At 39.1% G+C, this 187725-nt stretch carries 143 protein-coding genes and 1 tRNA gene (1 of these 144 cut by a window edge); 79 read left to right on the top strand and 65 right to left on the bottom strand.

Annotated elements, in window-relative coordinates; translation table 11 throughout:
• Positions 1-766 precede the first annotated feature (766 nt).
• Both OQX63_RS13710 and OQX63_RS13705 read left to right on the top strand, forming a co-directional pair.
• A complete protein-coding gene (locus OQX63_RS13710) occupies positions 767-3238 on the top strand; it encodes a TonB-dependent siderophore receptor (RefSeq protein WP_265851433.1) in 2472 nt (823 codons plus the stop codon).
• Positions 3238-4428 carry a PepSY-associated TM helix domain-containing protein gene (locus tag OQX63_RS13705; RefSeq protein WP_265851432.1) on the top strand — a complete coding sequence of 397 codons (1191 nt, stop codon included), beginning with the start codon at positions 3238-3240 and terminating at the stop codon, positions 4426-4428. The genes OQX63_RS13710 and OQX63_RS13705 overlap by 1 nt, the downstream gene beginning before the upstream one ends.
• A 222-nt stretch (positions 4429-4650) precedes the next feature.
• On the opposite strand, the gene OQX63_RS13700 is transcribed toward OQX63_RS13705, so the two are convergent.
• From OQX63_RS13700 to OQX63_RS13650, 11 genes are all read right to left on the bottom strand, one after another.
• Positions 4651-4956 carry a hypothetical protein gene (locus OQX63_RS13700; protein ID WP_265851431.1) on the bottom strand — a complete coding sequence of 102 codons (306 nt, stop codon included), beginning with the start codon at positions 4954-4956 and terminating at the stop codon, positions 4651-4653.
• Positions 4957-5035: 79 nt separating this feature from the next.
• Positions 5036-5476, bottom strand: coding sequence for an Hsp20/alpha crystallin family protein (locus OQX63_RS13695; protein ID WP_265851430.1), 441 nt, complete (start codon positions 5474-5476; stop codon positions 5036-5038).
• A 384-nt stretch (positions 5477-5860) separates the two neighbouring features.
• The gene (locus OQX63_RS13690; protein ID WP_265851429.1) at positions 5861-6415 is read right to left on the bottom strand and encodes a hypothetical protein; all 555 of its coding nucleotides are present in this window, start codon (positions 6413-6415) and stop codon (positions 5861-5863) included.
• 45 nt (positions 6416-6460) lie between these two features.
• Positions 6461-6730, bottom strand: coding sequence for a hypothetical protein (locus OQX63_RS13685; protein ID WP_265851428.1), 270 nt, complete (start codon positions 6728-6730; stop codon positions 6461-6463).
• Between the two features lie 424 nt (positions 6731-7154).
• Positions 7155-9485 carry a GH92 family glycosyl hydrolase gene (locus OQX63_RS13680; protein ID WP_265851427.1) on the bottom strand — a complete coding sequence of 777 codons (2331 nt, stop codon included), beginning with the start codon at positions 9483-9485 and terminating at the stop codon, positions 7155-7157.
• Positions 9486-9495: 10 nt separating this feature from the next.
• The gene (locus OQX63_RS13675; RefSeq protein ID WP_265851426.1) at positions 9496-11709 is read right to left on the bottom strand and encodes an alpha-N-acetylglucosaminidase; all 2214 of its coding nucleotides are present in this window, start codon (positions 11707-11709) and stop codon (positions 9496-9498) included.
• Position 11710: 1 nt separating this feature from the next.
• Entirely contained in the window at positions 11711-12937 is a 1227-nt protein-coding gene (locus OQX63_RS13670) for an acyltransferase family protein (protein WP_265851425.1), read from the bottom strand.
• 7 nt (positions 12938-12944) lie between these two features.
• The gene (locus OQX63_RS13665; RefSeq protein WP_265851424.1) at positions 12945-13925 is read right to left on the bottom strand and encodes a purple acid phosphatase family protein; all 981 of its coding nucleotides are present in this window, start codon (positions 13923-13925) and stop codon (positions 12945-12947) included.
• Positions 13926-14019: 94 nt separating this feature from the next.
• On the bottom strand, positions 14020-15618 hold the full coding sequence (locus OQX63_RS13660) for a RagB/SusD family nutrient uptake outer membrane protein (RefSeq protein WP_265851423.1): 1599 nt from the start codon (positions 15616-15618) through the stop codon (positions 14020-14022).
• Between the two features lie 11 nt (positions 15619-15629).
• The gene (locus OQX63_RS13655; RefSeq protein WP_265851422.1) at positions 15630-18674 is read right to left on the bottom strand and encodes a SusC/RagA family TonB-linked outer membrane protein; all 3045 of its coding nucleotides are present in this window, start codon (positions 18672-18674) and stop codon (positions 15630-15632) included.
• Between the two features lie 60 nt (positions 18675-18734).
• A complete protein-coding gene (locus OQX63_RS13650; RefSeq protein WP_265851421.1) occupies positions 18735-19622 on the bottom strand; it encodes an inositol oxygenase family protein in 888 nt (295 codons plus the stop codon).
• Positions 19623-20105: 483 nt separating this feature from the next.
• Between OQX63_RS13650 and OQX63_RS13645 the strand changes: the two genes are divergently transcribed.
• From OQX63_RS13645 to OQX63_RS13635, 3 genes are all read left to right on the top strand, one after another.
• Complete coding sequence (locus OQX63_RS13645; protein ID WP_265851420.1) at positions 20106-21122, top strand: LacI family DNA-binding transcriptional regulator; 1017 nt, start codon at positions 20106-20108, stop codon at positions 21120-21122.
• A 124-nt stretch (positions 21123-21246) separates the two neighbouring features.
• Positions 21247-22875, top strand: a complete 1629-nt coding sequence (locus tag OQX63_RS13640; RefSeq protein ID WP_416276532.1) for a sodium/sugar symporter — start codon at positions 21247-21249, stop codon at positions 22873-22875.
• A 48-nt stretch (positions 22876-22923) separates the two neighbouring features.
• A complete protein-coding gene (locus tag OQX63_RS13635; protein WP_265851418.1) occupies positions 22924-24342 on the top strand; it encodes a glycoside hydrolase family 28 protein in 1419 nt (472 codons plus the stop codon).
• Positions 24343-24391: 49 nt separating this feature from the next.
• Here the strand turns inward: OQX63_RS13635 and OQX63_RS13630 are convergent, their stop codons facing one another.
• Positions 24392-24685 (bottom strand): hypothetical protein, encoded by a 294-nt coding sequence (locus OQX63_RS13630; protein WP_265851417.1) that lies wholly within the window; start codon positions 24683-24685, stop codon positions 24392-24394.
• A gap of 180 nt (positions 24686-24865) precedes the next feature.
• On the opposite strand from OQX63_RS13630, the gene OQX63_RS13625 reads away from it, so the two are divergent.
• The gene (locus OQX63_RS13625; protein ID WP_265851416.1) at positions 24866-25189 is read left to right on the top strand and encodes a TfoX/Sxy family protein; all 324 of its coding nucleotides are present in this window, start codon (positions 24866-24868) and stop codon (positions 25187-25189) included.
• 202 nt (positions 25190-25391) lie between these two features.
• Here the strand turns inward: OQX63_RS13625 and OQX63_RS13620 are convergent, their stop codons facing one another.
• From OQX63_RS13620 to OQX63_RS13605, 4 genes are read right to left on the bottom strand one after another with little or no spacing between them, the layout of a single operon-like run.
• Positions 25392-26372 (bottom strand): type IX secretion system membrane protein PorP/SprF, encoded by a 981-nt coding sequence (locus OQX63_RS13620; protein WP_265851415.1) that lies wholly within the window; start codon positions 26370-26372, stop codon positions 25392-25394.
• Between the two features lie 19 nt (positions 26373-26391).
• Positions 26392-27336 carry a gliding motility-associated C-terminal domain-containing protein gene (locus OQX63_RS13615; RefSeq protein ID WP_265851414.1) on the bottom strand — a complete coding sequence of 315 codons (945 nt, stop codon included), beginning with the start codon at positions 27334-27336 and terminating at the stop codon, positions 26392-26394.
• A gap of 35 nt (positions 27337-27371) precedes the next feature.
• Positions 27372-28064: a hypothetical protein gene (locus tag OQX63_RS13610; protein WP_265851413.1), complete on the bottom strand. Its 693-nt coding sequence runs from the start codon at positions 28062-28064 to the stop codon at positions 27372-27374.
• Between the two features lie 21 nt (positions 28065-28085).
• A complete protein-coding gene (locus OQX63_RS13605) occupies positions 28086-31004 on the bottom strand; it encodes a hypothetical protein (protein ID WP_265851412.1) in 2919 nt (972 codons plus the stop codon).
• A 1302-nt stretch (positions 31005-32306) separates the two neighbouring features.
• Between OQX63_RS13605 and OQX63_RS13600 the strand changes: the two genes are divergently transcribed.
• From OQX63_RS13600 to OQX63_RS13510, 19 genes are all read left to right on the top strand, one after another.
• The gene (locus OQX63_RS13600; RefSeq protein WP_265851411.1) at positions 32307-33038 is read left to right on the top strand and encodes a hypothetical protein; all 732 of its coding nucleotides are present in this window, start codon (positions 32307-32309) and stop codon (positions 33036-33038) included.
• 231 nt (positions 33039-33269) lie between these two features.
• Positions 33270-34154 (top strand): helix-turn-helix transcriptional regulator, encoded by an 885-nt coding sequence (locus tag OQX63_RS13595; RefSeq protein WP_265851410.1) that lies wholly within the window; start codon positions 33270-33272, stop codon positions 34152-34154.
• Between the two features lie 368 nt (positions 34155-34522).
• Positions 34523-35092 (top strand): DUF4255 domain-containing protein, encoded by a 570-nt coding sequence (locus tag OQX63_RS13590; RefSeq protein ID WP_265851409.1) that lies wholly within the window; start codon positions 34523-34525, stop codon positions 35090-35092.
• Positions 35089-35913 (top strand): hypothetical protein, encoded by an 825-nt coding sequence (locus OQX63_RS13585; RefSeq protein WP_265851408.1) that lies wholly within the window; start codon positions 35089-35091, stop codon positions 35911-35913. Before OQX63_RS13590 ends, OQX63_RS13585 begins: the two co-directional genes overlap by 4 nt.
• A 24-nt stretch (positions 35914-35937) precedes the next feature.
• Positions 35938-37518 (top strand): phage tail sheath family protein, encoded by a 1581-nt coding sequence (locus OQX63_RS13580; RefSeq protein WP_265851407.1) that lies wholly within the window; start codon positions 35938-35940, stop codon positions 37516-37518.
• A 33-nt stretch (positions 37519-37551) separates the two neighbouring features.
• Positions 37552-38016, top strand: coding sequence for a phage tail protein (locus tag OQX63_RS13575; protein ID WP_265851406.1), 465 nt, complete (start codon positions 37552-37554; stop codon positions 38014-38016).
• Positions 38006-38476, top strand: a complete 471-nt coding sequence (locus tag OQX63_RS13570) for a phage tail protein (RefSeq protein WP_265851405.1) — start codon at positions 38006-38008, stop codon at positions 38474-38476. The genes OQX63_RS13575 and OQX63_RS13570 overlap by 11 nt, the downstream gene beginning before the upstream one ends.
• A gap of 5 nt (positions 38477-38481) precedes the next feature.
• Complete coding sequence (locus OQX63_RS13565) at positions 38482-38652, top strand: DUF5908 family protein (RefSeq protein WP_265851404.1); 171 nt, start codon at positions 38482-38484, stop codon at positions 38650-38652.
• A 2-nt stretch (positions 38653-38654) separates the two neighbouring features.
• Complete coding sequence (locus OQX63_RS13560; protein WP_265851403.1) at positions 38655-39329, top strand: hypothetical protein; 675 nt, start codon at positions 38655-38657, stop codon at positions 39327-39329.
• On the top strand, positions 39329-41128 hold the full coding sequence (gene vgrG / locus OQX63_RS13555) for a type VI secretion system tip protein VgrG (RefSeq protein ID WP_265851402.1): 1800 nt from the start codon (positions 39329-39331) through the stop codon (positions 41126-41128). The genes OQX63_RS13560 and vgrG overlap by 1 nt, the downstream gene beginning before the upstream one ends.
• Positions 41129-41147: 19 nt before the next feature.
• Positions 41148-41447: a PAAR domain-containing protein gene (locus OQX63_RS13550; RefSeq protein WP_265851401.1), complete on the top strand. Its 300-nt coding sequence runs from the start codon at positions 41148-41150 to the stop codon at positions 41445-41447.
• Positions 41448-41451: 4 nt separating this feature from the next.
• On the top strand, positions 41452-41880 hold the full coding sequence (locus OQX63_RS13545) for a GPW/gp25 family protein (protein WP_265851400.1): 429 nt from the start codon (positions 41452-41454) through the stop codon (positions 41878-41880).
• A gap of 3 nt (positions 41881-41883) precedes the next feature.
• A complete protein-coding gene (locus OQX63_RS13540; protein ID WP_265851399.1) occupies positions 41884-45585 on the top strand; it encodes a hypothetical protein in 3702 nt (1233 codons plus the stop codon).
• Complete coding sequence (locus tag OQX63_RS13535; protein ID WP_265851398.1) at positions 45582-47942, top strand: hypothetical protein; 2361 nt, start codon at positions 45582-45584, stop codon at positions 47940-47942. The genes OQX63_RS13540 and OQX63_RS13535 overlap by 4 nt, the downstream gene beginning before the upstream one ends.
• A complete protein-coding gene (locus OQX63_RS13530; RefSeq protein ID WP_265851397.1) occupies positions 47929-50742 on the top strand; it encodes a contractile injection system tape measure protein in 2814 nt (937 codons plus the stop codon). Before OQX63_RS13535 ends, OQX63_RS13530 begins: the two co-directional genes overlap by 14 nt.
• Positions 50743-50853: 111 nt before the next feature.
• Positions 50854-52926, top strand: a complete 2073-nt coding sequence (locus OQX63_RS13525; RefSeq protein WP_265851396.1) for a hypothetical protein — start codon at positions 50854-50856, stop codon at positions 52924-52926.
• 23 nt (positions 52927-52949) lie between these two features.
• A complete protein-coding gene (locus tag OQX63_RS13520) occupies positions 52950-53786 on the top strand; it encodes a hypothetical protein (protein ID WP_265851395.1) in 837 nt (278 codons plus the stop codon).
• Between the two features lie 73 nt (positions 53787-53859).
• Positions 53860-54780 (top strand): hypothetical protein, encoded by a 921-nt coding sequence (locus OQX63_RS13515; protein WP_265851394.1) that lies wholly within the window; start codon positions 53860-53862, stop codon positions 54778-54780.
• Positions 54770-56125: an ATP-binding protein gene (locus OQX63_RS13510; protein WP_265851393.1), complete on the top strand. Its 1356-nt coding sequence runs from the start codon at positions 54770-54772 to the stop codon at positions 56123-56125. Before OQX63_RS13515 ends, OQX63_RS13510 begins: the two co-directional genes overlap by 11 nt.
• 147 nt (positions 56126-56272) lie before the next feature.
• On the opposite strand, the gene OQX63_RS13505 is transcribed toward OQX63_RS13510, so the two are convergent.
• Complete coding sequence (locus OQX63_RS13505) at positions 56273-56827, bottom strand: hypothetical protein (RefSeq protein WP_265851392.1); 555 nt, start codon at positions 56825-56827, stop codon at positions 56273-56275.
• Positions 56828-57504: 677 nt separating this feature from the next.
• Here OQX63_RS13505 and OQX63_RS13500 point away from each other — a divergent pair.
• From OQX63_RS13500 to OQX63_RS13475, 6 genes are all read left to right on the top strand, one after another.
• Positions 57505-58587 carry an efflux RND transporter periplasmic adaptor subunit gene (locus OQX63_RS13500; RefSeq protein ID WP_265851391.1) on the top strand — a complete coding sequence of 361 codons (1083 nt, stop codon included), beginning with the start codon at positions 57505-57507 and terminating at the stop codon, positions 58585-58587.
• A 24-nt stretch (positions 58588-58611) separates the two neighbouring features.
• Complete coding sequence (locus tag OQX63_RS13495) at positions 58612-61782, top strand: efflux RND transporter permease subunit (protein WP_265851390.1); 3171 nt, start codon at positions 58612-58614, stop codon at positions 61780-61782.
• Positions 61775-63208: a TolC family protein gene (locus OQX63_RS13490; RefSeq protein WP_265851389.1), complete on the top strand. Its 1434-nt coding sequence runs from the start codon at positions 61775-61777 to the stop codon at positions 63206-63208. Before OQX63_RS13495 ends, OQX63_RS13490 begins: the two co-directional genes overlap by 8 nt.
• 454 nt (positions 63209-63662) lie before the next feature.
• Positions 63663-64490, top strand: coding sequence for an aldo/keto reductase (locus OQX63_RS13485; RefSeq protein ID WP_265851388.1), 828 nt, complete (start codon positions 63663-63665; stop codon positions 64488-64490).
• A 224-nt stretch (positions 64491-64714) separates the two neighbouring features.
• Positions 64715-65176 (top strand): VOC family protein, encoded by a 462-nt coding sequence (locus OQX63_RS13480; protein ID WP_265851387.1) that lies wholly within the window; start codon positions 64715-64717, stop codon positions 65174-65176.
• Between the two features lie 182 nt (positions 65177-65358).
• On the top strand, positions 65359-66495 hold the full coding sequence (locus OQX63_RS13475) for a serine hydrolase domain-containing protein (protein ID WP_265851386.1): 1137 nt from the start codon (positions 65359-65361) through the stop codon (positions 66493-66495).
• A 1-nt stretch (position 66496) separates the two neighbouring features.
• Here OQX63_RS13475 and OQX63_RS13470 read toward each other — a convergent pair whose 3' ends face one another.
• Both OQX63_RS13470 and OQX63_RS13465 read right to left on the bottom strand, forming a co-directional pair.
• On the bottom strand, positions 66497-66694 hold the full coding sequence (locus OQX63_RS13470; protein WP_265851385.1) for a hypothetical protein: 198 nt from the start codon (positions 66692-66694) through the stop codon (positions 66497-66499).
• Between the two features lie 7 nt (positions 66695-66701).
• Complete coding sequence (locus tag OQX63_RS13465; protein ID WP_265851384.1) at positions 66702-66923, bottom strand: DUF3606 domain-containing protein; 222 nt, start codon at positions 66921-66923, stop codon at positions 66702-66704.
• Positions 66924-67210: 287 nt separating this feature from the next.
• Between OQX63_RS13465 and OQX63_RS13460 the strand changes: the two genes are divergently transcribed.
• The 8 genes from OQX63_RS13460 to OQX63_RS13425 all read left to right on the top strand — a co-directional run bounded on the left by OQX63_RS13460 (position 67211) and on the right by OQX63_RS13425 (position 76476).
• The gene (locus OQX63_RS13460) at positions 67211-68422 is read left to right on the top strand and encodes a glycosyltransferase family 87 protein (protein WP_265851383.1); all 1212 of its coding nucleotides are present in this window, start codon (positions 67211-67213) and stop codon (positions 68420-68422) included.
• A 105-nt stretch (positions 68423-68527) separates the two neighbouring features.
• Positions 68528-68701, top strand: a complete 174-nt coding sequence (locus OQX63_RS13455; protein WP_265851382.1) for a DUF3606 domain-containing protein — start codon at positions 68528-68530, stop codon at positions 68699-68701.
• 11 nt (positions 68702-68712) lie between these two features.
• Positions 68713-71409 (top strand): DNA ligase D, encoded by a 2697-nt coding sequence (gene ligD / locus OQX63_RS13450; RefSeq protein ID WP_265851381.1) that lies wholly within the window; start codon positions 68713-68715, stop codon positions 71407-71409.
• 48 nt (positions 71410-71457) lie between these two features.
• Complete coding sequence (locus tag OQX63_RS13445; protein ID WP_265851380.1) at positions 71458-71754, top strand: Dabb family protein; 297 nt, start codon at positions 71458-71460, stop codon at positions 71752-71754.
• A 429-nt stretch (positions 71755-72183) separates the two neighbouring features.
• Positions 72184-72381: a hypothetical protein gene (locus OQX63_RS13440; protein ID WP_265851379.1), complete on the top strand. Its 198-nt coding sequence runs from the start codon at positions 72184-72186 to the stop codon at positions 72379-72381.
• A 579-nt stretch (positions 72382-72960) separates the two neighbouring features.
• The gene (locus OQX63_RS13435; RefSeq protein ID WP_265851378.1) at positions 72961-74106 is read left to right on the top strand and encodes a PAS domain-containing sensor histidine kinase; all 1146 of its coding nucleotides are present in this window, start codon (positions 72961-72963) and stop codon (positions 74104-74106) included.
• Positions 74107-74161: 55 nt separating this feature from the next.
• Positions 74162-75535: an NAD-dependent succinate-semialdehyde dehydrogenase gene (locus OQX63_RS13430; RefSeq protein ID WP_265851377.1), complete on the top strand. Its 1374-nt coding sequence runs from the start codon at positions 74162-74164 to the stop codon at positions 75533-75535.
• A gap of 11 nt (positions 75536-75546) precedes the next feature.
• Positions 75547-76476: an NADP-dependent oxidoreductase gene (locus OQX63_RS13425; protein ID WP_265851376.1), complete on the top strand. Its 930-nt coding sequence runs from the start codon at positions 75547-75549 to the stop codon at positions 76474-76476.
• Between the two features lie 190 nt (positions 76477-76666).
• Here OQX63_RS13425 and OQX63_RS13420 read toward each other — a convergent pair whose 3' ends face one another.
• Together OQX63_RS13420 and mgrA are read right to left on the bottom strand one after the other, a co-directional pair.
• Positions 76667-77608 carry a cation diffusion facilitator family transporter gene (locus OQX63_RS13420; protein WP_265851375.1) on the bottom strand — a complete coding sequence of 314 codons (942 nt, stop codon included), beginning with the start codon at positions 77606-77608 and terminating at the stop codon, positions 76667-76669.
• A gap of 114 nt (positions 77609-77722) precedes the next feature.
• Positions 77723-78712 carry an L-glyceraldehyde 3-phosphate reductase gene (gene mgrA, locus OQX63_RS13415; RefSeq protein WP_265851374.1) on the bottom strand — a complete coding sequence of 330 codons (990 nt, stop codon included), beginning with the start codon at positions 78710-78712 and terminating at the stop codon, positions 77723-77725.
• 377 nt (positions 78713-79089) lie between these two features.
• Between mgrA and OQX63_RS13410 the strand changes: the two genes are divergently transcribed.
• The gene (locus tag OQX63_RS13410; protein ID WP_265851373.1) at positions 79090-80262 is read left to right on the top strand and encodes an aldose epimerase family protein; all 1173 of its coding nucleotides are present in this window, start codon (positions 79090-79092) and stop codon (positions 80260-80262) included.
• Positions 80263-80328: 66 nt separating this feature from the next.
• Here OQX63_RS13410 and OQX63_RS13405 read toward each other — a convergent pair whose 3' ends face one another.
• Positions 80329-80991 carry an HAD family hydrolase gene (locus OQX63_RS13405; RefSeq protein WP_265851439.1) on the bottom strand — a complete coding sequence of 221 codons (663 nt, stop codon included), beginning with the start codon at positions 80989-80991 and terminating at the stop codon, positions 80329-80331.
• 174 nt (positions 80992-81165) lie between these two features.
• The gene (locus OQX63_RS13400; protein ID WP_265851372.1) at positions 81166-81798 is read right to left on the bottom strand and encodes a phosphatase PAP2 family protein; all 633 of its coding nucleotides are present in this window, start codon (positions 81796-81798) and stop codon (positions 81166-81168) included.
• Positions 81799-82240: 442 nt separating this feature from the next.
• On the opposite strand from OQX63_RS13400, the gene OQX63_RS13395 reads away from it, so the two are divergent.
• Positions 82241-82741, top strand: coding sequence for a very short patch repair endonuclease (locus OQX63_RS13395; RefSeq protein ID WP_265851371.1), 501 nt, complete (start codon positions 82241-82243; stop codon positions 82739-82741).
• Positions 82742-82870: 129 nt separating this feature from the next.
• On the top strand, positions 82871-83563 hold the full coding sequence (locus tag OQX63_RS13390) for a lysoplasmalogenase (protein WP_265851370.1): 693 nt from the start codon (positions 82871-82873) through the stop codon (positions 83561-83563).
• Positions 83564-84645: 1082 nt separating this feature from the next.
• Here OQX63_RS13390 and pbpC read toward each other — a convergent pair.
• The 3 genes from pbpC to OQX63_RS13375 form a co-directional block, all read right to left on the bottom strand.
• Positions 84646-87018 (bottom strand): penicillin-binding protein 1C, encoded by a 2373-nt coding sequence (gene pbpC / locus OQX63_RS13385; RefSeq protein WP_265851369.1) that lies wholly within the window; start codon positions 87016-87018, stop codon positions 84646-84648.
• Positions 87019-87245: 227 nt separating this feature from the next.
• The gene (locus OQX63_RS13380; protein WP_265851368.1) at positions 87246-87389 is read right to left on the bottom strand and encodes a hypothetical protein; all 144 of its coding nucleotides are present in this window, start codon (positions 87387-87389) and stop codon (positions 87246-87248) included.
• Positions 87390-87533: 144 nt separating this feature from the next.
• Positions 87534-93125: an alpha-2-macroglobulin family protein gene (locus OQX63_RS13375; RefSeq protein ID WP_265851367.1), complete on the bottom strand. Its 5592-nt coding sequence runs from the start codon at positions 93123-93125 to the stop codon at positions 87534-87536.
• Between the two features lie 213 nt (positions 93126-93338).
• Between OQX63_RS13375 and OQX63_RS13370 the strand changes: the two genes are divergently transcribed.
• Positions 93339-93776, top strand: coding sequence for a nuclear transport factor 2 family protein (locus OQX63_RS13370; RefSeq protein WP_265851366.1), 438 nt, complete (start codon positions 93339-93341; stop codon positions 93774-93776).
• Positions 93777-93993: 217 nt separating this feature from the next.
• Here OQX63_RS13370 and OQX63_RS13365 read toward each other — a convergent pair whose 3' ends face one another.
• Positions 93994-94398, bottom strand: a complete 405-nt coding sequence (locus OQX63_RS13365; protein WP_265851365.1) for a hypothetical protein — start codon at positions 94396-94398, stop codon at positions 93994-93996.
• Between the two features lie 92 nt (positions 94399-94490).
• Complete coding sequence (gene topA, locus OQX63_RS13360; RefSeq protein WP_265851364.1) at positions 94491-97055, bottom strand: type I DNA topoisomerase; 2565 nt, start codon at positions 97053-97055, stop codon at positions 94491-94493.
• Positions 97056-97484: 429 nt separating this feature from the next.
• Here topA and OQX63_RS13355 point away from each other — a divergent pair, with 429 nt between their 5' ends.
• Positions 97485-97997 (top strand): glutathione peroxidase, encoded by a 513-nt coding sequence (locus tag OQX63_RS13355; protein ID WP_265851363.1) that lies wholly within the window; start codon positions 97485-97487, stop codon positions 97995-97997.
• Positions 97998-98346: 349 nt separating this feature from the next.
• On the opposite strand, the gene OQX63_RS13350 is transcribed toward OQX63_RS13355, so the two are convergent.
• Both OQX63_RS13350 and OQX63_RS13345 read right to left on the bottom strand, forming a co-directional pair.
• Positions 98347-99183, bottom strand: coding sequence for an MBL fold metallo-hydrolase (locus OQX63_RS13350; RefSeq protein WP_265851362.1), 837 nt, complete (start codon positions 99181-99183; stop codon positions 98347-98349).
• 46 nt (positions 99184-99229) lie between these two features.
• Entirely contained in the window at positions 99230-99673 is a 444-nt protein-coding gene (locus OQX63_RS13345) for a MarR family winged helix-turn-helix transcriptional regulator (protein WP_265851361.1), read from the bottom strand.
• A gap of 170 nt (positions 99674-99843) precedes the next feature.
• On the opposite strand from OQX63_RS13345, the gene OQX63_RS13340 reads away from it, so the two are divergent.
• Positions 99844-101073: an MFS transporter gene (locus OQX63_RS13340; protein ID WP_265851360.1), complete on the top strand. Its 1230-nt coding sequence runs from the start codon at positions 99844-99846 to the stop codon at positions 101071-101073.
• 218 nt (positions 101074-101291) lie between these two features.
• On the opposite strand, the gene OQX63_RS13335 is transcribed toward OQX63_RS13340, so the two are convergent.
• Complete coding sequence (locus OQX63_RS13335) at positions 101292-102311, bottom strand: LacI family DNA-binding transcriptional regulator (RefSeq protein WP_265851359.1); 1020 nt, start codon at positions 102309-102311, stop codon at positions 101292-101294.
• A gap of 252 nt (positions 102312-102563) precedes the next feature.
• Here OQX63_RS13335 and OQX63_RS13330 point away from each other — a divergent pair, with 252 nt between their 5' ends.
• From OQX63_RS13330 to OQX63_RS13305, 6 genes are all read left to right on the top strand, one after another.
• On the top strand, positions 102564-104393 hold the full coding sequence (locus tag OQX63_RS13330; protein ID WP_265851358.1) for a glycoside hydrolase family 2 protein: 1830 nt from the start codon (positions 102564-102566) through the stop codon (positions 104391-104393).
• 128 nt (positions 104394-104521) lie between these two features.
• Complete coding sequence (locus OQX63_RS13325) at positions 104522-105694, top strand: glycoside hydrolase family 88 protein (RefSeq protein ID WP_265851357.1); 1173 nt, start codon at positions 104522-104524, stop codon at positions 105692-105694.
• Positions 105695-105808: 114 nt separating this feature from the next.
• Positions 105809-106633, top strand: a complete 825-nt coding sequence (locus OQX63_RS13320; protein ID WP_265851356.1) for an SDR family oxidoreductase — start codon at positions 105809-105811, stop codon at positions 106631-106633.
• 61 nt (positions 106634-106694) lie between these two features.
• On the top strand, positions 106695-107858 hold the full coding sequence (uxuA, locus tag OQX63_RS13315) for a mannonate dehydratase (protein WP_265851355.1): 1164 nt from the start codon (positions 106695-106697) through the stop codon (positions 107856-107858).
• Positions 107859-108325: 467 nt separating this feature from the next.
• The gene (locus OQX63_RS13310) at positions 108326-108559 is read left to right on the top strand and encodes a hypothetical protein (protein WP_265851354.1); all 234 of its coding nucleotides are present in this window, start codon (positions 108326-108328) and stop codon (positions 108557-108559) included.
• A gap of 228 nt (positions 108560-108787) precedes the next feature.
• A tRNA-Arg gene (locus OQX63_RS13305) sits at positions 108788-108861 on the top strand.
• A 123-nt stretch (positions 108862-108984) separates the two neighbouring features.
• Here OQX63_RS13305 and OQX63_RS13300 read toward each other — a convergent pair.
• Entirely contained in the window at positions 108985-109716 is a 732-nt protein-coding gene (locus tag OQX63_RS13300; protein ID WP_265851353.1) for a hypothetical protein, read from the bottom strand.
• Between the two features lie 318 nt (positions 109717-110034).
• Between OQX63_RS13300 and OQX63_RS13295 the strand changes: the two genes are divergently transcribed.
• On the top strand, positions 110035-110772 hold the full coding sequence (locus OQX63_RS13295) for a DNA-formamidopyrimidine glycosylase family protein (RefSeq protein WP_265851438.1): 738 nt from the start codon (positions 110035-110037) through the stop codon (positions 110770-110772).
• 58 nt (positions 110773-110830) lie between these two features.
• On the opposite strand, the gene OQX63_RS13290 is transcribed toward OQX63_RS13295, so the two are convergent.
• Positions 110831-111169 carry a winged helix-turn-helix transcriptional regulator gene (locus OQX63_RS13290; RefSeq protein ID WP_265851352.1) on the bottom strand — a complete coding sequence of 113 codons (339 nt, stop codon included), beginning with the start codon at positions 111167-111169 and terminating at the stop codon, positions 110831-110833.
• A gap of 120 nt (positions 111170-111289) precedes the next feature.
• Between OQX63_RS13290 and OQX63_RS13285 the strand changes: the two genes are divergently transcribed.
• On the top strand, positions 111290-112159 hold the full coding sequence (locus tag OQX63_RS13285) for an SDR family oxidoreductase (protein ID WP_265851351.1): 870 nt from the start codon (positions 111290-111292) through the stop codon (positions 112157-112159).
• 50 nt (positions 112160-112209) lie between these two features.
• Here the strand turns inward: OQX63_RS13285 and OQX63_RS13280 are convergent, their stop codons facing one another.
• The 5 genes from OQX63_RS13280 to OQX63_RS13260 all read right to left on the bottom strand — a co-directional run bounded on the left by OQX63_RS13280 (position 112210) and on the right by OQX63_RS13260 (position 117419).
• Positions 112210-113145 carry an EamA family transporter gene (locus tag OQX63_RS13280; RefSeq protein ID WP_265851350.1) on the bottom strand — a complete coding sequence of 312 codons (936 nt, stop codon included), beginning with the start codon at positions 113143-113145 and terminating at the stop codon, positions 112210-112212.
• Between the two features lie 428 nt (positions 113146-113573).
• Positions 113574-114488 (bottom strand): helix-turn-helix domain-containing protein, encoded by a 915-nt coding sequence (locus OQX63_RS13275; protein WP_265851349.1) that lies wholly within the window; start codon positions 114486-114488, stop codon positions 113574-113576.
• Positions 114489-114505: 17 nt separating this feature from the next.
• The gene (locus OQX63_RS13270; RefSeq protein ID WP_265851348.1) at positions 114506-115243 is read right to left on the bottom strand and encodes an SDR family oxidoreductase; all 738 of its coding nucleotides are present in this window, start codon (positions 115241-115243) and stop codon (positions 114506-114508) included.
• A gap of 11 nt (positions 115244-115254) precedes the next feature.
• Entirely contained in the window at positions 115255-116238 is a 984-nt protein-coding gene (locus OQX63_RS13265) for an aldo/keto reductase (protein ID WP_265851347.1), read from the bottom strand.
• Between the two features lie 434 nt (positions 116239-116672).
• Complete coding sequence (locus tag OQX63_RS13260) at positions 116673-117419, bottom strand: SDR family oxidoreductase (protein WP_265851346.1); 747 nt, start codon at positions 117417-117419, stop codon at positions 116673-116675.
• Positions 117420-117524: 105 nt separating this feature from the next.
• Here OQX63_RS13260 and OQX63_RS13255 point away from each other — a divergent pair, with 105 nt between their 5' ends.
• Positions 117525-117884, top strand: coding sequence for a winged helix-turn-helix transcriptional regulator (locus OQX63_RS13255; protein ID WP_265851345.1), 360 nt, complete (start codon positions 117525-117527; stop codon positions 117882-117884).
• 437 nt (positions 117885-118321) lie between these two features.
• Here the strand turns inward: OQX63_RS13255 and OQX63_RS13250 are convergent, their stop codons facing one another.
• On the bottom strand, positions 118322-121393 hold the full coding sequence (locus OQX63_RS13250; RefSeq protein ID WP_265851343.1) for an MBG domain-containing protein: 3072 nt from the start codon (positions 121391-121393) through the stop codon (positions 118322-118324).
• Between the two features lie 369 nt (positions 121394-121762).
• Between OQX63_RS13250 and OQX63_RS13245 the strand changes: the two genes are divergently transcribed.
• Complete coding sequence (locus OQX63_RS13245; RefSeq protein WP_265851342.1) at positions 121763-123115, top strand: lipase family protein; 1353 nt, start codon at positions 121763-121765, stop codon at positions 123113-123115.
• Positions 123116-123151: 36 nt separating this feature from the next.
• Entirely contained in the window at positions 123152-125026 is a 1875-nt protein-coding gene (locus OQX63_RS13240; protein WP_265851341.1) for an amidohydrolase, read from the top strand.
• A gap of 632 nt (positions 125027-125658) precedes the next feature.
• Here OQX63_RS13240 and OQX63_RS13235 read toward each other — a convergent pair.
• From OQX63_RS13235 to OQX63_RS13210, 6 genes are all read right to left on the bottom strand, one after another.
• A complete protein-coding gene (locus OQX63_RS13235; protein WP_265851340.1) occupies positions 125659-127128 on the bottom strand; it encodes a serine hydrolase in 1470 nt (489 codons plus the stop codon).
• 318 nt (positions 127129-127446) lie between these two features.
• Positions 127447-128517: an SDR family oxidoreductase gene (locus OQX63_RS13230; protein ID WP_265851339.1), complete on the bottom strand. Its 1071-nt coding sequence runs from the start codon at positions 128515-128517 to the stop codon at positions 127447-127449.
• Positions 128518-128618: 101 nt separating this feature from the next.
• A complete protein-coding gene (locus OQX63_RS13225) occupies positions 128619-129197 on the bottom strand; it encodes a Crp/Fnr family transcriptional regulator (RefSeq protein ID WP_265851338.1) in 579 nt (192 codons plus the stop codon).
• 413 nt (positions 129198-129610) lie between these two features.
• Positions 129611-131464, bottom strand: a complete 1854-nt coding sequence (locus OQX63_RS13220) for a RagB/SusD family nutrient uptake outer membrane protein (protein WP_265851337.1) — start codon at positions 131462-131464, stop codon at positions 129611-129613.
• Between the two features lie 4 nt (positions 131465-131468).
• A complete protein-coding gene (locus OQX63_RS13215; RefSeq protein ID WP_265851336.1) occupies positions 131469-134621 on the bottom strand; it encodes a SusC/RagA family TonB-linked outer membrane protein in 3153 nt (1050 codons plus the stop codon).
• Positions 134622-134814: 193 nt separating this feature from the next.
• Positions 134815-135918: a glycoside hydrolase family 43 protein gene (locus OQX63_RS13210; RefSeq protein ID WP_265851335.1), complete on the bottom strand. Its 1104-nt coding sequence runs from the start codon at positions 135916-135918 to the stop codon at positions 134815-134817.
• Between the two features lie 288 nt (positions 135919-136206).
• On the opposite strand from OQX63_RS13210, the gene OQX63_RS13205 reads away from it, so the two are divergent.
• The 6 genes from OQX63_RS13205 to OQX63_RS13180 all read left to right on the top strand — a co-directional run bounded on the left by OQX63_RS13205 (position 136207) and on the right by OQX63_RS13180 (position 142898).
• Positions 136207-137814, top strand: a complete 1608-nt coding sequence (locus OQX63_RS13205) for a DUF6377 domain-containing protein (RefSeq protein ID WP_265851334.1) — start codon at positions 136207-136209, stop codon at positions 137812-137814.
• Positions 137815-138868: 1054 nt separating this feature from the next.
• Positions 138869-139555 carry a DUF421 domain-containing protein gene (locus tag OQX63_RS13200; protein ID WP_265851333.1) on the top strand — a complete coding sequence of 229 codons (687 nt, stop codon included), beginning with the start codon at positions 138869-138871 and terminating at the stop codon, positions 139553-139555.
• 385 nt (positions 139556-139940) lie between these two features.
• Entirely contained in the window at positions 139941-140543 is a 603-nt protein-coding gene (locus tag OQX63_RS13195) for a DNA alkylation repair protein (RefSeq protein WP_265851332.1), read from the top strand.
• A 213-nt stretch (positions 140544-140756) separates the two neighbouring features.
• A complete protein-coding gene (locus OQX63_RS13190; RefSeq protein ID WP_265851331.1) occupies positions 140757-141455 on the top strand; it encodes a DUF1826 domain-containing protein in 699 nt (232 codons plus the stop codon).
• A 119-nt stretch (positions 141456-141574) separates the two neighbouring features.
• Positions 141575-142291, top strand: coding sequence for a DUF92 domain-containing protein (locus OQX63_RS13185; protein WP_265851330.1), 717 nt, complete (start codon positions 141575-141577; stop codon positions 142289-142291).
• A 220-nt stretch (positions 142292-142511) separates the two neighbouring features.
• Positions 142512-142898 carry a hypothetical protein gene (locus OQX63_RS13180; protein ID WP_265851329.1) on the top strand — a complete coding sequence of 129 codons (387 nt, stop codon included), beginning with the start codon at positions 142512-142514 and terminating at the stop codon, positions 142896-142898.
• 356 nt (positions 142899-143254) lie between these two features.
• On the opposite strand, the gene OQX63_RS13175 is transcribed toward OQX63_RS13180, so the two are convergent.
• Together OQX63_RS13175 and OQX63_RS13170 are read right to left on the bottom strand one after the other, a co-directional pair.
• On the bottom strand, positions 143255-143488 hold the full coding sequence (locus OQX63_RS13175; protein ID WP_265851328.1) for a hypothetical protein: 234 nt from the start codon (positions 143486-143488) through the stop codon (positions 143255-143257).
• Positions 143489-143651: 163 nt separating this feature from the next.
• Positions 143652-144110: a MaoC family dehydratase gene (locus tag OQX63_RS13170; protein WP_265851327.1), complete on the bottom strand. Its 459-nt coding sequence runs from the start codon at positions 144108-144110 to the stop codon at positions 143652-143654.
• 366 nt (positions 144111-144476) lie between these two features.
• Here OQX63_RS13170 and OQX63_RS13165 point away from each other — a divergent pair, with 366 nt between their 5' ends.
• From OQX63_RS13165 to OQX63_RS13140, 6 genes are all read left to right on the top strand, one after another.
• Positions 144477-146867: an ABC transporter permease gene (locus OQX63_RS13165; RefSeq protein ID WP_265851326.1), complete on the top strand. Its 2391-nt coding sequence runs from the start codon at positions 144477-144479 to the stop codon at positions 146865-146867.
• Between the two features lie 287 nt (positions 146868-147154).
• A complete protein-coding gene (locus OQX63_RS13160) occupies positions 147155-149617 on the top strand; it encodes a TonB-dependent receptor (protein ID WP_265851325.1) in 2463 nt (820 codons plus the stop codon).
• Positions 149618-150528: 911 nt separating this feature from the next.
• The gene (locus OQX63_RS13155; RefSeq protein ID WP_265851324.1) at positions 150529-150969 is read left to right on the top strand and encodes a PaaI family thioesterase; all 441 of its coding nucleotides are present in this window, start codon (positions 150529-150531) and stop codon (positions 150967-150969) included.
• 163 nt (positions 150970-151132) lie between these two features.
• A complete protein-coding gene (locus OQX63_RS13150) occupies positions 151133-151309 on the top strand; it encodes a hypothetical protein (protein WP_265851323.1) in 177 nt (58 codons plus the stop codon).
• 177 nt (positions 151310-151486) lie between these two features.
• The gene (locus OQX63_RS13145; protein WP_265851322.1) at positions 151487-154663 is read left to right on the top strand and encodes a SusC/RagA family TonB-linked outer membrane protein; all 3177 of its coding nucleotides are present in this window, start codon (positions 151487-151489) and stop codon (positions 154661-154663) included.
• Positions 154664-154674: 11 nt separating this feature from the next.
• Entirely contained in the window at positions 154675-156096 is a 1422-nt protein-coding gene (locus OQX63_RS13140; RefSeq protein ID WP_265851321.1) for a SusD/RagB family nutrient-binding outer membrane lipoprotein, read from the top strand.
• A 151-nt stretch (positions 156097-156247) separates the two neighbouring features.
• On the opposite strand, the gene OQX63_RS13135 is transcribed toward OQX63_RS13140, so the two are convergent.
• The 8 genes from OQX63_RS13135 to OQX63_RS13100 all read right to left on the bottom strand — a co-directional run bounded on the left by OQX63_RS13135 (position 156248) and on the right by OQX63_RS13100 (position 169343).
• Positions 156248-157519: a nucleoside recognition domain-containing protein gene (locus OQX63_RS13135; protein WP_265851320.1), complete on the bottom strand. Its 1272-nt coding sequence runs from the start codon at positions 157517-157519 to the stop codon at positions 156248-156250.
• Positions 157520-157841: 322 nt separating this feature from the next.
• Complete coding sequence (locus OQX63_RS13130) at positions 157842-160694, bottom strand: prolyl oligopeptidase family serine peptidase (RefSeq protein WP_265851319.1); 2853 nt, start codon at positions 160692-160694, stop codon at positions 157842-157844.
• Between the two features lie 339 nt (positions 160695-161033).
• The gene (yidC, locus tag OQX63_RS13125) at positions 161034-162827 is read right to left on the bottom strand and encodes a membrane protein insertase YidC (protein ID WP_265851318.1); all 1794 of its coding nucleotides are present in this window, start codon (positions 162825-162827) and stop codon (positions 161034-161036) included.
• A 21-nt stretch (positions 162828-162848) separates the two neighbouring features.
• Positions 162849-164465, bottom strand: a complete 1617-nt coding sequence (locus OQX63_RS13120; RefSeq protein WP_265851317.1) for a CTP synthase — start codon at positions 164463-164465, stop codon at positions 162849-162851.
• 160 nt (positions 164466-164625) lie between these two features.
• Positions 164626-165399, bottom strand: coding sequence for a GLPGLI family protein (locus tag OQX63_RS13115; RefSeq protein ID WP_265851316.1), 774 nt, complete (start codon positions 165397-165399; stop codon positions 164626-164628).
• Positions 165386-168160: an outer membrane beta-barrel protein gene (locus OQX63_RS13110; RefSeq protein WP_265851315.1), complete on the bottom strand. Its 2775-nt coding sequence runs from the start codon at positions 168158-168160 to the stop codon at positions 165386-165388. The genes OQX63_RS13115 and OQX63_RS13110 overlap by 14 nt, the downstream gene beginning before the upstream one ends.
• A 139-nt stretch (positions 168161-168299) precedes the next feature.
• Positions 168300-168776: a DUF1572 domain-containing protein gene (locus tag OQX63_RS13105; protein WP_265851314.1), complete on the bottom strand. Its 477-nt coding sequence runs from the start codon at positions 168774-168776 to the stop codon at positions 168300-168302.
• 24 nt (positions 168777-168800) lie between these two features.
• A complete protein-coding gene (locus tag OQX63_RS13100; protein WP_265851313.1) occupies positions 168801-169343 on the bottom strand; it encodes a hypothetical protein in 543 nt (180 codons plus the stop codon).
• A 322-nt stretch (positions 169344-169665) separates the two neighbouring features.
• Here OQX63_RS13100 and OQX63_RS13095 point away from each other — a divergent pair, with 322 nt between their 5' ends.
• The gene (locus tag OQX63_RS13095; protein WP_265851312.1) at positions 169666-170619 is read left to right on the top strand and encodes a bifunctional helix-turn-helix transcriptional regulator/GNAT family N-acetyltransferase; all 954 of its coding nucleotides are present in this window, start codon (positions 169666-169668) and stop codon (positions 170617-170619) included.
• A 136-nt stretch (positions 170620-170755) separates the two neighbouring features.
• Here the strand turns inward: OQX63_RS13095 and kdsB are convergent, their stop codons facing one another.
• From kdsB to trpS, 4 genes are all read right to left on the bottom strand, one after another.
• Positions 170756-171535, bottom strand: a complete 780-nt coding sequence (gene kdsB, locus OQX63_RS13090; RefSeq protein ID WP_265851311.1) for a 3-deoxy-manno-octulosonate cytidylyltransferase — start codon at positions 171533-171535, stop codon at positions 170756-170758.
• A complete protein-coding gene (locus OQX63_RS23380) occupies positions 171532-171735 on the bottom strand; it encodes a DUF5808 domain-containing protein (protein WP_265851310.1) in 204 nt (67 codons plus the stop codon). The genes kdsB and OQX63_RS23380 overlap by 4 nt, the downstream gene beginning before the upstream one ends.
• Before the next feature lie 63 nt (positions 171736-171798).
• The gene (locus tag OQX63_RS13080; RefSeq protein ID WP_090500686.1) at positions 171799-172413 is read right to left on the bottom strand and encodes a deoxynucleoside kinase; all 615 of its coding nucleotides are present in this window, start codon (positions 172411-172413) and stop codon (positions 171799-171801) included.
• Positions 172414-172490: 77 nt separating this feature from the next.
• The gene (gene trpS, locus OQX63_RS13075) at positions 172491-173489 is read right to left on the bottom strand and encodes a tryptophan--tRNA ligase (protein ID WP_265851309.1); all 999 of its coding nucleotides are present in this window, start codon (positions 173487-173489) and stop codon (positions 172491-172493) included.
• A gap of 606 nt (positions 173490-174095) precedes the next feature.
• Between trpS and OQX63_RS13070 the strand changes: the two genes are divergently transcribed.
• The 6 genes from OQX63_RS13070 (at position 174096) to OQX63_RS13045 (ending at position 177258) form a co-directional block, all read left to right on the top strand.
• Entirely contained in the window at positions 174096-174821 is a 726-nt protein-coding gene (locus OQX63_RS13070; protein ID WP_265851308.1) for a lysophospholipid acyltransferase family protein, read from the top strand.
• Positions 174822-174823: 2 nt separating this feature from the next.
• A complete protein-coding gene (gene gatC / locus OQX63_RS13065; protein ID WP_265851307.1) occupies positions 174824-175114 on the top strand; it encodes an Asp-tRNA(Asn)/Glu-tRNA(Gln) amidotransferase subunit GatC in 291 nt (96 codons plus the stop codon).
• Positions 175115-175241: 127 nt separating this feature from the next.
• Positions 175242-176000: an ABC transporter ATP-binding protein gene (locus OQX63_RS13060; RefSeq protein WP_265851306.1), complete on the top strand. Its 759-nt coding sequence runs from the start codon at positions 175242-175244 to the stop codon at positions 175998-176000.
• 72 nt (positions 176001-176072) lie between these two features.
• Positions 176073-176621 (top strand): cob(I)yrinic acid a,c-diamide adenosyltransferase, encoded by a 549-nt coding sequence (locus OQX63_RS13055; RefSeq protein ID WP_265851305.1) that lies wholly within the window; start codon positions 176073-176075, stop codon positions 176619-176621.
• A gap of 84 nt (positions 176622-176705) precedes the next feature.
• Positions 176706-176927 carry a DUF2795 domain-containing protein gene (locus OQX63_RS13050; RefSeq protein WP_010603503.1) on the top strand — a complete coding sequence of 74 codons (222 nt, stop codon included), beginning with the start codon at positions 176706-176708 and terminating at the stop codon, positions 176925-176927.
• 172 nt (positions 176928-177099) lie between these two features.
• A complete protein-coding gene (locus OQX63_RS13045; protein WP_138823867.1) occupies positions 177100-177258 on the top strand; it encodes a lmo0937 family membrane protein in 159 nt (52 codons plus the stop codon).
• A 276-nt stretch (positions 177259-177534) separates the two neighbouring features.
• Here the strand turns inward: OQX63_RS13045 and OQX63_RS13040 are convergent, their stop codons facing one another.
• Both OQX63_RS13040 and queA read right to left on the bottom strand, forming a co-directional pair.
• Positions 177535-178200: a 2-C-methyl-D-erythritol 4-phosphate cytidylyltransferase gene (locus OQX63_RS13040; protein ID WP_265851304.1), complete on the bottom strand. Its 666-nt coding sequence runs from the start codon at positions 178198-178200 to the stop codon at positions 177535-177537.
• Positions 178201-178258: 58 nt separating this feature from the next.
• Positions 178259-179308: a tRNA preQ1(34) S-adenosylmethionine ribosyltransferase-isomerase QueA gene (queA, locus tag OQX63_RS13035; RefSeq protein WP_090496630.1), complete on the bottom strand. Its 1050-nt coding sequence runs from the start codon at positions 179306-179308 to the stop codon at positions 178259-178261.
• A 201-nt stretch (positions 179309-179509) separates the two neighbouring features.
• On the opposite strand from queA, the gene OQX63_RS13030 reads away from it, so the two are divergent.
• Positions 179510-180754: an ABC transporter permease gene (locus OQX63_RS13030; protein WP_265851303.1), complete on the top strand. Its 1245-nt coding sequence runs from the start codon at positions 179510-179512 to the stop codon at positions 180752-180754.
• Positions 180755-181259: 505 nt separating this feature from the next.
• Here OQX63_RS13030 and OQX63_RS13025 read toward each other — a convergent pair.
• Positions 181260-182456, bottom strand: a complete 1197-nt coding sequence (locus tag OQX63_RS13025; RefSeq protein WP_265851302.1) for a pyridoxal phosphate-dependent aminotransferase — start codon at positions 182454-182456, stop codon at positions 181260-181262.
• Between the two features lie 114 nt (positions 182457-182570).
• Between OQX63_RS13025 and OQX63_RS13020 the strand changes: the two genes are divergently transcribed.
• The 3 genes from OQX63_RS13020 to bioA are packed head-to-tail and all read left to right on the top strand — an operon-like array spanning position 182571 to position 185304.
• Positions 182571-183557, top strand: a complete 987-nt coding sequence (locus OQX63_RS13020; protein WP_265851437.1) for a cation diffusion facilitator family transporter — start codon at positions 182571-182573, stop codon at positions 183555-183557.
• A complete protein-coding gene (locus OQX63_RS13015) occupies positions 183544-183996 on the top strand; it encodes an NUDIX domain-containing protein (protein WP_265851301.1) in 453 nt (150 codons plus the stop codon). Before OQX63_RS13020 ends, OQX63_RS13015 begins: the two co-directional genes overlap by 14 nt.
• Before the next feature lie 6 nt (positions 183997-184002).
• Positions 184003-185304, top strand: coding sequence for an adenosylmethionine--8-amino-7-oxononanoate transaminase (gene bioA, locus OQX63_RS13010; RefSeq protein WP_265851300.1), 1302 nt, complete (start codon positions 184003-184005; stop codon positions 185302-185304).
• 70 nt (positions 185305-185374) lie between these two features.
• On the opposite strand, the gene OQX63_RS13005 is transcribed toward bioA, so the two are convergent.
• The 3 genes from OQX63_RS13005 to OQX63_RS12995 form a co-directional block, all read right to left on the bottom strand.
• Positions 185375-185791 carry a VOC family protein gene (locus tag OQX63_RS13005; protein WP_265851299.1) on the bottom strand — a complete coding sequence of 139 codons (417 nt, stop codon included), beginning with the start codon at positions 185789-185791 and terminating at the stop codon, positions 185375-185377.
• A gap of 683 nt (positions 185792-186474) precedes the next feature.
• Positions 186475-187005, bottom strand: coding sequence for a hypothetical protein (locus OQX63_RS13000; RefSeq protein ID WP_265851298.1), 531 nt, complete (start codon positions 187003-187005; stop codon positions 186475-186477).
• Positions 187002-187725, bottom strand: partial view of a hypothetical protein gene (locus OQX63_RS12995; RefSeq protein ID WP_265851297.1) — the end only. The gene runs 920 nt beyond the window's last position; only the last 724 of its 1644 coding nucleotides appear in the window; the start codon falls outside the window, past its right edge; its stop codon occupies positions 187002-187004. Before OQX63_RS12995 ends, OQX63_RS13000 begins: the two co-directional genes overlap by 4 nt.

Here is a 187725-nt window from a genome sequence, read left to right as displayed (position 1 = left end):
AATAAATTCCTTTCTTAGCTTCATTTTACTAAGTTAGATTCCATTTTTTATTGCACAGGCACTGCGCTCCAAAAAAAGATGAAAACCAACCGCACATTTCATTATTTGGAATGAAATAGAGGTATTCCTTTGAGATGGCCTACCATTAACAGACTCCAATAGAATGGTCATCATATCTACCGAAGCAACAAGTAATGGAGGGATCTATCCTGAAAAAGACCCTGAAACGAGTTAAGGGTGACGATATTTCGGATAGACTTCTGGCTGATAACTTCTGCCACTGGAAGAATTAATGTAAAAATCATCTCTCTACCGAGGCAACTTGCAGAGGAGAGATCTTTGGACTATGCTACTGAATCAGATTTAAAAGATTTTGCTTAGCAGAATCATCCGACTCTCATCTGCGACGAAATGATACTTCGAGAGCATTGGGCTTCTTTAAATTTGTTATTTATATTGATTTTTATATGATAAATTGTCCCTTAGGATGACAATTTCAACTGTGGATGCAACCTTATTTCGCTACAAATCAGTCTAGCGTAAAACCATTTTAATGGCTCATTAATCAACATAACCTATACACTTTTTAGAAAAGCTGGCCATTAAATCACAACATCTGGCTTAAATCCGGGTTAAACCATTTATTAAAGAAAATTCATCCGCTCCTTAAGTTTAGAATTAATCTAAATAATTTTCGTATTCGAAATAATAAATTATTTTTGCGCTTATATTTATTCAGTCTAAATAATTTTATAGTCGTTTCTAAATGAAAATAAACTTTACCAAATCATTAATTTTGATCAATCTGTTGGGATTAATATGTCTCAACGTTTTCGCACAACAAAAAACTACATTACAGGGTACCGTAAAAGATAGCCGTGGTGTAGCCATTGCTGGAGTAACCGTAAGTGCTCATGGTACAAATACGACCACTACGACCAATAACCGTGGGATCTACAAATTGCAGTTGATTCAGGGTAAAGCTGTTGTGCATTTTAACTTTATCGGCTTTAAAGAAGTGATAAAAAACCTGGATTTAAGTGGGACAGATATTGAGGAAAATATCGTTATGCAGGAATCTACCGACGATCTGCAGCAGGTGGAAATTACTGGTCGTAAAGAGAAAACTTATAAAACCAAGGCTACTTTTATTGGCAAAATAGAAAATGAACTTAAAGATATCCCACAATCGGTTTCTTATGCCAGTAAAGAGCTTATTGCAGATCAGGGCCTGATGCGTGTGGGCGAAGTGGTGAAGAACTTTAGCGGTGTAAACCAGTTTAGCTTTTACGATGATTTAACCATCAGGGGATTTCGCGTAAATGGGCAGAGCAATACCCAACTGTTAAACGGTTTAAGAACCAGTACCGGTTTCTGGAAACAGTCGCTGGCCAATTACCTGGAAAGAGTTGAAGTTTTAAAAGGCCCATCATCCGCCCTCTTCGGAAATGCAAGTCCGGGTGGAGTTGTAAACCGCGTAACCAAAAAACCACTCGATGAAACCCGTAGATCGGTGAGCCTGACTATGGGCAGTTTTAATACTTTCAGAGGTCTTGCAGATTTTACCGGACCTGCAACAAAAGACAGTACTTTGCTTTACCGACTGAACGTTGGCTACGAAAATGCAGAAACTTTCAGAGACCTGATGTTTGACCGTAACTTCGTCATTGCGCCATCGCTTACATTTGTCCCGTCTGAAAAAACAAGGATTAACTTTGACCTGGTTTATACGGATTCTAAAAGCAGATTGGATAGGGGACAACCCATTTTTGGTAGTTTTGACTTAAATTCTACCCCGCAGTCGCTTTCATTGAATACCACAAATGATTACCTAAATGAATTGACCTATAATGCCACGATCTCTATTACACACAAGGTTACCGATAACCTGAGCCTGAATGCTTCTTATTTAAAAACAGGTTATTCAGAAGATTTAAATGAACACCGTACATCAAATGCTTATGGAGTTGATGCTAACGGTGTAGCCATCAACAATCTTGCGGGAATGAACGTGCAGATCAGAAAGCGTAAACGGTTTATCGATAATTTTTCAGGATATATTAATTATACGCCGAAAACAGGAATAGTGGAGCATAAGATCGTAGCTGGCTATGATTTTGGCAGTGAAAAAGTACCAGTTGGAGGTTCGCAATTAACAGCAGGTGGTTACCGTAATGCTGCAAATAATGGAGCAATCGCTAACTACGTACCCGCGAATAAATCAAAATACCTGTTGGATGCTGCAGGGAATCCGGTACCAAATGTTCCACATTTTAATTTGAACGATCCGCTTTCTTCGCAAAGAATGCAGGATGATAGTAAACTTTTCTTTACCCCATCTATAGTGGCGCCTACCTATTATTACTTAAATTCAGGTTATGTACAAGATCAGTTCAAAATCGGTGCTTTACAGGTATTAGCCGGGATACGTTATGAATATTACACAGATTTTGCAGGTTACAAGACCCAGGCTGAAGCTAAAGCTAATTCACATGCATGGCTGCCACGCTTAGGTGCTGTTTATAGTGTCAACTCCAATATTAACCTATACGGAAGTTATGTAGAAGGTTATAACCCGCAAACTTCTGCAAATATCGCAAATCCTAATGCCGGTGGCCCGTTTGATCCGTTGAAAAGCAATATGATAGAATTTGGTACCAAGACGAGCTGGTTCAGGGATCAGTTGAGTGTAAGTGCGGCCGTTTACCAGATTAAACAAACTGGTGCATTATATGCCACACCTGGTGTAGTAGATGTTTTAAGGCAGATTGGTGATGAGCAATCGAGGGGTTTTGAATTGGATGTGATTGGTAAAATTATGCCAAACTGGAATGTGATTGCTTCTTACGCTTATAACAGGGCTAAAATATTAGAGAGTGGAACAGTTGGGGAAATCGGCATCCAGAAACCCAATGCACCAAAGAATACGGCCAACTTATGGAGCAAATATACATTTATTGAGGGCATGCCTAAAGGATTGGGAATTGGTTTGGGTATTAACTATACCGACAGGCGTAACCTGATGTATGATGCCAAGTTCTCACCTGAGAACCAGATTACCATTCCATCTTTCACACTTTTCAATGCCGCTTTGTTCTATAATATCGGTAAACTGCAGCTGCAGCTCAATGCCAATAACATCGGTAATAAAAAATATTGGGTAGGGGGTTATGATTACCTCCGCTTGTTCCCCGGTCAACCAGAAAATTATATGTTCACTGTTGGCTATTCATTTTAATGGCAAAAAATAGACTTAAAAAGATAGCGGGTTGGCTTCATTTATGGATTGGGCTGGTTACAGGCCTAGTAGTGGTTATTGTTTCGTTAACCGGATGCATTTATGTATTCGATGAGGAAATTTTTAATAGCATACATAAAGATATCGTATATGTCCAAAAAACCGGCCCTGCAAGGCCGGTTTCTGAATTGCTGGCCAATGCTCAAAATGCAGTTGGAAAAAATAAGGAGCTGAATAATGTTAAAATTAGCTCGGATAATAAGAGTTATATTTTCTCTGGATTTAAAATTAACGACCGAAAGAAAATAAACCTGTTCTATTTTAGCCAGTTTGAATACCTGGATGAAGTTTACGTAAACCAATATACCGGTAAGGTTTTAGGCGTAATGGATATGCGATATGAATTTTTCAACGTAATAGAGCAGCTTCATAGGCAGCTTCTTTTGGTAAAGCCCGTTGGTAGTCTGCTGGTGGGAGTTTGCATACTGGCTTACCTGGGCATGCTTATTACCGGGTTTATTTTATGGCTACCCAAAAATTACAGGCAATTCAAAAAGAGTATTGCTGTTAAATGGAATGCCAAATGGAAAAGGGTTAATTATGATCTGCATAATAGTCTTGGCTTTTATATACTTCCCATAGCCATGCTAATTGCCATAACTGGATTGGTATGGTCTTTTAAATGGTGGGAAACAGGGATTTACCGCATACTTGGCGATAAAGGGAAAGCTGGGTTTAGCAGAACACTTCCTAAAATTAATACGGCAGATACAAGCCTGAACAAAATCGATATTATCCATTACCGTCTGCTCAAAAAGCTTGGAAATAACTGGACAGAAATAGGAATAGGTATTCCAACTAAAAAAACTAAAGTTTCGATGTCTTTTGTGCAGATAGCCAGTAACGATGTCTGGAGGGGAGTTAGCTATTACTTTTACGATGGCAGGACCGGAGATTTTATTGATGAACTGCCACATGATAAAAAAACACTTGGGATGAAATGGCGGAATTCTAATCTTGAGCTCCATACCGGAAGATTATATGGCCTTTGGTCGCAACTTCTGGCTTTTTTTGCTTCACTGATCAGCGCCTCTCTACCTATATCCGGGTTTTTGATCTGGTGGGGGAAAAGAAAAAAAAGTAAAAAAGGGAGAGGTTCTGTTGCTAAAAGTGTGGTCTTGCCATCGTAATTTCATCTCGCAAAAAAGATCCTGAAACAAGTTCAGGATGACGTAATTCTGGAGAGATTTCTAGCTACTATTTCTATTATCGAGAGACTCCATGTCAGAATCGTCATCTTGACCGAAGCAACTCTCGGTATGGAGATTTATCTTACATGAAAGACCTTGAAACGAGTTCAGGGTGACGGACTTCCTGGATAGATTAAAGTTCCTCTTAGGTAAACCTATTAATTATTCAGCGTTAATGTTTCCATTCTCCAAATGAGCAATACGGAATATTTCTTTTGAAATAATGGCAATATTTTCTTTTAGCTCATCCAGGTTGCAATTTAGAGTGCCCGTAAGAATAGGCAGTTCCATTATTTCTTCTACAAATTCTATCTTTAAAGAACATCCTGGCGCCTCTGCTGGGCTACCTTTTAACTGGAAGAAGATTTCGTTGGCTTCTTTTTTATCTTTACCAAGAGAAAATTTACCATAGTTGATTTTTCCAGCCGGTCCCTGAAGACTGATGTTGATTGTGAAACGCGTTTCCATAGCTAAACTGTTTTTTTCTCTTCAAAATGTATAAAGGTAGCTTAAATAAAAAGTGCCGCATTTAGCGGCACTTGAGGAATTATTGTATTTGAATCTGTCTGGATACCGCTTTGGCTTCTTCCTTTTTTGGAATGTTGAGGTGGAGTATACCATCTGTATAAGCGGCCTGGATATGTTCAACGTCAGCACTATCTGGAAGAGTAAATGCTCTTGTAAATGCCGAGTAACTATATTCCCTTCTGTTATAGGTTTTGCCTTCATTATTGTTCTCCGTATGCTGAGCGGTAGAAATGGTCAGCATATCCTTTTCAATGGATACCTTGAAATCGTCTTTCTTTAATCCAGGCGCAGCCAGTTCGATATGGTACGCTTCGTTAGTTTCAGAAATATTAACTGCTGGTACGCTGCTCAAGCGACGATCAGTAAAAAAGGTATCACCTAATACGGATTCAAAGATGTCATTAAAGCCTGGCAATAATGAACTGTTCTTTTTTTCTGGATTGAATTTAACCAATGTCATAGTTTTTTCTCCTTTTAATGTTTTAATAATAAATGGACTATAAATCAATTAATTTAATACTTCAACCTTTTTCCAAAGGTTACGGTTCAAGTTTATCAAGTGCTGTGCCAAGGCATTTCTGAGTGAATTTCGAGTGGTTTTACTGAAAAATTTTCACTTTCTATGAAAAATTTTCAGTGCCAATGCTGAAATTTTTTCAGTTTCAGCTTTCTGTACCTGGCCACTGTTAAATTAGCTTAATGAAGTAATTGTTGTGCCGATGGCTCTAGTGTAATTTTTATCTGTTCTCAAAGCATTTCAGCAGACAGCACCGCATAATAGTAGCTCAAAACCGGACATATTTTGCGCATAAATATCCTTTTCAAATCCCTACCTGGCTGACCATTACAGCGTACGTTCAAAGTAGATAATGTTATTATCAAAGATGCCCTTATAAGGGTTCCCTTTTGCGTGGAAACCATTGGCTATCAGAAATCGCTGACTGCTAGCGGTAGCAGTAGTAGAAAAGATAATACCATGGTGATCAATGATTTTTTTAAGCAACAGCCGTTTTAATGTGCTACTGATTCCTTTTTTACGAACCGATTCCTGGGTGAATGAATAACCGATCTCTAAAAATGGTTGATCTATTTCTGTAATAATCCCGGCTTTATTATATACTTCTAGCAGGTAAGATAGTGATGGCCTTTTAATGGCCGAAATACCGACCAGTTTTTTGCCATTGTAGCAGAAAGCAAGGAACGCTGCATTGAAAATTTTTAAGGGCAGATTAATTGGTGAAACTTTATTTCCCTTTCTCAATAATAAATAGAATTGATGAAGCTGGATCATTGTACAATCGCATGGCTTTTTGATTTCGAAATAGCAATTACCAAGAAAATTCGGCTGATCGTAATGATCTTGATGAAATGCCAGGCCAGTAGATTTATTGAGGTTCATCAGCAGAGATTTAGTTAAGGATTAAAATGCCGGTTTTGTAGCAATTTATTTTCTTTTAGTACTAAAAGATGTTCTTAAAGGGCCTGATAGGGCAAGCATTTCGCATACTTTATCGTTCCAGTCTATCAATGCATCTTCAGGTGAAGTACCGATGCCCGAAACATCGTGCTCCTCTTCAAATGATAATACGGCATAAAAGCAATCACCATCCTGATGTACGCAGGGTTTAAACTGCATCACAAAAGTGGGTAGCCTGTATCTGTTGTAATCAAAATCTACCAGTTTTCCTGGAATCGTACGGATCTGCTGCTTCATAGCCTGATGTTTTATTAAAACATTGTTATTTACAGATTTGCTTATGTCAAGCAAACGTATTTGTAAATTAGGCAAGCCATGTTTCCTTAAAGTTAGCAGGTTATTGTTTGTTTGTTAAGTGTTGACAGATTTGGTAATTGAAAAGATAAATTTTCTGCTGTATTAATCTTTTTGACATATATAGAGTCGAACTCAATTAATATGGCACTAACAATGAATCTTGGAAAGAAAAAATCAGTTGCATCAGATAAAAACGGCGATGAGCCGGGTAAAATTAACTTTCCTGTAAGCATGATCATTTTTATACTTGTACTCAGCGCGCTGTTGATATTCGTGATCTTATTTAAAGTTTAATATAGATGTTTGCTTTTTTGGAGTATATATAAATTACGCTCTATTAAGCTCAATTTTTGCTTATTAAAGGCTAATTTGGCTCATCTTCAAGATAAAAGATCAATTCTCCTCCACGAACCAAAGATTGATGTGTGATTTGGTTTTTGGTTAAACTTTTCCCATTTAAAGTGATTTTCGAACTAAAAATAGATTTTTTACTTTTTCTAATGGTTGTGATGGTTAACTTTTTGCCATTACTAAAAGATATTATTGCTTGTTTAAATAAGGGGCTGGTAAGTTGGTAATTTTCCGAAACGGGATCTACCGGATAAAAACCCAGGGCAGCAAATACATACCATGCTGACATTTGTCCGGCATCATCATTACCGCTTAAACCGCCGGCACCTTCACTGTATTCTTCTGCTAAAATACGCGATACCTGCAACTGTGTCTTCCATGGAGAATGGGTATAATTATAGAGAAAAGGAATCTGATGGCCAGGTTCGTTGCCATGCCAGTACTCCTTTTTAGCAAATAGAGAATCGAGTTCGTTTTCCAGTTTTTTTTGTCCACCCATCAGTTTAATCAGCCCGGGTATATCGTGTGGAACGTAAAAAGTATATTGCCTTGGGGTTCCTTCCGTGATATAGGGTTCACGGTGATCAGGATAAAAAGGTTTGTACCAGCTACCATCAGCAAACCTACCCTTCACCATTCCTTCCTGTTGATCAAATACATTTTTGTAATTTAAAGCCCTTTCAATCAGTTGTTTATAATCTGATTTTTTACCCAGATCTTTTGCTACAATAGCCAGGGCATAATCATCGTAGGCATACTCAAGGGTTCTGCTCACTTGTTCTCTTTTATGAAAAGCATCGGGAATGCTATCCTCCATCGGGATATAGCCATATTTAAGGTAACTGTTGATGCCTCTGCGACCTTTTCCATTGAGGTATTGAGCCGAATCGGGCATTTGAAATGCATTTTGGCGCATCAATCGATAAGCTTCATTCACATCGTAACCGCGAATCCCCTTATTATATGCTGAAGCCAGAAAAGCAGTGGCATGGTCGCCAATCATGGCTGCAGTATAATTATTCCAGCAGGGGAAAATGGGAAGCCAACCACCTTGTTGCCCTTTTAAAACTAATGAATTTACAAAATCGTTAGCCAGCTTGGGCTTTAAAAGCGTTACAAGTGGCAATTGGGCCCGGTAAGTGTCCCACATTGAAAAATCATCGTAATAATTACCTTTTTTTAAGATTTTCCTGGTGTAATCACCTGCAAATTGCGGATATCCACCATCTACATCATTAAATAAGCGTGGGTGCTGTTGTGAATGGTAAAGTGCAGTGTAGAAAATCCGTTTATTTTTTTCGCTAGGATCATTAATCTTAATCTGGCCAAGTGACCGTTCCCAAACCTGATTTGTTTTGGTCACAATCGTTGTGAAAGCAGCGTTATTGATTTCGGTTTCGAGGTTAAGTTTTGCTGCCGCGATACTGGTAAATGAAGTACCGGCATAAATACTAATGGTTTCTCCTTTTTGTAGTTTAAAGCCCAGGTAGGCACCTAAATCTTTTTGATTTTTAATGGACTGATTTGCTGAAACACTGGCACCATTAAACACACCACTTGTTGTAAAAACTTTGCTTATGCGGATAAAAAAATAGCCGCTAAAGCCAGCTGATTGTCCCCAACCCTGATAAATTCGATGAACAGGATTGTAACCGGAAATCTCACCTTTTTGGCGGTCAATTTTGATAAAGCCTTTGTTCTGGTCGCTATTTGGGATAATTAACAGATAAACACTATCTGCCTTTAACGCTGTAACTTTAATTAGGCCACAACGCAAGGTTGCGGTAGCTTCAGTAAGCAGGTTATAGCCTGGTAAACTGGTTTTATAATAAGCGGGTGTAGCTATTTCGCCGGTATGTGTGTAATCTGCAGCATAATCTGCTGAGCTGGTTTTTAGTTTTCCGGAGATTGGCATAATGGTAAAGCTGCCATAATCTTGCGTACACGAGCCGCTGATCCAGTGACTTGCCCTGATGCCATAAAATTTTTTATTGTTGTAATAATAGGGGGCTAGGCATTTTTTTTCCGAAAGCTGGGTTTGCGGGGTCCACTGCGTCATGCTAAAAGGTGGCGCTACTGCTGGTATGGTATTGGCCAGCCTTTCTGTCTTATCTTCTATATGCTGACTTGCAAGTGTTGTACTGGCCGAGGTGCCCGAAAATGGCTGCACATATTTGATAAAAGACTTGTTTTGTGCATGCCCCTGAATGATTGATCCAGTATAAAAACAAAATACCAATAATAAGCCCCTAATAAATAGGTTGTTATTTACTTTTTTACGCATTTTGTTTTTATATGGTTGTGGATAATTTATTGAATTTAAATATGGATATAATTGCTGCATTAATGGTTGATTAAAGCCGATGGGCTTCTCCAATAATTTTACGATATTTTTGATGTAAATCAATTGCCGTATTAACTGGATTTCCAACTGGATTTAAGGTATAATCTTTTCTTTGATTTACCCATTTCCATTCCCATTTGCTTACCTCATCGTTAAATTTAGTGATGTTGAGCTCAGTTTTATTCGAAATAGACTGTTCCAGTCGGCTAAAAAACATTTCCCATCTTGGTTTATAAAAATCATTCATCAGTCCGCTCCATTGTCTGCAGGCATACTCATTTAAAGGATTTTTTTCATCACCCCACAAAGTGATCAAATCCTTTGCATTCATTTCATACAAGGCTTTTTCCTTTTCGTTGGTTCCCTGTTTACGGGCATCATTTACCCAGGGACCAAGCATGAAATCTTTTCTCGTAGCCAACAATTTATCCATGTCTTCAATCAAAGTGATAAACTTTTTGCTTTCTGTTTGGAAAGCTTTCAGGTTTTTATTTCTGTAGGCTTCCACTACTTTTCTTTGTAACGGAAGCGCATAATTGGCTAGTACCTGTCTGGTTACATCAATAAGATCATACTGGAAACCGTCACTTTGCCTGCAATCTGCTGCTGCGTTAATGAGTTCATCCCAGGCGGGTAATAAATCGCGTTCGTTATAATTTAATGTAGTTCTGGCCCAGCGCGTCATAGAATCCAGTGTTGGCCGGCCTTGTATAATAGACTCGGCACCATCTCTTACATATTTATCGGCAGGAACACTGTAAACAGTTTTTCTAAGTGTTTTCCAGGCTTTTAACGCATTTGCATTGTTTTTGCCGTATCGGTTAAAAACATATTTAGGTAGCCATGTTTCAAGGTCGATCGGTGTAGAGCGCCAAACATTTTCCATCATCAACTCATACATGACCGGATTTTGTTCTATGCCTTCCATGGTCAAACCAATACCATGCATTTTGCCGCTTTTCGGATCTTTTAAAGCTTGTGCAGGTGCTGTAGCTACCACGTCCATTCTTCCAAATAAATTGGTGTTCCCACCAAAGTTGTTTAGCATATTCCAAATCCACGGCTTTCCATAAAAACCTTCAGTACGTTTCCAAACCGGTTCAATTTCGGTAGCTAAATCCAGTAAAATCATCTTATCATTTGGAACAGCCTTTAACAAAGCTTCAGTTTGTGCCTCTTTCCAGAATTTTCTATCGCTGTAAAACAACCAGCCTTGCATCACCCAAACTGCTTTAGGATCAGCTTGCGACATGCCATCATAAATCCTGGCACTTAGCTTACTCAAAAATTCTGGCTCGGAAGATGGTGGTTCGTTCTCGTTAAATGTATCGGCAGAATATAAATGGTCTGTACCAAGCATTTCGGTTTGCTTTTGTAAAAACTTCTTTCCGATCTGGGCAAACATTGGATCTTCCGAATCAAGAATATAGGTATCTGCAAAACCATTAGTCCAGTTTGTGGCTTTCAGTTTAGCATTCGGAAATTTCGTTTTAAATGCTGCAGGTACGTGGCCGGTAAACGCCGGAAGTACGGGTTTCATGCCCAATGCTCTTTCACGGTTCAAAATTTTCTTTTGTAATTCGAAATGGCTTTTCATCCAGCTTACCGGAAGCGGGCCGCCCCAGCCATCAATATTGCCCATCCAAAACCACGAGAAATATGCCGGTCCGGTAAAAAAACCTTTAAGTTCATCGTCCGAAAAGCCCATTTCTTTATACAAAAGGTACCAGGTATATTCTTCGCCGGTAATGGCAAGGGGCATGTTGATACCATGTAATGCCATCCAGTCTATCTCTTTTTCCCAACGCGCCCAATCCCACCAGCTCATGCTGTAATTAAATGTACAATAATTAAGATAGTACCGATATTCATACGGTGTTTCTTTCCTAACTTTTTTTTCGAGCTTAGGTAGCGTTTGTGGAACATTCAGGTTAGTGCCATTCCAGGTGATTTGGCAATGCGCATATTCAGTTAAATAGTGATAAAAAGCAGATGCCAATGCAACACCATTGTTTCCGCGAAGAATGATTTTGTTGTTTTTTGATTCTATCTCGAAAACATCTTTTCCTTTAACATCAGAAAGTTTTTCTGTTGAAAATGACTTTGCGTGTTTTGGTAATACCCGTTCTATGAGTTGGTTTGAAGTATTTAAAAAATCCTGAGCAAGTGCCCTGTTAAAGAACAAGGAAACGAGTGCAACTGAAAAGTATAATTTTAATTTCATATCAAATTTTTAAGAACCACTTTTTATCGTAGAAGAACTTTAATAAAAACAGTTGAATCAATAATACTCCCGTCCACAAAACGGCTTCGTGCCATAGGGGTGGGATGAGGTTTATTAAACCACCAAACAAGAAAGTGGATGATGATTCGAAATTGAAAAGTCCGTGTGCACAAACGTAAATTAAAATACTGTTTGTACCAATCCATACAAATGGGATACTCCATCTCGAATATGAGCAGACATCAATAATGTAATAAAATAAGGTGAACAATATTATGCTCCAGCCACCGGCAAATAAAACGAATGAGCTGGTCCACATGGTTTTATTAATCGGGAAGATAAAGCTCCATAACAAACCAAGTCCAATGCTCAGCAGTCCGCTGCTCATTAAAGCAGTTACTTTCTGTTTTGGTGTAAAGTTAAATCTGGTCGATTTAATAAAGGCTCCCGTAAAAATGCCGAGCATTGCCGAACAAATGGCAGGGATCGTGCTTAATAATCCTTCAGGATCGTAGATGGTTCGATGAAGTTTACCCGGTAGAAACAGTCTGTCAAAATAAGCAGACAGGTTTCCTTCTGGTGTAAAAACCCCAGATCCGAAATGCGGAACAGGCACAAATGCCATCAATAAATAATATCCAATAAGGATCGCTGCGAACCAAAAAATCATTCCTCGAAACGAACAATTTAAATAGATGATGGCCGCAAAAAAAGTGGCTAAAGCTATCCGGCCTAATACACTGGCAAAGCGAGTATTTTCGTATCCGGTCCATTTTAATAGTCCATTAACGATGAAGCCTAAAATGATAAGTATAAGGGTTCGCTTGATTAGCGGAAAATATATTTTAAGAGATGAATGCTTGTTTTTTTCTCTTTCGGCAAAATATTTTTGATAGGAGTAGGGCATGGATACTCCAGAGATAAATATGAACAAAGGAAAGATCAGATCATAAAAAGTAAAACCATTCCATGGGGAATGATGCAGTTGATTGCTAATCCCGATAAAAAGTTTTTCAAAGAAAGATAAGCTATCATTTGTAGAAATGGTCCAGTCAATCGGGTTTCTTTTTAAAGCATGCTTGTTCATGATTCCTGTAGCCAGGCCGTGGAATATTCCTTCGCCACTCACGATCCAAAACATGTCGAAACCCCGCAACGCATCCAGTGAAATTAATCTTTTGGGCTTTTCTACCCTTTCGTCAATATTTTTTGTTTCAATAGCTGTCATGACAGGATTACTTCTTGATTAAAGTGTTATAAATAACATAACCTTCATCGTTAATTACCTGTACGCGTAACTGTTCCTTACTTACCGAAAATAACATAAACCCATATTCTGATGCAACCATCTGTGCTTCTGGTATCAGCTTAACAGGCGTTTTCTCTGATGCACCTCCGGAAATGAAATGATGGGTTTTACCTTGTGGCTTAAGGTATTGTAAACTGTGTTCGTGACCTGTTAAATAAACATCAACACCATATTTATCCAATATGGGTTTTAACGTGCTTCTGATTGCTTTGGTATCATACCCATCTGTACGGCTACCGCCTGTAAACATGGGGTGGTGACCTACTACTATTTTCCACTTAATTGATGGATCTTGATCAGCAAGGGTTTTAACCAACCACTTTTTCTGGCCAGTGGTGTCTTGTCCCTTAACATTTGGTCCGTATTCTGCGTTTTTATAAAACTCGGGGATGAGCGGATTTGTATCAATAAATGCTATTAATACCTGATTATTTACATCGCCGTTAATGGCAAACTTTTTTGAATAATAACGGGCAGGCATTTTCCATCTTCTACTTATTTTCGAATAGGCTACCTGCGCATCAGGATTGGATTTATAATCGTGGTTTCCTAAAACCACATACCAATCCCACTGTAAAGAAAAGTCGGTGTATATATCTTCAAAAGAGTACTTAAACGATGGATCTTGTGGGCTGATTACACCACTGGGATAGAAGTTATCGCCGGTAGAAATGATAAACTGTGCTTTAACATCAGTGGCGGTAATTCCCATTTGTTTGGCAACTGGTTTCTGGTGGTCAGCGCCATTCCGGCCCCAATCGCCTAACGCAAGAAACTGCAATGCTCCGGGATCTTTGACTAACGTTTTATTGGCAGCAACAGCTTCAGTTTGGTTTTTAGTAATGATTTGGGCATAAAGCGTATTAATAGAGAGAAGCGGAATAAGGAAAAGTAGTCGTTTGATCATCGTTTTGAATATAGTTGCAAAGAAAGACAATGAAGTGTTAAAATAAAAATTTCTCCAGACGATCCGTCTGGAGAAATTTTACTTAAAGCTAAATTTAATTGTAGCCTGGGTTCTGTTTCAATTTTGGATTGAGAATCAGCGCCGAGGCCGGAATAGGCATTAACCGATGGAAAAGCTGTGCATCTGTTTTAAAGCCCCATGTTCCTTCATATTTGCCAAAGCGGATCATATCGTTACGGTGCCAGCATTCCCAGGCCATTTCTCTGCATCGTTCTTTGTATAAATCCTCTAGCGTAACGGAGGTCCATGCTGGTGAAGTAGTACGAACCGCTCTTAATTGATTCACTAATGATAACGCGGTTTGACCTTGAGTAGGCGTAGCTCCACGAAGGATCGCTTCCGCTTTCATTAACAGGATATCTGAATATCTGAAAACCGGCACGTCGTTATTTTGATTTCTGCTTGATGAGGTACTATCGCAATAAAATTTATTGTTTCTGTAACCCATGTTCCAGGAAATTTCATCATTTCCGGCATCAAAAGGTCTGGATGCATCTCTAAGGGTAACATTTGGTGTAATATCAACCTGGTAAGTGAGTGCAGCTGAACCATCAGAACCTGCATAAAACTGATCGTATCCTTTTTTTGTTGTGGCTACAGTAACTGGTCTACCATCGTAATAAGTCTGTAATCCTTTAATCCATTGTGCATTTCTTTTGTCATTAGGATCATTAAAATTGGCATAGTACTCTGGCAATGTGCTCATTGGTGCACTTGGTGTAAACTTTAAGCTATATTTTTGCTGTAAAGAGCGAGGTAATGAGTAACGGGAATAAATCATGGTACCATTGCTGAAACCCGGATCGAAAGGAATAGCAAAAATGAATTCTTTGATTTGTGGCCCGTTATCAATGAAGAACATCTTTCTATAATCGCTTTCTAAGCTGTAAGGAGAACCCGAGGCACCAATAATGGCATCGCACATGGCAACAGCATCGTTGTAACGTTGCGTTCCGGTATAAACTTCTGCATTCAGATACATTTTAGCTAAAATAGCGTATGCTGTATATTTATTCGGGCGGCCGTAAGTTGCTGTTCCAGTAGCGCTGCTTAAGTTTGGCAATACTTCTTTAAGTTCTGATTCGATAAAATTGAAAACTTCCAGGCGTGATTTGGTTTCAGGTGGAGTGGTCTGTCCGAAAGTGGTAACCACTGGAATGTTTCCCCATAAATCCATCATCATGAAAAATGCCAAGGCCCTTGTTGCCCTCACTTCCGCTACTGCTACAGTTTTTCCTGAAGATTCTGGTGCATCTTTTAATAAGAACAAACTTTGATTGGCCTTACTAATGGTTGCTGACAGCCATCCCCAGCCACTATTCACATGACCATTATCCTTATTCCAGGTATGTTTATGATGGTTTTCAAATACGCCACCATCGTACCAGTTACCACCCCTGGCAGGCATAATAGCCTCATCAGTACTTAACGACTGCATGAAGAAATAATCAGTACTCCAGTTTTGACGGAGCTGTACATATACCTGACCGGTTAGTTGTATAAAGTGTTGATCTGTTTGCGGAAATGTTTCAGGAGTAAGCTGTGTTTCCACTTTCAAATCCAGTTTATGGCAGGAAGTTAACATGCTTAACGATAAGGCAGTTCCTGCAAGGTATTTGATAAGATTTTTCATCTTTTTAAATTTTAGTTGAATGATACGTTTAACCCGAATAAAAATGTTCTGGTTTTAGGGTAAAAGTTATTGGTATCTACACCCGGCGCAGTACCGCCCTGGTTAATCTCCGGGTCTATTCCTTTATAACCGGTAATAACAAAAAGGTTATTCGCCGTGGTGTATAAACGAAGAGAATTTACACCAGGAATAAGTCCCTTTTTGAAAGTATATCCAAGTGTAGCGTTATCTAAACGCAGGTAACTGGCATTTTCTAAGAATCTGCTCGAATATTTATAAGAGTTAAAATCAGCTGCTGATTCATTTTCAACCTCTACCGGGATATTGGTGAATTGTGCTGTACTTGGACGGAATAAATCAGCACGGGTAACGTTCATAATTTTAACACCCAGTACCGCTCTCATAAATACACTTAAATCAAAATTCTTATACCTGATATTGTTTGTCCAGCCTAACAATGCTTTCGGTTGTGCATTTCCAAGAATATAATAATCTGTTTTATTAAGCAGGTTCTGTGTTTTAACGTTTCCGGCAGCATCATAATATTGTGATACACCATTGGCATCTTTACCTGCATATTTAAAGGTGAAAAATGTTCCAATTGGCTCACCTGGTTTAAGAATCTGTAGTGTTGCACCACTTTGTCCGGCACCATCAGGAGAAACCGTTAGGCGGTCCTCGATATTGAATCTGCTATCGTCTGATAAGCTGATCACTTTATTGCGGTTATGTGCCAAATTGAACCCTGTAGTCCAGGTAAAGTTATCGGTAGTTACCGGTGTGCCGTTTAAAACCAGTTCGATACCTTTGTTACTCAAACTACCCACGTTTGCCGTATAAGAACCTGCAGGGTATAAGTTATTATCTACAGGGAATGACAAAATCAGATCTGTGGTTTTTTTATCATATAAATCTACCGATCCTGTTAATCTACCATTAAATAGTCCAAAATCTAAACCAATATTGGTTGTAGCTGTTTTCTCCCATCTTAAATCCGGATTTTCATTCTGGATGGCACCATAGGCACCTTCTCTTGGCGAACCATTATAATAAAACTGTCCAACCTGTCCATAAATAAGCTTAGTGGTTAATGGGGCAAAGCCAAGCGAGTTACCTGCAATACCGTAACTACCTCTTAATTTAAGGGTTTTAAGCACGCCTGAATTTTTAAAGAAATTTTCCTGATCGATGTTCCATGCTGCACCTACAGATGGGAAATAACCCCATTTTTCGTTAGCACCGAATACATTGGATCCATCTTTTCTGATCGATCCCTGGATCAGGTATTTGTTTTTATAATTATAATTTACCCTTGCAAAATCAGAGATCATCAAAATTTCCTGATAGGTTACACCTGGATTAAAATCAACCCTGAAATCAGTTACCGCGTATGGGTTCCCTAAACTTAAGTTATTATAACTTACCTGATTGATCGGGAAATTGGTTGAAGTAGCCTGAAATCCATCATTGTTCAGCGATTGCTGATAAGAATAACCCACTACAGCATTGATATCGTGATCGCCAAATTTTTTATTCCAGGTTAAATAAGTCTCAATAATTTTATTGGTGTTCTGATAGGCATTTCTTACGGCCAAACCATCTTTACCCACCAGGGTTACGAAACTAGGCGTTGCAGGTGGCTCTGGCGTATTACGAACATTATTGTATCTGGAAGTATAAATGCTGTTGTAAAATGCACCATAAACGTTTTGACTATTCTGGTAAGATGCAGAAACATCGTAAGAGAAACCAAATGGTAATTTTAGGTTAACGGTTAAATTACCCAAGATATTTTTATTCTTCAGGTTTTCTGTACCATTTTCAAGCATAGAAACCGGATTATAGTAGCTGGTTTGAATTAAGTTATCAAAATAAGAACCATCAGGGTTTTTAACCGGAGCAGTTGGCAAATAGGTAAGCATTTGCGACAATACCGTATTGCGATAAGGAACCAGATTAGCATTACTTACCGAGTTGCTGATGTTTAATCCAATCTTCAACTTATCATTTAATGCTTTTTGTTCAATTCCAATACGACCGATAAATCTACTTAAATCACTCGTTTTGATGATGCCATCTTGCTTAAAATAGTTTAAGCTTGCATTATAAGTCGTTTTTTCAGTCCCTCCGCTAAGTGATACGTTATGGTTATACGATAAGGCATTGCTGCGTTGTACCTCATTTTGCCAATTGGTATCAGCACCTTTATCATTGGCCGGCGTAAGTGCAGAATTGGTTTTTGCTAAAAAAGCACGCAACTGATCAGCATTCATCATGTCATAACGGTTAGACACATTTTCTACTCCAAAATAACCATTATAGGTAATTTGTGTTGCACCTGCTACACCTTTTTTGGTAGTGACCATAATTACCCCATTGGCAGCCCTATTACCATAAATAGCGGCGGCAGCAGCATCTTTTAACACATCAATTGAGGCAATATCATCCGGTGCAAGGATAGAAATGTCTGCACCAACCACACCGTCGATTACAAATAATGGCGACTGTGCACCTTCACGAAGGGTAGATGCTCCACGCATAATGATGGCTGCATTTCTATTCGGATCACCACTTCTGGTGATGTTTAATCCCGGCACTTTACCTTGTAACATCTGGCCAACATCGCTAATAGCACCCTTGTTCAAGTCATCGCCTTTAACGGTAGAGATAGAACTGGTTAATGCCTTTCTTGAACTTTTACCATAACCCACTACAACCACATCATTAAGGGCAGCCGCAGATTCTAAGATGGTGACTTTATAGGTAGACCCTGTACCTACGGTAAGTTCCTTGGTTTGATAGCCCAGGAAACTGAAAAGAATTTTGTCGCCCGTTTTTGCTGAAATGCTGAATGATCCATCTGTACCTGTGGAAGTTACTTTCGAGGTACCTTTTACTGAAACAGACGCTCCGATTACAGGCTGGTTTGTATTATCTAATAAATTTCCAGTAATTTTTCGTTCAGTTTGCGCGTAGGCAACATTGAACACCTGGCTAATGAGTAAAAGCAGCATAAATACGCCACTATACTTTAAGCGTGTACATTTAAATCTCATGATTTTTGTAAAATTAGATCCATAAATTGTTATTTGGTTATTAATGTTTGGAGATAGAATTTAAAATTTAATAGTGGCTGGTAAATATTTAGCCACCAGCGCTTTGTAATAAGGTTCTAGTTCTGCCCAGCTTTTCTGATTGGGGTTTTTGGAATATAAATCGTAAGGATTAAACAGGTTAACCCATTTAAACATTTCGTGGTCCTTTTCATTCATCAGGTGTTCGTATGCATTTTCCCTGTGCTGCGAATAAAAAGAATGGTAACGGAGCATGTATAAGCCTGGTTCCGGCAGGTAGGGTTTCATCATGTGGTATACATATTCATCATGGCCCCAAGACATATCTACATTATCCAGCCCGCAATTTTGAGTATAAACCCCTAATTTGGTTTGATAAATTTCATTGTTATAATCTGGATTCTGACTGAAAAATTCCGGATAAACAATTTTATCAGAATAAGCACAACCAACCGGGAAAGTATCGCCCACCACAGCCCATTGTGGTTCGCCGAATAAACAAAGTACTTTACCCATATCGTGGATTAAGCCTACCAATACCATCCAATCGGGGTGGCCGTCGTTTCTGATGGCCTCAGATGTTTGCAAGAGGTGCTGCATCTGGTCTAAATCGGTATCAGGATCAGAATCATCTACTAACTTATTTAAAAAATCGAATGCACTCCAGATGGGCATCTCTTGCTTGTCGAACTTTAAGTAATCAGCTTTTTTCTGTTTTACAAAATCGTACGTTTGATAGGTATGGTTTAGCCTGTAAAATTCTTTTACGCTGTCCTTTTCTGTTTCTTCGTAATTTCTGAACTGTTCTTCTTTTTTATCAGCATTGATACTTTTGGGATCTGGATAGCGGGTTAATATATCTTCTTCCCATTGATCAAGGTTTTGCAACGGATTTTGATTATCCTTTGAAGGTGGACTTTGGGTTTTCATAAGGCTAGAAATTGATTTGTAAGAAAATTTTTGTTGGTTGTTGGGTTAAAGTTGAGTTTTTGAAAGCTTAATATTTTATGTTTCACCAATTTTATTTACTTAAACGATTACGTAAAATCTAATTTTTTATTAAAAAATGTAAATTAAAGTGCTTAAATTTAGGTAGTTAAGGTTTTTTAATCTTTTTAATGATAGTTCTATGTGTGAGGACACGTTAAATAAACAGGCAAAAGAAAAATAATGAGAGGTGATGTTGCGATTATTTTATATTTTCGTTCGCTGCCAGATATTTATTTCAAGCAGGAAAAGATATTCGGTGGGGTAATCAGCTAACTTATTAGAACATCCAACTACAATGGTTATATTATATGCCCATTGAGGCTGCTGTTTTTGAAAATGTTGCTGGTGAAACATAGGAAAGTGTTGTCTTATCGCAACTTTGGTGGTAAAGGGTACACAAACCTTGCAAACTAACAAAACAAAATGAAGAACATGGGGGAAGCAGTTAATATTAAGCGGTTGGCTCAGGAGTTGAATATTTCTATCGCAACTGTTTCTAAGGCGCTCAACGACAGTTATGAAATCAGTTTAAAAACCAAAAACAGGGTATGGACCCTGGCCAAGGAACTGAATTATACCCCAAATCCGGCAGCAAGTAACCTCCGCAGCAATAAAACCAAGACAATAGCAGTTGTTATACCCTGCGTAGCCAATAATTTTTTCTCTTTATCTATAATGGGTATTGAAGAAATTGCCCGGCAGTATGGTTATCATGTACTCATTTATCAAACCCATGAAAATATTGAAGCAGAAAAAGCATTTACCAACAGTTTGTTAAATGGGCGTGTAGATGGTATTCTAACTTCTGTATCAAGCAGTGAATACAATAGTGAATATTATGCCAACCTGGTCAAGAAAATTCCTTTAGTCTTTTTCGATCGGGTATATGAAGGCCTCGATGCGGTTAAAGTAACTACAGACGATTATGAAATAGCTTTTCAGGCCACTGAACATTTAATTGAGTGTGGCTGTACCAAAATTGCCTATTTATTTGGGCTCGAAAACCTTCCCGCTGGTAAGTCAAGGTTTGCCGGTTATTGCGATGCATTGAAAGCGCATGGAATAGCAGCTTCCGAGCAACTTATTGTTAAATATCAGGATGATGAAGAATTTAATCTCCAACAGATAAAAGAATTGCTGGGGAAGTACAAACCAGATGCACTTTTTTCTTCTATTGAAGAGTTTATCATCCCTGCTTATTGTGCCTGTAGGGAAATGAATTTACAGATTCCGAATGATGTTAAAATGCTCAGTTTTTCCAATCTGAGTACAGCCAAACTCTTAAGTCCTTCGCTTACTACAATTTCACAACCTGCCTTCGAAATTGGGCGTGAAGCGGCAAAATCCCTATTCAAAATCCTCAACAATAAACAACTGGATGATGAACAGAATATCATACTAAAATCGGTACTCACCAAGCGCGAATCTACAGGCTGTTAACACTATAAATCTATGTTATCGCTGTTAGGTACGCGAAAACGTTTACGTAATTAAATAATTAAATTAAACCTTCAACATTGGGATTTTTTCTGACTTTTAAAAAAACCAAATGTATAAGCTCCCTATGAATCATTTGTCTGCATTCGACTATGTTATTTTTTTAATGTATTTTGTAATTGTTTCGGCATACGGATATTGGGTTTACCGGAGCAAGAAAAAAAAACGTACGGATACCAAAGATTATTTTCTGGCAGAAGGTTCGCTTACCTGGTGGGCAATTGGTGCTTCTATTATTGCTTCTAATATTTCTGCAGAACACTTTATTGGGATGTCGGGTTCAGGTTTTGCGATGGGCCTTGCCATTGCCAGTTACGAATGGATGGCTGCAGCTACGCTTATTATTGTAGCCATATTCTTTCTGCCCATATACATCAAAAATAAAATTTACACCATGCCACAGTTTTTGTCTAACCGTTACAATAATACGGTAAGTACTTTAATGGCGGTTTTTTGGTTACTTGTTTATGTATTTGTAAACTTAACGTCTATTTTCTTTCTTGGTGCCATTGCTATTGAAACGATTACAGGCATTCCATTTAACATATGCATCATTTTTCTGGCCATTTTTTCTGCCATTATTACCCTGGGCGGTATGAAGGTAATCGGTTATACGGATGTAATACAGGTTTTTGTTTTAGTGGCCGGCGGACTGATTACCTGTTACATGGCACTTAAACTTGTGGCAGAGAAGTTGGATGCACCAAGTGTTTTAGCCTCGCTTCCTTTGTTACGGAGCGAAGCATCTGATCATTTTCATATGATTTTTGCTAAAGGAGATAAATTTTATAACGAATTGCCTGGTATTGCGGTATTGGTAGGTGGTTTGTGGATTAATAATTTAAATTACTGGGGTTGTAACCAGTATATCGTTCAAAGGGCACTAGGGGCCGATTTAAAGACAGGACGTAACGGGTTAATATTTGCCGCGTTTTTGAAATTACTTATTCCCGTAATTGTTGTCATCCCAGGCATTGCGGCCTATGTGTTATATCAAAGAGGGTATTTTCACTCCGAAATGCTTGATGCAGCAGGAACGGTTAAACCCGACCACGCCTATCCTGTACTCATGAATTTATTGCCTGCAGGAATAAAAGGATTGGCTTTTGCTGCGCTTACGGCTGCTATTGTAGCCTCGTTAGCCGGAAAATGTAATAGCATTGCCACCATCTTTACACTGGATATTTATAAGAAATTTATTAAACCAGAAGCTTCAGAAACGCGGTTGGTTTCAGTTGGTCGCTGGTCGGTAGTGGTTGCCTCTTTAATTGCGATCGTTATTGCGCCTGCATTGCGCAGTTTCGATCAGGTTTATCAGTTTATTCAAGAATATGTTGGTTTTATTTCGCCGGGTGTTTTTGCTATTTTTTTATTGGGCTTTTTCTGGAAGAGAACCACTTCGCGTGCAGCGCTTACCGCTTCCTTATTAACCATTCCATTATCTACATTTTTTAAATTCTTGCCTACTTTAACCAGCGGCGCTATCGAACCCATTCCTTTCTTAAACAGAATGTCGTGGGTATTTATGATTATAATGGGATTGATGGTTTTGGTAACATTAACCGATCCGAAAAGTAAAGATAACCCACAAGGACTTGAAATTGACAGCAGTATGTTTAAAGTTACGCCTGCATTTACCATTGCCTCGGTTATTATCTGTGGTATTCTTGCAGCACTTTATACCGTTTTTTGGTAAATAAGGCTGCTTAAATAACTGAATATATTTGTTTATAACGATTTGAAAATGAAGATTAGAGTTTTACTTTTTTTTGCGCTGTTGATTTCTTTCAGCGGGATGGCCCAAAATAAATTATACAATATTAAAAACTACGGTGCGGTTGGCGATGGCAAAACAAACGATGCTGCTGCCATTCAGAAAGCCATTAATGCCTGTTCTGCTGCTGGGGGTGGACAGGTAATTGTACCTGCCGGGAACGTATTTATGGCAGGTCCTTTTAACTTAAAATCTTTTGTTGATTTAAGGGTAGAAGGTGGTGCAAAACTCTTGGCCAGCCCTGATGAAAAACTGTATATTCAAAGTGCTTTTAGAGAAAATAAGGGCGAAGGTACCATTTGGATTGGTGGAGAAAAACTTGAGCAGGTAAGTATTACCGGAACAGGGGTAATTGATGGCAATGGAATTTCGTTTATGGGAGAGGAGCTAAGCGACTCTTATGTTTTAAAGCCTTTTAACATTGTAGACCCAAGACCGCATTTGCTTACGCTAATTGGCTGTAATAAGCTGAACATAGATGGGGTAACGTTTCAAAATTCTGCTTACTGGACCGTTCATTTGGTAGGTTGTAATGATGTTTCGATATCGAATATCACATTGCTGAACAGCATAAAAATCCGGAATAGTGATGGCATTGACCTGGATCACAGTAAAAATGTACGGATTACCAATTGTTTTATCGAATCTGGTGACGACTGTATCTGCTTAAAAAACAGGCGTGAGTTTGAAGAATATGGTGCCTGCGAAAACATTGTAATCAGTAACTGTACCATGACTTCAAGTTCATGCGCTATTAAAATAGGTTCTGAAAATATGGATCGGATCAGTAATGTACTGATCAATAATTGTAATATCAGAAAGAGCAACCGCGGTATTGGAATTCAAAACCGTGATGAAGGGACCGTAGAGAATGTAATTTTCTCTAACTTGTTTATCGAATCGAAGCTTTTTTCAGATGTATGGTGGGGCAAGGCAGAGCCGATTTATATTACCGCCTATCCAAGGGCAACCAGCAATAATAAAGATGCTGGCTGGCGTTTGCCGAAAGGCCAAACCAAGGGCAAGGTTGGGGCAGTTAAAAATATTTATTTTAGTAATATCCGGTGTATTGGAGAAAGCGGTGTATACATTAGCGGAGAAAGTCCCGATAAAATTTCCGAAATTTATTTTGACCAGGTGAGTGTTTATCTGGATAAAACAACAACTGAAGCAGGCGGTGTATACGATCGTAGGCCAAGCAATGTTGAAGGGCTTGTTAAAAGTGCCATTGCAGGATTTTATTTTGAAAATACCGGTTACATCAGCCTAATGAACAGTAACGTATCTTGGGGTAAAAATAAACCTGCTTATGCAGGAAAGGCCTTAGAGAAAAAGAATGTGAATAAAATTAAAACGATTAACTTTAGCGAAACTACAGTAGAGAAGTAAAGAAATTTTAATACTGCAGTTACATTTTGCCCAGCTAGTGCGGCTACATTTAATGCATGGGTTGAACTGTTGCCGGCTTCTTGGTATTCATGGCGATTTCAGTTAATGCAGTATTGATTTCGTTAATGGTTTTAATACTGAAAACGTGCCTGCCCATTAACCATCTTTTAATTTCATCAGGATTAATATCCAATATGGAAGCAAGGTCGTTTTCTGTAGAACCATTTGCAGTAAGTATTGCGGTGGTTTTATGGGCAACATCAAGGTTTAGCTGTGCTAGTTTCTCAATTGCAGGATTTCCTGTTTCTTCAAGCCAGATCGAAACAAAATCGTTTTCTTCCATTTTATTCTTTTAAATTAGAACACACATTACTTTAAGTAGCAACTGTCCGTTTTGGCCGCAAATTTAGTGATTAAACGTATTATTGCAAGTCAGAACGGAAATAAGATACCTAGCGACGTTAGACATAGTTAATGTTTAACCCTAATAATACTCAGGTTCAAAATAAATCAATTCAAAAAAATGGCATCCGATCAGAAATTTGTAGATTTTATAATCGATCAGTTTAATCATTCAGGTAGGGTGACCTATAAAAAGATGTTTGGTGAATACGGATTGTATTTTGATGATAAGTTATTTGCCCTTGTATGCGACAACAAGTTGTTTGTTAAGCCAACTTCAGCAGGAAGAGCATACATCAAAGATGTGGTAGAAGCGCCGCCTTACCCAAGCGCAAAAAATCAGTTTCTGATTGAAGAGCAGTTGGAAGACCGCGATTGGTTAAAAAAACTGGTAGCTATCACAGTTGCTGAACTGCCCGATCCCAAACCCAAGAAAAAGGAATAATGGTATTAAAGAAGTAATGCGCACTGAGCTTGAAAAATGTGGCATGCACTTAGTTTTCAGAATGTAGCAGTGGCCCCGTCAATGCCATTTATTTTTATTGGAAGAAAAATGGTTTACATGGCTGTTAGCGTAACCATGGTGAAGGTTATAACATTGGCGTGGTCTAACACCGGTTTCATGAATAACCTGCATTTATTAATATCTAAAAATAACACTTTGGCCTTCGGCTCTTTTTGGTTACAATATAATAGCCCACTGAAATTTCGTGTGAGCCGTAATCATAATTACTCAGTTTATTAAGGCTATAATCATAACCATATCCGATGCGTAGGTTAGATCTTACAAACAATTCGCTGATGAAACCAACTGCAGCTCTACTGTTTAATCCGGCCTGCAGGTTATCTTTAGGATAAATTTTTACTGAAGTGCGATAAACTATGCCAAACCAAAATCGCTCTTTTACGAGTAAAAAGGCATTTAAATCCAATGAGGTTGGTCCATGTAAATCGTCTTTAATTAAAAAGGTAGGTTTAAAAACAAAATCGTCATTTACAGGTAGGGCAACTCCTGCACTTAAATAAAAATGAGGCTGAATTTTAACGTTTAGTGAATTGTAATCGTCAAATACTGATAGGCTTTTAGACAAGAGGTTATTTGCCGAAAAACCGATAAAAAATTTTTCATTTGAATAATGAATGCCTGCGCGTATATCGGGCATGGTCTGGCTTATTGATCCGGTCGGGATCCGGTTATCGCCCATTTCAATAGGGTCTAATAAATTGCCGTTTAAGGCTGTCTGGATTACGCCCACACCTAAACCGAATGCGAGAATATTGGTTTCAGTCCGATCAAGCTTTATTCTGTAAGCGAAGTTTGCCGATGCATTTATATTACTTTGTGCGCCAATTTTATCCTTGGTTACAATCAACCCCAGGCCCAAACTTTCGTCATTTATAGCTTCATCTGCAGATATAGAAAGGGTTTGCGGTGCTCCACGAACGCCGGCCCACTGTGCCCTGGCAAAAGCTTGCAGGTAAAGTTCTTCCTTATAACCCGTGTAGGCTGGGTTGATATACATGCCATTAAAAACGTATTGTCCAAACTGGGCATCTTGCTGCGCCAAACCCTTGACAGATGATATCGTAATGATCAAAAAAAGAAATATCCTTTTTAAAATGTTCATGTCTGTATTTTGTTTTACTTTACCTGACTACCGTTACATAACCTTTATAATCTTGCCAGGTAGCTGTTCCATTTCTAACTTTAATTACATAGAAGTAGGTTCCATCCGCTAATCCCGGAGCAGTCCAGTCGTTTACGTAGTGGTTTGATTGATAAACTGTGCTTCCCCAACGGTTAATGATGGTTACTTCATTCGACTCAAAAGATTCCAGGTGTTCAATAAAAAAAGTATCGTTTTTGCCGTCCCCATTAGGCGTAAATACATTTGGTATTCTTAAACCTGAAATCTCTTTTTTATCTGTTGATGTATTATTGGCCAGGTTAGGATCAAATTCTGATGCGATTACAGTAGCTGTATTACTCACCATGCCCGCTTGCTTTGATTTTACCTTGATTACCAGTTCAGCAAACTTGCCATTTGCCAGTAATGGAATATTCCAGTTAATTGTTCGGCTTAGCGCATCGTAAATGGCTACTCCATCTGTGGGCTGATTCAGGTTTTCCAAAGAGAGGTTATCAGGAAGCGCGTCTTTAATCATCAGTTGAGTGGCATTATCAGCACCATTATTTCTAACATTCAGGTAATACTCAAAAACCTGATCGCCCACTACAATCTTCGATTCTGATCGCTTTGTTATGGCTACATCTGCAATAAGTTGTGGCAGTATAATAACCCCTATCTCATCCGAAATATCCGATGTACAACCAAATTTATTGATGCTAGCTACTTTATAAATGCCAGCGGTTGCAGTAATAAGTGTTGATTTCCTTTGCCCCTCTATTAACACATCATCCTTATACCATATATATGAAGCTGCCCCAGCCGAATTTGCACGCAAAACTACCGACGACCCTTGTCTGATCGAAATAGTTTGCCGCCCGTTGGGTGCAATTTGGCCCTTTGCTGTTTGAATAAAAAACAGCAATATAGCCAAAGCCAGAAAGGAGTATATCCTTCGCTTCATTTATACATCAATGTGATGAAAACCTAAAAATCAGTTTAGAAAGTAACTGCTGTTGCAGTGCCAGTAATGGTTCCCGGCGTAATGGTTGGTTTAACCGGTTTAGCTGTTACGTTAACATCATGATCTGCCCATTGTGCGCAATATTTATTGCCATTAATTACATAACCCACTTTTAACCTGTGTGTTTTTGTTCCAACAGTTGCCGGAGCCGTTGGCGTATAATCTTTTGCTGTTGCACCAGATATAGCCGTTTCAACTCCTCCTGTTACCGTATACCACTGATAGGCCAAATCTGGAATGTTTGTGGCATCAGGATTGGTAACAGCGCCAACTTGTGCCAATGGACTTTCGAGACAGAAATCAGCTGGCGTAAAATTAACAACCAAAGGTTTAAGCACATATACCGGAATTTCCTGTAATTCAGATTCGCAGGATCCATCCACTGTTGATTTTGAACTTAAATAATAATACCCGGTTTTTAAATCTGCCACTGCGATTTTATTTCCCGAAACTAAAGGAACACCTAGACTTGGTGTTGTGGTTTGTGTTGCACTATACTTAACAATCCAGACTGCACCTGCTGGTGCTGCAGGCAACGTAAGGTCTGCGCCTTCGCAGAATAAACTAACGCCGCTGGTGGTTGGTAATACCTGGGCCGATACTCTTGAAAATGTGCCGATTAATAGAAGTGTAATGGCTAAAATTGTTTTTGTAATTGAAGTGTTCATGGGGACGATTTTTTTGTTTGTTTAATATGTTGAATTAGTTTGTAGCATCACATGTGGTGCTGATGGTCTTGGATTTATTTTAATGTTGAAATTAATTTGAGTACTGCAACCCGCTGTATTTTTAATGGTCAACACTCCTGAGTGTTGGCCTAAAGCTGCATTTACTGGAATGTTAAGCGGAATATTTCCTGGTGGCAAGGGTTGATTGCTAACCGGATCAAAACCTGGTGTATTCCAGATGATATTATATTGTGTTGGATTATTTAGCGGATTGGTGTAAGGCAGAGATGAAGTGTTAAATCCCTGACATATTTCGGGGTCATCGCCCAGGGTTAAATTGGGGAGGGCACTTACCGTTACAGGAAAATCTGTCTTTTTCTCCACACATCCCTTTGCGGTGGCTGTTATAGTGGCTGTTCCCGTAAATGTATTATCCCAGGTTACTATGCCGCTATTTGCATCAATAATACCTGCCGCTAAAGGTAATATGGAGTAAACTATACCTGTAGCATTTGTTGCAGTTGCAACATAGGTATCGGTTCCGGCACCAACACAACGTTTATCTGTTAAGCCACCATTAAAAACAGGAGCACTTACATTCCCATTTACGGTTATCTTACCGGTTATGGTGAGCGGGCTTCCTGCAGTATTGGAAACAGTATAGGTTTTCGGTGGGCCAGCTATAGTAGGTGTACCAGAAATGGTGAGTTTTTTGGTAGATGGAAGATAGTTATGCGTAATTCCGCTTGGCAAACCGGTAACAGCAACATTGGTTGTGCCGGATGGAATATCAAAAATAATGTCGTTTATGGCAGTACCTATGCATACTTCTCTATCACCAGAGCCGGTAATGGTTGTAGCAGAGCTCTGATCGTTATTACTTACCTGATCGGGTTGCGAACCGGTAATAGTAGCTGTGTTTACATTTGTTCCGGTTTTTACCACTTTTGCAGTAATTGTTAAGCTTATATTTACATTACTGGCCAAATCGCCGATTGTCCATATGCCCGAAACAGGATCATAACTTGTACCTGACGGTGCAGTACTGGAAACATAGGTAAAGCCAGTAGGTAGCAGATCGCTAACTGATACCCCAACAGCATTGCCATTTCCTAAATTTTCGGCCTTGAGGGTAAATACCACATTACTGTTTAACTCCGGGTAAGCTACATTAACCGTTTTAATAATAGATCGGTCTATATTACAAAGTGAGATTTTTAAAGGGAGTGAAGGTGCACTAATGCCACAATCCAATCTATAACTAACAGTATAATTACCCGAAGCGCTAGCCACATAGGTATTGTTATTTGCTCCACTTATCGGATTTCCGTTAAGATACCATTGATATGAAGAAGCATTCGGATTTGCCGTAAGTGTTGCCGATGCACAGTTGTTTTGTGATAAAACCGGTTGATCTGCTTTTTCTGGGAAACGTGAAATAAAGTTGGACATGGAGAAACCACCGCCTTGTTGCACCATCGTTACGGTAAGTCGTTCTGGGCTGTTAATGATGATTGTTTTTGGTGAGCCAATGTCTGCTTTAGTAAAACTGATTAAATATAAACCGGAAGTTCCTAAAGCTTTACGGGTACCGATACTTGGTATCGTTTCGATATCGGTGTTCGTATAATTGGTTGTACCCAATTGCGTTGTTAGATAGATTTTAGCTGTACTTTTTGTAATGATGTAACCAAAATAAGATAAATCACCGTTGTTATAAGCGGTGAATTTGGTGGTTTCTACTTTTCTAGACCCCGAACAAGTGGATATTGGCACTAAAGTCGCAACATCAACCTCGCAACCACCACCAGATGAAATACCAGCCGTACCTGAAAACACTTCTACATTTTTATTGGCTTGAATTCTTGATGATGAATACCTGCCCGTATTTATACCTGGATTTTCGTAGCTATAAGTTCCGTTAATATAACCATGAGCAAAAGTTTTAAAATCGCCAGCTTGTGCCAGGGTATAGGTAGTTACTCTTTTCTGAACACCGTTCAGGTCAAAGTCGGTAACGGTAACTACGGTGTTAGCCTCTGTTGCAATCACTGTAGTCTGCTCGGCGGTTGAATTACCCTCTCCTCTAACCACTACGTACTCTTGCCCCAACGATGCTATTGGTGGAATTGGATTGTAGGCGCCATCCCCACAGCCTCCGGGTGCATCCAGATCTGCAGCGGTATTCATTACAGCCGATCCTGATGATTCTACTAAGGTTCCCATTGGTGCCGTAAAGAGATAACTCTGTCCGGCATTTAATGTAGCGGTAGCCACACCTCCAATTTTAACAATGGTGTTGTTTTCGGTGGCCATAATGCTATATATTGGAGGGTGGCTACTCCCCGCAAGATTGCCATCGCGATAGTAACCTACACGAAAAGACGTTCCAATTGCGGCATCACCGAAACTAAAAAGAGAGGCGTTGCCTTTAATATCGGAATCAGTACCGTCAGTTTTTCCTAAATCATCAGAAGCAACATTTCTTAAGTTAACAGAAATAGATCCTGTTGCTTCTACAATTAATCCGGCTCCCGTTAATACCGTATTTAGGGGATGCGCAGGCACGTCTTTAGGCAATCCGGTGAAGCGTTGTACGTAAGGTGTACCTTGCGTACAGGTAAAATTAAATAATAGTGTACCATCACTTTTCTTTATCGTTCCGGTAACGGTTCCAATATCTGATGTAATAACAATTTCGTTGGCTTTACTCCAATATTGCCATGGGGCCGGGGCGATATAATGTTTAGAATAGCTGCTTTCCGATGAAGGTTTTAAGATGTCAGTATACGCTTTTGAGGAAAAAGAAAAGGATAAGTTATTAAAGCTGGCAGTTGTTATAGTTTTAATTTCATCGCGCGCTAATGCAATATTTGCTGAGCAAAGCAATATTAATCCCCATAATCCAATAAATAAAAATTCACGTAGAGCTTTAATCATAAACAATGAATGGGAACCATTTTGCTTAACATGAATCTAAATTTTTTTAAAGTTGTTGGGCTTTAAAAAACTACAAAATAAATCAATTGCCCATTAAAATTAGGCTTGCTTTATTCTTTGTCAAAATGTCATTTTATAGGGATCCAGTAGTCGAAAATAATTAAAAAATTGATTTAAAAAATATCTTTAATATTAATTTTTAATTTAGTTTAAAGCATTTGGAGGCGCTTTTTGCACAAATTAAGTCATTTGTAATTCTACTTAGACGTCTTTGGTTCGATATCATTTATTTTTCTTTGGGATAATTTATTTTTTTTTGATGAATAATTTGTTTTTGATTAATTACGTAGTTTTTTTAAGTATAGATTTTGTTGAAAAGCATTTAGATAGAAGAATATTTTTTTTCAAAGCAAAATCATCCAATTGATATGTGGATATTAATTAGATACGTCGCTTAAAAAGTTTAGACCTGGAATTCTTATTTAAGGATTTGCGCTTTCTGGCTCAGAAGTGTGAGGCGTTTCGCCTAAAGGGGCTATGCCACAAGCTGCCCATATAAATTTAAAAACATTGAGGAATTCGCATTGGATGTCCCTTTCAGATTGTATTTCATTTTCCATATTGTAGCGCTTTAATCTGATGATAAACAAAAAATGACTGGTTTTGTGTGAGCGAACATCATGTTTTAATATAAGTATACTGTTCCTTAAATGTTAAGAAATTAACTTACTTTATTTCAGAATGACTGCTGCAACCTAATCTTGGAATGCGTACCTTAAATTGCTTCTAAATGTCCTTATAAAAATCCCTGTAATAGTATTTGTTGCTGCACTAACAAAGTTAAGTCCTGCTGCAGAAGATGTAGCAGGTACACTGTGTTCGATTTAATATATCTTTAAAGTCCCTCACATAAGATATTGTCAATTAAGATTCGTCACCCCTGAATTTATTTCAGGATCTTTCATGCTAAAAAAGATGCTGACCATGTAGTAGCTACAAGGCCATTGAAGACACTATTCGTTACATGTAAAATTATCGGATCAGCATGGCGGGTAGATTAAACTGGTAGCCTTTAAAGTACGAAATTTTTAATAAATTTTTATCGAATTCAGGTTAATAGCCATGGAAATTAAGGGGCGTTTATTGGAACTACACTTTTTGATTTATTAGCACTGATGAATTGATCACTAATAAAAGCAAGATTAAATGAGGATCGTTTGGTTCGATTTATAAAAATATTAGCTTATTTCCTGATAAAATTTTAAATTGCTGCTATAATCTAATAAATTATATTCCCTCTCAATGAATAGCTACGCTAACCAAACACCTGAAAAAAAAACAGCTGCTGTTGCCAATTCTGTGCCTAAATCAGTAAGCAAGACTAAAACCCAGTCCAATTTTGCAGATAACAGACCAACAACTATTGCACAGCTAAAGTTACAGCATGCCGTTAATAATAGCGCCCAGGCAAATGGCTCAACTGCTGGCAAGGTTATCCAGCGCATGGAGGAAGAAAAAAGTATTGGCGAGCGGGTCAGGCAAAAGTCGATTTTTGGCAAAATGACCGATCGGCAAAAAAAGCTCTTTGGAGGAATTGATGGGAATGCTGCAAGAGATGGCCGTGTTAGTGATGCCGCATCCCGCGCCAATGCAAAAAAGGAAGAATTGAGGGAAGCATTGCGGCGCAAGTTGTGGAATGGTAAAAACCGGCCAGCTTTTACTGATGAAACAGTTAGTCATTTACTATCAAAAACCATTTCGAAAGTGCGTAAAACGGATCAGGTTAAAGTTTACAAATGTAAAGACGGAAAATTCTATCCACGTAAGAAAGACCGGGTAGGTAAGGAACCTTTTGTCAGTATAGACCACAATAAAAACTGGAAAGAGCATATTCTTAGCACGGCTGCACCTGAAGAGGATGGTAATATCAGTAAAGTCTCTGCATCAGCGGCCTATAATGACCTTACAAATCTGGTATTGATGTCCAGCAATCAGAATTTTTCAAAAAATGGTCCTAAAGGTATATTTGATTAAGTTCATCAATGGTATACAATAAAGTTGACTAAATTCCTGTTTGCTAAATTATCATTTTGTTTTACATAGGTCATCATATTTCAGCAGGTGTTTGCATATTCCACCTTTTACAAAAAGGTGAAAATACGGCCATTATCCAATACTTCTTTCTATTTCTTTTGTTGATATTTGATACAACCAGAAGTTGTGATAATGAAAGTGTGCTGGTTTCATCATCAACCAAACAATAACATGTTAAAAGAGAAAGTAATAGTTGTAGGATATGACGATACAGCCAGTTTTTTAATTTTACTGGATAAATTAAAACAATCCATAACTTTTACCTATCATATTGTTTCAGCAACTATGGCCACGGGTTTAGCAAGTATACTTAGCTCAATGAAGCCAGATCTTGTTATTTTATCTTTCTCTAATAACCAGTACATGCTCAATGAAATAGGAACATTAACTGTACAATCGTTAGTTCCCATATTGTGCATAACAAAAAGGGGCGAAAATGAAATGCTAAACTGGCCTGTTAATCACATTGTATTTAGCTGTCAGCAGGAGTACCTTCATCAATCTTCTTACCTGAGTTCGAGGGTCAATTCCATTTTGTTAATGAAAAAAGAGCAGCCAGCGCTTCCAAAAGTGATGGGCTTTGCGGATACGGCCATTGCCAATGCCGATCATAACCGGAACTTAAGCCGTTATGTAATGGAACTCGATCAGAAAGTAGATGTACTTTTAAAAATTAAAGAGCGCCTTGGCGAGCTTTATCCAAATGTAGATGACCGGACCAGAACGGAACTGATCTCTATCGTTAACACGATTAAAATATCTGCGAACGATTATAAACTCTGGGACGATTTCAAACTGTATTTCGAAGAAATTAATCCTGGTTTTTTACTCCAACTCACTAAAGCTTACCCTACATTAACCTCAATCGATCTTAAATATTGCTGTTACCTTAAAATGAATATGAGTAACGATGATATTAGGAATTTACTAGGCATTAACCAGGAAAGTGTGCGCACACATAAGTATAGGCTTAAAAAGAAAATGTCATTGCCGCGAGACCAGGATCTTGCTGCACATCTAAGGTCAGTAGATCAGCATAAGTTGAGTATGGCCTGAGTTTATTAGCTGTTTTTGTTATTCCTTTGCTACCATTGACTGATTCCAATAGATCCGTCGTCATTGCCTCATCCACTGAAAAAGACTTCTTATAATGAGGTCTATATAAGTTGTTGATTATCAGATCGTATTTTTTAGACGCCATCTCCATTTTTTTCCGGGAGCAGCCCTGATGAGTACCCGTAATGACGATAATCTTATATCCCCCGGTCTACGATTTGTCTACGCATAATTTTCGATCAACATTTAATGTATATGAAAAGTATACATCATTCGTGCTGTTTTTAAATACAAGATATCTAATTTTATATCATTGCTCTAATACAATTATCCACTACAAACAAACTCATTCAATCTAAGGTACTATTATGATTAACGAGGCGCTCCAATTTACTTGTGATACCCTGGATCAATTTCTAAAGAATCGGTTTGGTCTGGATGAACCAAAAGTGATCAAGAATACGCTGATCGATAGCAATGGAAGTATACCTGTAGTAAACCAAAATAAAATTGTAATCTCGCTGATCAATGTGGAAAAGGAAACCACTAAACCTTTTAACGTGCGCAATCATCAGCTTAATAATGGAAGTTATGCAAATGTGAATCCTGCTGAAAGATTTAACCTGGATGTTTTGATAAGCGCCAATTTTGACGATTACAGCGAAACACTAAAATTCTTGAATGCGGTAATCCTTTTTTTTCAGGTTAATGCGGTGTTATCTGCAAATTCTTCTTCATCTATACCAAAGGGACTTAATAAATTGGAGTTTGATATAGAAAAACTCAACTATCAGGAAATGAACAACCTGTGGTCGGCTATGGGAGCAAAATACCAGCCCTCTGTTATTTATAAGATGCGGTTAATCACCATTCAGGGATTTGAGGCAGATGGGTTTGTAGGGGCAGTTTCGGTAATGGATAATCAGGTAACACAATGATCGAAAAATATCAACGTCTCTTTCAGCTGGATGTTTACCACAGTTATTTCCAGAAAAGCATTTGCCGCTGCCTGGAGTTTAATGCCGATAGTGCAACCGAACAATTGATGAAAAGGTTTCGTCTTCTTATCAGGAGACAGATTAATGGTATAGGTCTGTATGTTAATGCTTCGCAACCGCTAAAAGAGTTATTAGCATATATAGAACAAGCTACCGGGCAGGATGCTTTTTGTTTTGAAATGCGAACAAATAACCCCGACTTTAATTTTTTTACCGAACTGCCTTCCAATTGGGTAGGGCAACTCTTATACGATAGCAGTAATACGACTGTAGATGATCAAAATGTACAGCTCAATCAGCAGCTCTCCGGCAATCCTGGTACGAACTGTTTAGGAAAGGCAACCCTGCGTTTTGCTGATATTTTAAAATTTAATAAGGACGAGGGAAGTGTGAGTTTTGATATTAAATTGATGGCAAGGGCAACGCAATGGCAATACTTTATCATCAATAGAAATACGTTGCAGCTGTATAACCTTGCCATTTCAGGAAAAGAGACTATTAATTTTGAAGGACCGGAAAATGTAGTGATGGAAACCGGGCAAAATGCTTTGTTGTTCTCTTCGGGCAGCAAGCTCATCCCATTAAGCGAGGTACCTGTATACAAATTCGACCTCATCAACCGTCCAGCATCAACCGATAACAGGCCCGTGCAGCCACAAATAATTATTAAGGGCCTGCCAACACCCATACCCGAGTGGATAGGTAAGGTGACGGGTAACGCGGCTGAACAGCTTTCTTCACCCATGTATGTTTATTTATAAACCAATAACCGCTAAAAATAAGTTATGATTGCATCAAACATTAAGTCTCCTGGTGTTTACATCAATGAGCAAAATGCCTTTCCCAATAGCGTAGTCACGGTGGCTACTGCGGTTCCGGCATTTATAGGCTATACGCCCCAGGCCGAATACAATGGTAAGTCGTATACCAATGTGCCGTATAAAATTACGTCATTTGCTGAGTTCCAGTCTATTTATTGTTACCCTAACCCGGCACCACCAGCAAGTCCGGCGGCACAGTATAGTCCCGAATATTATTTGGTACAGCAAAAAAGCGAGCCTACCGATCGTGATTATATGATCATCAATGGTGCATACTACTCCATTTTACCCGATCCCAATACCATTTATTACATGTACAACAGTATTGAACTATTTTATCAAAATGGGGGTGGAGAAGCGTATATTGTATCGGTAGGTACTTATGGCCCTGCATCTGCACAGCCAATGGGTGTAGGGCAGCAGATTATTAATCCGAATGTTTCTTTGTCACAGCTCCAAAGTGGTCTTCAACTTTTGCTTAACGAGGAGGAACCTACAATGTATATTTGCCCGGAAGCCACTTTGTTGTCGGTAGATGATAATGGTACCCTAATGGAAAGTATGCTGGCACAAAGCCAGGATATGCAAACTGCGGTATCTGTTTTCGACATTATTGGCGGCCGAAACCCTGATCCAATAACCTATTCTGCTGATATTGATACTTTCAGGGAGCATACCGGAGAGCAGGGTTTGAGCTATGGCGCTGCTTATTATCCCTTTATCGGTACCACCATTATGCAAAGTACTGATATCAATTACACCAATCTTTTTGGCGGGGATGTTAAACAGTTGGAGCCACTGTTAAATCCGCCATCAAACCCCAACCCAACAGCAGCAACCATTCTTCATAATATTGAAAACCCTCCGGGAGCACCATTAACGGTAACGCAATACAATAATGCATTAATCAATGCGAGTAAGGTATATGCCACCATTATTAAAAATGTACTTGCATTGGCCAATATTCTTCCGGCAAGCGCAGGTATGGCAGGCGTAATGACTACTATTGATAACCAGGAAGGTGTATGGCAGGCTCCAGCCAATACTTCCATTACTGCCGCGGTATCTTTACCCATTAATTTATCAGAAAGCCAGCAGGGCAACCTCAACATCGACCCTGTTTCAGGTAAATCCATCAATGCCATCCGCTTTTTTAACGGCATCGGTATTTTGGTATGGGGCGCCAGAACATTGGATGGTAACAGCCAGGACTGGAGATACATTTCGGTAAGAAGAACCATGATTATGATTGAACAATCATGCAAACTGGCAGCACATTCTTACGTTTTCCAACCGAATGTAAAAAATACCTGGGAAGCTGTTAAAGCGATGATCAGTAGTTTCCTGAACACCATTTGGAAAGAGGGTGGATTGATGGGTGCCACCGCTGCAGATGCTTTTTCGGTAGATTGTGGTTTAGGCACTACCATGACTTCTGATGATATCCTAAATGGATTTATGAACGTAACCGTGCGTGTAGCCGTGGTACGCCCTGCAGAGTTTATTGTACTTACTTTCCAACAGGAAATGCCGGTTTCTAGTTAACAGATTTATACATTAATTTAAAAAGATAATATTATGGCAGATGATGGAAGCGCACAAGGCGCAACATGGCCCTTACCGAAATTTAGGTTTGAGGTAGACCTTGGTACTGAATTAAAAGGCGTTGGATTTCAGGAAGTATCCGGAATGGATGTCGAAAATCAGGTGATCGAATACCGCAAAAGCAACAGTCCGCTTTTTTCTACAGAGAAAATGCCAGGTTTGGTAAAATACGGTAACGTAACCATGAAACGTGGAATTTTTGTTAACGATAACGTTTTCTGGGATTGGCACGCGGAGATTAAAATGAATCTGATTAAAAGGCGCACAGTGCTGATTAAACTGCTTGATGAGTCAGGCAATGTAACCATGCAATGGCAGCTGGATAATGCATGGCCAACCAAAATCAGCAGTACTGACTTAAAATCAGAAGGAAATGAAGTGGCGATTGACACACTGGAAATTGCGCACGAACAGTTAACCATTACGAATGGCAAGTAATACTTATCCGGTAGGGTTTTATTTCATGGTTTCCTTAAAAGGGGAGAACGCTGCCTTTCAGGAGGTATCAGGTATTTCTAAGGAGTTAGGCATTGAAGAAGTAGTATCAGGTGGGGAAAACCGGTTTAAATACCGGCTCCCCACTACTTCATCAAGCCAAAACCTGGTGCTTAAAAGAGCACTTGTTCCGGAAGGATCAGGCCTTGTTGATTGGTGTGTGAGCAGCATGGATGGTGGGCTTGGCGTTACTATTCAAACCAACGACATTTCGGTTAGCCTGTTAGATGCCAATGGAGATATGCTGATAATGTGGACTTTCCATAAAGCCTATCCGATAAAATATTCGGTATCTGACTTAAAATCGCAGGAAAATGCCCTTGTAATTGAATCTATCGAACTGGCTTATACCTATTTTGAGATTACGGATAACGGAACTTACACTTCAAACCTATTTGATTAATCATTATGCCTGTAGAAATAAGAGAACTTATCATTAAAACGCAGATATCAACCAGCGAAGCAAATCTGCAAGCTGGAGTGAGTGCAGAAGATGTTAAACAATTAAAAAAGCAATTGCTTGCTGAATGCAAGAAAATGATTACCGAACGCACCAAAAGGAGCAGTAATGCACGTTAGTTATGGGAAGTCTGGAACCAATGAAAATTACCGGTTATACGGATGAACAGTTTACCAAACGTTTTCCCGGTCCGCCGTACCTGATGATGCTCAATCCCGAGTCGATTAAATGGCAACGGAGCATTGAATATAACCAGCAGCAGGCACCCGATTCCAGTTCGCCATCGCAACGTTACAAAAGTACGCCAAGCGATAAACTAAACTTTGATGTGGTGATTGATTGTACCGGAATTGTTGACCCTAAACGGGTTGATATGGCGAAAGAGATCAGCACTTTAGAGAACATTATTTTTACGTATAACGGAACCATTCACCGACCAAATTTTGTTAAGGTGCAATGGGGTAAAGATCTCGTTTTTAATGGGGTATTAAATTCTTTTGATATTTCTTATACATTGTTCCGGCCTGATGGAAGCCCCTTGAGGGCCAAAATTTCGCTGGGTTTCGGGCAGTATATTGCCCCACAAACGGTAAAAATCCAGGATCAGGACGAATCGCCTGATATTAGTCACCTGGTTACCGTGGTAGAAGGAGAAACATTGCCAGAACTGTGCGAAAAAGTATGGAGCAATGAAAAATATTACATTCAGGTAGCCCGATACAATGGCCTTAATAAATTTAGAAACTTAAAAGGAGTAGAAAAACTGATTTTTCCACCCATCATTCCAAAAATATAATGTCATCATCATCCAATATTCCCAGTGGAAGCTTAGCCACCTATACCGTTAAAGTTGCGGGCAATACCGTTCCCGGCGAGGTAAATGTACTCTCGGTACGGGTAGAAAAAAGAATAAACCGCGTTTCTACTGCAATAATTACCATTTTGGATGGAGAAGCAAATACCGGAACTTTCGAGGCCAGCTCTTCTTCCGTTTTTGTACCTGGTAACGTCATCAGTATCGAGGCCGGTTACGACTCGTCAAACACGGTGATCTTTAAAGGTATTATTACCCGCCAATCTATCCTTATTAATGACCTTGTTGGCTCAGCTCTGGAAGTAGAATGTAAGGATGAAGCAATAAAAATGACTGTGGGCAGAAAGAGCCTCACCTTTGCTCAAAAAAAAGATAGTGATGTAATCAGTTCCATCATCAGCAGTTATTCTTCTTTAACGCCTGATGTAAGCGGAACAACTACTGTTTGGCCTGAGCAGGTACAGTTTTATGTAAGCGACTGGGATTTTATGCTTTCGCTGGCAGAAATGAATGGCCTGGTTGTTACCACACTTAACGGTACAGTTGCCGTAAAAGCACCAGGCGCAAACCCTAATCCGGTAATAACCATTGGCTATGGTAGCGGGTTAATGGAATTCAGGGCAGACATGAATGCCATAACGCAGTTAGAGCGTGTAAAATCAAGCACCTGGGACTATAAACAACAGCAGGTAGCCAGTGCTGAAGCGCCAAACAACTATGCCGGACCAGGAAATATTTCCTCTAAAACTTTAGCTGAAGTAGTTGGCCTGCCTGAATATGCCTTGCAAACCACTGCACCAATGGAAACAGAAGAACTTAACACCTGGGCCAAAGCGCAGATGTTAAAAAGTGAATATGCCAAAATACAGGGAGAAGCTAAATTTCAGGGTACCAACCTGGTTGATCCTGGTAAATTTATGACCTTGAATGGTCTTGGCGGCAGGTTTAACGGCGATTATCTCATTTCTGGTGTTGTCCACGACCTTTCTGATGGAAACTGGGTTACTGAAGTTTCCGTAGGCCTTTCGCCTCAATGGTTTATCGAAGAACCTGATGTAATGGCACCAGTAGCCTCTGGCATGTTGCCTGGTGTTAGGGGGATATTTAATGGAACCGTTAAAAAAATGTACGATGATCCCGATTCGCAGTACCGCATTTTGGTCGATGTGCCTCTATTCGACCAAAGTGGTCAGGGCATTTGGGCAAGATTGGCCAACTTTTATTCAACCAGTGGTGCAGGTGTCTTTTTTCTGCCCGAAGTAGGTGATGAAGTGGTGCTGGGTTTTTTAAACGAAGATCCACGAAGTCCAGTAATATTGGGCAGCATGTACAGTAGTCCAAAAAATAAGCCCTATAAAGGCCTTAATCCTAATGAGAAAAATTCCATAAAGGCAATCGTTTCCAAATCTAACATCAATATCGAGTTTGATGATGAAAATAAGGTGTTAACCATTGCTACGCCGGATAAAAACACAATGATTTTTAGCGATCAGGATAAAAAAATCACCATTCAGGATGAACATAAGAATAGCATAGTCATGTCTGCAAACGGCATTACCATCAAAAGTGCTGCAGATATTAATATACAGGCAGATCAAAAAGTGAATATCACTGGTACACAAGGGGTAACTTTAAAAGCGCCAACCGGAGATGTTGCGGTAAGTGGCATGAATATAAAACAGGTAGCCGACAGCCAGTTTTCTGCAGAAGGATCAATGACCACAGAAATTAAAAGCGGTATGGAACTGAGCCTGAAAAGTGCGATGATTATGATTAATTAATTTTAAAACAGAAGAAAATATGCCACCAGCAGCCAGATTAACCGATTTTCACGAATGTCCAATGGTAACGCCGGCACCTGTGCCTATACCACATGTTGGCGGACCAATTATAGGACCGGGTGAACCTACTGTATTAATTGGCAAATTACCAGCCGCCAGGGTAGGCGACATGCTGGTTTGTGTAGGTCCGCCAGATAGCATTATAAAAGGTTCTGCAACGGTAATGATTGGCGGAATGCCTGCAGCGAGAATGGGCGACTCCACCGCGCATGGCGGAACAATTATGCTCGGTGCATTTAATGTAATGATAGGCGGTTAATGAGATGACAAAAGAGACAAGCAAAGTAGACCATCATTTTCTGGGTTCGGGATGGGCCTTCCCGGTTACTTTTTCGGTTGGTAACCACCAGTTGAACCTGAGTGCTTACGAAGAAAACATTAACGAATCAATTGATATCATCTTGCAGACCAGAAATGGTGAACGCTGTATGGAAGGTGGTTTTGGAGGTGGCCTGCAGCAGTTTCTTTTTAAAAAAATGGACGAAAGTCTGAAAGGGGAAATAAAGGAAGCCATTACTTATGCCTTAATGTATAATGAACCCCGCATTACGGTAACCGATGTAGATGTACAGTTCAGGGATGTTAGGGGAGGTGTAGTAGAGATTTTGCTTACCTACATGTATAACCAGACCAATACCCGGCACAATTATGTTTTCCCGTTTTACATTAACGAGGGAACCAATTTAATTTAAAGCATGAAATTAGTTAACGCGAATAGCATATTAAATTCAGTTGCTGAAGCCCTGCAACCGGGCGCTTCATTAATTGATGGACGTACGGAGCAAGATTGGCTCCGCTTTCTGTCTGAATTTGCTGCGCTGATTAATTTCTACGATCATGATAATGCGGTAAATGGTAACTGGGAACCTTTTATTTTAAAAGATCCTGTTTTTTTAATGGCCACCATTGCCGGCACCAATTTCACTAAATTATACAATCTTTACCTGCATACCTGCCATAAACTAGAACAACAGAATGATTTAGCCGCTACTTTTAACCAGCTTTTCGACCAACTAACCAGTATCTTCATCAAGATTCAAAACTGGATGCATTATATGCAACAGTCACCTGCCAAATATCCGCTAAAAACTTATGTAGGAGAACAGATCAGGGGCACTTTTGCTGATGCATTACAGGCCATTATCGATTTGCGGCAAGCATTATTTAGCAGCGCCATGCTGGTAGGTTTAGTTCCAACTGATCCTTCCGTTATCTGGAAATTAGATACTTACGAATATCGGATCTGGAGAGAAGGAATATTTAAAGGCCCATATTGGAAATTAATGGGTTTATTACCGTTTATAAAAGATAATGCCATAGCGGCTATTTTTAAGGCGGTAACCCATATTGGCGATACGCTATTTAATTTTTTACAGGTAATTGTTAAGCAGGCCAATATGGAGTACGATCGTTTATCGAAGTTAAAAGGCAGTTTTCCTGATACTACTTTACTGCGTACCTTTGTTCATCTTTTAAACATACAGCAAACCCAGCTTAACCAGATCAGTGATAAACACTTAAGGTTTTATTACCGCGATATTTTAAAACAAACTGAGCGCAAAGCAATAGCAGACCGGGCTTATTTAACGGCTAGTTTGGCTATCGAAACAGCTGTGGTCAATTTGCCAAAAGGCACCTTGTTTGATGCCGGTACCGATGCACAAAAGAATCCCATTGTATTTGCCAGCACCGATGATGTAATTTTAAATCCGGCAGCTATCCCTTTGGCTTATACCTTATCAAGGGCACCAGCGCCAAACCAACTTTCCTATCTTCAGTTACAAACAATAGCTAATCCTGGTGTGGTGCAAAAGGATACCGCAGGTGCAGTTTTATCATGGGATACTTTAGGTAATCATCAATCCAATCCCGGCATACAACAAGCACTGGGCATTGCATTTGCTTCGCCCATGTTGCTGCTTAGAGAGGGGTTGAGGCAGCTAAAACTATCTTTTACTTATACCGGAACGCCAGATCTGAATATGCTGCGTAGCGCAAAATGTTACCTCAGTACATTAAAAGACTGGTTTCAGGTAAGTGCCGATTTTCAGTGGGATGAAACAGATCCTGCACACCCTATTATCATTACAATTGTACTGCAAAGTACCGACCCGGCTATTGAACGTTTCCTCATCAATCCGGATGGTGTTGTAAGTGCCTGGCCAATGTTTAAGCTGGTGTTTAATCAGGTTACGCCAGCAACCGTGGCACCACCCATGCTCCAGAGCATGAAAATAGAAGTAAATGTAACCGGCATGGAAACCTTTCAGCTCTATAACGATTACGGTGCGCTGAGTACCAAAGTAGCTTTTCCGTTGTTTGGCCCAACCCCAGCATATGGCAGTAATTTTATTATTGGGAGTGATGAAATTTTTAGCAAGCCAGTTGGTTCCTTAAAACTTGCATTAAACTGGTCAGCATTACCACCAGATTTTTCATATTACTATCAGGCTTATAACCTTTACCTCGGGAAAAAGCTCAATATAGCTGCAACACCTGAACCTTCGTTTTGGGAAAAAATATTTGGAAAGAAAAAAGCTGATCCCGTGCCATTTCCGGAACTAACTGAACCTTATAATAACAAATGTTTTGTGGTGGGTTTTCAGTTGCTGGAAGAAAAGAATTGGAGATCAACGTCGTTTAATACTTTGCCTTCTGTAACTATAACACCAACAGACACGGTAACGCCTGTTACGGCCTCAACTACTGCCCCAGTGTCTGATCAGCCAGTTAGTGAAGATGTTACAAATCTGCTTTTTGTAGTAGATAATGGCGAAATGGATTCTTTGAGCAGTTACGAATCTACCAGTATTCCACTGTCCGCTTGCAACCCCGACCTGCAAAACCAGCCCATGAAATTTACAGAAGCCAGTACCGGCGGTTTCATAAAAATGGACCTTCAAGGGCCAACTTATGGCTTTGGTCCTGCTGTTTACCCCAATGTGGTATCAGCCGTTGCAATTTATAACTCACAAATTCTGTACAATAATGAAAATGTGGCCTTTGTTGCTGCGGCACAATTGCCTTTTACACCCAAATTAAAAAGCTTTAGCGCAACTTATACCGCCGCTGTTGAATATGTATTTAATGATGAAAGCAAGGCTACGGCAACGATTCAGGATTACCCGGTTCAGGCTTTTTTATATACACCTTTTGCCAATTATGCAGTGTATGATAACCAGAATCCGCTGCCGGCCCAAGAGTATACGATAGGAGCTGCTCCAATAAATCATTCAGGTATTCCCCTATATGCTTCATACAGCTACGATGGTTATTTATATCTTGCTGTTGATAATTTAGTTCCAGCCAGCAATTTTAATATTTATTTAGAACTGGCACGGAAATATGTAATGGGAAACCCTGTGGCAACAGCGGTTAGCTATTATTACCTAGGTTCTGAAGGCTGGGCACCGCTTATTGTGCTCACCGATGGAACCGATAATCTTACCTCTTCGGGTATTGTAACCTTAAATATACCAGCAAACATTACTTTGACGAGTGTGCTCATGCCCCCAAAATGCTATTGGATCGCCATTGTAGCCAATGATATTAGTCATGTAGCCGCTACTGTTTTATTAAGTACAAATGGCATCAGTGTACAGCGTTTAGATACTGCCCCAAACGATGCGGTTAATGTTCCAGCCATAGCGGCAAATACGATTACCAAAACCAAAGGTCCTTTTCCGAAAATCAGTGCGGTGCAACAGCCATTTCCTTCTTTTGGGGGTAATGTGGCCGAAAATGCGATAACCATGAATTGGAGGGTGAGTAACCGGATTAAAACAAAAGACAGGGCCACAAGTGCATCAGATTATGTAAGATTGATTAAACAGAAATTTAATGACATCTACGACGCTGCGGTGATTTATAATCCGGTGTTAAAGTGTACCAACATTTATGTAGTACAATCGGTTGATAGCTGGAAGGCGCCACATGCGTTCCTTCCAATGGTGAGCATGAGGGAAGAAGAAAATATGCAACTGTATTTACAGCAAAAAACATCTGCTTTTTCTGCGGTAAAAGTATCTAATCCTACTTTTCAGTCTGTAACCGTTTATGCCGTAATTACCGTTCAGCAGGGCTATGAGTTTTCGGCTGTACAGCAAAGTCTAACCCAGGCATTGAATATTTACCTTTCGCCATGGATTAAAAGTACCAGTACCCAGGTTGAGATTTATCAGGAGATTACCGATGTACAGGTGGCTTCGTTTATTAAAAACATAAATGGTGTAGCTGTGGTAGAAAGTGTAGCCTTTAAAACCTGGATGTACCATCCCGAACTTACCACCGCACCGGTAACTGCGAGTTTGCAAACCAGTGTTGGCCTGATGGAAAAATCGGCTTTGTTTATTTCTAACCTGGTTCATCAGATCAGCCTTAATCCTTCAGCGGTATGAGTGAGCAGAACTTTATCATCGATCTGCCCCTGCCACTCAGTCAGGATTATGCTGCACTTAAGGCTCAGGGGCTGGCATATATCCAGTTACACAGCGGGCATGAATGGACCAACCTCAACAATGTTGATCCTGGGGTAACTATTCTCGAACAGCTATGTTATGCCCTTACAGAACTGGGTTATTGTAACGATTTTCCGGTTGTCGATATTTTAACCAATGCAGATGGAAAGCTTGAAGTGAAAGATCAGTTTTACCTGCCCGATGAAATTTTAACCACCTCACCGGTAAGCATCACCGATTACCGAAAATGCCTGATTGATGGCGTAAGCGGGGTAACTAACGCTTTGATCGTTCCTGTTCCTGGCAGTAATTATGCTTATCAGGTTTATCTGCAGGCAAATACAACAGTTGAAAAGGAAGAATTATGCCATGCAGCCTTCATTTACCTTAACAAATGGAGAAATTTGGGTGAAATGTTTTTGCAGCCGCTTTGTTTAATTGAGGATTTTCATACCGTGGCAGGCAAAATAGAAATTGCCGATGAAACACAACTGAAAAAAATATTAGCTGAATTGCAGCAGCGTGTACAGCAGGCCATATTTCCAAAAGTGGTACCCCTGGGTTACGATTTGAAAGAAACGGATGACGTACTTATCGATGAGATTTTTAACGGACCTCTGTTGCAACACGGTTGGATTCCTACTGCAGCGCTTGGTGAAAAGAAAGACCAGTTACAACTGATCGAATTGCAACAACTGATCCTGAATGTGCCAGGCATAATTGGTGTAAGTGGTTTAACATTCAATCAGCAACCTTCTGCACAAGAAATCCATACTGAAAGTGATCATTTGTTAGATATTAACTGGTCTGGCTCTTTAGATAATGGTCTGGAGATTTATTGTAAAGGCAGGAGGTTGTTTAGCGCAACAAATTTGCTCATGTTAGCTGTTAGTAGCAGCCCGCAAACACCTGGTCCCGGTCCGGTTTTTGGAGCAATACCAAACCTGAGAATTACGATGCCTAGCGGAAGTTTCAGGGACATCAATTCTTATTATTCCATTCAAAATACTTTTCCCGAAATTTATGCCGTAGGCGCAGATACTACGGTTGATAATGCTACTGATTTTCAGGTAGCCCAATCAAGACAGCTTAAGGGCTACTTAACACTTTTCGATCAGGTTTTGGCTAACCAGTTTTCGCAATTGGCCAATTTAGGTACCCTGTTTTCCTTTAAAAATGCACAAAGCGGCACACCTTCCGACCAGGCATTCTTTTATAATACCAAGAACCGTTTAGAAGAAATTCCTTCCGAATATCCGGTGCCTTATCTTGTTTTTTCGCCAACTTATTTTTATCAGTCGCTTTATTCTATACCACACATCAGACCACTGCTAAAAGATAATGAGCTTTATAATTTTAGCATTGCTGCAGAAACTGAGCAGGAAATGGAATACTCGAGCTGGTTGGCCTATCAAAAAGATCCCTACAATCCTTATATTAAAGGGCTAATGGATATGGTGGAAGATGATACCATCAACCTGATGAGAAGGAACAACATGTTGGATCATTTACTAGCCCGTCATGGCGAATCACCATTGTTGATCAATACCATCATCGATGGTTCTTATTACGCCGGAGAAAGTTTAAAAGATCAGGTGATTTTTAAAAGTCTCTACCTGCAAAATTTAGGATTACTTACGTATTTCAGGATAAAGGCCTACAACTACATCGGCGCTAAAAAAGTAGCTGATCATTTTACCAATGTTCCTAAAGATTTTAATATCAGGGTAATGGGTGGTTATACGAATGATTTTATTTTTAATTCTGCCGCAACTGATTATGTGGAAGCACTCGATACCATTGATTTTATCCATTATTCTGCCGTAGAGCTGAAGTTAAGCCTCCTTTTTGGCTTAAAGCCGCTTTATTGCGATTTTATGGAAAATCATTTCGATGAAACTACATCAGCAATGGCGCTAAAGCTGGCCATGTGGATGATTTTGGAACGTAAAGGCTTGCTACTGATCGAAACCGGATTGCTTTCACCTTATATTGCTGTTCCCACAAACATGGATCAGGTAATTTTGATCTTTCCGTCGTTTATTCCACAAATGAATTCCGAAGCATTTCAGGAGCGTTTAAATTTGTTTTTAACAGAAACAATGCCCGCTCATGTTTCTTACCGCTGCTTCTTTTTAAATACCAGCTTACTGGAAATATTGATTATCGCTTATGCCGATTGGCACAATGGATTGATTTATCCTGCAAATCCTTTGAATAAAAGTGTAGCTGCCAATGCCACTAGCCTGATGAAAGTAATTAACCTCATTTATACCCAAGCAGATGCCTCAAAATAGCCATAACCTGATTTCTAGGCTTACATGGGATACCGTGTTTGATAGCAAAGCACAAGGTGTAGCGCTGCAGGAGCGGCTAAGCAATTGGAGCGGTTTTCACCTGCAGCAAGAAATGGCAGCCGTTTTCAGTAAATTTTGCCCTCCAGGACAAACATGGAAAATCCAATCGCTCGAACTCGATTTAGGCATAATCAATTTCGATCAGTTAGAAACCGAACTTCCCATTAAAATTCGCCAGCAGCTAAATGAAAAACTGGTAGAAATGATTCTTTATTCGCATCAACGCGGCAAGCAGATCGAAATTCTGGATGAAAAAAGATCACACGTACAGCTGATCAGATATTTTTTATGGAATGGGGCACTGCCATGGAATCATCAGGCTGCCGATGGTACTGTAAATCAGATTTTGGCCCTGCAACTGCAACAGAATAGGGAAGAGTTATTGGATATGTTAAAAGAATCGGGCTTTAGTTCGGAGCAGGTAAGACGGAGGATGGCCTGGCAGTTTAATGAGCCAAATATGATCAAAATCATTGAGGCCATAGAACCCAATGTTGGTGGACAGATCATAATGTTTTCGAACGAACTGACTAAAATTCAGCAGAAAGAAACCGTGGTTCAGGCGGTGAGCACTACGGATTTTAAAAAAAATGTGTGGTTTTGGGTACTTAATTACCTTTTAACCGAACGCGGAACGGTATTTAACCGGATCCAGTTTATGAAAAGCAGCATTGTGCAAATGGCTGCGCATTATAACATGCAATACAACCAGCTTTTCGAACTGATAGAGTTGGCTGTGGCAAAGTTAACCAGGAGTTTAAGCCTGCAATCCGATTTTATCCTTACCCTGCAACTCCTGTCGAAGGAGAATAAAGACCAGCAAAAGCACAAGACCGGGCAGGTAATTGAAGATACCGATCATTGGTACTTATTAGAGCTCCTTTTTCGTGATCAAAACCTTAGGCATACCGCAGGAAAATTGGCAATATTTAATGATCTGGTTAGTGCTTTAGCCAAAGAAGATGCCTTGCGTTTTAAAACACTCATTAGTTCTTTCGGGAGTAAAAGTGATTTTTGGCTGCCTTTAATTAATGATTTATCCAGCCACAGCTTAAAGGTCATCTTCACGGCTTTCAAATATTACAAATCAGTAATTTTAACAGAAAGCATCATTTTCTTAAACCGGTTAATGGGCAGCGCAAAGCAGCAAACCGAACGCAACCAGTTATGGTATGAAGGTTTAATGTTTATCCTCCGTCAGGAGAATACATCCTTTACTGAAACGGCCTTTCTTCAGGTTTTGATTGTGGTTTTGGCAAAGAATAAACAGTTATCTCCCATGGCCTTATTAGATCAGTTATTGGTGGCAGAGGTACCTGCTACGTTAAAAACGTTGCGGCACACCTCACTTTACCATCTATTAACAGCTGTTTTTAAGGAAGAAGTTTCTCGGATGCCGGTGCTGCAATTTAAAAAACACATCGAACAGCTTATCGCCCTATACCATTTTCAGGTAAAGGCGGGAATTAAAGACCGGAAAAGCTTCGAAACCTTAGAAAATATACTTGAGAATTATACGAGGCTATACCCAAAAGTCCTTAAAGAAGCGCTGATGGCTATACCTGATACAGAAAGTTTGGCACCGATGTTTCCAGCATCAGTAGTTACCAAAAACTTTACCACATTCTTGCTACCCCAGGGAGTAAGTTGGAGTACTTTGCAGGAAATGTCCCAGCTTAACCAATTTGGGCAGAATGAAATCTGGTTGGCTGAAATGCAACAGGAGCCTAAGAAATTGCTTGAATTTGTAAAAAAGGAAATCATAACCGATCACCAGTGGCTTTGGCTTCAAAAAGCAGTTGGTTTTGATGAATTACTGGTCATCATAGGTAATTTACATCCCAACCGCCAACCTATATTTAATGTTTTAAATCAGTTTTATCGCATATCAGGCAATATTTCATTTAGCGGAGTAACTGGCAGAGAAATGCAGTTTATCCTGTTTAAAAAAGTAACTAAAGCCTGGACTTCCGGCAACTGGAAATTAATTACTGCCGAAAATATCTGGAACGAACTGATCTGGGAATTTTGCGGCAAGAGAGCGATTCCGAAAGCAGTATTTATAAGCCACATGAATGCACATAAGCCCGCACTACCACCACTATTGCAATTGGCATTCGAATCGCTGATTGCTCAGGATCGTTCTACCGCTGAATCCAACAATGAAAATACTAAAATAAAACCTGTAAAACTTGTTAAACCCATTATGATGAAAGAAAAAGCCGATAACTTAAAAGGCGGAATAAGTGTCAGAAATGCCGGAATGGTAATTATTAACAGTTATATCGCCATGCTTTTTGAAAGGCTAGGCCTTACACACGATCGTAAATTTATTAATGCCGAAAGCCAAATGCAGGCTGCGCATTACCTGCAATATATTGTAACCGGACAAGAACATACGGAAGAATCGTTTTTGCCGCTCAATAAAATTTTATGTGGGATACCGCTGGCACAACCGGTAATGGAGGGAATCAGTATTTCAGCAGAAAACAAACAACTCATAAAAGGATTAATAAATGCTGTAATTAGCCATTGGACAGCTATTGGTAGCTCTTCAATAGATGGTTTTAGAGGCAATTGGTTGGTGAGGGATGGATTACTTACCGAAAGAGAAGAGCGCTGGGAGCTAATGGTAGATAGACGCCCGTATGATCTTTTAATTCACAGGTCTCCGTTTTCATTCTCGATCATTAAACATCCATGGATGGATAAACATCTACACGTAAACTGGACTTATTAATATGAAAAGAATCAACGTAAATCAACTGGTTTACCATCTGGATAGTAGCTAATGCTAATCATTTTGAACCTACATCAACATTAATCAATTTAACGAACTAAGATAGAAATTATGAATTCTTACAATGAAAACCTACATTCAGCCATCGTAAACTCTTTGCAGAGTCTGGATATTGAAGAACAAGACCTTAATTCGCAGGTAAATGCTGCGATGTTTACCCTTTACCATGCAGAGGGTGCTACCATTGCTGCAGAACAGAACCTCGCTGCAGCAACAGATGCATACAAATCTAAAACGGCCACACAAAACCAGGCCATTAAGGATAATAACGTTTTGGTAAATCTTTTAGGTACAGCTACACAGGCCAGTCAGTTTGTTAAACAATCTACAACCAATATGGCGGTGTCTGCATCTAATGTACAGATTGCAACCAATGCTATTGTTCGCCTGGCTGGTGATATGGGGGGGATCTACAGCATTTTAAATGCTGCAGATTTTGACAGCAGTATTTATATGCTGGCAAAAGAGGCCAGTAAGCTAATAAACGAAACGGCTTATGATGCAGAAGTAACTTCTCAAACGGCCATGGAAGCTTCTACACTTACTGCCGAAGTTTCTGCCTCAACTGTGCTTGATATGGCCAAAGCCACTAGCGGCCTGATGAGCTCAGTACTGAAAATTACAACCGCCGATTTTAATACTGCTACCCAGAATATCGTAACAGATAGCACAGCAATGGCTGCTGTACGGTCTACCGAAAAGCTAGATGAAGGTGCGTTAGAAATCATCAATATTTCTTACAATGCTACCAAATCTGCCTACGCGCTTACCAATAAGGAATTAAACCTGAACCTGAATGTAAAAACCAGTACCGATAATCCGCTTAGTTTTACGGTAAATTTTGACCTGATTGAAAGCCCGTTTCCAAGCGGTAAAACAGATGAAAACCCTATGTATCCGGTAGAAAAGTATTACATCATGGTGGTTAAGGATGATAAAAAACAAACTTTTTCTATTTCCAATGCAGAAAATATCCTGTTATTGGGCAACAGTGAGATTATCAATGTAGAACCAGTAAGCACTTCGACCGTAAGCCAACCGGTTGATGTATACTATAACATTAAGGATGGTGATAAACCAACTGTAACTGATTCAGACAATAAGGCAATTGAGCTGGGCGAAAATTATGTGGTATTTGTAATGGCCATTTTTACCGACGATTACAAAAGAAAAACAAATTGTTATGACGATTATTTGTCGGCACCATCTCAGGTATTTACCCTAACTACCGCACTACAGCCTGTAGTGGGCGAAACGATTAAGGTTGTGGCTTTTGATGATAAAAAATTGGCAGATAACGAACGTAACCTCGCATTAGCGGCTAAGAACGACCAGCTTAAAAACTCCATTGGTAAGGCAGATGATAATGCTACTGTAGATTTTACACATGTAATGACTTTTGAAACGGATGAAAACCCAAATCTGCAGGTAGAATACCGTTGTATGTTTTTACCAGCCAGTGCAAATGCCTCCGATCGTTTGCTCACCGTAAAATCGCTTAACTTTTTGGTTAAAAGTGAACTTCCGCTGCTGGAAGATATCACCATTGCGCTCGATCCGGTAATTGCCGGTTTGGAAGAAGAGAATTATACCAATGAACTTAAAATTGGCTTATTAGAAACCGAACTGAGCGAGCTGAATGAACAACTTACAGCCACAGCGAAAAAAGATGCACTTGTTAGCGATGAAGATGTAGAAAAACAAAAAATGTTAACTACAAACCAAAAAACACTTACATCGCAGTTAAAGGATTTGCAAAAAAGCCATGATGCCAATGTGAAACAATTCCAAAAACTAACAGCACAGAAAGATAAAATGACACAGTCTATTGCAGAAGAAACAGTTGCCAAACCGGGCTTCCTGTTTAACTTGCCTATAGCCGAACAGGTGTATGCAGACAGTTATATCATAGCAAGAAAAGACAAGGATAAAACAACTGCTAATACAGCGGCCTGGATTGCTTTTATTGGTCCAGATGCTACTGATAATTTTGGTAACAGGTTAATTGAGGGCGATGAGTACCTGCCTGTAGTGCTTTCTTATTCAACTGCAGCAGCAGAAAATGCAGGCGATTTTGTAAATGCCCTGTCTGAAATGGACAAAACAGAATATTTTAAGTATTAACGGATCATTAAATTATTAACATCATGAAAACGCCAACATCAGCAAAAAATATAACTGCCCCTATTCTCGAACGTTATAGAAAATACGGGGTTACCGAGCGTAAAAAAAACGAACTCGATGCTTTAAACATTCAGATACTGGATGCGCAGGGCAATGTAGCACAATATCAGTCTATTGTTAATGCATTAACCACAAAATCTAATGATTTACAGGGGTTTTTAGCTACTGCCACTAACAATAAAACACAGGCCTATAATAATAAAATCCTGATTGATCAGCTGGTGCAAAGTGCTGCCGACCTCGAAAGCAACTCTAAAATTGCTTTTAATGAAATGATTGAGGCTAACGTAATGACCAAACTTCTGACCACAAAAATTAATACGGTGATTGGGAAACTGATTTACAGTGCAGAAGTAATCAATAAACTGGCCAACCTTATTGTAAGAAAAAAGGCACTAAACCCATTAATTTCTGACGAATTGGTGAGCATGATTACTGTTGCAGGTACAGATGCCAACAATGCAGTGGCCTTAACACTGGTGGCTTTACAGAGTGCCTTTGTGGCGCATGCTATCGAAATGGAGGCCGAAACAACAATGGGGTTGGAATACACGCAATCTATAGGCTTTACCGAAATGCTTACCGGATACGCTAACGCCGATGGACCGGCTTCTCTTCAGCAACTTTTTTACCAGGCCTATGCTGATGCCAAAAAGAATTATGCTTTAGCAGAAAAAGCTAATTTTACCACTGCTAAGCAATTAAATATGGCAAAAGCGACCCTTAATACCGCACAGGTTAAACTTAAATCGCTTCAATCTGGTTTGGCGGCAGCCAATGCAGCAGCTTTAGCTTCTTAATTTGTTAAATTTAAATACTAATCCACCGTTTCTTCTATCACGAAACGGTGGATTATATATCCGTTAATTCGATATGGAGAATGTGTACAGGAATTTTTACCAGAATTTTTATAGGCGGAGCAGCGGTTTTATCCCTGTAGCGCCATTAGGCCAAGCTGTTTTACCCGGTGATTTTTTTCAGATCAGAAATGGGCAAATGATCGTACTTGGAAACATTTTCCGCAATAAGGTTATCGAACTCCAGGATATAGAAATTGGCTATAATAATAAGCTAAATCCTACAGGTTGGAGCTTTAGCGATGGCGTAACCAAACCCTATTCCGGTCGTGGAAGTGGTCGTGCCCCTATAGCCGGTGAATTTGAATTCAGCAAACAGATTCTTGCTTTTGCTGAAAAAGGCAGTTTCATTTTTAAAGCAAGTGAGCCCGAATCAACACGGATGCTCAACTGGAATGACATCCAGCAAGCCTTGATTATCAGGCTCACACAAACTTACTACTCGTTCAGGGAAGTTTATGTGGTTACCGAAGTTGCGACAACGACCGATTGGACACTGGCTGTTTCTGGTGGCAATTCAGCCGAACTCGAAATTGCAACAGACGAAGAAAATTTCGGTTTGGTTGATCTCTTTGGTCATCATTCTTCAAAGACTATTCAATCTAAAGATATTGAGTTTTATCACCGCGAAGAAAGACGGAAACCTTCTTTTTATAAAGCTAAAAAACTGGTAGTAAAAGAAGACAAGGTCGAAACTTTGGTGTCAGAGCTTATTGCCCAATGGCGTGGGTACAACGAATGGGCATTGGGCTTTTACGAATACGATTTTCATTATGATCATCATTATGTTAATGATCAGGGTGCCTACTCACAGGGTAATATACTCGATCTCCTTGCTCCAAACGAACTGAACCCGAATACCGCTCTGCTTTATTTTAAATGGGCAGATGCAAATCTTGATGATGTAGAAAAACTATTTAATCAATATGGAGAATAATAATGCTTTAACGGTACTTAGACAAGAACTTGATTGGTTAGAAGCAGTTATTGCCCAATGTATGGCCACTTATTTTCTACAAGAGGAGCACGAAAAAGACTGGATGGAAATTCCTTTGCCCAATCTTTCACTTAGTGATAGCCCTTATGCCGGCATGGTTAAAAAATGGGACCTGGATATTTACGCAAGGCTTGCCATTGCACTTAGCATGGCGCCACACCTGCGTCCAGAAATGCTGGATGTGTTTTTTACTAAGAATCAAATGCACGACAGAGGTTTTACCGAATTTGGAGGATTAACCACTAAAGATCATAATGGTTTTTTACCTACTGGCGAAACACTTTGTTTTTTAGGTAGCGTTAAGCATCCGGAAATGCGCTATCAGCTCATGGAGCTGCTCGGAAAAGAACATATTATTTATAAGGAAGATGTGCTCACCCTAGCCGAAACAGAAAGTCATTTGCCATGGTTAAGCGGGCAGTTAAGTTTAAGCAGAAGCTGGTTTAATTATTTCCTTACCGGAAAGAAACTGATGGTCGAAAATAGTGCTTCATTTCCCGCTCAAAAAATAAGTACAAAAATGGAGTGGGAAGATGTAGTGCTTGATCATTTGGTGCTTAAACAGATTAATGAAATTACTAACTGGTTAGCGCATGGCCATACGCTGATGGAAGATTGGGGATTATCCAAAAAACTGAAACCAGGTTACAGAGCATTATTTTATGGCCCTCCTGGTACAGGTAAAACCTTAATGGCTAGTTTAATCGGTAAAACAACCGGACGCGAAGTATATAAAATCGATCTGTCCATGATCGTTTCCAAATACATCGGAGAAACAGAAAAGAACCTGTCAAAAATATTTGATGTAGCACAGCATCAAAATTGGATCCTGTTTTTTGATGAAGCTGATGCCCTGTTCGGAAAGCGTACTCAGGCCGATTCGGCTAACGACAGGCATGCTAACCAGCAAACGGCCTACCTTTTACAAAGGATTGAAGATTTTCCAGGCGTAGTAATTCTGGCCACCAACCTCAAGACCAATATGGATGAAGCTTTCTCACGTAGGTTTCAATCTGCTATTCACTTTACCATGCCCTCTGTTCATGAACGTTATCAACTTTGGCAAAAAGCTTTTTCGGGTGTTTGCAAACTTGATGAAAGTATCAACCTGGAAGCTATTGCGGAAGAGTATCAACTGGCAGGTGGGGCAATCATCAACGTATTGCGCCATTGTGCCTTATCGGCCATTAGTAGAAACGATACCCTGGTAAACCAGCAAGAGCTGCTGGCGGGGATTAAGAGGGAATTTAAAAAAGACAATAAAACCGTCTTCATTACAAATTAAGCTCAAAGATGAACAGCTATAAAATAAGGCTCTATCGACAAATATGCCTGCAATGATGAACGTACAAGACGACCTGGTTTAAATAGCCCCATGCTTTGGCACAGGGCAATCGAAATATTTGTTATTTTTTATTTAAAAAGCTGACAATTAAATTGCACCGTCTTCTTTAACCATTTTATTAATGGCTTTTTGCACTTTGATAACGTCTGTTTCAACTGTTTTTCTAACCGCTGCATCGAATGATGCGGCAAATTCTGCACTGATGGAAATCTGGTCTTTTTCATTCAGTACATTGAGTACAAAAGCATGGCTTCCAAATTTAAATCCGCTTTTTATTTTGATCACGTCTTTTTCAAAGATTTTCAAAAATTCGTAGCTGTTGCTGATCTGATCAAAACAATCTCTTACCGTTTGAAAAACCAGGTGTGTTTCTATATCCAAACCGTTTATAATTACCGTTACCGAAGTAAGGTCATTTAGCTCCGGAAGAAGGTCTTCGCTGTAAATAATGTCTTTTGGGTCCAGGATTATAACCGTTTCCTTATCTGCACTTTCACCTTCCTGTTGTGTTAATTGTATGGTGGCATTACCGTCTTTTAGGGTAACGGCGCCTGAAGAAGTTTTTTCAATTTTAATATCGCCAATGGTATCTTTTATGATGCCTACAACAAGTTCTAGCGCTTTTGATTGGGTACTGTTCATTATGGTGTTTTTTGCAAAGTTAATACTTGACTATGGTGCAGTATAATTATCGTTTAAAATAATACAATGTTTGTTGCTAAGTGTTTTATTTTGAAGTGGTTATTTTTTAAAATATTAAAGCTTTAATGTTTTAACTAAGCGGAACTAAAATTGGGGATTTTTTATGGAGCTTTATGAGGTTTTACAGGCGGCGCTTCACAAAAGTTCTCCTCGTTTGCGCTGGTTTTCAAACTAGCGCATGCCTTAAAACAAACGCATCATAAATTCAATCTGTAGTTGAACAGTCATAAAATCATTTTATTCACTATATGAGAAACGTTAATTAAAATGAAAACAAGCTTTCTTTTAGGCGAAAATGCTAATTTCTTTATCTAAAATGAATCAGTAATTGCTTTCTTAGTTAAAAAGTATGCTAAATATGTTATTAATAGTTATAAATCACCTCTTTATGCACTAAATCGTTATTTTCAGAATGGAAACCTGAAGTTCAACTTCATTATAACTTCATAAAACTGTATTTATTTCGCTTTCGAATTAAATCATTGCGTAACCATAATTTATTGAAATCAACAAAGTATCTATAAACCGGTTGTAGATCACTTTTCATTATAAATTTGGTTGCCGAGGGAAACTAATTAGAGAAAAAAATAAATCAGATTAAAACCATTCCAAAAAAAATGAAAAGAGTTCTCATGTGCTTAGGCTTGTGTACTTTCCTTTACGTAACAGGTTGCACCTCGAAGAAAGAAGAAAAAGAAGAAGTAGCTACTTATGCGGTAACCACACCGTTAAGAATGGACACTTCCTTTACCAAAGAATATGTTTCGCAGATTAAATCTGTCCGCAACATTGAAGTTAGGGCCCAGGAAAAGGGTTATCTCCAAAATATTTATGTAGATGAAGGTCAACGCGTAAAAGCAGGACAGCTTCTGTTTAGGATTATGCCTAAAGCGGCACAATCTGAATTGTTAAAGGCACAGGCTGAAACCAAATCTGCTCAAATTGAATTGGAAAACACCAAATTACTTTCAGATAAAAATATCGTTTCTAAAAATGAACTGGCTATGGCCAAAGCTAAGCTGCAATCGGCAAATGCCGAAACCTCTTTGGCTAAATTCCACCTGTCAAACACCGAAATCAGGGCTCCTTTTGATGGTACCATCGATCGTATTCCTTTAAAATTAGGAAGTTTGGTTGATGAAGGTGCTTTATTAACCAGTCTTTCAGATAACAGTCAGGTTTTTGCCTATTTCAACGTATCAGAACCTGAATATTTAAATTATCAGAGTGCTGCAAAAGCAAAAAGCCAGCAAGAAGTAAGCCTATTACTGGCTAATGGCGAATTTCTAAAAGCAAAAGGTAAAGTAGAAGTTATTGAAAGCGAATTTGATAACGAAACCGGAAATATTGCTTTCAGGGCAAGATTTAATAATAGCGATAACTTACTTAGAAACGGTGAAACTGGTAAGGTGCATATGGTTGTTCCTTTAAAAAACGCCATCATTATTCCGCAAAAGGCCACATACGATATACAGGATAAAACCTATGTTTTTGTGGTTGATAAAAACAATAAAGTACACTCCAGGGCCATTACCATTGCCGGAGATCTGCCTGACTTATATATTGTAGGCGACGGCATTACCGTTGATGATAAGATTTTGCTTGAAGGTGTGCAGAAAGTTAAGGATGATGATAAAATTGCCTTTAAATTCCAGCAACCTCAAGAAGTGTTGAAACAATTGAGATTGAAAACAGAATAATCTAAACCCCTCTATACTTAATTTATGTTTAGTAAATTCATACAAAGGCCTGTCCTTTCTATCGTAATATCATTGGTTATTGTGTTTTTGGGGGTGTTGGCTATTAGCTACCTTCCTGTTACACAGTTTCCAACCATATCTCCTCCCAAAGTAAATATCACTGCTGATTATCCGGGGGCAAATAACGAACTGCTGATTAAATCTGTAGTGATTCCGCTTGAGCGTGCGCTTAATGGTGTACCTGGCATGAAATATATTGCATCTAATGCCGGTAATGATGGCGAAGCCTCTGTACAAGTGGTGTTTAACCTTGGTACCGATCCCAACCAGGCTTCACTTAACGTACAAAACCGGGTAGCTGCAGTGACCAATAAACTTCCGCCTTTAGTAATTCGCGAAGGGGTAAAAATCACGCGTGAAGAGCCTAACATGTTGATGTATATCAACTTGTATAGCAAAGACCCTAAAATGAACCAGAATTTCTTGTACAACTATGCCGATATCAACCTGCTTTCTGAGCTTAAGAGGGTTGATGGGGTAGGTTTTGCCGATATTTTGGGCGACAGGGATTATGCCATGCGGATCTGGTTAAAACCCGATCGTATGCAGGCTTATAAAATCTCAGTTGATGATGTAATGAAAGGCCTTGAAGAGCAAAGTTTAGAAGCTTCACCTGGTAAAACAGGGGAGAGTTCTGGTAAACGCTCACAGGCTTTCGAATATGTACTGAAATATTCAGGACGTTTCAATACCAAAGAAGGCTACGAAAACATTGTGGTTAGGGCTACGCCTGATGGCGAGTTGCTTCACTTAAAAGATGTTGCTGATGTAGATTTTAGTGCTTCGGCATATAATTTATATTCCACTTTAAACGGAAAAGCATCTGCTGCAATTGTTTTAAAGCAATCTTATGGTAGTAATGCAAGTCAGGTAATTAAAGATGTTAAGGCCAAAATGGCCGAAATTAAGGCAGCTTCTTTTCCAAAAGGTTTAGATTACGAGATTAGTTATGACGTTTCCAAATTCCTTGATGCATCTATCGAGAAGGTAATCCATACCCTGGTAGAAGCCTTTATCCTGGTGGGTTTGGTGGTATTCCTATTCCTTGGCGATTGGCGTTCAACGCTTATACCAGCAATTGCGGTACCCGTATCCTTAATCGGAACATTCGTATTTATGCAGTTCTTTGGTATCACACTTAACCTAATCACCCTTTTTGCATTGGTGCTCGCTATTGGGGTAGTAGTGGATGATGCGATTGTGGTAATTGAAGCTGTGCATGCCAAGATGGAGCACGATAGCAAGTTATCGGTATTAAAGGCTACGCAGTTAGCGATGAAAGAGATTGGTGGTGCCATTATCGCCATTACTTTCTTAATGGCCTCGGTATTTATCCCGGTAGCGTTTATGTCTGGTCCGGTAGGTATTTTTTACCGTCAGTTCTCCATTACCATGGCAACGGCAATTATTCTTTCAGGTATTGTGGCTTTAACGCTTACACCTGCGTTGTGTGCCATTATGCTCAAAAACAATCATGATGCCCCTAAAAAGAAAACATTAATCGATCGTTTTCTGGATGGTTTTAACCGAGGTTTCGCTAAATTATCGGGCAAGTACGAATTTGTATTGAGCAAGGTGGTAAGCCGCAGATTGTTAACTTTTGGAGTATTAATTGCCTTTTGTTTGGGTATTTGGGCACTAAGTGGAAGTGTACCCTCAGGTTTTATCCCTAACGAAGATCAGGGTATGGTTTATGCCATTATCCAAACGCCTCCGGGATCTACTTTGGAACGTACCGACCAGGTTGCAGAGAGATTTCAAAAAATCAGCGAACATGTTGATGGCGTTAAATCTGTTTCATCTTTGGCCGGATACGAAATCCTTAGTGAAGGTACAGGATCTAACTCGGGTACCTGTTTAATTAACCTAAAAGACTGGAGCGAACGTAAGCACTCTGCACAGGAAATCATTCAGGAATTAGAAGAAAAATCAAAATCGATACCTGGTGCAAATATCGAATTTTTCCAGCCACCAGCGGTTCCTGGTTATGGTGCTGCAGGTGGTTTCGAACTTCGTTTACTCGATAAAGCAGGTAGTGGTGATTACAAAAAAATGGAAACCGTTGCCAATGATTTTGTACGCGAGTTAAATAAACGCAAAGAGTTATCATCTGTGTTTACTTTTTATAGTGCCAGTTTCCCTCAGTATATGTTGGATGTGGATAACGATATTGCACAACAAAAAGGCGTAAGTATTGATAATGCAATGAATACCTTGTCTACCTTTGTAGGTAGCGATTATGAAACCAGCTTTATCAAGTACGATCGTCAATATAAGGTAATTGTACAGGCATTACCTCAATATCGCGCTTTACCAGAAGACATTTTGAAACTTTCGGTTAAAAACAGCCGTGATGAAATGGTGCCTTTATCGGCATTTATCAAAATGAGAAGGGTTTATGGTCTTTCTGAGATTACCCGTCACAATATGTACAATGCTTCTGAAATCAGCGGACAGGCAGCGCCAGGTTATAGTTCCGGTCAGGCCATAGAGGCCATTACAGAGGTAGCGCAGAAAACCTTGCCAAGGGGGTTCGGTATCGACTGGGCTGGTATTTCAAAAGACCAGGTATCAAGGGGCAATGGTGCCATTTATATTTTCCTGATCTGTTTGGGTTTCGTTTACCTGGTATTGGCTGCACAATATGAAAGTTTTATCTTACCGCTTTCAGTAATCCTTTCTTTACCAGCGGGTATTTTTGGTGCATTTCTTTTCCTTAAGTTGTTGGGTTTGGAGAATAATATTTATGCGCAGGTGGCCATGGTGATGTTGATCGGTTTACTCGGTAAAAATGCCGTGTTGATTGTGGAGTTTGCTACGCAGCGACAAAGTCAGGGAGCATCGGTGCTTAAGGCGGCAATGGAAGGAGCTAGTGTACGTTTCCGTCCGATTTTAATGACTTCTTTTGCCTTTATTGCCGGTCTGATTCCGTTGATGATTGCAACCGGACCAGGTAAAATCGGTAACCGCACCATTGGTTCTGCTGCTGCAGGAGGTATGCTTTTCGGTACAATTTTCGGGGTAATTGTGATCCCTGGATTATATTATATATTCGGATCAATTGCAGCAAAACACAAGCTGATCAAAATTGAGGAAGAACATCCGTTAACTGAAGAAATTGAGAATAATGTTTAAGAATAATCTATATAAAGGCCTTGTACTGGCATTAATATGCGCTGCATATACGGCCTGTAAGCTACCAGAAGTAGCACAACGCACCGAAAATAAAAATACACCTGTGAGCTTTAATGGCTCGCAGGATACGGTAAGTTCTGCCAGTATACAGTGGCGTAATTTTTTTACCGACCCTAACCTGATCAACCTGATTGATACCGCACTGAAGAATAATCAGGAGCTGAATATTACCCTTCAGGACATTGAAATAGCAAAAAACGAAATAAAGGCTAAAAAAGGGGAGCTTTTGCCAAATGTAACCTATGGTGTTGGGGCAGGATTGGATAAAGTTGGCCGTTATACCAGTTCAGGTGCAGGTGACGCTTCTACAGAAATTACACCAGGCAAAGGTGTTCCTGAAGTATTGCCTGATTACCATTTTGGTCTACAGGCCAATTGGGAAGCAGACATCTGGCATAAACTGCGTAATTCTAAAAAAGCAGCCATTAATCATTACCTGTCAACGGTAGAGGGTAAGAATTTTGTGATCACTAATTTAATTGCAGAAGTCGCAAATTCATATTATGAGTTGTTGGCATCAGATAATCAATTGGAAACAGTAAGGAAAAATATCGAACTTCAAAGTAATGCGCTGGAGTTGATGAAAATCCAGAAACAGGCTACAAGGGTTAATGAACTTGCTGTACGTAAATTTGAAGCAGAGGTATTAAGCTCTAAAAGTTTAGAATTCGATATTCAGCAGGATATTATTGAAAACGAGAATAAAATTAATTTCCTGTTAGGCCGTTTCCCTCAGCCCATTATCAGAGATAAGTCTAGCTTTACTGATTTGGTACCAGCAACCGTACATACGGGTTTACCAGCTCAATTGTTGGCCAATCGTCCTGATATTAAACAGGCAGAGTATGAGCTTGCGGCTGCTAAATTAGATGTTAAAGTTGCTAAAGCACAGTTTTATCCATCATTAGGAATTTCTGCTGCAATAGGTTACCAGGCATTTAATCCTTCTTATTTATTGAGAACGCCAGAATCCCTGATCTACTCTTTGGCAGGAGATCTTGCCGGACCGCTGATCAATAGAAACGCCATTAAGGCGGAGTATTCTTCTGCAAATGCAAAACAATTACAGGCTGTTTTTGATTATGAAAAAGCCATTCTAAATGGTTATATTGAAGTAGCCAATCAGATGTCTAAAATCAGCAACCTGCAAAAAAGCTATGATCTGAAGTCAAAACAAGTTACCGCGCTTACACAATCTATTGATATTTCGAACGATTTGTTTAAAGCTGCCAGGGCAGATTATTTTGAGGTATTGATGACACAACGTGATGCGTTACAATCAAAATTAGAATTGATCGAAACCAAAAAACAGCAGTTAAATGCTGTAGTTGATATTTATCAGGCACTTGGTGGCGGCTGGAAATAGGTGAATACCCAAGGCCACTTAAATAATTACAATAATTTAAAGTAATATAATCCTTATATTCAATCAGGCTGTTCCATTTGGAGCAGCCTTTTTCTTTTTTGTCATTCTGAGCGCAGCGAAGAATCTTTATAGCTACTAACGCTCGTTTCTAATAGGCGTTGAATACCTCGCGGTATCGTCATCCGATAGCAATCGGATGCGAGAAGGCTTTTTCACCCGATAGCCTGCCCCGATTTTCGGGGAAGCAATCTTACAACGATCGCTATTAGCGTATACATTAAATGATAACTTTTCTTTTTTGATCTGTGAACAGTTTATCGTTACAACCAGCACCCGCCTTACAATAGCCCTTTTACCCTTTGTTCATTTATTTATCATAAAATTCGTTTGGCAAACAATGCCATCAGCATGTGGTTATGTTTATCATAGAATTTATCATCATATCTGAAATAAAATGGAAACAACATTTAAATTTGGCGAATTAGAAGTTAACCGTTTAGGTTATGGCGCAATGCAGTTAACCGGTAATGGTGTTTTTGGTGAGGTAGAAGACCGCGAAAATGCAATTACCGTTTTGCGAGAAGCAGTTGCAAATGGCGTTAATTTTATTGATACTGCAGAGGCTTACGGACCAAAGTTTAATGAATCGCTTATTGCCGATGCTTTATCGCCTTTTCAAAAAGATCTTTTTATTGCAACTAAAGGCGGTTTTGACCGACCAGGCCCAAACAATTGGGTACCCAATGGTGCACCTGAAAAAATTAGACAGGATATTGAAGGAAGTTTGCAGCGTTTAAAAGTAGATTCAATTGATTTATGGCAACTGCACCGCATAGATCCCAATGTTGATGTTGCCAAAACCTTGGCACCCGTGGCAGAAGCCGTAAAAGAGGGTAAAATAAAAAATGTAGGTTTATCGGAAGTAACTATCGACCAGATTAAACAAGTGCAGGACATCCTTCCGGTAGTTTCTGTTCAAAATTTATACAATCTTGGTAATAGGCAATGGGAGCGTGTTTTAGATTTTACGGCAGAACAAGGTCTGGCCTTTATTCCATGGTTCCCGTTAGCTTCCGGTCCGCATAAACTAGCCGATAAGATTCAAGTGATTGCCGAAAAACATAAAGCAACCACTGCTCAGATTGCTTTAGCGTGGTTATTAAAAAGATCATCAAATATTCTTTTAATCCCGGGAACGAAATCTGTAGAACACTTAAAAGAAAACTTAAAAGCTGCAGAAATTGAATTGACTGAAGAAGAATTTGAAAGCTTAGCAAATTAAGGAGAAGTGGTGTCATTCTGAGCGCAGCGAAGAATCTTTTTTTTACAGGTCTTTAGCCTATTTAGAGGTTTTAGCGTCTCGCTAAGACCTTTTTTTATTAAAACGTGTCATCCTAAGCGCAGCGCAGGATCTTTTCCTGCCCACTTCTAAAATTGCATTTGTAAATAAGACATGACGGAAGCATTTTAATTACCATTATTCGCATTTTAGTATGATATTTAAAAATGAAACAAATCATTCTAACCGTTGCTATTCTATTTTCTATTACCGCTCAAAAAACTATGGCGCAAAATAAACCAGAAAACACACCTGCTATTTTAAATCATATTGCTGTTTATGTTTCCGATCTGGGCAAAGCAACTAGTTTTTACGAAAGTGTATTCAATCTTAAAATAATTCCTGAACCTTTTAAAGATAATCGCCATACCTGGTTCACTTTAGGGCCGGCCGGACAGCTGCACCTCATACAAGGTGCAAAAGGTAATGAAACTTTTGATAAAAACGGGCACTTGTGTTTCAGTGTTCCATCGGTTGATGATTTTGTAAAGAAACTAAACGCCTTAAATATAAGCTTCGAAGATTGGGCTGGAAAAGAAAAAGGAATTACGCTCAGGGTTGATGGTGTAAAACAGATTTATTTTAAAGATCCTGATGGACACTGGCTAGAAGTAAACGACGACAAGTAAAATTTTAATGAAGGTTGTATAACTTGTAATTTCGCCTTTAAGTTGTCACGTTGAGCTTAGCCTGTGCTGAGCTTGACGAATTATCGGAAGGCCCTTAAAACATTTAAAAGAGGTACTTCCATAAACTTAGGGTTTACCATACAACCTCATATCATGTATGTTTATCCATATCCTACAAGCCTATGAAATTTAAATACTTTTATGCGTTTTTCCTGATCGTTGGTTTAATCGCACCATCAAAAGCACAGCAGAAAGAAGCTGAAGCAGATTTTAAATCTGTAATGAATAAATATAATGCTGTTGGTGCTTCAGTAGCCGTAGTTAAAGATGGCCAGATTATTTATAACCACTCATTTGGTTTAAAAGATTTAGAGAAAAAAATGCCTTTAAACGATAATGATATTTTTAGGATTGCCTCAATATCTAAATCTTTTTCAGCAACAGCCATTATGCAACTGGTAGAGGCAGGCAAAATTTCACTTGATGATGATTTTGGAGATTTAGTAGGTTTTAAAATCAGGAATCCAAAATTTCCCGATCAGAAAATCACTTTAAAAATGGCTTTATCTCATACGTCCAGTTTAAACGATTCGCAGGGATATTTAAATTTCGATGTGCTTAATCCTGGTAAAAATCCAAACTGGGCAAAATGTTATAACGATTATGCTCCAGGCAGCAAATTTGATTACTGTAATCTTAATTTTAACCTGGTTGGTGCCATTATCGAGAAGCAATCTGGCGAACGTTTCGATAATTATATTAAAAAACACGTAATAAAGCCTTTGGGTCTTTATGCAGGTTACTGTGTCGATTCTTTAGATAGTACACGTTTTGTGAATCTGTACGAATATCATGATGATACCAAAACTTATACACTTTCTTCAAGCGCTTATGCACCAAGGCGCACAGAAATTGCTGACTACGTGATGGGATATTCTACGCCGGTTTTTTCACCAACAGGAGGAATGAAAATTTCTGCTCATGATTTAGCTAAGTACATGATCATGCACATGAATTATGGCACCTCAAATGGTATAAAAATAATAAGTAAGAAAAGTGCAAAAAAAATGCAAACGGCCTTAACAGCTGATGAAGGCTATGGCTTAGCCATTAGAACTGCAGATCACCTTATACCAGGAGTTAAGCTGAAAGGCCATAGCGGTTCAGCCTACGGTTTACACAGTACCATGTTCTTTAATCCTAAAGAAAAATTTGGCTTCGTGATTATTACCAATGGAATAGATGCAACCTACACAGATGGATTTCCTGATTTCAGTCGTGCGGCAATAAATAGTTTATACCAATCTTTTATTAAATAACTTATAGTAGGCTAGATAAACCATTCTTATTAAAGAAAGTGGTTAAAGTTCTGAAACCTGCTTTTGGATGACTGAGATTGTTTCCCTTCACTTTCTGATCTAAAACACTTTTAACTGGCTGTAGGTCAACTAAATGGGTGTGGTTGGTAATGGGTTGATCAACTGTCAACGCATTTTTGCTTTCATTTTTAAAATCCATCTCTCTATTATTGGTTCACAAAGCGTTGGTAAGTACTTCCAGATTTAACTTTTTCCATCATGAAATGTTCCTTCAGTTTGGAGAATTCCATGCTGTGTAATGCTTTTACTGCTGATTTAAGTTTTTCAGTGCTGATGCCTAATCTGGCGGCCCAATAGTTGCGGTCTTGCTCGTCTGCAATATCGACAAATTCTTTTCTCGAATTCATCGAATTTAGTTGATATTCCATTTTATAAATTTTGGTTAGTAATCATATGTAGAAACAGAATAGGTTCCGTTTAGTTTTCGTGATTTGTCAGTAAATTCTCAGAAAAAATAATAATTGGATCGCTCAAAAAGGTTAAATTTTAGCCATACCCAGGTTTAGGGTCGCTCAGAATAAGATTAAATGCACAATTAAACTTATTTAGATTTTTTTGCATGAGCATTAGCACTCAGAAGAGTAATCTTCATTTTGAAACATTAGGTTTTGTCAATTTACATCTTTATTATTGTATTGTAATATATTTTTTACAAATGATAAGTTATTTTCTACCAAACGATAAACGTCTATCTCCGAATCGTAAATTTTATCAGGATAATCGGTTTGTATTATTTCTCTGGGTTTTAATTACCTTGATTTTTGTCATAGATTCTTGGATCACAAACCGTTATAATAATTACCTGATTTTTGAAAATACATTTAGAAACTTACTGCATGAGCGTTCACTTTATGCAAATTATCCGGCTTACCATGATGATGCCAATCATTATGGCCCGATTTTTAGCGTGCTAATTGCCCCATTTGCAATTTTCCATAATTGGATAGGATTATTGTTATGGAATCTGTTTAATTGTTTACTGCTTTTTAAGGCCGTACAAACATTGCCATTAATCGAGGATCAAAAAATAGCTATAGGTTACATTGCCATTCCCTGCTTAATTGAATCAATGCTTAACCAGCAGTTTAATGCCGGAGCAGGCGCATTGATGGTGTTAAGTTATACACTGCTATACAAAGATAAAGGTATATGGTCTGCGCTTTGTATTGTATTGGGAACCTTTATTAAATTATACGGCATTGTTGGCCTGGTTTTTTTCTTTTTTTCTAAGCATAAGCAGTCATTTATCTTATGGTTGGTTTTATGGTCGGTATTAATATTTTTATTGCCTATGCTTATCGCTTCTCCTCATTATGTAATTCACAGTTATGTAGATTGGAAAAACTCATTAATAAATAAAAATATAGTTAATGTATCAGGAGGTGGGATCGATATTTCCATTATGGGTTTCTTTAGGGAAATTTTAAATGCAAAGAAAATACCGAATTTCTTATTTCTGAGCCTGGGTGCCGGATTGTTTATTTTGCCTTTTATAAACCTATCGCGTTTCAAAAAAAGCAGTTTCCAGTTAATGATTCTGTCATCGGTATTGATTTTTCCAATATTGTTTAGCACAGGAGCCGAAGATTGCACTTTTATCATTTCGATTATTGGGGTAGGCGTATGGTATGTGAAAGAAAAGAATGAGTTGATGAAAAAGATAGTATTACCTATTTTACTGGTCATTACATGTAATTTCCCTTTATTGTTATTTCCGGTCTTTGCCAAATCACATCCTTTGTCTTTAGTGATCATTAGTTTTCCTTATTTCCTGGTGTGGTTAAGGATTATTTATAATGCAACCAATAATAGATATTCTTTTGCAGAAGAAACAGAACCGGAAATGGTTACTGCGCTAATAGATTAAATTTTTAATGTTTATTTTTTTAGGTTTTAATGTCTGTTTGCAAAAACAGGTGTTAAAACCTTTTTTGTTATGGGGCTGTTTTATAACTGTCTAATCAAAAAAATTATGGATAATAAACAAAAAGCAGGTAGTGCTGATCGTACGCGGATCAACATTCATGAAGGTTATGAGCTAGATTATTGGTCTGCCAAATTTGGAATAAGCAAAGAAAAACTGAAAGCTGTAGTAGAAACGGTTGGCACATCTGCCAGCACAGTGGAAGATTATTTAAAAAAGTAAAATATTAATTTATGAGTCTGAAAAAGTATGTTTCCAAACGCGATTTCTCCAAAACTGCCGAACCGAAGTCGGGCAAAAGCAGCGATAAGAATAAATTACATTTTGTAATTCAAAAACATGATGCTTCGAGGTTACACTACGATTTCAGACTCGAAATGGAAGGTGTTTTAAAGAGCTGGGCTGTACCAAAAGGTCCATCAACCGATCCCAAAATTAAACGCCTGGCCATGATGGTAGAAGATCATCCATACGATTATAAAGATTTTGAAGGCATTATACCACAGGGTGAATATGGTGGCGGAACTGTTATTGTATGGGATAAGGGTACATATGAGCCAATAGAAACCATTAAAGGCAAAAAGGCGCAGGAAAAACATTTATTAAGTCAGTTAAAAGATGGTTCTTTAAAAATCAAGCTTAATGGAGAGAAACTTCAAGGCGAATTTGCCCTGGTTAAAACAAATGGCATGGGTGAAAACGGCTGGCTGCTAATCAAACATAAAGATGACCATGCATCTGTAAAGGACATTACCAAAGAAGATAAATCTGTACTTTCCGGTAAAACAATCGAAAAGATGGAAGAAACATCAGATAAGGTTTGGAAAGCAGGCAAGGAGCAGGATTTAAAAACGGAAAAAAAAAGCCCGAAGCAAAAAGGAAAAAAAGAAATCAAACCAGTTGGCGATGAAGTAATTGTTGATATTAAAAGCATCCTTAAAAAAGCACCAAAATCGGCTATTCCCCAAGGCATAAAACCCATGTTGGCTACGCTTGTTAATGAACCTTTTGACGATCCGGATTGGCAGTATGAGGTAAAATGGGACGGTTATCGTGCCCTGGCATTTCTAAATAAGGGAAAGGTTGATTTGTTGTCGAGAAATAATAAATCTTTTAACGAAAAATTTTATCCTATTTACGATCTGCTTTCAGATTGGAAAATAAATGCGGTGTTTGATGGCGAAATTTTGGTATTAAATGAAAAAGGTATATCTAATTTTGGCTCACTCCAGAATTGGAGAAGCGAAGCAGATGGTGAACTTGTTTTTTATGTGTTCGATATTCTTTGGTATGAAGGTAAGAACCTGATGGACCTGCAGCTTAACCAACGTCAGTCTATATTAAATGAGATTTTGCCCACTAACGATGATCGGGTGCGTTTAGGTAAAGTTTTTAGGGCTAGTGGTATCGATTTTTTTGATGCAGCCGGAAGAATGGGCCTGGAGGGGATCATCGCAAAAAAAATAAGTAGCACCTATAGTGCAAACTACAGATCCAAAGAGTGGCTTAAAATTAAAGTACATAAGCGGCAGGAGGTTGTTATTGCCGGTTTCACTAAAAATGCCGATACAACAAAATCTTTCAGTTCCCTGCTCCTTGGTGTTTACGAAAAGGGAAAGCTGCAATATGTAGGCAAAGTAGGTACGGGATTTTCAGATAAGTTGCAAAAAACAATGATGGCGCAGTTTAAACCGATTATTGTAGATAAGAGCCCTTTTGAAAGTATCCCCGATGTAAATAAACCTTCTCGTTTCAGACCCAATCCGCCAAAGGCAAAAGCCACCTGGTTAAAACCCGAATTGGTATGCGAAGTTTCTTTTACGGAAGTAACTGATGATGGTGTTTTCCGTCATCCATCTTTTAAGGGCATGCGCGAAGATAAAAAAGCCAAAGAAGTGGCTAGAGAAGTGGGAGTGTCTACACCAGCAGTTCTTGATGATACTGAAACGCAAAACACACATGCAAAGGCAATAAAAGCACCAGAAGGCAAAGTCCCTAAAACTTTATTGAATCCGAAAGATGAAACTCAAGTACGCAAAATTAAAGGCCATGAACTTAAATTTACTAACCTGAGTAAAGTATATTGGCCTGAAGATAAGGTGACAAAAAGAGATATGTTCAATTACTACTATCAGGTTGCTGAATATATTTTACCCTATCTTAAAGATCGCCCGCAGTCACTCAACCGCTTTCCTGGTGGCATTCATGGCGCTAGTTTTTACCAGAAAGATGTAAAGGGAAAAGCGCCGGATTGGGCTGAAACTTTTCCTTACGAAAATGGAGAAGGGGAAAAAAAAGAATATCTTGTGGGAACAGACGAAGCTTCTTTGCTTTGGATGGCCAGTTTAGGTTGTATAGAAATGAATCCTTGGTTTAGCCGGACACAAAGCCCCGATCATCCCGATTATTGCGTAATTGATTTAGACCCTGATAAACAGTCTTTCAATCAGGTGGTAGCGACGGCGTTAGAAACCAAAAAGGTATTGGATGCCATCGATGTTCCCAGTTATTGCAAAACATCAGGTTCAACCGGCATGCATATTTATATTCCGTTAAATGCCAAATATAGTTACGAGCAAAGCCAGATGTTTGCCAAAATAGTGGTTAACCTGGTACATCAACAAATACCAGAATATACTTCTCTGGAGCGGATGATCAGTGCCCGAAAAGGAAAAATGTATCTCGATTTTTTACAGAACAGACCAGGAGCAACCATAGCTGGCCCGTATTCTTTACGTCCAAAAATAGGTGCAACGGTATCTATGCCATTACATTGGGATGAGGTTAAGCCGGGTTTAAAAATGAAAGATTTTAATATTTTTAATGCCATTGATCGTTTGAAAGTTGAAGGCGATCTGTTTAAAGGGGTATTAGGTAAAGGAATAGATTTAATGAAGGCTGTAGATAAAGCTAAAAGTGTTTTTGGATAAATATCCAGCTTTTTTAAGGCTTTCATTATATTTGGCAAAAATATTAAAATGATAGCACACCACGTTTTATTCTGGCTAAAAGCCGATACCACCGATGAGCAGAAAGTTGCTTTTCGCAATAGCTTACAAACATTAGAAAATATAGAAGTTATTAAAACTTTTCATATTGGTGTGCCTGCACCAATTGAGCGTGCTGTGGTAGATACCACTTACACCTTTAGCCTGTTTTTATTATTTGAAGATTTGGCCGCGCATGATGTTTACCAGGTTCATCCATTGCACAAAGCTTTTTTAGATGAATTCAGAACTTACTTTGAAAAGGTTGTCATTTACGACGCAGCCTAACAAAAATGCCTTCGATCGATAAACCGGAGGCATTTTTTTTTATCTAATGATTGCAGAATATGAAGGGAAATTCAATCGAAGCAAAAACTGATTGTTTCTGTTCATTAATAGGCTAATGAAATGGAAGAAAATGTTATTTTTTTAATAGATTCTATTAAAGTGAAAGCAAATATCAATTAATTTCTTTTTTGGAGAATTCTTCACTTTGGAATAGGCTTATTTCATAAATCTCACCTCATGATACAAATTTAGCGCTCGATGAATGATAAGAGTGTGAATTTAATTACTACATTTTAGTATTATTTATTTTACTTTTAATTTTAAATTAATTTACATTTTTGTATGTTTGAGTGTCTATTTGTAAGTAATTTGTAGTATAGTAAAACCAAAGCGTTTTAGAATACGTAAATACCTCAAAACGCGATCATCATGGAAAAAAAAGCTACATTAATTAAGAGAGCCTCTCTCGATATAAACCAATTGGACAAAATTAAAATTGGTGATTTTTTATTTGATGAATATGGCAAGTCTGGCAAAGTATGTGAGATTGAAAAGATAAAGCGCCGCGGCGAATATCATTATTACTTTAAATTATCTAAATCGGGTACCATATTAATCATTATGTGATTTTTATGAGTTTAACCTATTGGTTGATCGAGTGATAGCTAAAATTTTAATTGCCATGTCTTAGCTAATCTTGTTTGATAGAATACTATTCTGGATGATTATGTCTGGTGGTATATATGCTATTTATAATTAGAATCTATAGGATAATGCGGTCAGAAACTGGCGCGGAGCAATTTGATTTAGCCAATCAAACTAACATTTTCAATCATCCTGGCAATCTTGTATTAAACACCTTGGCATCTTTACCATAGCCGAAGGCATTGCTGGTTACTCTGATTTGATCAGCATCAATAACAAATAAAACATGATGTCTAATTTCTCTTGTACTAAACTTTCGTTAATGTTAATTACTGGTTGTAAGTATAATCTTTACTTAATGCCCTCGAAAGACTTCTGACCGCAAGACCAGATATATTGGCGCTTATTATTTTAAGGATTGAGCGACAGATTAATTTGGATTAGACAAAACCATTAATTTAACGGATAGCGAAACATTTATGAAGTTAACTTGTATGATACTTAGTTAATTTGATTTATTAAGCATATCAGTATAGTCGAGTTTTAATTTCTACCCCATATATGGAAAGTTATTCAAAGGTTTTAAGTAATGATCAGCTTTTAGAGGTTCTTTTCTTATCAAAAGATGCGACAGCCATATACACTTCAGAGCATATTGTAATCGAAATGGCTAATGATGCCATGATTGATTTTTGGGGTAAAGACCGGTCTATCGTTGGCAAACCCCTGGAAGATGCAGTGCCTGAGTTAAAAGGACAGCCCTTTATCAACATCTTAAAAAATGTGCTGCTAACAGGCATTACGGATAAGGGCGATGCCGTCCCGGCTGAAACGATGAGGGATGGAAAATTACAAACCGCCTATTATACTTACGAATACAGGGCCATTAAAGATAATTCTGGAATACCTTATTGCATTCTCCATACTGCAAGCGATGTTACCGATATGGTAAAAGCGAAAAAAGTTATTCAGGAAACTGAACTGCAACGCGAAGCACTAGATCAGGAACAGATATTAATCAGCATAAAGGAAGAGCAGCAAAAAAATGATTTTATCAGTATGGTAAGCCATGAACTGAAAACACCCTTAACTTCCATCAGTGCTTACATACAATTATTACAGAGTAGGGGTTTAACAGATCTTTTTGTAGTAAATACACTGACCAAAGTACAAAAGCAGATCAGGAAAATGAGTACATTAATCAGTTCTTTTTTAAATGTATCGCGTTTAGAATCAGGAGAAGTCCAATTGAACCTGTCAAATTTTGATGTTGATAAAGTAATTCTGGATGTGGTAGAAGATTTAAGATTGATTTATCCAACCAATCAGATCGATTTTGAATCAGGAGATCGTAAATTAATTTATGGAGATAAGGATAAAATTGGTTCCGTTATTTCAAATCTGATTAGCAATGCCGTAAAATATTCAGATCTAAATAGCACAATTTTGGTCCAATCTGAAACTAGCGCGAATGAAGTACATGTTTCTGTAACCGATCAAGGCATTGGCATAAAAGCTCATGATATTGAAAAACTTTTCGACCGGTTTTATCGAGTAGAAAGCCTGCAAACCAAAACCATTTCGGGTTTTGGAATAGGTTTATACCTCAGTGCTGAGATTATAAATTTGCATCAGGGTAAAATCTGGGCAGAGAGCGACTATGGTGTAGGTTCTACTTTTCATTTCTGTATTCCGCTTGCTTCGTAGCCTAATAATATTCAAATAAAAAACACAATTTAAAATGCTCGTTTGTTATAGTCAAATGAGCATTTCATCAATAAACCCTGTAAACGGGTCAATCATAAAAAATTACCAGGAACATACTGAAAACGCGATTGATCAGAAAATTGATCAGGTGCACCAGGCCTGGTTAAGTTACAGAGAAACTGATTTTCAAACCCGTTCCAGGATGCTGTTACAGGTATCAAAGATCTTAAATGAACGCAAAGATCAATTGGCCGAACTGATGGCTTTAGAAATGGGTAAACCATTAAAAGCTGGTGTGTCCGAAATTCTTAAGTGTGCTTCTGTTTGCGAATATTATGCTAAAAATGGAGCGGAATTTTTAGCTGATCAAATCATCAGTATAAGTGCATCCAAAAGTTATGTGAGTTTTCAGCCAGTTGGTGTTGTATTGGCCATTATGCCTTGGAATTTCCCATTCTGGCAAGTATTTCGCTTTCTTGCTCCTGCATTAATGGCTGGCAATGGCGGTGTGTTAAAACATTCATCAGGAGTTACAGGCTGTGCGCTCGAAATAGAAAAGGTAATCGAAGATGCTGGATTTCCTAAAGATATTTTTAAAACGTTAATCTGTAGCAGTAAGGCTATTTCAACAGTAATCGAAAATCCACATATCAAAGCGGTAACGCTAACCGGAAGTACTGAAGCTGGTAAAAAAGTAGCAGAACAAGCTGGTAAATTGATTAAGAAAACGGTACTGGAACTAGGGGGTAGCGATCCATATATTATCTTGGAGGATGCCGATTTAGAAAAAGCAGCGAAAGTATGTGCAGAAGCCAGGTTAATTAATAACGGACAAAGTTGCATTGCAGCCAAACGCTTCATTGTAATAGCATCGGTAGAAGAAAAATTTACCCAACTTTTTAAAGCCGAAATGGAAAGTAAAAAAACTGGCGATCCATTAAAGTCTGATACAGATCTTGGTCCGATGGCTAGGGCAGAACTACGGGATGAATTACATCAGCAGGTTTTAAAAAGTATAGAACAGGGGGCTGAATGTATTCTGGGAGGAAAAATTCCAGTTATGGATGGCAAGCATGCTTATTACCAGCCTACAATTTTAAACAATGTAAAAAAGGGTGTACTGGCATATGATGAGGAGATATTTGGACCGGTAGCTGCTATCATCACTGCAAAAGATACTGATGATGCGATCTACATTGCTAACGATACCAATTTTGGATTGGGGGCAGCCGTTTTTACTGAAAATGCAGCACTTGCGGAAGATATTGCCCGAAATAAACTTGCTGCAGGTTCTTGTTTTGTGAACGAAGGTGTAAAATCAGATGCTGCTCTTCCATTTGGCGGCATCAATCAATCCGGTTACGGGCGCGAGTTAAGTATGTTTGGTATTCATGAGTTCGTGAATATTAAAACAGTGTACATCAAATAATAATATCCTATATGAAAGCAGTTAGAATCCATGAGTTTGGCGGTCCGGAAGTTTTATCAATTGATGATATCCCGATGCCCCGACCAGCGTTAGATGAAGTATTAATTAAAGTGCATGCAACCAGTGTTAATCCGGTTGATTGGAAAATTAGGGAGGGACACCGTGCAGATAAATTCCCGGCTAAATTACCGCTCACCATGGGCTGGGATGTTTCTGGCACCATTGAAGAAGTAGGCGAAAAAGTAAGTGCCTTTAAAAAAGGTGATGAGGTATACGGCAGACCAGATCCTACAAAAAATGGTGCTTATGCTGAGTATATCGTAGTAAAATCCAATATCATCAGTATTAAACCCACCAGCATAGGACACACAGAGGCAGCTGCTGTGCCATTGGCAGGTTTAACTGCATGGCAAGGCTTATTCGATCATGGTTTGCTAAAAGCCGGTCAAAAAGTGTTGATCCACGCAGCAGCAGGTGGGGTAGGAATTTATGCGGTACAATTTGCGAAATGGAAAGGTGCATATGTAATCGGTACGGCATCAGATAGCAATGCTGATTTCTTGAAGCGTTTAGGTGCTGATGAAATTATAGATTATAAAATGGAAGATTTTGAGTCTATATTAAAAGATGTAGATCTCGTTTTGGATACCATTGGGGAAGAAACGCAGCTTAAATCATTAAATATATTAAAAGAAGGTGGTCGGGTAGTTACTACTTTAATGCCCGAGTTTGTGGCTGAAGCGAAAGCTAAAAAAGTTCACCTGATTGGTTTTATGGCACAATCCATTCCTGCTCAATTAGCGGAAATTGCCAGTTTGATCGATTCAGGAAAAGTTAAACCCGTTATTGAAAAAGTTTTGCCTTTTACCAGTGCAAAACAGGCACAAATAGAAAGTGAACAAGGGCATACGAGAGGAAAAATTGTGTTGCAGGTCATTTAAAAATAAACGCTATAAGGTTTAATAAAGTCTTGAATATTAATGAATTATTCACATTATTATCGTCCTCCTGTTTCGGTAGGACGATAATACTTAGACTTTATCTTATTGAACCTAACCGCTTATAGTAGAAACACGCTTTCTCTCTTTGCATCTTGCCAATTTCGAGCATACTTTTCATTAAAAGCAAATCCTACCCCAGGTTGATGTCCTGACTAAAATCATTTTCTTTTACATCAGCTGATTGTGGCTGGATCATGACAAATTTAACCACATCATATTGTGTCTTAATTTTATCTCTCAGTCTGTCAATTGCATTGGTTAAATCAGTTGTATTTAACTCTGCTTTAAAAGTGAGAATAAGCACCAATAATACCTCCTTGGGCGATTGGTATTGAGATAAAACACTTATTACCGTAATTACATCTGGATCATTCTCCGCCAGTTCTTTAATTTTTTGCTGTGTTTCCGGAGTTAAACCTTCGCCCATTAATAGGCTGCGGCTTTCTCTTGCCAATATAAACGATACAAAAATTAAAAGTGTGCCCACCAAAACGGAAGCTAAACCATCTAAAAACGGTAAGTTTAAGTTATGGCTGAGTACCATGAAGATAAAAACAATCAATAATCCTAAAACTGCAGCGCCATCCTCAAATAATACCAAAAAGCCGGATGGATCTTTACTTTTGATGATCGCTTTCCACCAGGGTAAACCTTTGCGTGTTTTATTAAATTCTTTCATTGCTATGAGTAATGAAGCACCTTCGAAAATGAAGGATAAACCCAATACAACATAGTTCCATGTTGGATTTCCTAAAATTTCAGGATGACGGATGTGTGTAATACCTTGCGATATTGACACAACACCACCTAAACCAAAAATCATGATGGATACAATAAACGACCAGAAATACAACTCTTTACCATAACCAAACGGACGTGATTTGTCTGGTGGTTTTACACTTCTTTTTAGGCCATACAGCAGTAAAAGCTGGTTGCTTGTATCAACGGTAGAGTGAATGCCTTCTGCAATCATTGAAGAGCTATTGGTAAACGCCCCAGCAATAAATTTAGTTACTGCAATTAATAAATTTGCTGCTAAAGCACTGTAAATAGAATTATTGGCTCTTGCCATAAATTAAGAAATATAATAGATTCATCTCTTAAACCCATATAATATGATTTGGTTTTAGAACAAGTGATGAATCATTCCGCAATATTTAAGGCTAGAAGACGATTTTTAAGGGTCTTAGCCTAAAATTTCATCAATCAATTTAATTTCAGTTTCGCTAAATTTAATATTATCTAATGCTTTAATTGAATCTGTAATTTGCTCTGGTTTACTGGCGCCTATCAATACAGTAGTAATTCTATTATCTTTCAATATCCAGGATAAAGCCATGTGTGCCAATTTTTGTCCACGCGATTGAGCGACATCATTTAATTTGGCAATTACAGCTAATTTCTCTGGCGTAATGTTACTTTCTTTCAGAAAAATACCACTTGTAGCCACTCTAGAATCGGAAGGAATGCCATGTAGATATTTATCAGTGAGTAAACCTTGCGCCAATGGCGAAAATGGAATGCAACCCACGCCATTTTGCGCTAAAACATCAAGCAAACCATTTTCTACCCAACGTTCAAACATCGAATATTTAGGTTGATGGATTAAACATGGAGTGCCGTTATCTTTTAAAATTTTAATCGCTTTTTCAGCTTCTTCAGCCTGATAATTTGAAATTCCTACATACAAAGCTTTTCCTTGCTGAACCAATAGGCTTAAAGCACCCATCGTTTCTTCCAATGGTGTTTCAGGATCTGGGCGATGGTGATAGAAAATATCTACATAATCCAGTTTCATGCGTTTTAAGCTTTGGTCTAAACTGGAAACCAGGTATTTTTTAGAGCCCCAATCGCCATACGGACCGTCCCACATGGTATATCCTGCTTTGCTCGAAATAATCATTTCATCACGATAACCCTTAAAATCTTCATGTAGGATTTTGCCAAAAACTTCTTCTGCAGATCCAGGAGGCGGGCCATAATTATTGGCTAAATCGAAATGGGTAATTCCGTTGTTAAAAGCAGTTTGGATAAGGTTTTTGCTGTTTTCAAAAACGTTTACGTGTCCGAAATTATGCCATAAGCCCAATGATATGGCAGGTAACTTTAGTCCACTGTTTCCACAACGACGATAGGTCATTTTGTCGTAACGATCGGTTGAAATGATGTGATTCATATTTGGGTTTTGATTGTCGCAATAATAATCAGTTTTAGCGGATTTTAATCAGTATTCAATATTTATTATCAGCTTTTAATTTGTAATTGAAAATCGGGTACTCAAGTTGTTGCAAGTGGTAGACTAAAAATCGATTAGAAGTTTTACTTTAGTATGGAATTAGACCACATTTATAAACAAGTATTCCTTTCAACTAAAAATAAAGATCATCTATCTTCTACTTCCACATTTTGCAATCAGCATTCTACAAATCGTATCGTTACTATTCTCTTTAATGAATAATTTTCTAGATATGCTTTTTTAATTCTTCTAAATCGTTTTATTTGTAAAATTAAGAGATATATTTACAACTAAATCTATACCAAATATCATAATTTATGAAACCACAATTATTATTAAGATTGAGCGTCCTGGTCGCCGTAGGATTTGCATCCTGCCAATCCGGAACCAAAAACTCATCCTCAAAAGATACTTTAAAAAGCAACGCTGTAGCAGTTGTAAAACTAGTTGCAGATTCTTTTAAAAAAGTAATTGATGGCAAACAAACTGCTTTATACACCTTAAAGAATAAGAGTGGCGCCGAAGCCATTTTTACCAACTATGGCGGACGTCTGGTTAGCTTGGTGGTACCCGATAAACATGGTAAAATGGTCGATGTAGTAGTGGGTTTTAAAAGCATTGGCGATTACGAAAAATCTACTGAGCCTTATTTTGGTGCAACAATTGGCCGTTATGGTAACCGTATTGCTAAGGGAAAATTTACACTTGAAGGCAAAACCTATTCGCTTTTTACCAATAATGGGCAGAATACGCTTCATGGCGGTAAAAAAGGCTTTCAATATGTGGTTTGGGATGCAAGCCAACCCAATGCCAATACTTTGGTGCTGCATTACCTGTCGAAAGATGGCGATGAAAATTTTCCCGGTAATTTGGATGTTAAAGTAACTTATAAGTTGACAGATGATAATGAATTGAAAATGGATTATGAGGCTGCAACTGATAAAACTACTGTCATAAATTTAACCAATCATGCTTTTTTTAATTTGAATGGCGACGGAAGCGGCGAGATTTTAAACCATGAAGTGCAGATATATGCAGATGAATATACACCGGTAGATTCTAGCTTGATCCCAACAGGAAAAATAGAAAAGGTGAAGGGTACACCGCTCGATTTCGCCACTGCAACAACCATTGGTGCGCGCATAAATGATAAAAACGAACAGTTAACTTTTGGTAAAGGTTATGATCACAATTATGTGCTCAATAAAACCAAAGCCATGGGCATGTTCCATGCCGCTACCGTAAAAGGAGACCAATCGGGCATTATAATGGATATTTATACCCAGGAGCCTGGTTTACAGTTTTACAGCGGAAATTTTATGCAAAGTAAAAATACCTTTAAAAGTGGTGCCAAAGATAATTTCAGAACGGCAATTGCTCTGGAAACACAACACTTTCCAGATTCACCAAATCAGCCTGCTTTTCCATCAACAGTTTTAAAACCGGGGCAGGTTTATAAAACAAGCTCGATATACAAGTTTACGAAATAGTCGTTCTGGTAATCGCTAATAATGTAAAATGAATACGGCCTGTGAATAAGCTGGCCGTATTTATTTTTAGAAAAGTTCCTGTAAAACAGGATCTGTATAATCTTCTATAAAAGCAATAATGTTTTGATAAGCAGAAAATTCTTCGCGGGTATGCATGGTAGTCAACACAACACATTTCATCCCTGCATTTTGTGCAGCCTCAACACCTTTTGGTGCATCTTCAAAAACAATACACTGTTTGGCCGGAAATCCTAAAATTTCAGCCCCTTTGGTAAAGGTTTCCGGATCTGGCTTGCTATTTACCACATCTTCAGCACTGACTATGGCTTTAAAATAAGAACGGAGATTTAAATTATCGAGCACAAAGTTAATGTTAAAAGGAATAGCTGCAGAGCCAATGGCCATTTGAATATCCGATTGTTTTGATTTTTCCAAAAAATCTCCTAATCCAGCTATTAATGCCAAATGCTTTTTATATGCTGCCTGATACCGATGCTCTTTTTCGATGGAAATCTGATCAATTTGTTCCTGCGAGAAATGGCCGACACCAAAAACACGTTCCAACAGATCCTGGTTTTTACCATACATCTGTTTTTTAACAGCATCAAAGCTGATGCTGGCACCTAAATCCTGCGTAAGTATATCATGCCAGGCACGGTTGTGAAAAGCCATATCATTAATCATGGTACCGTTAAGATCAAAAAGGAATGCTTTAGGTTTATCGTTCATCATAGTGGCAAAATTATCAGATTTTTTTTATCAATAGGTCAAAATACATTCAATAAAAAAATAACTGAAATTTATTTCCCTAAACGGTTTGGTAAAAAACAGTGCGAAAAATCTATAACCCTAATTTTTTAGCTTCTAACTGTACGTTACAGCAAGAAAAACATGAAAACAGATTTAATTTGTTTTCCTTTTAAAATAAAAGTAGCAAAGTGGAAAAAGGCAAATCAAGCCCAATAGGAAACCACCAACAGTATCTGTAAACCAATGTGCACCCAGGTAAATTCTGGATGGGGCAATGGTAATCATTAAAAATGCTGAAATATAGGTTACGATATTTCTGGTGAGTTTGGGCACATCTTTTAATGTATTCATCAAAATGATTAAAAACCCAAAAAAGAGTGTGTAAGAAAGTACATGTCCGCTTGGATAACTTTGAAAACGGTTTACTTCTACCAGCCGAACGTAAAAGGCTGTAGGACGTGGGCGGTTAATTACATTTTTTATACCAAGAATAATTAATCCAGATAATAAAACCGTCGAAATGAATATTCCTTCACGTTTATATTTTTGCTGAAAAAATATAATGGCCACTATCACTACCGAAAGTAATGAATAGGGGAGTTCGCCAAAAAAGCTGATGGCCAACATTAGTTTATCTAACAAGTCTGTGTGGTATTGCTGAATAAATAACGAAGTTTTAATGTCAAAATCAAATATGGGGTGTTGTTCAATAAAAAAACTTAAATAAGTAAAAGCAGCAATTAGTAAAGCGAGTATAAAAATTAGCGTATTTCGTTTTAAAGGCATAGGTGTAGTGATAAAAACCAAAACTATGGATTTTATTCCACTAGATGCAAACAGTTTCAGTTTTTAAAAATAGTGTGATCTGTAAATGGGCGCTGTAAGCATTTGTGTTTATCAATAAGTATAATGAAATCTTTAAAAATATTCATCAAGAAAATTAGACGATTCATCAAGGAAATACACCTATCTGTATAATCTTTTGGGAGATATTGAAATGATTTTTAATCTTCGAACCAGATAATAAGGATATCTATGCTTACGAAGTTGGCAGAATTAATTTCTGCCAACTGAATAAGCACAAGTTCGACAATTTACTTCAAATTATACTTTTTGTATTAACGCTTCGGCCAAGCCCACCTCCTTTAAACGAGGAGGTGCTTGTGTCTATATCCCGTTTTAGTACCAATTTTTAAACAATTCACAATTATTGAGGGTTTTCTTAATCATGGAGCCCAAACCATATCAAGAAGAAGATATTAAAGTTCCCCGCTTTGAAGAAAGTGCTGGTTTTTACACCACCACACAGCGAAGTAAGAACATGTCTAAAATTAAGGCAAAAAATAGTTTGCCTGAGTTAAAACTACGTCAAGCACTTTGGGCTAAAAATGTTAGGTTCAGGATCCATCCTAAAAATTTTCCAGGCAAACCAGATATGATTATCAATAAATACAGGCTTGCCATATTTGTTGATGGCGATTTTTGGCACGGTTACAAATGGGATGAAAAGAAATCTACTATAAAGACAAACTCGGGTTTTTGGATTCCGAAGATTGAAAGAAATATACAGCGCGATAAATATGTTAACCAACACCTAAGTACCAAAGGTTATACTGTAATGCGTTTTTGGGAGCATGAGGTGAATGAACATTTAACCGCATGTGTTAATCAGGTTTTGCTTTACATTGAGGCCGCGAAAGCTGCTACGATACCGCAGTTTGATGATTAATAGATTATTTAGTACCTTATTGATACTGTATTTCCAGATTACCGATCGGATGTAGCGTAATTTTTGCAGCTATGCTGTTAATATCCGTAATTTGGCCTTTAGATTTGCAGATGGCAAATCCTAGCGCTGATGAAGACTAAGTTATTTTCTTTTATATTTTTTCTATTATTTGTAGTTCAGTTATATGCAGAAAATGCCAATAACATTCAACTGCTCACTTTTGCGAAGCCATTAATAGCTATTGTGCTTTTAGTGTGGCTTTATCTTTGTACAAATTTAAAGGGACGCTTTCATAAGCGTATTTTTACGGGATTAATTTTTGCATGGATAGGCGATATTTTGCTGATGTTTCAAAATGATAAACCGTATTTTTTTATATATGGGTTAATTGCATTTGTTGTCTGCCATATTTTTTATATCAGGGCATTTACACTTGATCATAAATCGAATCCCAATCACAAAACGCCCTATTTTTTATGGGTTGTAGGTGCTTTTGCTATTTTTTGTTCAGGATTGTTTTTCTACCTGCAGCCTAAACTGGGGCCAATGCAATTTCCGGTTTTAATGTATGCCATTATCATTACCGTTATGGCTATTATGGCCTTTAACCGGTATGGGAAAGTAAACATTTTCAGCTTTAAACTCATTTTATATGGGGCATTGTTTTTCTTATTGTCTGATGGTATTTTGGCTGTAAATAAATTCGCTCAGCCTATTTCACAAAGCGGGGCTTTAATTATGGCAACCTATATGATTGCACAGTATCTGATAGTTTATGGGACAATTTCGCGGCAGCTGGTGGTTACAAGAACAGAGGTGTAGTTAACTGATTCAATAATTTGGGCTGAATAATGTATTGATTTCAGATTTTTTGGATTTTTACTTACGTTATTTCAAAAATGATTGATGCATTTGTAGCGCGAAGTTTGTGCTCATCAATAAGTTTCTTCCCGTTTTCTGTTTATACGCTTCGCTGCCTCGTACTTCATTGCTGCAGGGTAAACGCTGCAACCGCCCGCCTGCAACGATCAGGGGGCTAGATGGCCAATGCTGTTTTTCATTTGTGGGGTTGCAGGGTGCACAAACCTTGGTTGTTAAACCTGATTGTAGTGAAAGCCTCCGCTTTTTCAGCGGTGCTTATAACGGAAAGCGGGGCTAAAAGCCGCCAAGACCACTTAACGTTCATTTCCCAGTTTTAAATAATCTAAGAAATATAAGCGCATATAAGCCTACAATTATTACCATGTGTTATATGGTTAAATCAGCTGTGTTTTTGAAAAGCAGTTTTTCATTTGCGGGGTGCAGGGTGCGCAAACCTTGGTTGTTAAACCTGATTGTAGTGAAAGCCTCCGCTTTTTCAGGCGGTGCTTATGACTGAGCAGGGCCAAAAGCCGCCAAGACCACTAATGTTCATTTCCCAATCTTAAATCATTTAAGAAATATAAGCGTATATAAGCCTACAATTATTACCATGTGTTATGCTGTAAAATCAGCTGTTTTTTTGAAAAAGCAGTTTTTCATTTGCGGGGTTGCAGTGCACAAACCTTGGTTGTTAAACCTGATTGTAGTGAAAGCCTCCGCTTTTTCAGCGGTGCTTATAACGGAAAGCAGGGCCAAAAGCCGCCAAGACCACTTGACGTTCATTTCCCAATCTTAAATCATATAGGAATATAAACGCATATAAGCCCACAATTATTACCATGTTTTATGCTGTAAAATCAGCTGACTATTTGAAAAAGCATTTTTTTATTTATGGGGTTATAGCGTGCAAAAATGCTTGTTTCTAAACCACATCCCCTAGCTATCGAATGCAATATGGAAGCGTAAAAACTTGCGGTAAATTTAATTTCTTTCTGTTAAGCGATTTGACATTATCTGTATGAAAATGTGGCTAGCATTTGAAATTACTTCTTTTCTTTATCCAAAACCGTAAAAACCTGTACCAGCCTTTCTCCATTCTCATCAACTAGGGTCAAAGTATGTTTGCCGGGCGGCGGAGTAATGGCCAATTGATGAAAATTTGTGGTGGTGCTTACATATTCGTTATCAATGTGCCAATATATTTTAGCACCTGGATTTCTGTGTGCTGCATTAATTACGATTTTACCTCTTGATCCATCTAGTTCTAATGGAATATAGACTATCGCATTATTTTTAGGATAAATAACTTCCATTACACTATTTCCACCTGAAAGGTCACAGCCAGCTTTAAAAGAAGGGAGCGATTTATAATCGCTATTTTTTATTTTGTAATAATATTCCATAGCTGGTGGTAAAATAAACCAGCTTTTGTGCTGCATTTCTGATGTGCTTTCACATTGATCGGTAACCCTGAAAGTACCTGTTTTGTCTAAATGAACCAGTTTGTGAAAAGGACAAACGGCTGTTTTTTCTCCCGCAACCGGAACAAGTTCTTGGATCGCATCGGTACAATATTCTCCTGCTTTATAACCACTTTGTTTACATATGTTAAGTTTTTTTAGTTTGGTTACAGGTGTTTCGAACCATTTACCATTGGGCAACAATCTAAAAATATCAAAGAGTACTGGCGCAGCCGCCTCTATCCCCACTAATCCTGGACGGCCTTCACCATCGGCATTACCCACCCAAACGCATACTACATAATTTGGTGTTAAGCCTACTGCCCAGGCATCGCGGAAACCGAAACTGGTACCGGTTTTCCATGCTACTCTTTGCGATGAGGAAAATTGTTCCCACAAACCTTCATCTCCAGGGCGCATCACTTCTTCCATAGCATTAAATGTTGCCCATATGGCGCCATGATCTAAAAATGAATTGCGCTGATAGCCTTTTTCTTCTTTAGTTTTATTGTTAAAATAACTTGCCTGTTTGTAATCTTCGGGATTGTAAAGACCTTTATAGGTATTGAAATGGTTTAGTGTTCTCACCATGCCCATATAAGTGTTGGCCAGATCCCACATGGTAACTTCACTGCCACCTAAAATTAACGACAAACCATAATGATCTGCTGGCTGGTTCAATGTTCCTATGCCCAGTTTTTTTAATTTATCATAAAAACGTTCATACTTATACTGCTGCAACATTTTTACTGCAGGAATATTTAAAGAACGGCTCAGCGCTTTATCAGCAGCAATAGCGCCATCGTAGCCAAGATCGTAATTTTGTGGCGAATAGCCAGCTATTTGAGTAGGGATATCTGGAATTATGGTATGTGGCAATATGAAGCCATCGTTCATCATACTGGCATAAAGTAAAGGTTTTAAGGTACTACCAGGGCTTCGCGGAGCTTTAATCATATCTACATGACTTTGCAATTCGGTATTTTCTGGTTGATAGATATTACCTACATAACTTACAACCTGGCCTGTTCTGGCATCAAGTACCAGTGCCGAAATATTATTGATATCGTTTGCCCGATAACGGTTATTGTATCGTTTTAAGATGGCATTAACTTTTAATTGTATATTTTCATCCAATGTGGAAGTAATTCTGGTAGAAGCAATTTCAAGATTTGCTCGTTCTATTTTAAAACGATTCAGTAGATGTGGGGCATTTTGGGGCAGGGGCATAGGCATGCCCGGAACAGGCTCTAGCTTCGATAAGTTTGCGGTTGCCTGATCGATGTATTTTAACTGAGCCAGTTTATCCAGTAGATCATTCCTTTTTTTGATAAGCCTGGTCGAGTTTTTGCCTGGGTGAACCAATGATGGACTGTTGGGCAGAACAGCTAACGTGGCCATTTCACCCCAGGAAAGCGTTTTAGCATCGCGACCATAATACCGCCAGCTTGCAGCTTCCAATCCCACCACATTACTTCCAAATGGTGCATTAGCTGCATATAGACCTATAATTTCTTCCTTTGAATATTTTATTTCCAGGCGAAAAGCTAAAATCACTTCCAATAATTTTTGCCAAACCGTTCGGTCTTGTTTTCGTGATAAACGGATTACCTGCATGGTTAATGTACTACCACCGCTTACCACACTTTTAGCTCGCCAGTTTTGTCGCAAGGCTCGGCTCATGGCCAATATATCTACGCCAAAGTGGTTATAAAATCTTTTATCTTCGAAAGCAATAATGCAATCCTTAAATTTTACGGGAACACTATCAGCTACAGGGAAACGCCACTGTCCGTCGCTCGCAATTGCTGCACTTAATAAATTACCATTGCTGGCCTCGATAACATAGGAGGTAGGTGTTTTGAAAAGTTTTGATGGCAGCGAAAAAAGAAAAACCAAAAGCAATGCAAAGCATATAAAATCGGAAATGAGGAAAGCTTTTGGTGTTCTGTTCATTTAATTGTTAATATAAATTTCGGTCCGTGGGGACACGGACCAAGGCTAACTCTAATCTTAGCGTCTCGCTAGGACATGCAATATTTGTATTTTTAAGTCGTAGCTATTCTAGTCGTAGCATCTCGCTACAAAATGGTTTTGTTTTTTTTTATTCAATAATTATAACCTCAACCCGTCCTTTTCCATCGCCATGGTTCGTGTCTCCACTAACCATTCTTGCGTTTCGTTCATTTAATTTTTATAAATTTCTGTTCGTGGAGACACGAACCGAGGCTGAGCAATTTTTGCCACTTATTGATGGTTGCTGTCCAGAAATAAATTTTTCCAATTTCGATATAATTCTTTCTTCTGGCTTCAAATAATTTATCCATTGATATTAGCTTTATTTTTGTTGAAAAATTTAGGTAATAAATAGTTTAAATTTCGGTTTGTGAAGACACAAACCGATGCTTTGGTAGAACCGTTGCTTGAACTAAATGCCATGGTTCGTGTCTCCACGAACCATTAGCAATAAACTACTTCACCACCTGTACCCATTTTCCTGCCTCGGTTGCCGAAATATCATTATTATACATCGCTTCGCATTGAACTGCCGATAAATAGTATTTGCCCAGGTAAGAGGCATTAAGCAATACCTTATATACCAAACTTTCGCCTTCTCTTACATTAAAATAAGTGAAAACACGATCATCCCTGATATCCTGATAGGTGAAAGGAGATGAAGCCAAGATACTTTGGTTATCATTTACACGTGTATTGATAATTTCCCATCCCGAAGGGAAAATCTGCGTTAATGCCATCTGTTCGTAGTAGCCCATCCGACCAGGATTTTTTACCGTTACCTCTGCATAAAAATCTGTTCCTTGTTTTAAGGTAGTAGGATCTAAAACTTTTCCATTTAAACGTTTGTAGGTTACGCTCATATCTAAAACATCAGGACGGTTAGGTAAAAAGTTATTCTGACCAGCAACTGGTTGTCCTTCTAAAACCAAACGAACAAAAAGTACATTGTTTCCATTATTAGTAACCGAAGCGGTATTTCCTTTAAAGGTTACAGGCGTACTATTAATATATTGATTTGAATTAACAGGAGCTGACTTTCCATCCAGTACGTATTGATATTGCAGTTTATTTGCCGATTGGTTTGATCCACAGAATTTAGCAATAGCCAGCAAACTATAAGCCGTTGTTTGCGTGCTATACCAGGTGTTTTCGCCTAGTTTAGCTGCTAAAGGCTGCAATAAACCTGCGGCTTTTGCTTTCTGACCAAGTAGGGTCAACGTTTCTAAAATCATAGCTTCATCACGCACATCAGAGCCATAAGTTCCACCCAATTGTTTGTAGGCCTGTATAGATGTATCTAAACCTCTGATCATATTTTGTGCTACCTCATTTTGTCCGGCAAGTTTATAAGCCGCTGCCAAACGCCATTTCGCTGCCACAGATAAATACTGGAATGCTTTTAACCGGTTCATGGCAGCCATTTCTGGTTTTTTAGCTAGCGCGAGCATATATAAACGGTATGCTTGCGATAAATCCCCACCATAAAAATTATTACTATTAGGTGCCCAGTTTGTGGCTTTTGATTTTTGAAAGCGTAATAGTTCATCTAAAAGACCAACAGGTAGCGTATACCCCGCATTTTGTGCCTCAATTAAGAAATGACCGGCATAATTACTTCCCCATTCATCAGATGTACCTTCTCCGGGCCAGTAAGATAAACCGCCATCTGTAGTTTGGAAACCTTTCAGCCTGTTTATTCCTGCTTTGATATTTTTCTCTGTTTTGGCTTTCTGTTGTTCGTTCAATGGGCTTAACCGATCTAAAAATAACTGAGGGAATATGCCAGAAGTAGTCTGCTCGATACAGCCATGTGGATATTGAATGAGGTAACTCAATCTTTTGCCAAGATTAATCGCCGGGATAGAAGATACCTCTAGCGAACCAGAATTGGTACCCGACATCCCAATCGGTAAATAATTTACAGCCCATTTGGTGTGTGGCTGAACGGTTGCAGAAACTACATTGGTTACATAAGGGTTTGGATTTCTGATATCCATTTCTACATCGTAAACTGTTTTTTCAGCGCCGCTTTGTGCAATCACTTTTACTTTGGCAATACCTACTGTATTTGGTGCTTTCACCTCAAAATAGGTCATCTGTTCGCCTGTTTGTTTATAATAAAGCTGTTGCTTGTTACTGCCCTGAACAATTAAATTGCTTGCCTGCAGTTGTACCGATACATTTTTAAGGTTGTTCTCAGTAGCAAAAATAGTTACCGGTAACGTGAAACTTTCACCAGGACCAATAACCCTTGGCAAGGTAGCCAACACCATTAAAGGTTTTTTAACCTGAACCGATTTCTCAGCAAAGCCATATGCCGCATCTTGTCCGGCAACTACCATTGCCCTTACCGCACCGATGTATTGTGGTAATTTAAATTTGTGCGTTTTACTTTCGCCTTTACCAATAGTAAATGGCCCCATAAATTTAACTACTGCTTTAAAACGGTTGGCTTTTGCTGGATTCAGGTTTTTGTTGATGCTACCATCACCGCCAATACTTAAAATACGTTCTAAGTTTCCACCCCATGCGCCAAGTACATAGTCAAATAAATCCCATGTTTTAACGCCTAAACCTTCGCGGGCATAAAATGCACCATGCGGATCTGGTGTCTTAAATCGAGTTAAGTCAAGCAAACCTTCATCAACCAGCGCAATGGTATAAGTCATCGCTTTACCGTTCTGCTCGGCCACGGTGATGGTGTTTTCAGTTTCCGGTTTAATTTTATCGGCCATTTTGATGGTCGGTTTTAATATCGTTTGCGGATCTTCAATAGAAAGCGGAATAGCACCATACATTCTAATTGGCAAATCGTTAACGGTTTGTGCGTGGGGTTGTAATAAAGTAATGTTGGCAAAAACATTAGGGGCCATTTCTTTCTCTGCCTTGAATTTAAATTGTGTTTGGCCAGCTTTGGTATCTACCCAGAAGGTTTTTAATACGCGGCTTCCATTTTCAATCGAGATGAGTGCTCTTCCATTTTTACCTGTTGGTATAGTTAAGGTGATATCTTCTCCGACGGTGATTTTTTCTTTATTAGCTGTAAAAGATAGCATTGAGGCCTCTGTTGGATTACTGCCTTGTTCGCGCTGAGCCCATCCTGGCCAATCGATGTAAACCGATTTTCCGGTAACATGTCCGCCATTTACATCGCGTACCAGAATTAAATAACGGCCCCATTCTGGTTCGTCAACACGCAAATTCCAGCTTCCTTTTCCGTTAAATAAGTTTACCTGATGAGTTTCAACTAATTTGTTGTATTGGTTTTGGGTAAAGTTGGCGTACGTATACTGGTCATCCTGTTCCCACCACCAGCGCCATTGGGTTTTATATAGTTCTACTGTAACGGTTTTGGTGCCAATCAATAGTTTCCCGTCGGTATTTACATTTACAATTTCAACTTTATGTTCTTTTCCGGTAACCAGCATACCGCTTAAGCGGTCGCCTTTTTCGGTGCGGATACCCAAATAACTGTTATACACATGATAAGGAATGCTAAAATTATCGATACTGAAATTACCTCCAGGTTCGAAAACCTTGGTTGTAAAGTTTGCCCTCAATACACCAGGAGCAGTATTGTTCTCGTTTAGGTTGGTGTTGATCTGAGCGGTACCGTTTTGGTTTAAAGTACCTTCAAAAATGGTTTTAACCTGCGATTGGAAGTTAACCGTAGGATTATCAAAACTGAAACCTTCAAAGCCTTTAAACTTAGTTTCAGTGGTGTTTAAGTTCACATCAACCTTTGCTTTTAAATTTTGTGCAACCGCACCAAATAACCATTTGGCAGATAGGGTAGCGGCAGAAGTTCCTGTGCTTAAATATGTTTTATTGCCAATGTTGAAATCAATTTTCAGACGGTTTGGCATGATGGTTTCAATTTTTAAGGTTTTGGTAAATGTTGCACCACCAGCCTTCACTTTGGCCATCCAGTTACCGGTTGGCGCAGTACTTTCTGTTGCGGTTTTAAAGGTGTAGAATCCATTTAAAGGCTTGCCATTAATCAATCTTTTGTAAAGCTGACCTTTTGGATTATAGAACTCCATGGTTACCGGATAATTGGCCGGCAGTTTTTTGAGTTTATCTTCCAGAACAAAAGAAACAAATAAACTATCACCCGGACGCCAAACGCCACGTTCTCCATAAATAAAGCCTTTTAAGCCGCTTTGTACTACATCGCCACCTACATCAAACCTGCTTAAAGGCAATGAGCTACCATCGTCTAATTTAAGGTAGCCACGTTCTGATCCATTTTTAGCGATCAATAAAAACGGCTGTCTTTTCAGGTCAAATCTGGCAAAACCATCACCATCAGTTTTAGTCGTAAAGATGATCTGTTTCTGATAATCCATTAACTCCAGGTTTACACCACTCAATGGTTTTGCGGTTAATAAATCGGTTGCCACAATTAACATGCTGTTATCATTCCCACGTTTGGCTACCAAACCTATATTAGAAGCAATTAAGTTTCTGCTGGCCCAGCGCTCGTTGGTATAAAAAGATGGTGTACATGGATTGTCTTTATCATTCCATTTGTAATTTCGCGGGTAATAGTTGTTGTAGCGCTGCCAGAAATCATCATCCTCATCAATTTTTTCACCATAACCTTCGTTATCACCATATTCTGCATCTTCGTCGCTACCATCGGTTTTTTCTTCTCCGGTTTTGCAGTTGTAAGCATTGTATTCCTGTCTGAAAGCAATGGTAACCCTGTACATTGCGCCTGGTTCTGTACGGATCATTTTATCAAGATCAAGTGTAAAGCGGTTCTTTTTGTGAAGGTTAAGTGCTTTATCTTCATCTAACCGTACCGTTTTTTGTAGAATAGGTTTCGCCACCCTGCGCAATTCGTTACCATCTTTATAACTATTGGTTTGAAAAAACTGAGGGATATTATTCTCGTAAATCTTGATCACCGTCACATCAACGGCCTTTAAATTAATCGCCTCGAAAGGTAAAACCAATTTTCCTGAATTCGGTAAAATAGTGCCTGCACCGGCAATGGTAACCGCAGGTAATTTATCTTCAAAAACAAGATTGGCTACTTTACCACTTGTTAATGTTTTGCCATTGATATTTTCAACCCCGGCATTAACACTTAAGGTATAGTTGCCTTTTAATTCTTCTGGGGCATACACTTTAACCTGACTGGCATCAATGGTGTACCTAACATCGCTTAGATTGCCCAGTGTAATCATACCCGTTAAATCCTGGCCAACACCAATCGGTTCTGAAAACTGCACTAAAGCATAATCCTCTTCACCCTGAATGGCCTTCATATCCAGGATTTCGAATTTATTTACTGCGGGAACACGAACTTCTACTTCACCTTTTTGATCTGCGTCAATAGCATCACCATTCCATTCTATTTTTAGATTTTGATCGTTGCCCGTCTTTTTGATGCTATCGATGGTGAATTTAGAACTATTTTTAGCAGGGTCGTGCTGCCATTTGATTTTTAATTTCTGATCAAAATCCAGCGAAAGCGTTTTTTCTATTTTACTGGTTTCTTCCACATCGGCAGTGGTTACCTCGCCGGTAAGTTTCATATAATCCAAAGAAGTATTATTCTGTGAAACCAATCCGTTTTGAGAGAGCATTAGCCCTGGGGTAATTACTTTAAAATCGAAATCGAAATCCTCCAGACCTTTTTCTGTAGCCGAAACTTCCGAAAGTTTAAAGGTAGCCTCGTAATTTTTACCAGGTTTAAGGTTTTCATCAGGTCTAAACTCAACGGTTTGAGGGTCTATCCAAAAGGTTTTTCCCGAGATAGAAGGAGAGAAGTCGAAAAGCTCGCGTGTATCTGCTTTACCCAGATCCTGCATGCCTGTTGCAGCATTGGCCAGGTGAACCCGGATGAAACTTTTTTTAGAAATGGTACCGGAAGTATAAGCTTCGATATATTTCGCGTAAGCCTGATTTTCTTCGAAGCTTTTCTTTTTTCTATTAAAATAAATAAATACAATTGCCGCTATCGAAACAGCAAGCAGGCCAATAAAAATAAATTTCTTTTTTGAGGACGATTGATAGGTAGATGGTTGTTCCATAAATGAAATTCGTTAAGATAAATGAGCAATATAATGCAGCGGTTGGAGCAATTGCCATGCCGTAATTGATGCGTTTTAACCGCAAATCCATATTTCATTTGAAAATTAGCTAAAATCGATGTTAAAAGAAATAATGTTGAAAATTATAACGAATATGTTGCTCATTTAAGTGCTTTTGGATAAGTTTACTTCATCAACCTTAAATGACCAGATATGATCAGGAAACTTTTAATTCTTTCGTGTTTACTAATTTCTACAACTTTTTGCTATGCACAAAAAACGAATGCAGAAAAAGAAGTTAACGAAGCGGTAGATAAACTTATTGGCTTAATGATTAATCCCGATAGCCTGGGCTTAGATAAGTTGTTACTCCATAATTTGAGTTATGGCCACTCCAGCGGGAAAGTGCAAACTAAACAAGAATTTATGCATTCGCTGCTTTCTGGTGAATCTGATTTTCTAGAAGATATTACGCTGGGCGATCCAAAAACAATTATTCAGGGAAATACAGCGCTGGTAAGGCATAAGTTAATGGCAGAAACCAATGATAAGGGCGTAAGAGGGAGTGTAAATTTATATATTCTTTTAATCTGGAGTAAAGAAAAGACTGGTTGGAAATTGCTTGGTAGGCAAGCGGTTAAGGTACCTTAGAATAGTTTTCAGTTTTCAGTTGGGCGTTTTCAGTTCTGGGCGCAGAACCACTTAGATAGTTAAAATGCCTTAGGATAGTTTGGACTTTGCAGTTCGGAGTTGTTAGTTTTGGTTGAATATCGATGTGTCCAATTTCATCCCCATACTATAAAATGGGTAATAGTTCCGAAATAATAACTTTATTTTAAAACTAGGGAGAGGGACTCCAAACTCTCAACTATTTTATCATCACACCAGGTTTATTTACTAAAGGTATCTTGATCAGGTTGGAGTCTATGATGCTTTCGGGCAAGAAAATAAATTTTTTGTCGTAAATGGTACTGCCTATGTAATAGCTTAGCCAGTATTCATTGGTTAAACCAAAAACCTCTGGATCAATGGCTTCTACTCCTGCAAAAGAATTTGCTTTCATATCGCCAACAAAGTGTCTCAATACAGAAGTTTTAACCTGTTTTCCGTCCTTTTCACCGTAACCTTTAGAACTGATCAACACATTGGTTATGGCTTCGTTTTTTAGGTTAACGAGATAAACCGTCCAGCTTTTTACTTCAGGTGTTTCGCCCATTAGTACCACGGCCATGGCGATATCTTCAACTGTATTTTCTGGTAAATCTGCTTTCAACTGGGTTAACTGTTTAAACTGCTAATCGGTTAATTGTATAATTTATTTTAGAATGATAGAATCCTACCATCCTAAAATCATTTAATTCTGGCCTATTTTTTCTTGGCTACCACCTTTTTCGCTGGTGCCGCTTTTTTCTTTGCCGGTGCTTTTTTCTTGGTTTCGAAAGCGTTTGGTACCTGCTCCACAATCATTTTCTTAACGGTTTCCAAGTCAATATCGGCCAGTTCTTCTGGTGTATATTTTTGCTTGGTCGCCTCATTATTGCGTAATTTAAGCATCAGTTTGCCAAAACGGATAAACGGTCCCCAACGGCCATTTTCAATCGAAATTTTTTCAGTATCCCAGGTTTTAATGTATCGGTTGGCCTCTTTTTCTACTTTTTTGCCAATTAAGGTATTAATATCCTCTTGGGTTAAATTGTCGAAATCGTATCCTTTTGCAGGGATATTGATAAAGAGATCGTTCCATTTAATAAACGGACCAAAACGGCCTTTTCCTTTTGTTACGCCTAAACCTTCGTAAAAAGCAATAGGCGCATCGGCATCCATTTTCTCCCTGATAATTTCAACTGCTCTGTCATAAGTTACCGATAAAGGCTCCTCATTTTTAGGAAGTGAAATAAAACTTTCGCCCCACTTTACATATGGACCAAAACGGCCTACACCGATCATGACCTCTTTACCTTCAAAATCAGGTAATTGGAATGGAAGTTTAAACAGTTCCAATGCATCATCCAAAGTAATGGTGGCTACCGATTGATTACGCATTAAACTGGCATAACGTGGTTTTTCTTCCTCATCAAGCTCGCCGATCTGCACTAATGGTCCAAATTTACCTACTTTGGTATATACATTTTTACCCGTTGCTGGATCTAAGCCTAATAAGCGTTCACCTGTAGCACGTTCAGCAGTTTCTAAAGTGGTTTCTACTTCACTATGGAAAGGATTATAGAAAGAGTGCAGCATTTTGGTCCACTCCTGTAAACCTTGTGCAATTTCGTCAAATTCCTTTTCTACCTTGGCCGTAAAGTTAAAATCTACAATGCCTTTGAAATGTTCTACTAAAAAATCGTTTACTACTTCACCAATATCAGTAGGGAAGAGTTTTGATTTCTCGGCACCGGTAATTTCCGATCTGATTTCTTTTTTTACCTGTCCATTTGCTAAAACAATGGAAGTAAACTTACGCTGTTTACCATCTCTATCTTCTTTTACCACATAACCACGGTTCTGTACAGTAGAAATAGTAGGCGCATAGGTAGATGGACGGCCAATGCCCAATTCTTCTAGTTTTTTAACTAAACTGGCCTCGGTATATCTGGCTGGCGGACGTGAATAACGCTCCGTAGCCTGCATTTCTTTTAAAAATAGTTCCTGTCCTTTTATTAATGGAGGTAAAATGGCGCCACCTTCTTTTTCTTCATTTTCATCATCGTCGGTAGATTCCAGGTAAACCTTTAAAAAGCCGTCAAATTTTAGTACTTCACCTTCAGCAACTAAATGTTCTTTTCTGGTTGATGCGGTAATTTGTGCGGTGGTTTTTTCGAATAATGCCTCACTCATTTGCGATGCAATGGAACGTTTCCAGATCAACTCGTACAAACGTTTCTCCGAAATATCTCCATCTACCGTATGTCGGTCGAAATAAGTAGGGCGGATGGCTTCGTGAGCCTCTTGTGCACCTGCAGATTTTGTTTTATAAACCCTTGGTTGGTGGTATTTTTCGCCATAAGCCGATTTAATTTCGGCAGCAGCAGCATTAACAGCCGTTTCCGATAAATTTACAGAGTCTGTCCTCATGTAGGTAATCTTACCGGCTTCGTAAAGTCGTTGTGCTACCTGCATGGTTCTCGCAACAGAAAAACCTAATTTTCTGGAAGCTTCCTGTTGTAGGGTAGAGGTGGTAAAAGGAGCAGCGGGATTGCGTTTGGCAGGTCTTGTTTCTAAGCTCGTAATATCAAATTTAGCATTTAAACAATCCTGAAGAAATTTTTCAGCATCAGCCTCATTTTCGAAACGTTGTGGCAATTCTGCCTTCACCATTTCTTTTCCCTTACCGGTTGAGAACTGAGCGGTGATTTTATAGGCAGCAGTCGCATTAAAGTTTAAAACTTCACGCTCTCTATCTACAATTAAACGTACAGCCACCGATTGTACACGGCCTGCAGAAAGTGATGGCTTTACTTTTTTCCATAACACAGGTGAAAGTTCGAAACCCACCAAACGGTCTAATACACGGCGTGCCTGCTGGGCATTTACCAGGTTATAATCAATTCCCCGCGGACTATCAATTGCTTTTAAAATGGCTGGTTTAGTAATTTCATGGAAAACAATGCGTTTGGTTTTCTCCACTTTCAGACCTAAAGTTTCGAATAAGTGCCACGAAATGGCTTCTCCCTCGCGGTCCTCATCGGATGCTAACCATACCATTTCGGCCTCTTTAGCTAGTTTTTTTAATTCGGCAACAACATTTTTCTTGTCGGCTGGTACCTCGTAGGTTTGGGCAAAATTGTTCTTGATATCAATCGCCATATCTCCCTTAACTAAATCACGGATATGGCCATAGCTAGATTTCACCAGGAAATCTTTGCCTAAATAGCCTTCTATAGTTTTAGCTTTTGCGGGTGACTCTACGATCAATAAATTTTTGGCCATGAAATACGTTTTTGTGCAAATAAAGCTATAATTAAGGCACAAATCCAAACCTGAGGAGAATTTAATACATTTTTTTTATTAATTAAGTGATAAATATGTTGGTTTCTAGGCCGATTTTAATGGGGTTTTAATCTATCACCCAATACCTATAAGGTTTTCAAAACCTTATTAGACCTGTACTTGCGAGTGCCTTTTAAATATATTGATTTTGGAAATGCATGGTTCTGTTATAGTGGCGGCCGGTAGCCCTGCTATCGCTTCAGGTCCTCACTCGTTCCTCGCTCCGGGCTTTCCGCTTTATCAGGTTTATAAACAAGGGTTCGGTTAATTCCATCTTACCTTTTACATCGTTCATCACATAATTTACAGGCACATTACATCAAGACAACCGATTTGTGCCTATATTCGTAGATAAAAATAAAAAAAACGATGATCAGCACAATTCTAATCCTATTAAACTTACTGGTGTCTCCGCCAAAAAATGTTTACGATTTCAGCTTTAAAACCATTGATGGTAAGGAAATTAAACTTTCTAAATTTAAAGGTAAAAAAATCTTGATTGTTAATACAGCATCTAAATGTGGCTTTACACCGCAGTACGAAGATTTAGAAAAACTTCAGAAACAATATGGTAAAAAGGTAGTGTTAATCGGTTTCCCGGCAGGTAACTTTGGCGGACAGGAGTTTTCTACCAATGCAGAAATTAAAGAGTTTTGTACCGGAAAGTATAATGTTTCGTTTTTGCTTGCAGAGAAAAGCAGTGTTAAAGGAGATGATATCAGTCCCTTGTTTAAATATTTAACTTCGCAAACCAGTACAGAAGAACAGGGCGATATTAAATGGAATTTTGAGAAATTCTTAATCAACGAAAAAGGACAACTGGTACACCGTTTCCGTTCAAAAACGAAACCTACAGATGAAGCCCTTACTAAATATTTGTAAAAGGATGTAAAATGGGTAGGTAAAAGGGAAGTTTGATAACCTTTCGCTTTTTAAATAATTTAAAGGTAAAGTGGTTAATAGCCATTTTGCCTTTTTTTTATACTAATACGTGAAGTGTTAGAAATATTTAGACAAAAGAAAGGGGCTTAAATCCATAAGCCCCAAATAAACCAAACAAACTATTTATGAAGTAAATATATAACGCTTGTTCAGGTAAATAGTTTTTGAAAAAATTAAATTATTCTGCTCTTTATTTAGCTTTAGTGGTTCAATCGGGTTTATAATCAAGAATAAGTCGTATTGTAACCAGATTGATGGAAAAAAACAGGTCGTTTTTGACTTTACAATGTTAAAATAGGTTAAGTTGTGCCGGTTGGTAGAGGCTAGGGTCGAAGCAATAAGGTTTAGGCATATTTTGATTATTGCTAACGTAATAAAGCTCCGTTTCTTCATGTCTTGAAGCTACTTTGATAAAAGTATCACCAGCAACATTTTTAAAAAGATTTTCAACAAGGGTGGCGTCGTTATTGTCTTTTGATAAATGGCTCAATAACAGATGACTCATGTATGGCGCCTTATGATTAATGAAAAGCTCCAACGCCTGGGTATTACTGAGGTGGCCATGACCACTGGTAATCCTTCTCTTCAGAAAGTAAGGATATTTGCCATTCTCCAACATCTGTGGATCATAATTGGCTTCTAAAAAAGCGGCATGGCAATTCTTGAAATGGGTAATTAAGCGATCGCATACTGAACCTATGTCAGTAAAAACACCAACTCTTACCTCGTTGCATTCAATAGTAAAACTATAAGGATCAGCTGCATCATGGAATTTAGAAAAAGCAGCAATCTTTAAGCCGCCAATCTGAACATGCTGTTGATCACTTAAGGAGAAGGTATTATTGGTATCCAAAAGGAGCCTGCTGCTTTTTAAGGTTGGCGCACTAATGTATACGGGTAGCTTATATTTTTTAGCAAAAACAGCCAATCCTTTAATGTGATCGCTGTGCTCGTGCGAGATAAAGATTGCTTTTACCCTGCTTAAAGGCAAGCCCAAACGGTTCATGCGGATTTCAACCTCTTTACAGGTTAAGCCTATGTCAACCAAAACAGCCTCATGATCATTACCTATATAGTAACAATTGCCATTACTGCCCGAATTAATTGAGGTGAAATATAGTGCCATTTTGAAGTTGCAAGATACGGCTTATTTGGCGAAGGAAAAAAGAAAACTATACTCTTGTGCCATTGTGTTCTACCAAACGAGAAAGCAGTGGCAGGAAAGCCTGGATGAGGTTGATTTCTTCAGCAGAAAAGATTTTTTCCATGGTTTGTGCCAGCCATTCTTCTTTGATTTTTCGGGTTGCAATAATATGTTTTTCACCAAGTTTGGTTAAGCCTATAAAAATCTTTCTTTTATCTTCCTCACTTGGAAAGCGCTCTACACATTTGGCATCGAAAAGGCGGTTAATAATCTGGGAAATTGCTTGTTTAGATACCCTTTCCATATCAGCCAGCTCTGTAGATAGCATTTTGCCGTGCTGTTCAAGTAGCGACATGGTCAATAATTCAGCATTGCTAAATTCTGAACTTACATTCTGCTTGCGTAACGCTCTCGTTAAACGCGTAACAGTGCTTCTTAACTTTGCGGCAATTTCTTGTGTTTGAGTAGGCATCTTATTGGTAAATAAACTTTACAAATATAATGTTTTATTTATATACTTAATCGAATAGATATTTTTACAATATGTGATTTTTGATTTTAAAATGATAAAAGGTTGCTTTTTTGGCTTTAATGTTGTTTAATTTTTTTATACTTTTGTAAAGTTACTTTACTATTTTAATTATGAGTATTTTTCGTTCGTTAAGGCATTACAATTACAGGTTATTTTTTACAGGTCAGGCTATTTCGCTAATAGGCACGTGGATGCAGCGTGTTGCCATTAGCTGGTTGGTTTACCGTTTAACAGGGTCAGCTTTTTTATTGGGACTGATCACTTTTTTAAGTTTAATTCCTTCACTGGTGCTGGCGCCATACGCGGGTAGTTATGTAGACAGGCATAATAAATATAAGGTATTGGTTATTACACAGGTAATTCTGATGCTGCAGGCTGGTGCACTGGCATTAATGATCTGGTTTAAAGTGTATGATATGTTCTGGATTGCAGCGCTTTCGCTGGTTCAGGGTTTGGTAAATGCCTTTGATGTTACCGCCCGCCAATCTTTAATGGTAAATTTAATTGATGATAAAGAAGATTTACCCAATGCCATTGCACTCAATTCTTCTATGTTCAATGCGGCGAGGCTAATTGGCCCGGCATTGGCTGGGGTAATTTTGAGTACCCTGGGCGAGGATATTTGTTTTATCATAAATTTTGTGAGTTTTATTGCGGTGTTGGGTTGTATGGTGATGATGAAACTTAAAATCACGGAACATCAAAAATCTGCAGAAAATATCTGGGTTGATCTGAAAAAAGGCTATGATTATCTCAAATCATCTCCAGATTTGGCTTCTATGGTATTAATGATGGCAGCATCGAGTTTGTTAGTTATTCCTTTTACTACATTATTGCCCGTTTTTGCAAAAGATATTTTTAATGGAAATGCCACTACATTTGGCTGGTTTGAAAGTGCTGCAGGACTTGGCGCTTTTTTCGGGGCAATTTATATGGCTACCTTGAAAGCAGGACAGAATTTACAAAAAATCGTCATGATGTCCGGTATTTTGTTGGCCATTTCGGTTGTGGCGCTGGCCATATCACCATCACTTATCCTGGCATTAGTTTGTACCAGTTTAGCTGCTTTAGGTTTAATGGCACAAAACTCATCCATTAACACTTATTTGCAGACCCATGCCGATGATTTGATGAGGGGCAGGACGATGAGTTATTACATTATGGCTTATCAGGGCGTATTACCTATTGGCAGTTTGTTAATGGGTTATTTAGCTCATCTTTTCGGCACGCAAGTGGTTGTGGCTTTCGAAGGTGTTGCAGGATTGTTGATTGTGGCAGCGTTTGTATATCATGAAAAACATAGAAATCAATTGAATAGCAGTGCAATGTCGCTGAATTAGTATTTCATCCGTTTTTTTGTGTGAGTGGTCGTCACCCTGATCCGATAACTATCGGATTTATTTCAGGGTCTTAATAGATAAAGATGCTGACCACGCAGTAGCTACAAGACAATTGAAAATATTGATTTCTACTTGTAAAATAAATTCAGCATGACGATCGTGTGGATATAACGTTGCGCGCAAAACGCCAAACGCCAGCCGCTATACGCTACACACATCTACCCGTGTACAACCAACTTACAATCGACCATCACTTTCTGATAGTTTTCAATGTCGATTTCCTTATTGATTAGCTGAAGCAGGAGTTTGATGGCATTTTCACCCACCGATTCGGGATTTTCTTCAATAGAAGCGATAGGGGGCGAATCGAGGTAACCGATGAAAGCGTTGTTTCCAAATCCTATACTTTCAATTTTATTAAAGTTGGGATGGTTTATAGATTTCAGGTATTTTATCGCATCAAAAAGAATTGGCTCTTTAAAAGCCACAAGCGCAGTAGGCATGTGGTCTGGATCAGCAAATAAATTCTTGATTGCAGCAATCGTATTTTCCTTATCAAAATCAGTATAAGCTACAAATTTTGCTGAAAAAGGTACTTCATTATCTTTTAAGGCATTAATATAACCATTAAAGCGGTCGTGCGTAAAATTGGTCATTTTAGGGCCGCCCAGGTAAGCAATTTTGCTATGCCCTCTGTCGATCAGAAACTTAGTGGCATCGTAACAGCCCTGAAAAGTATTGCCTAGTACCTTATGGCAGTTTAAATTAAAACTTGGGTTTCGTGTGTAATACACTACAGGAGTACCCATCTGCTCAAACTGATCGAGGTGTGAAAAATCTTGTGTTTGTTTTGAAATGGCAACGATTAAACCATCAACACGACTCCTTAACAACATATTCGCCGATTGGATTTCCTTTTTCGGGTCATCATGCGATTGACTGATGATCACATTGTAGCCGTTTTGTGTTGCAAACTGCTCTACGCCATAAATACTTCTGGTAAAAAAGTGGTCTAAAAGATTAGGTAGGATAACACCAATAATGCGCGATCTTTTTTCCTTTAAATTGATGGCCGATTTATTGGGCATAAAATGCAGCTCGCGGGCCATTTCCTGAACGCGCTGCTTGGTGTATGCATTTATGGTGGGGTAATTATTAAGGGATTTTGATACAGTAGAAACTGACATTTTTAACTTCTCAGCTAAGAATTTCAGGGTTACGGGTGTATTGTTCGTCATCTTTTCCAATCTCAATACATAATTAAGAAAAATAACGCAATAATTTCAAACGTTTGAAATTTAGTTTCGGTAAGCTTTATGTCATTTTGACCTATTTAAAGCCTTTTAATCAAGTCGGCTTTTTTAAATTCGTTATCAAATATGAACCCTACAAAACAGCATTTTGCTCAAATTTAGGCTGCTAACATGGAAACCGTCAGCAATTAATTGTTAGTTTTGAAACGATCAATTAATCATATTAAAACTTAAGTTATGCTAAAAACAACCTATAGCCTATTTTTAATCTGCTTTTCGCTTCTTTCATCCTTCAGTTACGGTCAGGTTACGGCTATACAGAACATTCAGGGACGGAAAACCCAGAGCCTGAACGGTAAATGGAATTATATTGTCGATCCTTACGAAAACGGTTATTACGATTACCGCCATGATCCATTTGATCAGTCGAAATCAGGATCCGGAGGCTTTTATGATGATAAGGTGCAGAAAGACAAATCAGAGCTGATTGAATATGATTTTGATCATTCGCCTCAAATGAATGTCCCTGGTGATTGGAATTCGCAATCAGAAAAATTAGAACTTTATGAGGGTAATGTTTGGCTGCGCAGAAAGTTTGATGCAAAACCCGAAAAAGGGAAGAGGTATTTTGTGTACTTCGGTGCTGTAAATTACGAAGCCCATGTTTACCTTAACGGTAAAAAACTGGGTGTGCATAAAGGTGGCTTTACACCTTTCCAGTTTGATGTAACCAGCAATTTAAAAACCGGAGAAAACTCCATCGTACTAAAGGTCGATAATATCCGCAAACAGGATGAAATTCCAACCGTAAATACCGATTGGTGGAATTACGGTGGCATTACACGTGATGTTTATCTCGCTGAATTCCCGGAGCATTTTATCAGTGATTATAAACTTCAATTGGTTAAAGGCAACAATAACCTGTTAAACTTTTCGGTAAAACTGGCTGATGCTACTGCCGGACAGGAAATTACGCTTTCAATTCCTGAGCTTAAGCTGGAAAAGAAATATAAAACAGATAGCGAAGGGAAAATTGCAGATGAGTTTACCTGGAACAACTTGAGTTTATGGTCGCCGGAAACACCAAAATTATATGCGGTAAATATCAAAACCGATAAAGAGAATATTGATGATAAAATTGGTTTCAGAACCATCCAGGTTAATGGCGATAGCATCCTTTTAAATGGTAAATCCATTTTTTTAAGGGGAATATCACTTCATGATGAGAACCCGCTTTTAGCCGGGCGCTTACGCAGTGAGGGAGATATGCGTATGATGTTGCAATGGGCTAAAGATTTGAATTGTAACTACGTGCGCCTGGCGCATTATCCGCACAACGAGGAAATGATCCGCCTTGCGGATGAAATGGGACTATTGGTCTGGGCTGAAGTACCTGTTTACTGGACCATTAGCTGGACTAATCCGGCAACTTATGCCAATGCAAAAAAACAACTCACAGATTTGATTGTCCGTGATAAAAACAGGGCAAGTGTTATTGTATGGTCAATAGGGAATGAAACCCCGCTGAGCGATGCCCGTTTGAGTTTTATGAGCAATTTGGCAGAAGCTGCCCGCGCTTTAGATGATACCCGTTTAGTAGCTGCCGCTTTAGAGGTGCACCGCGAAGGAAATAACATGGTTTTAAATGATCCTTTAGGCGAGAAAATAGATCTGGTTAGTTTTAATGAATATGCTGGCTGGTACTGGGGAGGTAATCCATCAGAAATTACCAAATATAATTTCGATATCAAGTACAAAAAACCAGTAGTGGTTACCGAGTTTGGTGGCGATGCTCTGGGTGGTTTTCATGCCGACGAAAATACCCGTTGGAGTGAAGAGTATCAGGAGTCTTTGTATAAAAATCAGATTACCATGCTTACTAAAATTGGTGCTTTACGCGGTATGACGCCGTGGATCTTAACAGATTTCAGGTCACCAAGAAGACAACATCCTATTTATCAGAATTTCTGGAACCGAAAGGGATTGATCAGCGAAACTGGTAAGAAAAAGAAAGCCTTTTTTGTGCTGAAGGATTTTTACGACCAGATGCAAGTAAAATACAAGTAATTAATGCAATAAATAAGCTTTCAAAAGTAGTTTTCAAAGAACTTATGAAAGGTTGAATTAGATGGAAGGCATACAAATGGAAATTAGGTAGCAATTTACTATCTATAACTTATTAATCTGGTTATAACATGAAGTTAAAATTAATCTTAGTATCATTAAGTATACTGTTTTTCAATATAGTAAAAGCCCAAGAATTAAATGTGACAAAGGCTTTTGCAGCTGCTGCCAAACAAACCGATATATTGATCAAAAATGTAGATTCAGCCAGGAAAGTTCAGCCTAACCTGGTTTCGCCACGTACCGTAGAAAATGGACAGTTCAAAATGGTGGGGTCAAAAGACTGGACGAGTGGATTTTTCCCGGCAGAGCTTTGGTATTTCTATCAGTACACCAAAGATAAAAAATGGCTCGTATTGGCTAAAAAATATACGGAAGATATCAAGAAAGAGCAATTTAATAAAGGAACGCACGATCTCGGTTTTATGGTTTACTGTCCGTTCGGTAACGGATACCGTTTAACAGGAGATCCGGCCTATAAAGCCGTCATTGTTCAGGCGGCAAAGTCCTTGTCTACCAGGTTTAATGCTACTGCAGGCGTAATCAAATCATGGGATCATAATGGCGATAAATGGAAATATCCTGTAATTATTGATAATATGATGAACCTTGAACTTTTGTTCGAAACCACAAAATTAACCGGCGATTCATCTTTCTATAAAATTGCGGTTATGCACGCCAATACCACTTTAAAAAACCATTTCAGACCCGATTTTAGTTCTTACCATGTAATCGATTATGATACCTTAACGGGTAAAGTGCTTCAAAAAGTAACGGCACAGGGTTATGCAAATGAATCGGCATGGGCAAGGGGCCAGGCATGGGCATTATATGGTTATACCATGTGTTATCGCGAAACTAAAAATAAAGTGTATTTGACTCAGGCTGATGGTATTGCATCTTTTATCTTAAATAATAAAATTACACCGGCTGATGGAATTCCTTATTGGGATTATAACGATCCTAAAATCCCCGGAGCTTCAAGAGATGCGTCAGCTGCCGCCATTACCGCTTCAGCACTTTACGAACTGGCAAAATACAGTACCTACGGTAAAAAATATAAAGCCGCTGCCAATAAGATCTTAAAATCACTCAGTACAACCTACACCAGTAAAACAGGCGCAAATTATGGTTTTATTTTAACGCATAGCACAGGGCATCGTCCGGCAGATTCTGAAATAGATGTGCCAATCAACTATGCTGATTATTATTACCTGGAAGCTTTGCTACGAAGTAAAAAATAAGGATTTAAGATCAGTAACGGCAGTTTCCATTGAATGATAAAAAACTTGCCCGGTGTATACTGAAAGGTATTGGATTTGAATAACATTAATAATAGAATAAAATATATATAACAAATGATAAAAGAAGTAGAAGGCCTGTTCTCGTTAAAAAATAAGGTAGTGGTGGTTACCGGTGCTACAGGTGTTTTGGGCGAGGCCTTTATTAATGGTCTGTGCGCTGCTGGCGCAACCATTGTAGTGATTGGAAGAAATGAAGAGGTGGCTAAACAAAGGGTTGCAGAGGTAACTGAAGCTGGCGGTAAAGCTATTTACATTATTGCCGATGTATTGAATGAGCAAGACCTGATGGAGGCAAACGCAACCATCATTAAAACCTATGGCCGCATTGATGCATTGGTAAATGCAGCCGGTGGAAATGTAGCCGAAGCCGTAATCCAGCCTGGAAGTGATGTTTTTGATCTTAATGTTCCAGCTTTAAAACAGGCGTTTGATTTAAATCTTTTCGGAACCATTATGCCTACACAGGTTTTTGGTGCAACAATTGCCAAAAACGGTGGTAGTATTGTGAATATATCATCGGTTTCGGCCACACAGGCACTTACCCGTGTATTGGGCTATTCAATGGCTAAAGCAGCCGTTGAGAGTTATACCAAATGGATGGCTGTTGAACTGGCCAACCGTTATCAGGATAAAATCAGGATGAATGCCATTGTACCTGGCTTTTTCATCACCAACCAAAACAGGGCATTATTAACCAATGAAGATGGTTCTTTAACGGCAAGAGGGCAGGCCATTATTGCTAAAACGCCATTTAAACGGTTTGGTGCGCCCGAAGAATTAATTGGGGCGTTGGTATATTTGCTAAGTGATGCTGCTAAATTTGTAAACGGCGAAAATATTAAAGTAGACGGTGGATTTACCGCATTCTCCGGTGTTTAAATGTCACATTATATTGTGAAAAATAATCTGTGTTATCCCTTAAATCAGTATAATCATATAAATGAAAAAATTAGAACAAACCTGGCGTTGGTATGGTCCGAACGATCCGGTGAGCTTACAAGACGTTAAACAGGCAGGTGCTACAGGTATAGTAACTGCCTTACATCATATTCCGCACGGTGAGGTGTGGCCTTTGGAAGATATTCAGGAAAGAAAAGCCATTATAGAAACTGCCGGATTAACCTGGTCGGTGGTAGAAAGTGTTCCTGTTCATGAAGCTATTAAAACGCGTAGGGCAGATGCAGGGCAGTATATCGAAAATTATAAAACCTCTTTACGTAACCTATCGGCCTGCGGTATTAAGATTGTGTGCTATAATTTTATGCCGGTATTAGACTGGACACGTACGCAATTGGATCTGGAAATGACTGATGGATCAAAAGCACTTTATTTCAACTGGATCGATCTGGCCATTTTTGATCTTTATATTTTGAAGCGTGAAGGAGCGGAAGGAGATTATTCTAAATCTATTTTAGATCGCGCTGCAGCAAAATTTGTTACTTTAACCGAGCAGGATTTGGTTGATCTCCGGATCAATGTATTAATGGGCATCCCGAACGAAAAAGAAATCGAACTGGAAACTTTGCGCAACAGTATTAAAGAATACAAAGCCATTGGAACAGAAGGTTTAAAGGAGAATTTAAAATTTTTCCTGTCATCTATTGCTGAGGTTTGCACAGAAGAAGGGATCAAAATGACCATTCACCCTGATGATCCGCCTTATGCCATTTTAGGTTTGCCAAGAATCGCGAGCACACTCGAAGATTTTAACTATATCATCAAAGCAGTAGACCAGGCTTTTAATGGGGTGTGTTTCTGCACAGGCTCTTTAGGTGCTGGTATGGGCAATAATACTTTAGAAATTTTTAACACGGTTAAAGAGCGGGTGTATTTTGCGCATTTGCGTAACGTTAAAAAGGATGAAGATGGTAGTTTTTACGAAGCCGATCATTTAGGTGGTGATGTAAACATGTACGAAATCATGAAAGCATTAACTGCAGAAAATGGTTTACGTGATAAATCAATTCCTTTCCGTCCGGATCATGGCCACCAGATGTTGGATGATCTGGCTAAAGAAACCAATCCGGGTTATTCGGCTATTGGCCGGTTAAGAGGTCTGGCCGAACTGAGGGGTTTAGAAATCGGGGTTACAGGGAATTATTAAATATTTCCTTTTTTTGTCATCCTGAGCGTAGTCGAAGGATCTTTTAGTAGAGTGGCGGAATAAATGAAAGCTTTTTTATGTGAATTATAAGCTACGAGAGGTCTTGGTTCCCAATCAAGTTGGGAACCAAGACCTGCTCATGAGTACCTATGAAAAACGGTAAACTTATGAATAATCTTAATGCAAACGTCTTAAGATTCCCGCATGCGCGAGAATGACGACCGTACTGATAGATTCTGTCTATGATAGCGTAGTCGAAGGATCTTTTTAGCGTTTAATTTACCACAGATGCGCACAGATAATTAATGATTTATTTGTGCGCCATTTTTGTAATGGCTGCGCTTGTATACGCCTTTCGCCAACCGCCAAACAATTACCGTTGATCCTTATTATCCATGAATACACCCAAATTGCCAAAATTTTAACTCACCTTTGCTTGTGGCTTGAAATTTGAGTCTCTTAAAATTATGGAAAATAGCAATAATCCCAGGAAGAAGATCTTAACGCCATCTGTTGTGCATGACGATTTACCAGAGGTTAAAAAGCCTGAACATTTGAGGAAAGTGCCGCTGGATCATGATAGCGGATTGCCTGAAAATCCTGAAAGAAATTATCACCACGAAGAATTAAAGAGTATAACCTCGGGTGGTGACAAAATCAGGCATGCTGATGACGATGTCTGGAACGGAGAAGACGCTTAAATTAAACTTCTAATCTTTTTTAGATAACTTATTTCAATTTTTTAACCGAGAATACGGTGTTTAATGTTGTTTTTGTGAGAAGAATTAAAATTTGTTTAGCATAAATTGAATTTTAATTGCTTCGCTCTTAATTACTTATTTGAATTGATAAAAGCAGCTTCTAAATAGTTTAAAATATATTTTTACATATTAAATAGAACTTCTATATTTGCAGCTCATTAAAAATGGGCCTCGGTAGCTCAGTTGGATAGAGCAACGGTTTTCTAAACCGTGGGTCAGGGGTTCGAATCCCTTCCGGGGTACAAGCTAAGGCTTTCAGTAAAGAACTGGAAGTCTTTTTTAATTTCATTCCTATATCTCTTTAAGTTGGGGCAAGTAGAGCAGTATCAAATGATGATTTATAATCAGCCTGAATTTTGGCCTATTTAAATATCTAAATCACCAAATGCAGATTTTTCCCAACGCTTAAGATCTTTGTCTGGTAAATAACTTGATGTTTTGTGTTTCTTACCATGGGTTCGTGCAAAAGGCCTCAAAGCTTCTGATTGATCAGTTTCATATCCATCATCATCAAAGTTTCCGTCAAAAGCGGCACCCAAACTTCTATTTCTTGATGGATTTCCAGGCCTCAAATTAAAAGGACTATTGTTTAATGCTTTAATTAGAGAACTATCATCGGTTATGTCTTTCACATCATTATAATACCCTTTGTAGCCTTTTTTGTATTTTCCAAAATCACGTTCAGGAATGGTTACTTTTTTTATAACCTGCTTAATAAGTAAATGGTCTTTGCTGGTCACAATCGTCCTAATATCTTTTAAAGAAAGCCTATGAGCCATATCGTATTTCTTGGCCTTTACGTGATCACTGCCGTTTTTCCTGATTTTTGCTGCAGGACCAGAAAATGACGGTCTGCCTGGGCCAAATTGTATAACATTAGAAGAAGTTTGTTTACTGTTTATATTGTTCTCGAAGGTTTTGAACTGGATGGCTTCGTAGCGACTATTTACCGTCTCCTGAAATTTCCGCTGTGCAACAGCTTTTGTTCTGTTATCTACAAATTGTGAAACTAATTTCTGCTGGTTGTTTTTCTGTGAATCAGTATGATTAGGAGTTTTACTTTCGTTACCTGCTTTTTGTTTAGCGTAAGTGTTCATACTTGAGATAGCGTAATATGTAAATCGATAAAAATTTTGTTTAACTTTTAGATAAAACCAATATAGCTATTAAAATGTCAAGTATGTTTATGTTTTGATACTTATTTGTCCAATTTATGAAATCTATATGCTTCGCCAGATTGTTAGGGATACCTATTCGTATATGCTGCGCATTGGCCTAAACTTTTAGGGTCTGAACAATGTTTCAATCTTGCTGATTGATCAGGTGGCCCGGTAAGGGAGATCAAAAAATATTTGCGCGTTTAATCTTAAAAAATTGTTATGGCTGAACTACCCGACTTATAAGTATTTGCGCAGATCCTCTCGCATCGGTTCAGGGGGAAGACCCTGGAGGAGTTGGAAGTAAAGGTGGCGAAAAAGCTAAATGTAACTGCTGCACAGCTCAAGGCAAAGCTCGAAGGAGAAAAACTTAGAAAGGTTTTACGTTATGGAAAAACCTTGCACTTTCACTTCAGTAAGGAAGTTTTACAGGTCCACCTCATGCTTCGGGGAAAACTGGAGGTATTAAAGAAAGATTCCGAACTTCCGAAATATACTATCCTTTCATTTCATTTTGCCGGGGGCGAGGGGTTTGCAGTTGTAGATATGTTGCGAGCAGCAACACCTACCTTAAATCCTGAGGCAGCCAAGGCACCAGATGCGCTGGAAATGGACGAGGGATATTTTACTGAAGTGCTTTTTAAGAGTAAGAAAATGATTAAGGAGGTACTGATGGACCAGAAAAAAATGCGGGGAATTGGTAATTCATATGCTGATGAAATCCTATGGGATGTCAGGGTATCACCTTTTTCGATCAGCTCAGCTATACCCGAAAAAATAATAAAGAAATTGTTCAAGAGTTTGGGAGCTGTTTTAAAAGAAGCCATTGCAGCTATCGCAAAAGAGAATGGAGATGAGCTTCGGGGCGAGCTGCGTGATTTTATGAAAGTGCATGGCGCACAGCTGGAGAAGTCCCCGTCCGGAGCGGCGGTAAAGGCAGAAAAAATAGGCGGAAGGACCAGTTATTATACCAACGAGCAGAAATTATATTCCTGAAAACAATACATCAAAGATGGGACATTGATTTTAAATTTAATTCATGCAAAGTAAGAAGTTATAAGCTGTCGGAAGATAAACCAGCCTCCGTATTTCGTTTCCATGCTGATATGTAGCTTAATAGCGGGCAGAGGCTTTTTCCAAATGCTGTGAGGGCATACTCAACCTTTGGTGGAATCGCTTTGTATTCCATCCTGCTAATTAATCCATCAGCTTCCAGCTCTCTCAACTGTTCAGTTAATACCTTTCTTGATATGGAGGGTATCCGAACGATGATTTCGCCAAAACGCCTGGTACCCTTAGAAAGCACATGCAAAATAATCACTTTCCACCGTCCTCCAATCAGCGCGATGGTTTCCATAGCAGGACACTCAGCCGTATTTAAATTATTCTCCATTAGTTACGTAAAGGTTACTACTTTTTGCGCTGTTTCGATTAAAATTGGTGTTTTTCAACATCAATATCACTTTCTTTGCCCAACAAAAGTAACTGATTTTTAATCTTAAAAACAATAAATATGATTTTAGTAACGGGTGCAACAGGTAATTTAGGCGGGGCCACTATCAACGCGCTTTTGAAAGTGGGGATAGCTGCAAAGGAAATTGCTGCCTTGGTAAGAAATGAAGAGAAGGGTGCCGCATTTAAATCGAATGGAATCCAGGTAAAAGTTGGTGATTATGATGATTTTGAGTCTTTAATAGCTGCATTTGAAGATGTAGATAAGCTGTTACTGATCTCCTCCTCATCAGATATCAAACATAGATTTAATCAGCACAAAAATGTGATCGATGCAGCAAAGAAGAGCGGCGTAAGCCATATCATTTACACGGGGTTTGATATGAAAAACCTGGTGCAAAGCACTATGGCTGATGATGTGATATATCATGCCTATACCGCTGATTATTTAAAACAAGCTACCGTGCCCTATACGTTAATGAATAATACCCTATATGCTGATTTGATTCCGATAATTGCCGGAGAAAATATCCTGGACAACGGAATCTCTATCCCGGCAGGTGATGGCAAGGTTCCTTTTTTGCCTATATCAGAAATGGCTGATGCCTTAGCTGGCGTAGTGACTACGCCAGGCCATGAAAACCAGGAATATATTATCGCTGCAGAAACCGCAATATCGTTCGCAGAAATTGCCGATATTATCTCAGCACTTAGCGGCAAAAAGATAGCTTACCATCAGGCTGTATTAGGGGTGTACATCGAACAACTTGTAAAACAGGGTATAAGTGAGAGTGATGCTGCTTATATGGCAAGATTCGCTGGAGCGATAGCTAAAGGAGAATTCGAAACCAATAAAAGTGATGTTGAAAAGATACTGGGCAGGCCTGCACTTACTTTACGAGATTATTTGGCGAAGATATACCTGAAGTAATCATTCAGTTTAAGATTACAATGAAAAGCAACCTAATCTTACGCTTTTCCTTAACCCGGTTCGTTGGCAAAATCCTGATTGTCGCTGCCAGACAGCTGCTTTTGTTTTTTATTAAAAAGGAAATGCACGTTGAAAACCACTACCGATAGGAAGATGACACTGTAGGCCGCCATCTGTAACGGACTAATCGGCTCCTGGTATACTAAAGCTGCTATCATAAATGCAATAATGGGGTTAATGTTAAGCAACATACCCACTGTTGAGGAGTTTAAAGCCTTTAAGGCATACAAATTCAGAAACAGTGGGATGATGGTAAAGCCAACGGCTATAACCTCTATCAGTAACCAAAACTGCGTAGCGGTGGGTACAGCGCCGCTGTAAGCAGGGTAAAAAGGAAGCATCATCAGTGCAGAAAGCACAATGTGAAACGTAAGGATGATGAACTTGTCAAACCCTGCATTTTTGCGCTGGCTTACCAGGTAAGCCGCATAAGTAAACCCAATAACAATGCCATAAACCATATCCATAATATCGGCATATGATAGCAATAAACACCCAAAAATACTTAATACCACAGCCGCCCATTGTATTTTATTGAGCTTTTCGCGCAACAGCCAATACGCAAGGAGCGTGGTAATAATGGGGCATACCAGATAGGCAAGTGATGTAGCCTTAATGCTGATATGATTAAGCACGTAAATAAACGAGAACCAGTTGATATTTAAAAAAATACTTCCACCTACATTCAGCAAAAGCATATTTCGCTTTTGCTTGGTGGGTAAGGCCTTAATCTTAGAAAAGGTTTTAATCAATTCGGCACGCTTAAACAATGCGGTAATACAAAGCATCAGTATTGCGCAACTAAAAATCCGATAAAATAAGATATCCACCGAAGCATATCCGCTCAAAGGTTTTAAAACTAAGCTAAAAAAGCCCCAGGTTGCGTAAGCGAATATAGCGGCCAGGTAATATTTTGCGTTTTTCAATTTGCCCAAATGTTGTGATCCCGCAAATATCATAAAATCTTTGGGCTTATTAGGCAAACATCTAAAACACCGCTGTTGGATGATACACAAATCAGGATATATTTATCGATCTTTTATCTGTCTGTTGTAAACACATTCAGAAATGTTAAAAAACCTATCAACTGTCAAAATATGCCGAACCAAAAAGTTCTCAGATTCTGCCCATTTTGCGCACAACCATCATCACTCTTTTTTTGTGCTGCAAATGTTTCCGGTAATGGTGTATGCGGTAATGGGAAAATAGCGCCGATCCTGGGTATTTCTAGCTATCCATCAGAAATTTATGGATCGTAAATATTTAAAATCAACTGAATACATCAATCATTACAGGTAGCATACTTTAACGATGTATGGAAGTATAATCTTCGCTAAAAAAATAGCTCCTCTATTTAATTAAATGATTGTCTGAAAGCCAAGGGAGAAATATTAGTCCTGGTTTTAAAAAGTTTGCTGAACGACTGTGAATGCTCAAAACCAAGTTGATACGCTATTTCAGAAACCGACAGGTTGGTGCTCGATAGTTTTTCTTTGGCCTTTTCTATAACCGTGTGCTGTATATACTGTTGCGTATTTAATCCTGTAAATGAACGTAACATATCACTCAGGTAACGCTGTGAAAGCTTTAATTCGGTACTGATGTATTTTACTGACGGCAATCCATTCTTCAAACTGTTCCCCTCATCAAAATAGGCAGCTAATAATCGATCCAACGTAGTGACGATATCAGAATTGACCGCTTTCCGGGTAATAAACTGCCGGTTGTAAAAACGATTGCTGTAATTCAGCAACAGTTCCAATTGTGATACCAGAACATCCTGGCTAAAATGGTCAATATGGTGCTTTAACTCATTGGCTATTGAAATAAACAGACCAGCTATAATTTCCTTTTCACTTGCTGATAAAAACAAGGCCTCAGCAACATTGTAGGCAAAAAAGCCATATTGGCTGATTGTTTTTCCCAAAGGATAATTCCTGATAAAGTCGGGATGAAAATAGAGGGCAATGCCTTCATAACTCGCGCTATCCTCCGGAGGAAAAACCAGCTGTCTGGGTTTTAAAAATGCAAGGCCGCCTTCTTCAAAATCATAATAACCCTGTCCATATTTTATTTGTCCTGTAAATGCAGATTTAAAGGATACTTTGTAAAAGTCCAGACTTATTTTTTGTCCCTTCGGGAATGTTTCTATATTTACATCATGATAATCCACCAATGCAATCAGCGGGTGGGAGGGTGCCGGTAGTTCCAGTAACCGCATCAGCTGCGATATACTGTTAATGTGGTTGATTTCAGGTGATGATTGCATTATTTTTGCTAATTTAATCAATTTTGTTTTGACGGACGAATTACAATTTCGCCAACTTCCACATCTTCCGGTTGGCTAATCGCATATAACACCGCGTTCGCAATGGATATGGGGTCAATGGCCATTTCTTGCATGCCCTGTTGAATGGCTGTTCTCATTTCTTCGTTCTTAATTTGGTTCGCAAAATCCGTATTCACATATCCTGGTGAGATTCCGGTAATACGTACTTTACCATCAGATTCCTGCCGAAAAGCTTCCGAAATGGTCCGGATGGCATTTTTAGTCCCGGCGTACACCCCCATCATGGGCGTAATTTTCAGCCCTGCGGTAGAAATGATATTAATGATGTGCCCGGCCTGTTGGCGTTTAAAAACCGGAATTGCAGCGGCCATCCCGTACAAAACCCCTTTAAGGTTAATATCAATCATCTGTTCCCAGCCTTCAATATCCAGTTCGTCAATGCGGCTCAGCTGACTAATACCCGCGTTGTTTACCATCACATCCAGTTTTCCGTATTGTTGCAGGGCGGTAGTAACCAGCTGCGCCAGATCAGCTTTATTTGTTACATCTATTGTACTAAAACTGGCTTCACCACCATTATGGTTAATCTCTTCTGCCAATTGTTGCAGTCGTTCCGTGCGTCTTGCCCCCAAAACAACTTTCGCTCCCTGGTTTGCCAGTGCTATGGCGATCGATTTCCCCATTCCGCTGCTTGCCCCCGTAATGGCGACAACTTTTCCTTTAATATTTTCCACTGTTTATGTCTTTAGTTTTTGTCTATCTGCCTGGCTAAAAATTCCGGATAACGGTCGCCCACCAATGTAATTTCATCCGCTGTTGCATTGATTTTTTTAAGTTCATCGGCGGTGAATAAAACGTGCGCACTGGCTATATTTTCTGCCAAGCGGTGCAGGTTTGTTGTTCCGGGAATTGGCACAATCCAGGGCTGCTGCGCCAGTAACCACGCCAATGCCAATTGTCCTGTTGTTACATTTTTCTCCCGCGCAATTTCAGAAAGCGCTTCCACCAAAACCAAGTTTGCCTTTATGTTTTCTTCGGTGAAACGCGGCAGCACATTTCTACGGTCTGCAGCTGCTAATTTTGTATGGATGGCCCCTGTCAGAAACCCTTTACCCAGCGGACTAAAGGGAACAAAACCAATGCCCAGCTCCTCCAAAGCAGGAATAATCTCCTCTTCCGGCTCACGCCAGAACAATGAATATTCGCTTTGCAGTGCAGATACAGGCTGAACGGAATGTGCCCTCCGAATGGTTTTGGCACTCGCTTCTGATAAACCAAAATATTTCACCTTGCCTTCCCTGATCAGATCCTTTACCGTGCCGGCTACATCTTCTATCGGCACATCAGGGTCAACCCTGTGCTGGTACAGCAGGTCAATATAATCGGTTTTTAATCTCTTCAGCGATGCCTCGGTTACTGCACGTATGCTTTCCGGTCTGCTGTCTAAACCGATTGCCGGACTGGCATCTTTGCAGCCAAATTTGGTGGCAATCACTACATCTTCCCTGTAAGGCTTCAGTGCTTCGCCTACCAATTCTTCGTTGGTATAAGGTCCGTACGCTTCCGCCGTATCGTAAAAGGTAATACCGTGCTCCACTGCATTGTGCAACAGCGATATGGCCGCATTTTTCTCCATGCCCTTACCATCAAGAAAGTTTAAGCCCATACAGCCAAAGCCCAAAGCAGAAACTTCCAATCCCTGATTTCCTAATTTTCTTTTTTGCATCATTATTCCTTTTAATGGTTTCTGAAAATAATTTTCTTTTAATTTTCAAAATTCAGGATTAACGCTTTTTAAAAAGTAGTTCAATTGGTAATTGTTGTAGTCAGATTATTTTAAATTCATACTATCATTGAGGAAGGGAGCCCGATAGTGGAAACTGAAGCTTTTGGAGGGCCATATTTGCTATTGGGCTAACATACTTGGCTGATTAAATCATTCCTCTGACCTGCAACCTGCCGGATGGATCGCCATCACGAAGGTTGCTGCATCATATCATTCCGGGAAGAATGTAAACTGCATTTTTTTAGCATCTATTCTAAAAAAAACAGACGTATATTCCTGATGCTGTGGCCGCTCTTGCGTAAATCCCGATAGTATGCACCGAATGTTAAAATAACCTTTAAAAGGCATTTTAACATTCGGGATTTAATCAGGATTAATTATTTTAAAGCGTATCCAATATACCCGCCATCAGCAAGCAGCTCGGCGCCCGTAATAAAACTCGCATCTTCAGAAGCTAGAAACAAAACCGCTTTGGCAATTTCTGATGGTTTACCCATTCGTTGTAAAGCTGTTGTTAAAGCAAACTGTTTTTTTACGGCCTCATCCGGCACGGCCTTGTCAAATCCTTCTGTTTGAGTGGGCCCAGGACTGATCATGTTCACCCTGATGTTTCTTCCGGCAAGTTCATTTGCAGCAATTTGAGCAATTTTATTGAGCGCTCCTTTTGTTGCAGAATAAATACTGCCGTACATCTGGGCCGCAGTTGCCACTGTAGATGAGTTGAACACTACCGATGCGCCATCATTTAGGTAAGGCAGCAGTTTTTGAAGGGTGAAATATGGCCCTTTTACATTGGTATTAAACTGGGCGTCAAAATCTGCTTCTGTAGCCTCTGCTATCGCGGCAAAAGTAGCTATTCCGGCATTTAAAAAAATAACATCCAGTTTTTCACCGCTTTCTGCAATGGCCGTAGCCAAAGTTTCAATGCCAGCTAAATTTGAGGTATCTGAAATAACTGTCGTTAAACGATCAGTTTTTAAAGCAGACGCTGCTTTGTTAAGATTATCGGCATATCTTCCTGTAATCCATACATGGGCACCAGCTTCAATAAATGCGCTTGCAGTTGCAAATCCTATACCCGATGTTCCCCCTGTAATCACGATATTTTTACCTTTAAAATTCATTTTCGTAGATTTTAATTTATGATGCAAATATATCGCAGCTTTATTTATTATTGTAACTTTGTAACTAAAAGTAACAGTAACATCTGGGTAACTAGGTAACTATCTATGGAAAATATTTGTGCTATAAAAGATCACGAACACAATAAAAAACAGATCATGGCTGTGCACGATGCCATGGATGTTTTGAGCGGAAAATGGAAAATCTCCATAATTTCTTCTGTATGTTATTTTAATCAACGCAGGTTTTCAGACATTCTAAATGATGTTAGCGGTATTTCAAACAAAATGTTAAGTAAAGAGCTTAAGGATCTTGAAATAAATAAACTGATTAAACGAACAGTCTTAAGTACGCAACCAGTTACCGTTTTGTATCAACTTACCGATTACGGAATGACATTAAAAACCATGATCGATAATCTCGCAGCGTGGGGTATGCAACACAGAAAAGAAATTACCGGTAAATAAGATTTGATTATTTTCTTGGTTTTTTAAAGTTAGGATACCTGATCAGTGTAATATTTCAAAACCAGAATAATTTCGAGCTAAATTTACCTGGTATAAACAGACATTTTTTGATGTAGTGATTTTAATTTTTAAATAAGTTAAGCAGCGAACCCGGCTTTACCTTAAAGTTGTCGCTACCAGGCACCATTAATATAAAAACAGAGCGTCATTTTTCTTTACAAGAGGATTTAAGCTAAAACTGAAAAACGGAGTGGTCATCCAACCAGCTCCATTTATTGTCATCCAAAACGAATAGAACGCTAGATGCTACGTTTACTTTTTATCATGCTGGCTGTCTTGTTCAATAAAATATTTGCGAAATACTTTCTCAACCGTTTCTGAAAATAGGTTTTATAAGGCTCTTCGTAAGTAAATGATAGCTGATTGTCCGGCTAGACTTATCGGAGTATGGTAATACTTCCAGAAAGTATCCGTTTACTATTTTTCAGCTCAATCATATAATAGTATGTTCCTAAAGGCAGGTCACTTCCTTTATAGGTTCCGTCCCAGGGGCTTTGATATCCTATGGAAGAGAATACGATTGCACCAGAACGGCTGAAGACTTGTACCCGGCACTGTGGATAATTTTGCAAAAAGTTCAGGGTCCATTGGTCGTTTATGCCATCTCCATTCGGTGAAAAGCTGTTGGTTACAATTGTGGCCTCTGAAACAGGGATTACTGTGAACAGGCCTGGGATATAACTAATGACATAATTGACAGCATCGGCCCCACCGATATCAATAGGGTATTGGCCTGAAGCCGATTGCACGGTAACGGTTGTTGTAACCTGTGGCGGGCGGATGAGCTGTCCGGGATTATCTCCGTTAACAAATCCACTATAGTTGACCGTTAATGGCGGATTCTGTCCGCCGGTGATTTTTTGCTGGTTATCAGCAGTAATGGTGAGCGGAGCTTTAGCAATGGTGAGCACACCTGGCACATAATTGACAACATAGTTTCTTGCCGATGCGCCGTTGACATCGATTGGATAAAGCCCGGCATCAGACAGTTTTGTTGCTGTCGATGTGGCAACAGGCATTGCCGTAAATACGGATTGATCATCACCGTTGATAAAGCCGCTATAATGGATCTTAAACACGGGATTGTTCTCTCCGTAGGTTCTTTGGTCGCTTTCTGCACTAATGGTGAGCACTGCCTTGGCTATCCTAAAGAGAGCCGGGTGATAAACAATATTATAATTTATTCCTGCACTGAGGTCTCCCTGGCGGATGGTATAGTCGCCAGGTGCCTCTCCGGTATCCCTTAAAAGCTGGCCTGTAAATTGGTCGCTGGCGAGAAGGCTCCCGCTGGTGAGCTGATAACTTAATAGCGGATCACTTTCGCCCGGGTTTTTGCCCTGGGGCAATGCGGTCACGGTGAGCGGCCTGGGGGTAATGTTAAGTTCGCCGGCAACAAAGGAAATATCATAATTGTCTGTGCTAAAGTTTCCGCTGGGAGCTGCTGGTACAACCGCGCCCGCATAAATCCCTACGGCTGCACCCTGTGCAGCACCACTGCCATAAATTAAACTGACATTACTAATCATCTCACCGTTTTTCAGTCCCGTAACGGTAAATCCAGATGCCAGGGGGCCATCGGTTAGTATTGTTCCATATAACTTGGTCAGGGTTTGGGCGGTGATAGTAAGCGGCGCCCTGGCCACGGTAATATCTGCGGTCTGGTAACTTACCTGATAATTTGCAGGCGAGAACGTACCGCCTGTTGCACCGGAAAGGCCGATTTGATTATTATAGCTAGCTACCGCCGCTACTGCTGCCGCTCCATTGCCGTACGCGATGGTAACACTGCCTATGCGTTCGCCATTTTTTAGCCCGGTGGCCGTAAAGGCTGTGTAACCTGTATTACCCGTAAGTACCGAGCCATAGGTTTTGATCTGGTTTGCTGTTGTGATATTGAGAGGTGCCGGAACAATCTGGCTAACAGTTATCGGAACATTGATGCTGGTTGCCCCTGTACTGCTTAAGGTAATATTTCCACTGTAAGATCCTGCAGGAGATGATGCGCTGAGCCTGACATATACTATTTTGGGGGCTATGTTGCCGGTGCCGTTAATGGTAAGCGTCTGGCTAAAGGAAAGATTGTTCAGGCTGATCTCAAAACCCGCTGGGGCACTGATTGTAATACCCTGGGTAAGGCCTGAGCCACTAATGGTAAAGCTTGAAGATGCAGATGCCTCGCCGTATATAGTGTTTTGAGCACCCGGAGTTCCGTTACTATTGATAACCGGCCCGCTCGGATTGACCGTGATGGTGAAGGTTTTTGGGGAACAGCCTGCATTGCTACCGGCTTTTATGGGATTGCCCATCGCATAAGGCTGGCTTCCAGCGGTGATGTTGGTCACCAATAAATTGGTTCCTGTATCAAACACAGAGACCTTATCGATGGCGCTGCCTACCAGTAGTTTTTGACCGTCGGGGGTGATGGAGATCCCGCATGGAGAGAGGCCTGTAGGGATAAGGCCAACTACAGCGTTTGTTGTTAAATCGAGAATCATTATGTTATTGTCGCTGGTATTTGTGACATACAGGTGCTTGCCATCTGCACCCATCACCGCGCCTATGGGCAGCCTGCCTAACGGAATGTAAACTGAGGGATCACCTGTTAAACTCAGAATCGTGAGGCTGTTGGAATAACTATTAACGACATAAAGTTTTTTGTTGTCCCTGCTGAATATCATCTGTCCGGGAGCATCACCCCTCGTTTCATATTCCTTCACAAACCGGTTTGTCGAAGTATCATATACCTGAACCAAGCCGTTGTAGTATCCCATCGATACATAAAGAAATTTTCCGTCCGGACTTATGATCACTTCTCTCGGGTTTTCATCCGTAGGTATGGTGGCAATAACCATTCTGGTAAGGGTATTGATAACCGAAACGGTATTGGCGTTAGAGATGTTGTATGCGTTGACATTGGTCACATAGGCCCTGCTACCATCTTGGCTAAAGACTATACCTATCGGCGTCCGGCCCACGGCAATGTTGGCAACTACCGTATTGCTGATTGTGCTGATGACCGAAATGCTGTTAGCCTCGGCATTGCATATATAAACCTCACTGCCACTGGGATTAACACAAGCAGTATTCGGCGTGTTGCCCACCGCTATTGTTTTTTCTACTCTATTGGTCGAAAGATTGATCACCGAAACATTATTCGAACCGGCGTTTGGAATGTAGGCATAATCGGCTGTTACCGGTGTAGCTATGATGGTAGCGTTAACTGCTGAAGCGCTGTTATTAACAGCCGTAAATGAAGGGATGTTACCTGTACCACTGGAGGCAAGACCGATGGATAGCCTATCGCACGTCCACCTGTAAGTACAGCCCTGTGGAAATATTACTGGTGCAGTAGCTTCGCCGTTAACAACTGTCTGATTGGTCTGGGCTATTACGTTGCAGAAGAATAAAGAGAAAAATACAATATAAATCAATCGGTTGAGAGTTGTCATTAGACGGTAAAGTGTTGTTTCAAAGGGACAAAGGTAAACATAAAGTTTTATAACCAGGGCTGTTACATGGTACCAGGATGAAAATTTTTAAATTGAATAATTACCCAGATAAGCAGGTTGATGTATTCGTTGTAGTCTTAAAATTACATACTGATATTTAAGTATTTTTAAATATGTATGATTAACTGTTTTTATATATTCCTTAAAATTGTAAATTTACTTCATCAGTAACGCTTTCAACTCAGTTCATGTCCGCCTCTAATTCAGATCACAGTCAGGTGACCTTTATACCAGTTACCAGCGCAAAAGCTTTAGTTTATATCGTACTGTGTTAATGTTCACAATTTAATCTATCAAATCATTAAACTTATGGAAAACCCATCTTTTGATGCTTATCAACAGGTTTTTGGCCTGGCCTGCATCGCTAACCGGGCCGGGGGCTACAAAGGCACTGCCGATGCCTTACAACTGCAGTTGCAGTATGACTTATCTTTTTATCTGAACGGTGTTCCACCTGTTGAAGTAATGGGGCAAACGGCGCCTTCGGTAGCTGACCCGTTGGCGACGGCAACACTGGGCAGCTGGAAATTGGTATGGGGACCTGCACTTATTGAGGAGCAGGATCAACATGGAAAAGCTACCGGCGTTGCTGATAATGCCCTATATGTTGCTCAGTGTGATGCCGTTGCCTACCCAGGTGGCCCAACTTTGCCAACTTATGTTGTAGCAGTAGCGGCAACTAACCCGGCATCGCTTTACGACTGGGAAACGGAGGATTTTTCGGTGGCTGAAGTGGTAAACTGGTCAAGCTATAATCCGGCAACGTTCTCACCATCGGCCTATAACGGCACTGATCCCTACATTTCCAATGGCACTGCAACAGGCATTAAATTAGTGCTCGGGCTTGTTAGCCCCCCAAAGGCTGTATCGCCCAATACCACACTTGAAGCATTTATTGCCAGTTTAAATCCCGGTAAGCAAAGCGCAATCGTATTTTGCGGACATAGCCTGGCGGGTGCACTTTCCCCAACGCTTGCACTTTATTTAAAACAGCAAAATAAGCTGGGTGCATTTGGTACATCATTGGTTTATCCTACAGCCGGCCCTACACCTGGTGAAAGTGCATTTGCCAGTTTGTTTAATAAAACATTCCCAGCGCTTCCCGAAGGATGGGTTGCACAGACCGGTGATTACCAGAGCTGGAATACCATGCACTGGAATACCCTTGATGTTGTGCCACATGCCTGGGACGAATTGGACCTGCAGGAAATTGCTCAGATCTACGGTCAATCCACCAATTTGCTAACGAAGAAGACGCTTGACACGCTCCAGCGACTGGTGATTAAAAGGGCGGCCACATCAGGCGCGAGCTATACCAGAATACAGAATCAATCGCTACCCGGAACACTACAACATTCGGATAAATTGAGCACCCCGCCCGATACAATGAAAGATTATATTACCCAACTCTTTCTTCAGCACGTTAGCCTTTATTCGGGCATACCGGCACAACAGGACAGTCCAGCTGTAAAAGGCCTCATTTTGCCGCAGCCGTTGCCACAACCAGTTTATAAACCACATAAAAAGCTGGTTCCTCACGTCAAAGCCGTTACCGAGTTAGACATGATCATTAGAATTATTGAGCAAATTCTGGCCTGGATAGTATCCTATGCTACTTCAGTGGATGGGACAGGGCTGGAAGAAGAGCGGAAAAAATGGTAATAAAGATTAAAAATCAGAAATTATATCTCCTTAATCATGAGAAAAACAGATGATCACCATACACACGGTTGCACATGCGGCTGCAAAAACCCGATAGTTGAAATTTTAAAGCATGAGCTTTTCAGTAAGGAACATATTGAGAAGCTGACTGCCCATTTACCAAAAAGTAAGCCTCTTGCAGCCTCTCCCAAAGCAATTCTCTATTCGGGCGGAACAATCAGGCCTATGGTAAACGGGGATGCAGGCAGAGTTGAATCGATCGGTATTGCCGAGGGTTATATCATTGCAAGCGGTTCGTATGCTCATGTAAAAGCGGAAATGGATGCCAGATATAACAATGCTTATCAAAGCATTTTGCTGGATGATACCCATACCCTGATCCCTGGAATGTTTGAACCCCATGTTCATACCGTATTTTCGGGCATGATGGCTTCATGGATAGACGTAAGCCCTTTTGAAGGACAGGATTTGAGAAAAGTTTATACAAAGGAGTGGATATCAGCAACCTTGTCTTCAGCCCTTTCTACATCTTCAGACAGTGTGTTACTGGCTACCGGACTCGACCCTGCACTTATTCAGCCGCAAAGCGGAAAAAACTTTACGCAGATTGATAATGCATATCTCGATAGCGTAAGCATGGATAAACCGATCATCATTATGAGTGCATCAGGCCATACCATCTACGCCAATTCTGCCGCCCTTCGGGAAATTTACAATAGCCAGAAAGGGAAGCCAGCCATGCACGGCTATACCAGCGCTGATGATTATATTGCCCATACACATGGCTTACTGGAAGAGGAACCCATGATGATGCCAGCTGTAAATACCTTTAAGGATGCAATTGCGACAAAGTCACTTGATATTGTAGAAAATATGGATGCCTTTTTCCGGCAGGCTAACTCGAGAGGGGTAACCTCGATGTACGATGCATTAATTAACCATATGTATGTTCCCTATCTTGAAAAATACCTGGAGGCCAGACCGTTATCTGTACGTTTGGGCGGAGCGCTGTACTGCGAAACATTTAAGGATGCGCAAGCTTTACCACCTTACCGCCAGCCCGGCAGTTATTTGGACCTGTACCTGGGCCATGTGAAAATTGTATCGGATGGGTCTAATCAAGGACTAACCGGATACCAGTCTGAACCGTACTCAATAATACTCGAAAAGGATCATTCCTGTGGTATATTTAACTTTAAAAATACCGAAGCATATCAAAAGGTAGTTGACGAGGTAATATTGGAAAAAGGCTGGCCTATTATGATCCATGCAAATGGAAATTTGGCCGTAACAGATACCATTGCAGCCTTTAGTAGCGCATTAGCGAAATATAAGGGGCCTAAACTGCGCAACCGGATTGAGCACTGTTCACTTCTGGAGCAAAATGGCATAGATGAAATGGAAACATTAAATATTTCGCCCAGTTTTTTAATTGGCCATGTAGGGTATTGGGGAGATGTATTTGAAAAAGTTATATTCGAAGGGCAGCATTTACCAGAACACAACGACCCTAAGGTATTTTCTCTTGACCGCTGTGCATCGGCGGCTAAAAAGCTGCGCATTTCCCTTCATAGCGACCACACGGTTACCCCACTTGGTCCGTTAAGGATGATGGAACAAGCTATTACCCGTGTAATGGAGGCGAGCGAAAATACGTGGCCATTAAATGTGCTGAACACCGAAGAACAGCTTACCAATGAGCAGGCACTAAAGGCTGTTACCTATGATGCAGCCTGGCAGTGTTACGCCGATGGCTGGGCCGGAAGCCTTGAGGAAGGAAAATTTGCCGATTTCGTAATTCTGGAACAGGATCCGATTATTATGACCCGTAAAGATTGCAGCATGAATATGCGGAATATCAAAGTGCTGGAAACCTGGGTGGGCGGGATAAAGGTTTATCCCGGCAGCTAGGTGTAAACTGCACATGTTTTATATTCCTCTTGCAGATTGATCTTAAGTTTGCAGGGTTATAAGCGCCAGAACTTAACGATGGTTTTAACCGCTGATTTTGGATAACAGTCCGTTTATGCTGACTGTTATTTTTTTTTTAGCCAGCACCAAAGCCAGCCACAAATTGCTGATGAATAACACTATATAAAAGCAAGCACTTATGAATAATCTTATTGCGATGGCTTTAAGATTCCCGCATGCGCGAGATCCGATATCTGTAGTTGATACTTCTCATACTTGATAAATTGCAAGCAAATACTCATATACTAAGCTCAGGTTGATATCTTTTTGCGATATATTTCTTAAATTGATAAGAATGCAACTCTCTAAGTTGTGTGAAGTAGAAGCTATAGCTTGCGTATACAAGCTACTTTTAAACTATAAAAAAAATGGGTTAATCAAATCCATGATTACAGCCCCTCAAATCTAAATTAACGCTCTCAAGCTTTCGCTAGATGTAGGACTCTCACCCCCTACATATTAAACAGTACGTAAAAATTGATTAGGCGGTTTTTTCCATACCCATAAATTTCTTAAAAAATGTTGGAATCATATTGATCCATTTGATTTTGCTGGTAAAACCTTTGTTAAAACTATTTTTTTAACAACTCTTTTAGCTTAGCAATAATTACTTCGGCACTTTTGTTCTTTGGATTTAGCTTAAATGCCTTTTCATAGTTTGTAAGGGCTAAATCATACATTTCCAACTCCGCATAGGTTTCGCCCAAACTGTCGTAAGCATTTGAACTGGATGGATATAAAGACACATTTAGCTTAAACAATTCTAAGGCATCTTTCAGTCTTTTCTGTGCTACCAATTTATATCCCCAATCATTCACTTCAGTCTCTGTAAGGATAAAATTCTTATTTTTAGCTTTCAGCTTTTTAATGGTCTCATCCACATTTTTGTAGCCATTCTTATCCAAAGTCAGTTTCAAAGACTTAGCAGAAGGAGACATGCCGAAGCCATTAGCAGCCTTCATATCTGGTATAAACAATCCTGCCAGTTCATCTATAAATCCATCTGGCGTGCCGCCTGATAAATTGGTTAATATGATAATGGAAAGATCATCCTTTGGGTAAACAAATACAGCAGACCTTCCACCACCTACAGGAGCCACTGCGGGGTGTTCATTTCTAACAATAATAGGCCACCCTGCAGCATAACCATTAAGAAGTCCGCTAAAACCGGACGTTTTTCCATTGTTGAGGATATCTGGTTTCCAAAGTGCTTCTAAACTTGATTTTTGCTTTAACAAAACCATGTTTTGCAGCGCAATAACCCACTTGGCCAATTCACTGGCTGTAGCGCTCATGCCAGCCGCTGTTTGTAATGGCGCAGGAAAAGAAAAGAACATATTATTAAGCTTGCCTTTAGCGAATTGGTATTGGCTGGCTGCATTTGGTACGAGCTCCTTTGTTGCGCCGAATCCTGATTGAATGGTGAGCGGCATGCCTACCTTTTCCAGCTGGTTTTTGGTAATATACTGCTGGAAGGTAATTCCGCTGAGTTTATTGATGATAAGACCGAGCAGATAGTAATTCGTTTGATTATAACGGAATGCTGAACCTGTAGCAAAATCATTGGGCATTGTTAAAACCTTTTTCAACGACAGGTCAAAATTATCAGCAATCATCACCGCTTCCTCTTCATCCACAAGATCAGGAATTCCTGAAGTATGAGATAACAGTTGCTGTACTTTCACGGTTTTCCAGGTTTCGGGAATATCTGTCAGGTAATTTGAAATCGGTAGATCAAGCTTTAATTTTCCTTCTTCCACAAGTTGCAGAATGGCAACGCCTACAAAAGCCTTTGTGATGGAGTTAATGGTAAATACTGTTTTTGGGTTTACCGCAATAGAATCCTGGATATTGGCAATTCCATAATAGCCTGTTTTGATGATTTTACCATGTCTCACAATGGCCAGATTGAGTCCTGGAATCCTGCGTTTTTGCATCTGATGCTGAATAAATACATCGATGCTGTCTGTTTGAGCGAAAGCGGAAAAGGTACATGAAAGTGTGAGGGAAACTGCTAAAAAAAACTTCAAAAAATGCTTCATTTAGAATGATGGATTAGGTAAGGGTAATGAATGGTAAAGATATACAGATATAGCAATCAATTTATATAAAACCAGAGAATTGTACGGTTTTAATTAAGGATGAATAAGTTTGGGCGGTGTATTCGAAACCCAAACGAACTTTATGGCCTTCCTTGCTTATGGTTCTGCTTATTAACCACTGGTTTTAATCCATTCTGGCCATCTTTTCAGTTATTTAATGTAGATATTAGTCGCTTAATGATCATGTACTGGGTTTTATCCGTAAAAATATAAATCTCTACAAATTGGTATGGCTTTATGATGATGTTATGCTGTAATTTAAGGAATGATCTTTTCCTGTTTCAATTTCTGGAATAAGCTGAAAAAAGAATCTGCTGTGCTTTCGAAAGCATTAAAGCCGTATTTCCTGCTTTTAGACATATCGGTCATCACTTCCAGCGGCCTGCCCAGATCGAGATCCGTATGCCAGGCAGAACTTAACCGATCAAGGCTGGATTCTTTCAGTCCATGTTGATGTGTGATCTGGTTCCAGATTTCCTGTTTATTTTCCATTTCTTTTTCAAGCGGCCTGATGGAGCCATTGTAACCGTCGGCTTCAATTCCGAAGTAGTCTGCAATTTTGTTCCATAACCATTTCCACCTGAAGACATCGCCATTGGTGATGTTGAAAGCCTGATTTTTAGCATTTTCTGTAGTAGAAGCCCAAATGAGCTGTTTGGCCAGTATTTTAGCATCAGTAACATCTGATAACCCATTCCACTGGGCTGCTGAACCAGGCCATGTGAACTTTGCACCTGTTTCTTTGCAGATGCTTGCATAAACCGCTAAGGTAATTCCCATGTTCATCAGGTTGCCGATGGCGTAGCCGATAACGGTATGCGGCCGGTGAATGCTCCAGGTAAAGTGATCTCTGTTTGCCGCTTCATACACGGCATCTTCCTGAGCATAATAGAAATTGGGGTAGGCTAACCTGGGATGTTCTTCCCTTACTGGGGTTTCAGGTAATATTCCTTCCTTCGCATAGGCTTCAAAAGGGCCTAAATAGTGTTTTAAACCGGTAACCAATGCTACATGGCGGACTGACTTTTTAGGAGATAATGCATTGAGCAGATTGCTTACCATGGTAATGTTAACGATGATGTTTTCTTGTTCATTAGCTTTCCGCATCCAGGTGGTAAAAAAAACGTGCGTAGGAGAAACATCCTTTAACGCAACAGCTAAACTTTCTTCATCAAGCAGGTCTGCTTTGATAGGTTTTAGCCCTTCAACTGGCCTGTTATGGTTTCTTGCCAAACCAAAAGTAGTCCAGTTTTGTGCAATTAATTCTTCAACCAGATTGCTTCCTGTAATTCCGGTTGAACCCACAACCAATGCACTATTTTTCATCATAAATGCCTTTTTTTAACTTGTAAGAACAGCACAAAAGTAAGCACGAACCGATGGTAAAATACTTGACCGAGATCAAGTATTTGATAACATAAATTAAGGGATTATTGAAATAACAGCTTTTTTCTGATCCTGCTCACCGTTTCCGGACTTAATCCTAAATAGGAGGCAATAAGGGTATGTGGAATTCTTTTCACCATATCAGGATTATGGTGTACGAGTGACAGGTACTTTTCCATTGCAGTAGACTTATTTGAAATCATGAGCCGGCGATCTTTGGTAACCAGGCTGTTTTGATACAGGATTCTGAAATAGCGGTCCATTAATGGAATTTGAAGTGTTAATGCTTCATAATCATCAAAACTGATCAGCAGCAATTCAGCATTTTCAATGGCGCTGATATTCAGCAGGGCTTTTTCCCGGTTGATAAAGCTGTTAAAATCAGAAATCCACCAGCCTTCAAATGCAAAAAGATTAATTCGTTCCTGCGCTTTTTCATCACTGGTAAATGATTTTAGGATTCCACTGCTTACAAAAGCGAGATGATTGCAGATTTCCCCTTCACGCAATAAAAACGCTTTCCGGTTCAGCTTTTTGGGGGTAAAAAAAGTTTTCAGCAAGATCAGATCCTGTTGGCCCAAATCAACCTTCTGACGAATATGTTTTATTAAAATATCGAACATCAATAATTGAAATTAACAATGATGCAACTCAAAACAGCTTTACTGCAAAACCAGTTCGCCAGAAAAACACCTGAATAATGTAAATTCTGCCATGATTTTGGGCAGCTATCACCATGAATAATGAACGGGATCAGCGCAAATTACAAAAGAATTCCGGATGTTTTTAGAAATATAAGACAGTAAACGTAACGCGCTTTTCAAAACCCGAAGAATACTGCGTAGCGGAGGATATTTTTCTTCTGGCAGGCGTCGAAATTCAGGAAGGTTACATGCACATTGCCTAAAGTTATTGGAGGGTAATGTATCTGACATGATGGATATCCGAAACCATAAAACCATGCATGCAGATGAAGAACCATCTGCATGCATGGGAGAGCTGCTGGAACGGCTATCCCTTAGGGGTTTTTGTCAGTTTACCAGCCATAATTTTGAACCAGGTTTGGATCTTTATCAATTTCAGATTGTGGTATGGGCATGAGATAGTGTTTATCGGCAAAGACGCGGTTTTGCAAGGTAACGGTTTTGTAAAATACGGCTACCCCCGCCGCCTCGCTGGATACATCCAGACCGGTACTGCTCAGTTCGGCTGCTGAAGGGCGTGCATTGAGGCCCAGCGCTGGTGCATTATCTACTGTTTTGGCGATTAACCAGCGCCTTACATCCCAGAACCGTTGGCTTTCAAAAGCCAGTTCAACCCGGCGCTCATTTTGGATCCGGTTGCGCATACCGCCTTTGGTATTATCTGCAGGCAGAATGGGCAGGTTGGGCATGGCCACCCGGCCGCGTACCAGGTTGAGGTATTGATAAACAGATTGATCTGGTGCATCAAGGTATTCATTCATGGCTTCTGCATAATTGAGGTACATCTCTGCCAATCGGAAAATTGGAAAGTTGCGGGTCCCTGTGCCCGAATTGGCGTTTCTATCATAACCGGGCGATAAAAACTTGCGGACATTATAGCCCCAGGGGTTGGTACCCGATTTGCCCGTTGCCCAACCATCTGTAATGCCGTTGCCGGCACCGTACCAGGCCAGCCTTACCGGGCGCTTGGTGGCATCGAAACGCCATACATCGTACTGGAAAAAGATACTGGCATAAAACCGGGGGTCGCGATCTTTGAACATGTTGGATATATTACTTACCGTCTGAAATTTCAGTCCGTCCCACAGCTGCCCGCTCCACACCCCGGTAGTGCTGTAGCCAGAACCGGTTTGATTAATCGGATAACCATTTTTCATCTCATAAGCATCAACAAACTGCTGTAACGGCGTTAGTTTTCCATTTCCCTTAAAAGGGGAGCCATTGGGCAGATAGTTACCATCAATATCAGTGGAGTTGCCGAGGATGCGCTGAAAGATGGTTTCGGTATAATCTCGGGTATAAAACTGTGCTGCATAATTTTGTACCGGATTATCCGGAAAAGGCGCATACAGTTTGTAAATGCCTAAATCGATAACGGCCTTTGCCGCATCTGCGGCCTTTTTCCATTTTTCTTTGTCATAACTACGGCTAAACAGAACTTTGCCATCTTTATTTTGTATGTTGGCGTAGAGCGGATTGCCGTTAAACAATGGACTGGCGGCATACAATAAAGTCCGGGATTTTAAGGCCAGTGCTGCGCCTTTGGTAACGCGGCCGGTTTGTGCGGCTTCCTGGGTGAGTGGCAGTACGGTTGAAATCTCGTCGCACTCTGAAGTGATGAAATTTACCACCTCATCTACCGAATTACGGGCAACCTGCGTATCTTCCAGGTTGCCAGGGTCTACATCATTTGAGCTGGTGATTAACGGAACCGCTCCATAGCGTTTAAAAAGTTCAAAATAAAACTGGGCACGAAGAAAGCGGGCCTCGGCTTTGTAACGTGGTTTCCAGATGGCATAATAGCTTTCCCGATCGAGTGGTACCGGAACCGCATCTATGCGTTTGATAAAGATATTGGCCCTGCGGATATCCTGGTATTTGCCAGACCAGTTACCGTATGGATTGTCGTTGGTGCTCCATGCGCCAAGGTTATATTTGTAGGCATCTATCGCTTCGCCATTATCGAACCAATGGTGGTAGGTTTCATCTGTTGCGGCCGTTAGGGGTGAGGCTAGCTCATTCGGCAGCGCGTTATATAAACGGGCAAGTGCCTGTTCAGTAAGGTTGATGTTATTATAAACATCATTTTCGCTCGAGTATTCGGCGGGAACCACATCCAGGTATTTTTTACAGGAAGTGGTGCTGAATAATAGTACTGCCAAGAGCAGCTTGGTGATATTTTTCATGAGATTACAATGAAGCATTTATTCCTAAGTTGATTACGCGCATTTGAGGATAGTCTCCAAAGCCATTGGTTCGCTCCGGATCGAAAATCTTCATTTCAGACCAAGTAAAAATATTTGATCCGGTGGCAAAGGCCCTGATATTGGTGAGTCCGATTTTTTTGATCCAGGTTTTGGGCAGTGTGTAACCTACCTCTACGTTTTTTAGGCGTACATAATTGGATGACCGTAGCCAGAAGGTGGAGTTTTGGTTATTATTTACATTGTTGGACGAAGATAATCGTGGCCATTTGGCATTTGGGTCAGGATTCTGTGTGGTCCAACGCCCATCCATATAGTCGGCCAGTACCGAGCTGTTGCTGGCGAAAGCCCAGGCTGAAGTACCGGTTAACCAGAGTTTGCCCCCGGTAGCACCCTGAAAAAGCACATTCAGATCAAAGTTTTTGTAAGTATAGGACACCGTTAAACCCAAAATTGATTTTGGGGTGGTTACCTGGCCCAGGTAACCTTCATCCTGGCTGTTGATCACACCGTCTCCGTTTCGGTCAAGGTATTTGATATCACCCGGGCGCACGGCACCGAATTGCTGGGTAGGACTTGCTGCGATATCTGCTGCATCTTTAAATAAGCCAAGAGCGGTTAAGCCGTAAGCTTCATTGATCTGTGTACCTCTTAGTCCTCGGTATGGCAGGGCATAGGTGGGCTCTGCAGCATACTGTATCCGGTTGGTGGCATACGAATAGGAGCCACGTAACATCAGGTTGTGGTTGCCGAAGCGTTTGCGGAAGGTAATTTCTCCTTCAAAGCCCTTGTTATCTACTATACCGGCATTAATTGCTGGTAAATTTTGAACACCCGTTACATTTGGAATGATGGCTGCCGTGGTTAGAATCTGCGAGCGCCTTTCGGTAAAAACATCACCGGTAAAAGCGATCTGCCCTTTAAATAATTCGAAATCTACACCAATATTTGTTTTTTTGGACTGTTCCCAGGTGAGGAATGAATTTCCGGTGGCACTTTCCTGTGCGCCGGAGTAGCCATCTCCATCGGCAGCCAAACCAAAGCGATAGCCACTGCCGTTCCCGGTTTGCCAGGTACTGAGGTACGCAAAACGCCCAACACTGTTATCAACCCCAACTATACCATAAGAACCCCTTAATTTCAATAGGCTTACCAATTTAGAATCTTTCATAAACTGCTCATTGGATATGATCCAGCCGGCAGACGCTGCCGGGAAAAAGCCCATACGCCGCCCTTTCATAAAGTTCTCTGAACCATTATAACCCGCATCGAATTCCAGTACATAACGCCTGTCGAATGAATAATTAACCCGACCTACTATGCCCAATTGTTTATAGGGTAAGGCAGCGATGGCGCCATCAGCAGTGGCGGTGGCCAAAAAACTCTGCGATTGGTTGTAACGGAGCATACCCGAAACCACATGTTTCTGCGCAAAGGTCCGGTCGTAGTTCAGGTAACTCTCAAAGGTTGATTTGCGGCTGCCGTTCGCAGCAATGTTAAAACCGAGCAAACCATCACCCGTGGTCAGCTCTTCGTAACGGCCTTTGCTCAAGTCTGTTTCGTTTTCGTTGGTAATAAACCTGTAAGTAGAATAATTCCGTTGCCGGGTAATGTTTCTGAAGTTCTGGGCATCGTATGCAAAGCGTGTTCTAAAGCTCAGTCCCTCGGTAATAAAGGGCAGTTTTAGGGTAAACCCGATAATCGAACTCAAGGTGTTTTCGAAAAAACGTCCATATCCAAACTGGGTTAAACGGCCGTAAGGATTGGCTGGCGAATCTTTTTGCCCGGATACCGAACCGTTAGGATTGGTTAAAGGATAAAGATAGGCTGGTGTATTTCGTATTTCAGACCAGAAGGCGCTTGCCGTTTCTGTCGGATAGTTGCGATCGCGAACAATGTCTGAAAGGTTGAGCTCCAACTTGAGTGTAGGTAAAAGATCGATATCGATGTTGCTTCTGAAATTGTACTTATTCATCACCGCATTGATGTTGTACGCATTCAGATCATCGTATTTGTACAATCCATCCTGTTTTAGATAGGCCATAGATACAAAGTACCGGGCCGTTGAAGAACCGCCGTTGACATTGAGGTTAGCCTGGCTCATCATTGATGAGGGCTTGATCAGTTCTTCTGTCCAGTTCACATTTGGATAGAGGTACTGGTAAGTAGGGTTACTGCGGTCGCGGAATTTATTCAGGTAGGCATCCGTGTAGAGGTTAGCATTCAAGCCATCATTGTTCAGGGCTTCCCTGAACAGGGTGAGCGCATCAAATGAGTCAAGGTATTCTGGCATATTGAACGGGCGTTGTTGCGAAGTCTGTGCGGTAAGTGAAATAAGTGGTTTACCTGTTTTTCCCCGTTTAGTCGTAACCAGTACCACGCCATTTGCACCCTTCATACCGTAAACTGCTGTGGCAGCTGCATCTTTTAAAACGCTTACCGTTTCTACATCGTTCGCATCAATACCGTCGATACTGTTCTCGATCCCATCAACCAGCACGAGGGGGCTTTTGCCCTGATAGGTGCCAAACCCACGGATGTAGAGTGCAGAGCCGTCGGCTCCGGGCTCGCCACTGCTCTGTATGGTTAAAAGACCAGGTAAACGTCCGGCAAGGCTGTTGGTTAAACTGGCTGTTGGTGTGCGCAGCAGTTCTTTCGAACTAACGGAAGTAAGTGCACCGGTAACATTGTTTTTCTGCTGGGTGCCATAGCCTACTACAACCACATCCTCTAACATGGCCTGGTTCTGGCGCAGTTTGACTGCAATAAATCCGCGTGAACTGACGGCCACTTCCTGACGGATAAAACCCACCATGCTATATACCAGCGTGGCATCTTCAGGAACTTTGATCAGGTAGCCGCCATTAACATCTGTGACTGTACCAAAGCCGTTGCGGCCTTTTACGCTTATTACTACGCCCGGCAGGCCGACTCCGCTGGTATCGGTTACACTTCCCCTTACTTCAATATCTTTCCGGAGGTTTTTAGCAGATAATATGTACGGACGGGTTTTTTTATCTGTGTTGGCATGCGCGAGGGCAGCGGAACAACAACAGATGATCATCATGAAGCACATCGTACGGAAACCAAGGGTTCCGGCAGCAGTGCTTCCCTTATAATCATGTAAAAGTTTTCTCATAGCTGGTTTAGTTGTTTTTTTCAATTACTGGTTTAAAATTGGGTGGCAGATAGGACTTGGTCTTTTGGATGACCACAGCTTTTTTTGGTGTCATAAATTATAGATCTGGTTAGTGAGTTTTAGAAAAAAAAGACAAAACGGATCCCTCTTGCCGCTTTAGCGGCACAGTACAAAACGGATGGTATGCATTAGCCTATTGTTCGTTGATGGGACAGGAAAGCTTGATCCCCGTACTGATGGCGGTTCCGAAATCGGGTGATCCATCTGCCTTCCAGGAAAGTTGCTGCATTCTGGTCGTTCTGGCCTGACCAGGATCATTTGGCATACTGCGTGCATGATAGATAAACCAATTTTCGGTTTTCAACGTGCCGTTATCATCCCTGTTGCTACTGGTGAAAAAACCATTATGCCCGAGCCCGTAAACCGCATTTTTATCACTCCTTACAAATACCTGTTTTTTGTTGATCCAGTTTTCTGCAACTGCCGGGTCGCTGCCGGTTTTCAACTGGATTTGTGCCAGGCAGTAATTGTCACTGCTGTAACGGCTGGCCGAGAAAATAATAAATAAGGGGCTGTTGGCGTCGCGTTGTAGCATAACCGGTCCTTCGTTTACGCCTGCGCCAAGAAAAGTGGGTTCCCATTTTTCCCAGTCGTTTGTTGGTGAGGAGATTTTGATTCGCGGTCCGCTGATGGTCCAGGGATTAGACATGGGCGCGAGGTAAATATATTGTTTATATTTCTCTGCTGGATTTTCCCAGCCCGACCAGACGAAATAGTTTTTACCGCCTACTGTAACAACAGAACCATCTATCGCCCACTGATCATTTGCCGCATCGGCAATTTTACCTTTGAAATTCCAGCTACCCTGTGTGGGATCGGCGTTTTCATTTTCCAATACAAACATGCGGTTACTATCGTCTACACCCTTTTGTGCTGCGGCAACATAAATATACCATTTGCCCGCTAAAAAATGCAACTCCGGCGCCCATAGGTCGGCTGAGTGATCGGTATTTTCGGGTGGGGTCCAAACCGTGGTTTCCGTAGCTTCAGCGAGTTGAGACATGGCTTTTGTTTTTGCGATGGCTACACGGTTGCCTTTAGTAGACAAAAAATAATAGTTTCCGTCTTTCTGGGTTACAAAAGGATCCGCATGATCGCCATTGAGCAATGGATTCTGAAAATACTTTACTGCTGTGCCCTGTGTGGTGAGAACCGTATCTCCCTGAGAAGTTTTCTGACAGGCTGTGGTTAAGAGCGGAAGCCCTACTGCCATCAGGATAAAAAATCTGTTTCTCATAAAGTTGAAATGATCGTTATTTGGTTAGCCAAAAGTAGCGATCAAAAAACGCTATCATTTCAATTTGAAACCCACTTCCATGTAAATCAAAACCAGATGGATTTTAAATGACTGAAATAAAACGCTTTATGAATTGATAATGCTTTTAAAATCAAGACTTTTTTTCAGGGTTCAGGGGAGATAAATGCTGTGCGACTGGTTTTGAAACACGATATGGAAACAGCATTTAGCTTAAATCATAATTTATTGTATGTTTATATATCGAGCCGCAGGCCAACAGCATTATTGATGATAAAGAAAATTATTGCGATTATTATTCTGCTTTTTTACATTTTTCCCGTTCAGGCGCAAACTTCAAAAGCAGACAGTTTATGGAAAGTGCTTAGGTTGGAACTTTCAACAGAAAACAATTATATCAGGCAAAAAGAAGAAAAAATTGCCAGACTGCGTAACCAGCTTGCGGCCATCACAACGCCCCGGTACCAGGAGCGGTACAGATTGTTGTCTGCCTTATTTAATGAGTATAGTTCTTTCCGTTTCGACTCTGCCATTACAAACGCCAATAAATTAGTTGCGCTTTCAAAAAAGCTGAACAATAAACAATACCTCATTCAAAGCCAGATGGGACTGGCAACAGTTTTGGTGAAGTCTGGCTTTTATAAGGAGGCTTTTGAAACCATTGCTGAAATAGATACGCTTGGGGGGACGGGTAAATTTCATTATGACTATCTGAATTTACGTGGCATGCTTTTCGACGAAATTGCGGCTTACAATAATGATGCATATTATGCCACAGACTACCGTAAGGCTGCCCGAAAAGAATTTGAAAAGGCGGGGAGTTTGATTGATCCGGGTGAGCTTGAAAAAACCATTAACCTTGCTTTTTTGCAGGGTTCCGGGCAAAATAAGCAGCCAGATGCAGAATTTTATTACCGCTATTTATTGAATCACAATTTATCCGAGCACCAGATTGCGATTATCGCCACCAGAATTAGTCATGCTTATTCAGGTAAGGATAAATTAATGTTACTCACACTTGCGGCCATCAACGATATCCGCTCGGCAACAAAAGAAACCTTTGCCATATTTTTACTGGGGCAGGAATTGTTTAAAATGAACAGGAATGATGATGCTTATGTGTGTATGCAGGAGGCGCTGGGTAATGCCGCTTTCTATGGAACCAGAAACAGGGCAGCACAGATAGAATCGGTACTGCCGCTCATTGCGAGCAGGTTGATAGAGGAAAAACAGCATGAAAAAGAAATGCTTTGGATTGGAATTGTGTTATTTATTCTGGTGGCCATAGTTTTGCTTTTTCAATTGGTGCTTTTCCGCAAACAGATGATCCGGATTGAACAGAACGATCTGATCATTACAGAGAAGAATACAGAACTTGAAGATGTAAATGGCAAGCTATGGGAATCATCACGGATTAAGGAAGAACTTATTGGCCTGTTCTTTAAAACCTGTTCTTCCTACATCGAAACGCTCGATAAAGTAAAACGAAAAGCGCAGCACAATATTAAATTAGGAAAATATCAGGATGCCACCCAGGTATTGGGAAATGTACACATCCAAAAAGAGAAAATCCAGTTGTTTGGTACACTGGACAGTGTCTTTTTAACCCTTTTCCCCAATTTCGTTTCTTCATTTAATGCACTTTTAAGAGCCGACGAACAGATTGAGCTAAAGGAAGGGGAAATGCTTACCGCATCGCTACGTATTTTTGCGCTTATCCGTTTAGGGGTAACTGATACGGAAACCATTGCCCGCATATTGGATTATACGGTAAATACGGTTTATACCTACAAAGCCCGTATGAAAGCAAAAGCGCTGGTGCCTCCGGAGCAGTTTGAACAAAAGATTATGGAAATTAAATTTACAGATGAACGTTGATGAAGCTGGAACTGCCAAATATTTGCCCACATCGATGATCAATTTAAAATTAAGGCTAAAAATAGTGCTGATTATTGGCTGGACGGTGTAATAGTGCGGTTTTTACCCGTATTGAATTAATACGGACAAATATGATGCTATGGAGATACAGATAGTGAGTTCTGTGGCAGATACCCGCTAATAAAAGCAAACCTATCTGAAATAAAATTTCCGGGCTTTTATTTGGTGTATACCAGTTCCGGTACCAAAAAAAGGGGATTAATTATATCCATAATTAACCCCTCAATCTAAATTAACGCTCTCAAGCTTTCGCCTGTGTAGGACTCTCACCCCCTACATTAAAACATACGTAAACACTTATCATTCGGTTTTATACTAACCAGAATAAATTTACTTAGAAACAGGTGAATCAAAAAAATCATTAAGATGACTCCATATGTTAATAATCGAATGATATGCATCTCTTTGGAAATCAGGTAAAGTATTAATAGCTCAATACAGTACCTCTTCGCTTTGTTATGCTCTGCTTCGTCTTCGTTCCGGTCAGGTTTAGTTGGCCCGGCCGGCAAAACTATTTGGGTTGCAGGGCGGAAGGGACTTGTTGATAAGAATGAATCTTTTGGTTTGTGACATCTATGCCAATGCATTTTGTTTCACTACCATTTTAACTTTTCAATTACCTAATCCAAATCCTTAGCTATAGCTAAGTCTTTTCACGAACATCATATTCATTCATAACACCAGATCGGTTTAGAAATAAACCTGATCTGATCGGGATTTTAAAGCCGGGCTTCCATCATTTTCAACAGAAATGAAAGCAATTTTTAGAAATATCCATTGTTAAAAGTGTTTTTTTGCAAATTCAAATGCTTTTAATAACAATGCGTAAACCTTTCCGGCCATTTCATGTTAAGAGGAAGAGTGCATAACCATTGAGTTATGATAGCTTAATGGCCGTCACATTTTACATTCAATAAGATCATTTTTTAAAAGTGCCCAGTATAAAAAGTGATTAAAACATTACTAAATCCAACCTAAAACTTAATCGATTATTATGACTCCCTTCGACTGGAAAAACATATTTCTAAATGATCTTGACCTCACAATTGCGTTCGAAATTGGCATGCGTACCGTTATTATGTTTGCCCTGGTACTGATATTCCTGCGGTCTACCGGTAAAAAAGGCGTTCGGCAGCTCAGTATCTTCGAGGTGGCCATTATTATTGCGCTTGGTAGCGCCGCCGGCGACCCCATGTTGAACGGTGAATCGGCCATCATTCCATCAGTACTGGTTTTTTTTGTCATTCTATTGGTTTACAGGATTATTACTTTTTTTGCGGCCAAGTACCAGAAAGTAGAGAACATCCTGGAAGGTATACCGATGTATATTGTTGAAAATGGCAGGTTTACGATGAGTGAAGAAGGAGATGCGAACTTTGCACAGGATGAATTTTTTGCTGAAATGAGGGTACAGGGCATTGAACATGTTGGCCAGGTGAGAACGGCATTGCTCGAAACCAACGGCCAGGTCAGTTTTCTTTTTTTTGACGATCAAGGGGTAAAACCGGGCTTGCCCATCTATCCAAAACTATACAATAAGAAATCGAAAGTGATTGCTGAACCCGGACTTTATGCCTGCACACATTGTGCAGAAGTTTTGCACTTAGTGCGCCAACAGCCTTGCAGCCGTTGTAACAAAGAGGAATGGGTAGCCGCAATTAGCGATAAGCGTATTAAATAGCACTTTCACCGGTAAACCGGCTCAGGATTTCTTAATGCTTGTATCTTACATTTTAAAAGTCTCGCTTGGTATATTCCATGTTAAGATTATTTTTTAGCAGTTCGGAATCCGGAACAGGAAACATTGCGCTGCTATTAACCCCTAACGAGATACTTGGGGAGGAGTTATTGAACGAAGTGCACAGCCATATATTCTTTTTTAGTGTAATTATGCATCAGATAAAAATCATAGCTGCATAAATTGCTGTTCAATATTTAAGCCATATAAATTGAACATTGTATATTTAGAGCACAATAGATCGGACTGTAATACCTGGATAAAACTGCAGATGTGCCAGGTCAAAGTTTGAAACTGTAAAACAATAAAAGATACTTATATCACCAGGATGATACCATCAATTATTGATCAAATTAAAAAAATTGAACATGGCTTTAAGCATATCATAGCAGCCGGCGACCAGATTTTGGCAGATCAGGGAACGCCGCATTTTGACCTTGCGCTTAAGTTTCTTGCCGACAACAGTTACCAGGTAAGGATGCTGGCTACCTATATTTTAGGGGAACTTTCGCCAACCCATCCTGAAGCGCTTCAGATCCTAAAGACACGGGTGGCAGAAGATCAAAACTGGCGGGTGCAGGAAATGCTGGCAAAAGCTTTTGATCAATATTGCAAAGTTATAGGTTACGGTGAGAGTCTTCCTGTTATTAAAAAATGGCTTTCAGATCCTCATCCGAATGTGAAAAGAGCAATTACAGAAGGGCTTCGCATCTGGACGGGCCGCCCTTATTTTAAAGATCATCCGCATATTGCCATTACGCTGATCAGTGTAAATAAATCAGACGATAGTGAATACCTGAGGAAATCAGTTGGCAATGCCCTTCGTGATATCAGCAAAAAACATCAGCAGGAAGTACTGGATGAGCTTTCGACCTGGGATTTGACCGACAAAAAAGTTGCATTTACCCGTCAGCTGGCGCTGGGAAAGTGAATTCCAGCTGTTGAATGGGAAGACTTGGATTGATTTTCAGATGAAAATATAAACATGCTGTAGACACGAGTAGGATTATTGTTCGATTACAACTGAAAGCAATAGGTAAAAAGCGAATTGTCTTTATTATGAATAAAAAAAGCTCATCTTCATTAACGTCTGCGCTATTTGTTATTTTTGTGGCGAATGATGACCAAATGGTTGGCTTATAAAATGGAAAACAAATTTTCGGATCGTGCACAGGTGGCGGTGGTTTCTACTTTTTCTCATCTGATGGATACTGTTTTTAAGGGAGAGGTAAACGCAGCTTGCTGGCAGAGAACACTAATGGGCGATTTTAAGGAAATTGTATCTAAACTCGAATTAAAAGCAAATTTAACCGAAGTTTCAATGGAAGATCTCCAGGCACTCGAGCTTTCAGAAAAAGGGCATATAGCCAGGGAAATTATTCTGAGCGATTTTCAGCTATTAACGGATGCCGGCGCATCACCCTCGCTGAATTTAATTAAAAGTTACGAGCGTGATGAAGAATTGGATTTCATTTCAACAGATGTATATTCTTTTCACGTAGACCGATCGCCCATTGGTACCGATACATTCTTATGTACGTATTATGGTGCTGATAGTGAAATTTTAGGCAATCACCAGGCTGAACAAAAAGTGCTGGTACCACAGATCCGGCAGCAGCTTAAAGAACTGTATGATGGTCCGAAGGAGGAATTTGAAAGTTTTTTGACGGAGAACTATTTTGATCTGCATTATCAGGCTAAGCCAGGTGCAGTACCAGTAAAACTGGGGTTGGGCCACTTGTGGAGGCTGGCAGTAGATCATCCTGATCAACAGTGTTTACCCTGTATCCATCGTGCACCTATTGAAAAGGATGGGGAGTATAGGTTGCTGCTCATCTGCTAAAGGGTTTAGTTAAATTTAGGGTGATGTATTGGATAAATGGCTGTTCATTTTCATGACCACTTAAAATCCAAAATCTTGCTTGGTGCTTTTCATCCATATCATTCGCATATATTTGTCACATGTTCAATAGCGTCATCTTTTTGCCTGTCATTATTATGGCTGGCATGGCTTACAGTATCCTGGCGAAAAAGCTGACTGTTATAGCTGCTTTTACCGGCGCTATATTGGCTTCTTTGATTTATTTTGCAACTGGTTATACAGGCATTGCCATGATGACTACATTTTTTATTTTGGGTTCTGCGGCTACTTCCTGGCAGCGGCGTAAAAAGCAGGATGCGGCCGCAATATCGGAAACTAAAAATGGCCGCACGGCACTGCAGGTACTGGCTAATGCCGGGGTTGCTGGTATTGCAGCTGTAGTGATTTTATTTTATCCTGCACTTACTTATTTATTGCTTCCGGCAATGGCGGCGGCTTTCGCCGCTGCTACTGCAGATACCCTGTCATCCGAGCTGGGCATGGTTTATGGAAAGCGTTTCTTTAATATCATTTCCTTTAAACCCGATCGTTGTGGGAGCGATGGTGTGATCAGTTTGGAAGGAACGTTAATTGGTGTTTTAGGTAGTGTTATCATCGCTGCTATTTATGCCCTGGGATATCGATGGAATATGAATTTTTGCTTTATTATTATTGCAGGTACGGTGGGTAATCTGACTGATTCTGTACTGGGCGCTGTATTGGAGCGCAAAGGTATTATCGGCAATAACATGGTTAATTTTTTGAATACATTTATAGCAGCGCTGGTGATTTTAGTGATGGAAATTGTTTTGATTTAGAAACAGATCTGATCCAAAACGATACGGTATAAAATCAATGCAGATGATGATATAAAAATAACTCATTGTTATTAAGTTCAAAATGCCATAAATGCGCTGAATGTCAGTATGTTTATATCTTTATTGCTTAGTTTTTAACTCCTTCATTTATCATGATCAAAATTTGTTTTTAACAAGCTTTTTTTGCGATATTTATTTATTGTTTAGTTCTTATAAGATCATGAAAAAAATCATTTTTGTTTCAATGCTGGCAGCCTGTGGATTTTCAGGCTATGCGCAAACCTATCAACCTATCACCAGTAAGAATAAAACCTACCTGGAAACGCTGAAAGGAGTGAGTTACACTTATAAACAGGGTGTTATTACCTTGAAGAATAATGGTAAGTATGCTTTAGGTACAGTGAGCGTTACGGCATCATCAAAAGTAGACAGCACCCTTTTTGGTATTGCTTTATTTGATGATGGTGTTAAAAAAGGGGAGACCATCAAAGCTGATGTTTATTTTACAACTGGCCTGGGCAAAAAGGTACATGAAGTGCCTTTAAAGCAGGTTGACCAAAAGAACCTGGTATTATCATTTGATAAGGCAACCAGGGCTGCAAAATAACCGTTTTGAGGTTTTCAAATTATTGATTTCCTTAAAGGCCGGGCATATCAGGATGAAATAAACAATTAATACTGATGGCACAAAAAATAAGCCTGGCACCGGTTTCAGTAATGACTAAGGATCAAGTTGCCATAACAGATCATAAATATTTAACACTACATTAATAATCGATATTTAGTTTTGCGATGTAAATATTTGGTTAGTATTTATAAGTTTAGGTTAGTTGATAAAAAAGCCCGGATGGATATCCGGGCTTTTTATATTTTAAGCATCATTTCGATACATTTTCATTGAACTAATCTATTTTATCAGGACTGGTCAATCCTTAATAATACTTCAGAACTGATTGATGTAGTTTATTTCACACCGGTTACCATATAAATACTCTGACCAACAGCACCTTCATAACCAAATACCAATTTATATTCGTAAAATTTTTCGATTTCGCTTTTAAAAGAATCAAAAGAAGGCGTTTCTTTTGATGCATGTTTAGGATCCCATTGAAATTTACTACCAATTTTTAAAGTAGCTTTATTACCGTTATTCGCGTGGTTGATGATTAATTGGGTAGGGGTGATGATGTTTTCCATATGTCAATATTTAATAATCTTATCTATTTAAATTAACGCCTGGTCAGCCGAATTATTTCCAGACCAATGTAACAATTAAGAAACCGTATCGGGCGCCTATCGCGTTAAGTTAATAGGAAAATAAAAAAATGATGGTCTTCAATTTGCCAGATCACCTTAGCATCTATATAAAATGATATAAAAATACCACGTCACCTACATAAGCTGGCTTCGGTTGGTCTTTAATTACAAGCGTAGCCTGGATGGTTACTTTGGTTATTCCCCTCAAATTACTAATACTCATTAATTTAGCTTTTAGCTGCACTTCATTATCCACTAAAACAGCCTGGCCAAATTTAAAACGCTCAATACCATAATTAATTTCCATTTTAATATTACGCACATCCGCAATCTGTTTCCATAAATAAGGAATTAAGGATAATGTTAGATAGCCATGTGCAATTGTGGCCTTAAAGGGGCCTTCATTTTTAGCCTTTTCTGGATCGGTGTGTATCCATTGATGGTCCAAAGTTGCATCAGCAAATTTATTGATCTGTCCTTGGTCTATAGTATGCCATTGCGAAACACCTAGTTCTTTACCAAGATATGATTCGTACTCTTCAAAGTTATTGATCACCAACATATATTCTGATTATAAAATTAATATTGTTTAAATTATTAAAGCACAACAATCCTTTAGTATTATAGTTTCATTTACTTTTCTGTGACAATATTAGCCATAAATAACCATGTTTACTGCGATATATCGTCAAAAATTTAAATGAAATTCTACTGATTTTAGTTTGATTATTGCAGGTCTTTTATAATCAGATAGATATAGCTTATAAAGCATTTTATAGAGTTTATAGAGTTATTAAATTTACTGTCCGCTTGCGTACAGTATTGTTCGTTTCTGAACAGTAATTGTATTTCATTTGCGCTTTCTGCGTTTCAAACCGCATATCTATATTTGGCATAAGAATGGAGTTGTTTGCCAAAATTTAAGTCTATGTTTAGATTAAACCTGAAAATTGCTATTAGAAATCTGGTTAGGAACAGATCATACACCTTGATTAACGTACTTGGTCTGTCTATCGGGATGACAAGTTGCATTTTGATCTTCATATTTATCAGGTTTCAATTAAGTTATGATAAACACTTTAAAAATACAGATCGGATATATAGGTTTGTAACCGATTGGAAATACAATAATTTTGATGATTATTCTGCAGGTGTGCCCATACCGTTTGCTCCTGCTGCTAAACAAGAGTTAGAAGGAATAGAGAAAATAGCAAGAATTTCGCGCAATAGTGGCGTGGTGATGGTTAAGAATCATGATGGTACTGAACTTTTTAAAGCAGTTCGTGATGTATACTTTACCGAATCTGATCTGTTTGATATATTATCGGTAAAATGGCTTTTTGGTCAGGCGGGGCAATCGCTTTCCCAGCCTAATACTGTAGTGCTATCTGAAAAAACTGCCAGAACCCTTTTTGGTTCTGCCCAGCTTGCTATTGGTAAAAGTTTTACTTTCTGGAATTCTATCCCCCTAACCGTTGTCGGTGTATTTGCTGATTTACCACAAAATACCAGTATTCCAATGGATATTATGATCAGTTTTCCAACTTTTACTGGAAGTAAAAACCAGGACTGGGATTCGGTAAGTTCATATAATGAGTGTTTTGTGCTCCTGAAAAAAGGCGCTTCCATGCCATTATTAGAACAGTCGTTAGAAAGGTTAAATAATAAATACTTAAAACAGAAAAAATTAGCAGGCAATCAAAAGAGTCGCTTACAGCCTTTAGCTGATGTACATTTTAGTGAACGTTACAATAATTTTGCTGATACCGCTATTACCAAAAAAGAAGTATACAGTTTGGCCATTATCGGACTCTTTTTAATGGTCACAGCATGTATTAACTTTATTAATCTGGCCACGGCTCAGTCACTAAGCCGTTCAAAAGAGGTAGGCGTACGCAAAGTGATGGGCGCAATGCGCAAACAGCTTGTGCTTCAATTTTTAATGGAGACTGCTGCAATTGCTACTATTTCCATGCTGTTGGCCTGTATATTTTCAGAATTATTATTACCTCAGTTGGCCAGCCTTTTTAAAGGGCAGCTCAATCTTTCTCTTTTTGCAAGCCCTGTAATTCTTGTTTTTCTGTTTTTTATGGTGCTAACTGTAAGCTTTCTTGCAGGATTTTATCCGGCAATGATTATTTCAGGTTTTAGTCCTGCTTTAGCCATTAAAAATAAAGTGCGCATCAAGTCTGGAAATTTTAACCTTCGCATGGTGCTGATTGTAGTGCAGTTTGCCATTACTATTGTGCTGATAATTGCTACGGTTGTAGTAGTGAGGCAAATGCAATATGTAAGGGAAAAACCCCTTGGTTTTAAAAAGGATGCGATTGTGCTGATCAATTTTCCAGGAGATAGTGCCAGCCTGACCAAACAGCAAATGTTCAGAGAAAAACTGTTACACATACCTGGTGTGGAAATGCAGAGTTATTTTATGCGGCCACCACTTTCGGGTCTGATGAATACTACCAATTTTTATGTAGATGGCCGTGAGAATAAAGACTTTGAAGTGCGGCTTTCTATAAACGATGAACACTATTTTGATTTGTTTGGACTTCAGTTTGTGGCCGGTAAGGTTTACGTGAAAAGTGATACGGCAAATGCTTACATCGCCAACGAGACCTTTGTCAAAAAAATAGGAATTTCGAATGCTCAGCTTGCGCTGGGCAAAGTAATTTCGCAAAATGGAAGAACAGGGCCAATTGTTGGGGTAATAAAAGATTTTAATGACCGATCGCTTCAGGAGAAAATTTCGCCCATGGTTTTCTATCAGGAGAAAAAGCACTATTATAGTATGGCTGTCAAGCTTAATCGTAAACAGCTTGTTGATGCGATGAAAAACATCGAAACCACGTGGAAAAATAGTTTTCCGGATGAAGTGTATTCAGCAAAATTTATAGATGACGATATTAACGGATATTATGAGTCTGAAAGGATTACGGGACTTTTGTTTAAGATTTTTGCCTTTATAATTATGTTTATTTCTTTTATTGGCCTTTTTGGATTAATATCTTACGTTGCCATACAGCGTACACGCGAAATGGCAATCAGAAAGGTTTTAGGTGCTACCACTATCGAACTTATAAAAATGCTTAATGGATCTTTTGTTAAAATGGTTTTTATAGCAAACCTCGTGGCTTGGCCCTTAGCCTATATTTTGGCAAATAAATGGCTATCTGGCTTTGCTTATCGCACTTCTCTAAGTGTATGGCCATTCTTATTTGCAATGATGGCATCAATGCTTTTAACAATGGTTACTGTAAGTTTTAGATCGTACCGAGCAGCTAAAGCTAACGCTGTAGATGCATTAAAATATGAATAAGTTAAAATCAAAATAGTTTCGTAACAGAAACCGGAAGCCCAACTAAAACGCTTTCCATTATCCTGATGTACTGTAATTTTATTCACGTCTGCAATTACCTTTAATGCTGAAGGCGCTAAGTTAACGTTTGAGATTAAGCCTTAAATTCATTTAACATTTTCTCTACTCGCTTTTTTGTTTCTTAATAAGCTGATTTTAAGTGTGTAAAATATTGTCTAAATATTTTATTTGATATATTTAAATTAAAATTTAGATTTGTCTAAAATTATATTTAGATAAATCATTTTATGTTGGCAAAATTCTTATCAATTTATTGTTTCTGTCTTATTGTATCCCTAAATGCCATAGCCCAAAAGGTAATCATTAGCGGAGTAATAACTTCCAAGAACGAACCGCTTGAAAATATCAACATTAAAGTATGGGGGACTAAAATTTCAACAAAATCAAGCAGTTCAGGTAGATATCAGTTAAATGGAATCCCTTTTGAAAATTGTGATCTCCTTTTTTCAGGCATTGGTTATCAATCCAAAAAAGTGAGGGTAGCCCTAAAAGGAGATACAGTAACGGTTAATGCCGAATTATTAAGTTTAGCTTCCGATTTAAATGATGTGGTAATTACTGGCGTAAACCGTGCCACGCAGTTACGAAAAAGTCCTGTGCCCATTGCCGTACTGTCTAAAAAAATGATGGACCAAAACGTAAATACCAACTTAATAGAAGCTATTGTGAAAGGTGTACCTGGCATTACCGCAGTTACTACTGGTCCTAATGTTTCTAAACCCTTTATAAGGGGCTTAGGCTATAACCGTGTGTTAACTTTGTATGATGGGTTAAGGCAAGAGGGGCAGCAATGGGGCGATGAACATGGAATTGAGGTAGATGAATACGCCATTACCAGGGCCGAGGTTGTAAAAGGCCCTGCAAGTTTAACCTATGGCTCTGATGCTTTAGCAGGCGTAATTAATATGATCCCTTACACACCAAATTTTGAAGATGGAAAATTGAAAGGTGATTTTACAACAAATTACCAGAGTAACAATGGAATGATCGGATCGTCGATCGGATTGGCCTACATTAAAAATGACTGGAAATATACCTTTAGAGCAACGGGTAAAACAGCACATAATTATCGGAATAAAATTGATGGATTGGTTTATGGAACCGCTTTTAGAGAATACAATTTATCTGCCAGCGCCAGATTAGATAAAACCTGGGGTTTTTCTAAAACAGCCATTACGTATTATGATAATTTAATGGAAATTCCTGATGGCAGTAGAGATTCTTTATCAAGAAGATTTACCAAACAGGTTTTGGATGATGGAGACGATATCAAAAACAGACCCATTGTGACAGAAAGCGATCTGAATACCTATACCATTAACCCCTTACATCAACACATTCAACATTACCGGTTTTACAATACCAGTCAGTTTAAATTCGGAACCAGCGATTTAAATCTTTTAATTGGAGGGCAACAGAGTGTAAGGAGAGAATATAATCACCCTACTTTGGCAAGCCAGGCCGGACTTTACGTGGTGTTGAACACCTTTAATTATGATCTTAAATATAACCTGCCCGATTTTGCAGGTATAGAAAGTACTGTTGGGCTTAATGGCATGTACCAGGCAAACAGGAGTAAGGCAGCCACCGATTTTCCCATTCCTGATTATAACCTCTTTGATGTCGGTGCATTTTATTTCGCAAAAAAATCAATGGGTAAGATAGATGTTTCCGGAGGAATCAGGATCGACAGAAGAAATATCAATTGGGATAATTTTTATGTAGGTACCAATGTGCAAACTGGCTTTAATAAGCAAGTAAGCGCAAATGATCCTACAGGAAAATTGCAGTTTCCATCATTTCATAAAAACTATTATGGTTTATCTGGCAGTTTGGGCTTAACTTACAATATTTCAGAAAAGTTTTTGATTAAGGCCAATATTGCAAGAGGTTACAGGGCTCCAAATATTACAGAAATCGGTTCGAACGGACTAGATCCGGGTGCGCACATTGTTTATTTAGGGAACAGAACATTTAAACCAGAATTTAACCTTCAGCAAGATATTGGCATTATTGCCTATTTAAAAGATGCCGATATCAGTATAGAACTGTTTAACAATAATATCCAAAATTATATTTATCAATCGCGCTTAACCGATGCCAATGGGAATCCGGTGGTTATTGTTCCCGGAAATCTCACTTATCAGTACCAACAATCAAAAGCCAGGTTATATGGTGCAGAAATTTCAATTAATTTGCATCCCACAGCTTTAAAATGGTTAAGTTTCAATAATAGTTTGGCTTATACCGTAGGATTGAATCAAAACCGGGAACTATTGGATCAGCAGGGTAACGAAGCCAAATACCTGCCTTTTATTCCGCCTTTGCAAGTGAGAACAGAGATTAAGGCAACAGCGCAAAAATCTATGGGCATTTTTGATAAACCTTATATTAAAATAGATGCAGCCTTTTTCGCCGATCAGGACAGATTTTATGCGCTAGACAATACAGAAAGCTATACTGCGGGCTATACCTTAATTAATGGTGGAATAGGATCAACGCTAAAAACAAAAAAAGGGAGAACCATCTGTGATATTTTCCTTCAGGCAGATAATATTTTCAATATTGCTTATCAGTCTAATCTAAACAGGTTGAAATATTTCGAATATTATAATCGCTCGCCCAATGGCCGGTCGGGGATTTACAATATGGGTAGGAACTTAAGTTTCAAAGTGATTATTCCAATTTAAGAGCAGAAAATTATTGGTCATCTTTTTTCATCATTGCGAAGATGAAACACAGTCTGCCCCAATTCTTCAGGGAAGCAATCTTTTAATGGAATGCAGGTTATTTGAAAATGAACGTTAGTGGTTCTTGGAGGGCGCTAGTCCTGCTTTCGCTTATAGTCCTCGCTACGTTCCGGGCTATTCCGCTCAATCAGGTTTAGGAACTGGGGTTTATGCACCCTGCCAACCACACAAATGAAATGCTGCATTGGCCATTTAGCCCCGGTTGCAGCGTTACCCTGCAGCAACGAGGCACGAGGCAGCGAAGCGTATAAGCGGAAAATGGGAGGGAACTTTGTTTTTTGTACTGGCCCTGCGCTTTAAATAATTAAATGTATTCGTCAAGGTTTTTGGAAATGGGCATACAGTGGTCCTTGGCGGGCGCTAGTCCCGCTTTCGCTAATAGTCCTCGCTGCGCTCCGGGCTATTCCGCTCAATCAGGTTTAGAAACAGGGGTTTGTGCACCCTGCCAACCACACAAATGAAATGCTGCATTGGCCATTTAGCCCCGGTTGCAGCGTTACCCTGCAGCAACGAGGCACGAGGCAGCGAAGCGTATAAGCGGAAAACGGGAAGAAACATATTGTTTTGTACAAGCCTTGCGCTCCAAATAATAAATTTAACGTATTCGTAATTTAAAGATGAAGGTTTTTGGGGAATGAGCATACATTGGTCCCGCTTTCGCTAATAGTCCTCGCTACGCTCCGGGCTATTTCGCTTAATCGGGTTTAGAAACAAAGCCCTGCGCTCCGAATGTGTAAAAAGTATTTGCTCATGTAAATAATCACATAAAGGTTATTAACCCTTCATTCTAGCGACTGTGCCTCATTTTTCCTATCTTTACCTAAAGCATCAATTATTATACACTTATAGCTATGGAAGCCTCTTTGAGCGAGCAGCGACTTCATTTTTTAAGACAATCAATTGGTAAGGTAATTACTGATTCGCCCTCTAACTTTATGAACTGGCTGGCGCCGGTTTTAATTAAAGCAGAGCATGGTATCTTGGTGTGCCACTACACTATCCGTAAAGAAATGACCAATCCGTATCAGATTTTGCATGGCGGCGTAACAGCAGGCATTATTGATGATCTGATTGGTGCGACGGTTTTTACGATGGGATTAAATGAAAGGTATACCACCGTAAATAATTATATCGATTATTTTGCTCCGGCAAATGAGGGCGATGAAGTTGTTGCAGAAACCTCGATTGTGAAAAGAGGCCGCACGATTTTAAATTTGCAATGTGAAATATCTTTGCCATCGAAAAACCGCTTGATTGCTAAAGGTTATTCGAACATGTTAAACATAGGTTAATTTAATTCACAACGCTTAAGAATAAATTGTTAATTCCTTAAAAGTAACGAAACATTCTCATTTATATTTTGTTGTAAATTAACCTAAAATATAATGAGCCATGTTAGAAAATTATTCCACCCTGCAATTTGACGTGAGAGGCAAAATTTTTAAGGGATTTTGCATGCGTATTCAAGATGATTTTCATGAAACCTATGCTGTAGTTTTAGATGGTTACCACTCTTTCTGTATCTGGTTAGATAATAAGACAGAAAAATGGTGTGCTTCTAAAAATGCCGTAATCGATCCTGACGCAATTGATGAAATCATCAATAGAATATCTCCTCAAACCTCCTGCTAGTAACGCATCATAAAAATATTGAAGCATAAAATCCTGTAAATAATTTACAGGATTTTGTTTTTTAGGCCCTATTTCTATTTTCTATATTTTCCTCAATCAATTTCATAATGGATTTTGCTGGGTTAAATTGTGTATTTTAACAACAACTTAACTAATCAATTACCTAAATCTTTCATTATGAACAAAAAATTACTAATATTATTAGGGATTTTAACATCTTATGTCGTTTCTTATGCCCAAATAACTGTAAAAGGCAAAGTAACTGATGGTAGCAATGTTGGTATTCCGGGAGTAAGTGTACTGGTTAAGGGCAGTACAACAGGGTCTTCTACCACTGGCGATGGCACGTATAGTATTACCGTTGCATCAAATAATGCCACACTCATTTTTAAGTCCATTGGTTTTGTAACCCGAGAGGTAGTTGTGGGTGAACGGACACGTGTTGATGTTCAACTTTTAAGCGATGCTAAAGATCTTTCTGATGTAGTGGTTACGGCTTTAGGTATTAAACGATCTGAAAAGTCGATTGGTTATGCAACCCAAAAGATTGATGGGGGTGCATTAACCATGACCAAAGAAACCAATGTTATCGGCTCATTGGCGGGTAAAGTAGCTGGTGTTCAGGTAACTGGCTCGTCAGGTGCAAATTTAGGCGGAACACAAAAAATTAAGATCCGAAGTGTAAATTCCTTAACTGGCGGTGGTTCTCCCTTAATCGTGATTGATGGCACACCCATTACACAGAATAATTTTAGTGGTAGCGAAAATGGTGTAGATTATGGGAATACTTCTCAGGATGTTAACCCTGATGATATCGAATCGATCAGTGTTTTAAAAGGACCAGCTGCGTCTGCACTATATGGTATAAGAGGGCAATATGGTGTGCTGTTAATTACCACTAAAAAAGGAGGCAAGGGTGCTAAAATGCAGATTGATGTCAGTTCTGCCTACACTATAGATAAAATTGGCAATTTTTTACCCTTACAGAATATTTATGGAGTAGGAAACAGTCAGGTTTTTTCTAAACTTACCAATGGACAAAATTATGTAAATGGAAATGACGAAAGCTGGGGACCAAAAATGGATGGTACCCCGATCAGAAAAATTAATAGCTTTTATCCGCAAGATCCAACATATGGACAATTAAGTCCGTTTGAACCACAACCCAATAACATTAAAGACTTTTTTGAAACAGGCCAAAACATAAATAATGGTATATTTCTTACCGGTGGTTCAGAAAATTCTACTTTCAAAATTGGCTACACCAATGCTTATACAAAAGGTACCATTCCAAATACCTGGTTAAAAAGAAATAACTTAAGCTTAAGTACCACTTTTGATTTAACTAAAAAGCTTACTGTAGGTGCAAATGTAAATTATGCTAATAATTCTGGACAAAGACCTACCCAAGGTTATCAGGGCTCTTTTACCGGGGCTGTACAATGGTTTCAGCGTAATTTAGATATTAATACCCTTAGAAATTACCGCTATGCCGATGGCACCATTTTAAACTGGAACGTAAATCCAAATACAGCCGGAGTGATTACCAATAATAAACCCAGTGATTGGAACAACCCATTTTTTGATGCCTATGAAGTATTGAATAATGATGACCGCAACCGTTTATTTGGTGATGTAAACATAAGTTACCAGGTATTGCCTGAATTAAGAATCAGTGGTTTTGTTCGTTCTGATATGTTTAGTCAGAATATCACGCATAAAGAGCCTCTCGGTGGCCGTAATTTAGATAATTATGCCATAACCAAAGCAGATGGAATAGATAATAATTACGAGTTTTTGGCACAGTTCAATAAAAATATTGATGATTTTTCGATCAATGTAAATGCCGGAGCCAACCTGTATACTACTAAGTTTACGCAAACATCACAAAGTACTGTAGGTGGTTTGTCTAGTCCAAATACTTACACCATCGCTGCTTCTGTAGATCGGCCAAACAGCAGTTCATATCTACGCCAAAAGCAGGTGAGAAGTATATATGCAATGGGTTCCTTTGGTTTTAAAGATACTTATTTTCTGGATGCCTCTATCCGTAATGATATCTCATCAGCTTTACCTACGGCTAATAATTCTTATTGGTATCCATCTGTTTCAGGAAGCTTTTTGTTTAGTAACCTCATCAAATCAAAATTACTAACATATGGTAAATTGCGTGCAAGTTATGCCATAGCCGGTTCTGATTTCGATCCTTTTCAAACCGCTATTACCTATGCTTTTGGTAGCCCATATCCTGCTACAAGCGGAACCATCAGTTCTTTAACAGTACCTGATATTTTAAAAAATCCCGATCTTAAACCTTCCTTTGCAAATTCTTATGAGGCTGGTGTAGATTTAAGGTTTTTAAATAACAGGGTTGGAATCGATTTTACCTTATACCAACAGCGAAATAAAAACCAGGTAATTAATTTATCCGTTTCCGGGGCAAGTGGCTATGAAACTTATGTGGTTAATGCAGGCTTGATTGAGAATAAAGGATTAGAGCTCACCTTATTTGGCCAACCGGTTAAATCAAAATTATTTACCTGGGATATCAGCCTGAATTATGCCAAAAACAGAAATACGATTAAAGAGTTATATCCTGGAATTAATGTTTATCAGCTAGATCAGAATGTATATTCAAGTCAAACAATTTTTTTAAATTCTTCGCTAAATCAATCTTTCGGAAATTTAGTTGGGCCGGGTTATAAACGCGACCCTGCAACTGGCGAAATTCTTTTAGGCGCAGATAATATGCCTATTTCTGTAAATGGAGTAAATTTTGGAAGTGTGGTGCCTAATTATACGGGCGGTATCACCAATAATTTTAAGATCTGGAAGTTCGATCTGGGCGCTGCGCTAAGTTTCCAAAGTGGCGGTAAATTCTTTAGCTGGAGCCAAATGCTGGCGGCGAAATCTGGTCAATCGGAAATTACGGCTGCACTTAATGATAAAGGTGTAAATGTTCGTGAACCTATTGCAAATGGAGGTGGTGTAAAAGTTTCGGGAATATCTTCTGTTACGGGGCAACCTGTTACGGCCTACGTAGATGCCAGAACCTATTATAGAACAAACCTGGGGACAAAATTTTACGATGAATGGATATATGATGCATCTTATATCAAAATCCGTGAGTTAAGTTTAGGCTATAATTTCGATTCTAAAATTCTAAGCAAAACACCATTTAAAGCCATTAAACTTTCTGCTGTGGCACGTAACCCGGTAATGATCTGGCAAAGGGCCCCTAAAGGTGTCGATCCTTCCGAACTTTCATCAGGTAGTTCAGCAATTAGCTGGATTGAAAAAGGGGAATTGCAAACCGTACGTTCTTTCGGTTTAACTTTAAACGTTAAATTTTAAATCTTAAAGCCATGAAAAAAATTCACGAATCTATATATTACTGCTTAACGGTTTTAACCTTATTTAGCAGTTGCAACAAATTTAATGGTGCCATTAATACAGATCCAAATAATCCTACTAAGGCATCGGGCACACAGTTAATAGCCAATTCAGAGCAATTTTTACCAACGTTGAGTTCGTCTCCATTTGGTGTCCACTATCCGCAATATTTATCCAATACCTCTTTTCCTGATAATTCCAGATATGTAACCACCAATTTTAATTTTTACGGTTTATACCAGGGGCCATTGATTAATTTACAGAATGTAATTACCAATACCGCTCTTGATGCGAGTGAAGGGCCAATCGCTAACCAGATTGCTGTAGCTAAAATATTAAAGGCTTACTTTATATGGCATGCAACAGATCGCTGGGGACCCTTACCCTATACAGAAGCTTTGAAGGGAAAAGAAAATTTTACGCCTAAGTACGATACTCAACAAAGTATCTACAACAGTCTTTTTACCTTACTTGACGAAGCTAATGCATCATTAGTTAATGGTAATTTAAAAAATGATATTGTTTATGGTGGAGATGTATCGAAATGGAAACGTTTAGGTAATACGATTCATTTGTTAATGGCCCTGCGCTTAAGTAAAGTTGACCCAAACACAGGAAGCGCCGAATTTAATAAGGCTTTTACGAATGGTATCATCACGGCAAATACTGACAATTTGGCCTATCCTCATTTAGCTGTTACCGCCCAGGAGAATTATTGGTATAATTCATTTACTGTATTGGGTAGAAACTGGTTTGCAGTGAGTAAACCTGTTGTCGATTTTATGTTGCCATTAAACGATCCACGGTTGCCTGTTTTTGCAACAAAGAATAACGCGGGAAATTACGTTGGTTTAGATTATGGTTTAGCTACTACAGTTACGCCAGGTAACTATTCTTTATTGGGGACAGCAATCCGTCAGCAGAATTCGCCGGTATATCTGGTTACCTATGCACAGGCCCTTTTTGCTTTAGCAGAAGCTGCAAAGAGGGGGTGGATAAGCGGAGGAGATGCGACTGCAAAAACCAATTACGATTTGGCCATTGAACAATCGATCCGTCAATGGAATAATAATGATATCAGTGGATTAGCAGCATACAAGTTAAATGCTAGTGTAATTTATAATCCTGCAAATGCATTAGAACAGATTGGTAATCAGCGCTGGGTTCATTTATTTATGCATGGTTACGAAGGTTGGGCAGAATGGCGCAGAACAGGTTTCCCTAGTTTTTTAGCCCCTCCTCCAAATAATAACGGCAAACTTATTCCCAGAAGAGAAGGATATCCTACTCAGGAACAGGCTAACAATACCGAGAATTATAAAGCGGCGATTGCAGGCTTTCCTTACCTTGGGGGCGATGATTTAAATACCCGGGTTTGGTGGGATAAGCCTTAAGAAAAAGTTTAACCTCGTTTAATTAAAGCACTATAAACGCAAAGATCCCCGCCAGATTTAATGCTGAAAGGGATCTTTGCATGATCATCTAACTTTTAACCCAGCTCAGTGAACTTTTTTTATCCCCTTTGTGCCCTCTGTGGTTAAAAAACTATCCAAAAAACATATAACTAAGTGCTATAGCGGTACAAACACCAACTAAATCGGCCAATAACATCGATCCAATGGCATAACGTGTGTTTTTTATCCCAACAGCACCGAAATAAACCGCTACCACATAAAAAGTAGTATCAGAAGCGCCTTGAAAAACCCCGGAAAGTTTGCTTGCAAATGAATCTGGACCGCTAGAAATCATGGTGCTCACCATCATGCCACGGGCTGCACCGCCACTTAAAGGCCTGATTAAGGCTGTTGGTAATGCATCAACAAATTTGGTATCGGCTCCAAAAAATACAAACATGTTTTTAATGCCGCTCATGATCACATCAAAAGTGCCGCTTGTTCTCAGCATACTTACCGCAACTAAAATACCAACCAGATAAGGGATAATTTTTAAAGCAGTTTCAAATCCACCTTTGGCACCATCAATAAATGCATCAAAAACATCTATTTTTTTGTATAGTGCGCCCAATACGATCAATAAAAAGATCAATAAAATTATTCCACCGCTTAGTAAACCAGAAAATGATTTTATACTTTCTGCATTTAACTTACTTACATACCAAACCAGTAAACCAATAACTGCTGAGATACTTAATACCCAGGTAATAATTACGGGTTGCAGTAAATTTATTTTTTGTTTAAAAGATACAATAAGCATGGCCGCCATGGTACCAACAAAGGTGACGATTAAGCAGGGGATAAAAATATCGGTAGGATCTTGCGCATTCTGAGTTGACCTGATGGCAATTACACTCACAGGAATTAAACATAAACCAGCCGCATGCAGGCATAAAAACATAATCTGCGAATTGCTGGCTACGTCTTTATTTGGATTTAACTCTTGCAAACTTTCCATCGCTTTGATACCAAATGGCGTGGCCGCATTATCTAAACCTAATAAATTGGCAGAGAAATTCATGATCATATGCCCCATAGAAGGGTGTCCTTTCGGAATTTCGGGAAAAAGTTTAGAAAAGAAAGGACCAATAATTCTGGATAATAAACGGATACCGCCTGCTTTTTCTGCAATGCTCATTAAACCCATAAATAAAGCCAATGTTCCCACTAATTTAATGCAAAGGTCAACCGCAATCCAGCAGGTTTCTATAATACCATCTAATTTTAAAGGATTTAAAGGATCGGATGATTTCCCGATCACCATCCAGTTAAAAATATCGCTGTGTCCGAAAAAGAAACATTTAATACTTGCTACAACAATAGCCACAATAATAAATGCCGACCAGATTCTGCTTAATGCCATTAGGGTTGTTTAATTTTATTTTTATGCGTGAAAATAGTTTTTTTAAGCCGAATTTCATAAGAATCATTGTTCTATTTACGATCGTCATGCTGAACTTGTTTCAGCATCTTTTTTGCTGAATAGACCCTGAAATAAATCCGATAGTTATCGGATCAGGGTGACGATCACAAGTATACACTAGACTTATCATACCCCTCAACAAAAAAATCCATGGTACAAAGCAATCATGTTGTTTGTGCCATGGATTTGAATTTGGTTGTCAGCTTTGAACTATCGCTTATATTATCGGTGCTAACCCCATAACGCTAACCGCTAAACCCAACTAAGGTTTATCATCTGTTAATTCAAAACCCCAGGTTTTTCCTTTTTCGGTAGCCGGAATTCCACTGGTCATCCAGGCTGGTGCTTTTGCACCTTTTAAATAATAATCGAAAAATTGTTGTTCACGGATTTGAATATCCTTACGGTTCTGGCGTTGTACCAGGTTGTGCGCTTCACCATTGTAGTTTAACATCCATACTGGTTTACCTAAACGGCGTAATGCGGTAAACATTTCTATACCCTGGTACCAAGGCACAGCTCCATCTGCATCATTAGCCATAATCACAACAGGAGTATTTACCTTTGGAAGCATAAATAACGGAGAGTTTTCGATATACAGTTCTGGTTTTTCCCAAAGTGTTGCACCAATGCGGCTTTGTGTTTTCTCATACTGGAACTGACGGTTCATGCCGGTTTCCCAACGGATACCACCATAAGCAGAAGTCATGTTTACTACAGGTGCACCCGTCCAGGCAGCAGCATACATATTATTTTGGGTAATGAGGTAAGCTACCTGGTAACCGCCCCAGCTTTGACCTTGAATACCAATTTTATTACCATCTACCCAACTATTTTTCTTCAGGTTTTCTACACCAGAATTGATATATTCTACTGCTGATTTTCCTGGATGCCCGGTTTCATACTTGATATCTGGTGCAAATACCAGGTAGCCATTACTTACAAAATAGGAAATATTTAAACGGGATGGAGTAGGAGCAGGCGCCTGGTAGGTGTATAAACCATCTGTTAGTTTTTCGTAGAAATAAGCAATCATCGGATATTTCTTATTTGGATCGAAATTTTCTGGTTTGTATAGAATACCTTCAGCTTTATAACCTTTTGGCGTAGTCCACTTCACCAATTCTGCTGTACCCCAATTATAATCTTTTTGTTGAGGATTGGTATTGCTTAATTTGGTTTCGGTTTTGAAATCGGTAGTGATATAAACATTAGGCGATTCTACATAATTGGCTTTATCATAGATATAAATATCAGCATCTTTAGCTTTTATCAGGTTAGCGTATTTAAATTTTGCCATTACAACCAGCTCAGGTGCTTTAGCAGAACCTACATTGGTGCGGTAAAAACCATTTTCTTTGGTAAGATTATTAAAAGCAGATAACCAAACCAACTCGTTTGCTTTAACAAATTTATTGGTATTTCTTTCTGTTCTGTCTGGCTGTACGTTTTCGTAACGGAAAGTGATGTTGTTCGCTCTTCCAAAACCGGCAGTGATGTTTTTAGGTGCCGATTTTCCATCAGGTGAGAACGACCAGATATCGTATTTATCGTTGATTAGAACAGCTTTATCACCTTCGGTCCAGGTGGCTAAGCCATAAGCAGAAGGTAAATCGGGTACATCATTTTCTTCATCAACAAATTTTTCAGTTAAACCAGCTGTTAAAACGGTAACTTTTCCCGTGGCGATTTGGTATGTATTCCAACTGCCCAATTTCCGATCGAAGTAAAGGATATAATTTCCTGCTGGTGAAGCTAGCGCATAGCCGTTAAGGTTTTCGATGATTTTCTTCTTCTGGCCATTTTTAGTGTCAACCAGGTAGTAATCTTTTGAAGTTGAACCACTCCATTGCGATTCTATCCGCCGCCCATAATCAGTAGCGGCCAAAACCTGTGCGGCATCACCTTCAGCGATGATATTGGCATCAGGTAATTTGGTATCTGTTAATGGGATTACCTTTGGATCGCTACTGTAAACGTCAATTACCGATAAATAACTCTTTTTGCTGTCTCTTTCTGCATTTTTAAGCTGCATAGGCTGCAAATAATCGTCTTTATAATTCCAGACATCAACTTTAGCCACTTCAAAATCTACAATAGTGGTGTCTTTTGGCTTTTTGATAGGAGATATGCCAAAAAACAATTTCTTACCGTCTTTACTAAAAGTAATTTTACCATCACCATTAACCGACCATTTTTCAGGTAGCCCTGGCATATCAAAATCAACCAGGATCTGCGCTGTATCAATTGTTAAAGAGTTATAATAGATATTGTAATCTTTTATTTCCTGTTTTTCCGGACTTTGTTCGCCAACAAAGGCCACATGTTCGCTTTCCTCATCAAAAGTGAAGTTTTTGAAATTTCCCTTGCCTTTAATCAGTGTTTTTAAGATACCTTTTTCTGTGTTGAGTAAGAATACCCCTTGAGGAGCCATTTTGTCTTTTTTAGATCCACTGCACGCAAAAACCAACTGTTTGCCATCTTTACTGAAATAATAATCGGTAACGAATTTATAGGTCTTATCTGTTCCTGTAATCAGATTTTTGACAACCAGATCTGTTCCTTCTTCTGTTTTAGCTTTTCCGGCAGGTTCATCATCCGCAAAATCGGTTTCACCATCTTTTTTTTCAGCTGGTTTTATTGCTTTTTTTGCGGTATCAGGCTTTTCAGTTAAATAGGCTAATACTCCAGCACCATCTTCCGGGAACTTAAAAGATTTTACTCTTGGTACTTTTATAACCGCATTACTGGTAAGGTTGACAATCCCCAACGAATCTTTTGGTGATTCATCTGGCTTTTTCTTTTTTATTTTAGCCTGGCGCAGATCTTTATTGAGCGGACGGATGTTAAAAGCCGCCAATTTGGAATCGTTGCTGAATTGCGCATTCATCCCTCTGGGAATATTAATCTTGTTATTTGTTTTAATATTCGTTAGGTATAATTGTGCATCACCTTCTTGTTGTAAGATGCTGTACATCGCCCATTGACCATTATTTGATAGTTGCTTTGTACCTATTGATTCCCAGGTATCATATACCGAATGATTTAAAGGCTTCTTTTGTGCGTAGGCAATGCTGACAACGAAAAACAGAATAACAGTTAGTCTCTTTTGCATTTTAAATGAATTAGTTTGTTGGTTGAGATTTTAATCTTCTAAAATTGGAAATTTTTAGCTTATTAAGAAACTTGTATACCAAATATTACAATTAAAAGGTGTTTTTGGGGAGGTTAAATGGATTTAGTCTGGAGAGTCAGAGGTCGGATGGCCGAAGTTAAGCTGAGCAGGCCAAACGCCTTACACTTTAATCTCTTAGCTCCACATATGTCCATCTCCATGGTCTGCGTCCTCAAAGATCACAAATAAACAGTTATTACAATTATAAAGATTTTGGTCAAAACGAAAAACCCTCGACTACTTAAGCAATCGAGGGTTTTCATATCATTAAAGGCTAAGTTATTTTTTAGCTTGTTGTTGCTGACGCATATAATCGTCTAAACGCTGTTGGAATTTAGATTTTTTCTTTTTCTCATCAACTGGTCTGGCTTTGTTTTGCTGGATTAAAGCATGGATTTTTTCGTCGTCAACCATTTTACGGATCAGGAACTGCTGTCCGAAAGTCATTAAGTTGGCTAAGAAATAATAATAGTTTAATCCGGCAGGATAGCTGTTTAATACCCCTAAGAAAATGATCGGCATAATGTAACCGATGTATTTCATCTGCCCGGTAGCTCCAGAAACCTGGTTATTGAAATAAGTCATAATTAAGGTAGAGATGGTCATCAATACACACATTAAACTTAAGTGATCGCCAATGAAAGGGATTTTTACACCAAATTTGATAAACTCATCATAGGTTGATAAATCTTTCATCCAAAGGAAACTCTCACCACGTAACTCGAATAAGTTCGGGAAGAAGAAAAAGAAGGCCATTACCAAAGGCAATTGTAGTACCATTGGCAAACACCCACCAAGTGGGTTTACGCCGGCCTTTTTATATAATTTTAAATACTCCTGTTGAACCAATGTTGGGTTATCTTCGCCTACTTTAGCTTTAATCTCATCCATTTCTGGTTTCAATACACGCATTTTAGCCATTGACAAGTATGATTTGTAAGTAAGTGGCGATAACGCAACTTTTAACAAAATGGTTAATACCAGAATGATTAAACCGTAGTTCCAGCCAAAGCTGTTTAAGAAATTAAATACGGGTAATACAATAAAGCGGTTAATGTATTTTAAGGGCCAGTAGCCCATATCAACCTGTTGTTCTAAATCATAACCCTGTGCTTTTAAGGTAGAGAATTTGTTGGTACCAAAATAAAACTCCATTTCATAAACCTGGTTTGCGGTATGTGCATATGGCAATTGCATATTGGCATCATAAAACTTCACCTCACCAGGAGCTGTTGGGATTTTAACTTCTAAACTTCCTTTTTCGAAAGCCTGCTTAGAGATTAAAGAGGCTGAGAAAAAGTGTTGTTTGAAAGAGAACCATTGGATTTTACCTTTCGATAATTCTTCTTTTTCCTCTTTAGAAACACTTAAATGGTTTACATCGCCATCTAAATATTTGTAGTAAGGTGCAGAGTAACGGTGTTCGCTTTCAATCGATTTTTCTTGTTGTAATAAAATCGTCTGCCAGTTTAACCCGATGCTATTGCCTGCAATAACCTGCTGTAAGCCAACTAAATTGATGTTGAAATTAACTTTGTTGCTTGCAGCTTTTAAATCGTAAACATACTCTACATAAGCATTTGCACCATAATTGGCACGCATGGTAACCGTATTACCGGTTTTGGTCGGTGTAAAATATAAATCGTTCGTGTTAATTACTTTGCCAGCAGCATTAAGGTTTAAGCCAAATTTATTCTCGTTACCCTTAAATAAAATAAGTGGTTTACCAGTAAAGGTTTTCTGTCCTTTAACCTCAACCGAGGTAATTTTACCGCCTTTATTGCTTAAAGTGATTAATAACTTCTCGTTTCCCAGAACCGTATTAGCTTCTGTACCACTTATGGCGGTACCAAAAGGACCTTTTAAGGCTGCAGAATCTACAGCTGGATTAGCTATTGCTGCCGTTTTAGTGGTATCTTTTTGTGCAGGTGTAATGCCGGCTTTTTTCAAAGAATCTAGACGTTCTGTTTCTTTGGCTTTTTTTATCTCTGCCTCATTAGGCTTCAAAAAGTAGAATGATCCTGCCAAAATGATCATAATCAGGAACAGTCCTGTAAAGGTATTTCTATCCATTATTTATGTATGTACTGCTTTTTAATTCGTTTTCTTTTTTGCAAACTCCATTGCAGCGGCGACAAATTTAACAAAAAGTGGGTGAGGATTAGCAACTGTTGATTTTAATTCTGGGTGAAACTGTCCACCAACGAAAAACGGATGGTTTTTAAGCTCTACAATTTCAACTAAATTAGTCTGTGGATTCATACCTGAAGCAATCATTCCTGCCTCTTCATATTGCTTTAAATAAGCGTTATTAAATTCGTAACGGTGACGATGGCGCTCATTGATATGCGATTTGCCATAAATAGAAAAAGCTTTTGTGCCTTTTTTAATATCACAAGGATAAGAACCTAAACGCATTGTACCACCTTTATTGGTGATTTTTTTCTGTTCTTCCATCATGTTGATAACCGGATTTGCAGAATTTTCTTCTATTTCTGTAGTATGAGCATCTTTTAAACCTAAAACGTTGCGGCCGAACTCAATAACTGCACATTGCATACCCAGGCAGATCCCGAAGAAGGGCACGTTGTTTTCACGAACGTATTTTATGGCATCAATTTTACCCTCAATACCACGGCTACCAAAGCCTGGCGCAACTAAAACACCTTGTAAATGGCTCAACTTCTCTTTTACGTTATCTGGGAAAATACCTTCAGAGTGAATGTATTCTACCCTAACTTTACATTCGTTTTTCGAACCTGCGTGTACAAAAGATTCGATAATTGATTTATAAGCATCTGGCAACTCTACATATTTACCAATTAAGCCGATTTTTACTTCAGCTGTTGGATTTTTCAAACGACCCAGGAAATCTTTCCAGCTTTCCATATCCGGATCATTTTTGGTAGGCAGTTTTAATTTCGATAAAACCGTTTTATCCAGTTGTTCTTTTAACATCAGCAATGGCACATCATAAATAGTAGATGCATCCATCGATTCGACTACGGCATTGATGTTAACGTTACAAAATAAAGCAATTTTTTTTCTGATATCAGCGCTAATGTGGTGCTCGGTTCTGCAAACCAATATATCTGGTTGTATACCGTATTCTAATAATGCTTTAACTGAGTGTTGTGTAGGTTTGGTTTTTAATTCACCTGCAGCTGCTAAATAAGGTACCAGTGTTAAGTGGATTACAATGGCATTGGTACTGCCTTCTTCCCATTTAAACTGGCGAACAGCTTCAATAAATGGTAAAGACTCAATATCACCAACTGTACCACCCAATTCAGTAATCACAATATCGTATTCGCCACTTTCGCCTAAAATGCGCATGTTGCGTTTAATCTCATCAGTAATATGTGGAACCACCTGCACCGTTTTACCTAAATATTCGCCTTTACGTTCTTTGCTAATTACGTTTTGGTAAATGCGGCCGGTAGTAATGTTATTTGCTTGTGAAGTTGGAACGTTAAGAAAACGCTCGTAATGACCAAGATCCAGGTCGGTTTCTGCACCATCTTCAGTCACAAAGCATTCGCCATGCTCGTAAGGGTTTAATGTTCCCGGATCGATATTAATGTACGGATCGAATTTTTGAATGGTTACACGGTAGCCACGTGCCTGTAAAAGTTTAGCTAAAGATGCGGAAATGATGCCCTTGCCTAAAGAGGAAGTAACACCGCCCGTAACAAAAATATACTTTGTCATGATTGATTATTTGTGATATTAACCAAGCTTTTTGAGCCTGTTTAATTGTTTTTGTACGGGATACAAAGGTATGAAAAATTATCGCCCGTTCAGATACGAAACGGAATATTTTTTAATTGTATTATTGCACTGATATTGAATCTTTTAGCGAAAATGCCGGTTAAAGAAATAATGAATAAAGCTCCTTTTTAATATCTGCTATCTTTCTGGGATTCTTTTTATCATCATAACGCGTATAAAGGTCGATCATTTTTTTAAAATCTTTCTCCGTATCAGTCCGCTTTCCCTTTGCCGGCGCTGTGATGTTTAAAATGTCGACATTTTTTGCTTCTATCTTTGTGGCAAACCATGTGGTGTTGTACCGCGGGATGGCTAAACCCAATATCATTCCTGGTAAACCGGTGAAGCCCTCAGGGCCACCTTTCAATAAAATCTCATCAGTATAAAAAGCGACTACAGTAACCGTATCATTGATCATGGCGATAGCCTTTCTGCATTCGTAACCGGCAATTTTACGCAGGTCGTGCGTGATTTTCCACTTTAGACGCGGAATACTATCCTTCAGTATAAAATCATTACCCATGATACTTTTTCTTTTCATACGGTTGCTTTTCGCAAAATCTGTAAACAGCTCATCTGTATTGTCAGCGCTGAAGAAGAAGGCATTGTCACTTAAACTTTCCTTTGCTTTAGCCCGGTAAACCGAGGTGCTGTCATTAAAACTGTATTCCCAGTTCGTGGTGCGGTATTTCCCCATTTTTTCTTTGGCCTCATCATTCAGCCATTGGTTATTGGCTAGCTGCTCTTTAATGTTCACCTTTTTCTCAAAAATAATTTTAGCACTTTTGATGAATACCGTTTGAGCGGTAGCCAACTGAAGGCCTAGGCACATGCTGAAGATCAGGCAAAAAAATCTGATGTTATTTCTTTTCATTTTTAACAAAATTGCCGTTTAAATTATAAACCACACCTACCAGCACGTATCTCGGAATAAAGCTGTAAGTACTTTCGCCTATGCTGTTCCCATTTACATAACGGTTGTAGCCAACCCTTTGGCCCAGGATATCGGAAATTGAAACCTTGATCTCCATTTCTTCGGCCTTAAGCATCCTTTTAGACAGATAGGCGTTCCAGATGGCAATGTTTACCGGGCGGGCAAATGAAGCATTGGCGGGCTGGTAAGACAGGGACATGGAGGTATTGAATTCTGTATGATAGGGGAGATTGATGTTTCCTGAAATCTCATGGTCATGACGGAAGTTTTTACCATCATTCACCGTACCGATAGTAGAACGGCTTCGGGAAAAGTTTAGCGAAACGTTGTACTCCAGGCTGAACTTATCATGATAGATACTCACCCGTGGCCTTAAGGTCATGCTGCTCCGGTTGGTTTTATTCAATTCTTTATTCAGGATCGAAACGTCCTGATTAAAATTATAATTGAAACCCATATTCGTATTCAGGTGGATCTTGCTGAAACTTTTTCCGATACTTCCTCCGGCATAAAGGCTTTTCCCACCATTGAGGTTGACAAAGGTGGTCACAGTTTTGTTAGATTGATCGACGGTTGTACTGGCCGACACCGCATTTTGTACGAAGTTGTATCCCGCGTAGCTATAGGCATAAATTTCAGATTTCTGCTGGTAAGTATTGATGTTCAGGTTAAAGTTGTTGTTGAATGATGGCCTCAGATTCGGGTTACCGATTAACTGGTATAGCGGACTGTTCACCTGTCTTAAAGGCTGCAGCTGCTCAATATCGGGCTGATCTGTACGGCCATTGTAACCTACCGAAATACTGCCGCTTCTGCCCAGCTTATAACTCAGGCTCGTTTCGGGTGCCCAGTTGAGATACGAACGGCTCACCTGACGGTTACGGTCGATATCATCCAGGTGGAAGGTCGTTTGAATGGCCTGAGTTCCACCCCGCAACGTAAATTTTTTAGCTTTATATTGTAATACTGCGTTCCCCACATTGGAGAAATTGTTGAATTTGAAAAAGTTACTTAACGAGTCAATCTTTTGTCCGCCCAGGTCCTGGTTATACGTATAGCGCTTACTGCTGGAACGAATCGTTTTAAAACTATATCCCGCCTGTAACGAAAGTCTTTTGCTGAGGGGCTCGGTATAAGAGATCCGCGAAGCCAGGGATGTTTTACTAGCCTGGTCATCATTCAGGTAATTCCGGCGGTCGGGAGTCAGCGCCACACCCGTAGAATCAAAGAGATTAGTCTGATTCAGGCTATTCCGTTCGTTATTATTCCGGTTGTTTTCCGGCTGCAGGTCTACCGTTAAAATCCGCCCTTTGGTTTTGAATTTCTTCACATAGCCGATATTACCGTTAAAAGCATCACTTTGACCATTAGCATCGCCATTTTCGTGGTTACTATTCACCATAATACCTCGTCCGTTTTTCGTTTCGCTATTGCTGAAACTGCTGGCTGAATTGCGTTGCTGGCGTCCACCGAAAGAAATCTTCAGGGTCGATAGCGAATCCAGCTTTAAATCTACACTGCCGCGCAGGCTTTGCCCGGTCGTACGGTTTTCCTCCCGGCCTGCGCTCTGGCTTAAAAAGGTGGTGCCATTTGGAATCAACGATTCATTACGACTGGTGCTTTCGTTAAAAGAACTGTTATCAGCACCTTTAAAATTCAGCTTCATACCCACCTTGTTATCTTTCCATTTGTTTGAGAAGTGACCTCCGTAAGTAGTGATGTTCGGGATTCCACCCCCCGCTCTGAAATCTTCATCTTCGTTATTGCCGTAACTGATCATGACGGTGCTGCCATCATCACCAACCTCAATCACATCATATTCATCACCCTTCAGGCGGCTCATGGCATTGTTGGCTTTAGATTCGGTACTGATGTTGTTATTGAAACCGAAAGCGGCCACTTTCATCTTCCCCTTATAAACTCCCGCCATGGCACCCAAGTTGCGGTATTTGTTCAGGTCGCTGCTCGCTTCCGTTGTGCTGATGTAGCCGTTTTTTGCATTCTCCTTCAGCTTCACGTTGATCACCTTTTCTTTGGAATCTTCCTCTTTAATACCCGTCAGTTCTTCACTTTTACTCTTTTTATCATACACCTCTACTTCGTTCACGGCATTGGCCTTCAGGTATTTTGAAGCCAGCAGGGGATCGTCGCCAAAAAATTCTTCGCCATCAACCAATAAAGTATTTACATCTTTTCCTCCTGCTTTTATTGCGCCATTTTTATCAACCTCGATTCCTGGTAACCGCCTTAACAGATCCTGCAGGTTGGCATGTGGTTTTACTGCAAAACTATCTGCCTGGTAGGTTATGGTATCGCCTTTCATGCTGATGGCTTGTTTTTGTGCCTTAATTGTCACTTCATTCAAAAGTGTGGCTTTACTATCCATTGCAATAAGCCCCAAATTAAATTTCGATGAATCTGCCAATCGGATATCTCTGATATAGTCGGCCATTTTAGGGAAGGTGATGACTAAAGTATAATTGCCTTTTTTTAAGTCCGATAATTCGAATTCGCCATTGGCTCTGGCCCGCGTATTTTTAACTAAAACGGAATCTTTGCTTGATATCAGCAGGATAGAGCTGTTTTGTAATTTTTTTTTCTCAACGGTATCAACCACAACACCCTTTATGCTTGCTTTTTGTGCCAGTGCCGGAAAAAATAGTAATGAAAAAATAAAAACCGAGAAAAGTTGCTTGAGCATGTATGTTGAGGAACGTTAAATAATTTGCGTGGTTCAATGCTCTAATATAAAACTATTTTTTTAGTTTAAAAATAAATATCAAAATATTTTTTTAGGGCGAAAAGGGGAGAGCAAGCTTAGTACACAGCGTTTTGACATTCTATTTCCCTGTTGCCAAAATCAATTTTTTAATCAGTACAATCTGGCCTAAATGATAATAACTGTGTTCAATTACAGCTTCTATATTTCGTAGGTAAGTGCCATACTTTTCGTTTACAAATACCTCGTCAAATTTTTCTTCCTTCATATTTTCTACAGCGATAGCAAAAACTGAAGCATTATTAAATAATTCTGCAGCTAATTTATTCCAATCAGCTGCTGAGTGTATAGGAGGGAGATCAAAACTATATTGATCTTTTATTTCCAGCAGACCGCCATTAAACACAGTTAAAATTCCGGCTAAATAATAATTGATATGATAGGTTAGGGCTGCGATGGTGTTTAAATCCCCTACCTGATGAACAGCCTGTTTCCAATTGATGCTTTTTAACTGATCTCTATAGTTGGTATTGGCTATCCAATAGCCATTTAAAAAAATCTCTCTTAAGCGATTTGCAATAAAATCTGATTTTTTCATTGCTAAACTTTTAAATATTTTTGATTAACAACAATTATAATAAATTTTCACCTTCTGATCTTTTTCGCTCCAGGCAATGTAAATGTTGTTCTCTTTTCCTAGACGGTATTTGAAGCCATTTAAACCTGATTTTTTTAATTCTTCGTAAAGCGCTTTGTCTGGAGTATACTTATCGGCTTTATCTTCCGGCATTACGGCAGGCTCTAAAAAATTATCGTCGCTAAAAAAATCATCAGCAATGGTTTTTAAAAAAATAATCTGGTCTTTTTCTTTAGAAAGATCAACATTTGGATCGGTGTTGCCCAACAATTCAGTGCCTTTAATTTTCGTGTTGTATATTTCTTTTCCACCTGCATTTTTAATTGTAAAATTCAATACCATCTCCTCTGGTTTTCTGCCGGTAAGTTCTATTTTAAAGGTATCTAGTGTTTTTAAATCAGAAAATGATTTGGCCACACTTTGGTTAACATTTTCAAACTCAATCGCATTGTTTTCCTTTTTGCCTTTCGAATTGCAAGCTACAAGCGCTAATAAACAGATGGCAACAAAGAGCAGTATATTTCTCATATCCAAAACTACAAATTTTATGTTTTAGTCATGCCCATATTTTATGATATCCTTTAAATTTAAAATGAATAACTGATAGATATCCATAGCACAGCTATTGCAGGTAGTTTAGCTGCTAAATTGAGCATGTTAGTCTTAATCATAAGCTGGATCGTGTTGTGCACAGCAACAATGTACATACAAAACGAATATATAATATGAGCGTTTTATTTTTCATAACCAGACAAAAATAATCTAATATTTGCATCAGGTAATTAAAATTTGCGATAAATATTAACAATATTATTATATTTGCGTAACTGATTACGTAATTGATGTTTTTATGGATTTTTTTGAACAAACAGGCAAAGTAGCTATCGGAAGCAGGTTGAGAATGTTAACAGATAAAGTGACAGAGGATGCAGCGCAGATTTATAAGTTGTATAATATCGATATGCAACCCAAATGGTTTCCTGTATTTTATGCTTTGGCCAAGGAGCAAGAAAAAACGATTACGGAACTTGCTAAAGCCATTGGCCATTCTCACCCCTCAGTCAGTAAAATCATCAGCGAGATGTTGAAAAAAGGTTATGTTAAAGAAAGTAAAGACAAAGCGGATGGGCGTAGAAATGTAGTAAGCCTTTCTAAAAAAGGAATACAAATTTCAGAAGAAATAAAAGATCAGCTTATTGATGTAAACGCTGCCATTGAAGAGATTTCGGCACAAGCGCAGCATAAACTTTGGGAGGCAATAGGAGAGTGGGAATTTTTACTGGAGCAAAAAACCTTATTGAGAAGGGTAATAAAAAAGAAAAAAGAAAGAGATAGCTTAAAGGTTGAAATTGTAGATTATCTTCCGAAATATCAGGAAGTATTCAGGTCGTTAAATGTAGAGTGGATTTCGAAATATTTTACAATGGAAGAATCTGATTACAAAGCTTTGGATGATCCTCAGGGTTATATTTTAGATAAAGGAGGTTTTATATTGGTTGCACTTTATGAAGGTGAGCCTTTAGGCGTTTGCGCACTAATTAAGATGAATGATGGCGAATATGATTTTGAATTAGCCAAAATGGCGGTATCGCCAAAGGCTCAGGGAAAAAACGTAGGATTTTTGTTGGCAAATGCAATTATTGAAAAAGCAAAATCGTTAGGTGCATCTAAAATTTACCTGGAAAGCAATACCATTTTAAAACCGGCCATTAATCTTTACCATAAGCTAGGATTCCAGAAAGTGGCAGGTAAGCCTACGCCATATGAACGCTGCAATATACAGATGGAACTTACCTTGAATTAGTTTCATTCTATACGTCACCCTTAATTTATTTCAGGGTCTTTATCCATAAAAGATGCTGACCACGCAGTAGCTACAAGGCAATTGAAAACGCTAGCGCTACTTGTAAAATAAATTCAGCATGACGGAATTGATAAACTCATTCCGCCTCCAATAAGTTATTTAACTTCAATAAATCCTCTGGTGTATCTATAGCAACTGTTTCTAAATCAGTTACTTTGGTTTGGATATAAAATCCGTTTTCAATCCAGCGTAATTGTTCCAGACTTTCGGCAACTTCTAAAGACGAAGGCGGTAATTTAGTTATGGCTTTTAAGGCTTCTGTGCGGTAACCGTAAATACCAATATGTTGATAAAACTGGTGTTTTTCTGCCCATACACCCGGTTCGCCATTTCTGATAAAAGGAATCGGACTGCGGCTAAAATACATGGCACGGCCGTTTACATCAATCACCACTTTTGGGCTGTTTGGATTGTAAATGCTTTCCTGGCTTTGGATAGATTTGATTAATGTTGCCAATTGTACTTTTTCTTCAGTAAAGCAGCTGGCCAACAATTCAATCTGTGCAGGTTCGATAAATGGTTCATCTCCCTGTATGTTGATCACAATATCGTATCCTGTTAATGTTTCAATAACCTCAGCACATCTATCGGTTCCGCTTTGGTGGTGAGCAGCAGTATAAGCAAATTCACCACCAAATCTTGTCACTTCATCGGCAATCCGCTCATCGTCTGTAGCAACAACCACTTTCGATAAACTTTTCGCTTTCGAAGCCTGCTCATATACGCGCTGAATCATTGTTTTTCCAGCAATATCAACCAAAGGTTTCCCCGGAAAGCGGGTAGAGGCATAACGGGCAGGAATAATTCCGATAACTCGTAGATCATCAGGAGAAGACTTTAAATTTTTATCGATCATACATTGTTGCGATAGCACTGATAAAAAACAAATACAAATATGGATGCGATGATAAGGTAGGAAATTGGATGGGCAAAATTAAGTGTCCATCCCAGCAATTTTAGGCGTTTAGGGACAATTAGTCTGGAATCTTTTTTGTTGAAATAAAAAGTATCCCATTTCCAATTTTCCGGATTTTCGTGCCCGAAATCTTTTTCCATAGTTATTGCATTAAATAGTTAAACCGTTAATCATCAATTCAACTCCCCTTTGAGGGCTGAGGATTAAAACAGCCCGTTAATCTCTGCCTCTATAGACTGGATGACTGTACCTAAATCTTCAGGGTTATTGGTGAAATCTAGTTTATCCTTATCTAAAATTAATAATTTTCCGAGTTTATATCCTTTAATCCAGGCTTCGTATTTTTCGTTCAGTTTAGAAAGATAATCGATGCGGATCCCGGCTTCGTACTCACGGCCACGGCGTTGGATATTATTAACCAGGGTTGGCACCGATGCACGCAGGTAAACCAATAAATCGGGTGGTTTAATGAAAGAAGTAATGTTATCGAAGATAGCCCGGTAATTATCATGATCCCGGGTAGTCATTAAAGCCATATCATGAAGGTTTTCCGCAAAGATATGTGCATCCTCATAAATGGTTCTATCCTGAATTACATTCCGTTTATTTACTTCAATATCAGTAATTTGCTGAAAACGGCTGTTCAGGAAATAAATCTGGAGATTGAAGCTCCAGCGTTTCATGTCGCTATAAAAATCTTCCAGGTAAGGATTATTGTCCACAGCCTCATACAAAGCTTCCCATCCATAATTCTTGGCCAACAAGCCTGTTAAGGTAGTTTTACCGGCACCTATATTTCCTACAATTGCTATGTGCATCTTTTTTTGCGTTTTGCGGTGAGCGTGCTGCGATGGGCGTTTTTCCGCCAAACGCAAAGCGCTTATCACAATATTAATTAAAAACTTTTAAACCCGATTAAACTACGAACCTCTCTGATCGTTTTTTGTGCACTTTCACGAGCCTTTAAAGCACCATGTTTAGCCACTTGCCTTAAATATGCATCATCTTTGGCAATGTCCTGGATACGCTCACGCATAGGTGCAGTTGCAATAATCATATCTTCTGCCAGTTGTTTTTTGAAATCACCATAACGGATTTGCATTTTATTGTACAGATCATCAAAATGCTGATGCGTATCTACACTTGAGACCACCTTCATTAAATCGAAAAGATTCTGGATTGCTTCGGGTTTTGGTTGATTTTCTTCCGTCGGACCACCGTCACTAACCGCTCTCATCACTTTTTTACGAATAGTTTCAGGATCATCAGACAGGTAAACAGCATTAGCTTCGCCCTCTGATTTGCCCATTTTACCTTTGCCGTCTAAGCCTGGCACTTTAACCAATTTATCCGTATAGCTAAAAGCATAGGGCTCAGGGAAATACTCTGTATGATATAATCTGTTAAAACGATTTCCAAAAGTACGGGCCATTTCTAAATGCTGCTCCTGGTCTTTTCCAACAGGTACTTTGGTAGCCTTGTGGATTAAAATATCAGCAGCCATTAATACCGGATAGGTTAATAAACCCGCATTTACGTTATCAGGGTTGGCACGTACTTTATCTTTAAAAGAAGTACTGCGCTCTAATTCACCCATGTAGGCATTCATGTTTAGGTATAAGTATAGCTCTGCAACTTCAGGTACATCACTTTGTATATAAATAGTGCTATTCTCCGGATCTATTCCGCTGGCCAGATATTCAACCAAAACATGTTTAATGTTTCCGTGCAAATCGGCCGGGGTAGGGTGTGTAGTTAAAGAATGTAAATCGGCGATAAAAAAGTAACAGTTATAGTCGTTCTGCATTTGAACAAAGTTTTTAACTGCGCCATAATAATTACCCAAATGTAATTTTCCTGTTGAGCGGATTCCGCTCACCACTGTTTCTTTCATAATGCCACGAAATTAAAAATAAAATGCAAGCAATCCAGCAATCGGTTTAATTTTCATGCTAAGAATTTTTCTGAAGGCCTTGTCTGGTCATTAGTTCCCATTATGCCATCTTCCTCTCAACTGTAGCGCAGTGTAGTGGAAAGATCTGTGTTCCATTAGTGGTTAGTGTATCAGCGACTACAAGGATAGTATTTAATAGATTTGAAAATGAAAGGGAGCTTTTCATCGGAAACTTCAGTCCTTCTTTCCATTACAAGTCCGCACCCGATGAAAAATCGGGTTTACGGGCTTTTCATTTTAATAAGGTTTATTAACAACGGTTTTTGCGAGAAAAAAGCAATTATTCTATTCTAGTGATTGGTGTCGCACCTACAAAAAAGTGATATTTCTCTATTCATTTGGAAATGAAAGCCAGTATTTCATTGTAGTTCTCAGTCCTTCTTTCCGTTACAAGTCCTGGCTCGTGCCTCGCTTGCAGGCTTTTCACTGCAATAAGGTTTATTAACAAAGGTCTATGAACGAAGATCGTTGTAACTGCCAACTAAAAATTGCCAACTGATAACTTTAGTTTGGAATTTCAAACAATTTTATATTTTTGGTATAGCTATGATCAACTTTCTAAGGCAAGTACACCGGATATGGTTTCTATTCTGGATACTGTTTTTTTTCGCGCTGTTTTATCCTTTATATTACGTTACCTCCCGTAATGAAAAGTATTATAGTATGCTGAATTTTTTTAGAAAGGCCAACAGCTTTTTATGTAGTCTTTTTTCAGGTGTTTTTTTTCGTTATCAATATGAAGAAAAACTCGATCACAAGCAAACTTATATCTATTGTGCTAATCATACTTCTAACCTGGATATCATGATTTTTTGCATTTTGGGTCATGGTAAATTTCACTTTATGGGAAAAGACGAGTTATTGAATAATCCTGTATTGGGCATTTTTTTTAAAACCATCGATATTTCTGTGAACCGCGACAGTAAGATTTCTGCTTTTAAAGCATTTAAAAAAGCTGGAGAGAACTTGGAGAAAGGAATGAGTCTGATCATTTTTCCGGAGGGTAAAATTGATGATCATTATCCACCGAAGTTGGGCGAATTTAAAAATGGACCGTTTCGTTTGGCCATTGATAAAAATATCCCTTTGGTGTCCGTAAGTATCATCGATGTTTGGAGAATTAATTGGGATGATGGCGCAAAATATGGAAGTAAGCCAGGAATTTGCGATATTTACGTCCACAAACCTATAAATACTTCAGTTTTGGCCGATGTTGAAGCTGATGGTTTAAAAGAAAAGGTTTACAAATTGATTGAAAGCAAGTTGATATAGATATGAATTTAGACGCAAAAACCATCCATAAAATTGCCGATCTGGCCCGAATTCATATTGATGAAAAGCAGGTAGATATCCTCATCCCTGAAATGAATAAAATTTTATCTTTCATGGAAAAGTTGAACGAACTGGATACTTCAAACGTAAAACCTTTGGTTTATATGAATGAATCGACAAATGTTTGGAGAGAAGATGTAGTTAATCAGGAAATAACGACCGCTGATGGTTTAAAAAATGCGGCAAAGCATACTGACCAATTTTTTATGGTACCGAAAATTATTGAAAAATAAAGCTGTATGATAATGCTGATCCGATAGCTTCCGAATTAATGCAGCATCTTTAAGATTAACAGGTATGCTTAATTTTTAATCCTGCTGTAACATCTTACCTGCTTCGATTGTCTAAAAAAGAAAAAACATGGAGAAACCACTCATCACTATAAAGGAAATTGGCCGCAAATATGTTATTGGATCTGAAGTGATTCACGCTTTAAAATCAGTTTCTTTAGATATCAATAAAGGCGAATTTGTAGCATTGATGGGGCCTTCTGGTTCTGGTAAATCAACCCTGATGAATATTTTAGGCTGCCTGGATACACCATCAAGCGGCACATATATTTTAAATGGAACAAATGTGAGCCAGATGAGTGATGATGCACTAGCCGAAGTTCGTAATAAAGAAATTGGTTTTGTTTTTCAAACTTTTAATTTATTGCCACGTTCTACATCATTGGATAATGTTGCTTTACCTTTAATTTACGCCGGAACAAGTAAAAAAGATAGGGATACAAGGGCAGCCAAAGCACTTGAAAATGTAGGTTTGGGCAACCGTATGGACCATAAGCCCAATGAACTATCAGGTGGTCAGCGCCAACGGGTAGCTGTAGCCCGGGCTTTGATCAATAATCCTTCTATTATCTTAGCCGATGAGCCAACCGGTAACTTAGATACCAAAACTTCAATAGAAATTATGGGTTTGTTAGAAGAAATTCATAGTAAAGGCAATACCATCATTCTGGTTACGCATGAGGAAGATATTGCGCAACATGCCCACCGCATTGTAAGGATGCGTGATGGTTTGATTGAAAATGATTATTTAAATACAGATATAAAAAATGTATCTCCCCGTTTGCAGGCATTGAAAGAGACTGGCAGCGATTGGGAGAAAATTAATTGAGGTGTAAGGTAAAAGGTTTATGGCGTAAGGTTTTACCCTCAACCTTCAACCCTACACCCTAAACCTTTTTAAATGAAAATTTACACTAAAACAGGCGATAAGGGCCAAACCTCTTTGATAGGTGGTACCCGCGTACCTAAATATCATTTACGTATCGAAACCTACGGTACTGTTGACGAATTAAATTCGCACATTGGTTTAATTATGTGTCAGGATATTGAGGCGCAGGACCAAAAATTGCTAAAAGAAATTCAGGACAGGTTATTTACCATTGGTGCATCACTGGCGGCAGACCCTGATACATCTAAAATGAAGATTCCCGATCTGCATGATGCTGACATTACCTTATTGGAAAAGGAAATGGATTTAATGAACGAAAAGCTGCCTGCTTTGAAACATTTTGTTTTACCTGGCGGAAACACCGTCATTTCATACTGCCATATTGCACGCTGCGTTTGCAGAAGAGCTGAACGTTTGACAGTAGCGCTTGCAGAAAATAGCTTTGTAGATGAACGTGTAACCATGTATTTGAATCGCTTAAGCGATTATTTATTCGTTTTGGCACGAAAACTGACCGTATATTTTAATGCGGAAGAAAACATTTGGATTCCGAGGGTATAAAGTGGAAAAATAAGTTTGTTTTGCTCAAAAATTTTAATATACTTTGCGCAATAATAAGAACAGGAATTTAATTGAATTGACGATATGTATTGGACATTAGAACTAGCATCGCACCTGGAAGACGCACCATGGCCTGCAACTAAAGACGAATTAATTGATTACGGTATCCGTTCTGGTGCCCCGGTAGAAGTTATAGAAAACCTACAGGCATTGGAAGATGATGGCGAACCTTATGAAACCATTGAGGAAATTTGGCCAGATTACCCAACCAAAGAAGACTTCTTCTTTAACGAGGACGAGTACTAGAACTTAAAACAGATAAAAAACCTTTCAATAATACTGGAAGGTTTTTTTGTTTATTTATTTTAATGATGTAAATCAGTAAGATAAGCGAAATCTTTACATTTTCTAAACAAAATCTAAAAGCCGTGTGTTAATAATGCAAAAATGTAACATTACTTAAAAAAAAATTAACACTATGGGAAATTTATTGTACTTAGTCGCAGTGGTATTGGTAATACTATGGGTGATCGGATTTGTATTTCACGGCTTCGGCGATGTTGGTAATATAATCCACGTATTATTGGTAATCGCAGTAATTGCCATCTTATTAAAAGTAATTGGCAGGGCAGCGTAAAAATATATCGCACCGACATTCATTCTTTTAGAAGTAGGAATTACTTTGAATAGATGAATTAAAAAAGGAGTTCCATTTTTGGAATTCCTTTTTTAATATCAATGCTGATATAATTACTTTCGGTAAGTGCTCTTAAAGCTTGGCGTACGACAATAGCTTGCCGCTAATGGAAAGATTAGCTTATAACAGTGAGTTAAAAAATATCTCCTGGATATTTAAGAAATGTTGTTAATCTAGATCGAGTCAGCAAGAACTTATAATTTCAGAATCAAGCTTTTAATTTTTTAATAACAATTCCGCCAGCTCGAGATCAATAGGGTAGGTAATTTTAATATTAGCTCTTTCTCCTTCAATGATATTGATCTCATACCCGATAGATTCTACAACACTTGCATCATCTGTGAAATAGGGGCTGAATTCCTGTTTGTAAGCTTCTTTAAGGATGTTAAGGTTAAAAGTTTGTGGGGTCTGCACCAGATAGATTTCATCGCGTTTTAAAGCCGATGTTTTGCTGTTTTTAAGCAAACGAACACTATCGCTGGATTGTACCGCTGCAATAACATTTCCCTGTTTGGCGGCTTCAGTAAAACAGCTATCAATCAGTGTTTTCGAAACCAGCGGACGAACGGCATCGTGTATGGCAACATAACTATCTTCTTCAATCGTATAGACTGCATTTTTAACCGAATGAAAACGTTCTGTACCACCATCAATAACCTGGTGTGGGATATGGAAATTAAATTCTTTACATAACCTGGCCCAGTAAGCCTGTTGATCTTTATTTAAAACCAATAAAATTTTGGGTTGTGTATCGCTTGCTGCAAAAGCTTTTATGGTGTGCATTAAAACCGGAAGGTTTTTAAGCAATAGAAATTGTTTTGGGGTTTCTGTTTGCATCCGATTTCCAGAACCGCCTGCTACAATTATAGCGTAGTATTTCATGGTTGTGCGTTTAGGGCATGGCGTTTAGCGCTAAACCGCCAAACGCCAACCGCAAAACTTATATAATTAGCATGGCATCGCCATAGCTGTAAAATTTGTATTTTTCTTTTACTGCAACTTCATATGCGTTCATTACATTTTCATATCCGCCAAATGCACTTACCATCATCAATAAAGTAGATTCTGGCGTGTGGAAATTGGTAATCATAGAATTTGCAATGCTGAAGTCGTAAGGAGGGAAGATAAACTTGCTGGTCCAGTCGTTAGCCGCTTTTAATGTTCTGTTAGCAGAAACAGCCGATTCGATAGCGCGCATTGACGTAGTTCCTACGGCACAGATTTTTCTTTTTTCTTCTATAGCTTTATTTACAATGCCCGCATCTTTTGGTTCGATGATAAACTGCTCAGAATCCATTTTGTGTTTGGTTAAGTCTTCAACCTCAACTGTTCTGAAAGTGCCTAAACCTACGTGTAATGTTACTTCTGCAAATTCTACACCTTTAAGTTCAAGACGTTTCATTAGTTCGCGACTGAAGTGTAAACCGGCAGTTGGAGCTGCTACTGCACCCTCATGTTTAGCGAAAATAGTTTGATAACGTTCCTTATCTTCGGCGGTAGCTTTACGTTTAATGTACTTAGGAAGAGGAGTTTCACCTAAAATTTCAACATTTTTTCTGAATTCTTCATCTGTACCTTCAAACAAGAAACGGATAGTACGACCACGTGATGTAGTGTTATCTACAACCTCGGCAACCAGTAAATCGTCGTCGCCAAAGTATAATTTATTACCTACGCGGATTTTACGTGCCGGATCTACCAGTACATCCCACAAACGTAGTTCCTTATTTAATTCACGTAATAGGAAAACCTCGATAGTTGCACCGGTTTTTTCTTTATTACCATATAAACGTGCAGGAAAAACCTTGGTATTGTTTAATATCATTACGTCTTTGTCATCGAAATAACCTAAAACGTCTTTGAAAATTTTATGTTCAATTTTACCGCTGTCTTTGTGTAAAACCATTAGGCGAGCTTCGTCGCGTTGTTCTGCCGGATTGTTGGCTACTAACGATTCTGGTAAGTTGAATTTGAATTGTGATAATTTCATTCTTGATGAATTTTTTGAGGTGCAAAAATACGAATTTAATTTTTCTTTTCCGTATTTTATCAAACGCAATTTGTGTACATTATGTTTTGATCATTTTAAATCAAATTATACAGTACTACTGATGCATGAATAGATATTAAATTAACTAGTTTTGAAGATAAACTGTAACCTTTTCAAAGGCTTTGCATCTAACCTTTAATTATGATAATCTTTAGGCTGATAGGCGAGAGTTTCCGATTTGCATTTGATGCGTTGCGCCAGAATAAATTACGCACCATGTTGTCGCTTCTGGCTATAACAATTGGTATTTTTACCATTATAGCTGTGTTTTCTGCGGTAGATACTTTTCGCGGTAAATTGCAGGCCAGTGTAGATAAACTTGGCTCAAATACCATTTATATTCAAAAATGGCCCTGGAGTTTTGGTGATAATTATCCCTGGTGGAAATATATGAACCGCCCTCAGCCTTCGTTGCGGGATTTCGAAGCGCTCCGCGAGCGAATTAAAAATGCTCAGGGCGTTACATTCGAGATATCGGCTAGCGATAGGGTTATCAAATATAGAAGTAACTCGGTTGAAGGAATTTCGGTTTGGGCGGCATCGCATGATTTTAATAAGACCTGGAATTTCGAACTTGAGGATGGGCGTTATTTTACTGAAAATGAAAGTAAAAACGGATCTCCTGTTTGTATTTTAGGTTCTGATGTAGCCGATGGACTTTTTAATGGTGATGCAGCAGTAGGTAAACAGGTACAGATTTTAGGGAGAAGGTTAACGGTGATTGGTGTTTTTAAAAAAGAAGGGGAAGATATGTTGGGTACTTCTCTTGATAAAAATGTAAATATTCCAATTGCTTTTGCAAAAGGTGTTTTAGATATCCAAAATGAACGTTATGGACCACAAATTACCGTTCGTGGTAAGGATGATGTGAGTTTAGAAGAAGTTGAAAGCGAATTGAAAGGGTTAATGCGCTCCATCCATAGAATTAAGCCTGGCAAGGAAGAAGATTTTGCGCTAAATAAAACCACCATTATTTCTAACCAGTTAGACTCGATGTTTAAGATGGTAAATATTGCCGGTTGGGTTATTGGTGGATTCTCTATTTTAGTTGGCGGTTTTAGTATTGCCAATATCATGTTTGTATCGGTTAAGGAACGGACCAATATTATTGGTATCCAGAAATCGTTAGGTGCAAAAAACTATTTTATATTGCTTCAATTTATTTTCGAATCTATCTCACTTTGCATTTTAGGTGGTTTACTAGGGCTATTACTCGTCTTTCTGCTCGCTCTGGCCATTGGGGCAGCCACAGACTTTCATATTATATTGGGCCTGAATAATATTGCTTTAGGTATTGGAATATCCATTATTATCGGTACTATCTCTGGTTTTTGGCCAGCTTATTCGGCTTCGAGGTTAGACCCTGTTGAGGCGATTAGAAGTTAATTCAGCTTGCGGTAATCATTTGGCAGTTTGCTTTGCACTGCCCTCAGTTCATAAACCTTATTGTAGTGGATAGCCCACAGCGAGGCCACGAGCGAGGACTAGTAACGGAAAGAAGGACTACTGTTCCCGATGAAATGATGGCGTTCATTTCCAAATAAAATAAAGATGCTGTATGTGGTCGATGTGATACCAACTACCAGGGTATACAGTTGGCAGTTTTTAGTTTGCTTTGCACTGTCCTTGGTTCATAAACCTTATTGCAGTGGATAGCCCACAGCGAGACTACGAGCGAGGACCAGTAACGGAAAGAAGGACTAAAGCCCGCGATGAAATGCTTGCTTTCATTTTCAAATCATGAAACTGTAATAAAGACCCTGAAATAAATTCAGGGCGACGACTGTGCTATAAAGCTGATACGAAGAAAATAAAACCCCTCGCTAAATTTTAATTAAAGAGGGGTTTCTGTTTATATGAAGTTAACTGAAAAAAGCCAGCTTAAAACTGATTAGGCTAATTTGCCTAAAGCTTCTTTAATTCTTCTTAATGCTTCAACCAAACTTTCGTCAGATGCTGCATAAGATAAACGGATGTAGTTATTGTTACCAAACGAATCGCCGCCTACAGTTGCTACGTGCCCTACATTTAATAAATACAAAGCCAGGTCTGAGGAATCTTTAATCACATTTCCGTCGGCATCTTTTTTACCAAAGAAAGAGCTGATTTCAGGGAAAAAGTAAAAAGCCCCGTCTGGAAGATTTGTTTTTACACCTGGGATTTCATTTAAAAGGTTGTAAACCAATTCTCTGCGACGTAAAAATGCTTCTTTCATTTTTAAAACACTAGCCAAACCTTGCTCGTAAGCCACAATTCCAGCTCTTTGCGCAATAGAACATGTACCAGAAGTAGTTTGTCCCTGCAATTTATCGTTAGCGGCTGCAATTTCTTTATTAGCAGCGATATATCCTAGTCTCCAACCCGTCATAGCAAAAGCTTTAGAGAAACCGTTAACAATGATTACGCGATCTTTAATGCTGTCGAATTGTGCAATAGATTCATGTTTATCAACGAAGTTGATGTGCTCGTAAATCTCATCAGAAAGAATGTAGATATTAGGGTGTTTTTCGAAAACCTCTACTAAAGCAGCCAGTTCTTCTTTACTATAAACCGAACCTGTTGGGTTACATGGCGAAGAAAACATAAATAATTTCGATTTCGGGGTAATGGCTGCCTCTAATTGCCCAGGTGTAATTTTGAAATTACTTTCTATATCTGTATCGATAAAAACAGATTTTCCTTCTGCCAGGGTAACCATCTCCGAATAAGAAACCCAGTAAGGTGTCGGTATAATTACTTCATCCTCCGGATCGATCAAGGTTAAGATAACATTTGATAAAGATTGTTTTGCACCTGTTGAAACAACGATCTGTGAAATATCGTAATCCAGGTTGTTTTCTGTCTTTAGCTTGTTTACAATAGCCTGGCGCAGGTCTGGATAACCCGGAACTGGCGAATAACGGGTGTAATTGTCGTCTAATGCTTGTTTAGCAGCATTTTTTACATGATCGGGTGTATTAAAATCGGGTTCACCAACACTTAAACTGATTATATTAATGCCCTTTGACGCTAATTCGCGGCCAAGTTTGGTCATTTTAAGGGTTGCAGATTCTGATAGACTGTTGATTCTTTTAGATAAGGTGCTCATGGTTAATTACTTTGAGCGCAAATATATAAACCAAATATTATTCTGCACTAAAAAAGACATAGTTTTTCTCATTTAATTTATCCGATAAACGTATTTTTGAAAAAAAATATTCTCGTGTCGGTAAAAAAGAGAGCAATAATAATTTCACTGGTAGTGAGTGTGGTGCTGATGTTGGCTAAGTTTGTTGCATATTTTATTACAGGCTCTAACGCAATCTTAACCGATGCGGCAGAGAGTATTGTAAACGTAATAGCAGGTAGTTTCGCTTTTTATAGCATTTACCTGAGTACACGTCCCCGCGACGAAAATCATCCTTATGGGCACGGAAAAGTTGAGTTTTTCTCTGCCTTTGTTGAAGGAATATTGATTTTGATTGCGGGTGTGGTAATCATTTTCAAGTCATCATACAACCTTATTTATCCGCATGCAGTGGGCGAGCTATTAACCGGAACGTTAATTATTGGCACTACCGGGTTGATTAATATGATTGTAGGCCTCTACTTAATCAAAATAGGTAAAAGGGAGCATTCGATCACTTTGCAAGCTGATGGTGAACACCTGTTGACAGATACTTATACCAGTATCGCAATTGTGATTGGCTTAATCCTAATACAATTAACAAATATTATTTGGCTGGATAGCTTACTTTCTTTTTTAGTAGGCTTTTACATTGTTTATTCTGGTTATAAACTTACACGCGGATCAGTAGGCGGTTTAATGGATGAAAGCGATTTTACACTGGTTGAAGAAGTAGTGGAAGTGCTGCAAAAAAACAGGCATAATCCCTGGATTGATGTACATAATCTACGTACGCAGCAATATGGTCCCGAATTTCATATTGATTGCCATGTAACTTTGCCCTATTATTTTGATTTGAATAAGGTTCACCGGGAAATTTCTCAGATTGATGAGTTGATTAATTCGAATGGTGTGCGCAAAGCTGAGCTGTTTATCCATGCAGATCCCTGTTTACCTGAATGCTGTCATTATTGCCATATGAGCGAATGTCCGGTGAGAGCAGAAGCCTTTAAAAAAGAAATTGTGTGGACACCTGAAATCGTAATCAAAAACAAAAAACATTTCGAAAATGAGCTACTTTAATGTCCGCGTTTACGGACTTTTAATTAACCACGATAACGAGGTTTTGGTGAGTGATGAAGAAGAATACGGATTCCGTTTTAGTAAATTTCCTGGTGGTGGTTTAGAGTTGGGCGAAGGCCTGATTGATGGATTAAAGCGCGAATTTGTAGAAGAATGTGAAGCTGAAATAGATGTGTTATCACATTTTTACACCACAGATTTTTATGAAAAATCATCGTTTAACGATAGTCAGGTAATTAGTGTGTATTATCTGGTGAAAGAAAAAGCGCCCCTGCAACTGGCTTTTAAAGATAAAATCTACGATTTCGATGGAGAAGGGGAGATTCTTCAGGCCTTCAGATGGGTTAAAATTGAAGATTTAAATATTGAAGAAATCACTTTTAAAACAGATAAAACCGTAACCCAGCTTTTAAAAAACCAATACTTAGGTAAATTGTAAATTTTTATGTCTGATATCTCCAAACTTCAAACTCCAAATTCCAAACTTAACCTAGCTGAACGCGATAAAAAAGTAATTTGGCATCCTTATACCCAAATGAAAAATGCATTGCCGCACATTCCGATCGTGCGCGGAGAGGGCGTTTATGTTTATGATGAAAACGGAAAAAGGTATATTGATGCAGTTTCGTCCTGGTGGGTGAATATCCATGGGCATGCAAATCCTCATATTGCACAAAAGGTAGCTGAACAGCTCAATGTGTTGGAGCATGTAATTTTTGCAGGTTTTACACACGAGCCTGCTGTATTGCTTGCAGAAAGATTATTGCCCATATTACCAGGTAAACAGGATAAAGTTTTTTACACTGATAATGGCTCGACAGCGGTAGAGGTAGCCTTAAAAATGTGCTTACAGTACTGGGACAATAAGGATAAACCTAAAACCCGAATTCTGGCATTCAAAAATGCTTACCACGGTGATACTTTTGGCGCCATGTCTGTAAGCGGGCGCAGCATTTTTACCGATGCTTTTAATAGTTTATTATTTGACGTCGATTTTATCGATCTGCCTAGTGAAGGCAATATCTCACATCTTACATCTTACATCTCACACCTTACCGATACCGCTTGTTTTATTTTTGAACCCTTAATTTTAGGTTCGGGTGGCATGCTCATGTATGAGGCGAAATACCTTGATGAACTGATTATTGCCTGTAAGCAAGCAGGTATTTTAATTATTGCAGATGAGGTAATGACCGGCTTTGGGCGGACAGGTACTTACTTCGCCTGCGAGAAACTTAGCAATAAGCCTGACATTATCTGTTTAAGTAAAGGTTTAACTGGCGGTACGATGCCTTTAGGAATCACGACTTGTACAAATGAAATATTTGAAGCTTTTTTAAGTGATAATAAATTAAAAACACTTTACCATGGACATTCTTTTACCGCAAACCCGATTGCTTGTGTTGCCTCTTTAGCAAGTCTAGATATTTTATTGCAGAAAGAAACACTGGGCAATATTAAAAGGATTGAAGCTAAACACGCTGCTTTTTTACTAGAGATTAAAGCGCATCCTAAAGTTAAAGGTGTAAGGCAGACAGGTACCATTATTGCCATTGAATGGGAAACAGGTAATGAAACTTCTTATTTAAGTAATCTTCGTAACTTATTGTATTCGTATTTTTTAGAAAAAGGAATTATATTAAGGCCATTGGGTAATATTATCTATATCCTTCCGCCATATATTATCAGCGATGAAGATCTTGATTATATCTACGAAGCTATAAAATCGGCTTTAGAAGAAATTTAAGTGTTTTTGGGTCGTAGCGCGACGCTACGACCAGTAAGTGAGGCCACGACCGATGTTTCTTTTAAAAAAATTAACCCAAGGGCATTTTGCTCATGTCCATGTAAAGGATATTCCATCTTTGACCATCCAGATCAATAAAACCACAGCCATACATCCAGCCGTCTTTGTAGCCAGGTTCGCCATAAAGTGTGCCACCGGCAGCTACCACTTTTTGTGCAAGGCTATCTACTTCTTCCGGACTTTCTGCATCAAAGGAGAATAATACTTCGCTGCCATTACGTTTATCGGCAATGCTGGTTCCTACAAAACCCTCATAAAGGTTTTCTTCGAAAAGCATAATGACCAAATTACTTTCTCCTACTAAAAAGCAGGCCGAATCTTCACGAACGCCATATTGAAGATTAAGTGTAAAGCCAAGTTGCGTAAAAAATGCCTTAGATTTATTAATGTCTTTTACCGGAAGGTTGATCCAAAGTGATTTTATCATAACGTTTTATATTTTGTTGTATGTAAAGATAGGGAACGGATTGTGGAGTTAACCTTGCTAAAAACGAAAAATTATAGGGGGATTTGAGACAATTATTAAATCAACCTGTTTTTTTAGAAAGTTATAATGCGAGGAATCGTCATTCCCAACTGGATTAGGAATCTTAATGCAATAGACTCTAAAATTAGCTTGAACTTTGTTGTTAATGCCTGAGCTCAAGGGCACGTACAAAAATAAGTCTAATATTTTATACTGCTCTCTGCCGCAGGGCATGGTAGTTTTTCGCAGTTCCTGTTGTTTTTAGTTGTACTCAAGAATGCTGCGCATTTTGGAGCGCCATAGTACCTAAAGCGCTTTTCAATCCAGCAATGAGCCTTTTGCATAACCCTATGCGCATTAAAAAAAAAGCGGCACTTTGTTTAATCAGTCGTGTTTGCATTTTTTTTAGTCTGATTGAGCCCTTCGGAAGTTTTTGTTCAATGTTTTTTTAAAATTAAATCATCGTTTATTGAGATTTAACATCTATTCCGGGCTTTAATTTTCAGCTTACCAATCTGATCAGGAGGTGTTAGTATCCGGCACCAGGTTAATGTCGGTTTTCCTAAAGAATTGCTACGTTGTTTTATTAGTGCACAAACAACGTAGCAATTGATTTATCAGTTTAAATAAGCTTTCATTGCAAACTAATCGAAAAATGGAATAAAATGGGCTGCATGAGTCCAAGTCCCATTCTTTTTTTCGAAGAAAAAGAAAACAGTTGCTCGAGCAATGTTTTTAGTTGTTTTGTTATATACTACAAACGCCTTTGTACCGTCAGGCGAGAACTGTACTGTACTAAATAGGAAGTTATCATGTTTTCCCTCATTTTCAGAATTAGTTTTCTCGCCTACCGTTTTTGAAAGTGAAATTTGTTTCCACGCCGCCGAATAAGATTCTGATTTTTTCTCCTTTAAATAATTCCACTTCCCTTGTATAAGTAGAGCTAATGAGTCGGTATTTTTTTCACCTTCATGAGTAGTCAAGTATCTATCGAGATCTGACAACAGTTGCTCACTGATGAACACCTTTTTTGGACGAACGTTTTTTTTAGATACTATATCAATCACTTTTGTGATAATAATCTTCTCATTGTTTAATTCAACTGTATTCTGCGTTGCTGTACAATAAGTGGCTGCCATTATTGCTACGCTAAAAATTATATTTTTCATCATCATAGACAATCTTTTTTACCAGTTGAGCCGGCTTGGTTTTTATATTCTCTCTCTGAATTAGCTTTTGATCTTGCGGCGTCGGGTGGTTCTAACCCCGAGGTTTGCTGTAGGCTTCCCCAAAATATATCCCGACAATACTCCTCCATTCCTATGGATGTATCTGGGGATGCTCCATATCCTTTGGCAACTGAAATGTCCACTAATATTTTTGCCATAGAATTAACATAGGTTTCAGCCATTTGCCAATGCTGCATGAATCCAAGTTCTGGGTAATTATAAGGATGGGGTGTGCCGTCTTCCTGGTTGAAAAGATATCTGTTAAGGTCGCTAAATGCCATTCCTTCTTCGCCGCTAAGATTATTTGCACCCCACACAAAATAAGCATGCATCATTTCATGTATTAATGACGCTGCGATTGCCATATCCGAGGCTTCATTTAGGGTAAGGGTGTTAAGTTTGATATTTCCTGTAATAGGATCGGTTTGGCCATGTGTCTCACTTACTGTTGTTGTCCCATCAGGAAGGGTTTTTGTTTGGTATGGTATTGTCTTTTCACCCAGGGTAATTGATACGTTAGGGTTGTTAGCTAAAGCCAAAACAGCATTTTGAGCTTTTGTATTATCGTTGTGCACTTGCTTTAAAAGATTGGCCATTGTTACCGACAATTGTGATGCACTAACAATTGAGTTTTTTATGCTTTCCAAACATGCACGGGTGTTAGGA

This window comes from Pedobacter sp. PF22-3 (assembly GCF_026239555.1).
Lineage (GTDB): Bacteria > Bacteroidota > Bacteroidia > Sphingobacteriales > Sphingobacteriaceae > Pedobacter.
The sequence above is the reverse complement of the archived record's forward strand: the minus strand, read 5'-3'. Positions and strand labels throughout refer to the sequence as shown.

What these genes read in the sequence shown, in the direction of transcription:
- OQX63_RS13710 (WP_265851433.1), top strand. Translation starts at nt 767, where the DNA reads ATGAAAATAAACTTTACCAAATCATTAATTTTGATCAATCTGTTGGGA.
- OQX63_RS13705 (WP_265851432.1), top strand. Translation starts at nt 3,238, where the DNA reads ATGGCAAAAAATAGACTTAAAAAGATAGCGGGTTGGCTTCATTTATGG.
- OQX63_RS13700 (WP_265851431.1), bottom strand. Translation starts at nt 4,956, where the DNA reads ATGGAAACGCGTTTCACAATCAACATCAGTCTTCAGGGACCGGCTGGA.
- OQX63_RS13695 (WP_265851430.1), bottom strand. Translation starts at nt 5,476, where the DNA reads ATGACATTGGTTAAATTCAATCCAGAAAAAAAGAACAGTTCATTATTG.
- OQX63_RS13690 (WP_265851429.1), bottom strand. Translation starts at nt 6,415, where the DNA reads ATGAACCTCAATAAATCTACTGGCCTGGCATTTCATCAAGATCATTAC.
- OQX63_RS13685 (WP_265851428.1), bottom strand. Translation starts at nt 6,730, where the DNA reads ATGAAGCAGCAGATCCGTACGATTCCAGGAAAACTGGTAGATTTTGAT.
- OQX63_RS13680 (WP_265851427.1), bottom strand. Translation starts at nt 9,485, where the DNA reads ATGCAGCAATTATATCCATATTTAAATTCAATAAATTATCCACAACCA.
- OQX63_RS13675 (WP_265851426.1), bottom strand. Translation starts at nt 11,709, where the DNA reads ATGAAATTAAAATTATACTTTTCAGTTGCACTCGTTTCCTTGTTCTTT.
- OQX63_RS13670 (WP_265851425.1), bottom strand. Translation starts at nt 12,937, where the DNA reads ATGACAGCTATTGAAACAAAAAATATTGACGAAAGGGTAGAAAAGCCC.
- OQX63_RS13665 (WP_265851424.1), bottom strand. Translation starts at nt 13,925, where the DNA reads ATGATCAAACGACTACTTTTCCTTATTCCGCTTCTCTCTATTAATACG.
- OQX63_RS13660 (WP_265851423.1), bottom strand. Translation starts at nt 15,618, where the DNA reads ATGAAAAATCTTATCAAATACCTTGCAGGAACTGCCTTATCGTTAAGC.
- OQX63_RS13655 (WP_265851422.1), bottom strand. Translation starts at nt 18,674, where the DNA reads ATGAGATTTAAATGTACACGCTTAAAGTATAGTGGCGTATTTATGCTG.
- OQX63_RS13650 (WP_265851421.1), bottom strand. Translation starts at nt 19,622, where the DNA reads ATGAAAACCCAAAGTCCACCTTCAAAGGATAATCAAAATCCGTTGCAA.
- OQX63_RS13645 (WP_265851420.1), top strand. Translation starts at nt 20,106, where the DNA reads ATGAAGAACATGGGGGAAGCAGTTAATATTAAGCGGTTGGCTCAGGAG.
- OQX63_RS13640 (WP_416276532.1), top strand. Translation starts at nt 21,247, where the DNA reads ATGAATCATTTGTCTGCATTCGACTATGTTATTTTTTTAATGTATTTT.
- OQX63_RS13635 (WP_265851418.1), top strand. Translation starts at nt 22,924, where the DNA reads ATGAAGATTAGAGTTTTACTTTTTTTTGCGCTGTTGATTTCTTTCAGC.
- OQX63_RS13630 (WP_265851417.1), bottom strand. Translation starts at nt 24,685, where the DNA reads ATGGAAGAAAACGATTTTGTTTCGATCTGGCTTGAAGAAACAGGAAAT.
- OQX63_RS13625 (WP_265851416.1), top strand. Translation starts at nt 24,866, where the DNA reads ATGGCATCCGATCAGAAATTTGTAGATTTTATAATCGATCAGTTTAAT.
- OQX63_RS13620 (WP_265851415.1), bottom strand. Translation starts at nt 26,372, where the DNA reads ATGAACATTTTAAAAAGGATATTTCTTTTTTTGATCATTACGATATCA.
- OQX63_RS13615 (WP_265851414.1), bottom strand. Translation starts at nt 27,336, where the DNA reads ATGAAGCGAAGGATATACTCCTTTCTGGCTTTGGCTATATTGCTGTTT.
- OQX63_RS13610 (WP_265851413.1), bottom strand. Translation starts at nt 28,064, where the DNA reads ATGAACACTTCAATTACAAAAACAATTTTAGCCATTACACTTCTATTA.
- OQX63_RS13605 (WP_265851412.1), bottom strand. Translation starts at nt 31,004, where the DNA reads ATGATTAAAGCTCTACGTGAATTTTTATTTATTGGATTATGGGGATTA.
- OQX63_RS13600 (WP_265851411.1), top strand. Translation starts at nt 32,307, where the DNA reads ATGAATAGCTACGCTAACCAAACACCTGAAAAAAAAACAGCTGCTGTT.
- OQX63_RS13595 (WP_265851410.1), top strand. Translation starts at nt 33,270, where the DNA reads ATGTTAAAAGAGAAAGTAATAGTTGTAGGATATGACGATACAGCCAGT.
- OQX63_RS13590 (WP_265851409.1), top strand. Translation starts at nt 34,523, where the DNA reads ATGATTAACGAGGCGCTCCAATTTACTTGTGATACCCTGGATCAATTT.
- OQX63_RS13585 (WP_265851408.1), top strand. Translation starts at nt 35,089, where the DNA reads ATGATCGAAAAATATCAACGTCTCTTTCAGCTGGATGTTTACCACAGT.
- OQX63_RS13580 (WP_265851407.1), top strand. Translation starts at nt 35,938, where the DNA reads ATGATTGCATCAAACATTAAGTCTCCTGGTGTTTACATCAATGAGCAA.
- OQX63_RS13575 (WP_265851406.1), top strand. Translation starts at nt 37,552, where the DNA reads ATGGCAGATGATGGAAGCGCACAAGGCGCAACATGGCCCTTACCGAAA.
- OQX63_RS13570 (WP_265851405.1), top strand. Translation starts at nt 38,006, where the DNA reads ATGGCAAGTAATACTTATCCGGTAGGGTTTTATTTCATGGTTTCCTTA.
- OQX63_RS13565 (WP_265851404.1), top strand. Translation starts at nt 38,482, where the DNA reads ATGCCTGTAGAAATAAGAGAACTTATCATTAAAACGCAGATATCAACC.
- OQX63_RS13560 (WP_265851403.1), top strand. Translation starts at nt 38,655, where the DNA reads ATGGGAAGTCTGGAACCAATGAAAATTACCGGTTATACGGATGAACAG.
- vgrG (WP_265851402.1), top strand. Translation starts at nt 39,329, where the DNA reads ATGTCATCATCATCCAATATTCCCAGTGGAAGCTTAGCCACCTATACC.
- OQX63_RS13550 (WP_265851401.1), top strand. Translation starts at nt 41,148, where the DNA reads ATGCCACCAGCAGCCAGATTAACCGATTTTCACGAATGTCCAATGGTA.
- OQX63_RS13545 (WP_265851400.1), top strand. Translation starts at nt 41,452, where the DNA reads ATGACAAAAGAGACAAGCAAAGTAGACCATCATTTTCTGGGTTCGGGA.
- OQX63_RS13540 (WP_265851399.1), top strand. Translation starts at nt 41,884, where the DNA reads ATGAAATTAGTTAACGCGAATAGCATATTAAATTCAGTTGCTGAAGCC.
- OQX63_RS13535 (WP_265851398.1), top strand. Translation starts at nt 45,582, where the DNA reads ATGAGTGAGCAGAACTTTATCATCGATCTGCCCCTGCCACTCAGTCAG.
- OQX63_RS13530 (WP_265851397.1), top strand. Translation starts at nt 47,929, where the DNA reads ATGCCTCAAAATAGCCATAACCTGATTTCTAGGCTTACATGGGATACC.
- OQX63_RS13525 (WP_265851396.1), top strand. Translation starts at nt 50,854, where the DNA reads ATGAATTCTTACAATGAAAACCTACATTCAGCCATCGTAAACTCTTTG.
- OQX63_RS13520 (WP_265851395.1), top strand. Translation starts at nt 52,950, where the DNA reads ATGAAAACGCCAACATCAGCAAAAAATATAACTGCCCCTATTCTCGAA.
- OQX63_RS13515 (WP_265851394.1), top strand. Translation starts at nt 53,860, where the DNA reads ATGGAGAATGTGTACAGGAATTTTTACCAGAATTTTTATAGGCGGAGC.
- OQX63_RS13510 (WP_265851393.1), top strand. Translation starts at nt 54,770, where the DNA reads ATGGAGAATAATAATGCTTTAACGGTACTTAGACAAGAACTTGATTGG.
- OQX63_RS13505 (WP_265851392.1), bottom strand. Translation starts at nt 56,827, where the DNA reads ATGAACAGTACCCAATCAAAAGCGCTAGAACTTGTTGTAGGCATCATA.
- OQX63_RS13500 (WP_265851391.1), top strand. Translation starts at nt 57,505, where the DNA reads ATGAAAAGAGTTCTCATGTGCTTAGGCTTGTGTACTTTCCTTTACGTA.
- OQX63_RS13495 (WP_265851390.1), top strand. Translation starts at nt 58,612, where the DNA reads ATGTTTAGTAAATTCATACAAAGGCCTGTCCTTTCTATCGTAATATCA.
- OQX63_RS13490 (WP_265851389.1), top strand. Translation starts at nt 61,775, where the DNA reads ATGTTTAAGAATAATCTATATAAAGGCCTTGTACTGGCATTAATATGC.
- OQX63_RS13485 (WP_265851388.1), top strand. Translation starts at nt 63,663, where the DNA reads ATGGAAACAACATTTAAATTTGGCGAATTAGAAGTTAACCGTTTAGGT.
- OQX63_RS13480 (WP_265851387.1), top strand. Translation starts at nt 64,715, where the DNA reads ATGAAACAAATCATTCTAACCGTTGCTATTCTATTTTCTATTACCGCT.
- OQX63_RS13475 (WP_265851386.1), top strand. Translation starts at nt 65,359, where the DNA reads ATGAAATTTAAATACTTTTATGCGTTTTTCCTGATCGTTGGTTTAATC.
- OQX63_RS13470 (WP_265851385.1), bottom strand. Translation starts at nt 66,694, where the DNA reads ATGGATTTTAAAAATGAAAGCAAAAATGCGTTGACAGTTGATCAACCC.
- OQX63_RS13465 (WP_265851384.1), bottom strand. Translation starts at nt 66,923, where the DNA reads ATGGAATATCAACTAAATTCGATGAATTCGAGAAAAGAATTTGTCGAT.
- OQX63_RS13460 (WP_265851383.1), top strand. Translation starts at nt 67,211, where the DNA reads ATGATAAGTTATTTTCTACCAAACGATAAACGTCTATCTCCGAATCGT.
- OQX63_RS13455 (WP_265851382.1), top strand. Translation starts at nt 68,528, where the DNA reads ATGGATAATAAACAAAAAGCAGGTAGTGCTGATCGTACGCGGATCAAC.
- ligD (WP_265851381.1), top strand. Translation starts at nt 68,713, where the DNA reads ATGAGTCTGAAAAAGTATGTTTCCAAACGCGATTTCTCCAAAACTGCC.
- OQX63_RS13445 (WP_265851380.1), top strand. Translation starts at nt 71,458, where the DNA reads ATGATAGCACACCACGTTTTATTCTGGCTAAAAGCCGATACCACCGAT.
- OQX63_RS13440 (WP_265851379.1), top strand. Translation starts at nt 72,184, where the DNA reads ATGGAAAAAAAAGCTACATTAATTAAGAGAGCCTCTCTCGATATAAAC.
- OQX63_RS13435 (WP_265851378.1), top strand. Translation starts at nt 72,961, where the DNA reads ATGGAAAGTTATTCAAAGGTTTTAAGTAATGATCAGCTTTTAGAGGTT.
- OQX63_RS13430 (WP_265851377.1), top strand. Translation starts at nt 74,162, where the DNA reads ATGAGCATTTCATCAATAAACCCTGTAAACGGGTCAATCATAAAAAAT.
- OQX63_RS13425 (WP_265851376.1), top strand. Translation starts at nt 75,547, where the DNA reads ATGAAAGCAGTTAGAATCCATGAGTTTGGCGGTCCGGAAGTTTTATCA.
- OQX63_RS13420 (WP_265851375.1), bottom strand. Translation starts at nt 77,608, where the DNA reads ATGGCAAGAGCCAATAATTCTATTTACAGTGCTTTAGCAGCAAATTTA.
- mgrA (WP_265851374.1), bottom strand. Translation starts at nt 78,712, where the DNA reads ATGAATCACATCATTTCAACCGATCGTTACGACAAAATGACCTATCGT.
- OQX63_RS13410 (WP_265851373.1), top strand. Translation starts at nt 79,090, where the DNA reads ATGAAACCACAATTATTATTAAGATTGAGCGTCCTGGTCGCCGTAGGA.
- OQX63_RS13405 (WP_265851439.1), bottom strand. Translation starts at nt 80,991, where the DNA reads ATGAACGATAAACCTAAAGCATTCCTTTTTGATCTTAACGGTACCATG.
- OQX63_RS13400 (WP_265851372.1), bottom strand. Translation starts at nt 81,798, where the DNA reads ATGCCTTTAAAACGAAATACGCTAATTTTTATACTCGCTTTACTAATT.
- OQX63_RS13395 (WP_265851371.1), top strand. Translation starts at nt 82,241, where the DNA reads ATGGAGCCCAAACCATATCAAGAAGAAGATATTAAAGTTCCCCGCTTT.
- OQX63_RS13390 (WP_265851370.1), top strand. Translation starts at nt 82,871, where the DNA reads ATGAAGACTAAGTTATTTTCTTTTATATTTTTTCTATTATTTGTAGTT.
- pbpC (WP_265851369.1), bottom strand. Translation starts at nt 87,018, where the DNA reads ATGAACAGAACACCAAAAGCTTTCCTCATTTCCGATTTTATATGCTTT.
- OQX63_RS13380 (WP_265851368.1), bottom strand. Translation starts at nt 87,389, where the DNA reads ATGGATAAATTATTTGAAGCCAGAAGAAAGAATTATATCGAAATTGGA.
- OQX63_RS13375 (WP_265851367.1), bottom strand. Translation starts at nt 93,125, where the DNA reads ATGGAACAACCATCTACCTATCAATCGTCCTCAAAAAAGAAATTTATT.
- OQX63_RS13370 (WP_265851366.1), top strand. Translation starts at nt 93,339, where the DNA reads ATGATCAGGAAACTTTTAATTCTTTCGTGTTTACTAATTTCTACAACT.
- topA (WP_265851364.1), bottom strand. Translation starts at nt 97,055, where the DNA reads ATGGCCAAAAATTTATTGATCGTAGAGTCACCCGCAAAAGCTAAAACT.
- OQX63_RS13355 (WP_265851363.1), top strand. Translation starts at nt 97,485, where the DNA reads ATGATCAGCACAATTCTAATCCTATTAAACTTACTGGTGTCTCCGCCA.
- OQX63_RS13350 (WP_265851362.1), bottom strand. Translation starts at nt 99,183, where the DNA reads ATGGCACTATATTTCACCTCAATTAATTCGGGCAGTAATGGCAATTGT.
- OQX63_RS13345 (WP_265851361.1), bottom strand. Translation starts at nt 99,673, where the DNA reads ATGCCTACTCAAACACAAGAAATTGCCGCAAAGTTAAGAAGCACTGTT.
- OQX63_RS13340 (WP_265851360.1), top strand. Translation starts at nt 99,844, where the DNA reads ATGAGTATTTTTCGTTCGTTAAGGCATTACAATTACAGGTTATTTTTT.
- OQX63_RS13335 (WP_265851359.1), bottom strand. Translation starts at nt 102,311, where the DNA reads ATGACGAACAATACACCCGTAACCCTGAAATTCTTAGCTGAGAAGTTA.
- OQX63_RS13330 (WP_265851358.1), top strand. Translation starts at nt 102,564, where the DNA reads ATGCTAAAAACAACCTATAGCCTATTTTTAATCTGCTTTTCGCTTCTT.
- OQX63_RS13325 (WP_265851357.1), top strand. Translation starts at nt 104,522, where the DNA reads ATGAAGTTAAAATTAATCTTAGTATCATTAAGTATACTGTTTTTCAAT.
- OQX63_RS13320 (WP_265851356.1), top strand. Translation starts at nt 105,809, where the DNA reads ATGATAAAAGAAGTAGAAGGCCTGTTCTCGTTAAAAAATAAGGTAGTG.
- uxuA (WP_265851355.1), top strand. Translation starts at nt 106,695, where the DNA reads ATGAAAAAATTAGAACAAACCTGGCGTTGGTATGGTCCGAACGATCCG.
- OQX63_RS13310 (WP_265851354.1), top strand. Translation starts at nt 108,326, where the DNA reads ATGGAAAATAGCAATAATCCCAGGAAGAAGATCTTAACGCCATCTGTT.
- OQX63_RS13300 (WP_265851353.1), bottom strand. Translation starts at nt 109,716, where the DNA reads ATGAACACTTACGCTAAACAAAAAGCAGGTAACGAAAGTAAAACTCCT.
- OQX63_RS13290 (WP_265851352.1), bottom strand. Translation starts at nt 111,169, where the DNA reads ATGGAGAATAATTTAAATACGGCTGAGTGTCCTGCTATGGAAACCATC.
- OQX63_RS13285 (WP_265851351.1), top strand. Translation starts at nt 111,290, where the DNA reads ATGATTTTAGTAACGGGTGCAACAGGTAATTTAGGCGGGGCCACTATC.
- OQX63_RS13275 (WP_265851349.1), bottom strand. Translation starts at nt 114,488, where the DNA reads ATGCAATCATCACCTGAAATCAACCACATTAACAGTATATCGCAGCTG.
- OQX63_RS13265 (WP_265851347.1), bottom strand. Translation starts at nt 116,238, where the DNA reads ATGATGCAAAAAAGAAAATTAGGAAATCAGGGATTGGAAGTTTCTGCT.
- OQX63_RS13260 (WP_265851346.1), bottom strand. Translation starts at nt 117,419, where the DNA reads ATGAATTTTAAAGGTAAAAATATCGTGATTACAGGGGGAACATCGGGT.
- OQX63_RS13255 (WP_265851345.1), top strand. Translation starts at nt 117,525, where the DNA reads ATGGAAAATATTTGTGCTATAAAAGATCACGAACACAATAAAAAACAG.
- OQX63_RS13250 (WP_265851343.1), bottom strand. Translation starts at nt 121,393, where the DNA reads ATGACAACTCTCAACCGATTGATTTATATTGTATTTTTCTCTTTATTC.
- OQX63_RS13245 (WP_265851342.1), top strand. Translation starts at nt 121,763, where the DNA reads ATGGAAAACCCATCTTTTGATGCTTATCAACAGGTTTTTGGCCTGGCC.
- OQX63_RS13240 (WP_265851341.1), top strand. Translation starts at nt 123,152, where the DNA reads ATGAGAAAAACAGATGATCACCATACACACGGTTGCACATGCGGCTGC.
- OQX63_RS13235 (WP_265851340.1), bottom strand. Translation starts at nt 127,128, where the DNA reads ATGAAGCATTTTTTGAAGTTTTTTTTAGCAGTTTCCCTCACACTTTCA.
- OQX63_RS13230 (WP_265851339.1), bottom strand. Translation starts at nt 128,517, where the DNA reads ATGATGAAAAATAGTGCATTGGTTGTGGGTTCAACCGGAATTACAGGA.
- OQX63_RS13225 (WP_265851338.1), bottom strand. Translation starts at nt 129,197, where the DNA reads ATGTTCGATATTTTAATAAAACATATTCGTCAGAAGGTTGATTTGGGC.
- OQX63_RS13220 (WP_265851337.1), bottom strand. Translation starts at nt 131,464, where the DNA reads ATGAAAAATATCACCAAGCTGCTCTTGGCAGTACTATTATTCAGCACC.
- OQX63_RS13215 (WP_265851336.1), bottom strand. Translation starts at nt 134,621, where the DNA reads ATGAGAAAACTTTTACATGATTATAAGGGAAGCACTGCTGCCGGAACC.
- OQX63_RS13210 (WP_265851335.1), bottom strand. Translation starts at nt 135,918, where the DNA reads ATGAGAAACAGATTTTTTATCCTGATGGCAGTAGGGCTTCCGCTCTTA.
- OQX63_RS13205 (WP_265851334.1), top strand. Translation starts at nt 136,207, where the DNA reads ATGATAAAGAAAATTATTGCGATTATTATTCTGCTTTTTTACATTTTT.
- OQX63_RS13200 (WP_265851333.1), top strand. Translation starts at nt 138,869, where the DNA reads ATGACTCCCTTCGACTGGAAAAACATATTTCTAAATGATCTTGACCTC.
- OQX63_RS13195 (WP_265851332.1), top strand. Translation starts at nt 139,941, where the DNA reads ATGATACCATCAATTATTGATCAAATTAAAAAAATTGAACATGGCTTT.
- OQX63_RS13190 (WP_265851331.1), top strand. Translation starts at nt 140,757, where the DNA reads ATGGAAAACAAATTTTCGGATCGTGCACAGGTGGCGGTGGTTTCTACT.
- OQX63_RS13185 (WP_265851330.1), top strand. Translation starts at nt 141,575, where the DNA reads ATGTTCAATAGCGTCATCTTTTTGCCTGTCATTATTATGGCTGGCATG.
- OQX63_RS13180 (WP_265851329.1), top strand. Translation starts at nt 142,512, where the DNA reads ATGAAAAAAATCATTTTTGTTTCAATGCTGGCAGCCTGTGGATTTTCA.
- OQX63_RS13175 (WP_265851328.1), bottom strand. Translation starts at nt 143,488, where the DNA reads ATGGAAAACATCATCACCCCTACCCAATTAATCATCAACCACGCGAAT.
- OQX63_RS13170 (WP_265851327.1), bottom strand. Translation starts at nt 144,110, where the DNA reads ATGTTGGTGATCAATAACTTTGAAGAGTACGAATCATATCTTGGTAAA.
- OQX63_RS13165 (WP_265851326.1), top strand. Translation starts at nt 144,477, where the DNA reads ATGTTTAGATTAAACCTGAAAATTGCTATTAGAAATCTGGTTAGGAAC.
- OQX63_RS13160 (WP_265851325.1), top strand. Translation starts at nt 147,155, where the DNA reads ATGTTGGCAAAATTCTTATCAATTTATTGTTTCTGTCTTATTGTATCC.
- OQX63_RS13155 (WP_265851324.1), top strand. Translation starts at nt 150,529, where the DNA reads ATGGAAGCCTCTTTGAGCGAGCAGCGACTTCATTTTTTAAGACAATCA.
- OQX63_RS13150 (WP_265851323.1), top strand. Translation starts at nt 151,133, where the DNA reads ATGCGTATTCAAGATGATTTTCATGAAACCTATGCTGTAGTTTTAGAT.
- OQX63_RS13145 (WP_265851322.1), top strand. Translation starts at nt 151,487, where the DNA reads ATGAACAAAAAATTACTAATATTATTAGGGATTTTAACATCTTATGTC.
- OQX63_RS13140 (WP_265851321.1), top strand. Translation starts at nt 154,675, where the DNA reads ATGAAAAAAATTCACGAATCTATATATTACTGCTTAACGGTTTTAACC.
- OQX63_RS13135 (WP_265851320.1), bottom strand. Translation starts at nt 157,519, where the DNA reads ATGGCATTAAGCAGAATCTGGTCGGCATTTATTATTGTGGCTATTGTT.
- OQX63_RS13130 (WP_265851319.1), bottom strand. Translation starts at nt 160,694, where the DNA reads ATGCAAAAGAGACTAACTGTTATTCTGTTTTTCGTTGTCAGCATTGCC.
- yidC (WP_265851318.1), bottom strand. Translation starts at nt 162,827, where the DNA reads ATGGATAGAAATACCTTTACAGGACTGTTCCTGATTATGATCATTTTG.
- OQX63_RS13120 (WP_265851317.1), bottom strand. Translation starts at nt 164,465, where the DNA reads ATGACAAAGTATATTTTTGTTACGGGCGGTGTTACTTCCTCTTTAGGC.
- OQX63_RS13115 (WP_265851316.1), bottom strand. Translation starts at nt 165,399, where the DNA reads ATGAAAAGAAATAACATCAGATTTTTTTGCCTGATCTTCAGCATGTGC.
- OQX63_RS13110 (WP_265851315.1), bottom strand. Translation starts at nt 168,160, where the DNA reads ATGCTCAAGCAACTTTTCTCGGTTTTTATTTTTTCATTACTATTTTTT.
- OQX63_RS13105 (WP_265851314.1), bottom strand. Translation starts at nt 168,776, where the DNA reads ATGAAAAAATCAGATTTTATTGCAAATCGCTTAAGAGAGATTTTTTTA.
- OQX63_RS13100 (WP_265851313.1), bottom strand. Translation starts at nt 169,343, where the DNA reads ATGAGAAATATACTGCTCTTTGTTGCCATCTGTTTATTAGCGCTTGTA.
- OQX63_RS13095 (WP_265851312.1), top strand. Translation starts at nt 169,666, where the DNA reads ATGGATTTTTTTGAACAAACAGGCAAAGTAGCTATCGGAAGCAGGTTG.
- kdsB (WP_265851311.1), bottom strand. Translation starts at nt 171,535, where the DNA reads ATGATCGATAAAAATTTAAAGTCTTCTCCTGATGATCTACGAGTTATC.
- OQX63_RS23380 (WP_265851310.1), bottom strand. Translation starts at nt 171,735, where the DNA reads ATGGAAAAAGATTTCGGGCACGAAAATCCGGAAAATTGGAAATGGGAT.
- OQX63_RS13080 (WP_090500686.1), bottom strand. Translation starts at nt 172,413, where the DNA reads ATGCACATAGCAATTGTAGGAAATATAGGTGCCGGTAAAACTACCTTA.
- trpS (WP_265851309.1), bottom strand. Translation starts at nt 173,489, where the DNA reads ATGAAAGAAACAGTGGTGAGCGGAATCCGCTCAACAGGAAAATTACAT.
- OQX63_RS13070 (WP_265851308.1), top strand. Translation starts at nt 174,096, where the DNA reads ATGATCAACTTTCTAAGGCAAGTACACCGGATATGGTTTCTATTCTGG.
- gatC (WP_265851307.1), top strand. Translation starts at nt 174,824, where the DNA reads ATGAATTTAGACGCAAAAACCATCCATAAAATTGCCGATCTGGCCCGA.
- OQX63_RS13060 (WP_265851306.1), top strand. Translation starts at nt 175,242, where the DNA reads ATGGAGAAACCACTCATCACTATAAAGGAAATTGGCCGCAAATATGTT.
- OQX63_RS13055 (WP_265851305.1), top strand. Translation starts at nt 176,073, where the DNA reads ATGAAAATTTACACTAAAACAGGCGATAAGGGCCAAACCTCTTTGATA.
- OQX63_RS13050 (WP_010603503.1), top strand. Translation starts at nt 176,706, where the DNA reads ATGTATTGGACATTAGAACTAGCATCGCACCTGGAAGACGCACCATGG.
- OQX63_RS13045 (WP_138823867.1), top strand. Translation starts at nt 177,100, where the DNA reads ATGGGAAATTTATTGTACTTAGTCGCAGTGGTATTGGTAATACTATGG.
- OQX63_RS13040 (WP_265851304.1), bottom strand. Translation starts at nt 178,200, where the DNA reads ATGAAATACTACGCTATAATTGTAGCAGGCGGTTCTGGAAATCGGATG.
- queA (WP_090496630.1), bottom strand. Translation starts at nt 179,308, where the DNA reads ATGAAATTATCACAATTCAAATTCAACTTACCAGAATCGTTAGTAGCC.
- OQX63_RS13030 (WP_265851303.1), top strand. Translation starts at nt 179,510, where the DNA reads ATGATAATCTTTAGGCTGATAGGCGAGAGTTTCCGATTTGCATTTGAT.
- OQX63_RS13025 (WP_265851302.1), bottom strand. Translation starts at nt 182,456, where the DNA reads ATGAGCACCTTATCTAAAAGAATCAACAGTCTATCAGAATCTGCAACC.
- OQX63_RS13015 (WP_265851301.1), top strand. Translation starts at nt 183,544, where the DNA reads ATGAGCTACTTTAATGTCCGCGTTTACGGACTTTTAATTAACCACGAT.
- bioA (WP_265851300.1), top strand. Translation starts at nt 184,003, where the DNA reads ATGTCTGATATCTCCAAACTTCAAACTCCAAATTCCAAACTTAACCTA.
- OQX63_RS13005 (WP_265851299.1), bottom strand. Translation starts at nt 185,791, where the DNA reads ATGATAAAATCACTTTGGATCAACCTTCCGGTAAAAGACATTAATAAA.
- OQX63_RS13000 (WP_265851298.1), bottom strand. Translation starts at nt 187,005, where the DNA reads ATGATGATGAAAAATATAATTTTTAGCGTAGCAATAATGGCAGCCACT.